A 228,768-nucleotide genomic window follows, 5' to 3' on the forward strand; every position below is an offset into this window, starting at 1 on the left:
CGATCTTCGCGCTCTCGATCTGGACACTTGGTCTTTTTGCCACCCGGTCAGGGATACGCGTCACCGCGTCATGGCCCGCGCCACCACGGCGCGCGACAGCGATCCTCCTGATCCTTCTGACCGCGCTCTTTCTCATGCTGTGGCTGTCGATCATGCTTCCGGCGATGGCACGCCGGGAGGTGCCCCTCGCAAGCACGATCTTCGTTCTGGATTTCTCGATCGTGCTGCCCGCGCTTGCAGTCTGTGCCCTGTCGCTCTGGCAGGGTCGGCAGCTTGGTGATCTGCTGGCCGTTCCCCTCTTGATGAAATCCGCGAGCATCGGATTGTCGGTTCTTGGCGGAACGCTTCTGGGGCCGTTCTACGGGCTGCCGATCGCGCTCGAAGAGGTCGCGACCTACGCGGTGCTCGGTCTTCTGCCGCCGATATTCATGGCGCTTTTCCTGCGGCGCATCCGGGTTTCAATCGGATGATCCGGTCCAGTCGAGCACGACCTTGCCGGACCGCCCCGACAGCATCGCCTCGAAGCCCTCGCGAAAATCCGACACCGGGAAGCGGTGGGTAATGACTGGCCGCACGTCGAGGCCGTTCTCCAGCATCGCGATCATCTTGTACCATGTCTCGAATATCTCGCGGCCATAGACGCCCTTGATCGTAATCGCCTTGAAGACGATCCGCAACCAGTCGACAGGAGACTTTCCGGGCGGAATACCCAGAAGCGCGATGCGCCCGCCCATGACCAGCGCCTCGACCATCTGGTCGAGCGCGGCCTGATTGCCCGACATCTCGAGCCCGACGTCAAAGCCCTGTTTCATGCCGAGCCGCGCGATCACGTCTTCAAGCTGCTCCTCGGCCACGTTGACCGGCACGCAATTCGCCACGCGGGTGGCAAGGGCCAGACGATCGGGATTGATATCGGTGATCACCACATGGCGCGCGCCCACGTGGCGGGCGACGGCGGCGGCCATTATGCCGATGGGCCCCGCCCCCGTAATCAGGACATCCTCGCCGATCAGATCAAAGCTCAGCGCGGTGTGAACCGCATTGCCCAACGGATCGAGGATCGCGCCGATCTCGTCGTCGATGGCGTCGGGCAAGGGCACGACGTTGAAGGCCGGAAGCCGCAGGTATTCCGCGAAGGCCCCCTGTTCGTTGACCCCGATGCCGCGGGTGCCCGGATCGAGGTGAAACTTGCCTGCGCGCGACTGGCGGCTTTCGTGGCCGATCAGATGACCCTCGCCCGAACAGCGCTGCCCGATCGTCAGGCCGGTCACATGGCGGCCAAGCTCCACGATCTCGCCCGCGAATTCATGTCCGGTGATCATCGGCACGGGCACGGTATGGGCGGCCCAATCGTCCCAGTTCCAGATGTGAATATCGGTGCCGCAGATACCGGTCTTGTTGATCCGGATCAGTACGTCATCGGGCCCGATCTCGGGCACCGGCGCCTCGACCCGCCACAAGCCCGGCTCGGGGCGGGATTTTTCCAGCGCTGCCATCATGTTGCTCATGCGAGGTCCCCCGGAAAATCGAAGACGAGCCAGCACCAGCTGATCTCCGCCATCTTGTTGTGGGTCTGCGCGGAGGAGGCCGATTGCTGATCGACAAGGACAAAACCCGCGGCGCGAGCCTGTGCGATCGCGGGCTCCGGCTCGGCCTCGAAGGTCAGCCGCCCGTCGACGTCTGCGGAACGTCGCAGCGAGACGATCAGTCGGCCCCCCGGTTTCACAAGTGCCGCCGCACGCTCCAGCGTCCGGACCCGCATCGCGGGGTCGAGATGGTGCCAGACGGCGCACAGCCACAAGAGATCGAACTCCCCGTCCCGGCCGTCCAGTGACGCCAGATCGGGCAGCGCATCGGTGATCCATTCGATCCGGTCACCGGTGGCAAGGGACGCGGCCTGTGCGGAAAGCTCGACCACCGGCTCGACGGCGACCACGCTGTGACCACGCGCTGCGAACCACGCCGCATCGCGTCCGCTGCCGGCGCCCAGGTCGAGGATGCGCAGCGGCCCCTCGGGGATATGCGCCATCACTGGCGCAAGAAATTCGTCGGCATCCACCTCCCGAAACCGCTGACCCAGATCGGCCGCATGGCTGCGATAGCTATCGAGTATCGCATCGGTGTCGGCCCCGCTCATGATGAGGCCGCCTTCGCGCGTTCGAAGGCGTCGAGCGCGGCATCCAGATCGGCGCGGCTCAGGGCGGCGTTCATCTGGGTTCGTATCCGGGCGCGGCCTTCGGGCACGACGGGATAGACAAAGCCCTTGACTAGAACCCCGAGGTCCAGAAGCCGGGCGGCCAGTTCCTGGGCACGGCGCGCGTCATAGGTCATGACGGGGACGATAGGATGCTCTCCGGGCAGGCAGTCAAAGCCCCGCGCCTCGAGCCCCGCGCGCCAATAGGCGGTGTTCTCGAACAACTTGGCGCGCAGATCGTCGCCCGCCTCGACAAGGTCGAGAGCGGCAAGCGAAGCCGCGGCCACCGCAGGCGGCAGGCTGTTGGAAAACAGGTAGGGCCTCGCCCGCTGGCGCAGCAGATCGACCACCGGCTGCGACGCCGCGACATAGCCGCCGATCCCGCCGCCCAGCGCCTTGCCCAGCGTGCCGGTCAGGATATCGGCACGCAGGCCGAAATGCGCGGGCGTCCCCGCCCCCTTTGGCCCCATGAAGCCAGTCGCATGGCAATCATCCACCATGACAAGCGCGTCATAGCGATCGGCCAGCGCCCGGATCTCGGGCAGTTTGGCGAGGTAGCCATCCATGGAAAAGACGCCGTCCGTGGCGATCATCACATGCCGGGCCCCGCCGTCCCGTGCTTCCCTCAGCCGGGCCTCAAGTTCGTTTATGTCCGAGTTCGCGAAGCGATAGCGGCGTGCCTTGCACAGCCGGATGCCATCGATGATCGACGCGTGGTTCAGCGCGTCAGAGATCACGGCATCCTCGGGTCCCAGAAGCGGCTCGAACACCGCGCCGTTCGCGTCGAAGCAGGCGGCGAACAGGATCGCGTCATCCTGCCCCAGAAAGGCCGCAAGCCGCTGTTCCAGCTGTCGGTGCAGGTCTTGCGTGCCGCAGATGAACCGGACGGACGCCATGCCCCAGCCATGGGTGTCCATCGCCTCGGAGGCCGCGGCGATCAGGGCCGGATGATCGGCCAGACCGAGGTAATTGTTGGCGCACAGGTTGATCAGGTCGCGCCCCTCGCCCGTCATGACATGACTTGCCTGCGGCGAGGTGAGTTCCGTCTCGGTCTTCCACAACCCAGCCTCCCGGATCTCGGTCAGGCGGTCGACGATGTCATTGTGAAATGCTTGGGTCATAATGCCTCCTGAGAACAATTATCCAATATTTAGGACAAAATGTCAACTTAACGGACACGAGGCCGGCTCGTGACCTAGGGCGTGACCACGATCAGAAAGACCCGCGCCGCGCCGCCATCGGCCCGGATCGCATGGGGCAGATCGGCGGCATAGCGGGCGGTATCGCCCGGGCCCAGCCGCTCTTCGGCCTCGCCCGACCGGATCAGGACAGAGCCCTCCAGCACGCTGAGCTGTTCGGAGGCGCCGGGCCCGTGCGGATCGCTCTCGAGCGCGCCACCGGCTGCAAGCGTGATGTCATAGACCTCGTGCGCGCCGACCTGTTCCGGCGCCGAAAGGATGCGAATGCGGCAGCCGTGACCGATCCCGGTGATCGACGGCACCTGCCCGGCCCGGACAACCTCGATCCCGCGAGACGCGGTCCCGGCATCCAGAAGGCCCGCGAAATCGACACCCAGCGCCCGGGTCAGGTTCCACAGCGTGGCCACGGTGGGCGACGAATCCCCGCGCTCGATCTGGCTGACCATGCTGCGCGAGACGCCCGAGAGCTTGGCCACCGCATCCAGCGACAGCCCCTGCGCCTGCCGCGCCTCTCGCAGGCGGGTGGGCAAACGTTTCAGGATATCGTCGGCGGCCTCCGTCATAACGGAAGTTGGGCGATATCGGCGCGGTCTTGTCAAGCGACCAGAACCGGACGACACGTCACGGCTGACATCAAGGGTGCGGGCGGGCAAAGTCCGCGCAACGACAATTCGGGAGGACATCATGAACGACGACATCGTCATCCTTGGCGGCGCACGCACGGCCATCGGCACCTTCGGCGGAGCACTTGCGGGAACACCGCCATCGACGCTTGGCGCGATCGTCGCCCGCGCGGCGATGGAGCGATCCGACGTCGCACCCGACCGGATCGGCCATGTGGCCTTCGGCCACATCATCAACACCGAGCCCCGCGACATGTATCTCAGCCGGATCGCCGCGATGGAGGCCGGCATCCCCGACAGCGTGCCCGCGATGAACGTGAACCGGCTGTGCGGGTCGGGCGCGCAGGCGATCGTGTCGATGGTGCAATCGCTGGCGCTGGGAGATGCGGATTTCGCACTTGCCGGCGGAGCCGAGGCGATGAGCCGGTCGCCCTTCATCCTTCCCGATGCGCGCTGGGGCGCGAAGATGGGCGATGTCCGGAGCCTCGACATGATGCTGGGCGCGCTGAACTGCCCCTTTGGAACCGGGCACATGGGCGTGACGGCCGAAAACGTGGCCAGCGAAAATGGCGTCAGCCGCGCCGATCAGGATGCCTTCGCCCTCGAGAGCCAGGCCCGGGCCGCGCGGGCGATCACCGAGGGGCGCTTTGCCGAACAGATCGTCCCTGTCCAAGTGCGGGTCCGCCGGGACACCGTCGACTTCGTCACTGACGAGCACCCCAAGTCCACGACCCCAGAGGCCCTGGCGGGCCTGCGTCCGGCCTTCCGCAAGGACGGCTCGGTCACGGCGGGCAATGCGAGCGGCATCAATGACGGGGCGGCGGCCCTCGTCCTCGCCCGGGCCGGCGCGGCCGAAGCCGCGGGGCTGACGCCGCGGTTCCGCGTGCTGGGCTATGCCCATGCGGGCGTGCGACCCGAGGTGATGGGGATCGGCCCGATCCCAGCGGTCGAGGCGCTCTTGAAACGAACGGGCCTGTCAGTCGGGGATTTCGACGTGATCGAATCGAACGAAGCCTTTGCCGCGCAGGCCATCGCCGTAAATCGCGGCCTCGGCCTCGATCCGGAGAAGGTGAACCCCAACGGCGGGGCCATCGCCTTGGGCCATCCGGTCGGCGCGACGGGGGCGATCATCACGATCAAGGCGATGTATGAACTGGACCGGATCGGCGGACAGCGCGCCCTGATCACCATGTGCATCGGCGGAGGTCAGGGCATCGCGCTGGCGATCGAACGGCTCTAGTCCAGACGGAACGATACCGCTGCCGACCGGCCTTCGGCATCGATCACCGTGAGGTCGGAAAACCCCGGCCCCAACCCGTCAAGCACGGTGTGTCGGGTGCGGCTGGTGGCGACCGGCGCACCGTTGGCCAGCCATGTAAAGGGCGCGACGCCCCCCTGAACCCGGGCCGTCAGCGCCGTGCCCTCGACCACGGCGCCATCGGGCGGAAAGGCGATCTCGGGCCCGGCCTCGAACCCGCCGCCGCCCGGAGGCGCGAACCTGCGCAGCGGCTGCGGCAGGCCGCCGTGACCCAGCAAGAGGGTCTGCGGCGGTGGCGGCGGCAGCGGTTCGACCTCGCCGATCCTCTCGAAGGCCGAAAACAGGACAGGGGCCGCGAGCGCGCCGCCAAAGACACCCGGCACCGGGGTCCCGTCGGCCCGGCCCATCCAGACGCCGACCACGTGGCGCCCGTCGAACCCTATGGCCCAGGTGTCCCGATGCCCGTAGGACGTGCCCGTCTTGAAGGCGATCTCGCGATCCGCGACGCCGGGCGGGCGGGGTGTCTCGCGCAGGATATCGGCCACCTGCCACGCGGGCGCGCTTCCCATGACACGCTCGGGCCGGAAACCGGCCGAAGGCTGCGGATGCCAGCGCAGATCGATCCGCTCGCCTCCGTTGGCGATGCTGCCGAAAAGCGCCACCAGATCCTCCAGCCGCAGGCCCATCCCGCCCAGCGAAATCGCCAGACCGGGCCGACCGCCCGGAAGCACCGGTTCGACCCCGGCCCTGCGCAGCCCCGCAATCAGGTGATCGGGGCCCAGCGCATGGGTCAGGCTCACAACCGGCACATTGAGCGACAGGCGCAACGCATCGCGCACCGGCAATTCGCCCCGCCACAGCCCGTCGAAATTCTGCGGGCGGTAGCCGTCGAAATCGACCGGCCGGTCCGCGATCAGCGTTTCGGGATGCACGAGCCCCCGGTCGAAGGCCAGCCCGTAGATCAGCGGCTTGAGCGTCGATCCCGGGGAGCGAAGCGCCTGTGTCATATCGACGAAGCCCTCGCGCGCATCGGCGGTATAAGCCGAAGAGCCCACCGAGGCGAGGATCTCGCCCGTGCGGTGATCGGCGACCATCAGGGCGATCTGCAACTTGTCGCCGCGATGTTCCACTGCCTGCGCGGCCAGATCCTCCATCCGGGTCTGCATGTCCCGCGCGAGGGTCAGGGCGTGCACATCGGCCAGCGGATCGGTGATCCGGGCCCTGTCCGACAGATGCGGCGCGAGGATCGGGAAATCGCGCCGGACGCGCGGTGACGGCTCGGTCAGCGCGGCCGCGACCGTTTCGGGATCAAGAAGCCCTGCCCCGCGCATCCGTTCAAGCACCCGGTCGCGGGCGGCATGGGCGGTGTCCGGATCACGGTCGGGCCTGCGCGTGTTGGGCGATTGCGGGATCGCCACCAGAAGTGCCGCCTCGGCCGGCGTCAGCCTTCGGGGCGGTTTGCCGAACCACGCATAGCTTGCCGCCCGCACCCCTTCGAGATTGCCGCCGAACGGCGCATGGTTGAGGTAGAGCGTCAGGATCTCCTCCTTGCCAAGCCGCCGTTCCAGCGCAAGGGCCACACGCATCTGGCGCAGTTTGCCCTGCCAGCTTCCGGTTCCGGAATTCTCGATCAGCCGGGCCACCTGCATCGTCAGCGTCGAGCCGCCCGAGACCAGCCGCCCATAGCGCAGCCCCTGCGCCGCGGCCCGACCAATGGCCCGGAGGTCGATGCCCGGATGGGTCCAGAACCGTTTATCCTCATAGCGCACGAGCATATCGACATAGCCCCGATCAACGGCATCGAGCCCCACCGCGAGCCTCCAGCGCCCGTCCGCAACCGTATAGGCACGCAGGAGGTCCCCATTGCGGTCGAGCACCTCGACAGAGCGATCGATGGCAAGCGGCGGGATCACGGTCGCGTCGATGAACCGGTCGAACCCGTCACGGGCCGCGCCGCCGGCCCACAGCATCAGCGCAAGGGCCAGAAACCAGCGGCCGGGCCTCGGGGATCTGCGCAAGAGGCCCATGTCCTAGTCAGTGATGACCAGCCGGCCCGTATCGGTCCGGGCGCGCATCTGGGGCCGATACATATCCTCGACACTGGCGGCGGGGTGATGGAACTCACCGGGCGACACGGCGCGCACGATATAGGCCAGACGGAATGGCGCATCCGAACGGTAGTTGACGGCGGCGAGGAACCTGTCCTGCCGGAATTCCGCCGCCTCGCCCCGGACCGGGTCCAGCCAGTCGAGGCCCCGGATATCACCGCCACGCAGCAGGTTCGGATTGTCGATCTCGAACCCCGCGGGCAGAGGGTCATCCACCATCAGCCTCGCGTCCTGCCGCCCGAACGGCGTCACCGTCAGGACGGTTACAAGCCGGGTGCCGACCTCGACCTCTGCGGCGGTCACGGGCGCGCCCTCCATCGAGAAATAGGCCCTCTCGATCGCGTAGCCGTTTCCGCCGGCAGGCAGCGGATCCTCGGGCACGCCAAAGCTGGTGACCGTCAGATCCGTGGGCGCGGTTCCGGTGTTGCGGATGGCAACCGGTGCAGCCTCCACGCGATCCTCGCGCAGACGGACAAGCGGGCCGTCAGGCAGCGCGCCGTCGATGGTGATCCCGCTGGTCTGCAGATCGTCGATCAACGCATCGGCGGCCAGAAGCGTCCAGACAGCCTCCTGCGTCGAGACACGTTCGCCGGCCCGGGCCAGCCGGCCGGTCAGAAGCGCGGGATCGACCGCATCCGTCCCGGCCTCGACGGCGAGCGCCAGAACCGCGGCCACATCGCGCCGCTGGGTGCCGTAATCGGAGCGCCAGACCGAGCCTTCGGGCTCGGGCGGCAGGCGCGCGATCCGGGCCATCGCCTGACGGAACATGATATCGGCACGAAGCTGATCGCCATAATAGGCCAGCGCCATCCCAAGCTGGGCCGAGGCCAGCGGGGTGGTAAAGGCATCGGCCTTTTCATCGACGTAATAGCGCAGATCCCCGACCGAGGCCGCACCCTCTCGCGCCAGCACCATCAGCGCATAGGCGATATCCTGCCCCCCGCTTTCGAAATCGGGGGCGTAGTTCACGCGGTTGCGCAGATTGTCCATCGCCGTGGTCCAGGCGATTTCGGGCACGTCGAAATCGCGGCCCCGTGCGCGGCTCAGAAAATCGGTGACATAGGCATCCAGCCACAGATCGCCCGAATACGGCCCCCAGAGGCCGAAGGCCCCGTTGGCATCCTGGTTGCCGAGGATTTCGAGGATCGCCTCGTTGATCCGCTGCGCAACCTGCCGTTCCTCCACAAGGCCGAGAGCCGAGGCCACCTCATCGAAATACAGAAGCGGCATCGCCCGGGACGTCAGCTGCTCGGTGCAGCCATAGGGATAGCGGTCAAGCGTCGTCAGAAGGCCGGGCGCATCGAACCGCGCCAAGGGTCCGATCGACAGGGCCGCCGATCCGGTGCCGGGGCTGAACCCTGCGAAGACCTGATCATCGAAGGTGAAGGTCGCCCCGGGATCGAGCGTCAGGCGCGACACGCGGCTGACCTCGGGATCGTTGCGCATCACCGGGATTGACAGGTCCTTTGTCAGGACCGCCCCGTCGGGCGTCGTGAGCGTCACCGTGATCTCGTGCTGGCCGACGGCGGTGGCCGAAAGCCCGATTTCGAAATCGCGGCGTTCGCCCTCGCCCAGCTGGAAAGTGCCTGGCGTGGCAGCGGCATCGACCGTCAGGCCATCGCTTGTGATGCTCAGTTCCATTTGCCCAGCTGGCCCGTCCGCATGAACCACCTCGAGCAGGAGGCGCGACCGGTCACCGGGTGCGAGGAACCGGGGCACGCTGGCCGTCACGACGACCGGATCACGCACGATCACATCCTCCGAGGCCTGACCGACGCCGGTGGGCGACCAGGCCACGGCCATCAGACGCACCGTGCCGTTGAAGGCCGGTAGCTCGAACCCGATCTCGGCCCGGCCCGATGCATCGACGGTGACAGGGCCGGAGAAGAACGCCACCAGTTCCTCGGTGGGCGGCGGGGCCTGACGATCCATCCCTGCCTGACTGTCACCGCCGGACCGGACGATCCCCGCGGCGCCGTTCATCCCGTCGATCAGCCGTCCATAGACATCGCGCAACTCAACACCAAGCTTGCGCTGGCCGAAGTAATGGCCCTCGGGGTCGGGCGCGTCGAAGCCGGTGAGGTTGAGGATACCGACATCCACCGCCGCCAGCGTGACATGCGCGCGTTCGCCGGGGGCGATCCCCGCGACCGTTACACCCACATCGAGCGGCCCGCGCGGCGCCAAATCGCCGTTCCAGTCAAGCGAGACGTCCAGCAGGCGGTCGCCCGGCGCGACGCCCGCATAGGCAAGACCCAGCGCGCGGGCCGGGTTCCGGCCCTGATCCACATCCATCGGCCGCAGGACACTGGCACTGACATAGGCGCCCGCGCCCCATTCCTCGGTGACCGGCAGGGTGATGCTGTTTTCGCCCTCGGACAGTTCGACCACCTCCATCGCCACGAGGCGGTTGGTCATCACCGTGACAAGGGCCGTGCCGGCATAGCGCGGCACCATCCGGAAAGTCGCCGTATCGCCGATCTCATAGCTCTCGGCATCGAGGGAGACGTCAAGGAAATCCGGGGTCGCGCCCGCGTCGGCCGGCGCATACCAGCCGGCATAGAAATCGGTCGAGGCCGAGACATAGGCGCCATTGGTCCTCTCGACCACGATCTCGTAGCGGCCCCAATCCACGGGAACGGCAATCTCGGCCGGCCCGCCATCGAGTGTCAGCGTGCCTGTCGCCACGCGGCTGCGCGTCTCGGTGGGCTCCCAGCTCCAGTCGCCGAAGAGCTGATACCATTGGTATGTGCGCCGGACGCGATTGACCGTCCAGGTCACCTCCATCGGCAGAGGCTCCACCGCCGGGGACAATCCGATCACGCTGAACCGTGCCTCGCCGCCCTCGGGGACCACGCCGTCGAAACCGGGGCGAATGGCGATCATCGGCAGATCGGGCAGGACCGGCACATCGACCCGCCGTTCCACCGGGCGGCCCGAGCCTTCGGCGACCTGCATCGTGATCCGGGCCAGCATCGGCTGGCTGATATCCTCGGGGAAGTCGGGCAGATCGAAGCCGATGGTGGCCGCACCATCTTGCCCGGTCTCGTTGTCGAAGCCGAACCCGTTGGAACGCGCGTCGATCGCCGCATCGTAGCGACCAAAGATATATCCCGGCCAGTCGTCATGGGCCCGGCGCGGCAGGACAAGCACATTGCCCTCGATCGGCAGGCCCGGCGCGGGCGGACCAAAGAGGTAATTGGCCTGCACCGCGACCTCGGCCGGTTCGCCCAGCCGGAAAGCCGGCGCTGTCACCATCTCGAAATCGATGCGCTCTGGCAGGAAATCCTCGACCAGAACCTGCGTTGCGGCCAGTGGCTCGGCGTCGGTGTCGGCCAGCACCTCGATCCGCCAGGTGCCGCGCGGGGCAGAGCCCGCGACGGGCAGCGCAAAGACATGGCCGCCCGACAGATCGTTGACCGAGGTCATCCGGCTGTATTCCACGCCATCGGGCCGCGTCAGAACCGCGGTCAGCGGGACGCCGGCCAGACCTGCCGCCTGCTGATCGCGCATCAGCGCCGTGGTCCAGATCGTTTCGCCGGCGCGGTAAGCGCCCCGGTCGGTCGTCAGGAACACGTCGATGGGCGGCGCGGGTTCGCGGCCCTCGACCCCGCGGTCCGACAGGTCATAGGCCGGATCGGTCAAGGACAGGAACCCGAGGTCCGTCTCGCCATTGCGCACGGTCACAAGGCCCGGCGCCTCTGCCCCGGTGCCGCGCGCGAGGCCGGGGGCGAAGCTGGCCACACCCTGCGCATCGGTTACGGCCTCGCCCAGCACGGCATTCGCCCGCGACAACAGCGAAACCGTCGCGCCCTCGACCGCGCTGGCATCGCCAAGCGACCGGACGACGACCGTCAGGCCATCCACGCCCTGCATCGTCGTGATGCCCATATCCGACAGCACGAACCATTGCGTGCCGGGCGGCTGATCATAGGGATCGGCGCCGGGCACCGAGGCCTGCAGCACATAGACACCGGGGGGCTGCCCCTCCAGCGCCTCGGTCAGGGGCAGACGGCTGAGCGTGTCGCGGTTCAACTCTCCGCCGACGGAGGCCGTGCCCGCCCAGAACGGGGTGCCGATCCGGTCCTCGAAGAATTCCTCCTGCCAGGCATAGAGCGGGCTTGCGAAAAGGTCCTCCTGGATGGCGCGCAGGATGTTGCGTTCGCTCACCCGCGAGAGGCTCAGATCAACCGTGTCGAGGTTCACGGTTTCCACCGGGATCGCGATCTCGCCCATCCGCGGCAGAACATAGGAGCGCGACGTGAACCTGACGGACGGGCTGCGGTCGCGGACATAGAGGGTCAGTTCGACCGCGCGGGCCAGCGCTTCGCCGCTTTCCGCCGGAAGGCCCTCGCGCAGCACGACGCGGTAGCGTTCGCCGTGGGCCACGCCGTCAACGCACAGCTTTGCCCCGTCGACCGACACCGCCAGCCTCGGGTCGGGCAGCTGGACATAGGGGGTGTAATCGACCCCGGCCTGCACCAGCGGCTCCGAGAACAACGCGCAGATGCGCGGGGTCGCGCTGTCGCTCTCGACCTCGGTATCGGCGACGCGGAACCCGTAGAGCCCGATGGCGCGGTCAAGCGCGGCCTCGGTATCGCGGCGCGGGGCAAGGTCCATCGACAGGCGCAGGACCGGGATCGACAGCCGCCCCTCGTCGCGATCCTCCAGCGCAAGGGCCAGCTCGTTCAGGATCGTGGCGCGGATGCCGGGCGATTCGGCCCTGAGATAGGCGTTGAGCATTGCCGGCACCGCGCTGCGGCGGATGCGGTTCGTTTCCTGCGACGTCTCGCCACTGACGGTGCGGGCCAGCCGCCCGTATTCCAGCCAATGCGACGGCTCGTCGGTGAGCGCGGTGGCGGCCCCCGTCAGGCGCAGGGCCGAGAGAAGGTTTCCAGCATTGCGCGCCTGCGCGGCGGCATCGAGCAGGTCGCGGGCGCCGAATTCATCGACCGAATGCAGCCGGCCGATCCGAGCGGCAAGATCCCGTGCCTCCGCGATGGCAGCTGACGGCAGAAAGCCCAGCTCGGCCGCGCGGGTCGCGGCCCTCTGGCGCACGATCTCGGGCGTTCTGAGGATCCGCGCCGACACCGCACCCTCGTAGGGTGCAACGACCCCGGCATCGACCTTCGGAAAACAGCTATCCGAGCGTTGGTTGAAGGTGAATGCCGTGCATTGGCTGTTGGCAAGGCACGCCGCCTCGCAGGCATCGAGCGTCGTGTCGAAGATCGCCGCCAGGTCGCCGCCCGGAAAATCCACATCCCGCGAGATCACCGACCGGGCATCTGGAACCGGGTCCTGCGCGAAGGCGACAACTGGCCAAACAAGCGCGACCCAAAGGGCGATGACAAGGCGCATGATCCGATCCCCTCATGGATATCCCGGGGGAACATCATCGCATGCCGCGCCCGTCTCAGGCAACAGAGCAGGCGGGCAACAATACTTCGGGTTTTCCCGACTTTCGGGTCAGGTTTGCGGATAATCCCGCACGAACACGACCTTGTCGCCCTCGCTCAGATCGGGATCGAAGGCATAACCGCCGGTGGCAAAGCCCCGGATATCATCGGGGTCGGTCAGGCGATTCTCGGTGACGTAGCGCGCCATCGCGCCGCGCGCCCGCTTGGCGAAAAAGCTCACGATGCGGGGCTTGTCGTCCTTCAGCTCCATGAAGACGGGGGTCACGACCCGCAGCTTGAGTGCCTTGCGATCGGCGGCGCGGAAATATTCCTCGCTCGCGCAATTGACGAGCGTGTCCGCGCCGAGTTCGTCGGCTTGGGCGTTCAGCGCCTTGGCGATCTGATCGCCCCAATACTCATACAGCGACTTGCCGCGCCGCGTCTTGAGGCGGCTCTCCATCTCCAGCCGGTAGGGCTGGATCGCGTCCAGCGGCCGCAAGAGCCCGTAGAGACCCGACAGGATACGCAGGTGATCCTGAGCCCATGCCAGATCGTCGGGATCGAGCGTCCGGGCCTCAAGCCCCTGATAGGTATCGCCCGCAAAAACGAAAGCCGCCGGGCGCGTCGCCTCGGGTTCGGGCGCCTCCGCAAAGTCGCGAAACCGGTCGCGGTTCAGCCGGGCCAGATCGTCCGATATATCCATCAGGTCCTTGAGGCCCTTGAGCGGCAGGTTGCGCGCGGTCTTGGCCAGACGCAGGGCATCTTCCTGCCAGATCGGGTCGGTCGCTTCGACGGAAACCGGCGTCATGTCGAGAGATTTGGCCGGAGAAATGACGGTCAGCACGGGGGCGCCTCCTGCGGATCGGTCCTGAGTGATCTGACGATGTATCACGCGCCCCGCCGATTGCCAGCCCGGGCCGTGACCTATCCGTCTTCGAGGATGCTCAGGAACGCTTCGCCGAAACGTTCGGCGTGGCGCTCGCCGATCAGGCGTTCCAGTTCGGCCATGTCGCGCGGCTTTTGCCGCGACACGCGCGCCAGCACCCCGGCGGGGCATTGCATCGGTTTGCCGGTGCCGTCGTCGCCACGGGCCAGCTCGGCCTGCGCGGCCAGAAGCCTGTCATAGAGCGCGCCTTCCGTCCGGCCCGCAAGCCTGCGGCGACTGGGATGCATCGCCTCGGCCTCGCCCGCGATCACAGCGAGAAAGGCATTGCCATAGCGTTCGAGCTTCTTCGCCCCCACGCCGCCGATCCCGGCCATATCGTCAAGCGACCGGGGCCGCGTCTCGGCCATCTCGATCAGCGTGCGATCGTTGAAGATGATATAGGCGGGAACGCCCGCCTGTTCGGCCAGCGCCCGGCGTTTGGCCTTGAGCGCGGACAGAAGCGGCGCATCCTCTTCGCTGACCAGCGTGCGGACCTTGGGGCCTTCGCCCCGCGCGGCCCGGATCGTGTCCTTGCGCAGGGTGATCGTGTCCTCGCCGCGCAGGATGGGACGGGCCTTCTCGGTCATCCTGAGCGCGCCGTGCCGTTCGGGATCCGGGCGGAACAGGTCATGACCCATCATCTGCCGGAAGATCGCCTGCCACTGGCGTTTGTCATAGTCACGGCCCACGCCATAGGTGGGCAGGCTTTCGTGCCCGCGGGCGCGGATCTTTTCGGTATCTGCGCCCAGAAGAATATCGATCAGATGCCCCGCGCCGAACCATTCCTCGGTCCGCAGAGCGGCGGACAAGGCCATGCGCACGGGGGTCGTGGCGTCGAACGTCTCGGGCGGGGTGTCGCACAGATCGCAATGGCCGCAAGGTGCGGCCTCTTCGCCGAAATAGGACAAAAGCGCCTGACGCCGACAGCCCAGTGCCTCGGCCAGACCCAGAAGTGCATTCAGACGGCCATGATCCGCCGCCCGGCGTTCGGGCGGGGCGAGACCCTCGTCGATCTGGGTGCGGCGAAAGCGGATATCGTCAGGGCCGAAGAGCGTCAGAGTTTCGGCAGGCGCACCATCGCGGCCGGCCCGGCCGATCTCCTGATAATAGGCTTCGATCGATTTGGGCAGGTCGGCATGGGCCACCCAGCGGATATCGGGCTTGTCGATGCCCATCCCGAAAGCCACTGTCGCGGCCACGATCAGCCCGTCTTCCTGCTGGAACCGGCGTTCGGTCTCGCGGCGGGCTTCGGCCTCCATCCCGCCGTGATAATGGCAGGCGGAATGACCCGCCTCGCGCAGCGCCTGCGCCAGCGTTTCCGTTCGCGCCCTTGTGCCGCAATAGACGATGCCCGACTGGCCCTTCCGCGCCCCGGCAAAGCCGAGGATCTGCTTGCGGGGGCTGTCCTTCACCGCAAAGGCCAGATGGATGTTGGGGCGGTCGAATCCGCGAAGGAAGATCGTCGGTTTCCGCCCGCCGAAAAGCCGTTCCACGATCTCGTCGCGGGTTTCGGCATCCGCTGTTGCGGTAAAGGCCGCAAGAGGCACGTCGAGCGCGGCGCGCAATTCGCCGATCCTGAGGTAATCGGGCCGGAAATCATGCCCCCACTGGCTGACGCAATGGGCCTCGTCCACCGCGATGAGCCCGACGCCCGCCTCGCGCAGCATGCGCTGGGTGCCGCCCGAAGCCAACCGCTCCGGCGCCATATAAAGAAGCTTGACCTCGCCGCGCGACAGCGCAGACCAGACGGCCTCGGTCTCTTCTTCCGTGTTGCCGGAGGTCATCGCATGGGCCTCGACCCCGGCCTCGCGCAAGCCCCGCACCTGGTCGCGCATCAGCGCGATCAGTGGCGAGACGACCAGCGTGACACCGCCCCGCATCAGGGCGGGCAGCTGGAAACACAGCGATTTTCCGCCGCCCGTCGGCATGATGGCCAACGTGTCGCGGCCTTCGGCCACGGCATCCACGATTTCCGCCTGACCGGGGCGGAAACTGTCGAATCCAAAGACATCTCGCAACAGCGGGACGGCGTTCATCTGGGCAGCCTGCTCTGAATGGCCTCGATCTTGATTGGCCATAACGTCTCACATGGGCTGCAACCCTGCAAGGCGATCCGGGCGGGCCCGGATCAGATCAGGTCAGACGAAAAGCGCGATATTGTTCCGCAGGATGATTTCCAGCGCATAAACGCCCAACAGCGCCACGATCGGCGACAGGTCGAGCCCGCCCATGTTGGGCAGGATCCGCCGGATCGGGGCATAGATCGGCTCGAGCAGACGATTGAGGCCATACCAGATCTGGGCCACCAGAGGCTGCCTGACGTTCAGGACCTGGAAACTGATCAGCCAGCTCATGATGAAATGGGCGAAGATGAAGAAACGGGCGACGCCCAGGATGAGCATCAGGATCTCGTACAACGATTGCATCTTTCGCCTTTCCATCTTTGCGGGCCGGGCCGCCTTATTGCTGAACACAGGAGGTAGGGGCACAGGCCGCAAAGGGCAATCCCCTGCCGCGAGGTCACCATTGACCCTGTGGCGACCCGTGGCAGCTTTGGCAGCGACTGCTCCATGGTGATGAAACGACCGCCGATGTACCCGATTGTCCGACTGGCCCTCGAATACCTGCGAAACAGGCGGGCCGCGCCCCTGCCGCTCGACGGGGAGCACCTGTCGCGGCATCGCTGCTGGCCGCAGGATATCGACATCTTTCTAGAGATGAACAACGGACGGATCCTGACGATCCTCGACCTCGGCCGCACCGGGCTTGCGCAGCGGACAGGCCTGCTGGGAGTGTTGCGCCGCGAAGGCTGGGCCCTGACACTTGCGGGTATCTCGGTCAGGTTCCGCAAGCGCATCCGCCCCTTCGCGCGGTTCACGGTGTGCAGCCGATGTGTCGGCTGGGATGACCGGTTCATGTATCTCGATCAGTCGATCTGGATCGGCGAGACCTGCGCCATGCAGGCGCTTGTGCGCGCGGTGGTGACAGATGCGAACGGGATCGTGCCGACACCGCGTGTCCAGAACGCCCTCGGGCGGACGCAACCATCGCCGGACCTGCCCGACTGGGTCGACAACTGGATCGCGGCCGATGCCACACGACCCTGGCCCCCGGCGTGCCTTTCAACGGACCAGAGCAGGAAAGCCGACGCGGCCTGACTTTGACGCCGAACCATTGTCACCTTGCCACGACCTCAGAATCGGGTCTCTATCTCGACCCGGAACAAGGGACAGGTAATGACCGTATCGGCAAAGAAGCGGATCTGGGGATGGATGGCGTTCGACTGGGCCACGCAGCCCTTCTATACGCTGGGGCTGACATTCATCTTCGGGCCGTATTTCGCCTCGGTCGCGACCGAGCTTTTCGCCACGCAGGGCATGACGGCCGAGGCCGCAGATGCACAGGCGCAATCGATCTGGTCGCTGGGCCAGACGATGGCGGGCCTGTTCATCGCCTTTGTCGGCCCGGTTCTCGGCGCCTATGCCGACAGCACCGGGCGGCGGATGCCGTGGATCGTGGCGTTCTCGGCCGTCTATATCGTGGCGACAGCGTCGCTGTGGCTGATGGTGCCTGACGGATCGGCGCTCTGGTTCGGCCTGATCGCGTTTTCCATCGCCTTCGTCGCCGCGGAATTCGCCCTGATCTTCACGAATGCCCAATTACCCGGGCTGGGCACCGAAGAGGATGTGGGCCGGATCAGCGGCGCGGGCGCCGCGCTGGGATATTGGGGCGGCGTCTCTGGTCTGGCCATCATGCTTCTGTTCTTCTTCGAGGCGAATGCCGACAGCGGCACGACCCTTCTGGGCGCGGCCCCGGCCCTTGGCCTCGATCCGGAACTGCGTGAGGGCACCCGGATTGTCGGCCCCATCATCGCGATCTGGTACATCATCTTCATGATCCCCTATTTCATGTGGGTCCGCGAAGTGCGCCCGGTGGTCAAGACCGGCGGCTTCCGTCTGGCGATGGTCGATTTCTGGAATTCGCTCAAATCCATCGCCGGTCGGGACAGCCTGAAAGGCTTCCTGCTGTCATCGATGTTCTACCGCGATGCGCTGAATGCGCTGTACGGCTTTGGCGGGGTCTATGCGGTTCTGGTGCTTGACTGGTCGCTGACGATGATCGCTGTCTTCGGTATCGTGGGCGCGATCACCGCGGCGATCTTTACCTATGTGGCGGGCCGGTTCGATGCGAAATTCGGTCCCCGTCCGGTGATCATCTTCTGTATCTTGATCCTGATCCTTGTCTGCACAACCATCGTCGCAATGTCACGAGAGCAGTTCTACGGCGTGCCGCTTGCGGAAGGATCGAACCTGCCCGACATCGTCTTCTACATCTGCGGTGCGATCATCGGCGGCGCGGGCGGCGGCCTCTATACCGCGTCGCGGTCCATGATGGTGCGCCACACCCATCCCGACAGACCGACCGAGGCGTTCGGCCTTTTTGCCCTGTCGGGCAAGGCCACAGCCTTCATAGCCCCGGCCATGATCGGGACAATGACCTATATCACCCAAAGTCCGAGACTGGGCATATCACCGGTGATCGTGCTATTCGTAATGGGCCTGATCCTCTTAATGTTTGTTAACAAGGACGGAGACCGCACCGTATGATCCGCCCCCTCGCCCGCCTCGTCGCACCGATCTGTGCGGCCCTCCTGCTCGCCGCGTGCCAGACCGATAGCGGAGCTTCCGTCACCCAGGCCTCCGTTTCGTCGCAGAATGCCGGCGACAACCGCGTGGCCAAACAGCTGTTCGGTTACATCCCCACCGCTTCGAGCCAGTCGCCCGCAGCGATCGGCGGCTATGCCCGCGGCTGTCAGGCCGGTGCAGAGCAGCTGGCCGAAACCGGACCCACATGGCAGGCCATGCGCCTGAGCCGCAACCGCAACTGGGCGCAGCCCCAGACGATCGACTATGTGCAGGACCTGTCACGGTTCGCCGCGACGCTGCCGGGTTGGGCAGGTCTCTACGTGGGCGACATGAGCCAGCCGCGTGGCGGCCCGATGCTGACCGGCCATGCCAGCCATCAATCCGGTCTCGACATCGATATCTGGATGCTCCCGCCCCAGCGGCTTGATCTGACGGCGCAGGAACGCGAGGATCTCTCCTCGATCTCGACCCGCCGCGCTGCAGGGGCCTACACCAACGACAACTGGACAGAACAGCACCGCGAATTGTTGCGCGCCGCCGCCTCCGACCCGAGGGTCGCGCGCATCTTCATCTTTCCCGGTGCCAAGGTCGATATGTGTGAATGGGCCACCGGCGATCGCAGTTGGCTGCGCAAGATCCGGCCTTGGTGGGGCCATCACTACCATTTCCACGTGCGCCTGAATTGCGCGCCCGGTGACCGCCAGTGCGAGGCGCAGACGCCTCCTCCGCCCGGCGATGGCTGCGACGATGCCCGCACCTGGGTGAACAACATCCTCAACCCGCCGCCGCCGGATCCGAACGCACCGGCACCGACCCCGCGCGGCGAATTGACGATGGCCGACCTGCCAGGCGCCTGCACCGCCGTTCTCAACAGCGACTGACCATGCGATCTGCCCCGCTGCTGGCGGCCCTCCTGATCGGGACGGCCCTGCCTGCCTGCGGGCAGGAGAACGCGCTGACCTATCTTCAGACCCATGTCTGGGATGGCGGAACCGATGAAACCTTTGGCGGCTTTTCCGGCATCGAGGTGCTGCCCGACGGGCTGGGCTTTATCGCGCTGAGCGACCGGGGCCGGATCACCGAGGGCCGTTTCATCCGCGACGCGGATGGCCGGATCACCGGGATCGAGGCCGCGCCCCTGAGACCCCTCGACAATGGATCGGGCGGGTTGCTGACCCCGCGCCGCTCCGACAGCGAGGGGCTGGCCCTCGCCCCCGACGGCGAACTGTTCATCAGCTTCGAGGGCGCCACGCGGGTGCGCACCGAAACCGGCCCCGAGGGCGTACCATATGCCCTGCCCCGTCCCGCGGCCTTCAGGGCCCTGAACAACAATGCCTCGCTCGAGGCGCTGGCGGTCGGGCCGGACGGCCGGATCTACACGATCCCTGAACGCTCCGGCAGGCTTGACCGGCCCTTTCCCGTCTATTGCTATGACGGCGCCGACTGGTCCGTCGCGTTCGATCTGCCGCGCACCGGGCCGTTCCTGCCGGTGGGCGCGGATATCGGCCCCGATGACCTGCTCTATATCCTCGAGCGGGATTTCACCGGCCTCGGCTTCCGGACGCGCATCCGCCGCGTGGCGCTGGATGGCAGCGGCCTCGAGACGCTCCTCGAGACCGGGGGCCACGACAACCTCGAGGGCATCTCGGTCTGGCAGGCCGACGACGGGCTGCGCCTGACCATGATTTCGGACGACAATTTCAACTGGCTCCAGCGCACCGAGATCGTCGAATACCGCTTGCGGGATTGACGGGGCGCGGCCCGGCGCGTATCTGCGCCGCGTTCCCCTGACCCAAGGGGGGCCAAGTGCCGCAACCTTGCCAAAACGGACCATATCCCATGAAACTCCTCCCCGGCATTCTTGCCATGGCCGCCATCGTCGTGGCCTCCAACATCCTTGTTCAGTTCCTGATCCTCGACGGGCTGCTGACCTGGGGCGCCTTCACCTATCCGCTCGCCTTCCTCGTCACCGATGTGATGAACCGCGTCTATGGCGCCGGCCCGGCCCGGCGCGTCGTCTTCGCGGGCTTTGTCACGGGCATCGTCTGTTCGCTGATCGGGACGCAGATCATGCTGCAGGGGGACGGCTACGAATACGCCGCCGTCGCGCTGCGGGTGGCCGTGGGCTCGGCGACCGCCTTCCTTGTCGCGCAGCTTCTGGACGTGGCGATCTTTTCGCGGCTGCGCGACGGGGCGTGGTGGCGTGCGCCGCTGGCCTCGACGCTGATCGGCTCGACCGTCGACACCGCGCTCTTCTTCACCATCGCCTTCTCGGCCGCCCTGTCCTTCGGCGCGGGTCCGGATGCGGAGATCTCGTGGGCGCAGGGCGCGGCCCCGTTCCTGACCGTCGGGCCCGAGGCGCCGCTCTGGGTGACGCTGGCCGTGGCGGACTGGGGGGTGAAGCTTGCCATCGCGCTTGTCGCTTTGATCCCGTTCCGCCTTCTTGTGCAGCGGCTTGCACAACGGGCAGTCACGACCGGGTGAAAATTCCCATCCATGGTGTATTTTAATTTGACATACACCAAATCTGTGCAAACCTCCTCTCAGGCGAAACATTCAGAAAGGAGGTGATCCAGTGTCGAGAAAGAGATTGGAGAAAGGTGTCGGGACAGCTTGGAGGATGCATCTCTAGGGCAGCCCCTGGAGCTGATAAATCCAGGTGGGTCAATGGGTTAGACCGCGCTTACAGGCAGGCCGACCTGATCTAACCGACCTCACCTCCGGAACTTTCGAAGGGCCGCTCCATCGCCGGGGCGGCCCTTTTTCGTGGCCGCGCCCGCGCGCCGCGCCCTTGCAAGATACCCCGCCCCGCCCTTGCAAGATACCCCGCCCCGCCCCATCCTGTGGCCCATGGGATTGCGCATCACCGATCAGATCGAAATCGCCGACTGGGAACTGACGGAGAGCTTCACCCGCGCCTCCGGCCCCGGCGGGCAGAACGTCAACAAGGTGTCGACGGCGGTGGAACTGCGCTTCGAGGCGGAACGCTCACCGCACCTGCCCGGGCCGGTCAAGACGCGGCTCAGGCGGCTGGCGGGCCGGCGCTGGACGAATGACGGCGCAGTGGTGATCTTCGTTCAGGACACCCGAAGCCAGGCCCGCAACCGCGAGATCGCGCGGGAGAGGCTGGCGGAGCTGATCACGAAGTCCACCGAGACCCCCAAGACACGCCGCCCCACCCGCCCCACGCGCGGCTCCGTGGAACGCCGGATCAAGGCGAAGAAGGTCCGGGGGGAGGTGAAGGCGTTGCGGCGGCCAATATAGTACTTACGAGGCTTTGTATTCAGAGGCCCTTCCTAATGTTTGCGCGGAAATTCAGCAGCGTATACTCTTTAATTTCCGATTCATCCTAGTTCGAATTGTGAGTGTTTAGATGTATGTTACACGCCCTGAGCGAAAGCTAGATATTGAATCTGACTTCTTTGACTTCATGAAGCAGATTAGCGCGATCAGCCTAGATGAAGATGGAGACAAAGATAAGCGACCAGACTTTGCCTGGAGAGATCAGCTCCTGATCGAAGTCAAGACACTTCGGGTCAATCCCAATCAAAAGATTGAAAAAATCTTAGAACCCGAGAAAGAACTTGAAGATTGGCCAATCGCTTTCGGAATTCTTGGAAATCAGCATTTTCAAAATACAGACATTCTTGCAAGAAATCGCGCTGAGATGCGCCTAAGGATACAATCAGCAATAAGAAATCATATTGGGAAAGCTAACAAACAATTCCTTACATATCAATCAAACTTCTCCGAGAAAAAAGAGACATTGCTAGTCCTTCTAAATGAAGACATAAAGCATTACCAACCGGTAATGGTCCTAGATGCAGTGCGGCGGGAAATCGCAAGCGCAAAGAATGATCCACAAAGGACCCCCTATGAATCTACAGAGAGCATCATTTACCTAACAGAGGCCCACTACGATGTCATTGATCGTCCACCTTTTGCAGCTTATCCAATCACGCAATACTTCAATGAAAATGTCGACAACAACACTCATTCGAGCCTGAAGATCGCCAAGCTCTGGTCCTTAAGAGGATCATCGCCACCGCTTAGCGTTTTTCGAGGAGACGGATCGAAGACACCTGGAACCATAAATATTATTCCGGAACGCATGAAACAAAGTGACTATTGGCGACACGAATACCGCAAGTCACCTTATCTACGTAGCTACTCTCACAACAAGCTCTTGGACGAATTTACCCGAGTAACGATCCTTAATGTCTTAGCTGGAGTAAAGCGGAGTCCAAGTCATGGAAAACGACAATTGAGCGACAACTTGATACCAACCACACACTTATTCGAAGAGATATCTCTGCGCGGTATCGACCTTCGACACTTCGTCCCCAAATCGAAGCATATACGACGAACAATTGATCGCCTAAGACTATCGGACGAGGAGAGAGAATGGCTTAAATCAACTTTCAAGTTCCAATTCGGCGAACGCACTAGCGATTATTACGGGGATAGAACCTCCTAAACCACCACCTCCAGAGCCTCCTGCTCTCCTACCCCGAATACTCGCTTATAACGTGTGATCTCGTCAACCGGCCCCATGGCCTTGTTGGGGTTGTCGGACAGTTTCACGGTGGGGCGTCCGTTGGCGCTGACGGCTTTGCAGACGAGGGAGAAGGGCGCGAGCGCGTCGCCCGCCGCCAGACCCCGGAAATCGTTCGTCAGCATCGTGCCCCAGCCGAAGCTCACCCGCACGCGGCCCGCGAAGCGGGAATGCAGTTCGATGATCTTTTCCTCGTCCAGCCCGTCGGAAAAGATGATGAGTTTCGTCGCGGGCTCCTCCCCCCGCGCCTTCCACCAGCGGATCGCGGCCTCGGCGCCCTCGGCCGGATCGCCCGAATCGATGCGGATGCCCGTCCAGCCCGCGAGCCAGTCGGGCGCGTTCTTGAGGAAGCCTTCGGTGCCATAGGTGTCGGGCAGGATGATGCGCAGGTTGCCGTCATGTTCCTCGTGCCAGTCGGCCAGCACGTCATAGGGCGCGCGCGCCAGCTCTGCATCGTCGCCGGCCAGCGCGGAATAGACCATGGGCAGTTCGTGGGCATTGGTGCCGATCGCCTCGAGATCGCGGTTCTTGGCGATCAGGCAGTTGGACGTGCCGACAAAGGCCTGCCCCAGCCCTTCGGTCAGGGCCTGCACGCACCAATCCTGCCACAGGAAGGAATGCCGCCTGCGCGTGCCGAAATCGGCGAGTTTCAGATCGGGCAGCGTGCGCAGGCGTTCGACCTTTTCCCACAGCTTCGTCATGGCGCGGGCATAGAGCACCTGCAGTTCGAACCGGCCCATGTCCTTGAGCACCGCGCGGCCGCGCAGCTCCATCAGGACGGCCAGCGCCGGGATCTCCCACAGCATGACCTCGGGCCAGGCGCCCTCGAAGGTCAGCTCGTATTGCCCGTCGCGTTTCTCGAGGTGGTAGGGCGGCAGGCGCAGGTCTTCGAACCAGTCCATGAACTCGGGCGAGAACATGGAGCGTTTGCCATAGAAGGTGTTGCCGCGCATCCATGTCGACTCGCCCCGGCTGAGCGAGAGGGAACGGATGTGATCGAGCTGTTCGCGCAATTCGCCTTCGTCGATCAGCTCCGCCAGCCGGATGTCCTTCGTGCGGTTGATCAGCGAAAAGGTGACCTGCGTGTCGGGCTTGTTGCGCAGAATCGACTGACACATCAGCAGTTTATAGAAATCCGTGTCGATGAGCGACCGGACGATGGGGTCGATCTTCCACTTGTGGTTCCAGACGCGGGTGGCGATGTCGACCATGCTCGTTCTCCGAAAATGCCGGTCCGTTAGACCAACCCCGCCCGCCCCTGTCCAGAGGCGCCCGGAAAAGTGGCGCTTTGCACGAAGATGGTGCAGATCATCGCAATTGATCGGATGATTTTTTAAGGGTGGCTAAAATTTCGCTGGATTTGCGGCGAAACCTTTGGTCAAGGTAGCAGTGGGGGTTGTCGCATTGCTGCATATTCTTCAACGGGCTGCATCACTTTTCCTGGTCTTCGTGGGCCTGGCCGTGCTGATCTTCGTGATCGCGCGGATCGTGCCGGGCGATCCGGCGCGGATCGCGCTCGGCCCGCTTGCCAGCGCCGACCAGGTGGCCGAGATGCGGCAGGAAATGGGGCTCGACGATCCGTTCTTCGTCCAGCTCTGGACCTATCTTAGCGGGCTGGCGCAGGGCGATCTGGGCAAGTCGCTTCTGTCGAGCCGACCCGTGATGGACGATATCATGGGCGCCCTGCCCGCGACGCTGGAACTGGTGCTCTTTACCATCGTGCTTCAGATCGTGATCTCGATCCCTCTGGGCGTTCTGGCGGCCGTCTATCGCGACAGCTGGATCGACAACATCACGCGGGTGATTTCCCTGATCGGGGTGGTGACTCCGGGCTTCGTGCTTGCGATCATCCTTCAGTTGCTGGCGAGCTATTATTTCACGTCCCTGCCCGTGACGGGCCGGCTTGATCCCGGTCTGGATTTCGTGCGCGGGCCGACGGGCATGCTGTTGATCGACAGCGCCTTGCAGGGCCGATGGGACGTCTTCGCGGATGCGCTGCGCCACCTGTTCCTGCCGTCGATCGCGCTGGCCGCGGCGGGGATCGGGCAGGTCATGCGGATCACACGGTCGTCGATGATCGAGATCTCGAGCCGTGATTTCATCGAAAGCGCGCGGGCCTATGGCATTCCCGAACGCGTGGTCACGCTGCGCTATATGCTGCGCATCGCCTCGACGGCGCCGCTGACGATCCTCGGGCTCGAATTCGCGTCGCTGATCGGCAATGCCTTCGTTGTCGAGTTCGTCTTCGGCTGGCCCGGCATCGCGAGCTACGGGGTCCGGACGATCCTGCAGAAGGATCTCAACGCGGTGATCGGGGTCGTCCTCGTCTCGGGCGTGTTCTTCGTCTTCGCGAACCTGATCATCGACATCCTTCTGGGCGTTCTCGACCCACGACAACGACTGAGGGCCAGACGATGAGCGCGCCGGACATGGAACTGAGCGCCGGTCGCGGCATGACCAGCCGCCAGATGGCCTGGTACAGGTTCAGCAAGAACCCGGCCGCGATGATCGGCGCCTTCATCGTGCTGAGCGTGGTCGTTGGCGCGATCTTCGCGCCATGGCTGGCGCCCAGCCCCGAAAGCGCGGGAAACCTCGTGAATTTCCGGGATCGTCATGGGGCCCCCACGTGGGAACACCTCATGGGCACCGACAACGTGGGCCGCGATATCTTCTCGCGGGTTCTGTATGGCTATCGCGTCTCTCTGGGGCTTGTGGTGGGCGTGCTTGGCATCGCGGTGCCCTTTGGCGTCGTCCTTGGCTTGACGGCGGGCTATTTCGGTGGCTGGACCGAGACGATCATCATGCGGTTCACCGATGTGATGCTGGCCATTCCGCCGCTGGCCATGGCGCTGGCGATCACGGCTGTCCTGTCGCCCAACCTGATCAACGCGATGATCGCGATCACCATGCTGTGGTGGACGTGGCACACGCGGCTGATCTACCGGATCGTGAAGGGCCAGATGAACGAGGATTACGTGGAGGCCGCGCGCGTGGCCGGGGCCTCCCATTTCCACATCATGTTCCGCGAATTGCTGCCCAATTGCATCTCGGCGATCTCGGTCAAGATCTCGCTCGATGCGGGCTTTGTCATTCTCTTCGGCGCGGCCTTGTCGTTCCTCGGTCTTGGTGTGCAGCCGCCGACGCCGGACCTTGGGACTATGGTGTCGACCGGGTCGGAATACCTGCCTGAATACTGGTGGGAGGCGCTGATGCCGGGCCTTGCGATCCTTTATGCGATCCTCGGCTTCAACCTGTTGGGCGACGGTCTGCGCGACATGATGGATGTGGAGACCTGAGTGGCCCCGATCCTCGACATATCGAAGCTCTCGATCAGCTTTTCCAATTACGGGCGCACGGTGCGTGTGCTTCATGACGTTGACCTGACGGTGAACGAGGGTGAACGGGTGGCCCTGATCGGGCAATCGGGCTCGGGCAAGACCGTGACGATGCGCGCGGTGATCGGCACTTTGCCGATGCCGCCCGCGCAGGTCGACGGCGGCACCATCACCTTTGAGGGACAGGAGCTTCTGGGCCTCGACCGGCGGGCGCGCAACATTATCAAGGGCACGGGCATATCGATCGTGCTTCAGGACCCGATGCTGTCGTTCAACCCGGTCCTCACGATCGGCCGGCAGATGGACGATATCCTGCGCTATGCCGATGTCCGACTTGGCCGGTCACGCAGCAAGGCGGAACGCCGGGACCACGCCATCGACACGCTGCGCAAGGTGCAATTGCCCGAGGGCGGGCGCATTCTCGGCAGCTATCCGATGCAGCTGTCGGGGGGCATGCGACAGCGCGTCCTGATCGGGATGGCGCTTCTGAACAACCCGCGCCTTCTGATCGCGGACGAACCCGGCACCGCGCTCGACGTGACGACACAGGCCGAGATCCTCAACCTTCTGAACCGGCTTGTCGCGGAAGAGGGGCTGTCGCTTTTGATGATCACCCACAACCTCGGCGTCGTGCGCGAGACCGCCGACCGGGTCTATGTCATGCAGAAGGGCCGCGTCGTGGAAACCGGACCGAGGCAGGCGATCTTCGAAGCGCCCCAGCACGAATATACCAAACGTCTGATGGAGGCCGTGCCGCCGCTCTATGGCGATCGCGTGATCGATGCCCAGAATGTCCGCGACCCCCGGGTCAGCGTCGATATCAAGGGCCTGACCAAGGACTTCACCGAACGCGGCGGCTTCTTCAACCTCAAGCGCGGAACCAACCGCGCAGTGAACGATGTCAGCCTCGAGATCCATCACGGCGATATCTTCGGCATCGCGGGCGAAAGCGGTTCGGGCAAGACGACACTGGCCAAGATGGTTCTGGGCCTGTTCGAAAAGAACGCGGGCCAGGTCACCATCGAGGGGCGGTCACTGGATGATTTCGCGGGCACGACGGAATTCCGCAAGACGGTGCAGATCGTCTACCAGAACCCCGGATCCTCGCTGAACCCAAAGCGCACGATCGAGGATCAGATCGCGGTGCCGCTGAAATTCACGGGCGCCGACCATTCCACCATCAAACGGCGCGTGGGCGAGCTTCTGACCATGGTAGATCTGCCGACGGATTACGCGTCGATGTATCCGCATGAATTGTCGGGCGGGCAGAAACAGCGCGTCGCCATCGCGCGCGCTCTCGGTCAACCCGAAGATCCTTGTTCTGGACGAACCGACAAGTGCGCTTGACGTGCTGATCCAGAACAACGTGATCGACCTGCTCAACCGTCTGCGTGACCAGTTCGACCTGACCTATCTCTTCATCAGCCACGACCTCAGCCTGATGCGGAATTTCTGCAATCGGGTCGCGATCATGTTCCGCGGCCAGATTTGCGAACAGGGGCGGACGGCCGATGTCTTCGGCAATCCGCAACACGCCTATACACGGGCTCTTCTGGCTTCGATCCCGGTCCTGACCGAGGAAGAGGCCGCCCAGAAACCAAAGGTCACGCGGGAGGAACGCGATGCCGTTCTGGCCACGTCGACCAGCATGAAGGAGTGATGCATGTACCGCATTGGTGTTGATGTCGGTGGAACGAATACCGACGCCGTCGTCATCGAGGGCAAGACGATCCTCGCCGCCGCCAAATCGCCCACGACCGAAGACGTCATGACGGGCGTGATCGACAGCCTCAAGAAGGTGATCGACGAGACCGGCCTCGACAAGTCGAAGGTTTCGGCGGTGATGATCGGCACGACCCATTTCACCAACGCCGTCGTCGAACGGCGCCACCTGTCCAAGACGGCCGCGGTGCGCCTGTGCCTTCCGGCCGCGCAATGCCTGCCGCCCATGGTCGACTGGCCCGAGGATATCCGCGACGAGGTCGGCAACATCTACTGGATGGCCAAGGGCGGCTATGAATTCGACGGCCGCGAGATCAGCGGCCTCGACGAGGACGAGCTGACCGGCATCGCCAGGGAAATCGGCGAAAAGGGCATCAAGTCCGTCGCGGTCTGTTCGGTCTTCAGCCCCGTCAATGACGACATGGAACGCAAGGCCATGGAGATCATGGCCAAGGTCCTGCCCGAGGCCGATTTCACCCTGTCGAGCGAAATCGGACGGCTGGGCATCCTCGAACGCGAAAACGCGGCGATCATGAACGCCTCGCTGCGCGAACTCAGCCACAAGACAGTGGGCGCCTTTGCCCGCGCGCTGGAATCGGTGGGCCTGACCTGCCCCTATTTCATCACACAGAACGACGGCACGCTGATGAGCACGGAATTCGTGCAATCCTATCCGGTGCTGACCTTCGCCTCCGGCCCCACCAATTCCATGCGCGGGGCGAGCTTCCTGTCGGGCGAGCAGAATGCCATCGTCGTCGACGTCGGCGGCACCTCGACCGATGTGGGCGCGCTGATCAAGGGCTTCCCCCGGCCGGCATCGACCACCGTCGACGTGGGCGGCGTGCGCACCAATTTCCGCATGCCCGACGTCTATTCCATCGCCCTTGGCGGTGGGACCAAGATCCAGACCGACCCTCTCAAGATCGGGCCGCAATCCGTGGGCTACCGCATCTTTGAAGAAGGTCTCCTGTTCGGGGGCAACCAGCTGACCACGACCGACGTTGCCGTGGGCCTCGGCCTTGCCGATATCGGTGATGCTGCGCCTGCCAAAGCGCTGGGAGAGGAGACGCTGACCGAGATCAAGGCCGAGATCGACCAGATGATCCTCAACGCCGTGGAACGGATGCGCGTCTCGCCCGATCCGATCCCGGTTCTGGCCGTGGGTGGCGGATCGATCCTGATCCCCGACATGGTGGGCGATCTGCCGGTCATCCGGCCCGAACATTTCGCCGTCGCCAATGCCGTGGGTGCGGCCATCGGCCAGATCTCGGGCGAGGTGGATCGCATCTTCTCGCTCGACGGGCTGACCCGCGAAGAGGCGCTGGCCGCCGCGCGCAAGGAAGCGACCGACAAGGCCATCGCCGCGGGCGCCAAGCCCGAAAGCATCGAGCTTCTGGATCAGGAAGACGTGCCGCTGGCCTATCTGCCCGGCAATGCGACGCGGATCCGTCTCAAGGTCGTGGGTGATCTTGATGGATAAGCTGCGCGAAGTTTTCGACGAGGATCTCGATGCGCTGGAAATCGGCGCGGCAATCCTAGGCACAGGCGGTGGCGGCAACCCCTATATCGGCAAGCTGCGCTGCCGGGAGGAACTGAAGAAGGGCCGGCGGATCGAGGTCATCCCGCTGGACGAACTGCCCGACGATGCGCTTGTCGTGTCGCTGGGCGGGATCGGGGCGCCCGTCGTGGGCGTCGAGAAGATCGAGGAAGGGCAGGAATGCCTTCGCGCCATGCGCGCGCTGGAACAGGAACTGAACGTCAAGATCGATGCGCTGATCTCGTCCGAGATCGGCGGCGCGAATTCGATGGAGCCGATGCTGACGGCCGCGCAGGCGGGCATCCCCGTCGTCGATGGCGACGGCATGGGCCGCGCGTTTCCCGAGATGCAGATGTGCACCTGGTCGATCTATGGCCACACCTCGACGCCCGCGGCGATGGCCGACGAAAAGGGCTCGATCATCGTGATCCGCAAGACGCGCGACGAGGTGGCGGTCGAGAAATTCGCCCGCGCCAATGTCGTGACGATGGGCGCCGCCGGCGCCATCGCGATGAACCCGATGAAGGGCGATTTCGTCCGCCGGGCGGCGATCCCCTACACGATCACGCAGGCGCTCGAACTTGGCCGCGCGGTCCAGAAGGCGCACCGCGAGCACCTCGATCCGATCCAGACGATCATGACGCAGGAAGGCGGGCGTCTTCTGATGACCGGCAAGATCACCGATCTGGAACGGCACCTGAAGGGCGGCTTTGCCGTGGGTCAGGTCACCGTCGAGGGCTTTGGCGACTATGACGGCCAGACCGGTCGGATCGACCTTCAGAACGAGTTTCTGATCTTCCGTCGCGATGGTGTGGTCGAGGTCTGCGTGCCCGATCTGATCGTTGTTCTGGACGCCGACACCGGTCTTCCGATCACGACCGAGGTTCTGCGCTGGGGCCAGAGGATCGCGATCCTCGCCCTGCCGAGCCACGATCTTCTGCGCAGCCCCGAGGCGCTCAAGGTGATCGGACCGGCGGCCTTCGGTTATCCGGAAATCAACTTCAACCCGATGCCTGCGAAAGGGAGCTGAGCCATGGATCCACTGCGCAAGATCGAACTCGAGGATATGGAAGCGATTTCGCTGGGCGGCGCGTTCCTGGGAACGGGCGGCGGGGGCGATCCCTATATCGGCAAGCTGATGGCCGAACAGGCAATCCGCGACAGCGGTCCCGTCGATGTGATCGACGTCGACACGCTCGATGATGACGCGCTTGTCGTGCCGGTGGCGATGATGGGCGCGCCCACGGTGATGCTCGAAAAGCTGCCCCGCGGAACCGAGGCCATCGCGGCACTCGAGGCGCTGCAACTGTCGCTGGGGCGCAAGGCCGACGCGATCTTCTGCATCGAGGCGGGGGGCCTGAATTCCACGATCCCCATCGCCGTCGCGGCCTCGGTCGGGCTGCCGATCGTGGATGGCGACGGCATGGGCCGAGCTTTCCCTGAATTGCAGATGGTCTCGATGACGATGCACGGCATCTCGGCCTGTCCGATGGTGATCTCGGATGAAAAGGGCAATGCGCTGGCATTGAACACCGTCGACAACCTGTCGACCGAGAAATTCGCCCGCGTCATCACGGTCGAGATGGGGGGTGCGGCACTGATCGCGCTTTACCCCATGACCGGGGCCGAGGCGAAACGCGCGATCCTGCGCGGATCGATGAGCCTGATCCACTCCATCGGGACGATCATCAACAGTGAACAGCGTGCCAACCGCAACCCGGCCATCGCGCTGGCCGACAAGCTGAACGGCGTGCGTCTGTTCGAGGGCCGCGTCAAGGACGTGCAGCGCGCGACCCAGGGCGGCTTTGCCCGTGGCACCTGTCAGATCGAAGGGCTCGGCCCCTTCGAGGGCGAAGACCTGACGCTGAGGTTTCAGAACGAATTCCTGCTGGCCGAGACGGACAGCGGGCCCCGGGCGATGACGCCTGACCTGATCTGCCTGCTCGATCTTGAAAACGGGCAGCCGATCACGACCGAGCAGATCCGATACGGCTTTCGGGTGATCGTCTTCGCCCTTCCGGCCGATCCGCAATGGCGCACCGAGGCCGGCATAGACCTCGTTGGGCCACGCTACTTCGGATACGATTTCGACTACCGCCCGTTAGAGGCGTTGAACCAATGAAACCTGCAACAGGAGAGTGAAAATGAAGACCATGAGAAAGTCGCTGATGTGCGGCGTCGCGGCGGTGGCCCTTGCCGGCATGGCAACGGCCGCTGCTGCGGAGAACGTGATCACCGTGAACACCGTTCAGATCTTCGGCACGGTCGACCCGGCCAAGATCAACGACTACACCGAATACATGGCCGGCGTGAACCTCTACGAGGCGCTGACCACCCTCGACGGCGACGGCGCGATCCAGCCGCTTCTGGCCGAAAGCTGGGAGGCCAGCGAAGACACGCTGACCTATACCTTCACCCTCAAGGAAGGCGCCACCTTCCAGGATGGATCGCCCGTCGAAGCCAAGGACGTGGTCTATTCCGTCCAGCGCCTGCTCGAGATCAATGAAGGCCCGGCCTACCTTTTCGAAGGGCTGCTCGAGCCCGAGAATGTCACGGCCGTCGATGACCGCACCGTGCAGTTTCAGCTCAACAAGGTCTATGCGCCGTTCCTGACGATCACGCCGATCCTGTTCGTCGTGAATTCCGATCTGGCGTCCGAGAATGCCAGCGAGGACGACCCCTGGGCCGAAGATTTCATCGCCAACAATTCCATCGGTGCAGGCGCCTATATGCTCGACAGCTGGGAACGCGGCGCGAGCATGGTGATCAAGGCCTACGAGGGCTACCACCTTGGCTGGGATCCCGAAACGGCGATCACCGAGGTGCGTTTCATCGTCACCAACGAAGAGGCGACGGTGAAGGCACTGGCCGCGTCGGGCCAGCTGTCCATGTCATCGGACGCGCAGGCCATCGAAACCTACGAGGCGATCGGCGCGCTCGACGATTACCGGATCGTCCAGTATCCGACGGCCACGAACTTCTATTTCAAGCTCAACCACCAGGTTGCGCCCACGGATGACGTCAACATCCGCCGCGCCGTCGCCTATGCCACGGATTACGACCTGATCCGCGAGGTTCTTCTGCCCGGTGAGCCGCTGGCAGGCCCGATGCCGCCGGTCTTTGCCGACGCGTTCCTCGACGAGCTGGAAATGCCGACCTACGACCTCGACATGGCGCGCCAGATGGTCGAAGCCTCGTCCTATGCGGGCAGCGAACCGATCGACATCGAGATCATGTATGTCGCAGGCCTCGCCTTCGAGGAAGAGATCGGGCTTCTGATGAAGGCCAATCTCGACCAGATCGGCTTCAACACGATCCTCAAGCCCGAACCCTGGAACCGGATGACGGAACTGGCCGCAACCGCGGAATCGACCCCGGCCGTCAACCAGGTGTTCTATGGCGCGACCTATCCGTCGCCCGACAGCTTCTTCTTCCCGCAATACCATTCGAGCGCCGCAGGCACCTGGGCCTCGATGGAGTGGGTCCTGTCGGATGAAGTCGACGCCCTGATCGACGCGGCCCGTGGCACCGCCGACATCGACGAGCAGAACCGCCTCTACAAGGAGCTGCAGGCGCTTCTCGCGGATCAGCAATCGGACGTCTATCTTCTGACGCAGACCAGCCAGCAGGCCTTCCACAATTGCCTGCAGGGCTTCACCTGGGTTCCGATGCAAAGCTTCGAGTTCAACTTCCACACCATGCGGTGGGAGTGCCCGTCCTGATCGGACAGACATCCACGCAAACCAGCGCCGTCCCTTCGGGGGCGGCGTTTTTCGTTGGCATGCCTTATGCTGTCCTGAGACAGGATTGGAGGAACGCCCCATGGCCACAATGACACTTCTCGACGATGCAGACCTTTCGCCCGCGGCGGCCGAGGTCTTTGCCGATATCCGCGCGACACGCGGCACGGATTACGTCAACAATTTCTGGCGCGCGCTGGCCAATGACCCGGCGCTGTTGCGCGCGACATGGGACAGGCTCAAGGATGTGATGGCCCCGGGCGCCCTCGATCCGCTGACCAAGGAAATGATCTATATCGCGGTCTCGGCCGCGAATGCCTGCACCTATTGCGCCCATTCGCACACTGCCTCGGCCCGCGCGCGCGGCATGACGGAGGCGCAATACGCGGAGCTTCTGTCGGTGATTGGGATGGCGATGCAGACCAACGGACTTGTCAGCGCGATGCAGGTACCCGTCGATCCGGCCTTCGACGCCTCTAGCGCATGATCAGGACGGGCACCTTGCAGGAGCGGATCATCTCGGTCGTGGTGGACCCGATGATGAGCCGCCGCACGCGGCTATGGCCGTAGGCGCCCATGACGAGCATCTCGTGCCCGGCCTCGGCCGTCACCTGACCCAGCACCTTCTCAGGCTCTCCGCTCTCGATGCGGGTTTCGGCCTCGAAGCCCCCGGCCTTGAGTGTCGCCACGGCGGCATCGAGCGCGCGCCGGATCTCGCCCGTTTCCTTGCCGGCGAAGACAAGCGTGACCTTCAGCCCGGCAAAAAGCGCAGAGCGCGAGATGTAATCCACGGCCTTGAGCGCCGAAGGACCGCCGTCAAAGGCCACCAGCGCGGTTTCGACCGGCGTGAAGGCGCGGTTTGCGATGAAAACTGGCTTGTGGCTGGACCGCACGATGCGTTCGAGGTTCGATCCCAGATGTTCCATCGCGTGGCTCGCGGCCTCGCCGCGTTTGCCCACGACGATCATGTCGCCGGTCTCTTCCTTGGCGGTGACGGTTTCGACCAGATCGCCCTGACGCAGCCGGGTTTCCACGGTGATCTCGCCGTCGCCTTCGATGATGGCCTTGGCATCCTCGAGGATCGCGCGCCCGTGTTCCTGCGCCAGCTTGGCCCGTTCGGCGTCAAGTTCCGACAATTGCGCCAGAAGGGCCGACCGAGCACCCAGCCGGATCGCGCCGCTCAGGTCGCGCTGGTCGGGCGCCTCGCGCCGGCCCATCACGTGATAGATCTTGACCTTCCAGCCATTGCGTCCGGCGATCCAGGCGGCGTGATGACACACGCTTTCGGAATAGGCGGAGCCATCCACGAGGGCGATAAGTGTGTTGGTCGTCATGGGTTCGTCTCCCCTCAATGGCCCAGCATTTCGTCCATCGCGCCGGGCTTGTCATGCACGGCCAGACGGTCGACGATGGTTTCCGACGCCTCGTTGAGGCCGATGATCTCGACCTCGGCACCTTCACGCCGGAACTTGAGCACGGCCATGTCGAGCGCCGCAACCGAGGAAATGTCCCAGATATGGGCGCGGCTCACATCGATCGTGACGCGGGCCGGCGCTTCCTTGAAGTCGAAGGCCTTCATGAAATCCTCGGATGAGGCAAAGAACAGCTGCCCCTCGACGATATAGGTCCGGTGATTGCCGTCGGGCGTGATCTCGGTCCGCACGCGGAACAGCTGTGCGATCTTCCATGCAAAGAAGATGCCCGACAGCAGAACGCCCACCAGAACGCCGATGGCAAGGTTGTGGGTGTAGACGACGAAGAACACCGTCGCCAGCATCACGATCGACGACGAGCGCGGATGATCGCGCAGGTTCTTGATCGACGACCATGAGAACGTGCCGATCGACACCATGATCATGATCGCGACAAGGGCTGCCATCGGGATCAGTGCCACGATGTCGCCCAGCGCGACACACAGGATCAGCAGGAATATCCCGGCGACAAAGGTCGACAGACGCCCCCGGCCGCCCGATTTCACGTTGATGATCGACTGCCCGATCATCGCGCATCCCGCCATGCCGCCGATAAAACCGGTCGCCGTGTTGGCAATCCCCTGTCCCACGCATTCCTGGTTCCGGTCCGAGCTGGTGTCGGTCAGGTCATCGACGATCTGCTGGGTCATCAGGCTTTCCAGCAGGCCCACGACGGCCACGGCCAAGGCATAGGGGAAGATGATCTGCAACGTCTCGAAATTCAGCGGGATGTCGGGCAGCAGGAAGATCGGCAGCGTATCGGGCAGATCGCCCATGTCACCTACGGTGCGCACGTCCCAGCCCATCAGGATGGTCAGGATCGTCAGCACGATGATCGTGACCAGCGGCGAGGGGATCGCGGTGGTGATCCGGGGGAAAAGGTAGATGATCGCAAGGCCCGCCGCGACCAGCGCATAGGTCAGCATCGGCACCTTCGAGGGGTCGAGTTCCGGCAATTGCGCCATGAAGATCAGGATCGCGAGCGCATTGACGAACCCCGTCATCACCGATCGCGACACGAACCGCATCACGTAACCCAGCCGCAAGAAACCCGCCGCGATCTGCAACAGCCCCGCCAGGATCGTCGTGGCCAGCAGGTATTGCAGGCCGTAATCCCTGACCAGCGTCACCATCAGAACCGCCGTCGCCGCCGTCGCCGCCGAGATCATGCCGGGCCGGCCGCCGGTGATCGCGGTGATCACCGCGATCGAGAACGACGCATAAAGCCCGACTTTGGGGTCGACGCCCGCGATGATCGAAAAGGCGATCGCCTCGGGGATCAGGGCCAGCGCAACCACGAGGCCCGACAGCAGGTCGCCCCGAATATTGTGGAACCATTCGTGGCGGTATCTGGAAAGGGAGATGGGGAACACTTGTCTATCCTCAGCCCGCACGCAGGTTGGCGCGGTCTTTGCGATTTGCGAAATGCGTGGAAGAACCGGCGGGCAGGCGCCGAGGGGGACAAACCCCGCTCCATGCGTGTCGGGGCCGCGTCTATCGCGGACGGCGCCGGATGCCAAGGTGTTATACCCGACGCGCGCCGCGGCCAGCCTGATGCAGGCGGGCCTGCCCGCGCTTTCCCCGCCCTGCCCGCCGAATGGTCGTTCGCGAAACGGTCAGGCGCCGAAGAAATCCACAAGTTCGGGCAAGAGCGCATGGGGATGCTGCTCGGCCAGGTAATGACCACCCGGAAGCGCGTGGCCCCGCACGTCGGCCGCGCGTTCGCGCCACAGGGCGAGACAGTCGAAGCATTCCGCGATGACACCATCGGCCCCCCAAAGCGCCAGAAGCGGCTGGGCCACCTTGCGCCCGCCGTCGGCATCGTCATGGGCGATGTCGGTGGTGGCGGCCGCGCGGTAATCTTCGCACATGGCATGAACGGTGGCCGGGTCCGCGATCGCGGCCTCGTATTCGGCCCAGGCCTCTGGCGCGAAGATATCGGCCCCGGCGCCCCATGATCCGCATCTCAGCCGCAGATGGTCGGAAGGATCGGCAAGGATCGACCGTTCGGGGAAAGGTTCGGGCAGGGTCAGCCAGAACCGGTGCCAGTATTTGAAGGCAAAGGTCTTGTCGGTGTCGCGATACATCTCGCGCGTGGGCGCGATATCCAGCACCGCCAGCCGCGTGACGCGGTCCTCATGATCGAGCGCCATGCGATGCGCGACCCGCCCGCCGCGATCATGGCCACAGACGGCGAACTGGTCAAAGCCCAGCGCCACCATGACCTCGACCATGTCCTGCGCCATCGCGCGCTTGGAATAGGCCGCGTGATCCGGCCCAGCCGGCGGCTTGGACGAAGCGCCATAGCCCCGCAGATCGGGGGCGATCACCGTGAAATGCCGCGCCAGGTCCGGGGCCACCTTGTGCCACATGGCCCGGGTCTGCGGATAGCCATGCAACAACAGAAGCGGCGGGCCACTCCCCCCGGTCACGCCTGCGATCCTCGCACCTGCGGTGTCGATCCCGAACGACGTGAAACCTTCGAACACTTCCGGCCCTCCTGCGATGCGGTGTTGATACCGTATCGGGATTGGTTCCATACTCAACCCATGGAAACTGCTGCCGCCCCTCCGCTCCGCGACGACGCGCTGGCCCGTGCCCTGGCCGACAGACACGACGACCTGATCGCGCTGACACAGGACCTGATCCGCATTCCGACGCGCAACCCTCCGGGCGAGAATTACCGCGAGATCTGCGACTACCTCGACCGGCGGCTTGGCCGCGCGGGGTTTTCGACGGAACTGGTGCGCGCCGAAGGAACGCCCGGCGACTGCACCGCCTATCCACGCTGGAACATCGTGGCCCGGCGCGAGGGCACGCGGCCCGGCGATTGCGTGCATTTCAACAGCCATATCGATGTGGTCGAGGCGGGCCACGGCTGGACGACCGATCCCTTCGGCGGTGCGTTGATCGACGGGCGCATCTACGGCCGCGGCGCCTGCGACATGAAGGGCGGTCTTGCCGCGTCGATCATCGCGGTCGAGGCCTTTCTAGAGGTCTTTCCCGATTTCGCGGGCGCCATCGAGATATCCGGCACCGCGGACGAGGAATCGGGTGGCTATGGCGGTGTGGCCTATCTCGCCGAGAAGGGCTTCTTCTCGCCGCAGCGGGTGCAGCATGTCATCATTCCCGAACCGCTGAACAAGGATCGCGTCTGCCTTGGCCACCGGGGCGGCTGGTGGGCCGAGATCGAGACATTCGGAGAGATCGCCCACGGCTCCATGCCGTTCCTCGGCGATTGTGCCGTGCGCCACATGGGGGCCGTTCTCGACCGGTTCGAGCGCGATCTTTTCCCTGCTATGGCGGCCCGCCGGACCGAGATGCCGGTCGTGCCCGAAGGCGCGCGCTCCTCCACGATGAACATCAACTCGATCCATGGCGGACAGGCCGAACGCCCGCTCGATTCCACGGCGCTGCCGTCGCATTGCGTCCCCGACAGCTGCCGCATCGTGATCGACCGCCGCTACCTGATCGAAGAAAGCCACGACAGCGTCAAAGGCGAGATCGAGGGTCTTCTGGAGGCGATCTCTGACGAACGACCCAAGTTTCGCTATGCCCTGCGCGAGCTGAACCATGTCATCCCCTCGATGACGGATCGCGATGCGCCGGTGGCACAGGCCGTGGCGCGCCAGATCGGGAACGTCATGGGCAAGGAGGCCGAATTCGTGGCCTCGCCCGGATCCTATGACCAGAAGCATATCGACCGGATCGGCAAGCTGAGGAACTGCGTGGCCTATGGCCCCGGCATCCTCGATCTTGCCCACAAGCCAGACGAATACGTCGGCGTCGACGACATGATGCAAAGCGCAGAGGTCATGGCCCGCAGCCTGATCGATCTTCTGCATGCCGAACAAGACCCATAACCCCGGAGGGAGATGACCATGACCGCCTTTACCCGCAAACTGATCGGCGCCAGCGCAATCGCGCTGCTGGCCGGTGCCGCGCATGCGCAGCAGACCGACATCACCGTCGGCATCCAGCTCGAGCCGCCGAACCTCGATCCCACGGGCGGGGCCGCGCAGGCCATCGACAGCGTGCTCTATTCCAACGTCTTCGAAGGGCTGACACGGTTCATGGCCGACGGGTCGGTCGTGCCGGGCCTCGCGGCAAGCTGGGACATCTCGGATGACGGGCTTGTCTATACCTTCACCCTGCGGGACGGCGTGACCTTCCATGACGGCACCACGATGGACGCAGAGGACGTGAAGTTCAGCCTCGACCGCGCGCGGGCGGAGGATTCGACGAACGCGCAGAAAGGCCTCTTTGCCGGGATCGCCGACGTGACGGTGATCGATCCGCTGACGGTGCAGGTGACGCTGGCGCAACCCGATGGATCGTTCCTGTTCAACATGGCATGGGGCGACGCGGTGATCGTGGCCCCCGAAAGCATCGAAACCATCGCCACCAACCCGATCGGCACCGGGGCGTTCAAGTTCGACGAATGGGTCGAGGGCGACCGGATCGAGCTGTCGGCCTACGAGGGCTACTGGGGCGACGCGCCGGCGCTGAGCGCGGCGACCTTCCGGTTCATCTCTGATCCGACGGCGGCCTTCGCGGCGATGATGGCCGAGGATATCGACGTCTTCGCCGGCTTCCCCGCGCCCGAGAACCTGCCACAATTCGAGGCGGATCCCCGGTTTCAGGTGCTGGTCGGCAATACCGAGGGCGAGACGATCCTGTCGACGAACAACATGGTGCCCCCGCTGGATGACGTGCGCGTGCGCAAGGCCATTGCCCACGCGATCGACCGGCAGGCGATCATCGACGGCGCGATGTTCGGTCTGGGCACGCCCATCGGCACCCATTTCGCGCCGCACAATCCCGATTATGTCGACCTGACCGGCAACAGCCAATACGACCCCGACCTGTCGCGCGCGCTTCTGGCAGAGGCAGGCTTTGCGGATGGCTTTACCACCACGCTGAAACTGCCGCCCCCCTCCTATGCCCGCCGCGGCGGCGAGATCATCGCGGCCCAGTTGCGCGAAGTCGGCATCGAGACGGAGATCAGCAACCTCGAATGGGCGCAATGGCTGGAAGAGGTGTTCTCGAACAAGGATTTCGGCCTGACGATCGTCAGCCATACCGAGCCGATGGATATCGGGATCTATGCCAATCCCGACTACTACTTCCAGTATGACAGCGCCGAATTCCAGGCCGTGATGGAAGAGCTGACGGCCACAACCGATCCCGCCGGCCGGTCCGAGCTTCTGGCCCGGGCGCAGACCATCATCTCCGAGGATTACGTCAACGGCTACCTCTTCGAACTGGCCTATCCCACCGTAGCGCGGGCCGGCATCGAGGGGCTTTGGCTCAACCAGCCCACGGCCGCGGTCGATCTGACGGGCGTCAGCTGGACGGAGTGACGGACAGGAGCCGGGCCGCCCTGCGCGGCCCGGCTCCCAGACGACACCCGATCAGGCTGACTTTCTGCAACGGCTGACGTTTCGAGCGGAACGCCGACGCCAACCGGATCTTGGGTGTCCTGATCCCTGTCGCGGCCCGCCAAGGCAACCTGCATCGGCGCTATCTGGTGGCCGAGGCAACCCGGGGACAGGCCCGCGCAAGTGAGCTTTCAAGGGTCTCGTCTGACCCGTCTGCCGGATGGAGCATCTCAAGCCTTGCAGTTGGGAGGCTTGCAAACTACGCCTCAGCGAGGGTTCTGGACAAGCCAGGCTTTCAGCAAGACAGCACAGGACTCGACGTGCCGAGCCTGACGCTTGTCCGAGACACTCGTGCGGCCTGCATCCTTCAGCCGGCGTATCATCCACAAGCACCCCGCAAGTTCCAAGGCACGACAGCGATCCGAAAGGTGCAAGAAATCCGTAACATTCACGTGTCGCGGCGGATCAAGACCCCGACACCGTGGCGGATTTCGTCGCGGATCGGGCCCGGGCGCGGCGCATCGCGCAGCGTGGTGAACCAATGCTCCGGGGGGTTGCGGCCCCGCCTGTTGCCCTTGAATTCCAGTGCCCGCAGAACCGCCTCCGGCTCTGGCGGCAGCCTTTCGGGGATCGGGTGGCCGTTCAGCACCGCCCAGACCCCGGTCCAGAGCCGCCCGACAGACCACGGATTGTATCCCCCGCCGCCCAGCACCAGAAGCCGCGGCGCGAGGCCCATCAGCGCGGCCACCGCCGACCAATGGGCGTTGTTCGACAGTTCGAGATGCGAGAGAGGATCCTCCTCGACCGCATCGGCGCCACATTGCAGGACGATCGCATCCGGCGCAAAGCGCGTGACCTTGGGCAGGATCAGCTCGTTCAGGATGTAGGCGAACTCCGTGTCGTTCAGACCGCGCGGCACCGGAAGGTTGTGGCTGTGCCCGCCGCCGTCATCGGCCAGCGTGCCTGTCCCCGGCCAGCGTTTTTCCTGATGGACCGAGATCAGGATGCATTCCGGATCGGCACCAAAGGCGAATTCCACCCCGTCGCCGTGATGCGCGTCGATGTCGATATAGGCGATGCGGCGCGCACCATGAGCCCTGAGCGACAGGATCGCGAGCACCGCGTCGTTCAGATAGCAGAACCCGCTGGCCCGGTCCGGCATGCCGTGATGCGTCCCACCCGCCGGGCTGTGGATGATCCCGCCATCCGCCAGCAGCTCGCCCGCAAGGATCGAGGCCCCGGCGGCCGTTGCGGGCCTGCGGTAGATTTCGGGATAGACCGGGTTCGACACCGTGCCGATATGGTGGCGGGCGATGTCTTCGGGCCGGGCTTCCTGCGTGGCCTCTGCACGCTGGAGGGCGGCGATATAGTCGGGCGTATGCCAAGCGGTCAGGGCCGCGGGCTTGGCACGCGGCGAGGTCATGTACTGATCCGGCCCGAGCCAGCCCAGCGCGCGCGCCAGATCGATCACGGTCGAGACGCGGGGCACCCGCAGCGGATGCGACGGGCCGTAGGACGAGCCGCGATAGATCTCGGACCCCAGAAAGAGCGGACGGGACAGCATGGCCCACATCTAACCCGTCAGGCCCCAAGGGCCAGAGCCCGAAACGGGCTGTCGGATTGCCGTTTACCTCCTGCCCGCGGGTGCTAACGTGGCGCCATGCTGCGCTATGCCCTCAAACGCCTGCTCTCGCTCGTGGTCAGCCTCATTGTGGCCTCGATCGTGATCTTTGCGGTGATCGAGGTGATCCCCGGCGATCCTGCCGCGCTGATCCTCGGCGTCAACGCGCGGCCCGATACGCTGGCGGCGCTGCGCACCGAGATGGGGCTCGATCAGCCCTTGCCGCTGCGCTACGCCGATTGGGTCTGGGGGATGCTGCGTGGCGATTTCGGAACGTCGATCACCTACAAGACCCCGGTGGCCGAAATGGTGGCCGACCGGATCTGGGTGTCGTTGCCGCTGGCGATCTATGCGCTGTGCCTGTCGACGCTGATCGCCTTTCCGGCGGGTATCTATGCCGCGGCCCGGCGCGGGCGCGCGGGCGATCTGGGTGTGATGGGGGCCACGCAGCTGGGCGTGGCGGTGCCGAATTTCTGGTTTGCCATGATCCTTGTCCTGATCTTCGCGATCAACCTGAGATGGTTCCCCTCGGGCGGCTTCCCCGGCTGGGACGAGGGCTTCTGGAAGGCGATGAAGGCGCTGACCCTGCCAGCCATCGCGCTCGCGCTACCGCAGGCGGCGATCCTCGCGCGCGTCATGCGATCCTCGCTTCTCGACATGCTGGACGAGGATTTCATCCGCACGGCCCGGGCCAAGGGGCTGTCGCGCCGTCAGGCGCTGTGGCGCCATGCGGTGCGCAACGCGCTGATCCCGGTTCTGACGATCATCGGCCTGCAATTCGCCTTCCTTCTGGCCGGCGGGATCATCATCGAACAGGTGTTCTTCCTGCCCGGGCTGGGGCGGCTGATCTTTCAGGCGATTTCAGCGCGCGACCTGATCGTGGTGGAAAGCGTGGTGATGCTTCTGGTTTTTGTAGTGATCGTGGTGAATTTCGCCGTCGATCTGGCCTATGCGGCCGTCGATCCGCGGCTGAGGACGGGCCGGTGATGCCGCGCAGCTTCCTGATCGGCACAGTTCTGACCGCCCTCTTCGTCGGCATGGCGGCCATCTCGCTGATCTGGACACCCCATGACATCGAGAGCCTCGATATCCCGAACAAGCTGAAGCCGCCCTCGGGCGCCAACTGGCTGGGCACCGATCAGTTCGGCCGCGACATCCTGTCGATGATCATGGAAGGGGCGCGCACTTCGATCGCCGTGGCGCTGCTGGCGGTGGGGATCGGGATGGCGCTTGGCGTGCCGCTGGGCCTGTGGGCGGCGGCGCGCAAAGGCAGCCTGCTTGACGAGCTGATCATGCGCGGAAACGACCTGATCTTTGCCTTCCCCTCGCTTGTGATCGCAATCCTGATCACCGCGATCTTCGGAGCGAGTGCGGTCAACGCGATCATCGCGATCGGCATCTTCAACATCCCCGTCTTTGCCCGGCTATCACGCTCGGGCGCGCTCTCGCTGTGGGAGAGGGACTTCATCCTTGCCGCGCGCGTCTCGGGCAAATCGGCCTTCCGCATCTCGTGGGAGCATATCCTGCCCAACATCCTGAACCTGATGATCGTGCAGGGCACGATCCAGTTCTCGCTCGGGATCCTGGCCGAGGCGGCACTGAGCTATATCGGCCTTGGCGCGCAGCCCCCCACGGCAAGCTGGGGGCGGATGCTGGCCGATGCCCAGACCCTTGTCGCCATCGCGCCGCACACGGCACTTGTGCCCGGGCTTGCCATCGTCTTCATGGTTCTGGGTCTTAACCTGATGGGCGACGGTCTGCGCGACTGGCTCGACCCGCGGCTCCGGGTGGAACGGGCATGAGCCTTCTGGCGATCAGCGACCTCACGGTGCGGTTCGGCGAGGCGAAGGCCGTCTCGGGCCTGTCGATGCAGGTGGAGCCGGGCGAGATCGTGGCCGTCACCGGCGAAAGCGGGTCGGGCAAGTCCATGACGGCGCTTGCGATCATGGGATTGCTGCCCAAGGCCGCGCGGGCCGACGGCCGGATCGAACTCGACGGGCAAGAGCTTCTTTCCCTGCCCGAGCCCGAGCTGTGCAAGATGCGCGGCCGCGCCATGGGCATGGTCTTTCAGGAGCCGATGACGGCGCTCAACCCCGTCCAGACCATCCGCGATCAGGTGGCCGAGACGATCCTCGTTCACGGTGCCGGCAGCCGGGCCGAGGCGCGGACACGGGCGGCCGAAATGCTCGACCGGGTGGGCCTGCCGCAGGACCGGTTCCCGTTGAACCGCTATCCGCACCAGCTATCGGGCGGGCAGCGTCAGCGCGTTGTGATCGCCATGGCAATCGCGCTGCGGCCACGGCTCCTGATCGCGGACGAGCCGACAACCGCGCTCGACGTGACGACGCAGGCCCGTATCCTCGACCTGCTCAAGGGGCTGGTGGACGAATTCGGCATGGGCCTTGTCATGATCACCCATGACCTTGCGGTGGTGTCGGACATGGCCGACCGGATCGTCGTGATGCGCCATGGCGAGGTGATGGAACAGGGACCAACGGCCCGGATCATCGCCGAGCGTCGCCACCCCTATACCCGCGCCCTGTTCGAGGCGTCGGACCATGCGGTCGACCTGCCGCCCGCGCCGCCGCCTGGTCCGATGCTGGAGTTGCGCGACGTGGTGCGCGATTACCGCCTGCCCCGGCGCAAGCTGTTCGAACCGGCGCGCCACATGCGCGCGGTCGACGGCGTAAGCCTGACGATCAACCGGGGCGAACGGGTCGGGCTGGTAGGCGAATCCGGCTGCGGGAAATCCACGCTGACCCGCGCGATCCTCGGTCTGGAAGAGGTGCAGGGCGGCTCCATCACACTCGATGGGGAGCCCGTCTTTACCGGCCACAGGCCGAACCTCAGCGCCCGGCGCAAGATGCAGGTCGTCTTTCAGGACCCCTACGGATCGTTCAACCCGCGCCACCGGGTCGGCCGGCTTATCACCGAACCCTTTCACCTCTTGCCCAGCCCCCCGAAAGGCGCCGACCGCGACCGCGCCATCGCCCGCGCGCTGAGCGATGTGGGGCTGACGCCCGCTGACGCCGACCGCTACATCCACGAGTTTTCCGGCGGTCAGCGTCAGCGCATCGCCATCGCCCGCGCGCTGATCATCGAACCGGAACTCATCGTCTTTGACGAGGCGGTCTCGGCCCTCGATGTCTCGGTCCGGGCGCAGATCCTCGATCTGATCGCCGATCTCTGCCGGAAACGCCCGCTTGGCTATCTTTTCATCAGCCACGACCTGTCGGTCGTGCGCAGCGTGACCGATCGTGTCCTCGTGATGAAATCGGGGCGGATCGTCGAAGAGGGGCGGACGGAAACCGTTTTCGACAGCCCCGCCCATCCCTATACCCGAACCCTGATCGAGGCCGCCCCCCGGCTGCCCGACCTGGACAGGAGCGCCGCCCATGCAACTTGACGAATTCGGCATTCCAGCCGCCGCCCACCTGATCGGAGGCAAGTGGATCGAGGCCCGCGACACCCTGCCCCTGACCGACCCGTCGACCGGGCTGGCGATGACCCGGATCGGCAAGGGTGGCCCGGCAGAGATCGACGCCGCCGTCGCCGCAGCCCATGCCGCGCGCGCGGGCGATTGGGGCCGCATGACGGCCACCGAACGCGGCCGGGTCCTGTCGCGTCTGGGCCGTCTGGTCGAGACGCATAGCGAGGCGCTCACACGGCTCGAGGCGGCCGACGTCGGCAAGCCCCTGACCCAGGCCCGCGCAGATGCGCTCGCGCTTGCGCGGTATATGGAATTCTACGGCGGGGCCGCCGACAAGGTGATGGGCGAGACGATCCCCTATCTCGACGGCTACACCGTCTATACCCTGCGCGAACCGCATGGCGTGACGGGGCATATCATCCCGTGGAACTACCCGATGCAGATCATCGGGCGGTCGGTGGGGGCGGCGCTCGCGATGGGCAATGCCTGCGTGTTGAAACCCGCCGAGGAGGCCTGCCTGACGGCTCTGGCCTTCGCGCAGCTGGCGCTGGAGGCGGGTCTTCCGCCCGGTGCGCTCAACGTCGTCACCGGCCTCGGGGCCGAGGCCGGCGCAGCGTTGTCGGCCCATCCGGGCGTGCAACATATATCGTTTACCGGATCGGTCGCCACAGGCGCGCGGATCCAGGCTGCCGCCGCGCAGAACGTCGTGCCCGTCACTCTGGAACTGGGGGGCAAATCCCCGCAGGTCGTCTTTGCCGATGCAGATCTGGATCGGGCGCTGCCGTTCCTTGTCAATGCCGGCATCCAGAATGCCGGGCAAACCTGTTCGGCCTCTTCCCGCATCCTCGTCGAGCGCCCGGTCTATGACGAACTGCGAGAGCGGATGGCCGCCGCCTATGGCGCGCTGAAGGTCGGGCCCGCAACCGATGACCTGAATGTCGGCCCGCTGATTTCCGAACGGCAGCTGGGGATCGTGAACGATCTCCTCGAACTCGGGAGCGATCTGAACGTCGCAGGCCGGGGCGTGCTGGCGCCCGGCGCGCCGTCTGCCGGAAACTATGCGATCCCCACACTGTTCGCGGATGTGCCCCCCGACCACAGGCTGGCCCGGGACGAGATCTTCGGCCCCGTGCAGGTCATGATCCCGTTCGATACCGAGGTCGAGGCCATCGCGATTGCCAATGGCACCGACTACGGCCTCGTGGCCTCGGTCTGGACGGCCGATGGCGGGCGACAGATGCGGCTGGCAAAGGCGATCCGGTCTGGCCAGATCTTCATCAACAATTACGGCGCAGGCGGCGGGGTCGAGCTGCCTTTCGGAGGGGTCGGCAAGTCTGGCCACGGACGCGAAAAGGGGTTCGAGGCGCTCTATGGCTTTTCGACGCTGAAAACGGTCGCGGCCTGGCATGGCTGAGATCGAAACGGTCCGCCGGGTCATCCGCGAGGACGAATGCGACCTTCTGGGCCATCTGAACGTGGCCGGCTATATCGCGCTGGCCTCCGATGGCGGTTTTGCCATCATGGCGGCCTTCGGCATGGACGAGGATCAGATCGTCGCGGGCCGGCATCAGAGTTTCGCTGTGATCCAGTCCGACGCGGCGTTCAAGGCCGAGGTCCTGCCGGGACAGGAGGTTCATGTCCGGTCGGCCCTGACCGAGATCGGCAGCTATGCCGCCAAGTTCCGGCACCGGGTCTATCTGGGCGACCGCATGGCGTTTCAGACGATTTTCACCTGCGTCCTGATGGACCTGAAGACACGCAAGGCCCGGCTGATCGACGACGATCTGCGCGCGGCGATGACACCGTTCCTGATCGCGGCCGACTGACGGCGCGCGGGAACCTGGCGGCACGGATCAAGGGAGGAACAGACCATGCGGCTTGACGGAAAGACGGCGATCGTGACCGGTGCGGGATCGGGTTTTGGCGCGGGCATCGCGCGGAAATTCGCGGCGGAGGGCGCGCAGGTGATGGTGGCCGATATCAACGGTGACGGCGCCGATGCGATCGCGCGCGAAATCGGCGGGATTGCACAGCTCTGCGATGTGAGTTCGGGCGACAGCGTCGCGAAGATGGCCGAGGCCGCGGGATCGGCCTGGGGCCGGGTCGACATCCTCGTCAACAATGCAGGCGTCACCCACCTGCCCGCCCCGATGGAGGAGGTGAGCGAAGAGGATTTCGACCGCGTGATGGCCGTCAACATGAAGTCGGTCTACCTCATGGCGCGCGCCTTCGTGCCCGGGATGAAAGCGGCGGGCCGGGGCGCGATCCTCAACGTGGCCTCGACCGCGGGCGTGTCGCCCCGGCCAAGGCTCAACTGGTACAACGCCTCCAAGGGCTGGCTGATCACGGCCACCAAGGCGATGGCGGTCGAACTGGCGCCCGCGGGCGTCCGGGTCAACGCGATCAACCCGGTCGCGGGGGAAACGCCGCTGCTCAAAAGCTTCATGGGCGAAGACACGCCCGAGATCCGCGCGAAATTCCTTGCCACCATCCCGCTGGGACGGTTCTCGACCCCCGAAGACATGGGCAACGCCGCCTGTTTCCTGTGCTCGGACGAGGCCAGCATGATCACCGGCGTCGCGATGGAAGTCGATGGAGGGCGCTGTATCTGAGAATGGAAGGTGACGCCGATTTCATAATCGTGGGCGCCGGTTCGGCGGGATGCGTTCTTGCCAACAGGCTGAGCGCCGATCCCGGGACCCGCGTCCTGCTGATCGAGGCCGGCGGGCCAGCGCGCAATCCGTGGCTCCATATCCCGGTGGGATACTTCCGGACGATGCACAATCCCGCCTATGACTGGTGCTACCGGACCGAGCCCTGCCCCGGCCTGAATGGCCGCAGCATTGCCTGGCCGCGCGGCAAGGTTCTGGGTGGCTCCTCGGCGATCAACGGCCTTCTCTACGTGCGCGGCCAGCCGCAGGATTACGATCGCTGGCGCCAGATGGGCAATCCGGGCTGGGGATGGGACGATGTTCTGCCGCTGTTCAAACGGTCCGAGCATCAGGCGCGCGGGGCGGACGCGTTTCACGGGACAGACGGCGAGCTGTCGGTCTCGGACATGTCGGTCCGGCGCGAGATCTGCGACGCCTGGATCGCGGCGGCAGAGGCTGCCGGGTATCCCTTCAATCCCGATTACAACGGCGCCCGGCAAGAGGGTGTCGGCTACTTTCAACTGACAGCAGCACGGGGGCGCCGGTTGTCCGCGGCCACGGCCTTTCTCAAACCGGCAAGATCACGGTCCAATCTGCGGGTCATGACAGGGGCACATGTCCGGCGGGTTCTTGTCGAGGACGGGCGGGCCACGGGGGTCGTCTATGACGACAAGACCGGGGCCGAGCGCACGGCCCGGGCCCGACGTGACGTGATCCTGTCGGCAGGCGCCATCGGATCGCCACAGCTCCTCATGCTGTCGGGGATCGGCCCCGGAGCCGCCTTGCAGAAGTTGGGCCTTCCGGTCCTGCGCGACGCGCCGGAGGTAGGGCGCAACCTGCAGGATCACCTGCAGGCCCGGCTGGTGTTTCGCTGCCGCAAGCCCACGCTCAACTCCGAGGCACGAAGCCTGCTTGCCAGGTTGCGCATGGTGGCGGAATACGCGGTGCGCCGGACCGGACCGATGACCATGGCGGCAAGCCTTGCCACCGGGTTCCTGCGCAGCAACGACCATGTCGAGACGCCCGACATCCAGTTTCACATCCAGCCGTGGTCCGCCGACAGCCCGGGCGAAGGCGTGCACCCCTTTGCCGCGTTCACCGCATCAGTCTGCCAGCTGCGCCCCGAAAGCCGGGGCGAGATCCGGCTCGCCTCGCCCGATCCGGCCGTGCATCCGTTGATCCATCCCAACTACCTTGCCACGCCGACAGACTGCCAGACCCTTGTCGCGGGCATCCGGATCGCAGCGCGGATCGCGCAGACCGACCCACTCCGCCCCGAGATCACCGCTCTGCATCAACCCGCCGAGGGGCATGAGTTCTCGGACGACGACGCGACACTCGACTGGGCCCGCCAGACGGCGACGACGATCTATCATCCGACAGGGACCTGCCGCATGGGTCCCGACGACGCGGCAGTCGTCGACCCCGCGCTGCGCGTGCGGGGGGTCGACGGGCTTCGGATCGCGGATTGCGCGATCATGCCCGAGATCACCTCCGGCAACACCAACGCTCCGGCGATCATGATCGGTGAAAAGGCGGCGACCCTGATCCAGTCGGATCAATGACGGGCCAGACCAAAATTCGCGAATTTTGGTGGCCCAACAAAATTACATAATTTTGTTGGGCGCTCAGCTGTCGATCGGCTCGATCAACTCAGGACCGGTTGCACGATTGGAATTCACCCGTCGATCCACACGGTAGAGGTCGAGGACATCATCCCGTGCCGCGCGCATCAAGACCGCGGCACCCTTGCCCGCCTCACCGAGCCAGAGCGGCCAGTCCTGACGCTCCAGGATGACGGGCATGCGATGGTGAACCTCGCGCATCGGCGCATTGGCGGCGGTCGTGACCACCGCGCAGGTGACATGGCCTTCCTCTCCCCGCTCCCACTCCTGCCAGATGCCGGCGAGCGCCAGGGGCGCGCCGTCCCGACGAAAGATGTACCACGGCAGCCGCGTCCCATCGTCGAGCCGGGTCCATTCATAGAACCCCGACGCGACAACGATGCAGCGGCGTTCCCGCACCGCCGCCCGAAAGGCAGGCTTTTCGGCGATCGTCTCGGCTCGGGCATTGATCAGAAGGGGCCCGTCGTTCGTTGCCTTGTACCAATGCGGAAGAAAGCCCCAGCGCATCGGCCGCAACCTGCGCGCCGCCCCGTCAGAGGTCACCGTATGGATCTGAACCGTCGGGCAGACGTTGAAATTCGGCACATCGGGCAGATCGTTGCCCGGCGCCGCGTCGAAGATCTGTGCCATCGCGTCATGGGGCAGGGTTATGGCCATGCGACCGCACATTGCAGGCTCCTTTCGGGCTGTGTCCACCTCCCAGACTAAGCGCCCGAGGGCTCACAGGCAAACCGCGATCGCCGAGACCTTGTCCGCGGGCACAGCGCGCAGCCTCAAGGAAAAATGCCCCCCGGCCAGTCGGCCGGAGGGCATGAACTCGGATCATCCGGAAGAGGCGCCTATTCGGTGATCATCGTGATCCGGCCATCGGTGTAGGGCTGGTAGGGGCCCTGCTCCTGCAGGTATTCGATCACGACGTCGGCCAGGTCAGGTCCGAAATCATAGGCGTTCTCGGCATCGAGAAACATCGAGTAGCCGTCCCCGCCATTGCGGACGAAGTTGTTCGACACGACGCCATAGGTCGCGGCGGGATCGATCGGTGCACCGGCCACCATGACGTCGGAGATCCGGCTGCCGGGCTCCTGGGTCAGGTCGACCGTATAGGACATGCCCGCCACCTGCGGGAACCGGCCCGATCCGTCTTCGTGCTGGCTTGCCCCGTTCTCGAGCGCGTCCAGCATCACCTGCCCGGACACGAAGAACGTCGACAGGGTGTTCTGGAACGGAAGAACCGTCAGAACCTCGCCCTTGGTGATCTCGCCCGCCTCGATATTGGCGCGAATACCGCCAGAGTTCATGAAGCCGATCTGGATGCCCTGATCGGCCACCCGCTCGAGCATGGCGTCGGCAATCAGGTTGCCTCCCGAACATTCTTCGGCGCGGCAGACACCGCGGTCGCCCACGATCATGTCGACCGCCTCGGCCACGACCTCGTTGCGGATCTCGTCGAGAGGCGCCGCCAGCTCGTCGATGCGCGCCACGGCGGCGGCATCCTCGGTCACGGAGGCGTCCATGATGATCGGCTCGCCCATTGCTTCGGTGATCACGCCGTCATCGTCGAAGGTCACCATCAACTCGCCCAGGAATTTGCCGTAGGCATAGGCCTGCACGATCGCCGTATCGCCGACCATGATCGGGTAGGGCCCTTCTGCATCCTCGTCGACGTTGGACAGGTAGGTGTTGTCGTGGCCACCGACGATCACGTCGACGCCCTCCACGGCCTCGGCCACAGCCATGTCGACGCCCATGCCCGAATGGCTCAGGACAATGATCTTGTTCACACCGTCTGCCGTCAGCGCGTCGACCTGCGCCTGCACGGCCGCGACCGGGTCGGTGAAGGTCACGTTGGGGCCCGGGCTTGCCAGTTCGTCGGTGTTTTCGGGCGTCAGGCCGATCATGCCGATCCGCTCGCCGCCGACCTCGATCACGGTCGAGGGCATGATGGCATCGGACAGAAGCTCTTCTCCGGAGATGTCGGCGTTCGACATCAGCACGGGGAAATCGACCGTATCGACAAAGCCGCGCAGCACCTCGGGGCCATCGTCGAATTCGTGGTTGCCCACGGTCATGCCGTCATAGCCCATGAGGTTCATGAATTCGGCAGCCATCGCGCCCTTGTAGTAGGTATAGAACAGCGTGCCCTGAAACTGGTCACCGCCATCGACAAGGATCGAATTCTCGTGACGCGCGCGCGCATCGGCGATCGCGGTGACAAGACGTGCCGAACCGCCAAAGCATTCGCCTGCAGCGTTGTCCTCGTCCGAGCAGCCCGAGTCGAATCGGCTGATCGGCTCAAAGCGCGCGTGAAAATCGTTGGTATGAAGAATCGTGAGCGAATACTCGGCCGACGCCGCGCCCGCGCAAAGCGCAAGGGCGCAGGACGTCGTGAAAAGTCTGGCAAACATATGGTCATCCCCCGTTGGATCATTGACTGGGCCAAGCTTGGGCCGGAAAGGCCGATCTGTCAAAGCCCTCGGCGCGTGCCTTGGCGGCAATTTGTGACATGCACATGACCTTGACCGATTTGCAGGCACAGGTCATGAGGCGAACATGCTGATCTACAAACTCTTCCGCCCCGCCGAATGGGACATTCTCGTGCGCGACGGCGCCACGCCCGGCGCGCCTATCGATATCGCCGACGGCTATGTCCATTTCTCGACCGCCAGTCAGGTGGCCGAAACCGCCCGCCGCTATTTCGCCGATGTCGAGGGCGTTGTCCTCGTGGCGGTGGAGGCCGATGCGCTCGGCCCCGACCTTGTCTGGGAGCCGTCACGCGGTGGCGATCTGTTCCCCCATCTTTATCGCGAGATGCGGATGACGGATGTCGCCTGGCACGAGGTGCTGGCGTCCGGCCCTGACGGTCATCGCTTTCCGGATCTGGCATGAGCGTTCTGGAACAGCTGGGCATGACTGTCCTGCGTCGGATGGACCCGGAAACGGCCCATGGCATTGCTCTGCGCGCGCTGAATGCGGGGCTGGGGCCGCGCGGCGGGCCGGTGACGACACCCCGCCTTGCGACCCGGCTTGCCGGTCTGGACCTGCCCAACCCAGTGGGGCTCGCGGCCGGGTTCGACAAGAACGCGGTGGCCCTCGATGCGCTAGCGCGCACCGAATTCGGCTTTCTTGAGGTGGGTGGCGCGACGCCGCGCCCACAGCCGGGCAACCCCCGGCCTCGTCTCTTCCGGCTGACCGAGGATCGGGCCGTCATCAACAGGTTCGGGCTGAACAACGAGGGGATGGAGGCCATCGGCCAGCGGCTGGCCCGACGACCGAAGGGCGCGATCCTGGGCCTCAATCTCGGCGCCAACAAGGACAGCGATGACCGAAGCCGCGACTACGCAACGCTGTTGTCGCATTGCGGGCCTCACCTCGACTTCGCGACCGTCAACGTCTCCTCCCCCAATACCGAGAAGCTGCGCGATCTTCAGGGCGCCGCCGCGCTCCGGTCGTTGCTTGCCGGCGTGATGGAGGCCAATGCGGCCCTTCCTGAACCCAAGGCCATCTTCCTCAAGATCGCGCCCGAGCTGGACAGCGACGAGATCGCGCAGGTGGCCGAGGTGGCGACCGCATCGGGCATCGATGCAATCATCGCCACGAATACCACGCTATCGCGCGATGGTTTGAAAAGTGCACATCGCGATCAGCAAGGCGGGCTTTCGGGCGTGCCGTTGTTCGAAAAATCCACCCGGGTTCTGGCGCAACTTTCGACCCTTACCGATCTGCCGCTGATCGGCGTGGGCGGTATCTCATCCGCCGAAGACGCCTATGCCAAGATCCGGGCCGGGGCCAGCGTGGTCCAGCTTTACAGCGCGCTGGTCTATGGTGGGATCAGCCTTGCGGGCGAGATCATCCGGGGCCTCGATGAGTTGCTGGCCCGCGACGGGTTCGGCACGGTGGCCGATGCCGTCGGCACGGGCAGGGGCGACTGGCTCTGATCAGGGGCAGCGCGGTGGCAGGGCCTATCCGGCCGCCACCTCGCGTTCCAGTGACGGATAGCGCAGGCCAAGCGTGATGCCGCGCAGCGCGAAGCTCAGCAACAGCGCGACCCACAGGCCGTCATTGCCCAGCCATGCCACCAGCAGCGGCGCGGCGGCAAAATAGCCGGCCGCCGACAGGGCCATCATGTTGCGCATGTCGCGGGTCCGGGTCGCGCCGATGAAGATCCCGTCGAGCATCCACGGGGCGAGGCCCACCACCGGCGCCAGCACCATCCAGACCAGATCGTCCTTGGCCGCCAGACGCACCTCGGGCGCGGTCGTCATCAGGTCGATGATCGCACCCCCGGCCAGCGCAAAGGTCAGCGCAAGACCAAGGCAGATGGCGAAGGCCCAGAGCGAGGCCAGCCATGCACCGCGCCTCAGCACCGCCAGCGCCCGGGCGCCCACGGCCTGCCCCACGATGGCCTCCGCGGCAAAGGCGAACCCGTCGAGCCCATAGGCCGTGATATGCAGGAATTGCAGCAGCACCTGATTGGCCGCAAGCGTCACATCGCCGATCCCCGCCCCCCAGAACAGGAAGCTAACGAAGATCGCCTGCAGCAGAACCGACCGGATCAGGATATCGGTGTTGACCGAGATCATGCGCCTGATCCGGACCGCATCAAAGACCCGCGCCGCGTCGCGCCAATACGGCCCGGCGAAGGCAGCGCGGCAAAACCACAGGCCCAGCGCGGCGCCCGACCATTCGGCAAGGAAGGTGGCGATTGCCACACCCTCGACACCCCAACCCAGCCCCAGAACGAACCACAGGTCCAGAAGCACGTTCAGCCCGTTCATCCAGACCTGGATCACCAGAACCGCGCGCGTCCGTTCCTGCGCGATCAGCCAGCCGGTGATCCCGTAGATCGCGATCGCCGCGGGCGCGGACCAGATCCGGATGCCCATGTAGGCGCGGGCCATCTCCTCGACCTCGTCGCTGGCGGGCGAAACGAGAAAGCCCAGCCCGAAAAGCGGACCCTGCAACAGGATCAGGCCCAGCCCCGCCACCCCCGCCACGATCAGCGCACGCGACAGAAGGGCCGCGACCTCCGCCCCGTCTCCCGCGCCATGAGCCTGGCTCGTCAGGCCGGTCGTGCCCATCCGCAGGAATCCGAAAAGCCAGTAGAACGCGGTCAGGATGATCGCGCCGATCCCCACCGCGCCGATCGGCGCGGCCTCGCCCAGCTGGCCCACCACGCCGGTATCGACCGCGCCCAGAATCGGGACGGTCGCGTTCGACAGGACGATGGGCAGCGCGATGGCAAGAACCCGGCGATGCCCGGGCAGATCGCGCCCCGGAACGGCCTCGGTCATGTCAGGTGCCGGGCATCAGGAAATGCCCGGTGGCCTGTGCGAAAAGCCGCGCGCGATTGTCCTGCCACGCCTCCACATGCACCGAGGCATAGCGACGGCCCGACCGGTTCACCCTGGCGCGCGCATAGGCGTCGCGCGGCAGGCCCGAGCGAAGGTAGTCGACCGTGAAATCAATGGTCTTGGGCCATTTCGGTTTGCCCGTGGGCACAGGTTTCGTCCCGCCGCCCTGCTCTATCTCGTCCCACGCGATGGCCCAGCTCAGTTCCACGATCGCCGTCGTCTCGAGAAAGGCCGCGATCGCGCCGCCGTGCAGCGCCGGCAGCACGGGGTTGCCCACCAGCTTGTCGTCATAGGGCAGGATCGCCGTCAGCTCGTCGCCCCGGCGGTCGAACGTGATGCCGAGAAAGCCGATGTAGGGCACCGTCGAGACAAGCTTGGCCAGGGCGGCATCCCGGCGCTGCTTGATCACCTGAACGGGTTCGGGGCGGGTGCGGGGCGGCGTGCTCATGATGCACGCTCGACCGTGAAGGCGCCGGTTGCCGTGGCCACCGGCCTGTCACGGTCGTCATCCAGCGCCACGGCCCGCACAAAGGCCACGCTTCGGGTGATGTGATAGCATTCGGCTTCGGCCCGGATCGCCTGCCCCGGTGTCGCAGGCCGCATGTAATCGATCCGCAGATCCAGCGTCGCCGTTCCCAGAACCTCCGCATCACGGCTGACGACCGCGATCCCGCCGCAGGTATCCATCAGGGCCGACACCGCGCCCCCATGGATGATCCCGGCGTCCGGGTCGCCGACGAACCGGGCGTCATACGGCATCTCGAGCACCGCCTGCCCCGGCGACACATCGATCACCTGCATCCCCAGCGCCACCGAATGCGGCAATGCCGCGATGAAGGCGCGGGCAAATTCCGCGTTGTCGCGCTGCCGTCCGTCGACCATCTCGGCACCTCCTGTCATCCGGTTCGTTTCTGTCGCGCCACGCGCCCGGCGACAAGGGGCAATGCCGGCCCCGTCGCCCGAAGATGTTGCCCGCCCCGGCCCCCGGTTCTAGGATCGGATCGGAGGATCATGCCGATGTCAGAACCCCGCCTGAGTTTCAAGGAGATGTGCGCCAAGTTCGATGTGACGCCGCGCACCTTGAGGTATTACGAGTATATCGAACTGCTGTTCCCGGAACGCGAGGGGCGGTCACGGTTCTATGGCACCCGGGAGATTGCCCGGATGACCCTGATCCTGCGGGGGCGTCGGTTCGGGTTCTCGCTCGAGGAAATCCGCCAGTGGCTCCTGATCTATGACAAGGAAGGCACCGAGGCGCAGATGCGAACCTGGGTCGAACTTGCCAATGGCAAGCTTGAAGAGCTGAACGAGCAGAAGGCACAGCTCGAGGAAACCATCGACGCTCTGACATCGCTGCGCGACAGCACGGCCCGCTCGATCGGACAGACCTAGACGAATCAAGCCGCCGGTTCCGATCCCAGCCCCCTGCGTCCCAACCTGGCGGACGCCCGTTTCAGGCCGTCACAAGCTATACGAATGTTTCGGAATTCGGGCCTCTGGCGTGCCTGACCTTTCGTCAAGCGCATTCTGACGCGGCGTTACATTACGTTAACGTCATCTTTCCTTGTAGGATGGCGATCAAATCCTCACCTCTGTCTCATCGCATCAGCTGTCAGAGACACGAACCATGACCAAAGACGACACCATGACGATCCGCGAGATGTGCGACAGTTTCGACGTGACGCCCCGGACTCTGCGGTTTTACGAGGCCAAGGAACTGCTGTTCCCGATCCGTGAAGGCAACAAGAGGTTGTTCACGAAACGTGATCGCGCCCGGCTCAAGCTGATCCTGCGCGGCAAGCGGTTCGGATTCACTCTCGAGGAAATCCGCGAACTTCTGGACCTGTATCACATGGACGACAGCCAGGTGACCCAGCTGTCCAAGACCTATGACCTTGCTCTGCGCCACCTCGCCGAGATGGAGGCCCAGCGCGCCGAACTCGACGAGGCAATCGGCGAATTGAAGAACCAGATCGACTGGGGCGCGAAAGAACTCGCCCGTCGCAAGAGGAACGAAACCGCGGCCTGACCGGGCCGCCTGCCATCACGAGGAAAGGGAGCCCGCCATGCCCAGCTACACCGCCCCCACCAAGGACACCCAGTTCATCCTGCACGACATGCTTGGTGTGTCCGAGCAGGACATCCCCGGCTACGACGAGTTGGACCGCGATTTCAGCGCCGCCGTTCTGGAAGAGGCCGGCAAGATCGCGTCCGAGGTCCTGCAACCGCTGAACGCGGTGGGCGACAAGGTCGGCTGCACCCTCGAGAATGGGGTCGTGCGCACGCCGCCCGGCTTCAAGGACGCCTATGCCAGGGTCTGCGAGGGTGGCTGGCCGGGTCTGGACTGCGATCCCGAATATGGCGGACAGGGCATTCCCTACGTTCTGCACACCGCGGTGGGCGAGTATTTCAGCGCGGCCAACATGGCGTTTCAGGTCTATAACGGCCTCACCCACGGCGCCGTGTCCGCGATCAATGTTCATGCGACCAAGGCCCAGAAAGCCACCTTCCTGCCCAAGATGATCACCGGCGAATGGACCGGCACGATGAACCTGACGGAGCCGCATTGCGGCACGGACCTCGCGCTGATGCGCACAAAGGCCGAACCGCAGGGCGACGGCACCTACCGTGTCAGCGGTCAGAAGATCTTCATCTCCGGCGGCGAACAGGACCTGTCGGACAACATAATCCATCTCGTGCTGGCCAGGATCCCCGGCGGGCCCGAGGGCATCAAGGGCGTATCGCTTTTCATCGTGCCGAAATTCATGGTGAATGACGACGGCAGCCTCGGCGCCCGGAACGGCGTCTCGGTCGGCTCCATCGAGGAGAAGATGGGCCTGCATGGCAACGCCACCTGCGTCATGAACTACGACAATGCGACAGGCTATCTTCTTGGCGAAGAGCACAAGGGCATGCGCGCGATGTTCACCATGATGAACGAGGCGCGTCTGGCCGTTGGTCTGCAGGGCTTTGCCCAGGCCGATGTCGCCTACCAGAACGCGGTAGCCTATGCCAATGACCGCCTTCAGGGCCGCGATGTGACCGGCGCGCAATATCCCGACCGGGCCGCCGACCCGATCATCGTGCATCCCGATATCCGGCGCAGCCTGATGGACCAGAAAAGCTTCGTCGAGGGCGGCCGCGCACTGACGCTCTGGGGCGCGCATCTGATCGACCGCGCCCATCGCCTGAACGACAGCGATGCCGATGGCCTCGCCTCGCTCCTGACCCCGGTAATCAAGGGCTTCCTGACCGACAAGGGCTTCGACAGCACCATCGCCGCTCAGCAGGTCTATGGCGGGCATGGCTACATCGAGGAATGGGGCATGTCGCAGTTCGCCCGCGACGCGCGGATCGCGATGATCTACGAAGGCGCCAACGGTATTCAGGCGCTCGACCTTGTCGGTCGCAAGCTCGCCGCCGACGGGGGCCGACACATCATGGCCCTCTTCGACCTCGTCAAATCCTTCATCAAGGAGAACGAGGGCGACGAACGGCTCAAGGCAGGCTTCCTCGACCCCCTGAAATCCGCCTCCAAGGATCTGCAGGCGGCGGGCATGTATTTCATGGCCGAAGGCACCAAGAACCCCAACAACGCGCTCGCGGGGTCCACGGACTTCATGCACATGATGGGTCATGTCTGCCTCGGCCTGATGTGGGCGCGCATGGCAAAGGCGGCCCACGCGGCGCTTGACGCGGGCGCGACCGACCGCGATTTCTACGAGGCCAAGATCGCGACTGGGCGCTACTACATGGCACGCCAGCTGCCGGCCACGTCGATGCATCTTGCGCGCATCAATTCCGGGGCCGAGCCCGTGATGGCGCTTGAGGCCGCGCATTTCTAGGCCGAAACTGCAGTTCCCCGTCGCCCACGAAAGGCCCCCAAGATGCCCAAACGCCTGCGCCTGACCCGCCGCTTCCCCGTCGCCATGACAGAGGACGGCTACCGCCGGCTCCGCCGCTTCGCATCCGAGGCCGGGCTCGACGAGGGAGAGGCCCTGTCGTTCCTGTTCGAGAATTTCGACAGCGTGATCGACGAGGATACCTTCGGCCACAGGCTGCGGCTCTTCAACGCCGAACTCGAAGATCGCAAACGATGACACTGCCCCGACCCGAACATTCTCTGAGGAGGGACGGGCCGGGGTCTTCGCGTCGGGCGGCCATCGGCTCTCCAGCCTGTACCGCAAGGCCGATGATCGACCAAAGATGGTTAACAATGCGTTCTTCGTGTTGGTGAAAATACTCCGCGGGGGTCCGGGGGCGCGAAGCCCCCGGCGGCCTGCCAAATGAACGGATCGGGAGAAAAGATGTACAAACTCTATTGCTTCGGCGAAAGCGGCAACGCCTACAAGGCGGCGCTGACGCTCACCCTCGCCGGCGAGGAATGGGAGCCGGTCCATGTGGATTTCTTCAACGGCGAGACCCGGACGCCTGAATTCCGCGCCCTCAATGTCATGGGCGAAGTGCCCGTCATGGTCGATGGCGACACCGTGCTGACCCAGTCGGGCGTTATCCAGGATTACATCAGTTCCAAGACGGGGAAGCTGGGCGGACGCTCCGCGGCCGAGCGGCGCGAGGTTCTGCGCTGGCTGTTTTTCGACAACCACAAGGTCTCGGGCCTCGCGGGCCCGCTGCGGTTCAACATGAACTTCCTGCCCGAGGCCAAGCGCAACGCCGATGTGAACGGCTATCTCGCCATGCGGCTCGCCTCCGCACTCAAGGTGATGGAGACGCATCTGGAGGGGCGCGACTGGCTCGCCGGCGCGGATGTGACCCTCGCCGATCTCGCTTGCTGTGGCTACCTTTTCTACGACGAGCCCTTCACCTTCGACCGCGCCGATTACCCCAATATCGACCGCTGGCTCGGCCGAATTTCCGCGCTCCCCGGCTGGAAACACCCCTACGACATGATGCCCGGCAACCCTGCCGACCGGGCCTGAGGAGGCACAGATGACAGACGCCTATATCTACGACGCCGTTCGCACCCCGCGAGGCAAGGGCCGCGCCGATGGCAGCCTGCACGAGATGACCTCGGTGCGGCTGTCGTCGCAGGTGCTCAACGCACTCAAGACGCGCAACCACCTCGACGGCGATGCTGTCGAGGACGTGATCTGGGGCAACGTGACCCAGGTGGGCGAACAGGGCGGCTGCCTTGCGCGCACCGCCGTTCTGGCCTCCGACTTCGACCAGCGTGTCCCGGGCCTGTCGATCAACCGCTTCTGCGCCTCGGGCATGGAGGCCGTGAACCTCGCGGCAAACCAGATCCGCGGCGGCGCGGGTCAGGCCTATATCGCGGGCGGCGTCGAGATGATGAGCCGCGTGAAGATGGGCTCTGACGGCGCGGCCATTGCCGCCGATCCATCCGTCGCGATGGAGACCTATTTCGTGCCGCAGGGCATCTCGGCCGATATCATCGCGACCGAATACGGCTTCACACGCGACGAAGCCGACGCGCTGGCCGTCGAAAGCCAGCGCCGTGCAAAGGCCGCATGGGATGATCGGCGGTTCGACAAATCCATCGTCACCGTGTGCGACCAGAACGGCCTGCCGGTTCTCGATCGCGACGAATACATGCGCCCCGAAACCGACATGCAATCCCTCGGCGCGCTGAAACCCGCCTTCAAGGAAATGGGCGAGGTGATGCCCGGCTTCGACGCCGTGGCTCTGATGAAATACCCCCATCTCGAGCGGATCGAGCATATTCACCACGCCGGGAACTCATCGGGCATCGTCGATGGCGCGGCCGGTGTTCTCGTCGCGTCGAAGGAATGGGGCGAGGCCCGCGGCCTCAAGCCCCGCGCGCGCATCCGCGCCACCGCCAAGATCGGCACCGATCCGACCATCATGCTGACGGGCCCCGTTCCGGTTACGGAAAAGATCCTCGCCGACAGCGGCATGTCGATCAGCGACATCGACCTGTTCGAGGTGAACGAGGCCTTCGCCAGCGTCGTGATGCGGTTCCTTCAGCGTTTCGAGGTCGATCCCGGTCTGGTCAACGTCAATGGCGGGGCGATCGCCATGGGCCACCCGCTGGGCGCAACGGGCGCCATCATCATCGGCACGCTTCTGGACGAGATGGAACGGTCGGATCGTGAAACGGGCCTCGCCACGCTTTGCATCGCGTCGGGCATGGGTGCAGCCACGATCCTGGAACGGGTCTGAGAAATGTCGGAATTCGACGCAAGACGCATCTATCAGGAGCATCTCGACGCTGCATCGCGGGCTGCCTTCAGGGGTGATTTCAATCAATTCCTGGAGTATATCGCGATCCCCTCTCAGGTCGTGATGGCCGACCGTGAAGTCGTGATTTCCACGAGTGAGGAACTTGAACTCCTGATGCAGGACTACGCGCTCAATCTTCAGGCCGAGGGCGTGGTCGCGGAACGGGAATGGTGCATCGAGGCGGCCTTTGTGCCGAACATGCCGGACATGATCGCCGGAACCAACCTGACCGAATGGACATTCGCCGATGGCCGTCCCCCCCGGCGCTTTGCCAACCGTCTTGTGCTGCTGCACTACCCTGTCGGCTGGAAACTCATATGGCTTCAAAGTGATCTCGCCTGCGAGGATCTCAACATGATCAGCCCCGAATTCGCGGCCGCTCAGGCAGGTATCCTGTCATCCCTGAGGCCCCAGTGACCGCGCCTCATGACCAACACAAGCCGTTGACCGGCGGCATGCCCGGTTCCGGCCGGACGCACAGACCCACCGAAGGGAAGAAATAAATGGCTGATTTCACGATGGAAAAAGGCGCCGACGGCGCCGCGATCATTACCTGGGACACGCAGGGCAAGTCGATGAACGTCATGACGCTCGACGCGTGGGACGAACTTGACGCGCTGATCGACGATGCACTTGCCGATGACGCCGTCAAGGGCATCGTCCTGACCAGCGGCAAGCCCGGCAGCTTTGCGGGCGGCATGGACCTCAAGGTCATCGCCAAGATGAAGGAGATGGCGGGCGACGATCCGGCCAAGGGCCTTTTCGACGGGATCATGAACGCGCACCGCATCATGCGAAAGATCGAGCGCGCCGGCATGGACCCCAAGACGCTCAAGGGCGGCAAGCCGATTGCGGCCGCCCTGCCCGGCACGGCCCTCGGGATCGGGTTGGAGATCCCGCTGTCGTGTCATCGCATCTTTGCGGCCGACAACCCCAAGGCCAAGATCGGCCTGCCCGAGATCAAAGTGGGCATCTTCCCCGGCGCGGGCGGCACCACCCGGCTGACCCGCAAGCTGGGCCTGATGGGCGCCTCGCAACTGCTGCTGGAAGGCAAACTGAACGACCCGGCCAGGGCCAAGGCCGCGGGCGTGATCGACGAGGTCGTGCCCGCAGAGGATCTGGTCGATGCTGCGCGCGCATGGGTGCTGGGGGCCACGGACAACGATATCGTCAAGCCGTGGGATCAGAAGGGCTACAAGTTCCCCGGCGGCGCGCCCTATCACACCTCGGGCTTCATGACCTTTGTCGGGGCCTCGGCCATGGTCAACGGCAAGACCAAGGGCGTCTATCCGGCGGCCAAGGCGCTGTTGTCGGCTGCCTATGAAGGCGCGATGGTGCCGTTTGACACCGCTCTGAAGATCGAGGCCCGCTGGTTCACCAATGTCCTGATGAACCCGTCGTCGGCCAACATGATCCGGTCGCTCTTCGTTTCGAAGGAGGCGCTGGAAAAGGGCGCGAACCGCCCCGAGGCGCCCGACCAGAAGGTCGGCAAGGTCGGCGTTCTGGGTGCCGGGATGATGGGCGCGGGGATCGCGCTTGTCTCCGCGCTGGCCGGGATCGAAGTCGTCCTGATCGACCAGACGCAGGAGGCCGCCGACAAGGGCAAGGCCTATACGACCGCCTATATGGACAAGGGCATCGCCCGCAAGAAGGCCACGCCCGAAAAGAAGGAGGCCGTGCTTGGCCTGATCACCGCGACAACCGATCTGGAGGCGCTCCGGGGGTGTGACCTGATCGTCGAGGCGGTCTTCGAGGACCCGAAGGTCAAGGCCGGGATGACGCAGCGCGTCGAGGCCGTGATCGGTGAAGATTGCATCTTTGCGACCAACACCTCGACCCTGCCGATCACCGATCTGGCCAAGGCGTCGAGCCGCCCGGATCAGTTCATCGGCATCCACTTCTTCTCGCCCGTCGACAAGATGATGCTGGTCGAGATCATCAAGGGCCGGCAAACCGGGGATCGCGCGGTAGCCAAGGCGCTCGATTTCGTGCGCCAGATTCGCAAGACGCCGATCGTGGTCAACGATGCGCGGTTCTTCTATGCCAACCGCTGCATCATCCCCTATCTCAACGAAGGCATCCGGATGGTGTCCGAGGGCGTCGCCCCCGCGCTGATCGAGAATGCCGCCAAGCTGGTGGGAATGCCGCTGGGGCCGCTGCAACTGGTTGATGAGACCTCTATCGACCTTGGCGTCAAGATCGCCAAGGCGACCAAGGCCGCGATGGGCGACGCCTATCCCGACGAGGCCGTCGACGAGGTTCTGTTCTGGCTTGCCGACGAGGGGCGGCTGGGCCGGAAATCGGCCGCGGGCTTCTATGCCTATGACGACAAGGGCAAACGAACCGGTCTTTGGGAGGGTCTCGGCGCGCGCTATCCGCTGGCCGAAGAGCAGCCCGATCTGACCAGCGTCCAACACCGCCTGCTGTTCGTGCAATCGCTCGAGGCCGTGCGTGCGCTCGAGGATGGCGTGCTCGAGGATATCCGCGAGGGCGATGTCGGCGCGATCCTTGGCTGGGGCTTTGCGCCGTGGTCTGGCGGGCCGTTCAGCTGGCTCGACATGCTGGGCGCGGCCTATGCCGCCGAGCGGTGCGACGCGCTGGCCGAGCAATTCGGCGATCGCTTTGCCTGCCCGCCCCTCCTGCGCGAGATGGCAGACAAGGGGCAAAGCTTCTATGGCCGTTTCGCCCGGAAAGACGCAGCCGCCTGAGCGGCCGTGAACCAACCGGCGGGGTCGCGGCTCAGGCGGCGGCCCCGGCGGGCATCACGCCATCGGCCAGCACAAGCTGCGCCATCTCGCTGGTCAGGACGGGATACATCGCCTCTCCGCCCTGATCGTGCAGCAGATCTCCGGTGCCAGCGCAGACGATCATCATCCCGCCTGCGCCGAACACGGCCTGATCCGTTTCAAAATGAAGAGTGACGGCCATGAACCGTTCGCGGGGGCGGAGGCGGGTCACGCCCTCGATCCCGTCCAGTTCGCGGGCCTCGATTGCCACAAAGGGATCGCCGTACAATTCCTCGGCAAGATCGCTTTCCACAAGGATGACCTGCCCCGGCAGGAGCGTCAGCGGCGCCTTGTTGCCAAGCACACCCCGCGCCACCAGAAGGGGCCACGTCTCGACCGAGCGCGGCGCGCTGCCGGCCTCGACCAGATGGTGGCACACATCAATGAGCTTCTGCATGCCGTTGTCGAATGTCAGGACGAAATCGCCGGGTGCCAGCGTCTGGACGGGCCGCCAACCCTGACCCGAGGCCACCTTGGTTTCAGGCAGGATGCCCCCGGTTGCTTCGTTCAGATGTGCGTCGATCGGCGCGGACATGGCCGTGCTGACCTCCCAGTCGATATAAGCAGTCGCATTCATCTTGATATCCCCTCTCACCGGACGTGATGTTGGCAGACGTCGATCCGGTGACACCAGCAGGGGCGATTCGCGCGGCGCTCGTTAGGTGCGAATGAGGCAACAAAGCGGCATTGGGACGGCCAGGATGGGCAAGAAACATGGTTAACGACGATTAACCACGATCTGTGAACAATCAGCACCTAGAATTGGTAGCCGAACCGCTCGATATCGGCGGAACACAGTTCTGCAACAAGCTCTGCATCCTTGTCCGAGTAATAGACCCGCCAGTCGCGATCCCGATCCGAGGTGTTCTCACGGCCCGGCATGAGGTCAAAGCCCAGATGCGCCCGGACGGGGGCCAGATCGGCCTCCAGTGCTTCGATCCGGACAAAGACCGGGTCATGCAGTGCACCGGCCGCATCGCGCATGTAACTGTCATATCCATTGGCCGACACGGCGGCCCGCGTCATCGGGTCGTTCAGAAAACCGCTGAAATCCCGGCGCCGCGCCAGTGCGACGGCCGGATGGTCGAACTCCTGCGACGTCAGCCAATGATAATAGCTCACCAACCTGTCCCAGGGATTGCGCACGAGGGTGAAGATAAGGAAGGCCGACAACTCCTCCCGAGTGACGACACCTTCGATGTCGGCCAGGGTCGAATGTTTCCAGATCCGGCCCCGCGCCTTCAACTGTTTGGCGCGATTGCGTCGACGAAGCGCCTTGGGCGTGTCGCCGATAAGGATATCGTCCTTCATCGCCCGCGCCTCGAGCGCCAGCGCCATCGACGTGCCACCGGTCTTGGGGATGTGGACAAAGATATAGCGCCGGCCCCTGCTGATGATCATGGCGCCGGGCGCATCGGGTCGGGTGACGCGATCTGTGCCGCGCGCGAGCGCAGCGCGATCAGAACGCCGGATGCCACGATCAGGGCCATGCCCGCGATCTCGACCGGGCCCACGACCTGCCCCCACATGATCCAGGCAAAGACCGCGGCAAAGAGGATCAGCGAATATTCGTTGATGGCCACGAAACTCGCCTCGCCCAGCTGGTAGCCCCGCGTCAGGCAGACCACGCCCACCACGCTGCCGAAGGCCTGCACGAAGGTCCAGAACAGGACACCCGCATCCGGCGCCACCCAGCCCCGAAGCAGCCATCCCTCCGGCCCCGGCGGCGCGACCTGTGGCCAGATCGTCAGGCCCAGCACGCCCAGCGCCCCATAGACCCCGAGGATCAGGAAATAGCCCAGCACCATCACCAGCGCATCTTCGCCCTCGCACCACGCGCGGGTCGCCACTGCGCCCACCGCGTAGAACATGCCGGCCACGACCGGAAAGATCGACAGGATGGTCAGGCCGCCCCCGTCGGGCCAGACGATCAGAAGCACGCCGGCAAAGCCCGCCGCCACCGCGAACCACCGGAACGGGCCGACCCTCTGGCCCCGGAACAGCACCGAAATCAGAAGAACGAAGATCGGGGCCGTGAACAGGCCCGCCACAACGACACCGATCGGCAGGAAGGCAAGGCAGCCGAAATAGATCAGGAGCGCCGTCGCCGTGAAGAAGTTGCGCGCAAGCACCGCGCCCGGATTGCGGGCCCGAAGGACACCCAGACCCAGCAATGCGGCAAGCGCCAGAAGCGGGACGACCATCGACGAGCGCAGGGCATGAAACAGCCAGAGCCCGGTATCGGCGCTCAGAAGCGGGATCGTGTTGTCGACAAACCCCAGAATAAGCATGCCCGAGAGCGTGAAAGCGGTCGACCGCAGGGGTTGAGTGTCTTGCATCGAAAGAGCCTTCGCATAAAGCTGGACCCGAACAGGCGCAATTCGCACCTGCAAGGGAGGAGGTCGCTAATGGGATGGATGGCGGATGAAACCGGCCTGGGCAAGCGTCCGGCGAATTTTGTGCCCTTGACGCCGCTGTCGCATCTTGCGCGCGCGGCCGATGTCTTTCCCGACCGGGAGGCGCTCGTCTATGGCGTTTTCCGCCTCACCTATACCGAGTATCACGCCCGCGTCTCGCGGCTCGCCTCGGCGCTGGCCCGTGCGGGCGTCGCGCCCGGTGACGTGGTGGCCACGCTCCTGCCCAACGTTCCCGCCCATGCCGAGGCGCATTTCGGCGTGCCGGCCTGCGGAGCGGTGCTCAATGCGATCAACATCCGGCTCGATGTCGATACGGTGGCCTATATCCTCGGCCACGGAGAGGCGAAGGTGATCCTCGCCGACAGCCAGTTCCTGCCGCTGGTCGAAGAGGCGATCGGGCGGCTCGACGGGCCGGCGCCGAAGATCATCGAAGTGCCGGACCCGATCGCGGGCGTGGCGCCCAGTGGCCGGCATATGGATTACGAGGACTTTCTGAAGACGGGCGATCCCGGTTTCCGCTGGATCATGCCCGAGGATGAATGGGAAAGCCTCGCGCTGAACTATACCTCGGGAACGACGGGCCGACCCAAGGGCGTGGTCTATCATCACCGTGGTGCGTACCTCATGACTATGGGAACAGTCGTGTCCTGGCAGATGGTGCTCTATCCCCGATACCTGACGATCGTGCCGCTGTTTCACTGCAACGGCTGGAACCATACCTGGATGATCCCGCTTCTGGGGGGAACGGTCGTGTGCTGCCGCAACGTGACGGCCGCCGCGATCTATGAGGCCATCGCGGACGAGGGCGTGACCCATTTCGGCGGCGCGCCCATCGTGCTCAACACGATCATCAATGCGCCCGACAGCGACCGCCGCGCCTTCGACCATGTGGTCGAGGTCTTTACCGCCGGCGCCCCGCCGCCCGCCGCGACACTGAAGGCGATCGAGCCGCTGGGCTTTCACGTGACTCAGGTCTATGGCCTGACCGAAACCTACGGGCACGTGACCGAATGCCTCTGGCAGGGGCATCGCTGGGACAGCGAACCCGAAGAGGCGCGGGCCACGATCAAGGCCCGGACGGGCATCCTCATGCCAATGATGGAAGATATCACGGTGCTGGAGCCCGACACGATGGCCCCGCTGCCCCGGGATGGGGAGACCAAGGGCGAGATCATGATCCGCGGCAACTCTGTGATGAAAGGCTACCTCAAGAACCCCGAGGCGACGGACGAGGCGTTCCGCGGCGGATACTTCCACTCCGGCGACATCGCGTTTCAGCATCCCGACGGCTATATCAAGATCGCCGACCGCGCGAAGGACATCATCATCTCGGGCGGAGAAAACGTAAGCTCAGTCGAGGTCGAGGGCGTAATCGCCGATCACCCGGCGGTCAGCCTGTGTGCCGTCGTGGCCATGCCCGACGACACTTGGGGCGAGGTGCCTTGCGCCTTCGTCGAGCTGAAGTCGGGCGCAGAGGTCACGGGCGAGGAACTGATCGCCTTTGCGCGGTCCCGACTGGCGGGCTTTAAGACGCCCAAGCGGGTGGAATTCGTGGAATTGCCCAAGACCTCGACCGGCAAGATCCAGAAGTTCGAGCTGCGCAAGAATGCAAAGGCGCTCGCCGCCGGCTAGGGCGCGGATTTCGGACCGAAATCCGACCGCGCCCCGCTCCGGGGCGCGTCACGAATTTCCCTGAAATTCGTCTCGGCTCAGAGGGCCGCGAACAGATCGACGCGATATCCGTCCGGATCGGCGACGGTCGCATAGCGCTGCCCCCAGAAGGCATCGAAAGGGGCGGTCACGACCGTTTCGCCCGCATCCGCGAGAGCGGCCACCGCCGCATCCATCTCGGCGGGGCTATCGTAGAGAAGCGCGAATTGCGCATGGTTGGCCGGCACGGGCTCCGCACCGTTCAGCTCTGCGGCAAGCTCATGGGTATCGATCATCAACCGCACCGCACCCGGCGCCGCGATCGCCTCCAGATGTCGGTCCTGCGGTCCGAAGTCCGGAAATTCGAATCCGAGGCGGCGATAGAACGCCACCGTGCGCCCTATGTCACGGCTGGTGACAGCCACGGCGTCGATGATCGGACTTGCCATGAGGCCCCCTATTTCCGGCGGCGAACGACGGGAATACTTGAGCGGGCGAAATCGTATTTCGCCTCAGGATGGGGCGGATGTCCCTCGGTCCGGTTCCAGAACCGGATCGCGCCCCTACGCAGCCACAGCGGCAGGGTCAGCACGAAACCAATCAGAAACCCGCCCGAATGCGCCCAATAGGCCACCCCGCCCTCATTGGGATTAATGCCGAACCCGGCAAAGAACTGGATCGCGAACCACAGACCCAGCATGATCCATGCGGGGATCGGAAAGATGCGGAAAAAGACGATGAAGATGATGAGAATATCGATTTTCGCCTTGGGAAACAGAAGAAGATAGCCCCCCATCACCGCCGCGATCGCCCCCGACGCGCCCACCATCGGGATCGGGGACCACGGCGCCACGGCCCATTGCGCAAGCGCCGCACCCGCCCCCGAGACAAGGTAGAAGACCAGAAAGCCGCCGTGGCCCATCTCTTCTTCGAGGTTGTCGCCGAAGATCCACAGGAACAACATGTTGCCCAGAAGGTGCATCCAGCCGCCGTGCAGGAAGACCGAGGTGACAAGCGACAGGTAGCCCTGACCATCCGTGATCCGCGCGGGGATCATCGCGCAGCAATAATACAGGTCGTAGAGAGCCTGGTCGGTCGTGACGAAGCCCACGACCCACAGATGCACCGCCACGTTGATCGCGATCAGCGCATAGGTGACGAAGGGCACCTTCTCGGACGGGTTGTGATCGCGGATCGGAAACATGGGGGGAGCGTTAGCCAGCCCGCCCCCCCCGTCAAGCCAAAGCTGGTCTCAACCGTCCGCAACCGCCGCCAGCAATGCGGCATTGCCACCCGCGGCGGTGGTGTCGATGCAGACATGACGCTCGTGGCAGGCATGCGCCCGGTCCGGCATCGCGGTGATCAGCGGCACAAGAGGGCCCTCCCGGCGCGCCAGCGCCGCGGCGAGCGCACGGGCCTCGTCGTCGCTGCCCCACCAGATCACCCCCGCCAGAGGGGCAAGCAGGCTCAGCGCGCCGGGCTCCAGCGCGCCCTGCGCCTCGACCGCGATCCCGCCCAGATCACGGATCGCGCGGGCCTGCTCGGCGGCAGTATCGGCGCCCGGCCCAAGGCAAAGAACCGGTCCGCGGGCTGCGAGGGTCAGGCGATTGCTCTCCCCCGTCGGCCCCGGCAGATCGAGCGGTTCATGGGCGCCGGCGCCGGCCTTTTCGGCCCGGACAAGGCGAGCCGCCAGCGCCTCCCGTGTTTCGGGATCACTCCACCCACCGGCCACGCCGGCGGGCGCAGGTGCTGCAAAGCGGGGCAGGTAGTTCGGCCCGCCCGCCTTGGGGCCTGTCCCCGACAGGCCCTCGCCACCAAATGGCTGACTGCCCACGACAGCGCCGATCTGGTCGCGGTTGACATAGATGTTGCCGACATGGACCCGGTCCACGATGTGCTGCACCCGGTCGTCGATCCGGGTATGCAGCCCGAAGGTCAGCCCGTATCCGGTGCGGTTGATGTCCTCGATCACACGGTCGAGCTTTTCGGCCCTGAACCGCGCCACATGCAGAACCGGGCCGAACACCTCGCGCTCCATCTCGCCGATGCCCCCCACCTCGAGGATCACGGGCGGAACGAACAGCCCCTCGGCAGGGGCCTGCAATTCGTCGATCACCCGGCCCGCATCGCGAGCCGCGGCCACATAGGCGGCGATCCCGTCGCGGGCTTCGGTATCGATGACCGGACCCACATCGGTGGAGAGCTGCCACGGATCGCCCATCGACAATTCGGCCATCGCGCCGCGCAGCATCTCGATCAGCGGTTCGGCCACATCCTCCTGCACATAAAGGCAGCGCAGCGCAGAACAGCGCTGGCCCGCTGACCGGAACGCGGCCTTCACGATATCGCGCACGGCATGTTCCGGCAGCGCGGTCGAATCGACGACCATCGCGTTCAGCCCTCCCGTCTCGGCGATCAGCGGCGTGCCCGGGGCGGCCGATCCGGCCATGGCCCGCGCGATGATCTGCGCGGTCTCGGTCGAGCCGGTGAAGGCCACGCCGGCGATGCGCGGATCAGATGTCAGAGCGGCGCCGATCCGCCCGTCGCCGGGAAGAAGCTGCAGCACCTCGCGCGGCACGCCGGCCTCGTGCAGCAACGCCACCGCCCGCGCCGCGATCAGGGGCGTCTGTTCGGCGGGCTTGGCGAGAACCGCGTTCCCGGTGGCCAAGGCCGCCGCGATCTGGCCGGTGAAAATCGCAAGCGGGAAGTTCCACGGGCTGATGCAGACCCAGGGGCCGCGTGGTGCCGCCTCTGCCATCGCCTCGGCCTGCCCGGCATAGTAGCGCAGGAAATCCACCGCCTCGCGCAATTCGCCCACCGCATCCGACAGCGTCTTGCCGGCCTCGCGGGCGACGAGCGCGAAGATCTCGCCGAAATGGGCCTCGTAGAGATCGGCCGCCCGGCGCAGGATCGCCGCGCGTTCCGCGACGGGCGCATCCCAGACCTGTGCCGCGCGAAAGGCCGCCTCGACATCCGCGGGATCGGCCCATGTCACGGCACCGACCACATCCGAGGGCCGGGCCGGATTGCGCAATTCCTGCATGTCGCCGCCTTGCGCGGGGACCGCCAGAACGGGCCCTGCCTCCCACCGGGAGCCGACAAAGGCCCGCCGGGCCTTGTCGATCGCCTCGAGCGTTGGTGCATGGGTCAGATCGAACCCCTTCGAATTCCGCCGTCCCTGCCCGAAAATCTCCGGCCCTTGCGGCAGGCGATCGAGCTGAAGCGGGGCCGAGAAGGGATCGGAGGCGACCTCTTCGGGCGGAACCGTCTCGTCCACGATCTGGTTGACGAAGCTGGAATTGGCGCCGTTTTCCAACAGCCGCCGCACGAGGTAGGCCAGCAGATCCTTGTGCGCGCCGACAGGCGCGTAGATCCGGCAGCGCGTGCCATGTTCCGCCATGACCAGCTTGTGCAGAACCTCGCCCATGCCGTGAAGGCGCTGGAACTCGAACGTTTCCGGCCCTCGCCCCATCTCGCGCGCCATATGCAGGATTGCGGCCACGGTATGGGCGTTGTGGGTCGCGAATTGGGGATAGATCCGGTCTGTCATCCCCAGAAGTTTCCGGGCATTTGCGATATAGCTGATATCGGTCGCGGCCTTGTCGGTGAAGACGGGGAAGCCCTCCATCCCCTCGACCTGCGCCCGCTTGATCTCGGTATCCCAATAGGCGCCCTTCACGAGCCGGACCATGATCCGCCGGTCGAGCCGTGTGGCCAGTTCGTGCAACCAGTCCAGAACCAGCCCGGCGCGTTGTCCATAGGCCTGCACCACCACGCCGAAACCATCCCATCCGCGCAGGCCCGGGGCCGACAACGTCTCTTCGATGACGTCGAGCGAGAGCGAGAGGCGGTCCGCCTCCTCGGCATCGATGTTGAGCCCCATGCCCGCCGACCGCGCCATCTGCGCAAGCGACCGCAGGCGCGGGACAAGCTCCTCCATCACGCGGTCGCGCTGCGCCTCTTCATAGCGGGGGTGGAGCGCAGACAGCTTGACCGAGATACCGGGATTGTCGGCCACGTTCTTGCGGGTGCAATGCTCCGCAATGGCCGAGATCGCCCGCGAATAGGACAGGTGATAGCCGCGGGCGTCGGCATCGGTGCGCGCGGCCTCGCCCAGCATGTCATAGCTGTAGGTAAAGCCCTTGGCCTGCATCCCCTCGGCCCGGTCCATCGCCTTGGCAATCGTCTCTCCCAGAACGAACTGGCGGCCCATCTCGCGCATCGCGCGGCCGACAGCGGTCCGGATCACCGGCTCTCCCAACCGGCGGACAGCGCCGCGCAGCGCGCCCACGATCCCCGCCTGTTCGTCATCGAGAACCCGACCGGTCAGCATCAGCGCCCAGGTCGAGGCATTCACGAGCGAGGAGGTCGAATGCCCCAGATGCCGGCCCCAGTCTGACGGGGCGATCTTGTCTTCGATCAGGGCGTCGATCGTGTCGGCATCGGGCACCCGCAGAAGCGCCTCGGCAAGGCACATCAGCGCAATCCCTTCCTCGGTCGAAAGACCGTATTCCGCCAGGAACACCTCCATCAGCCCCGGATCGGAGGCGCCCCGGATCTGGCGCACAAGGGCCGCGCCCTCGGCCACGATCCCGACCCGCGCCTCGGCACTCAGCGCGGCCAGATCGCGCAATTCCTCGATGACGGGGCGCTCGGACGCATAGATGCGGCCGTCGATACGGGCTCTGAGATCGTGGAACGTGTCACGGGGCATGGCAAAACCTCCAGGTTGATTTCGCCATGATACATCGAATTGACACGCCACTTTTCCCAAGATAGCGCCACTGGAAGTCATTTTTCCTGAATTAGGGGGATATTAATGGTCGAAACGCCTAAGGATCTCGACAAGTTCGACCGACTGATTCTCGACATCCTGTCGGTCGAAGCCCGGATCAGCATCACCGAACTGGCCCGCCGGGTCGGCCTGTCGAAGACGCCGGTGCAAGCCCGGCTTCGAAGGCTCGAACGTTCGGGCGTGATCCGTGGATATCGCGCACTCCTCGATCCGATCCGCCTGGGGCGCGATCATGTGGCCTTTGTCGAGGTCAAGCTCAGCGACACGCGCGAAGCCGCGCTGCGCGCCTTCAACACGGCCGCGATCGGCGTGGCCGAAATCGAACAATGCCACCTGATCGCCGGCGCCTTCGACTATCTTCTCAAGGTGCGGACCACGTCGATGTCGCGCTACCGCGCGGTTCTGGCCGAAAGGATCTCGACCCTGCCGCATGTGTCCAGCACCTCGACCTATGTCGCGATGCAGGCCATCAAGGAAGATGCGATGGGCGTCACAGGGCCGGAGGGCTGATCGCCCGCCCTTGACCTGAGCGTCCCGAGGGCCATCATTTTCCCCATGCGATTGATCGCCCCCCTCCTGATGTGCATCTGGCCCCTCTCTGCCATGGGTCAGGACAGCTGTGCAGACCTCCCAGACAGATCGGCCCTGATAGACGGCCTTTATGCAGAACTTCGGCTTGCACCCTCGCCTGGCGATGCGCAGGCCTTGTCTGGGGATTTGTGGGAAATCTGGCTCGATGCGCCGGATGATCGGGCACAGGCGCTCCTTGATCAGGGGATCGCGCTGAACAGGCTGGGCGCGCGCGACGAGGCGCGCGAGCTGTTCGGCCAGTTGATCGATTACTGCCCCGATTATGCCGAAGGGTATAATCAACGGGCCTATGCCGCGTTCCTGTCTCAGGATTACACCGCCGCACTTCGCGATCTGGACGAGGCCCTGACCCGCGAGCCACGCCACCTTGGCGCGCTGACGGGCAAGGCCCTGACCCTGATCGGCATGGGGCAGGAAGAGGCCGCACAGGCCCCGCTGCGCGAAGCGCTCCGACTCAACCGCTGGCTCTCCGAACGCGCGCTGCTGACGGGCCCGATGGAGGAAGAAGCCTGACCCCCTTTACGCCACCGCCTGAGCCGGGATAGTCAGACTTCCGTGCCCGCGTGGTGGAATTGGTAGACATCAGGGACTTAAAATCCCTTGGCCTCTGGCCGTGCGGGTTCGAGTCCCGCCGCGGGCACCAAATGAAAGGACTTATGATAGTGATATCATAACCCTACATGGAAATCCGAAATTCCCTTCGACCGGATCATCCACCCAGTTCATGCGGGCGAACCCGTCCACTGGCCAGAGCCTGCTTTGGGCAGCAGGGTGACAGTCATGACGATGCACTGGCCATGACTATCAACGGCCTGTGCACGGTCGCGGTCATCCACCGGCGCGGGCCACGGTGCATTTTCGATGCCGTTACAGACACAACATTCGAGTGGGTCGACTGGATCGACAACGGCCGCCTGCTGGAACCCATCGGAATCATCGCGCTCGTCTAGGCAGAGGCAGGCTTCTCTGGCGCTGTGGAAAGACCTGAACTGGCCGCGCACCCAAGGTCGATCGACCTCCGGCGAACCCCGCGCGGCTCATACCACTTGTCAAGGTCCGACTGACCATGCCACGAAGCCGGACTTCATAAGTCAGGCGGGAGCTCAGGACGTGCGTCTTCTCAGGTTTCTCTTCGTGGTCGGGATCGCCGCGAGCCTTACGCTTCTTGCTCTTCGCCTGACCCATCCTTTGCCTGACTTGCCAAGCGCGGATACCTCTGGCGCGGTCCCTGCCAGCGAAGAGACTTTGCTGGGCGCGAACCTGATGCCGCTGATGGCCATCCACGAGGGCAAGAGCGGTGTCGTGCCACTCGCCGATGGGCGCGATGCATTGGCGGCCCGCATCCTTCTGGCCCGTGCCGCGCAAGCGACGATCGACGTCCAATACTATATCTGGCAGACCGACACGACCGGCTGGCTCTTGCTTGAGGAGCTGCGCGCGGCCGCGGAGCGTGGCGTTCGGGTGCGTCTGCTGCTCGACGACAACGGTATCCCCGGCCTCGACAACGTGCTCGCGGAGCTGGATGGGATGGATAATCTCGAGGTCCGCATCTTCAACCCGTTCACGATGCGCACCCCCAAAGCCCTGTCCTATGCCTTTGATTTCTTCCGGCTGAACCGCCGGATGCATAACAAGTCGATGACCGTGGACGGGGTGGCGACCGTGATCGGCGGTCGCAACATCGGCGACATCTACTTCGCCTATGGCGAGGGCACGGCCTACTTCGATCTGGACGTGCTGGCCGTTGGTCCTGCCGCGGCCGATGTGTCGCAGAATTTTGATGCCTACTGGACCAGCGGCTCGTCCTACGCGGCCTCTGATGTTCTGCCCCCATCCGAGGATGGTCTGGCAGAGATGGCCACGGCCGTCGCACTTGCGCAATCCGGTGCCCGTGCTTCGGACTACGCCGCTTCCATTGCCGATGCACCGGTTCTCTCGCAGGTCCTGTCAGGCCGGGACGTGATGGAATGGACAACCGTCACCCTTGTTAGCGACGATCCGGCCAAGGGTCTTGGCTCGGCGACGCAAGACGCGCTGCTGGTCGGACGACTGCCCGCTCTGCTGGCCCAGCCAGCCGAGAGCGTGGACCTCGTGTCGGCATATCTTGTTCCCGGAGACGCGGGGCTCGCATTGCTCGAAGGCTACCTTGCTGACGGCGTTCGCACCCGGCTTCTGACCAACTCGCTCGAAGCGACGGATGTCCCGGTGGTGCACAGCGCCTGGATGGGCTACCGCGACCGGCTCGTGCGCGCAGGAGCCGAAGTCCTTGAACTGCGGGCCCGCCCCGACAGATCCGCGGATCTGTCACTGACCCAAATCATCACCGGGTCGCAGTCCAGCCTGCATGCCAAGACGTTTGCCGTGGATGGCGCGCGCATCTTTATCGGATCATTCAATTTCGACCCGCGCTCGGCGGCGCTGAACACGGAAATGGGGTTCTTGATCGAAAGCCCCGAGATCGCCACCGCGCTCGGGCGATCCCTCGATCGGAGCGAGGCCTTCTATCGCGTGACCGAGGCCGACAGCGGCGCGATAGAATGGATCGAGACGGCCCAGAATGGCGCAACCAGCGCCTACACACTGGAGCCCAATACCTCAGCGGTTCAGCGCGGCATTGTCCGTCTGATGAGCTGGCTCCCGGTGGAGTGGATCCTGTAACTTCCACAACGTCGCGAAATAGCGCGATGCCACGGGTTCCGCCGGAGCGATCGATGCCCGGCCGCCAGGATCGAGGGCGCCTGTCGACGCCCTGATCCGCGCCGCGACACCGCGACGTCAGAAACTGACAGTCTCAGGCCCGGAAGCCGCGCCATGGGCAAGGCGCCACGCCTGGCGCGGCTTCACGCCGGGCCTATCGCCGTTTGGGCACAGCATTCCCGCCCTTGCCGGCCTTCTTGGCCGCAGCGCGGGCGCGGTTCTTCTTGCTGTTGGGCTTGCCTTCCGGGGGCGGCCGACCTTTGCCGGAACCGGCGGAGGGCTTACCGCCATCGGGTTTACCCGCAGGGCCGCCCGACGGCTTTTCGTGGCGCGCTTTGGGGGGCTCCCCGGGGCTGACCCGTGGGCCTGACTTTGCGCTTTTCTTGCGGCCCAGCGGGGCAAGGGCAGCGGCATCGGGTCTGTCGGCCTTGGGCTTGCGGTGCGACGGCTTTGCGTCCTTGCGATCTTCGGGCCTTGGTTTGCGACGGCGTGGTTCGGCGGCATCGTCCCAATCGATGGGGCCCGCATCCGGCCTGGCGGGGGCCGGCCTCGGCTTGGGCGCACGGTCGAACTTGGCATGTTTGAAGGCGGGCATGTCCGGCGCCTTGTCGAGACGCACGATCTGCTTTGTACCCTCGATGGTCATCTGCGGCCCGATCGCTGCCAGAAAACCCGGGACGCTGGCTTCGCGGATCTCGATATAGGACAGGTCATCGGCAATGCGGATGGCGCCGATGTCGTCCTTGGTCAGATCACCCGCCTTGCAGATCATCGGCAGCAAATGACGCGGGGACGCAGCCTGATTGCGGCCTTCGGACAGGGAAAACCACACGCTGGGGCCAAAGGGGCCACGCGGCTTGGGCTTTTCCGAATTGATCGGGCTCAGGTCTTCAGGGGCGGAATGGCGCAACTTGTATTGCCGCAGATAGGCGGCGGCGATCTGTTCGGGTGTGAATTGTGCGACCAGTTGATCGACCGAGGCACGCTCGCCTTCCGTGATCTCGGCCTGCCAGTCGTCGGCGGCCAGCATGCGCTGCTGATCGCGCTCATCCACCTCGGTGGCCGACGGCGCAGAGCCCCAATCCGCAGTCAGCCTCGCGAACTTGAGAATGCGTTCCGCCTTCTTGCGCGCGGATGGGACAACGATCAATGCGCTGACACCCTTGCGACCTGCGCGACCTGTCCGGCCTGACCGGTGCAGAAGGGTCTCATGACTGCCGGGCAGTTCTGCGTGAACCACCAGATCGAGCTTGGGCAGGTCAATCCCGCGGGCCGCCACATCCGTTGCGACACACACCCGGGCGCGCCCGTCCCGCATCGCCTGCAACGCGTTGGACCGTTCGCTTTGGGTCAGTTCCCCCGACAGGGCCACGACCGAAAATCCACGGTTCGACAGCCGCGTCGTCAGGCGCGCGACCATCGCCCGGGTGTTACAGAACACCAGCGCATTCGGTGCCTCGTAATAGCGCAGCACGTTGATGACGGCGTTTTCGCTGTCGCGGGCCGCGACCAGCAAGGCGCGGTATTCGATATCGGCATGTTGCGACTGCTCTGCCACTGTGGAAATCCGCTCTGCGTCGCGCTGATAGCTTCGCGCAAGCTTGGCGATGGCAGCGGGAACGGTGGCAGAAAACAGGAGCGTCTGGCGCGTCTGCGGCGTTTCCTCGAGGATGAACTCCAGATCCTCGCGAAAGCCGAGGTCCAGCATCTCATCGGCTTCGTCCAGCACGACACACCGGACGGCGGCAAGGTCGATCGAGCCGCGCATGATGTGGTCGCGCAACCGCCCCGGCGTGGCGACGACGATATGGGCCCCGCGCGCCAGCGCACGGCGCTCATCGCGCATGTCCATGCCCCCGACGCAGGACGCCAGAACAGCCCCGGCCTCTGCGTAAAGCCAACCCAGTTCCCGCTTGACCTGCATCGCAAGTTCACGAGTCGGCGCGATGATCAGGGCCAGCGGCGCGCCCGCCGGACCGAACCTGTCGTCCTCGGCCAGCAAGGTCGAGGCAATCGCCAGACCGAAGCCAATCGTCTTGCCCGACCCCGTCTGCGCCGAGACCAGAAGGTCCCGGCCCTCCAGTTCGGGTTGGGTGACAGCCGTCTGGACAGGTGTCAAAGTGTCATAGCCCTTCCGGGCCAGTGCATCTGCAATCGTTTTTTTCAAAGGTCCGGTTCTTTTGTTGGTCAAGTCATGCCGACCGCGCGGCACGCTCATCAGGGCAGGGATCACGCGCGATATCGGTTACAGCCGGGTTTGTATAGACACTCGGACCCTATTGGACCCGGACCTGCGCCGACACCTGCCCCCGGTTCCCAAATGTCACAAGCCAAGCACATGGGCCATGCACCCCCACAGAAACGGGTGCGACCTCGATCAGAGGGGCACGGCATCAAACGCGCGCGGGTCACTGGAAGGTCGGAATCCTCCCCGGTCCAGTCCCCCCGAAAACGATGCCAACAATGGGACAATCGGGCCGATCCGGGGTATGTCCCCGGCTGAGCGTGGCGCATGCCTGGCCCTTGAAAGCCTCAGAGCGAAACAGCCTTGCGGCCGCCAATGGCACCCTTTCAGCCCATCTCCGCGACCATGCGCGCTGCTCGGAACTTTCCGAGCCATGTGCTGATCTTTTCCAACTTGATGACCTTGAATGACGCTTCGATGGTGCGCCGCACTTCTTCTGTCAGGACCTGGCCCGCGACATCGTGCTCCTGAAGATAGTCCATGTCGTGCTTCAAGGTCTTGAGACAGAACTCGCGAAACTCTCTCGTTTCCCGAACTCCGCGAAATTCGACCGATTTGGCGCCCGGGGTCTTGAGCAGATCCGGATTCGGACGAAACAACGGCAAGAGCTCATCTAGCCGGGCTTGCGCACGCGCAGCTACCGCCCGGTTCCTCAGATGGAGAGGTTTGTCATAGGGCAAATGAGCAAGATCGAAGGAAAGGCTTCGCGTCAAGTCATAGACCAGCCTGTCAGATTGCATGGCCGGCTGAGGCAGCCGCTGTGCAAGTCGATAAAGCGTTGACGAGGCAGCTGGAGCGTAGAGAACAACCTTCTCATCCTGAGTGTATTGAGTTGGCGCACCAAGGTGATGCCGATTTCGGAAATTCGCATAATGTAAGTCTATTGCTTCGCCGATTTTCGCGGCACCGACCTGTTGAAAGACATCGAGATAATTCCGTGAAATCAGCTCACGTATTTCTTCGTTCAATTTTCCAAACATCCAATAGGAACGGAGCCATCTCTTGACAGATTCCAATCGTACGGGAGAATTCAGGAGTTTCTCACTGAAACCTTTTGTGAAGACGGTCCGGTAAAGCTCACCGGCGCCGCCTATCAAACGAAAGGAAACATTCTCGGTCAGCGAATGAACATTCGCCTGTTTATGAAGCGTCTTTGCTCCCATGTGAGCCAGGGTGAACCGCTCGAGATCATCTTCATAGCTGTGCCCAACCCGTACAACATGGTCGGCTGCCTTTTGGTATGACAGTCCGAAATACTCGGCTAGTCCGGTCGATATTCTGGTATCGTCCTCGTTTATGTCGCGCGTGCTGAACCGGACGTCGGTCTCCCGACCCGTTGATAACAAGGCACCGAGTACGATCCGGCTGTCACGTCCGCCTGTCAGAGTCGAGACGACAGGCATACCGGAATTGACCGTCGCAACTGTATTCCGGCGAATCTCGTCCACGCCCTTGTCAAGAAGATACCTATATTCCTCGATTTTCGGTGGCTCGCCCTTTGTCCTGGCTGCATTCGAAACGGACATGGCGCCATCCCGAAATACGATCCGTTGCCCCAGCAAGGCCAAGAACGCTCCCTCGACATAGGTCTCCCTTGACGTCTGGGAGAAACAGATAAAGCTATCCGTAAACCAGGTCGATGCGATCGAGCCGAGCGATAATCTGACGGGAACTCCCGCCGCTTTCATCGCCAGTGCGATCAGGCGAATTGAATTGCTCGCCATTGGTCCCTTGGCAGTATTGGCATAATAGGTCGGGATCGTTCCGAGTTCATCCGCAACCAGTTCGATACCGGCCGCCCCTCCGCTGACGGGTCGGACACCGCAATAACGCCCCGCAATCTCCTCGCGTTCCCCGGGTTGATACTCCCCCAGCGTCAGGTTCCGGTCGCGAATAATCACTCCTGAAACGGTGCGCGAAGGGTCGCCTTCTACGTTGTGAAAGATGGTTGCATCGTCGGTGACCTTTCGACGAAGGCCCGCCAGCTCCTTGATCGCATGCCGCGCATCGCCCCCCAGAAGCAGAAAATCATTATGTGGGAAGGAACAGGGAAGAAATTTCATTGAATGGATCGATCTATAGGCGTGGTCAGTGACCCGTGTAGACCATACGAGACCGCTCGCGGCCACCCGTGTGACGGATTTCTTCCCGCAGAAGAGGGAACAACGCGGCGGGCCGGGGTGACTACCCGATCGCGTCGGTCACAATCGCCACCGCGCGCATCAGGTCAGCTTCCCCGATCGTCAGCGGGGGCGACAGGGTCAGGACGTTGCCGGCGCTGATCTTGAAGCTGAGGCCCTGCTCGAGACAGGCATAGTAGATGCGTTCGGCGCGGTCCGGGTCGGGCTGGCGGCTGTCCCGGTCGGTCACGATTTCGACGCCCATCATCAGGCCGCGTCCGCGGATATCGCCCACATGCGGGTTGGAGGAGAGGGCCTCCTTCAGGCGGGCCATCGCGGCCTCGCCAAGCCGGGCGGCCCTGTCGACAAGCCCCTCGGCCTCGATCACGTCGAGCGTCGCAAGGGCGGCGGCGGCGGTCACCGGGTTCTTTTCGTGGGTGTAGTGGCCGATGGCGAAATCGCCCGCCAGGTCGAGATCGGCGCGCGCCAGAACGGCCGCGATAGGCAACACGCCCCCGCCCAGCGCCTTGCCCAGAACGATGATATCGGGCGTCACCTCGTCATGATCATGGGCAAAGAAGCGCCCCGTCTTGCCAAGGCCTGTGGGGATCTCATCCATGATCAGGAGCGCCCCCTGCCGGTCACACGCCGCGCGCACGGCCTGCCAATAGCCCGGCGGCGGCACGACGGGAACGGCGCGCATCGGCTCTCCGATGACGGCGGCCACGTCCCCTTCGCGAGCCAGCACGTAATCGACCATCGACGCGCAGGCGAGCCCGCAGGTCGCGGGCCCCCGATGACCATAGGCGCAATGATAGCAGTGAAACGGCGCCACATGTTCGGCCCCGGGAAGAAGCGGCCCCGCGATATGGCTGCGGAACGTGGCCTCTCCGCCCACGCTCGACGCGCCGAAGCCCGCGCCATGGAACGCGTCCCAGAAACTCAGCGTCTTGAACCGGCCGGTGGCGGCGCGCGCCAGCCGCATCGCCACCTCGACCGCGTCCGAACCGCCGGTCGTGAACAGAACCTTGGCCGGCCACGGCGCCAGCGCGCCCAGCCTTTCGGCCAGCGCAACAGACACCTCGTTGGTGAAGCGGCGCGGAGAAAACGGCAGGCTGTCGATCTGATCCTTGATCGCCTGTGTCACCACAGGATGCCCATAGCCCAGATGATGGACGGAATTGCCGTGGAAATCCATGAACCGGCGACCGGCGGTATCCTCGATCCAGATGCCCTCGGCCTTTGCGATGGTCGACAGGCACGGCGAGGAAAGCGACTGGTGCAGAAATGCGCCCGCATCCCGATCAAGCAGGGCGCGAGTCGCGTCATCCTCCTGCCGGGCGGACCATTCCGCCCTCAGTTCCGAGGTATTCGCCTCGCCCTCGGTATGGCGGATCGGGCCTCTTTGCGACATCAGGGCCACGGCAGGGAATAGGTCTTCACGTTGGTGAAGAACTTCATCGCCTCCAGCACGCCTTCCTTAACGCCGTTGCCGCTGTCCTTGATGCCGCCGAAGGGCGACATCTCGATCCGGTAGCCGGGCTGTTCCCAGATGTTGACCGTGCCCACGTCCAGGCCCTCGATAAAGGCCTGCATCCGGCGGAAATCGTTGGTGCAAACACCGGACGACAGGCCAAAGGCGGTCGAATTGGAAATCCGCATCACCTCTGCGTCGTCATCGGGCACGCGCACGATGGGGACAATGGGGCCGAAGGTCTCTTCCATCACCAGTTCGCTGTCATGGGGCACCTGATCGACAACGATGGGTGGCAGAAGCGCGCCCTTCCGGCCCGGATCATACAGAACCTTCGCCCCCTGATCGGCCGCCATGTAGACGCGTTTCTCGAAGAGTTCGGCCGCCTGCGCGTGGATCACGCAGCCCAGCTGCGTGTCGGGGTCCATCGGATCGCCAAAGCGGATCGCCTTGGCCTTTTCCAGAACCATCGGGACAAAGCGGTCGGCCACACTGTCCTGCACGAGGATACGCTTGACGGCCGTGCAGCGCTGGCCGGAATTGCCGGTGGCGCCGGCCACGGCGATGGTGGCAGCCCTCTCGAGATCGGCATCATCAAGATCGTTGAGGATGATCAGCGGATCGTTCCCCCCCAGCTCGAGTGCGGCGCGCTTGTAGCCGGCCTTGTGAGCGATCATCTTGCCCACCGGCACACCGCCGGTGAAGGTGATGATGTCGATATGTTCGTTGGTGATCATCTCGTCGCCGATATCGGCGGGCATCCCCGTCACGACCTGGAACATCTCGGGCGGCAGGCCCGCCTCGTAAAGGATATCGGCCAGCGTGATCGCGGTCAGCGGGGTCAGCTCGGTGGGCTTGCAGACCATGCAATTGTTCGTGGCGATCGCCGGCGCGATCTTGTGAGCCACCATGTTCAGCGGGTGGTTGAACGGCGTGATCGCCGAGATCGCCCGCACCGGCTCGCGCTTGGTATAGATCTTGCGGCTCTTGCCGTGGGGCGTCAGGTCACAGGAGAAGATCTGCCCGTCATCCTGAATGGCGAGCTGTCCCGCGAAGGTGAACACGTCATAGCTCCGCCCCGCCTCGTAGAGCGCGTGCTGCTGGCAGATCCCCAGTTCCAGCGTCAGCCAGTGGGCGATCTCGGCCTTGCGATCGCGGATGATCTCGGCCGTGCGGTGGAGGATCTGCTGGCGCTCATAGCGGGTGAGCGTGGGCTTGTAGGCCGCCGCGATCTCGAAGGCGCGGCGCGCATGGCTTGCGTCGCCCGCGGGGACCGTGCCGATCACCTCGTCGGTATAGGGATAGCGGACCTCGATCACCTTTTCGGTGGTGACTTTCTCGCCGCCAATGCGCATGGCCTCGTGGCGGATTGGGGTCTCAGGCTTGTTCATGGGCGACTCTCCCGACAGATTGGGCGGCATGAGTGATATGACGATCCGCCCGGCCAGACCGGGCGACGAAGAGATGATCTGGGCGATGCTGGAACCCGTTTTCCGCGCAGGCGAGACCTATGCGGTCGACCCGGCCATCCGCCGCGAGGATGCGCTGGCCTACTGGCTGGCGGCCGAAGCGTTCATCGCCGAAGGCCCGGACCCGCTCGGCACCTTCTACATCCAGCCCAACCGCCCCGGCGGCGGGGCGCATTACTGCAATTGCGGCTTTGTCACCGCGCCTGGCGCCGAGCGGCGCGGCGTGGCGCGGGCCATGCTGGCCCATGCGCTGAGAACCGCCGCGCAGATGGGCTACGACGGGATGGTCTTCAACTTCGTCGTGGCCACGAATACCCGCGCCATCGCCCTGTGGGAGCGCGCAGGATTCACAACCGTCGGCCGCGTGCCCGGCGCCTTCCGCGCGGGCGGCCGGGATGCCGACGCGCTGGTCATGTTCCGGAGCTTGTCCGATCAAGCCTCGGCCTCCTGAAGGGCGGCCGCCGCGCAGGCATATAGGAACGCATCGAAGTTGCGCAGCTCGGGCGCGTCGGGCAGGTCGATCCGGCGGTTGACGATAAAGGGCACCGCCTGCTCCGTCAGCCCGCCATGCGACCGCAGAGGCTCCTTCAGCGCGGCAAGGTCGTGACGGTGGGCGCTGGTGCCGATGGTCATGTTCTCGGTCGAGATCATGACGATGTCACCAATCCGGTCGGCGGGCAGGTCGTACTTGGCGACAGCCTCCTCGCGGGTCGTGACCTCCAGCATCTCGGGCAGCGCCTTGAGCCGCGCCACGATATCGGCGCGGTCCGCGCCTTCGGGCAGATAGGCCGTGGCAAAGCTGCCCAGCGCGCCGTGATGCACCACGTAAGGGTCGGTGATCGGCAGGATGACCCGGGCCGCGCCTTCGCCCAGCCACTCGTCCATCAGGTCCTGCACATAGATCACGGCGGGATCGCCCTTGGCGTCATGCTTGGGTTTCATCCCGTGATCGGCCGTCACCACGATGGCCGCGCCCGTCGCATCCAGCTCGGCCAGATAGCGATCGAACATGGCGTAGAAATCCTTGGCGCCCTGCTCATCGGGGGCGAACTTGTGCTGGATGTAATCGGTCGTCGACAGATACATGATGTCGGGCTTCCATTCGCGCAGAAGCTTGACCCCGGCGGCAAAGACGAATTCCGACAGATCGGCCGAATAGACCTCGGGCACCGGCATGCCGAGCCAGTCGCTCGCATTGTCGATCCCGTGTTCGGCCTTCGTGGTCTCGCCCGAACGTTCGGAGGAAAAGGCCACCGCGCGATCCTCGTCGAATTTCAGGCCCGAGCCCAGAAGTGCGCGCAACTTGTCCTTGGCCGTCACCATCGCGACGCGGGCGCCAGCCTCGTAGAATTTGGAAAACAGCGTCGGCGCCCGCAGGAACCGCACGTCGTTCATCATGACCTCTTCGCCCGTATCGGGATCGTAGAGGAAATTGCCGCAGATGCCATGCACGCTCGGCGGACGGCCGGTGGCGATCGACAGGTTGTTGGGATTGGTGAACGACGGGATCACCGAATGCGCCGTGCGCACCGTGCCTTCCTCGCGGATCCGCTTGAGCGTCGGCATCAGCCCTTCGGCGATCGCCACGTCAAGGTATTCGGGCTCGCATCCATCAAGGCAGATCGCGATGGCACAGGTCTTGGGGGCGGCATAGGTCCGGCCATTGGCCTCGACCGGGTTTGAGATGGGCATATGAGTTCCTTCAGGCGGCGAGTTTCTTGCGTTCATCCAGCGCGGCTTGGGGCGGGGCGGCACTGGTCACCCCCATATCTTTCAGCGCGGCATCGGCGGCGGCGACCACGGCTTGCATCACCGCCTCGTCCATCTGGCCGATGCAGCCGATACGGAAGCTGTCCACGACGGTGAGCTTGCCCGGATAGATGATGAACCCGCGCGCCTTCATCAGATCATAGAAGCGCGCGAAATCGAAGGCCGGATCGGCCGGGCAGAAGAAGGTCACGATGATCGGCGACAGCCAGCGATCCTCAAGCAGGGTCTCAAAGCCCAGACCGCGCATGCCCGCGACCATCACGTCGCGATTGCGGGCGTAACGCGCTCCGCGGGCAGCGACCCCGCCCTCGGCCTCATGGGCGCGCAGCGCCTCGATGAAGGCCGCGACGGCATGGGTCGGCGGGGTGAACCGCCACTGGCCCGTCTTTTCCATCACCTGCCACTGGTCGTGCAGATCAAGGCTCAGCGAATGCGCGTTTCCGCCGGATGCAGCGAGAACATCCTTGCGCACGACGACGAAGCCGAACCCCGGCACACCCTCGATGCATTTGTTGGCCGACGACACGAAGGCGGTGCAGCCCAGCGCAGCAGGATCAAGCGGCAGCGCGCCAAAGGCCGACATCGAATCGATCAGGAGTTCGCGGCCTGCCGCGCGGGTGGCCTCCGCGATCTCTTCGACCGGATTCAGGATGCCGGACGAGGTTTCGCAATGGATCGCAAGCACATGGGTGATCGAGGGATCATTGGTAAGGATTTCGGCCACCTCCGCTCCGCGCGGCGGCAGGTGATCGCCCTTGTCGAGCACGACCTTGGCCCGTCCGATGTAATCGAGCGTGCGGGCCGCGCGCTGGCCATAGGCACCATTGGCCAGAACCAGCACCTTGCCCTCCCGTGGGACGAAGGTGCCCAGCATCGCCTCGACCGCGTAGGAGCCCGAGCCCTGAACCGGCACGCAATCGTAATCCGACGCGCCCGGCCCGATCATGGCGAGGATGCGGGCGCGCAGCTCGCGCGTCATGGCGCGGAACTCCTCGTCCCAGCTGCCCCAATCGCGCAGCATCGCCTCCTTGACCGGGAAAGAGGTCGTCAGCGGCCCGGGGGTCAGCAGGTAGGGTTCGCCAAGTTTCGGTGCGGGAAGTGTGCCGGACATGGGGCAGGCCTCGTCATTCTGTCGCGGACAGGTCTTGCGCAATCATGGCCATATGTGAAATCTTTCTTTTCTATTCCAGAATAGGCTTAGCTTATACATGCGATACAGCCAGCTTCGCGCCTTTCACGCGGTGGCCCTGCACGGGGGCTTTTCCCGCGCGGCGGCCGCACTGAACCAGACGCAACCCGCGCTCAGCGAACAGGTGCGCAAGCTCGAACAGGATCACGATACGCTTCTGTTTCATCGCGATCGGCGGCAGGTCCGGCTGACGGAAGCGGGTGAGGCGCTGTTCCTACTGACAAAGCGGTTCTTCGACGCCGAGGCGAGCATCGCCGATCACCTCAGCCAAAGTCGCGCCGCCTTGAGTGGCAGGCTGCGGATCGTCGCGGATTCGGCACGCCACATCACGCCCGTTCTGGCACGGTTCCGCGAGAAGGCGCCCGATGTCCTTGTTTCGGTCGAGACCGGCAATACCGAGACCGTGCTGGCACGCCTGCGCAATTACGATGCCGAAATCGGTGTTCTGGGCAGCCTTGGTGAGGCCGCCGATCTGGTTTCGGTCGATCTGGGAGATTCGCCCATCGTCGCGATCGCCGGGCGCGACACGCCGTGGGCCGGCGGGGGCCTGCGCCTGTCCGATCTGCCGAAGCTGCCGCTGGTGATGCGCGAAAAGGGATCGCGCACCCGGCACCAGCTTGAAGAGGCGGCCCGCGGCGCGGGCCTCCGGCTTGCGCCCTCGGTCGAGGTCGATGGCCGCGAGGCGATGCGCGAGGTCGTCGCCTCGGGTGCCGGGATCGGTTTCATCTCGCGCGCCGAGATGGGCGAGGATCGGCGCCTTGTTCCCCTGCCCCTGATCGACGTGGATCTGCGGATGCCAGAGACGCTTGTCTGCCTGTCGATGCGCGCCGAGCAGCCGATGATCCGCGCCTTCATTCGCGCAGCGCGCAATTCCTGATCACATTCGTCCAACCCGATGACACCGATCGCCGCAGCAGGGGGCCGCCCGAAGTCCGACGACAATGAGGACTTGATTCACGCGCCCTCCCCGTAAAAGGTTAACCGGGTAATGAAGAGAATCGCATCCTGATGACGGACCGCCAAAACGTCCTTTTTGTCGTGTTCGACCAGTTCCGAGCGGACTGTCTTTTTGGTGACCTCGCCCCCCATGTCGAACTTCCGACGCTGCGTGCGTTGATGAAGGAAAGCGTCAGCTTTTCAAATAACTACACTGTCTGTGCGCCCTGCGGCCCGGCGCGGGCCTCGCTCCTGACGGGGCAATACGCGATGAACCACAGGTCCGTGCGAAATGGCACGCCCCTGCGCCACGACACGCCCAATCTGGCGACCGAATTGCGCAAGGCCGGACGGCTTCCGCTGCTTTATGGCTATACCGACAGCGCGCAGGATCCGCGGACCCTGCCCCCCGCCGATCCACGCCTGACCAGCTATGAAGAGGTGATGACAGGCTTCGAAGAGGTGGTTCGCCAGCGGTTCGAGGATGCGGGCGGCCCGTGGATCTCGCATCTGGTGCGCAAGGGTTACAAGCTGTCCCGGGAGACGATCTTCCGCCCTGTGGGGCCGGAAATCGACGACCCGGCGTTATACGATGCGGCCGACAGCGACACGGCGTTTCTGACCGACGCGACGCTGTCCGATCTGTTGCTGCGGCCGCCGGGATGGGTCGCGCATCTGACCTATATCCGCCCGCACCCCCCCTTTGTGGCGCCCGAACCCTATAACCGGATGTTCGATAAGGACACGATGCCCGCGCCGCGTGACACCAGGGATAACCATCCCTTCCTTGCGCCGGCGCGCGCCTATCAATCCATGACCTCCGTCGTGAAGGGCTTTGACAACAGGGCCGAGGATGCCGATGCAGTGGCGCGGATCCGGTCGGTCTACATGGGTCTGGCCGCCGAAGTGGATGAACATCTGGGCCGGGTGATCGCGTTCCTGAAACAGACCGGCCAGTATGAGAATACCTTGATCGTCGTGACGAGCGATCACGGCGAACTTCTGGGTGATTTCGGCTGCTGGGGCAAAAGCCATTACTACGATGCCGCCTTCCACACGCCCCTGATCATCCGCGCACCGGGGCACGAGGCGCAGGCCGGAACGATCCGCGACGAGATGGTCGAATCCATCGACATCACGCCGACGATCCTCGACCTTCTGGGCGTCGATATCCCCGACAGCATGGATGGCCGCAGCCTGCGCCCCTTCCTCGAGGGGACCTGCCCCGACGATTGGCCTGATTACAGCTATTCTGAGCTCGATTTCGGCAATCCGATCAAACCGACCCGGTTCGAGACGGAACTGGGGATCGGTCCGGACGAGGCCAACTTGGCCATCCTGCGCGAGCGCGACCACACGCTGGTTCAGTTCGGGGCCGCGCTGCCGCCGATCCTGTTCGACAAGACCGCCGCCGGCGAGGCTGCCGACGTGTCGCACACGCCCGGCGCAGCAGAAACGATCCTGCGGATGACGCAAAAGATGCTGCGCCACCGCATGCAGAACCCTGACGGGCTGTTCGCCCGGACGATGATCACCAGTGAAGGCCCGAAACGGGGCACGGGATCGCCCGTGCAGCCGGCGGAGGCCGTGTCATGAGGATGTCACGAACCCAAGTAGAAGAGGGAGGATCGAAGACGTGAACATGGAGGGCGGCCAATGGAATGCGCCGGAGGCCCCGAACATCCCTCCCAATCGGCACGGGCAGACGGCCCGGTCAAATTTTCAAAGACAGGAGAGATCATGAAAAGACTACTTCTAGCAGGGACGGCGATGCTGGTGCTTCCGACCGCGGCCCTCGCGAATTGTCCGGCCATCACCATGGCCGACATGCAGGGCATCGAGCCCGGCGCCTATCCGCAGCAATACGAGCTTTCGGCATTCGAGGCCGCGGCGGGCTGCGATATGGAATTCTCGACCAACCCGGCGATCGCCGATCTGAACGCCCAGATCGTCGGCAACCCCGAGCTTCCGCCGCTGGCCGAGCGTCTTCCGGCAGAACCCCTCGTGGTCGTGCCCTATGACAGCGTGGGCCAGTATGGCGGCGTCTTCGATGCCCTGTCGAACGCGACCGAGGCCGGAACCTCCGATTTCCTGTCGGTGCGCCACGTGAACCTCGTGCGTTATGCCGATGACCTTCAGACGATCGTTCCGAACATTGCCAAGTCATGGGAATGGAACGATGATTTCACGCAGCTGACTTTCCATCTGCGTGAAGGCCACAAGTGGTCGGATGGCGCGCCCTTCACCTCGGCCGACGTGGCGTTCTGGCATGACAACCTGATGCTCGACACGAACATCTACGAATCGCCGCGCGATTACGTTCTTGTCGGCGGAGAGCCGATGACGGTCGAGACACCGGACGAAACTACGGTGATCTTCAACCTGCCGGCGCCGAAGCCGGGTCTTCTGACCCACTTCGCCACGTCCTATGCGCCGGGCTTCCAGCCGCAGCATTTCCTTGGCCAGTTCCACCCCGACATCAACCCTGATGCGGATGCCTACGCCCAGAGCCTCGGCTTCGAGAACGGCTATGACGCAATCCTGGCCTATTATGGCAACTCGGACTGGACGGATACGCCCACGCCGATGCTGTCGCGGCCCGAAATCGTGGACGGCCTTCCCAAGGCGACGATGCCGACGCTGGAAAGCCACATCTACATCACCGACACGACCGAAGGCCGGCGTCTCGTCGCCAACCCGTATTTCCACCAGGTGGACACGACGGGCCAGCAGCTGCCCTACATCTCGGAGCAGAACGAGGTCTACATCAACGACAACGAGGTGCGGATCCTGTCGCTGGTGAACGGCGACGTCGACTACAAGTCGCAGTCCGTGCGCCTGGATCAGGCCCCGCTTCTTCTGGAGAACCAGGAAAGCGGCAACTACACGATTCAGCTCAAGCCGACCGTGGGCATGCCTGCGGTGTCCTTCAACTTCACCGTCGAGGACGAGGCAAAGCGCGAGGTGTTCCAGAACCTCGACTTCCGCATCGCCATGTCGGTCGCGATCAACCGCGACGAGCTGAACGAAGTGGCCTATTTCGGTCAGGGCACGCCGAGCCAGATCCTGCCCTTCAACCCGGTTCCGGAATTCGTGGATCCGCAATGGGCAAGCTTTGCGGCCGAATATGACCCCACCCGGGCCAATGAGTTGCTCGACAGCATCGGCATGGCTGATACCGACGGCGACGGGTTCCGTGAACTGCCCAATGGCGACCGGATGACCCTTGCACTGAACTATTCCACGCAAGGCATCTCCGGCTCCGTGGTCGAACTGATCTCGCAGTACTGGGCCGAAGTGGGCATCCAGTCGGTCGTGAAGGAAGTCACCCCGGACGAATACCGCTCCGCCCAGTCGGCCAACCAGCTCGACGTGGCGCTGTGGCAGTATGGCGCGCCGCTGGCGATCCACATGGGCCTCAACACCTTCTTCCGGGTGCCGTTCGGGACGTATTTCGAACATCGCACCGGGATGTTGTGGGCCGAGTGGATGGATTCGAACGGCGAACAGGGCATCGAGCCGCCGGAATGGGTCAAGACCATTGCCGCCGATATCGATGCGTTCCAGTCCGCGACGCCGGGGTCGGCCGAACAGAACGAACTGGGCGCACGGCTTGTCGCCACCTTCACCGAGAACCTGCCGATCATCGGCACGGTGCAGGCGCCCGAGCCGATCTATGTCTCGAACCGGCTCAACAACGTGCCCGAGTTCAAGACCTGGTCCTACGAGTACTACCGGACCTATCCCTACCGCGCCACACAGTGGTGGCTGAGCGAATAAGCTCGGTCAGGGATTGCTGATACCGGTCCGGGGCGTCATCATCGCCCCGGACCACCACAAGAACCCATCAAGACGCCCTTCAGGGCGCAGTACGGGACGGGGAGTGCAGATGCTTCAGTTCGTGCGATTTGTCGCAACGCGGGCCGTTATGGCCCTGACGACACTAGTCATCGTGTCTCTTGTCGTCTTTACCCTGATGGAACTGGTCCCCGGCGACTGCGCCGAACGCTATCTGGCGTTCAAGAACACGCAAGGATCAGGGATTTCCCAGGCAGATATCGAGATCGAGCGCCAGAGGCTGGGCCTAGACCGTCCGTTCATCGAACGCTGGGCCAAATGGATCGTGGGCGCCTTTCAGGGCGATTTCGGCGACAGCTGCATCCTGCGGGTCGATATCGCTCAGCTTCTGGGAACGAAGTTCTGGCTGAGCCTTGCGATCTGCCTGTCGTCGCTGACGCTGGCCTATGCAATCGCGATCCCCGTGGGGATATACTCTGCCGCCTCCAACAATGCCTGGCTGAACAACTCGCTCAAGTTCATCAGCTATTTCGGGCTGGCCATGCCGAATTTCCTGCTGGCTCTGATGATCATGCTGGCCTCGACCATCTGGTTCGGAGAGACGTTGACCGGCCTCTTCTCGCCGGAATACCGGGACGCGCCGTGGACATGGGCAAAGTTCAGGGATCTGCTCAGTCACGCATGGCTTCCGATCTTCATCCTCGGCTGGTCGGCCACGGCCTTCGCGCTGCAAACCGTCCGGGCGCTGATGTCCGACGAAATCGGCAAGCTTTACGTCACTGCCGCCGCCGCCCGGGGGGTTTCGGGCCGCAGGCTCCTGTGGCGGTATCCGGCCCGCCACGCCCTTGGCCCGATCGTCAACAGCCTCGGCTTCGATCTCAACCGGATTTTCAACGAATTGCCGATCGTGGCGCTGATCCTCGTGCTGACGGATGCCGGGGCCCTGCTGATCGAGGCGCTCGCCCGGTCGAATGACCAGCAGCTGGCCGGCGCCATCATCTTTCTTCTGACCGCGTCGATCGTCACGCTGAACTTCCTGACGGATGTTCTGCTGGCCGTGCTCGACCCGCGTGTCCGCAAAAGCATCATGAGGTGATCTGATGACCGACGCCCCAGATCCGATGAAGCCGAACCTTGCCCAAACCACTGGCCCCGCCGTCGACATCGTCGAGACGGAGAGTGCCGTCGAACGCCGCGCCAAGGAGGCCTATTTCACCGCCTCCCAGAGCCAGCTGATCTGGGCGCGATTCAAGAAACAGCGCGCCGCGATGGTGGCCGGGTTCCTGCTGTTGCTGATGGTCGTTTCAGGCCTCTTCGCGCCATTCCTGTCGCCCTATGACCCGACAATCGCGGGCCGGAACGCCGACTACACCAACGGTGCGCCGCAGATCCCGCAATTCTGCGACAAGAACGGCTGTTCCCTGCGGCCCTTCATCCACGGGCTGGAGCGCACCCGGTCGATCGAGACGAATTTCCGCTGGGTGACTGAGGTCGACGAGGATACCCGGCACTATCTGCGGTTCTTCGTGACGGGCGATTCCTACAAGCTGTTCGGTTTCATCCCCGGAAATCTGCATCTCTTTGGTGTCGATGACGCAAAGATCCACCTGTTCGGCACTGACGAAGACGGGCAGGACATCTTCTCGCGCACGCTTCATGCGATCTGGACCTCGCTTCAGGTGGGGACGATCGGGGTTTTGATCGCCTTTGTCCTCGCCCTCGTGATCGGAGGAGTGGCCGGCTATTACGGCGGCTGGATCGATGGCGTGTTGCAGATGATCACCGACGCGGTCCGAACGGTGCCCGCGATCCCGCTGTTCATGGCGGTGGCGGCCTTCATGCCCCCCGAACTCACAGCGGAGCAACGGTTCTTCTACATATCCATGATCCTTGGCCTGATCGGCTGGCCCACGCTGGCGCGGCGGGTCCGGACCCACCTTCTGACTGAGCGCAACCAGGAATACGTGCTGGCAGCCCAGCTTTCGGGCGCGTCGTCGAGCCATGTGATCCGGCGCCATCTTCTGCCGTCCTTCACCTCCTATATCATCGTCGATCTGGTGATCTCGTTTCCCTACATGGTGCTGTCGGAAACGGCGCTTTCCTTCATCGGTCTGGGCCTGAAAGACCCGGTCTCGTCGCTGGGGGTGATGCTGCAGAAGGCCACGAGCGCGGACGTGATGCTGAATTACCCGTGGTATTTCATCCCGGTCATCTTCTTCATCATCCTGGTGATGTCCTTCGTTTTCGTGGGTGACGGCCTGCGGGACGCGGCAGACCCCTATTCCGACAAGAACAAGTGAGGCGGGGCGGCGTGACATTCGAGTATTTTGACCAACGCGAAACCAAGAGGCCGGACATGATCGCGACCGGAGGCACAGCGGCATGAGCAAGCTGATCGACGTGCAGAACCTGACCCTGCAATTCCGCACCGACGAGGGGCTGATCACCGCCGTGGACGACGTGTCCTTCAGCATCGACAGGGGCGAAGTGATGGGCCTGGTCGGCGAAAGCGGATCGGGCAAATCGGTGACGGCCAAGGCGCTGATGCATCTGAATGCCGGAAATGCCATCTATGCCCCCGAAAGCCGGATCATCCTTCATACCGATCAGGGCGAAGTGGATGTTCTGTCGCTGAAGAAGCAGTCGGACCTGAAGCTGGTGCGCGGCGGGGCGATCTCGATGATCTTCCAGGAGCCGATGGCCAGCTTTGCCCCTGCCCTGTCGATCGGCAAGCAGATGGTCGAACAGCTGCAACTGCATTCCGACATGTCCAAGGCCCGGGCCAAGGAAATCTCGATCGAGATGCTGGACCGCGTGGGCATTTCGGACGCGTCCAAACGGTTCGATCAATATGCATTCGAATTGTCGGGCGGTATGCGCCAGCGCGCGATGATCGCCATGGCGCTGTCGACAAAGCCAAAGCTTCTGATCGCGGACGAGCCGACTACCGCGCTCGACGTGACGATCCAGGCGCAGGTGATCGACCTGATGAAGGATCTCGTCGGCGAATTCGGCATGGGGATCATCTTCATCACCCACGATCTGGGCGTTGTCGCACAGACCGCCGACAAGGTCAGCGTGATGTATCTGGGCCGCCTGATCGAAGAGGGCCCGGTGCGCGAGGTGATCCGCACCCCCGCCCATCCCTATACGCAAGGGCTCCTGGCCGCGCTGCCAAAGCTCGAGGACCTCGATTCGCCGCTGACGCCCGTGCCCGGCGATATCCCCTCCCCGCTGGAGCGGCCCCCGGGATGCGTCTTTCACACCCGCTGCCCCAAGGTGATCGGCGATATCTGCCGCCGCACCCTGCCCCACGCGATCGACGTGGCCAAAGGGCACAGCGCCGCCTGCCACCTGCATGAAGAAGCCAAGGGGGCCGCATGAGCGACCAAGACAACCTGATCACGGCCCGCAACCTTTCGGTCACCTTCCAGATCGGCAAGGGCCTTTTCAACAAGGCCAGCCTCAAGGCCGTGGACAACGTCACGCTCGATATTCCCAAGGGATCGTTCTTCGGGCTCGTCGGAGAAAGCGGGTCGGGCAAGACGACGCTCGGCCGGGCCTTTCTCAAGGCCGTGCCGATCACCGGGGGGACCGCGACCTATTCCGACGACGAGGTCACCTATGATCTGGGCACGCTGGCAGGACGCGAGCTGCGCGATTACCGCAAACGCGCGCAGCTGATCTTTCAGGACCCCTATGCCGCCCTCAGCCCCCGGATGACGGTGCGCGACATCATCGCCGAGCCGCTGGAGGTGATGGGTCTGACCAAGACACGCGCCGAAACCGATCAGCGGGTCCGCGAGATCGCGGCGAAATGCCGGCTCAACCTCGAACATCTGCGGCGCTTCCCGCATGCGTTTTCGGGCGGGCAGCGACAGCGGATCTCGATCGCTCGGGCGCTTGTGTCGGATCCGAAGTTCGTCGTGGCCGACGAAAGCGTGGCAGCGCTCGACGTGTCGATCCAGGCCGATGTGCTGAACCTGCTGAAGGATCTTCAGCGCGAGCTGGGCCTGACCTTCATGTTCATCAGTCACGATCTGAGCGTGGTGGCGCATACCTGCGATCACGTGGCGGTCATGTACCTTGGACGGCTGGTCGAAACCGCGCCCACGCGGCAATTGTTCGAGGCCCCGCGCCATCCTTATACGAAGGCGCTGTTCTCGGCGATCCCGTCGCTCGATCCCGATGACACGGGCCGGGCGCAGCGGCTCGTGGGCGAGATACCCTCGCCCACCAATCAGCCGACAGGCTGCAAATTCCATACCCGCTGTCCCCATGCGACAGAGCAGTGCAAGCGCGAAGAGCCGCAGCTGGAACATGCCGACGGACCGGGCCACGAGGTGTCCTGCCATCGCTGGCGGGAATTGATGTCCGAACCGGCATAAGAGGACCACCCGCCCCGGGGGGCCGCCAATTTTGTTAGCTAACAAAATTGGCCCCCGCGCCTGTCACCCGGTCGCAGCGCCCGGTTTGCCCGCGCGCCGTGTGGCCATGACGTAGAAGAGGGCCCCCGCAAGGGCGAGGGCCGCGCAGCCGGCCAGCATCACGCCATATCCTGCGACCGCCCAGACCAGCGCCCCGAGCCATGGCGCAGCCGCCGCCCCCACGAGATAGACCGCCGAAAGCGCGCCGGAGGTGGCTCCGAAGTTCACCCCGCCCAGCATCGCGCGCGCCACGAGCGGACGCAGGATGCTGACGATGCCATAGGCCGAGCCGAAGGCCAGCACAAAGACAAGCGCGCCGGCCTCGGCCCAACCGAACACGAGAAGCGTCAGCGCGGATCCGATCATCAGGACAAAGACCAGCATCGTCATCGCATGAAGGCTGATCCGCCGAGCCGTCACCGTCAGAACCAGCCTGCCGGCCACCTGCATCGGCCCGATCAGCGAGGCCACGAAGATGCCGAACCCCTCGGCATGATCCTGTTCGGCCAGATACGGCAAGAGGTGCTGCAACACCGCGCCATGCAGGATCGCGACGCAGGCGAAACAGAGCGCGATGAGCCAGAACACCCGGCGCCGCGCCGCGCCGCCCGACAATTCGGGCCGCGAGGGCGCGGCCTGACCCGGCGCCTCGATCCCGCCGGCCTCGATCCCGCGCACGCCAAACCAGAGCAAGGGGGCGGCCAGCACGATCACACCTGCCCCGATCAGCCGCAGGGCCTGTTCCCAACCCACCGCTTGGGTCAGGAGATGGGTGACGGGAAAGCTGACGGTGCTCGCAAAGCCCGCGACCAGCGTGATGACGACGATCGGGCGCCGCGCCGCCATCCCGCGCGCGCGGGTCAGGATCGCGAAGCAGGGCTCGTAGAGGCAGCCTGCCATCATCAGCCCGATCCAGATCCAGCCCGCATAGAATTGACACAGGGTCTGGACCGATCCCAGCGCGATCATCCCCAACCCGCCCAGCGCGGCCGCGCCCGCCATCATCGGCGCGCCCAGTCCCTTGTCGATCAGCCGCCCCGCGACGCGTGCGCCCGCGGCAGAGGCCAGCAGCGCAAGGCTGATCGCGGCTGTCAGGTTGGGCCGGGGCCAGCCGAAGCTGTCCTCCCACGGCAGAAGGAGCACGGGGAACACATAGAAAAGACCGGCCCAGGCCAGTGTCTGCCCAACCGCAAGTGCAAAGACGGCAACAGCCGCCCCGGGCTGCCCGCCTGTGTCGCTCAGACCGTCCAGCCCCCGTCGATCACGTGGGCCTGACCCGTCGTGAAGGCGCTTTCGTCGGATGCGAGATAGGTGGCCAGCGCCGCCACCTCCTCGGCCTCGCCGACGCGGCCCATCGGTTGGCGCGCCACGAATTCTGTCCAGGCCTTGTCATAGTCGCCGGTGGCGCGGAGCCGGTCGTGCAGGCTGGGGCTGTCGACAGTGCCGGGGCAGATCGCGTTACAGCGAATGCCCTTGGTCACGAATTCGGCCGCGACCGATTTCGTCATACCCAGAACAGCTGCCTTTGACGCGGTATAGACGAACCGGTTCGGCACGCCCTTGAGGGACGAGGCCACGGACGACATGTTGACGATCGACCCTTTCCCCTTGTCGAGCATCCCCGGGATCGCCGCCTTCATCAGGCGGAACATGGCCCGGCAATTCAGGTCAAAAGCGAAATCCCAATCTTCTTCGCTGCACTCGAGGATCGACCCCGCATGCACGTAGCCTGCACAATTCATCAGAACATCAAGCGGCCCGGTCCGTTCCAGCGCCGGGGCGATCTGATCCGCATCCGTCACATCGAAGACAAAAGTCTCGATCCCCGACAGATGATCGAGCGATGCGAGCGTTTCGGGATTGATATCCGTCGCAAAGACGCGCGCACCCTCGGCCGCATACATCGCCGCCGTGGCACGGCCGATCCCCTGCCCTGCCGCTGTTACCAGTGCCGTCTTCCCGGCCAGTCGTCCGCTCATCGGTCTGTCCTCTCCCTCGTCGTATGCTGCGCAAGATGCGCGCGACGATCGGGGATGGCCAGCCGAAAATGCCGGACATCACGCATCCGGAGGGGCGATGTCGATCCGTGTCGACCAATCCGCGGCCCGCGCACCAAGCGCCCCCGGCAGGGGCGCGTCGGTCACGAACCGGTCAAGCTGCGCCAGATGGGCGATCCGCGCAGGTGCGGCGCGTTTGAACTTGGAGTGATCGGCCACCAGAACGCCTTGTCGGGCCGCCGCGATCATCGCGCGGCTGACCTCGACCTCGGCCATGTCGAAATCCAGAAGGTCGCCGCCGGGATCAAGCGCCGAACAGCCGATCACCGCGAAATCGACCCGGAACCGCGCCACGGCCTCGGCGGCCAGCGGTCCCGTCAGCCCGCCATCGGCGGCGCGCAGATCGCCGCCCGTGACCACGACCCTTGCGCCGTCGTGCAGCGACAGGATCTCGGCCACGTTGAGGTTGTTCGTCACCACCAGCAGATCCCGCCGCTGCCCCAGCGCGCGGGCGACCGCCTCGGTCGTCGTTCCGATATTCAGGCACAGCGAAGCCCCATCAGGGATCTTGGCCACGCACGCCTCGGCGATGGCGCTCTTGGCCGCGTTGTTGAGGGCGCGGCGCTCTGCATAAGCGATGTTGGCGGTGCCCGATGGCAGTACCGCGCCACCATGAACGCGCTCGAGCTGACCGGCCTCCGCCAGATCGCTCAGATCGCGGCGGATGGTCTGGTGCGACACACCCAGCGCGTCAGACAATGCCTCGACGCTGACAAGACCGTCGCGGCGGGCGATGCGCAGGATCTCGGGGTGACGAAGGGACTGGCTCATGACCTTCCGGTAGCATGACGGGTGCGCTCTGCCCAGAGAAACGATCACAAACACGCGCCAAAACGATCAAAATCGAAAGCATTTGTTTTCATTAGCGCGCATTTCTGCCAGTAATCGTGTCGAAAACAGCCGATTCCATCCATGGGCGCGCAGGGCATGACAACCGAATACGACTATGACCTTTTCATCATCGGCGGCGGCATCAACGGCTGCGGCATCGCGCGCGATGCGGTGGGCCGCGGGTTGAGCGTCGGCCTGGCCGAAATGAATGACCTCGCCTCCGCCACGTCCTCGGCTTCGACCAAGCTGTTCCACGGGGGCCTGCGCTATCTTGAATTCTTCGAATTCCGGCTGGTCCGTGAAAGCCTGATCGAGCGGGAAAGACTGCTACAGGCGATGCCTCACATCTCTTGGCCGATGCGGTTCGTTCTGCCCTATCACGCCGACATGCGGTTCGAGAGTTCGACACCGACCTCGCGCCTGCTGTCGACGGTTATGCCGTGGATGAAGGGGCGCCGCCCACGCTGGCTGATCCGGCTTGGCCTGTTTCTCTATGATACTCTGGGCGGGCGGAAGATCCTTCCGGGCACGACCCGGCTCGATCTGACGCGGGCGCCCGAAGGCAAGCCGCTCGATCCGAAATTCAAGGTGGCCTACGAATATTCTGATTGCTGGGTCGAGGATTCGCGTCTGGTCGCGCTCAATGCCCGCGATGCGGCGGAACGGGGCGCCGATATCATGGTGCGCACCAAGGTCACCTCGGCCCGCGCCGGGGACGGCGGCTGGATCGTTGCGCTCGATGGCCCCGACGGGCCGCGCGAGGTGCGGGCCCGGATGCTCGTCAATGCCGGCGGCCCCTGGGTGGGTCAGATCATACAGGGCCGCATATCGCTCAATTCCCGCGAGGGCGTGCGGCTTGTGAAGGGCAGCCACATCGTCGTTCCCCGTCTCTACGATCACGACAAATGCTATTTCTTTCAGGGCACGGACGGGCGGATCATCTTCGCCATCCCCTATGAGACCGATTTCACCCTGATCGGCACGACCGATCGCGAACATGACGATCCCGACACGACGCCCACCTGTTCCGAGGCCGAGCAGGAGTATCTGTGCAATTTCGCATCGCAGTATTTCGCCAAGCCGGTGACACGCGACCAGATCGTCTGGACCTATTCGGGTGTTCGGCCCCTTTATGATGACGGCGCGCAATCGGCGACGGCGGCAACGCGGGATTACACGCTCAAGATCGATCGTTCCGCGGGTGCGCCGGTTCTCAACATCTTTGGCGGCAAGATCACGACCTACCGGCGTCTTGCCGAGCACGCGATGGAAAAGATCACCCCCGAGATCGGAGGCAGGCAGGCAGGCTGGACGGCAGGCGTGCCGCTGCCGGGCGGGGATTTCCCGGTTGGGGACGTGCCGCGCCTGATCGCCGACTTGCGCGAGGCCTATCCGTTTCTGGATGAAACCTGGGCCCGCCGCCTGATCCGCGCCTATGGGACAGATGCACAGGTCACGCTGAACGAGGCCACGTCGCCGGACGATCTGGGCCGCGATTTCGGGGCGACGCTGACCGAACGGGAAGTCGGCTGGCTGATGACACACGAATTCGCCCGGACGGCCGAGGATGTCGTCTGGCGCCGCAACAAGCTGGGTCTGCGGATGACGGCCGACCAGATCGCCGCACTCGACGACTGGATGCAAACCGGCCGCGCGGCCTGAAACGGGGCAGACGAAAACGACACCGCGTCGCAAGCGGGAGAGCGGGACCCTCGGAAATGGTGTGCATAGGCCCAACACCAAGGGTCGACCCCGATGCACGACAGACGAATCCCCGAATGGCTCCGCCACGCGCCAACCCCAAGCGTTCGCGGCTTTGCGATCCTTGCCGGAACCGAGGCCGTGGCACGGGGGATACTGATCTCTGTCTTTCCACTGGCGGCCTATTCAGCGCTGGGTGACGCCCGGCTGGTGTCGGAGGCCTATTTCCTCATCGGAGCGGCATCGCTGATGGTGGGGCTTCTCATTCCCTACCTCATTCGTTTCGTTCCGCGCCGCTGGGTCTATATCAGCGGGACCCTGATGTTCATGACAGGTGCGCTGCTGGCAACGCAGTCTTCTGCAGCCGCCGTGATCGGGGGGCTTGCACTGACGACGATCGCTGTCGTGACTATGTTCGTCTGCTTCAACGCCTATGTGCTCGATCACGTGGCCAAGGTCGAACTGGGCCGGTTCGAAACATCCCGGCTCTTCTACAGTGCGATCGGCTGGACGGCGGGCCCGGCGCTGGGGTCGTTTCTTCATGCAGCATGGCGCCCGGCTCCCTTCCTGATCGCGGCGGCGGCGGCGCTGTCACTGATGATCATCTTTCTCGTCATGCGGCTGGGAAATGGCAGGCTCATCGTCCGGAGCAGGCGGCCCCCGGCCAATCCGTTCGGGTATTTCCCACGCTTTTTCGCGCAGCCACGGCTGATCACCGGTTGGGCCTTCGCCGTCATCCGGTCGAGCGGGTGGTGGGTCTACGTCGTCTTCCTGCCGATCTACGCGGTGGAGAACGGGCTGGGCCAGCAGCTGGGCGGGATTGCCCTGTCACTTTCGAACGCAGCGCTTTTCCTCGCGCCGTTGATGCTGCGCTTCATGCAGCGCCGATCGGTCCGCACGGCGGTGAGGACCGGGTTTCTGATGTCGGGCCTTCTGTTTGCTCTGGCCGGGCTGGAGGGCGATTTTCCCGTCATTGCCGTAGCGCTCTTGATGGTGGGATCGCTGTTCCTGATCCTGCTCGACGTCTCGGCAGGGCTGCCGTTTCTTCTGGCCGTCAAACCGTCGGAACGCACCGAAATGTCGGCGATCTACTCAAGCTTCCGCGATGTCTCGGGCATCCTGACACCGGGTGCAGCGTGGGTCATCCTGCTGGTCGCGCCTCTGTCCGGGGTCTTCGTTGCCAGCGGGGCCGCGCTTCTGGGCGCGTGGGGCCTTGCGCGGACGCTGCACCCTCGGCTGGGCCGGGCCCGCATCTCGGCGGAGGGCGACAGGGGTGAACCCGCGCCCGCCGCGGATGCCGCCTGAGACGGCTGGGGCGCGAGGTTTTCGGCAGGCTCCCGCCGGGTTTCCTTGCCCGATGCGGATCGTGGACCATGTCTAGTGGCAGCGTCGGCAACAGCCGGGGCAAGCGAAACACAGATTTCCGGAGTTGATATGCGCATTACATCGATACTGCTGGCATCAACCGTGATTGCCACCAGCGCACAGGCGGAAGACGTCTCTTACACTGTTGGCGAGGAATCCTTCACCGGATATTTCGCCGAAGCCGAGAACGCCAAGGGGCTTGTCCTGATCGTCCACGACTGGGACGGCATGACGGATTACGAACGCCAGCGCGCCGACATGCTGGCCGAGATGGGCTACAACGCCTTTGCCCTCGACATGTTCGGCGACGAGACACCGACGGAAACCATGGATCACCGGATGGCCGCCACCGGCGCGCTGTATCAGGATCGCGACCGTATGCGGGCCCTGATCGAGGCTGGTGTGCAGCAGGCCATGGGCCTGTCCGGTGTCGATGAGATGGTCGTCATGGGCTATTGCTTCGGCGGTGCGGTCGCCCTCGAGATGGCGCGCAGCGACATGAGCGGGATGGCGAACGGCTACGCGACATTCCACGGCGGGCTCGGCACGCCGGAAGGCCAAGGCTGGGATGGTGACGAACCGCCCGTCCTCGTGCTGCACGGTGGCGCCGATACCAGCATTTCGATGCAGGACGTGGCGACGCTTGCGACCGAACTGGAAACAGCGGGCACCACCTACACCATCGAGGTCTATTCAAACGCGCCCCACGCCTTCACGGTGTTCGGTTCCGATCGCTACCAGGAACGGGCCGACCTCGAAAGCTGGTCGTCCTTCTCGAGCTTCCTCGAAGATCACATCTGATCTTCATCAGGCTCGTCTGACCTGAAATGCAAACGTCTCCGGATCTTTCGATCCGGAGACGTTCTTGCACTGCCAATCAAGTCGGGCGTGAGCCCGATCTATTCCCGCTCAGACGGCGCCGGCGCTAGCAAAGATGCGACGGACCTCGTCGGCCCGCGTGGTGCCACGTGCCGCCAATTCGTCGTCGGTCAGTTCGTTGAGCGCTTCGACCTGCTTGATGTAGGAGCTGTTCTCGGCAAGCCGGACAAGCCCACGTCCGATTGCGCGGAACGGCAGGGTCAGCGTGTGCAGCAGGCCATAGCCAGCAGGTGCGTGAACGGTTGTGAATTCTGTCGATGCCATATCGGCCTCCATCATCTGGCGCATCCCTTGCGCCCTTGAGGAGATAGATGGCGCTTACGCTGCACCGCAGCAAGGCCCATCCCGGCATTCCCGGGTTGCGCCTCGTGCAAGGCTCCGCCTCAGTCGGCCAGCCAGATGGCGCTGGCCGGGATCGGACCGCCGGGATCATTGGCGGTCTGGCTGTCGACGAGGTATCCTATTCCCAGCTGAGGCAGATAATTGATCTGCTCGACATAATAATCATCCGTCTCATAGGCGATCAGCACGGGGATCATGTCATAGGTGCAGGTCCCGATCGTCACATCCGTCACGGCACCATAGGCCTGCATCTGGCCCTCGGGAAACACGCCTGACGGGTCCGTCACGTCGACAGCCACCTGCCAGCGCCCTGACGGGCTAGGCACAGGCATGTCGGGAATGGGCAGCCCATAATCATAGGTGACACGGCTGTCCTCGAGCGGCATGCCGTCGGCCAATTCGACATAGTTCAGCAAATGGGTGCCATGCGCCACCTGGAGCCTGTAGATCAGCTGTCCCGCCTCGAAGGCATCAATCGTCCAGACCAGTCCATCCTCGGTGCGATGCACTTCGACCAGCCCGCTTTGGAACTGGACCGCGATGGGCTTCCCGCGATCGGCGGGGGCGGGGCATCTTTCCTGCGCCGCGACCGGTGCGACGGCTGCCAATCCCAGAGCAAAGGCCCCAAACCCGATCGCCGCCTGACGCATGTCATCTACTCCTTGCGGGCCAGTTCAGAAAATCGCCATGATCCGCGCCGGCCCGCCAGTGCCACGTTTGTGCTTGGGCGCGCCGACGAACACCGTGGCCCCTGCCGCCGGAACATCGGCCAGACCGGCCAAGTTCTCGATCCCGTAGCGCCCGCCGGGCAACCATGAATAATGCACCGCGAAATCCGCTGAATTGCCGGGATCGAGCGACAGGGTATCGACGGCGATCGCCGCCACATCCATCTCGGCCAGCAGGTCCGTTGCCGCCTTCGAGAAGCCGGGAAAGGCGAAACTGCCGTCGGGGCGGCTTCGGTATTCGGGTTCGTTTACCTTGGCGGCCCAGCCCGAATGCATCGCGATGCAGGCGCCTGCCGGCACGTCGCCGTGTGCAGATACCCATTTCTCGATATCGTCGGGCAGCACCATCGTATTGGCCTCTTCTGCCGCCCTCAGCGTGATGTCGATCACGCAAAGCGGACAGACAAGGCTCTGCGGCGGGATCTCGTCGACCGACATGCCATCTGCCGAGAAATGCAGCGGCGCGTCAACATGCGTGCCGGTATGCTCATCGATCGTGAGCCGATAGAGCTGGTATCCGGATTCCTCGATCCTGACGGCCCGTTCATAGGCGATGCCCGGAGCGCCGCCGAATGTCGGAAAGGTCTCGTCATAGGCGTGGGTCAGATCGACGACAGAGCCGGCGGATTGCGCCAGCAGCGGTGCCGCGGACGACAGCCCAGCCGCGACGCTCGCCGCACCGAGGGCAGCGGCTCCCTTGAACAGGTTCCGACGAGAGAGCATTTCACGCCGGGCGCCTTCGATAATGCAGGCATGGCACATTACAAACTCCTCTCTCCTTGTCCGGAACGTCTTGGTCGCCCCGTGCGGGCATTCAACACGCAACCACGCCCTACGGGCAAGGACAACATCGGATTATCCCGCCGCAAGACCATCAAAAAGGGCGCGACCCGGCGCGCCCTTTGATCTGCTCGACGGAGCAAGGTCCCGTCAGAGGGGATTGTCCATCCGCACGCTGACCCTCACCGTTCCGGTGACATCATTGCGGAAGATCACCCGGAACTGGCGGCGATCATCGCCGAATTCAGGATCGACCCAGGGCGCATCATAGACGGGGTCTCCTCCTGTATCGCTGATTGCATCGACCGGCACGACAGATTCGATCGTCCGTGCCCACCCCCGGAACGGCAAGACCAGATCCGCATCGACAACCCACACCCGATCAGCCGTCGACTGCGTGTGCGTCAGGCTGATCGGATTGCGCACCTCCTCGTTGACGCCATGAAAGACATTGCCCGAGAAAGTGATGTTCCGCATCCGGTTGAATTCCAGATCCGCAAAGGTCGTGTCTACTGCCTCGATCCGGTCGATACTGCCGTTAAGCGTGCGGAACACGTTGCCCACCACCGCAAGCCCATGGATGAAATGGCCGGGCCCGTAGGGCTTCATCACGAGCCAGTTGAACCATGGACCCACATCATTGGCGGTAAAGAAGTTGCCCGTGATCGTGAGTCCCCCGAACGAGAACTGATTGCCAAGCTCGGGGCTGGCATCATGTTCGTTTGTCCATTCAATGAAATTATTGTCGATGTAATTGCCGGTGATCCCCGACTTGATGTTAGGAAAGGTAAAGACGATCCCCGCCGTCCGAAGGCCATCTGTCGCAGTATCGCCCTGGAACCAGTGGTTCCCGGTGATCAAAATGCCCGACCCGGCGATGACCCCCCAATGCTTGAACATCACCGCGCGATTGTCACGAATCTTGACGTCGTTGGCGTTGCAGTTGAAGCCGATCGTCCGACGATTTTGCACCAGTTCGGGCTGTTCGTTCGACAGGAACTGGCACCGGTCGATCATCATCCCCTGACACCCTGAACCGGGCGAGGTGATCCCCCGGTCCCGGGGCTTGATGATAAAGCAATCGCGCAGATGGAAGGTCAGGCCTTGCCGCGCGAGGATGATGCCGCTGGCTTGCCCGTTGCACTGAAAATCCACGTCCGAGATGATGAACTGGCTCAGATCGACGAAACCCGAGAAATCCAGCAGATACTTGAATCGCGTAAAGGTGAACGTCTGCGTTCCTTCGGCATCGTAAAGTGGTTGGCTCAGAGTCAGGCTCTGCGCCCCCACATTCACCTCCCGCACATAGACTTCGCGACCTACGCCCGTCCCCGTCACGAGGCTGCCCACCTGGATATTGGCAATATTGACGACGTTGGTCAGCTGTTCGGCGGCGGCCTCGCTGTAAGTGGCCTGACTGGTCACTTCGTCCGGGTTCCATGCCGGGCCATCGATGGGTTGGAACTGCCCGTTGCGAATGACCCGCCGGGTTGCGAATGTGGTTCGGTCGGGCACTGCGGCCTGCATGTCCATCGGAGCGGACAAACCGATCCGGCGCCCCCCAAGGTCCAGAGATTCGTGGTCCGAGAAATTCAACAGCGCCTGGAACGCCTTGCGAAACGCCTGTTCCTCGTTGCCGAAGGCGTCGAGGTAGGTCTGGAAATCAAAGTTGCGCTGAAGGATGAACTCGCGATCCCCCTCCACGATCACCGTGCCTTCGAACCGAACCTGGCTTTGAAAGGTGACGCTGTTGGCAAGGTAGTAGACACCTGCCGACACCAGAACCTCGCGCCCGTTCGCGGCGGCATCCGCGGCTTCGAAGGCCGCTGCATCATTCGTCACGCCATCGCCCACGGCACCATAGTCGCGCACGTCGACAAGCCCGATGATATCGCGCAGGAACACGCTGGTGACATCTTCGATGATGATATCATCGACCCGCACGACACCACCGTTCGGCCCTGTCAGATCAAGCCCCAGATGGCCATAGGCGGCCTCTGTCCAGACCATATCGACCCCGCCGCGATGACCCGTTCCGATGATCGCGCTGACCTCGACGACCTCGCCATATGTATCAAGCTGAACCGCCGGTCCCGCGACGGTGACGCCTGTCAGCTCGGTCGAATTCGCCTGCGCCGGCCAGCCGGCAATCTGCACAAGCGGCAAAGGACCGGCCATCGCCTTCACCCGCGCCGTGACCCGCAGATAGCATCCCGGCAGGATCGGGGTCTCTCCCATGTAGCGCAGTTTCTGCTGGCTCTCGGCCTTCAGGATCTCGAGGCTCCCGCCGAAATCCTGATCGGCCGATACGAAGACGCCACTGCCAGAGCCTGCATAGGTGTCCGATCCCGGCGTTCCGTCGCCGCTTGACCACAGGCCCAACCCGTCGACGAACGGCGGTGGCATCAGCACCAGACCGTCGGTAATCGCTTTGTTCATCGCTCGCCCTCTCAATCCCGGTTCAACACAGCCGGAGCGCGCAGGGGCGCGGATCCCGGTCTGGGATCAGAGAGCTATTGAGCCTTCATGAACGATGGCTTTGGACGCCGGGCGCAAGACACAGCGCCCACGCAACACTCTGCAAGACCCGGAAACCGGGTCCGCGAGGCGCGGGATCAGACCCCCATTTCAGGCGCGGGCAGGACCTGCACACCGTTGATCTGCCAGCCGTTTTCCGTCTCGACCATCTGGTAGTCGAGGATATGGGCCACGCCTTGGCTGTCGCGGATCATCACCTTCTGCCAAAGCCTGCCGCCAACCTCGCGCAGTTCAAGAAACCGTGCATCGGAATTCGTCCAGACCATGGGATAGCCCTGTTGAACCATCATCCCGAAATTCTGCGAATTCCCAAACATCGACTGGATCATGGGACTTGCGTATTCCCATGCGCTGGGCACGTCGCGCGCGTTGAACGCATCAAGTTGCGCGGTAATCGTCTCTTCGATCGCGGCCCTGTCCTGGGCCTGTGCAGGCGCGGCCAGTGCCAGGAAAAGGGCCAGAAGTGCAAATCTGATCGCCATGGGAACCTCCGGGATGCGGTTTGGGTCCCATCACGATCTGGCGCGCGGCGCCGGAATTTCAAATCAGGCGGCGAGCTCCCCGGTCAATCCCCGCTCGATCAGGGCCACCGTCTCGTCCATGCCATACAGCGCGATGAACCCGCCGAAGCGCGGCCCCTCGGACGCACCCAGAAGCACTTCGTAGAGCGCCTTGAACCAGTCGCGCAGCGGCTCGAAGCCATGGACCTTGCCCACGGCGAAGACCACCGATTGCAGGAACTCGTCGCTGTGCCAGTCCACCTCGGGCAGCGCTTCATCCGGCTTGCCCGCCGCCGCGTTCTTGCGCGCGATCAGGTCAAGCGCCGCATCCCCGTCACGCAACGCACGCACAAGGTCCTCCATCGCGGCGCGCTCCTTTGCGTCGGGCGCCCGGAACACGCGCTGCGGCTTCACGAAATCCTGGAAATAGCGCACCGCATGGCCGGCCGCCGCATCCAGCCCCGGATGGGTCTCGGGCGCCGCGTCGGGCGCATAGCGCCGGATGAAGCCCCAAAGCGCCTCCTTGTGCTCAGCCCCCGAAACCGACGCAAGGTTCAGAAGCATCGCGAAGGGCACCACCATGTCCGAGGCCGGCACGTTGTGCCCGTGGATATGGAACACCGGGTTGGCCAGCCGCGCCGCATCGTCCTGCGTGGCATAGGCGCGCAACTGCTGGTGATACTCGTCCACCATCTTGGGGATGACATCGAAGTAGAGCCGCTTGGCCGTCTGCGGCTTGAGATACATGAAATAGCTCAGCGATTCCGTCGAGGCATAGGTCAGCCATTCGTCGATCGAGATCCCATTGCCCGAGGATTTCGAGATCTTCTGCCCGTTCTCATCGAGGAAAAGCTCGTAGGAAAAGTGGTTGGGCTTCCTGCCGCCAAGGATCTCGCAGATCCGGTCATAGATCGCCGTGTTTGTGGCGTGTTCCTTGCCATACATCTCGAAATCGACGCCGAGCGCGGCCCAGCGCGCACCGAAATCGGGCTTCCATTGCAGCTTCACGTTGCCGCCCGTGACCGGCAACGTCCATTCGCGGCCGTCCTCGTCATCGAAGGTGACGGTCCCTTCGCGGGCATCCACATGCTTCATCGGAACATACAGCACGCGGCCCGTCTCGGGATGGATCGGCAGAAAGATCGAATAGGTTCCCTGCCGCTCTTCGCGCAGCGATTTCAGCATCACCTTCATGATGTCGTCATAGCGTTCGGCGGCGCGCAGCAGCACCTCGTCGAACCGGCCCTCACGGTAAAAGTCCCGGGCCGAAATAAAATCGTATTGGAACCCGAACGTATCAAGGAACCGGCGCAGCATCGCGTTGTTGTGATGTCCGAAACTCTCGTGCGTACCAAAGGGATCGGGCACGCTCGTCAACGGCTTGTGAAGATGCTCTGCCAGCTCTTCCCGGTTGGGCACGTTGCCCGGCACCTTGCGCATTCCGTCAAGGTCATCGGAAAAACAGACGAGCTTTGTCGGGATGTCCGAGATCACCTCGAAGGCGCGACGGATCATCGTGGTGCGCAAGACCTCGCCAAAGGTTCCGATATGCGGCAGGCCCGAGGGGCCATAGCCCGTCTCGAACAGGACATATCCTTTTTCCGGAGGCGCCTTTTCATAGCGTTTGACCAGCGCCATGGCCTCCTGAAAGGGCCAGGCCTTGGATTTCATAGCGGCGTCGCGCAGGTCGGACATCGTCTTTCTCCGGAAATAGGCGCCTGTTTCGGGGCGGCGTAGCCCGCAGCGGGTCCTAGTGCAGCGCAGCCGCGAGGTCAATCAAACGGGCCGCGCAGGCGCTGATTGCCGGAGCCTGACGAATTTCGTTGCAGCCTCGCGGCTGTGTTCCTACACCCGACACAGACAATGAACGGAGATCAGATGAACGACACAACCCCCCTGTCCGCCCAGGATTCGCTGGTCGCCCTGATGATCGCCGTCTCTGCCGCGGATGCCGATATCCGCACCTCGGAACTGGTCAAGATCACCAATATCGTGAACAACCTCCCGGTCTTCGGGGATTATGACGCCTCGCATATCTCGCGGATGAGCGAACTGGTCTTTAGCCTCTTCGATCAGGAGGAGGGTCTCGACGCCCTGTTCGGTCTGATCCGCGAGGCCTTGCCCGAACGCCTGAATGAAACCGCTTACGCTCTGTCCTGCGATGTCTGCGCGGCCGACGGCATGATCGGCGAAACCGAAGCCCGCATGCTCGAAGAGATCAGGTACGAACTGAACATCGACCGGCTTCATGCCGCGGCCATCGAACGCGGCGCGCGCGCGCGTCACATGACCATGTGATCCCTACTGGCTGACATCCGCAAGCGACGGGTTTCCGGCACCGCTCGTGGATTGTCGCTCTGCCGGATCGTCGCGGGCCGGACCGAACGTGCCCCAGTATTGCAGCATCCTTTGCTGCATGCGCCGTGATCTTCCATTCCACGCCGATGCCCCGGGCGGGATCTCATCGGCGCTGTCGCGCGCCTCTTCGCGCAGGTCCAGATTGGCCGTCAGGATCGTGAAGGCAAGGTCCCTGCCCCCGCTGGCGGCCAGGTATCCCGAAAGGCAGCTCACGAAATTCAGCGTACCCGTCTTGGCCAGCACTTGCGCGGGCGGGTCTTCCAGCGGACGCCCCTCGACATCCCGCAAAGTGATGTTTCTCAGAAGCGGTTTCAGCCTCGGCTCGGTGCCGGCTACTGTCAGGATCTTCACCAGATCGGCTGCCGATATCCGGGACGCGCCGCCCAGACCCGAATGATCCACGATCAGCGCCTCGGCACCGAAGCGGACGGCCAGCCAATCGCTCATGATCGCGGCCGACGCGGCCAGAGAGGCAGGCTGGACACCCCGCTTCCGGCTGGCGGCAAGACCCAGAACCTCGGCCGTAAGGTTCGTGGAATAGAGCAGCATTCCCTCGACGATCTCGGTCAGGGGCGGGCTGTCGAGACCCGCGATCTCCTGTCCGCCCGGCTCCGCGTCGCCGCGCTCGGGCGCCTCCAGCACGATCCCGTTGGATCGGGCAAGCACGCGGAACACCTCGCCCGCGTAAAGCTCGGGCCGCCGGACCGGCAGCCATCGTGATCCGGCCCCGCCCAGCGCGCCGCGCGCCACTGTCCAGCTGTCGAAATCGCCCCCGTCCTCGTAAGTGTAGACAGGCACGCTCCGGTCCTCGACCCGCATCCGCGCCACCCGCACCTCGGGCCGAAGGCTTGCACTGCGCGCATCCATCGTGACGGCATAGCCGCCGCCCTGCGGCGTCCATTGGAAATGGACACGATTGAAATTCAGGTTCAGCCCGGAAACGGCAGGGTTATAGCCCAGATGCGCCAGTTGCCCCGGATCGATCTCGCGCAGCTCGGGCAGCGCACCGCCCCAGACCAGAAACCGCCCCCGCACCTCGCGCAGGCCCGTCTCGCGCAGCCGGATAGCCAGATCAGCCAGACCATCGGTATCCAGCACAGGATCCCCGCCCCCCGCGAGGATCAGGTCACCCTCGGTGATGCCGTCAACAACGGGCTCCGTGACAAGTATCCGCGTGCGGAACCGATGATCCGCACCCAGCGCATCAAGGGCATAAAGCGCGGTCAGCGACTTGGCGACGCTGGCGGGTGGCAGCGGCACATCGGCTTGGCGCGATTGCAGGATCTGACCCGTCCGCGCATCTGCCACGACATAGGCCACATTGCCGCCCAGCCGCGCATCGGTGACGAATTCCTCGGGGCTTGGCCGTGCCCGCAGGCGCTTGCCGGGCCGTCCGGGCGGCTCCGCGCCGGGCCGGGCCTCGGGGCGCAACGTCGTCAGTGGCGCCTCAGCCGCCGCTGCCGTCGCGAATGCGGCGAACCCCTGCGCCAGAAGCGCACGCCGTGTCAGTCGATTCGAAAAATCCGCACCCATCACCCGAAACCTATCCCGCCGAACTCACAAGAAAAAGATACCTACGTCAGTCATGCGACTTCCAGCCGCCGCTTTCGCGGATCGCGGTCGAACTCTCGGGGCTCAGCGGCAGGTTTACGAAACACCATTTCGGCGCATCGCTCCGCCCCAGAAGCGCCGACGCCTTCGACGGAAGCCGCGCCGCCCCATGGATCCGGGCGGTTCGCGACAGGCGCGCGGGCATTCGTTCACCCGGTCGCGCCAGAACACCCATCGGGACGGAATGGAGGATCTCCTCCCAATCCTGCCACAGGTGGAACTGTGCAAGGTTGTCGGCCCCCATCAGCCAGACGAACCGCACATGCGGAAACAGCTTCGTGACCGCCCGGATCGTGTCAGCGGTATAGCGGGTGCCCAGACGCGCCTCGATATCCGTGACCTCGATCCGCGGATGACCGATCAAGGCGCGCGCGGCCGCCATCCTTTGCGCCAACGGTGCCGGTCCGCGATCCTTGAGTGGGTTTCCCGGGCTCACGATCCACCAGACCCTGTCCAGCCGGAACCGCTTCAGCGCCGCCTTCGAGATATGGACATGCCCCGCATGCGGCGGATCGAAGGATCCGCCCAGCAATCCGATCGTCTCGCCCCGTCGGGCCCGTGGGAAATCGCTGCGCATCCGTTCGCCCTATCCGCGACCGGCCCCTCTGTCGAGGGCCTCAGCCATAGCGCATGAAGGCGAACGCCCGGCTGTCGGGCGACCAAGAAGGCACATTGATCGTGCCTTGCCCACCATGCAGACGGCACAGCTCCCGGCTCTCGCCGCCGTCCTGCGGCATCAGCCGCAACCCGACATCGAGCCCGCCGGGATGGCCTTGCGTGCCCGGCGGATAGGCCAGATAGACCACAGACGCGCCATCGGGCGAGGGATGCGGGAACCAATCCACGCTGTCGCCCTGCGTCATGCGTTCCATCCCCGTCCCATCAGGGTGGACACGCCACAGGTCGACTGACCCGTTCCGCTCCCCGTTGAACCAGACCCAGTTGCCGTCAGCGCTGTAATCCGGGCCGTCGACATGGTCGAAGCCCGGCGTCAGACAGCGCTCGTCCGTTCCGTCAAGCGCACAGGTATGAAGCAGGACGGGCCCGCCATCGCGCGCGCCCGCATAGGCAAGCCGCGCACCATCCGGCGACCAACCGTGCCACCACGACGGAACTTGGGGCGTCACCCGCTCCGGCTCTCCGCCGGTCACGGGCAGAAGATAGATGCAGGATTTCTCTGTCCGGCTGCTGTCAGAGATCACGATCCGCGTGCCTTCCGGCGATATCCCGTGATCGTTGTTGCAGCGTTGCGCAAAGCCGGTGTCGAGCGCGATCAGTTCCGGCGCGTCCAGCGGCACGCGAAACAGGCGCCCGCCTCCGTTGATCAGAAGCCAGCCATCCGGATGCCAGTTCGGTGCCTCGATATGCCCCTCATGACGCAGGATCACCCGCGTCTCTCCACTGTCCAGATCGTGGATACAGAGTTCGCTGATCATGGCCGCGGCTCATAGCGGAACCGCGTGAACCTTGCTTCGCGGGCCATGCCAGACGTATCCATCGCGACCATGCCGACAAAGGCCCCGGTGAACGAGGCATGCTCCCCCCGTCCGCCTTCGTCCGAGATGACGCTTGCGTCGAGCGCCGGCCCGAAGGGCTGCCAATCGCCGCCCGCCGTGCGCCAGAAGAACTGCTGCGTCGCCAGATCCACCTCGACCCGCATCTCGATCTCACCCTCTGGCAGAGCCATGGGCTCGGCTGGATAGCTCAGCGCGCAATCGGGCCAGTCGCCGGGGCAGGACATGATCGTCAGCGCCCGCCCGATCCCCGGCTCATGGCTGATCAGGAGCGCGTGGAACTTGTGCCTGTTGTAATAGGTCGTAAGCCCCGCGGCCTGCTGATAGGTCACCGGTGCAATATCGACGGCGGTTTCAGCGACATAGGACGGGTCTTCCTGTCGCCGCGCGACCAGTGCCTGTTCGAAGTAGCTCCCGATGCTTTCCCGCCCGATCAAAGTCAGCGCGCCATCGCCGACCCGGAAAATCCGATCTGGCTCCGGTGTCCGCAACCACTGGAAATCCTGCGGTAATCCTGCGTCGAACCGCGACTCGACCGGTCCGCGCTCGCGCCGGGTGGCTGTCACGCCGATGGGCGGCTCCACCTCTTCGCGCGCGGTCATGCCACCGGCCTCAAGATACATCCAGCCATCGCGCCAGACGACCCTCTCGATCCCGGTCTCGCGTCCCGTCGCACAGAAAAGCCCATGCGGCCCGGATTGCGGCCGCCCCATCAGGAAGGTGTGGAACCCCTCGCCTTCGCGCGTCTCGACATATTGCCCGTGGCCTGTCCGCTGGATCGGCGAATTGCTTCCCGCGGCACAGATCACATGCTTGTTGGGATGGGTCTCGTAGGGCCCCAGCACATTGCGAGACCGCGCGAGCGAGACTGCATGATCATAGCCCGTCCCGCCCTCGGCGGTGGTAAGGTAATACCACCCCTCGCGCTTGAACAGATGCGGCGCCTCGGTCAGGCCCCGATCCGTGCCGGGCCAGATGTTGACGGGCTCGCCCAGCAGGCCGTCGTCCGGCGACCATTCCTGACACAGAATCCCGTCGAAACTGGCACTTGCCGGATTGCCCCCAGTGCCGGGGCCGCGGTGGTTCCACTGCATGTTGACGAACCATTTCCGCCCGTCGTCGTCATGAAACAGCGACGGATCGAACCCGCTCGAATTCACATACCACGGATCCGACCATTCCCCGTCGATCGTCTCGCAGCAGGTGATGTAGTTATGCGCGTCCTTGAACGCGCCATCGAGCCGTTTCACATCCGTGTAGACAAGCCAGAACTTGCCATCAGCATGGCTCAGGCAGGGCGCCCAGATCCCGCAACTGTCGGGATTGCCTCGCATATCCAGAAGCGCCGCCCGATTCAGCGGCCGCGCCACCAGATCCCAGTTCACGAGGTCCTTTGATGCGTGGATCTGCACGCCCGGATACCATTCGAAGGTCGAGGTCGCGATGTAATAGGTGTCCTCCACCCGGATGAAGGACGGATCGGCATTGAAGCCGGGCAATATGGGATTTCGGATCATGTCTCGCCTCTTGTGCCCGCCGGAAGGGGGCAGTTCATCTTTTGCAAAGCTCTTCGATCGCGGTGATCAGTCCAGTTCGGCAGACGCCGCCCAGAGGTTGATCTCTTCCTCGTTGGCGTATTTGTCGATCTCGGCCAGTTCGGCCTTGCTGAACTCGAGGTTGTTCACCGCACCCGCGCAATCGACCACCTGCTCGGGCCGCGACGCGCCGATCAGCGCCGTCGTGATCCCCCCATCGCGCAGCACCCAGGCGATCGCCATCTGTGCCAGAGTCTGCCCTCGTCCTTCCGCGATCTCGTTGAGTTTCTTCAGGTTTTCCACGATGCGGGAATCCAGCATCTTCTTGTCGAGGCTCTTGCCCTGTGCCGCCCGGCTATCGTCGGGAATCCCGCCGAGGTATTTCTTAGTCAGCATGCCCTGCGCCAGCGGCGTGAAGGCGATCGACCCGATACCCAGTTCCTTCAGTGTCTCCTTCAGCCCGTCGCGTTCGACCCAGCGGTTGAGCATGTTGTAGCTGGGCTGATGGATCACGCAGGGCGTGCCCAGATCCTTCAGGATTGCCGCGGCTTCGCGGGTGCGTTCGCTGTTGTAGGACGAAATCCCGGCATAAAGTGCCCGGCCGGACCGCACGATGTAATCCAGCGCGCCCATGGTTTCTTCCAGCGGCGTGTCCGGATCGAAGCGGTGCGAATAGAAGATGTCGACATAGTCGAGCCCCATCCGCTTGAGGCTCTGATCACACGAGGCGATCAGGTATTTCCGGCTGCCCCATTCACCATAGGGCCCCGGCCACATCAGGTAGCCGGCCTTGGACGAAATGATCAACTCGTCCCGATACGGCGACAGATCTTCCTTCAGGATCGATCCGAAGGCGTGCTCGGCGCTGCCCGGCGGGGGGCCGTAGTTGTTCGCCAGATCGAAATGCGTGATCCCGTGGTCGAACGCCGTCAGGCAGATGTCACGCTTTGTCTGATGCGGAAAATCGTGGCCGAAGTTGTGCCAAAGGCCAAGGCTGACGGCCGGCAGCTGAAGGCCGGACTTGCCACACCGACGATACACCATCTTCTCATACCGGTCACTCGCGGCTTCATAGCCCATCTCATCCTCCCTAAATCGATTACGCGAAACCTAGGCCACTTGTCTGACGGCGAAAAGGCCGAATGCGCAGAATATCGTTTACGGACCGGAAACCGAGACCGCATACTCATAGCTTGATTGTGGTTTCCGAGTGTTACGAGAGGGCTCAGGTGTTTCCCAGCATCGCCCCGGAATATGTGTTCATGACGGCAGTGCTTGGCCTCGCCTTCGCGGGGGCCGTGGTCTGGCGCAGATACGTCGGTTCGATTCTCGAACAGCTCAGCGAGGCGAACCGCACGAACGAGGAACTGGGCCTGATCATCAACAACACCAGCGACGGGATTGTCCTGCTGTCGATGACCGGCCGGGTTCTTTGGGCAAACGACCCCTACCTTGCAATGCATGGCTACACCCTGCAGGAAATCCTCGACAGGAACCCCCTGACCTATGCCCTTCCGCCCGAAGATCGTCCTTCGCCAGCAGAGATCGCAACATATCGCTTCGATCCGGCCGATCCCCAATGGCGCGAACTTCACGTCTATCGCAACATCCGCAAGGATGGATCGCTCTTCTGGAACCAGATCAGCCTCTCGTTCCACGAACAGGAAGACGACAAACCCTTCGTCGTGCTCGTGTGTCGTGACATCACCCGCCAGATCGATGCGCAGGAGGCGCTGCAAAAGGCGCGGGCGGAACTCGATCTTGCCGCGACGCGCGATTCGCTTACCAATCTCGCGAACCGCTGGGCGCTGATGGAATGCCTCTCTGCCCTGACAAGACGGGTCGCTGACGGCGAACTCGTCAACGCGGCCGTCCTTCAGGTCGATGTCGACCTTTTCAAGCAGATCAACGACACCCATGGCCATGTGGCCGGCGATGCCGTGCTGTGCCATGTGGCAGACGTGCTGGCCTCGCAGGCCGGTGACGGGACCATCGTCGCCAGACCGGGTGGCGACGAATTCATCATCGTGATCGAAGGCCTGTCAGATATCGAACCGCTCAAGGAAATCGCGGAACAATTTTACCGCAACATCAGCACCGGCATCTATTGGCAGGGAAGATTCATCCCGACCTCGGTCAGCATCGGAGGGGCCCTGTTCGAATCCTGCGATACGGAACCCGACACCGTGCTGATCCGTTCGGATTACGCGCTCTATCAGGCCAAACGGAATGGTCGCGGCCGCGCTGTCATCTACGACGATGCCGTCCGGAGCAGACATGAAAGGGCCAATCGCCTTGGCCGCCACCTGCGCAACGAGATCGAGGAAGGCGATCTGGAATTCGAATTCCAACCCAAACTCGACGTGGCGACAGGCAGTATTTCGGGCATCGAAACCCTTGTCCGATGGCAGCATCCGACAGAAGGCCGGCTGACGCCCGATCGGTTCCTCGACCTCGCGGTCGAGAACGGCCTGATGGCCGAACTTGACTATGCCGCCATCGATTCCCTGTTTTCACTGGGCCATGATCTTGCCACGGACGGTCGGCCCGATATCCAACTTGCCTTCAACGCCTCACCGCAATTGCTGGCCGATCCCGATTTCCTGCCTCGGCTCAATCGCAAATGCCGCGACTACGAAATTGCGCCGGGCAGGATCGTGATCGAGATCCTCGAAACCGTCGTGCTGAGCAACGGCCTCTCTGAAAATCCGATCATGCAGACGATCCGTAAACTGCACAGTGCAGGGTTCCGCATTGAACTCGACGACTTCGGCACCGGTCACGCGGGGCTCGCCCACCTCGCGGAACTGCCGATTTCCGGCATAAAGATCGATCGCAGCCTCGTGCGCCGCATCTTCGAAGATGAGACGAGCCACAAGATCGTCCTGGCAATTGCCGAATTGTGCAACGATCTGGGCCTCGGCCTCGTTGGCGAGGGGGTCGAAACCCGCGAAAGCGCCGAATGGCTGGCTCTTGCCGGCTGCGACCAGCTTCAGGGCTTCTGGTTGTCACCCGCGATCAGCGCCGATGTCTTCCGCAAGTTTCTCATCCGGCACGATCCGGCTCAGTTCAGGTTGCCGCAGTCCGGATCGAGACCACTTCCCCCGGGACGCCAACGCGGTCCGGCTCTGCGATTGCACGGCGCCTCCTAGCCCGGTATGAGGGGTCTCGTTTCACCCCAGACCGCACGAGGACCCGATGGCCAGCAACCAGTTCGTCTATTTCATGGATGGCGTTTCCAAGACCTATCCCGGCGGCAAGAAGGTCTTCGAGAACATCCGCCTGAACTTCCTGCCCGGCGTCAAGATCGGTGTCGTCGGCGTCAACGGCGCCGGTAAATCGTCGCTGCTGCGGATCATGGCCGGGATCGACAAGGATTTCACCGGCGAGGCCTGGGCCGCCGAAGGCGCCCGCGTGGGCTACCTGCCGCAGGAACCGGTTCTCGACGATGACAGAACCGTGCGGGAAAACGTCATGGACGGCGTGGCCGAGAAAAAGGCCAAACTGGATCGGTTCAACGAACTGGCGATGAATTACTCTGACGAGACCGCCGACGAGATGGCCCAGTTGCAGGACGAGATCGATGCCCAGAACCTCTGGGACCTCGACGCCCAGATCGACGTCGCGATGGAGGCACTGCGCTGCCCGCCCGACGACGCCAGCCCTGCCACGCTTTCGGGCGGTGAACGCCGGCGTGTCGCACTGTGCAAACTGCTGCTCGAGGCGCCGGACATGCTGCTCCTCGACGAACCGACGAACCACCTCGACGCCGAAACGATCGCCTGGCTGCAGAATCACCTGATCGAGTACAAGGGCACGATCCTTGTCGTCACGCACGACCGGTATTTCCTCGATGATATCACAGGCTGGATCCTCGAGCTCGATCGCGGCCGCGGCATTCCCTACGAGGGCAATTATTCCAGCTGGCTGGAACAAAAGGCCAAACGGCTGGAACAGGAATCGCGCGAAGACAAGGCCAAGCAGAAGACGCTGCAACGCGAACTCGAATGGATGCGGCAGGGCGCCAAGGCCCGTCAGGCCAAGTCCAAGGCCCGGATCCAGGCCTACGAGGAACTGGCCGGCCAGTCCGAACGCGAAAAGGTCGGCCGCGCCCAGATCATCATCCCAAACGGGCCGCGTCTCGGGGGCAAGGTGATCGAGGTCGAGGGCCTGCAAAAGGCCATGGGCGACAAGCTCCTGATCGAGAACCTGTCCTTTTCGCTCCCGCCCGGTGGCATCGTCGGCGTGATCGGGCCCAACGGCGCAGGCAAATCGACGCTGTTCTCGATGCTGACCGGCAAGGCCGAGCCCGATGCCGGCACGGTCGAGTACGGCGACACGGTCCAGCTCTCCTATGTCGACCAGTCCCGCGACGCACTCAATCCCGACGCCACCGTCTGGGAGGAAATCTCCGGCGGGGCCGAGCTGATCAAACTGGGCGATGCCGAGATCAATTCCCGCGCCTATTGCGGCGCCTTCAACTTCAAGGGCGGCGATCAGCAAAAGAAGGTGGGCCTTCTGTCGGGCGGTGAACGCAACCGGGTCCACATGGCCAAGCTGTTGAAATCCGGCGGCAATGTCCTTCTACTCGACGAACCGACCAACGACCTCGACGTCGAAACGCTGCGCGCCCTCGAGGATGCGCTCGTCGATTTCGCGGGTTGCGCCGTCGTCATCTCTCACGACCGGTTCTTCCTCGATCGCATCTGCACACATATCCTCGCCTTCGAGGGCGAGGCCCACGTGGAATGGTTCGAAGGCAATTTCGAGGATTACGAGGAAGACAAGAAACGCCGCCTCGGCGCCGACGCGCTGGAGCCAAAGCGGGTCAAGTTCAAGAAGTTCAGCCGGTGAGAGAGGCCCCCGGCCTTGTCGGGGTCTGGCGTCTGGTTGCCATGGAAACTGCCTTTGCGGACGGGACCCGGTCCCGTCCCTATGGCCCGAATTGCGACGGCCGCCTGTTCTACGAACCGGATGGACGGATGGCGGCGCATCTTTGGGATCCCGACCGCCACGCACCGGGCCATCCTCCCGCCTCGGGGCCTGACACGGCCTATTTCTCCTATACCGGCACCTGGACATGCGACGCAGGCCGGGTCCACCATACGGTGGATGCCGCGACCGATCCGGACTGGTCCGGCAGGACGATTTTCCGAGACATTCGGCACGAGGAATCACAACTCGTCCTGTCGGCAGAAGTGATCTTCGACGGCAAACCCGGGGTTGCGACGATGCGGTGGGAAAGACCCTGACCCCGATTTACCTTGCCAGAACACCTGGCACCTGTCATACGCCGCCTTGCGAACGAACTTCTCTATCGACAACCCTGTTATCCTTCACCGGCTCACAGTCCTCGATCCAGACGTGACACGCCGGGCTGCCGCATTTCCGCGGGTGGCATATATTTGAAGGAATATTCACATGGCCAAAGGCACAGTGAAATGGTTCAACGCCACCAAAGGCTTCGGCTTTGTCGCTCCTGAAACTGGCGGCAAGGACGTGTTCGTGCACATCTCCGCTGTCGAGCGCGCCGGCCTGACCGGCCTCGCCGATGACCAGAAGGTCACCTACGACGTCGAAGCCGGCCGTGACGGCCGCGAAAGCGCGACGAATATCGCCCTGGCCTGATCGATCGCGATCACGGACAGGAAACGGCCGCCCCGAGGGGCGGCCGTTTTGCGTTTCTAGACCCCGATCCAGTTTACGATCTGGGCCGCCGGCATCGCCCCTGACTGGCGCTTGACCTCGCGGCCCTTCTCGAACTTCACCATCGTTGGAATTCCGCGGATGCCGTATTTCGCGCCCGCCGCCTGATGCGCCTCGGTGTTCAGCTTCACAAGCCGCGCCTTGCCGGCCAGCGCATCCGCCGCCTTGGAATATTCCGGCGCCATCATCCGGCAGGGTCCGCACCACGGCGCCCAGAAATCCACGACCAGCGGCAGGTCATCCGACTTCGCCGCCTTGGCAAGCGTCGCTGCATCGACATCGACCGCCTTGCCGCCGATCAGCTTGCCGCCGCAGGTCCCGCATTTCGGGCCCGCGTCCAGTTTCTCCTGTGGCACGCGGTTCACCTGCCCGCATTCCAGACATGTCAGTTTCACACCCGCCATCGCGGCCTCCATTCATATTCAATTCATGAAATATGTATACATCCCGCCCCGTGCAAGGCCCGCATCGCAGCCCATTGACCAGCGGGGGTTTCCGCCTCATATCACGGCCATGACAGACCTCTCGCACATACGCAATTTTTCCATCGTCGCGCATATCGACCACGGAAAATCCACGCTCGCCGACCGGCTCATCCAGTCCACCAACACGGTGGCCGAGCGGGACATGAAAGAGCAGCTTCTCGACGCCATGGATATTGAGCGCGAGAGGGGCATCACGATCAAGGCCAACACCGTGCGCATCGACTACGAGGCGCTCGACGGCCAGACATACGTGCTCAACCTGATCGACACGCCCGGCCACGTCGATTTCGCCTACGAGGTCTCGCGGTCCATGCGCGCGGTCGAAGGCTCTCTCCTCGTCGTCGATTCGACCCAAGGGGTCGAGGCGCAGACACTGGCCAACGTCTACCAGGCCATCGATGCCGACCACGAGATCGTGCCGATCCTCAACAAGATCGACCTGCCCGCCTCGGATTGCGACCGCGTTGCCGAACAGATCGAGGATGTGATTGGCATCGATGCCTCCGGGGCGATCCGCGTCTCGGCCAAGACCGGCGTCGGCATCCGCGAAACGCTCGAGGCCATCGTCGCCCACCTGCCGCCCCCCAAGGGCGACCGCGACGCCCCGCTCAAGGCGATGCTCGTCGACAGCTGGTATGACAGCTATCTGGGCGTTGTCGTGCTTGTCCGCATCATGGACGGCGTGTTGCGCAAGGGCGACCAGATCCGCATGATGGGCACCGGCGCGCGCTATGGCGTCGACCGGATCGGCGTCTTCCGCCCGCCGATGACCACGGTGGACGAACTTGGCCCCGGCGAGATCGGCTTTCTCACAGCCTCGATCAAGCAGGTCCGCGACACCCGCGTCGGCGACACCATCACCCACGAGAAAAAGGGCACCGAGACACCGCTCCCGGGCTTCAAGCCCTCGCAGCCGGTGGTCTTCTGCGGCCTGTTCCCCGTCGACAGCTCCGAATTCGAGGATCTGCGCACCGCGATCGAGAAACTCGCCCTCAACGACGCCTCCTTCTCCTACGAGATGGAGACCTCGGCCGCCCTCGGCTTCGGCTTCCGCTGCGGCTTCCTCGGGCTTCTGCACCTCGAGGTGATCCGCGACCGGATCGAGCGGGAATACGATATCGACCTGATCACCACCGCGCCCTCCGTCGTCTATCATCTCTACATGAAAGACGGCACCATGACGGAGTTGCACAACCCCGCCGACATGCCCGACCTCACCTATGTCGACCACGTGGAGGAGCCGCGGATCAAGGCGACCATCCTCGTGCCGGACGAATTCCTCGGCGACGTGCTCAAACTCTGCCAGGACCGGCGCGGCATCCAGCTCGACCTCACCTATGCCGGGCAGCGCGCCATGGTCGTCTATGATCTGCCGCTGAACGAGGTGGTCTTCGATTTCTACGACCGGCTGAAATCCGTGACCAAGGGCTATGCCAGCTTCGACTACCAGCTTGTGGGCTATCGCGAGGACAACCTCGTCAAGATGCAGGTGCTGGTGAACGACGAACCCGTCGACGCGCTGTCGATGATGGTCCACCGCGACCGGGCCGAGGCCCGCGGCCGCGCCATGTGCGAGAAACTCAAGGATCTCATCCCCCGCCACATGTTCAAGATCCCGATCCAGGCCGCCATCGGCGGCAAGGTCATCGCACGGGAGACGCTGTCAGCCTTGCGCAAGGACGTGACCGCCAAATGCTACGGCGGCGACGCCACCCGGAAGCGGAAGCTTCTGGACAAGCAGAAGGCGGGTAAGAAAAAGATGCGCCAGTTCGGGAAAGTGGACATCCCGCAGGAGGCGTTTATCTCAGCGCTCAAGATGGATAGCTAAGCCGTGAATAGGTCTCCTTGAGCGCTTTCCGCAACTGGAAAGATCCCGAGTAACTGCCATGTCCTCGGTCGCTTTTTCATGTTGCCGAGGGCGAGTACCAGACCTCGTTCCACGTAGTCGAAGCAATAGGTTTGCTCCAAGAACTTTAGTGTCGCGGCCTCACCATAACGGCATCGTTGGTTGAAAAAGGCCGCGGACGCATCCCGAACCGCTCCGCAAGGCGAAGCTTGACCCAAATCAACGCTCCCTCCCCCACCGCTTGATAGCCTCCTGCCGACATTGATCCGACCGGAGGCCCCCATGGCACTGACCCTCATCCTGCACCTGTTCATCGGCTCCACTCTGGCCGGGGTGGGCGTCATCGCGGTTCTGGTGGCGGGGTATGGCACGCTCTGGCCGATCGTGATCGCGGGGCTGGCCGGGTTCGTCCTCGCCTTCCCCATCTCATGGTTGATCGCGAAATCGCTGACCGGCAAGTGAGGGTTGATTCAGATCAACGCCGCCCGTCCCGCCCCCTGCGACGCTGAGCCGATGAAAGGAGAGCCATCCATGCCCCATGACGACCGCAAAGCCGCCCTTCTGGCCCGCCGGGCCGAACTGACCGAAGACCTCGCAAGGATCGAAGATCAGCTGGACGACGAACCGCCCAAGGACTGGGAGGATCGTTCGGCCGAGCGGCAGGGGGACGAGGTTCTCGAGGCCATGGGCCAGCAGGACCTGACCGAGTTGCGCGCCATCGACGCGGCGCTGGCGCGGATCGAGGACGGCTCCTACGGCATCTGCGCCAAGTGCGGCGACGACATCAGCCCCGAACGGCTCGACGCCGTGCCGACCGCCGCGCTCTGCCGCAATTGCGCCAGCTGAGACCCTGCGACAGGTCGCCACAGACGGGAGTAACGCATTGTAAACATAGACTGACAGTCTATCTGTAAATATTTTTTTACATTCTTGTGATCCAACCACCCCCACCGAGCGTATGCCTTTGCATACGACATACGAAAGGGAGGGACCTCGTGATGTCCGGAGAATTGGCCCACATCACCCAGACGTTCGAAAACCGCATGGCGCTGCGCCGCGGGATGATGCGCAAGATGGGCATCATCGACAGGCCCGATCTGGCACAGGATCTGGCTGCCCCGCTGCGCGAAACCTTGCTGTCCTGCAACCGATGCGCACAGCCCGATCTCTGCGCCTTCTGGCTCGGCTCCAGTTCATCGGATGCACCGATGTTCTGTCGCGCCAGGCTCGCCTTTGAAGAGATCGCCCGCGCCACATCGCGCCCGCCCGAGGCGCCGGCCTCATCCCGGCCGACCCCCGACAAAGGCGCCGCAAATCTGACAATCTGACTTTACACTAACACCAGGCGCTCAGGATTATATGAGCAATCTGTGTAAGGATTGATTGACAACTTTGGGATCAACGCCTCATTGTCGTGTCACTGACTCGATGACCCGGGGGGTGTTGGCCATGACGGGCCTTTTGACCCATATGACCACCGATTTCGACCGGAGGTTGAAACTGCGCAGGCAGATGCTCGACCGGATGGGGATCGTGCCGAAACAGGATCTGGGCACCACCCTGATCGAAGCCTCCCGCGATACGCTGCGCTGCTGCACCGAATGCCGCACCACCGAGGCCTGCGAGGTCTGGTTCGATCGTGGCGCACCGGGCGATCCCGGCTTCTGCGGCGGTCAGCGCGCCTTCGACCGCCTGTCCGACGCGATCAACCCCGATATCCGCGCCGCTAGAGAAGAAGCCCGCTCCGAGGACCAAGCTCCACGCCGGGAAAGACGCGCGTCTCGATAAGATCGGCGTCGAGCCCGAAGAGTGACCGGATCGTCCATCCCGCATGAGCCCGCAGGTCCCGTGTCGGCAACAGGTCACGCCCGGCATAAAGCTGATCGAGCCCCGGCCAGTCACCCAGCACCTGCCCGCCCTTCAGCGCCCCGCCCGCATAAAGCAGCGCCCCGCCCGTCCCGTGATCGGTTCCGCGGGTCCCGTTTTCCGCGACTGTCCGGCCGAATTCCGTCAGGCACAGAACGGCCGTCTTTTCCCAGACCGGCCCCAGCCCGGCCTCCAGCGTCAGGATGACGTCTGAGAGATTGCCCAGCGCGCGGGCCAGCCCCTGTCTCTGCCGGCCATGGGTATCCCATCCGCCCAGAGAAAAGCTCGCGATCCGCGTCTCGCCCAGCAAACGTTCGGCGGCGAAGGTCGCAGCCCGGACATGGCCGCCATTGCCCACGCTCTCCATGCCCATCTCGCCCTGCTCGTCTATTGATTGCGCGATCTCAATGGCATCGGCGGTGGCGTCGCGAAAGAGAGGGTCGGAATGGGTCACGAGGTCGATCAACCGTTCGGCCTGCGGACCGATCCGCAGCCGGGCCTCGGGGGCCCAGCGCGCCACATCGGCCGAGCCGTCGAGGATCAGAAGCTGATCCGTCCCGATCGCATAGGCGGTCTCCGAGGTCATGCCCGGCACGATCTGCATCATCCGGTTGAGCCATCCGTCCCGCACGCGCCCGTCTTCGAGCCCGGGCAAGCCCGCCTCGAGGATATCCTGCCCGTCAAAATGGCTGCGCTTGTCGCGGTAGGGCGTCGAGACGGCCTGCACTGCGCCAAATTCGCCGCGCAGCCAAAGAGGCGTCAGCGGTGCCAGCGCAGGGTGAAAGGCCCAGAACCCACCGGTCTGCAAATGCCCGTCCAGTCCCAGCGTCGGGCGCAGACCCGCCAGCGCCGCCGCCTCGCCCGCGGGCGCCACCACGTCGATGCCGTCCATCGCGCCGCGCAGAATGATCACGACGAGGCGATTGTCCCAAGGGCCCGAAGCAAAGGCCATCGGCGTCACAAGAGGGCTGGCCGCGGCAGAACAGCCCAGCGCCCCGATCGTCGTCAGGAAACGGCGTCTGTCCATCAGTCTCTCCTCTGGAAGGCGGCGGAGGTCAGGATCACGCCGATCCCCTCGACCCGATCTTCGGCTGCACCCGCGGCAAAAACAACTGTCCGTGGCGCATCCGCACCCAATAGATGGCGCACTGCATCGCGCGGATCGGGCAAGTCTCCCATCAGCGCTGAGGGCGCACGAAACGCCCAGTCAATCCGGGCGGCCATGCCCTGCGGCGTGATCCATGCCTCCGCCGTCTCGGGCAGACCATCGGGGCCATCGGGCCGCTCCCAATCCTGCCCCATGTACAGAAGCGGCCGCATCAGGTTGCGAACGGTCATCGGCCGATCAAGGGCGATCAAGTCGTCGCCATTCGCGCCGATCCCGCGCAGGGCCGACTGGATGAACTGGAACGGCTGCATCACCTTGGCCGCGCCCGGACCTGCCTCGATCCCGCGGGTCCATGCGGCAGGGTGGCGCAACATCGCCTCATAGACGGGAAGCAGAGCCCCGTCTGACGCAAGATATGCGGCCGTCATCACGTCGATCAGGCCCGGCGGCGGGGCATCGGCCACGAAGTGGACGGCAAGCTTGGTGGCCAGATGCCGGGCGGTCGACGGATGCGCGGCCAGATCGTCCAGCACCGCGTGGATCGGCTCGAGCGATGCCTCCGACCCGTAGGTCACGCCCAGAACCGTCTCGGCCCCCGGCTCGGCAAAGCGCGGGCGGAACCAGAAGCCCCGGTCGGCACCCCAGCTCAACCCTGTGAACAGTTCCGCCAGCTGGCGCACATCCGCCTGACCGTATGGGCCGTCCACGCCCAGCGTGTGCAGCTCCAGAACCTCGCGCGCGAGGTTCTCGTTCAGGCCGCGGCCATCGCGCGCAACCGGGCTGTTCGGCCCGACCGAGCGAACCTGATCGAGATAGATCAGCATCATCGGATGGGTAACCGCCGCGCGCAGCATGTCGGCAAAACGGCCGGCGACATGAGGGCGGATCGTCTCCTCGACATAGGGGGTGACGTAGTGGCGCATCAGGCCGTTGCGGGCGCGGATCGTGAAATGATCCCCCCAGAACTGGGTCAGCCTCTCGCGAAAGCCGTCCGTCGTCTCGATCCCGCGGGCAAGGTGCGCGCGAAAGGTGGCAAGACGCGCCGCCTCCATTTGCTGACGCCCCGCGCGATAGGCCTCTTCATTCTCATCATTTTCCGCCCGTGCCCGTTGCAATGCGCGCAGCTCCTCGACCCGGGGCGTGACCGCGTCGGTCAGCGGGATCGGGAAACGCCCGGTCATCTGATCGGGGCCGGCCAGTCGAGAAAGCATGTCCTGAACGTCCGACGGCGGCCCATGACGCGGCGACAACCCAACGCCGAACCGCCTGTCCGCGAGATCGGGAGAAAACACCACTGGCCTGCCTCATCATTCTACCCGGGGAACATGGGACCAATATAGCGCACCACCCCCGGGCAAAGAAGACATGAGTGCAGCGCTCAGCGGAGTGCCGCCGCCCCAAAATTTCTCAAATTTTGGGCAGCTCACCCCTCGGGCGGCAGGACCCTCAGCCGAAGCTCGCGCAGCTGCTCATTGGTGGGCCCGGACGGGGCGCCCATCATCAGGTCTTCGGCACGCTGGTTCATCGGGAACATGATGACCTCGCGGATGTTTTCCTCATCCGCCAGAAGCATCACGATCCGGTCGATCCCGGCGGCACATCCACCGTGCGGCGGCGCGCCATACTGGAACGCGTTGACCATCCCGCCGAACCGCGCATGCACCTCGGCCTCGTCATAGCCCGCAAGCTCGAACGCCTTGATCATGATATCGAGCTTGTGGTTCCGGATCGCCCCCGAGATCAGCTCATAGCCGTTGCAGGCCAGATCATACTGGAAGCCCAGAACATCCAGCGGATCACCGTTCAGCGCATCCATCCCGCCCTGCGGCATCGAAAACGGGTTATGCGAGAAATCGATCTCGCCCGTCTCGTCGTCCTTCTCGAACATCGGGAAATCGACGATCCACGCAAAGGCAAAGCGGTTCTTCTCGGTCAGGTTCAGCTCTTCACCGATCACATTGCGCGCGCGCCCTGCGACTGCTTCGAAACTCGCGGGCTTGCCCCCCAGGAAGAACGCCGCATCCCCCTTGCCAAGGCCCAGTTGCAGGCGGACGGCCTCGGTCCGCTCGGGGCCTATGTTCTTGGCGAGCGGCCCAGCCGCCTCCATCCCGTTTTCGCCATCGCGCCAGAAGATATAGCCCATCCCCGGCAGGCCCTCTTTCTGGGCATAGGCGTTCATCCGGTCGCAGAACTTGCGCGACCCGCCGCCCGGCGCGGGGATCGCCCAGATCTCGGTGCCCTCCTGCTCCAGAAGCTTGGCAAAGATCGCAAAGCCGGAGCCGCGGAAATGCTCGCTCACGTCCTGCATCTTGATCGGATTGCGCAGGTCGGGCTTGTCGGTGCCGTACCAGCGCAGCGCATCGGCGAACTTGATCCGCGGCCAGAGCTTGTCGACGTTGTGACCGCCGCCGAATTCCTCGAACACGCCCTCGATCACCGGCTGGATCGTGTTGAACACGTCTTCCTGCTCGACGAAGGACATCTCGAGGTCGAGCTGGTAGAAATCCGTGGGCGAACGATCCGCGCGCGGATCCTCGTCGCGGAAACAGGGCGCGATCTGGAAATAGCGATCGAAGCCCGACACCATGATCAGCTGCTTGAACAGCTGCGGCGCCTGCGGCAGCGCGTAGAACTTTCCCGGATGAAGACGGCTCGGGACAAGGAAATCGCGCGCGCCCTCGGGGGACGATGCGGTGATGATCGGCGTCTGATATTCGCGGAAGCCCTGCTCCCACATCCGCCGCCGCATCGAGGCCACCACGTCCGACCGCAGCGTCATGTTTGACTGCATTTTCTCGCGCCGCAGATCGAGGTAGCGATAGCGCAGCCGCGTTTCTTCGGGATATTCCTGATCGCCGAACACCATCAGCGGCAGTTCGTTCGCTGCGCCCAGAACCTCCATGTCCCGAATGAAGACCTCGACCTCGCCGGTGGGTATCTTGGGGTTCACCAGCCCTTCGTCACGGGCCTTCACCTCGCCATCGATCCGGATGCACCATTCGGAGCGCACCTTTTCAACCTCGGCAAAAACGGGGCTGTCCGGGTCGCACAGAACCTGCGTCACGCCGTAATGGTCCCGCAGGTCGATGAACAGGACGCCGCCATGATCGCGCACGCGGTGCACCCAACCCGACAGGCGGACAGTATCACCCACATCGGCCTTGGTCAGGGCGGCGCAGGTGTGGCTTCGATAGGCGTGCATGGCGTCCTCGGTTCGGCTGTGTGAATGGCGGATCCGGGCCGATACACAGGTCCGGGGGCCCAAAGTCAAGGGGCCCTTGCACTGTGCGGGCCCCTGCGCCAGTTTCACGACATTCTGGACGGGCGTCATATCGTGGGGTTTGACTTTTGAATTTGTGGGTTTCGCAGCTCGATGGCCTTCTTCGGGGCCTGATCCGGACCGGCACGCTTGAAATCGTCTGGCCCGACGGCTCCGAAAGCCGATATGGCAAGGACGGTCCCGCGGTCCGCATCGCGATCCACGACAAGGCCACGCCCCGCAGGCTCCTGCTCAGGCCCGAACTGGCCATCGGCGAGGCCTATATGTGGGGCCATCTCACGGTCGAAAACGACGATCTGCGCGGCATGCTGGCCCTTCTGGCCGGCAATGCCCGCGCGCGCCAATTCGGCCGGTTCAAGACGATCGTCCCCGCCCTCAAACGCGCGACCCGTCGCTTCACCCAGGCCAACGGCCTGACCCGCGCACGGCAGAACGTCGAACATCACTATGATCTGTCTGTCGATCTCTACGAACTCTTCCTCGACGAGGATCTGCAATACACCTGCGGCTATTTCCCCCATCGCGGCATGACGATCGAAGAGGCGCAGGCCGCGAAGAAAGCCCATATCGCGAAGAAGCTGCTGATCGAGCCGGATATGAAGATCCTCGATATCGGCTGTGGCTGGGGCGGCATGGCGATCACGCTGGCCCGGGATTTCGGGGCCAAGGTCGTGGGGGTATCCTTGTCCGGCGTGCAGCTGGCCCATGCCGCCAAGCGGGCCGAGGCCGCGGGCGTGGCCGACCGGATCGAATGGCGACAGATCGATTACCGGGCTTTGCGGGAGGAATTCGACCGGATCGTCGTGGTCGGTATGATGGAGCATGTGGGCCTGCCGAATTACCCGACCTTTTTCGATCGCATTCGCCGAAACCTGTCTGACGATGGGATCGCCCTGGTCCACACGATCGGGCGGGCCACGCCGCCGGGCCTGACAGCGCCCTTCATCGACAAGTACATCTTTCCCGGCTGCTACACGCCCTCCCTGTCCGAAGTGATGCGCGATGTCGAACGATCAGGGCTCATCGCCACGGATATCGAGGTATGGAGGATGCATTACGTCGACACGCTCCGCGCGTGGCAAGACAAGTTCGAGACCAACCGGGAGACGATCGAGGCGATGTATGACGACACCTTTGTCCGGATGTGGCGCTACTATCTCGTGGCCTCGGAGATCGGGTTCACCCATCTGGCCAACGAGATTTTCCAGGTCCAACTGACCCGCCACCAGACCGCCGCCCCGTTGACCCGCGACTACATGTGTGCGGACGACATGGGCGGGGGCCCAAATTTCGAGAAATCTGGGGAGTGACCAAAATTGGATAATTTTGGTGTCACCCGGAATTCAGGATGAACGCGAACCGGCAGGCATCGTCGCCCTGGCCCACGCACGTCATTTCCCGGCAGATCAGGTGCGGATCGACAAGATCACGGAACATCCCCTCGAACAGAGCCTCCTGCCAATAGCAGCCGGGGTGATCCCGGGTGCCATGCGGTGCGGCGAATGGATTGTTCCACAACTCGATCTCGAGGTCGCGCAGCATCTCGAACCGGGCCTGACCGGCAAAGGCACGCACATGCTGCCGCGCCCATCGCCCAAGAAGCCAGGCGGACATCGTCCAGGGCGCCGCCGACAGCATCGCCTGCGCCTTCTTCGACAGATAGGTTTCGACGAAAGCTTCGGCCGAGGCGAATCCCGCCTGCCGAAAGACCTCGGCCGACCGTTCAGGCTCTGCCTGCCGCAGCGCCGTATGGATCCGCACGGCCTGCGCTTCGTCCAACGGAATGTCCGGATCGGGCGTGCCACGCAATTCGGCCCGCGTGCAGATCAGGCGCACGGCATCCTCTCCAAGACGCTGGCGCGCTGCGGTCAGAACATCTGATACCGCATTCGGCGAAACCGTGCCCTTGGGCAGATTACGCAATCGCGAGGCAGTCGGTGAACGTCCCATTGCACCTTTCGCCGGTTCGCCGACCCTCTTTCATCGGGGCGGGCATCAGAGTGATACGGCCAGCACGGCGCGAAGCACGATTGTCAGCTATACTTGCCTGAAAGCTTAACACATTCTCGAATGTGAAAGCACGAGCATTTCCGCACATCTCCCGACAGATGCGATATGGACTTGAACGCGGGGGCGTCGTGTCTATAACCCGCGAGGATTTGCGAGCCGCCGGCCGCGCGCTGCCAACCCTCGGGGGACCCTGCCATGCCCAAACGCACCGACATCAGCTCCATCATGATCATCGGAGCCGGGCCTATCATCATCGGACAGGCCTGCGAGTTCGATTACTCCGGAGCCCAGGCCTGCAAGGCCCTGAAAGAAGAGGGCTATCGCGTCATCCTCGTCAACTCGAACCCGGCCACGATCATGACCGACCCGGGCCTTGCCGACGCCACCTATATCGAGCCGATCACGCCCGAGATCGTCGCCAAGATCATCGAAAAGGAACGCCCCGACGCGCTTCTGCCGACGATGGGCGGGCAGACTGGCCTGAACACCTCGCTCGCGCTCGAGGAAATGGGTGTGCTCAAGAAGTTTGGCGTCGAAATGATCGGCGCCAAGCGCGAAGCCATCGAAATGGCCGAGGATCGCAAGCTGTTCCGCGAAGCGATGGATCGTCTGGGGATCGAGAACCCCAAGGCCACCATCGTCACCGCCCCCAAGCTCGACAACGGCAAGTCCGATCTCAAGGCCGGCGTCGCGATCGCCATGGAGGCGCTCGAGGATATCGGCCTGCCCGCCATCATCCGCCCGGCCTATACGCTGGGCGGCACCGGCGGCGGCGTGGCCTATAACCGCGCCGAATACGAACATTTCTGCCGCTCGGGCATGGATGCCTCTCCGGTGGGGCAGATCCTGATCGATGAAAGCCTTCTGGGCTGGAAGGAATACGAGATGGAGGTTGTCCGCGACAAGGCGGACAATGCGATCATCGTCTGTTCCATCGAGAACGTCGATCCGATGGGCGTTCATACCGGCGATTCGATCACCGTTGCGCCCGCGCTCACGCTGACCGACAAGGAATACCAGATCATGCGCAATGGCTCGATCGCCGTTCTGCGTGAGATCGGGGTCGAGACCGGCGGATCGAACGTGCAATGGGCGATCAATCCCGAAGACGGCCGCATGGTCGTGATCGAGATGAACCCCCGCGTCTCGCGCTCCTCGGCGCTGGCGTCCAAGGCCACCGGCTTCCCGATTGCCAAGATCGCGGCCAAGCTGGCCGTAGGCTATACGCTGGACGAGCTGGACAACGACATCACCAAGGTCACGCCCGCCTCGTTCGAGCCGACGATCGACTATGTGGTGACCAAGATCCCGCGCTTCGCCTTCGAGAAATTCCCGGGCTCCGAGCCGCTTCTGACCACGGCGATGAAATCCGTGGGCGAGGCCATGGCCATCGGCCGCACGATCCACGAATCGCTGCAGAAGGCGCTGGCCTCGATGGAAACCGGCCTGACCGGCTTCGACGAGATCGAGATCCCCGGCGCCCCCGACAAGGCCGCGATCACCAAGGCGCTGGCCCGGCAGACGCCGGACCGCCTGCGTGTCATCGCGCAGGCCATGCGCGAAGGGCTGTCCGACGAGGACATCGGGGCGGTTACGAAATTCGACCCGTGGTTCCTTGCCCGCATCCGCGAGATCATCGACACCGAGGCCCGGCTCAAATCCGATGGCCTGCCCCTGTCCGAGGCCGGCCTGCGCGACATCAAGATGATGGGCTTCACCGATGCCCGGCTGGCGAAACTGACCGGCCGCACCGAAGAGAACGTGCGCCGCGCCCGCCTCAATCTCGGCGTCACCGCGGTCTTCAAGCGGATCGACACCTGCGCCGCCGAGTTCGAGGCGCAGACACCCTACATGTATTCCACCTACGAAGAGCCCGTAATGGGCGAGGTGGAATGCGAGGCGCGGCCTTCGGATCGCAAGAAGGTGGTGATCCTGGGCGGTGGCCCGAACCGCATCGGCCAGGGGATCGAGTTCGACTATTGCTGCTGCCACGCCTGCTATGCGCTGTCGGACGCGGGCTATGAAACCATCATGGTCAACTGCAACCCGGAAACCGTGTCGACGGATTACGACACCTCGGACCGGCTCTATTTCGAACCGCTCACCTTCGAACATGTGATGGAAATTCTTGCCCGCGAACAGCAGAACGGCACGCTTCATGGCGTGATCGTCCAGTTCGGCGGCCAGACGCCCCTGAAACTCGCCAATGCCCTGCACGAGGCCGGCATCCCGATCCTCGGAACCTCGCCCGATGCGATCGACCTGGCCGAGGATCGTGAGCGGTTCCAGAACCTCGTCCAGAAGCTTGAACTGAAACAGCCCGTCAACGGCATCGCCTCGACCGATGCAGAGGCGCTGCATATCGCGGGCGAGATCGGCTTCCCTCTCGTGATCCGCCCCTCCTATGTGCTGGGCGGCCGCGCAATGGAAATCGTGCGCGATATGGATCATCTCAAACGCTATATCGCCGAGGCCGTCGTCGTCTCGGGCGACAGCCCCGTCCTGCTGGATGGCTATCTGTCCGGCGCGACCGAGGTCGACGTCGATGCGCTTTGCGACGGGACGAACGTCCATGTGGCGGGGATCATGCAGCACATCGAAGAGGCCGGCGTTCACTCTGGCGACAGCGCCTGCTGCCTGCCGCCCCACACGCTCAGCCCCGAAATTCAGGCGCGGATCGTCGAACAGACCCGGGCTCTGGCGCTCGCTCTGAACGTGGTCGGCCTCATGAACGTGCAATTCGCGGTCAAGGGCGAGGATATCTACCTCATCGAGGTCAATCCCCGCGCCTCCCGCACCGTGCCGTTCGTGGCCAAAGCCACGGATTCCGCCATCGCATCGATCGCCGCGCGTCTCATGGCCGGCGAGCCGCTGTCGAACTTCCCGCTGCGCCCGCCCTACAAGGATGTCAGCTATGACACGCCGATGCCGCTGGCCGATCCGCTGACGCTGGCCGATCCCAACATGCCGTGGTTCTCGGTCAAGGAGGCCGTTCTGCCCTTCGCCCGCTTCCCCGGTGTCGATACGATCCTCGGCCCCGAGATGCGGTCGACCGGCGAGGTCATGGGCTGGGACCGCAGCTTTGCACGCGCCTTCCTCAAGGCACAGCTTGGCGCGGGCACCGACCTGCCTCACGAGGGCCGGGTCTTCATCTCGATCCGCGACGAGGACAAGTCCGATTTGATGCTCGACGCCGCCCGCTCGCTTGCGGATCAGGGCTTCGGCTTTCTTGCCACCCGTGGCACAGCCGCGTGGCTGACCGACGCGGGCATCACCTGCGAGACCGTCAACAAGGTCTATGAAGGTGGCCTCACGATCGTCGACCGGATGAAGGACGGTCATGTCCAGCTTGTCTGGAACACGACCGAAGGTGCGCAGGCCGTCGAAGACAGCCGCGATATCCGCTCCGTCGCGCTCTATGACAAAATCCCCTACTACACCACCGCGGCCGGTGCCCGGGCCTCGGCCGGTGCCATCGCGGCCCGCGCCGAAGGGGATGTGGGCGTCCGCGCGCTTCAGGCCTGACGGCGCGCGCGGGCCCTTAGCCCGCTTCTTCCTCGAGGTGGAGTTTCATCTCCACCAGGATCTTCTGTAACTCGAGCGTCTCTCCAAGGAGCCGCTTTGCCTCGTTGACGGAAATGACCCCGTCTTCGATCGACTGGTTGTATTCGGCCATCAACATCGCAAAGCGCTGGCTGAGCGTGATGACGTCAGAATTGATGCCGCCTTGACTGTTTCGCCGGGACAGATCGCCGTCCAGATGGACACCGCGCAACTCGGCCAGCGCAGATGTGACATGCGGATGGCTCGATGCCGCTTCGAGGGCGGCGACCGCATTGATCGGCATGAACCTGTCCGAATGTTCGTCATCGAGCGAATAGTATCGTCCGAGGGTGGCCTTGGATTTGCCTGTCAGCCGACAGGCAGCCTCGATGCCGACATCCTTTACCAACGCTTCCGTGTGTTTCTTCAGATAACCATTCACTAATTCAGCCCTTCTTGTCCGCCCCGACGGGATCCAGAGTGGGAAATCCCGACTGGCTTTCCCATTATCCCACCCCGTTGGCTTTGTCATCCGGGTATGAGGTGAAGGCCCGCTGCACAGGGCAGGCACGCTGTTCCACAGGCAGGCCCCACTCACGGAGAATGTGCTTCGGTGTCCTTCACCGCCCTCGGTCTTGCGCATGATCGCGGCGTGGCTATACCCGACGCCCATGGCAAAGCTCTATTTCAACTACTCGACCATGAACGCGGGCAAATCGACCGTGCTTCTTCAGGCCTCACACAACTATTTCGAACGCGGGATGCAGACCTATCTGCTGACGGCACGGATCGACAACCGCGCCGGCCCCGGGCGCATCGAAAGCCGGATCGGCATCGGCGCGAATGCCGACACCTACGGTCCCGAGGACGATCTGTTCACGATGATCGAGACACGGCTTGCCACCGGGCCCTGCGCCTGCATCTTTATCGACGAGGCGCAGTTCCTGACCCGCGAACAGGTCTGGGCCCTGGCCCGCGCGGTCGACGATCTGGGTGTGCCGATCATGTGCTATGGCCTGCGCGTCGATTTCCGGGGGGAGCTGTTTCCGGGCTCTGCCACGCTTCTGGCTCTGGCCGACGAGATGCGCGAGGTGCGCACCATCTGCCATTGCGGAAAGAAGGCCACGATGGTCGTCCGCAAGGATTCCGAAGGCCGCGTCGTGACCGACGGCGCGCAGGTCCAGATCGGTGGAAACGAGACATATCTCTCCCTCTGCCGCCGCCACTGGCGCGAAGAAACCGGCGATCAATCGCGCTGAGCCGATTGCCGGTCCTCAGGACTTGACGGCTCTGCGGACCATTTCCGATAATAATCGTATTCTATTGGGGTTCACGCCCCGCTGTCATTACGGGAGTGAAACATTGAGACAGCACAAGACCTTGAAGGGAACAACCATTACCCTCGCCGCCGTGGCGGCAAGCGGCGCTTCGGCAAATATTCCGGACGAAGATATCATCACGCATTTCGAAGAGCCCGACACAACGATCATCACGTCAGCGGACAATCTCGGACATGACGACGATCTGCTGATCGATCCGTCCTGGTTCCACGACGAGTCCGAGGCTTATGACGTCGCCGAGTCGCACCATACATATTTTGGTGGTGGAGGAGGCGACAACATCATCACCACCCCTTCCCGCCCCCTGACGATCCGGGACAAGCTGTTTTCAGGGAACATGATGGGCGGGCTTGCGGCCATTGCGGCCGTCGCGGTCCTCGGCTGGGGATGGCTCCGGCGCCGTCGCAAAGGTTGACGCGTCGCGCGACAATGCGACGTATCAGCCACAAGGCATTGATTTAGTGAGGGTGTTCTCGCACGAACACCCTTTTCAGTAGAGCCGCGCCCCTGAAGGCACGTCCTCGTCAGGCCGGATCAGGACCACCTCGCCCTGCGCGTCCGGCACGCCCAAAACCAGGGCCTCGGACATGAACTTCCCGATCTGGCGCGGCGGGAAGTTCACCACCGCCATAACCTGCCGCCCGATCAGGCTTTCGGGGTCGTAATGCGCCGTGATCTGGGCCGAGGATTTCTTCACCCCGATCTCGTCGCCGTAATCGACCCAAAGCTTGATCGCGGGTTTACGCGCCTCGGGGAAGGGTTCGGCCTTCACCACCCGGCCCACGCGGATATCAACCTTGAGAAAATCATCGAACGTGATCTCAGCCATTCGACAGCTCCTTTGACCGGTTGGCCGCCGCCGCAATCGCCCGGTCAAGCAGCGCGGGAAAGCCCGTCTCCGCATCCATCAGCACGTCGAGCGCGGCCTGCGTCGTTCCACCCGGCGAGGTCACATTGACCCGAAGCTGCCCGGGGGCCTCGCCGGACACCTCCGCCAGATGACCCGCCCCGGCGACCGTCGCGCGGGCAAGCTGCAGGGCAAGGTCCTCGGACAGGCCCTGCCGGATACCGGCGGCGGTCATCGTCTCGATCAGGTGGAACACATAGGCCGGACCGGACCCCGACACGGCGGTGACCGCATCCATCTGCGCCTCGCTCTCAAGCCGGACGACTTGCCCCACGGCCTTCAACAAGGCTTCCGCCAGATCGAGCTGGGCGGGCGTGGCATGGGCGTTGCCGATGATCGCCGTGATCCCACGGCCCACGGCGGCAGGCGTGTTGGGCATGGCGCGGATGATCGGGGTGTCGCTGCCGAACGCGGCTTCGAAACTGGCGATCAGGGTGCCGGCCGCGACAGACAGGAACAGCGTCTCGCCGCCGCCCAGCTTTTGCAGGGCAGGCAAGGCATCGCCCATCATCTGCGGTTTCACCGCGATCAGGGCGATCGCGGGATTGTCGGGTAGCGGGCCGTTGATCGCAACACCCGTGCCCTGCAACCAGTCGGAGGGCGCAGGGTCGATCACGTGAACCGCGCTGGCCGGGACCCCGCGATCAAGCCAGCCCGCCAGCATCGCGGACCCCATCTTGCCGCACCCCAGAAGGACAAGACCGCGTCGGATCAGGTCATCGTTCATCGTCGTTCCTCCTTTCCGGGACCCCCGGAAATCAGTCGGGCGGCCCGTGTCCGGCCGCCCTCTATCCTTGATAGCCCCGCGCCCGTGTGGCCGGGGTCAGTCCAACAGCAGGTCAGGCCCGGCCATAGGCCTCGCCAATGGCGACGGCCATGGCCTCGGCCGGCGTCCGCTCGGCCCATGTGACCAGCTGGAAGGCCGGATAATACCGCTCGCAGCTCATGACCGCGGCGCGGATCATGGTATCCACCTGCTCTGGCCCGGCGACCTGATCGCCCGCGAGGATCAGGCCATAACGATAGACCATCATCTTCTGTTCAGCCCACCAGGTGAACGATCCGGCCCAGCACTGGTCGTTCAGTTCGTTGAGAAGTTCATAGACCGCGGGGATCCGTCCTTCGGGAGGCTCCATCTCGAAGGTGCAGATCAGGCGCAGGGTCTCGTCATAGGCCGACCACGCCAGCGTGATGGAATAGGTCCGCCACTGGGCCTCGACCGCCATCGCGATCTGGTCATCGGTGATCCTGTCGAACTCCCAATCATGGTGTTCCGCGAGGGTCTCGACCATGTCGATGGGATGAATGTCCTCGGACGGGGTAAACTGCTCTGTCAGCGCCATCGCTTGCCTCACTGCTTGCGCCAGCCTTAAAAAACCTCGCTAGCGCTTGATGCCTGCTCTAGGACGGGTAGGGTTTCTTTTCCGTTCCTACGAAATATGGTGAAGCCTTCGAGGGGGGGCTGTAAAGTCATTTCTTGGGGATAAGCCTGCCAGCGCGCAGAAATTCGGCCCCTCACAGGCGCCCCCTGCCCATTGCATCGCCCTGCAGGCTCACCCAGAATGCCCGCAACCCAACACAGGATGGCCGAGATGAATATCGACTTGTTGAAGCGACTTTGTGAAACGCCGGGCGTGCCGGGCCATGAAGACCGGGTTCGCGATCTGATCACGGCCGAGGTGGAGGGCCTGTTCGACGACATCTCGGTCGATCCGATGGGATCGCTGCATTGCGTGCGCAGGGCGACGTCCGACGACGCGCCCCGGGTCATGCTGCTGTGCCACATGGACGAGATCGGATTCCTCGTCAGTCACGTGACGGAAAAGGGCTTCATCAACGTCTTGCCCGTGGGCGGGTTCGATCCGCGCAACCTGTTTTCCCGCCGCGTTCTGGTCTGCACCGAAGACGGCGACTACAAGGGCGTGATGAACCCGGGCGGCAAGCCCGTTCACATCTCCACCCCCGAGGAACGCAAGAAAGTCCCGCTGCCCACCGATTTCTTTGTCGATACCGGGCTGGGCGAAGCGACGGCCGACAAGATCCGGATCGGCGATTTCATCGTGATGGACGAACCGTTCCTCGAACTCGGCGACAAGCTGGTGTCAAAGGCGCTCGACAATCGGGTGGCCTGCTGGCTGGGGATCGAGGCGATCCGCGCTCTGGGCGACACGGGCCGCGGGGCAGAGATCCACGTGGTCTTCACCAGCCAGGAAGAGGTCGGGCTGCGCGGGGCGCGCACTTCGGCCTTCGCGGTCAAGCCCGATATCGGGATCGGCATCGACGTCACCCTGTCGTGCGACACGCCCGGCGTGCCGGAAAAGGACCGCACCACGGTGCAGGGCAGCGGCTTCGGCCTGCATATCCGGGATTCGAGCTTCATCGCCGACAAGCGACTGGTCGCTGAGATCGAGGCCATCGCCAAGGCCGAGGACATTCCCTACCAGCGCACGATGCTCGCGGCCGGCGGGCAGGATGGCGCTGCGGCCCAACAGGCGGCGGCGGGCGCGCGCGCGATCGGGATCACCGTCGGCACCCGCTATATCCACACTGTGACAGAGATGATCCATCGCGACGATCTGGAGGCGGCCCGACGCATTCTGACCGCCTATCTCGGGTCATTCTGACATGCAGCGGCCGGCCACGGCCGGCCCGGCAGCCTCGCCCGAGGGGCGATTGCGGATCTATTTCTTCGTTCAGTTCCTGAGTGTTGGACTGGTCAATGCCTATTCGGGCATCTGGTTCGCGCATCTGGGGCTCGACGCGGTGCAGATCGGCCTTCTGGGCGCGGCGCCCATCGCGCTCTTGCTGTTCGTGACGCTGTTCGTCGGGCGGCTGGCCGACAGGGCGCGGGACTGGGGGCAGGTCATCCGGCTGGGCGGCCTTGTATCGGCGGTCTTTGCCGCGGGCCTCTTCGGCGCCGAAGGCTTCGTGGCGATCCTGATCCTCTGGGCGCTGACGGCGGGGGCGCAGCGGGTCGTCGTGCCGGTCACCGATGCCGCGGCCCTGCGCATGTTGCGCAGGCGCGGCGCGGAATTCGGCCCGTTCCGTGCGCTCAGCACGATCGGATACCTGTTGGCCGTGGGCGGGGTCGGCCTGCTGATGGGGCAGGACAGGATCGACCTTTTCCTGCCGCTCTTCGTGGGGTTCTGCGTGCTCAGGGCCATCGCGGCCTTTGGCCTGCCGCCCATGCGCGACCCCGGGCAAGTCCGCACGGCCCGGACCATCTGGCAGGGCTTTCCGCAGATGCGGAAGGCATGGTTCGTTCTGCCGCTGCTGGCCTGGGCCTTCATCGATTCAAACCACATGATCCTGAATTCGTTCCAGGGCCTGCTTTGGGCGGAACAGGGCATCACCACCGCGACGATCGGGTTTCTCATCGTTCTGGGGGCGCTGGCGGAAACGGCGATGTTCTTCGGATTTCGCCGGATCGCGACGCGGTGGCCCCCGCTGACCCTGATGATGATCGCGGCGGTGGCGTCAGTCGTGCGCTGGACGGCGATGTCGATGGCACCCGGCGTGCCAGTCCTTATCGTGCTTCAGCTGTTGCACGCGCTGACCTATGCGATGGGGTTTCTGGCGATTACCAACTTCATCGCCGACAAGACCGACGAGAGCGATGCGGCCGAGGCGCAAAGCTTTCTCGTCGTGATCGAACTGGCGCTGGCCTCGGGGATCGTGGTGATCTTCGGGATGATCGCACAATGGGCGGGCGCCGGGGCCTACCTGTTTTCCGCGGCTATCGCCATGGGCGGGGCGATCTCCATCATGGCCGCGATGCGGCGTATCCCCGACTGAGCGGACCACGTCCGCCTGAAATCCGGGGGAGCGCCCCCAACCGGGGACGCGACAGGCTCAGCCCTTGGCTTCGAGCGCTTCGATCCGGGCGCGCAACTCGGCGTTTTCCTCGCGGGCCTTCTGGGCCATCGCACGGACCGCGTCGAATTCCTCGCGGGTGACGAGGTCGCGCTCGGCAAGCCAACGGTCGACCATAGAGGTCATCGCCGTCTGGGCCTCATCCTTCGCGCCCTGTGCCACGCCCATCGCGTTGGTCATCAGCTGGCTAATATCGTCAAGGACTTTGGATCGCGTCTGCATCGCTTCCTCCGGGTTTGTCTGACCTACATATGGGGCGGTCGACCCCGGATCACAAGCACTTGCCGCCCGGTTGACTTCGTGCCGCCAACCCCGCAATGAGCGGCCATGCAGAGCGGTATTCCTTTTCCAGATATCTCGCCCGAGATCGTGTCGATCAGCCTCTTCGGCATGGAGTTTGCCCTGCGCTGGTATGCCATGGCGTATATCGTGGGCATCATCATCGGCTGGCGGATCACGGTGGCTGCGCTGAAACGGCCCGCCCTTTGGCGCGACCAGACCCCGGCGATGACGCCGGAACAGCTGGAAAACCTGCTGACCTGGATCGTGATCGGGATCATCGGTGGCGGACGGCTGGGATATGTCCTGTTCTACCAGCCCGGCTATTACCTGCAGAACCCGGCCGAAATCCCGATGATCTGGACCGGTGGCATGTCGTTCCACGGTGGCTTCCTCGGCGTCGTACTCGCGATCCTGATCTTTGCGCGGCGCCACGGCATTCCACTTGGCTCGGCTGCAGATTCCATCGCGCTGGCAAGCCCGCCCGCGATCCTGCTGGGTCGGATCGCCAACTTCATCAATGCCGAACTGTGGGGCCGGCCCACCGATCTGCCCTGGGGTGTGATCTTTCCGGGGGAGGCCGCACAAGCCTGCGCCACGGCAGGGCAGCTTTGTGCCCGCCACCCGTCTCAGCTTTACGAAGCGTTCCTCGAAGGGGTCGTTCTTCTGATCTTGCTCGTCTGGCTGGCGTTCCGGCGCGGCGCGCTCAGGACGCCGTGGCTTATGTCGGGGGTGTTCTTCACGGGTTACGGGCTTGGCCGGTTTGCCGTGGAATTCGTGCGCCAGCCGGATGCGCAATTCGTCTCGCCGGGCAACCCTCTTGGCCTTGCGCTGCATATCAACGGATGGGGGCTGACCATGGGACAACTTCTGACATTGCCGATGATCATCATCGGCCTCGCAGTGATCGTCGCCGCGCGACGGGCGCGCGCATGAGCCCGCTTGGCCGCAAGATCGCGGCGCGGATCGAACAGGATGGGCCGATGCGGCTCGATACGTTCATGGCGCTGTGCCTGACCGATCCGGAACATGGCTACTATACGACCCACACCGATCCGATCGGGCTTCAGGGCGATTTCGTCACCGGCCCCGAGATCAGCCAGATGTTCGGTGAATTGATGGGCCTGTCCCTCGCCTCCTGCTGGGCGGAACAGGGCACGCCCAATGGCGCGATCCTCGCCGAGCTGGGCCCCGGTCGCGGCACCCTGATGTCCGACGTCTTGCGTGCAGCCTCCAAAGTGCCGGGCTTCCGCGACGCGGTCAGCGTGCATTTCGTCGAGGCCTCGCCGAGACTGCGGGCCGAGCAGGCCCGCAAGGTGCCCGACGCGACTTGGCATGACACACCCGACAGCCTGCCTGACGGGCCATTGTTTCTCTTGGCCAACGAATTCTTCGACGCGCTGCCGATCCGCCAGTTCGTCCGCACGGGCGGCAGCTGGCGGGAACGGGTGATCTCCCGCGACGCCTCGGGCGGGCTTGTCCCGGACCTTGCCGACCCCGCGCCCGTGCGCGCTCTGGCATGGCGGCTGGCCGACACGGCAGAGGGCGATATCGTGGAACTGTGCGAACCCGCGCTCGAGATCACGGCGATGCTGGGTGCGCGGATCGCGACGGCGGGCGGCGCGGCGCTGATCGTCGATTACGGCGGCTGGCGCAGCTATGGCGATACGGTTCAGGCCATGTCGCGGCATGAATATGTCGATGTATTTTCCGCCCCCGGCCAGATCGACCTGACCGCGCATGTGGATTTCGAGGCACTGGCCCGTGCGGCGGTCCCTGCGCGTCACAGCCGGATGGAGACACAGGGTGTCTTTCTGGAACGGCTGGGCGTGACACAACGTGCGCAGGCGCTGGCCGCCCGCGCCGAGGGCGAGGCCCGGGAAGCGATCGTCACCCAGCATCACCGCTTGACCCACCCCGACGAGATGGGCCAACTTTTCAAGGTACTGGGGCTCTTCCCCGAGGGGGCCTCGCCGCCACCCGGTCTGGAGCCATGACACTGGACATCATCACGTCGGATCTGATCGCACCCGCGAAACACGGGTTCTTCGGCCGGTCGGGCGGTGCATCGTCGGGCGTGTTCCACGGGCTGAATTGCGGCCATGGCAGCTCGGATCAATCGCAGGCCGTGGCTTTGAACCGGGTCCGCGTGGCGCAGGCACTGGGGATTGACCCAGAAAACCTGATGGGTGTCACGCAGGTGCATTCGGCCGATGTGACCGTCCTGCGTGACGCGGTGCCGGACCGCCCGCGTGGTGACGCGATTGTCACCGACAAACCCGGCCTCGCCCTGTCGATCCTGACGGCCGATTGCGCTCCCGTCCTATTTGCGGACACGGAGGCCGGGGTGATCGGGGCGGCGCATGCCGGCTGGAAGGGCGCCTTGGCAGGTGTACTCGAGGCGACGATCGAGGCGATGGAGACCCTCGGCGCAGAGCGGGGCCGCATCGTGGCCGCGATTGGCCCGACGATCAGCCAGAAGTCCTACGAAGTGGGTCCGGAATTCGTCGATGCCTTCATTGCCGAGGATGACAGGGCCCTGCGCTTCTTTGCAGGTGGTGAGGGCGACCGGATGCAGTTCGACCTGCCGGGATATGTGCTGTGGCGACTGCGCGAGGCAGGCGTGCGGAATGCCGAATGGACCCGGCATTGCACCTATGCCGACCCGGACAGGTTCTTCAGCTATCGCCGGGCGACGCATCGCCGCGAAGCCGATTACGGGCGCCTGATTTCAGCGATCTGCCTGTAAGGCGTCGGTCCGGCGCCATGTCCGAAGGATTGCGGCATTCCTCGGGCAGATCGGCGCCTTGATGCTGTCACAAATCCCGAAACAATGCGTCCGGTTGTATCGGCATTGTCCCCGACGATCACCTCCAGAGCCTGTGGCAGTTGGCCCTGCGACTGAATGACCTGCAACTGTTTGTTCGCCACATTTCATCAACCAGTTTCCGGCAGAAATTTTCGGAACGCCCTACTGAGGCCAAACTGGCCTGTCACTCATACATCACCCCAGATAGCGCGGGGCCCAATCGCAACGCGTGATGAGGACGGACCTGATGGAGACAGAGATGAAATCCCAACGACGCTGGATGAAATCGATCCTCGACGAGGCGCAGGCCTGCAAGACGCGGATGCCGTGGGAACGCGGATTGCGCCGGCAAGCCATGATCAGTCGACGCAAGGCAGCGCCCGCCCCCCGCCTGAAACAGGCCGCCGCGGGCTGACGGATTTCGGCTGGATCAGCCGGCGGGGTCACTTGGCCCGGCAAACAGATCACCCCGGCGGCGGAGCCGCCACATTTGCATCCCCTCGACTCCCCGGCCTTTGTGCCGGGGATTTTTTTGTCCAACGCTTTGGCGCGAATCGAAATGTGGCAGGATTTTCCCACCTCCGGTGAACAATTTTCGGAATTGCGGCGGGATTGGTCCCACGACTTGCGAAAATCGCCCCGAAATTTTGACCTTTCCGTGCAGGTTGGGCACATTTCACTCAATGTCATTGTTCCTCAGATGTTGTTGGTGGGGCCAACAAATGATGTGACGAACCGAAGGGTACGCCGCATGATCAGTTCGCCTCGTTCCTCTGCACGGGATCTCGTGCCGACACAGGAAACCACCGTCGGTTCCATGAACCGGCTCGCTCAGACAGCTGGACGACCTCAGCGCATGCCGCCTCTCATGCGCAAGATCGAGGTCGTCCACCTGGCTTCTCCCTCATCGAAGGATATCCAGGATTTCACCCGGATCGTGCCGGCATTGCCTGTCTTCGAGGATGCGCTGTGCGCATTCGCACGCGGCTGCCTGCTGCATACGGATCGCGGCCAGATCGCCGTCGAAGACCTGCTTCCCGGCGACAAGGTCTGCACTGCGGATGCCGGGTTTCAGACGCTTCTGTGGCGCGGAGCCACGATCATTTCGCCCAGCGCCACCCGGCAGGAGCCATCGATGGGCAAACTGACGCGGATCGCGGCCGATGCACTGGGGATCGCCCGCCCGATGCCGGACCTTATCCTCGGTCCGAAGGCACGGCTGATTCACCGCTCGCACGGCGTCCGCAGGCTGACCGGGTCAGAGACGGCCGCCATACCCGCGCGCGATTTCATCGACGGCAACAACATCATCGAACTGACGCCCCCGACCTCGGTGCCCGTCTATCACCTGGGCTTCGAGGGCCACCATCGGATCCCCACCAACGGGGTGGAGATCGAAAGCTATCATCCCGGCCCTGCACATCTGATCGGGCTTCGGGGCGAATTGCTGGACGTCTTCCTGTCATGTTTCCCGCATGTCAGCCGGATCGAGGATTTCGGTGCCCCGTCTCTGCCTCGGGTCCGCCTGTCAGACCTTGATCTGTTCGACGTGGCCTGACGGTCAGGCCTCGCGGGCCAGCCGCTCCTCGAGGACATCGAACGGAACTCCCGGCTCGTCCTTCGCGCCGCGGATGACAAGGCTCGTCTTGACGCTGGCCACGTTGGGCGCGGCGGTCAGGCTTTCAGTCAGGAAGGACTGGAAGGTGCGCAGATCGGGGGCCACGCATTTGAGGATGAAATCCACCTCACCGTTGAGCATGTGGCATTCCCGGACAAGCGGCCAGGCACGGCAGCGTTCTTCGAACGCGGAAAGGTCGACCTCGGCCTGACTTTGCAGCCCGACCATGGCAAAGACCTGAACCTCGAAGCCCAGTTCCCGGGCATCGACCTCGGCGTGGTAGCCGCGGATGAACCCCTGCTCTTCGAGCGTGCGGACACGACGCAGGCAAGGCGGCGCGGAAATGCCGACCCTCTTGGCCAGTTCGACATTGGTCATGCGGCCGTCGGCCTGCAATTCGGCCAGTATCATCCTGTCGATCTCGTCGAGCTTGGGCCCCGGCATCGTCTCCCCCCTGTATGAATTGAGGGATTCATACGTTTTGGCGCGAAGGTGCGCAACAAAATTTCGCGAAAGCGCAAGAAAGTTGCGGCAAATGCCGAGATCTCTAACCAGACGCCCAAAGATCACGCGCCCCCACATAGACAAGCCTCAGGGCAAGAACAGCGAGGACAGACACAAGGGCCCTGCGAAAGGTCGCCTCTTTGATCCGCAAGAGGACCTGACGGCCGAAGATAGTGCCCAGTGCGCCCGCCCCGATCATCAGCACCAGAAAGGTCAGCCACGGCGCGAAGGCGAAGCCGAGCAATCCGAAAGCCGCAACCTTCAGCCCGTGCTGAAGCGTCATCAGGACGGCGTGGGTCGCGATGTGTCGCTGCCGCGGCAGGTTCAGCGTGCGGATGTAGTTCACCACAAAGGGCCCTGTCGCGCCGAAGAACATCGTCAGGAAGCTCGATATCAGGCCATTGAGCCATGCCGCCCGGGTCAGCCAGGCGGGGGGCTTGCGCAGGATCGACCACAGGATGAAGAGCCCCACCACCAGTTGGACGAGCGCGGGAGGCAGATCAATGACGAGGGCTCCGCCAAGCCCGATCCCGAGGACGGCGCCGATGGCGAAGGCGCCCGCCACCGGCCAATGCGCATGGCGCAGGAACAGAAGGCCCCGAAACAGGTTCGAGCCAAGCTGGATCACACCATGAACCGGGATCAGCGCCACAGGCGGCAGGAGGCTCGCCATGATCGCAAGCACGAAGGCGCCACCGCCGATCCCCATGGCGACAGTCATGAATGATCCGGCAAAACTGGCCAGGAACAGGCCAAGTGCGACGAGGGGATCGAGCCCGGCTGTCCAATCGGGAATGCTCATATCGCTCTATCCGCCGGGGCTTGCGCCGATGCAAGCGGTTGCCCCCCTTCCAACCGGAGGACGGGCCTTCTATATCGGAGCGGAGACACAAGGGGATGCGCCATGGCCGAGACACGTCACACAAAGCTTCTGATCGTCGGATCCGGACCTGCGGGGTATACTGCGGGCGTCTATGCTGCGCGCGCGATGCTCGAACCCGTTCTAATCCAGGGAATAGAACCCGGCGGCCAGTTGACGACCACCACCGAGGTGGAGAACTGGCCCGGTGATACCGAGGTGCAGGGCCCCGACCTGATGGTCCGGATGGAAGCCCATGCCCGGGCCATGGGATGCGAGATCATCGGCGATATCGTGACCGAACTGGACCTGTCGAAGCGACCCTTCACCGCGCAGACCGACAGCGGCATGGTCTGGACAGCGGATGCGGTGGTGCTGGCCACGGGCGCGCGGGCGAAATGGCTGGGCCTGACGTCTGAAGAGAAGTTCAAGGGCTTCGGCGTCTCGGCCTGCGCGACCTGTGACGGGTTCTTCTATCGCGGGCAGGAGATCGTCGTGGTCGGCGGCGGCAATACCGCGGTGGAAGAGGCACTGTTCCTGACGAATTTCGCGTCGAAGGTGACGCTGATCCATCGCCGTAACGAGCTCAGGGCGGAAAAGATCCTGCAAGAACGGCTGCTCAATCACCCCAAGATCGAGCCGATGTGGTTCCACACGCTCGAAGAGGTCACCGGCACCGACAATCCGCTGGGCGTCGAAGGCGTGAAGGTGAAGAACGTCAACACCGGTGAGGTCACGGAGATCCCCGCCAAGGGCGTCTTCATCGCCATTGGCCATGCGCCTGCATCCGAACTGGTAAAGGATCAGCTGGAAACCCATATGGGCGGCTATGTGAAGGTCGAGCCCGGCTCGACCCGCACCTCGATCCCCGGCGTCTTCGCCGCGGGCGACCTGACGGACCACATCTACCGGCAGGCGGTAACGAGCGCGGGCATGGGCTGCATGGCGGCGCTGGATGCCGAGAAGTTCCTCGCAGAGCACGAGGTTCCCGCCGACGCGCATCCGACACCGAGCGCGGCAGAGTAATCCCCCCCTTTCAGACATGGGCGCAACGGTTTCTTGAAAAGAAACCGGTCTGGAAACTTTGAAAGTTTCCGGTCGGCCGATCGCTGCAGCGCGGCATTTGGGCAACAAGCCGCCTGTTCCCCCGGAATTGGGGGGTTTCGCGCCGGCGGAGAACATGACATGCGTTCATTCGTGAACGCACTTTGAGTCGCCCCGCATGAACGCGATCGTGAAAAACCCAGATGCCGCGGATAACGATCTGCTGTTTCGCCTCCTGCGTCAGGTCGACCTGACGCCGGACGCGAGCCAGCGCGCGATTGCCGCGGAGCTGGGCGTGTCTCTGGGACGGCTGAATGCCCTGCTCAGGGCCGCTGCTCGCGACGGATTCATCAGCATCAGCGAACGTGCGGGGCCGGACAAGCGGCTTCGTTTCGCCTATTCGCTGACCGCACGTGGCGCGTCGGAAAAGATGCGTCTGACAGACCAGTTCCTCGCTCGCAAGCTCGCAGAATACGAGGCGTTGCACGCCGAATTGACGGGCAGTGGTAGCGGGCTCGTTCCAATCAAGCACAGGACCCATCCGATGCAAAACAACCTGACCCCGATCCCCGAACTCTATGTGTCTCACGAGAGCGCGCAGAAACTGAAGCTGGAGGCCGCGAATCTCGTCTCCTGGGACCTGACGCCGCGCCAGATCTGCGACCTCGAACTGCTGATGAACGGTGGGTTCAACCCTCTCAAGGGCTTTCTGACCGAGGCCGATTACAACGGCGTCGTCGAAAACATGCGCACCGCCGACGGATCGCTGTGGCCGATCCCGATCACACTCGACGTCTCGGAAAAGTTTTCCGAAGGGCTCGAGATCGGGCAGGACATCGCCCTGCGCGACCAGGAAGGCGTGATCCTCGCCACCATGACCGTCACCGACCGTTGGGTGCCCAACAAGGCGCGCGAGGCAGAGATGGTCTTTGGTGCCGACGACAGCGCACATCCGGCCGTGAACTACCTGCACAACCATGCCGGCGCCGTCTATCTTGGCGGTCCGGTCACGGGCATTCAGCAGCCCGTGCATTATGATTTCCGCGCACGTCGCGACACGCCGAACGAATTGCGCGCCTTCTTCCGAAAGCTGGGCTGGCGCAAGGTTGTCGCGTTCCAGACCCGCAACCCGCTGCACCGCGCCCACCAGGAACTGACGTTCCGGGCCGCCAAGGAAGCGCAGGCCAACCTGCTGATCCACCCGGTCGTCGGCCTGACGAAGCCGGGCGACGTGGATCACTTCACCCGCGTGCGCTGCTACGAGGCGGTTCTGGATCAGTACCCGGCCTCGACCACCACGATGAGCCTGCTGAACCTCGCCATGCGCATGGCCGGCCCGCGCGAGGCCGTCTGGCATGGTCTGATCCGCAAGAACCACGGCTGCACGCATTTCATCGTCGGCCGCGACCACGCCGGCCCCGGCAAGAATTCCGCCGGCGAGGATTTCTACGGGCCCTATGACGCGCAGGACCTGTTCCGCGAGCATCAGGAAGAAATCGGGATCGAAATGGTCGACTTCAAGCACATGGTCTATGTGCAGGAGCGCGCCCAGTACGAACCCGCCGACGAGATCGCCGACAAGGACGACGTGACGATCCTGAACATCTCGGGCACAGAACTTCGCCGTCGTCTTCAGGAAGGCCTCGAGATCCCCGAGTGGTTCTCCTTCCCGGAGGTGGTGACCGAACTGCGCCGGACCCGTCCGCCGCGGGCCAAGCAGGGGTTCACCGTGTTCTTCACCGGGTTCTCCGGGTCGGGCAAATCGACGATCGCCAACGCGCTGATGGTCAAGCTGATGGAGATGGGGGGCCGTCCGGTCACGCTTCTCGACGGGGACCTTGTCCGCAAGAACCTCAGCTCCGAGCTGGGCTTCTCGAAGGAGCACAGGGACCTGAACATCCGCCGCATCGGCTATGTCGCCTCCGAGATCACCAAGAACGGCGGCATCGCGATCTGCGCACCCATCGCGCCCTATGCGGCCACCCGCCGCGCCGTGCGTGAAGACATCGAGGCCTTCGGCGCCTTTGTCGAGGTTCACGTGGCGACCTCGATCGAGGAATGCGAACGGCGCGACCGCAAGGGTCTCTACAAGCTGGCACGCGAAGGCAAGATCAAGGAATTCACCGGTATCTCCGATCCCTATGACGTGCCCGAAAACCCCGAACTGCGGGTCGAGACGGAAGGCACCGACGTGGACAATTGCGCCCACCAGGTGATCCTCAAGCTCGAAAGCATGGGCCTGATCGCCGGCTGATCCTCAGCGACATCTATCCAAACGACAAACGCCCCCGGCATGACAGTGCCGGGGGCGTTTTTTCCGATTAACCGGGGCCAGGAGATTGATCCCGACCGCACGGGGCGACGGTCAGTGCAGCGTCACCGGCTCCATATCGTGCTGACGCGCCAGAGCGAATGCGAGCGAACGGTTACCCACGAGCGCCAACTGCTCCCCGTCGGAATTGTGAACCGCAAAGATTGTCTCCAGCCCCTCGGCCTGTTCACGCACCTCGCTGGGCAGATCGGAAACGGGGACCGGCTTCACATAGACAATGCGGCCGTCAATTGCGCTAAGATCGATCTTGGTGTTCATGCCTTGTCTCCTTTCCGGATCTGGATGGTCTGAACGACGCTTTCGGGAACTTTCCGGCTCAGGTCGACATGCAGAAGACCGTTCTGAAGGAAAGCCTCCCCCACATCGACGCCATCGGCGAGCACGAAGCTCCGCTGGAACTGGCGCCGCGCGATCCCGCGATGCAGATACACGCGGTCGGCATCGTCTTCGGACTGGCGCCCCCGGATCACGAGGCTCGAATCCTCGACCGTGATGCTCAACTCATCCTCACCGAACCCGGCAACCGCGAGGGTGATCCGGTAGGAATGGTCGGATGTCTGTTCGATGTTGTAGGGGGGATAACCGTCATTCCCCGACTTCGCGGTCCGTTCGACCAGCCGTTCAAGCTGCTCGAACCCCAGAAGATAGGGGTGCGCCCCCAAGGTCAGTTTCGACATGTGACGTGTCCTCGTTCAAGCGACAGTCGCCGGGCGTCCCGTTTTGGCGGCGCCCTGCTTGATGAAAAATATGGGGAGTTCTGGCTTGGTTGCAAGTCCGAAGGCCCCGAAATGCTTTGAGAACAGGGGCAGCGGGCCTATAGTCAGGCATCCCCAGAGAGGTGGCGCGAATCGCATGAATACATCGGCCCGCATGGAGCAGAACGAGGTCCTGCGCGTGAAACTCGCGGTGCTGCGCCGCGAGCATCGTGATCTCGACGAGGCCATCGATGCGCTGCATGAACGCGGATCGGCCGACATGCTGACGATCCGGCGTCTGAAAAAGCAGAAACTCGCGCTGAAGGACCAGATCAGCCGGTTGGAAGACAGGCTGCTGCCCGACATCATCGCCTGAAGCCGACGGGCGCGATTGCACCCGGGGCCGGTCTTTGTATAGTGCCGCTTCCTTTTCGCCGCAGACGGAGACGCGGGCATGGCCGAACCTCGGGTGGGTATCATCATGGGCAGCCAGTCGGACTGGCCGACGCTGAAGCCCGCCGCCGAAATCCTCGACGAGCTGGGCGTGACCTACGAGATGCGGATCGTCTCGGCGCACAGGACCCCTGACAGGCTCTGGGACTATGGCAAATCGGCCGCCGCACGCGGCCTTGGCGCGATCATCGCGGGCGCGGGCGGCGCGGCACATCTGCCGGGCATGATGGCGTCAAAGACGCGGGTGCCGGTGATCGGTGTCCCGGTCGAGACACGGGCACTGGGCGGTGTCGACAGCCTCTATTCCATCGTGCAGATGCCCCGCGGATTTCCGGTGGCCACAATGGCGATCGGCGGCGGCATGAATGCGGGCCTGATGGCCGCGGCGATCCTTGCCGTCAGCGACGATGCGCTGGGGACGCGGCTCGATGCCTGGCGCGAGGCGCTGTCGGCCTCGATCCCGGAAGAGCCCGTCGATGAGTGAGGCACCGCTTGAACCCGGCCAATGGATTGGCATCCTCGGCGGCGGACAACTGGGCCGGATGCTGGCCGTCGCGGCAAGCCGGCTTGGCCTGAACGTCCATATTTACGAGCCGGGGGCGAATTGCCCCGCCTCGGACGTCGCCGCACGGACCACGACCGCCCCCTATGACGACGGTGCCGCGCTCGAGGCATTTGCCCGGTCGGTCGACGTGGTGACCTATGAATTCGAGAATGTCCCTGCCGACGCGCTCGACGCGATCGAGGCGATCCGGCCGATCCGGCCGGGGCGGCGGGCACTGGCCACCTCGCAAGACAGGTTGACGGAAAAGACCTTCCTGCAAGAACTGGGCCTTGCCACAGCACCCTTTGCAGCCGTCGACAGTGACGCCGATCTTGAAGAGGCGATCGCCCGGATTGGCCTGCCCGCGATCCTCAAGACGCGCACGCTGGGCTATGACGGCAAGGGGCAGGTCCGGCTGTCAACGGGCGATGACGCGGCGACGGCGCGGGCTGGCCTTGGCGGCGCGCCCGCGATCCTCGAGGGCTTCGTGGAGTTCAGCGCCGAAGTCTCCGTCATCGGTGCGCGCGCGACGGACGGAGCGGTGGCTTGTTTCGACCCGGGCGAGAACGTGCATCGCGACGGCATCCTCGCCACGACGACGGTGCCCGCCCGGCTGAGCACGGCGCAAAGGACGGATGCGATCCTGCTGGCCGCGCGGATCATGACCGCGCTGGATTACGTGGGCGTCATCGGGGTAGAGCTGTTCGTGTCGCCCAAGGGCCTGATCGTCAATGAATTCGCGCCGCGTGTTCATAACTCCGGGCATTGGACACAGGACGGCTGCCTGATCGACCAGTTCGAGCAGCATATCCGGGCCGTGGCCGGCTGGCCGCTGGGCGATGGAAGCCGCCATTCCAATGTCGTGATGGAAAACCTGATCGGTGACGAGGTGACCCGGATCCGGACGCTGCGGGCCGAGCCGGTGTCGATCCACCTTTACGGCAAGGCCCAGGTCAAGCCCGGCCGCAAGATGGGCCATGTGAACCGCATCACGGGCCCTGCCGGTTGATCCGCCCGTCAGGGCATGCCGGAGCCGAACAGCACATCCGTCAGGCTGAGGTTCCGATCGAAGGCCCCGGTCTTGAGGAAGGCCAGAACCTGCGCCATCACCAGCGGATTGTTCATCATGAAGGTATGGCTGACCGGCAGAACGAGGTGGTCGGTCATTCCCGGCAGCACGGTCGAGGCGACCGAGACCTTTCCGTCATCGGGCCCCTCGATCAGCGCGGAATAGACAGGGTTGAGCGTTCCTGTTCCGGCGATGATCCCGACCTCGTACATCGGCAGAACGGGCAGATTGTTGGGCACCGAACCGGCATCCGTCCCCAGTTCGAGACCGGCCGGTCCGTTAACCCATTCGAACGGCTCGAAATCGCCGAAGATATCTACCAGTTCAGACCCCTGATTGGGCGGCCCGAGCATGACCACACGCCCCATCCTGTCGGGGCGGTTCTCGGTCAGCCAGGCACGGACCAGAATACCGCCCAGCGAATGCGTGACGAAATGGACGGTGCGGTCGCCGCAGGCGGCCACGTCCGCCCCCACATGTTCGGTGACGAGCGTTTCGATATCGAGCCGGGTCGAGGGATAGCCGCGATTGACGACGAAATAGCCTTCGGCCTGCAGCACCTCGGACAACGGGGTCAGGGAATATTCGCTGCGCGCCAGACCGTGAAACAGCACCACACATTCCGCCCTGTCCTGCGCGCTGACAGGGGCCGCCACGATGGCGGGCGCGATCGCCGCGCAAGCAGGCGCAAGGGCCAGCGTCAAGAGAATGAGGATGCGTTTCATCATTTACATCTAGCACTAAATTGGCTGACGTTAAGGTCAGGTTTCCCGTGACCTTGCGTCCCTTCGCCCTGCCTGCCAGTTTCCGCTCATGACACAGACCAAAGCTGCGCGCCCGCCGCGCATCGCGGTGCGCGGTATACTCGTGCACAATGACCGGCTCTTGCTTGTGAATGCCTGGAAAGGGCATGACCGGCTTTGGTGTGCACCGGGCGGCGGGGTGGAGCCGCATTCAAGCCTGCACGACAACCTGCGCCGCGAATTCCTTGAAGAGACGGGACTGGTAATCGACATCGGCGCGCCCTGCCTCGTGAACGAATTTCACGAACCGGCCTCGGACTTCCACCAGATCGACATCTATTTCCGCTGCACGTTGATCAGCGGCGATCCGCATGGCGACTGGACCGATCCGGAAGGCATCGTCTCTTACCGTCGCTGGGCCAGCCGCGGCGAGATGGCGGATCTGCCCTGCAAGCCAGACAGCCTTGCAGCCGTGGCCTGGGAGGAGATAGCCCTGCCCTACTACGACGCGCTCGAACCGCTGGTCCGTGGCTGAGCCCGGGGCTGATCGTCCAGCCTGACAAGCCGGACCTCGGTTCCCGGGCCCGCGACATGCGCCGCGCAGCAGGGCACAGCGCCCTCGTATCCGTGGGGCAGCTCGGGCCAGACCCGCCCCGCCAGCCCCGACAGGTGCCAGACCTCCACCCCGCGCCCGGCCAGCCCAGTGACAAGGGCGCGAGAGGGGCGTGGAAACGTCTCGTTCAGCACCACGCAGCCCGGCCAGAGCTGATCGGCCGAGGCCGCGAGCGCGCCCCTGCGGGAGACATCGATCAGAAGAACCGGCCCCGCGGCCAATTCGTCGCGCAGCTCAGAAAGGCTGACCGAGGCGCCGGCCGCCGGGTCGACGATATGGAGAGAGGTCGATCCCGATGCCAGCGACTGGCGCAATGCTGTCCCGATGCGGCCGGCGCCTCCGAACAGGATCGCAGGCGGTTGCTGACCGCCGAACCGTGTCTCGGTCAGTTCCGCGATGGCCGCAACAAGAGCGCTGATCACGATCGGGCGGCTGTCACGCGCCGTGATATGGCGCGATCCGGCGACGACACCGGGCAGAATTCCCGCAAGATTGATCTCACGCGCGCCGCAAATCCGGGCAATCCCGGCAATCCGCTCCAGAAGCCGGTCAAATGACACCCGGTTCGCAGGGTCGAGGAAATCGGCCTCCGTCACGGGAGACGCCAGAACAATGCCCCATGCACCCCCCTGACGCAAAACGCCGATGGGGCTGGCCTGCCAGCGGAAACGCTCTGCGATTGGCCCGACACCGTAAGAGGCCACGAAATCCCGACTGCCCGCATAACAGAAAAAGATCGACCGAGGCCCGCGGCCGGTGATCCGCGACCACAGACCGATCACGAGGAAGGGCAGACGTGTCAGACACAGCACCGCAAGCACAAGAACCGATATACGGATCGCCGGGCCAGACACCCGCCGGCCAAGGGGCCCAGACTTGCCCATTCAAAAATCCTGAACGCAAATTCTTTATAAAATCACGCTCAGGGTGGCTGGCGGAGCCTGCAGTGTCAACGGGACGGCAGTGCCGCCCAGTCAGGCGATGCGGTTCTCGCGCTTGTTGGGTTTCTTGCCATCCGGGCCGATCAGGTCATCGATCATCTGGCGAGCAGGGCCGCCGATCGTGGCCTCGTCGCGCCGGGCTGCCCACCATTCACGGCCACCGGGATTGTCGGTCAGGTCCATGGTATGCAGCTTGGCAAAGCCCATCGCCTTTTCCTTTTCGACAGTGGACAGATGGGCAAACCGGTGGATCGACACGATCGACGGCATGGCCATTTCGATCAGCGTCTCGAACCGCAGCTTGTCGACCTCGGACAGGTCGGAATAGCTCTTGCGTCCACGGATCAGGAGATCTGCCACATCGGGATGCAGGATCCGGGTCTTGTAATCATTCAGGGCGCGCATCCGGGCATCCCTTTGCTGGATGCGGAAGAGGCTGTTCGCCGTCCGAAACTGAACGGCCACCATGATCGCTGAAATCAGAATGCCGGACGCGCTGCAGATCAGGGCAATATTGCCGATGTCTTCAAGTGTCATGTCTTGGTCTTCTCGTTGGGCGCTCATTGTCTTTAGGACCTGTGAAGCCGTCGGGCAATCACCGACTGCGATGCGGACCAGAGTCTGGTGGACGGCCCTCTCATCGCAATCGCGAGATCATCACGTGGCCGTCAGACCCTGACCCCGCCGCTTGCGCGCTGCGCCCGAACGGGTGAGCGTGGGGCATGAAGATCATTGTCCTGACAATTCTGACACTTGTGGCCTTCGCGTCGAATTCGATCCTGAACCGGTTCGGGGTCGCCGGGCTGGGCATGGATCCCGGCGCCTTCGCCGTGGTTCGGGTTCTGTCGGGTGCGGCCATGCTCGGCGCGATCGTCCTTTTGAGGGGCCGCAAGGCAGCCGTAGCATCCCCGCGCGTGTTCCGGCGTGTCGGATCGGCGACGGCGCTCGCGCTGTACATGATCGGGTTTTCGATGGCCTACCTGACCCTCGATGCGGGCGTGGGCGCGCTGATCCTGTTCGGCGCGACCCAGATCACGATGTTCGCCGGGGCCCTATTCGGAGGAGAGCGGCTCACCGCCCTGCGGATCGGCGGGGCGGGCATCGCCCTGTCGGGGCTCGCGGTGCTGGTCTGGCCAGCCGACGGCAGCGCGGCCCTGCCGCTTGCGGGCGCGGGCCTGATGGCGGCCGCGGGCTTCGGCTGGGGGCTTTACTCGCTCGCGGGTCGGGGGGAAACCGATCCGCTGGCTTCGAGTGCGGCCAATTTCGCGATCTGCCTGCCGCTTGTCCTGCCACTTCTGGCATTCGGCGAACCGGGCTGGAGCGGCCCGGGACTTGCCGTGGCAATGGTCGCGGGCGCGGTGACATCGGGGCTTGGCTATGCCCTGTGGTATTCGGTTCTGCCCGCGCTCGGCGCACAAAGGGCCGCGGTGGCCCAGTTGTCGGTGCCGCTGATCGCGGCACTGGGCGGTGTCATCCTGCTGGGCGAGGCCGTGGGCTGGCGGTTCTGGGTGGCCGCCGCGCTCGTTCTGGGCGGGATCGGGCTGTCGGTGATCACGCGGGCGCGCACCCCATAAAAAAGGGGCCCGAAAGACCGGGCCCCTTCTATTCGTTCAAAGCCGGGCTGGCTTACATCATGCCGCCCATGCCGCCCATGTCGGGCATGCCGCCACCGGCAGCGCCTTCTTTCTGCGGAATGTCGGCAACCATGGCTTCGGTCGTGATCAGCAGGCCGGCAACAGAGGCTGCATCCTCCAGAGCGGTGCGGACAACCTTGGCCGGGTCGATGACGCCGAACTTGAACATGTCGCCATATTCTTCAGTCTGGGCGTTGAAGCCGAACGACAGGTCGCTGGATTCGCGGATCTTGCCCGCGACCACCGCACCGTCGACGCCGGCATTCTCGGCGATCTGGCGCAGCGGAGCTTCGAGCGCACGGCGCACGATGGCGATACCTGCATCCTGATCGGAGTTTGCACCCGTCAGACCGTCAAGCGACTTGGCACCCTGGATCAGGGCCACGCCACCGCCGACAACGATGCCTTCCTGAACGGCGGCACGGGTCGCGTTGAGCGCGTCATCGACACGGTCCTTACGCTCCTTGACCTCGACTTCGGTCATGCCACCGACGCGGATGACGGCAACGCCGCCGGCCAGCTTGGCAACACGTTCCTGAAGCTTCTCGCGGTCGTAATCGGAGGAGGTTTCCTCGATCTGGCCACGGATCTGGTTCACACGGGCTTCGATCTCGGCCTTGTCACCGGCACCGTCGACGATGGTCGTTTCGTCTTTGGTGATCGAGACGCGCTTGGCGGAGCCGAGCATGTCGATGGTGACGTTCTCGAGCTTCATGCCCAGATCTTCGGAGATGACCTGACCACCGGTCAGGATCGCGATGTCCTGAAGCATGGCCTTGCGGCGATCACCAAAGCCCGGTGCCTTGACGGCAGCGATCTTCAGTCCACCGCGCAGCTTGTTGACGACGAGCGTGGCGAGCGCTTCGCCCTCGACATCCTCGGCGATGATCATCAGCGGCTTGCCGGACTGAATGACCGACTCGAGAAGCGGAACCATCGGCTGAAGCGAGGAGAGCTTCTTTTCGTGGAGCAGGATGACGGCGTCTTCCAGCTCGGTCGTCATCTTCTCGGGGTTGGTCACGAAGTAGGGGCTGAGGTAGCCGCGGTCGAACTGCATGCCTTCGACGACTTCGGTCTCGGTCTCGAGGCCCTTGTTCTCTTCGACGGTGATCACGCCGTCATTTCCGACCTTCTGCATCGCGTCGGCGATCTGGCGGCCGATTTCGGCTTCGCCGTTGGCCGAGATCGTGCCGACCTGGGCAACTTCGGCCGAATCGCTGACCGGACGGGCCGCGGCCTTGATGGCATCGACGACCTTGGAGGTCGCGAGGTCGATACCGCGCTTGAGGTCCATCGGGTTCATGCCGGCGGCAACCGACTTCATGCCCTCGGTCACGATCGACTGGGCCAGAACCGTGGCGGTGGTGGTGCCGTCGCCGGCCTCGTCATTGGTGCGGGAAGCAACTTCCTTCACCATCTGGGCGCCCATGTTCTCGAACTTGTCTTCCAGTTCGATTTCCTTGGCGACCGTGACACCGTCCTTCGTGATGCGCGGCGCGCCGAAGGATTTGTCGATGACGACGTTGCGGCCCTTGGGGCCGAGCGTGACCTTAACCGCGTTGGCAAGGGTGTTCACACCCTTGAGCATCCGGTTCCGGGCATCGGTGTTGAATTTCACGTCTTTGGCTGACATCTCTGTTTCTCCTTAGAGGTTTTCCGTGGCGATCAGGGCGCAAGCCCGCGGCAAGACTGCCGTGGCTCAGGCGATGATCCCGAGGATGTCGCTTTCTTTCATGATCAGAAGCTCTTCGCCTTCGATCGACACTTCCGTGCCCGACCATTTACCGAAGAGCACCTTGTCGCCGTCCTTGACGGCCATCTCGATCAGCTCGCCGCTGTCCTTGCGTGCGCCTTCGCCACACGCGACAACCACGCCTTCCGCAGGCTTTTCCTTGGCGCTATCGGGAATGATCAGGCCACCGGCGGTTTTTTCGTCACCTTCGAGGCGACGGACCAGCACGCGGTCATGAAGCGGTTTGAATGCCATCTTCGAGTCTCCTAGCTCAAAGTTTCCTCACTTGCCCCCCGGCAGAGCGGGAGGCGTTATCACTCACCACATGTGAGTGCTAACGAGCGGTAGTTAGGGAATGCACCGAAAGCTGTCAAGCAGCGGGGTCGCGAAAACTTGATCGCCCCTGCAATGGCCCGGTTCGCATCGTTGAGAACCGAAGTCAGGGGCACTATCTCCTTGAGGACAGACCTGCAACCAGTTGGACCGTTCCATGACATTGTTCCGCGCCATCATCTCGACCCTTCTGTGCCTGACACCCGCCCTGGCACAGGCGGCCTGCTCGGGCGCCAGTCTGCTGGACAGGTTCACGCCAGAGCAAAGAGCCGAGCTTGCCGACGCGGCAGCGGCCACACCCTACGGAGACGGCCTGTTCTGGACGGCCCGCAAGGACGGACGAGAGATCACGCTGGCCGGGACCATGCACCTTTATGACGACAGGCACGCCGCTCTGCTCGACCGGATCGCCGATCCCTTGCGCGCGGCAGATATCCTTCTGGTCGAGATGACCCCGCAGGAAGAGGCCGAAATGCAGCGCGCCATGGCCGACGATCCGTCACTTGTCTTCATAACCGAAGGGCCAACCCTGCCCGACCAATTGCCCGAAGAACTCTGGCAGGAGCTTGCGGCAGCAGCACGCGACAGGCAGGTGCCGGGGTTCGTTGCCGCAAAATCGCAGCCGTGGTTCCTGTCGATGACCCTGTCGATCCCGCCCTGCGCGGTGGGTGAATTGTCAGGCGGGCTGAGGGGGCTTGATCACATGATCATGGACACGGCCGAAGCGGCAGACGTGGACATGGCCTCGCTCGAGGATTGGCGAACCCTGCCGGATTACTTCCGGACCATGTCGATGGATGACCAGATCGACATGCTGCGCATGGCGCTGATCGCGCCCGAGCTTCAATCTGAGGCCTTCGTCGCGATGCTCGACAGCTATTTCGCGGGCCGCGTCGCCGAGATCTGGGAAATGTCGCGCCTGTCGGCCGACCTCTTGCCCCCGGACACGCGGGACGCCGCGCTGTCTGGGTTGGACATCACGGAAGACCTTCTGCTCGACGCGCGCAACGTGGCATGGATACCCGTGATCCTTGATGCGGCAGAGACACATGACCGGGTCTTCGTGGCCGCAGGTGCCGCCCATCTGCCGGGTGAGACCGGTGTTCTGGCGCTCCTCGAGCAGGAGGGATGGGAGATTACACCCCTGCCCTGATCCTCAGATCGTGACATCGCCATAATCGGCAAGCCCCTCGTGACCGGCCCTGGTCAGACCATACACGCCGCGTTCGACCCGTTCGAACCAGCCATAGTGATTGTCGGCCATGATCCGCGTCGCCTGAGGGACCTCGGCCCAGTCGGCGACGATCGCGCCACGCTGTGGCCCATGAACGGCCAGAAGCCGCGCGCAGCGTATGGCGTCGGCCCGGTAGCCTGTGACAATGCCATGCCGCGTGGCACCGCCCTCGTTCGGGTCGCCGCGCAGCCGGTCGAAGGCCTTGTCCAGCCGGGCCTTTTTCTTCTTCGATTTTCGCGGTGTGTAGGGGCCCGGTGCCGCCAGTTCTTCCACATGGCCGTCACGAAGCCGGACCGACAGAACGCCAAGACCCAGCCGCCGCGCCAACCTGACGTTGTCACGGCGCGCGCGTTTGCCGGGCGGGGGCACGGCCAACCACACCTGATCGGTCAGCCCCAATCTGTCGATCCCCTGATGAAACAGCGCGAGCGAAAACCCGAGTTTCATCTCGACGATGACGAGCCCGCCCTTGGCATCGCGGCCCACGACGTCGGCCGCACCGACCTCCGCGCGCACCTCATAGCCGCGCGCCTCGAGCCAGGCCTTGACGGCCGGGTAAAGCTGCGCCTCGCGGGTGGGTTTGATCTCTTTCGCCGCCATGATCAGACCATGCCCCTGCCGCGCAAAAAGGGAAAGCCGGGCAAGAGGTGCGAAACTCCGCGATGCGTCACCCTGCCCCCCGTGACACCCGGTCGCGTGCCCCCTATAAGGCCAACGATTCAGTTAAACCCCGCAGGTTATTCCCACATGACGACGCTTGTTTTCGGCCATAAGGCCCCCGACACCGATTCGACCGGTTCCCCGCTGATCTGGGCATGGTATCTCAACGAAACCGGCACCCCCGCCGGAGCACGCCTTCTGGGGCAGCCCAACACCGAGGCGCTTTTCGTGGCCGAACGCTGGGGCTTTGACCTGCCGGCAGTGATCGAGGACGTGACGGCGGACGATCAGGTCGTGATCGTCGACACCAACAACCCGGCCGAGCTTCCCCCCTCGATCAACGAGGCCGATATCCGCGCGATCATCGACCACCACAAGCTGGTCGGCGGGCTGGAGACGAAGGGCCCGATCGACATCACCATTCGCCCGCTGGCATGCACGGCGACGATCATGCATGACCTGATGGGCGACGCGGCGAAGACCGCGCCCGAAGGCATCAAGGGCCTGATGCTGTCGTGCATCCTGTCGGACACGCTGGAATTCCGCTCCCCCACCACGACGGATCACGACCGCGCCGTGGCCGAAGCGCTGGCCGCCGACCTCGGCATCGATATCCCCGGCTACGCGGCCGAAATGTTCGCCGCGAAATCCGACGTGTCGGCCTTCTCGGACGCGGAACTGCTGCGGATGGATTCCAAGGAATACGGCGTCGGCGACACGAAATTCCGGGTCTCGGTTCTGGAGACGACGGCGCCGCAGATGGTGCTGGACCGCAAGGCATCGCTGATGGACTCGATGGCCACCGTCGCCGCCGAAGATGGCGTCGATCAGGTCCTGCTGTTCGTCGTGGATATCCTGAACGAGGAAGCCACGCTTCTGGTTCCGAACGACCTCGTCAAGACCGTGGCCGCCAAGAGCTTTGGCGCCGAGGTCACCGGCGACACGGTCGTTCTGCCCGGCATCATGAGCCGCAAGAAACAGATCATCCCGAACCTGGCCGTCTGACCGCAGACGGAACCGGACAAGAGGGCGCCTTGCGGGGCGCCCTTTTCGTTTGCGCAAGCCTCGCACCGACCGTCATTGCGTGCTAGCCAAGCGCCATTCGCAAAGGCAGAGGGCCTCATGACCCAGATCATCCAGTCGTTTTCCGAAATCTCCGGCATGTATGACGCGGCATTCGTCGATCTGTGGGGCTGCATGCATGACGGCGTGCGCGCCTTTCCCGATGCGGTCGCGGCGATGCAGGCCTTTCGCGCGGGCGGGGGCAAGGTGATCTTCGTGACCAACGCGCCCCGCGCCCGCAAGGACGTGGCCCGCCAGATCGCAGGGCTCGGCATCCCCGACGATTCATGGGACGCGATCGCCACTTCCGGCGATTCGGCGCGGGCCGCGATGTTTCGCGGCGTGGTGGGCGACAAGGTCTGGTTCATCGGGCAGGATTTCGACCAGACGTTCTTCGACCCCATGGCCCTGATCGAAGACCCGGCCGAGATTGTGCAGACCAGCCTCGAAGAGGCAGAGGGCATCGTCTGCTGCGGCCCCGAAGACCCGCATGCCGACCCGGCCGTCTATCGCCCGCAATTCCTCTATGCCAAGCAAAAGGGGCTCAAGCTTCTGTGCGCCAATCCCGATATCGTCGTGGATCGGGGCGAGAGCCGGGAATGGTGTGCCGGGGCGTTGGCCGCGCTTTATACCGAAATGGGCGGCGAGAGCCTGTATTTCGGCAAACCGCATCCGCCGATCTATGATCTGGCCCGTCAGCGGCTTTCGGCATTGGACGGGGTGCAGCGCAACCCGGCGATCATCTGCATCGGCGACGGGATCGCCACGGATGTGCAGGGTGCGATGGGCGAGGATCTGGATTGCCTGTTCATTACCGGGGGCCTCGCAGCGCGGGAAACCGGCACACGCGATGGCGCCCCCGACCCGGACAAACTCGAGGCTTATCTGGGCGAAGCGATGATGTCGCCGCTCTATTCCACCGGCTTCCTTCGATAGGGCCAAATCCGGTCGGGCGGGGCAGGTTCGGCTTGACATTCTGCATCCGCAAAGTAATTTCCTTTCCGAAACGGCGCCTGTGACGTTCATTTATTTCGGCAAGGAATCGCGATGCTCGATGACATGAACCATAATCTGCCTCGCGGCACGATCTGTATCGAGGATATCGAGATCGGGATGACCCGCTCCTTGAAGAAGCGCGTGACCGACCGGGATATCGAACTCTTCGCCGAAGTCTCGACCGACCGGAACCCCGTGCATCTGGACGATGATTACGCGCAGGATACGATTTTCGAGGGTCGGATCGCCCATGGGATGCTGACCGCAGGCCTCGTCTCCGCCGTCATCGGAGAGCAGCTGCCGGGCCATGGCACAGTCTATCTGGGCCAGTCGCTCAAATTCCTCGGGCCTGTACGGCCCGGTGACGTTGTGACCGCCGAGGTCGAGGTGACCCAGATCGATCACGCAAAACGCAAGGTGACGATGGACACGCGCTGCCTGATCGAGGGCAAGAAAATCCTCGTGGGTGAGGCAGTTGTGCTGGCACCCTCTCGCAAGTTCGACTGACGGTCGCGCGTGGCTTGCGCCGCGCCCCCTCTCAGGCTAGCAAACGTCCCATGCGCCTGATCCGCGACAGCCTTTTCGTAAATCCCGGCGACCGCGGCGCGGTCGCTGCGATCGGTAATTTCGACGGCGTGCATCTGGGCCATATCTCGGTCATCGACCGCAGTCGCGAAATCGCCGTCGAGTTGGGGGCGCCGCTTGGCGTGCTGACATTCGAGCCGCATCCCCGCGAATACTTTGCCCCCGATGCCCCGCCGTTCCGCCTGATGAACGCAACTGCGCGGGCGCACCGGCTGGAAAAGCTCGGTGTTGAAAAACTGTATGAATTGCCCTTCAACAAGACGCTCTCGCAGCTTTCAGCGCAGGAATTTGCAAGCCAGATCATCAGCCAGCGGCTGGGCCTCAAGCACGTCATCGTGGGTGAGGATTTCCGGTTCGGCAAAGGCCGCGATGGCGACGTGGACGCATTGCGCGCGTTCGGCGAGGAGATGGGATTCGGCGTGACAATTGCCCCCCTTCTGGACCTTGGTCAGACCGAAGTGTCGAGCACCGCGATCCGCGACGCGCTCAGCGAGGGCCGCCCCCGCGACGCCGCCGCCATGCTGGGCCATTGGCACCGGATCGAGGGCGAGGTGATCCGCGGCGATCAGCGCGGGCGCGAACTGGGATATCCCACCGCGAACATGTCGATCGCCGGCCTGCATCCACCGAAATTCGGGGTCTACGTGGTTCTGGCCTCGGTCCTGTCCGGCCCCCACAAGGGCCTTTACCATGGGGCGGCCTCGATCGGGATCAAGCCGACGTTCGGCGAGAACACCCCCAATTGCGAGACGTTCCTGTTTGATTTCAAGGGCGATCTCTACGGTGCGCCGATGTCGGTCGCGCTTGTCGATTACCTGCGCCCGGAAGAGTCATTCGACAGCCTCGAAGCGTTGATCACCCAGATGGACGCGGATTGCGCAAAGGCGCGCGATATCCTGTCTGAGCTGCCCCGCCACCATGTCTGAACCGCTGCGCCCCAAGTTCTGGGAACGGGTGTCATTGACCCAGATGACACGGCCCGAATGGGAGGCCCTGTGCGACGGTTGCGGGAAGTGCTGCCTCAACAAGCTTGAGGACGAAGATACCGGCGAAGTGGACCTTACCTGCATTGCCTGCAGACTCTTGGATGGCGAGACCTGCCGCTGTTCGCGCTATGAGACGCGGCATGATTTCGTGCCCGAATGCATCGTTCTGACGGCCGAGACGATCCCCGAGCATCTGTACTGGCTGCCGCGCACCTGCGCCTATCGGCTGCTGCACCTGGGCCGCACCCTGCCCGACTGGCATCCGTTGATCACCGGCGATCCCGACAGCGTGCATCACGCAGGCGTGTCGGTGCGCGGGATGACCGTGTCCGAGACAGAGGTCGATGACGACGACTGGGACGATCACATCATCGCGGAGCCTCTGTGAACATGTTCTTTGCCTCTGACAATGGCGGCCCGGTCCATCCGCAGATCATGCAGGCGATTGCCGCGGCAAATGACGGCCATGTCCTGAGCTATGGTAACGATCCCCTGACGCAGCAGGCGGTCGAGATGATCCGCGAGCTGTTCGAAGCGCCCGAGGCCGTCGTGCGGCTTGTCGCGACGGGAACGGCCGCCAATGCGCTGATCCTGTCGACGATGGCACAGCCGTGGCAGACGATCTTCTGTACGCCGCTGGCCCATATCCACGCCGATGAATGCAACGCCCCAGAACTCTTTACCGGGGGCGCCAAGCTGACCCTGACCGGGACGGATGGCGCCAAGATGACGCCCGACACCCTTGGGCAGGCAATCACGAGGATCGGCTGGCGCGGCATCAACGCGCCGCAACCCGGTGCGGTCTCGCTGACGCAGGTCACCGAGATGGGCACGCTTTATACGCTGGACGAGTTGAAAGCCCTTTCAGCCATTGCGCGGGCCCATGATCTGCCTGTCCATCTGGATGGCGCGCGCTTTGCCAATGCCTGCGCCGCGCTGGGATGCACGGCTGCCGAGATGACGTGGAAGGCCGGCATCGACGCCGTCAGTTTCGGCGGCACAAAGAACGGCTGCATGGCCGTCGAGGCGGCCGTGTTCTTCGACCCTGCCGTCGCGCGGGAATTCGACCTGCGACGCAAGCGCGGGGCACATCTGTTTTCCAAGCACCGCTACCTTGCGGCACAGATGCAAGGCTATCTGCAAGACGGGCTCTGGCTCGATCTGGCGCGGATGGCGAATGAACGTGCGGCGCAGCTGGCCACAGGGCTGCGCGCCGCAGGTGTCGACTTCGTCTGCGAACCGCAGGCCAACATGATCTTTGCCCGTCTGCCCCGGTCCGAACATCAGCGGCTGATGTCGGGGGGAGGCGTCTACTACACCGAGGATGGCGATCCGTGGCACGGCCCCGACGACGAGATGCTGATGGGACGGTTTGTCTGCGATTGGTCAGTGACCGAGGATGACGTGGACCGGTTCCTTCAGCTTGTCACCGGCTAAAGCATCGTTCGGGCAACCAGACCGGGATGGGTCAGCGGGCCCATATGGCCCACCTCCTCGAACCGGACAAGGCGCGAACCGGGAATGCGGTCGTGGATCGCCTGCATCACATGGGGCATCACGGGTTCGGTCTGATGACCCAGCATCAGCGTCACGTCGCAGATCAGACGCTCCAGACGACCGGGGGCAAAGACTCCGCCGACATCCCCCTCGAAGGCGCGTTCACTGGCCATGATGAACCAGATACGGGCGGCCATGTCGCGCCGGACGAACGCCGGCAGCACGTCCCAGGCCGTGCCGCCCCACATCCCGTTGAAGATTTCGGCGGCGCTGTCGTGGCGCCCTGCCTCCATCTCGGCCACGAAGGGGGCGAACCGCGCGAGATAGGCATCATAGGCCGGGGTTCCGATGATCGGCGTGAAATAGACCGGCTCATATAGCGCCAGCCGGGAGACGAGTTCCGGATGATCCACCGCCATCCGAAGCGCCGCCGTCGCCCCGAAGGAATGACCAAAGACATGGCTGCCGGGCTCCGCCACCTCGGCCGCCGCGTCGGACACGAGGCCCTGAATATCGGCCTCGCCATCCCATGGGCCGCTGTTCCCGTGGCCCGGCATGTCGATCAGCCGGATGCGGTGCGTGTTGGCGAAGGCCTTGGCAAGCCGCGCGAGGCTCCGGTGATTGCCCAGCGAACAATGGATCATCACCATGGGAAGCGGCCCGTCACCGAGCGTGGTGACGGCGATGTCATGGCCCCGGATCGTCAGGTGATCCGTCACCCGCGCGCCGCAAGGTGGGCGTCAAGATCTGCAAGTCTGTCCTGCCCCCAGAACCGTTCGTCCTCGTCGGTGATATAGAACGGAGAGCCGAAGACCCCGCGATTGACCGCCTCTTCAAGGTTGTCCTCATAGGCGATGGCCCCGGCCATCAGCCCCTTGTCGGCAAGGTCCGGATCAAAACCCGCCGCCGCAAGGCAGTCGCGGATCACGGCATCCTCGGCGATATCCTTCTCTTCCGCCCAGCTTGCGGCAAGAAGCCCGTGGACAAGGCGCCCCATATCCCCGCCACCCGCCGATTGTGCGGCGATGATCGCGAAGGCCGAGGGCGCGCCGTTCGTGGGCCAATACGCCGGTCGAGCGTTGATCGACAGCCCGGCCGCCTGCGCCTGCCTGCGCAACTCCTGCAGGCGATAAGCCTTGCGGCCTTCGGAACGTTCGGCAAGCGGGGTACCCCCTGTTCGGGCAAAAAGGGCACTGATATCGAGCGGACGATAGGTGACCGTCGCGCCATGCCGTTGGGCGATCTCCTCCAGCCGGGTTCCGGCAAGATAGGCAAAAGGGGAAAGTGTCGCGAAGAAGTAATCAATATGCGGCATTTGATACTCGGCCCGTGCATAAACTTTGCGTCAGGGTAGGCTTGTGCTAGGCGGTGTCAACGGCGCGATTCCTCTCCCCCTCTGGCGCCGGCTGCCACTTACGAAGGACTTTCCCCATGCCCAATCTGACTGAGCCCAAGCTCATCGCAGGGAATGCCAACCGAACGCTTGCCCTGGCCGTCGCACGCCGCATGTCGATGCACCGAGGAATGAGCGTGGGGCTGGTCGATGCACGGGTCGAACGGTTCAACGACGGCGAGATCTTCGTCGAAGTTTTCGAGAACGTCCGCGGCGAGGATATGTTCGTCATCCAGTCGACGTCGAACCCCGCCAATGACAACCTGATGGAATTGCTGATCATGTCGGACGCGCTGCGCCGATCGTCGGCGGCGCGGATCACGGCGGTGATCCCCTATTTCGGCTATGCCCGGCAGGACCGGCGCACCAAGGCGCGCACACCGATTTCAGCCAAGCTGGTGTCGAACCTGATCGTCGAGGCAGGCATTGAACGCATTCTGACGATGGATCTGCACGCCACGCAGATTCAGGGCTTCTTCGATATCCCGGTCGATAACCTCTATGCCTCGCCCGTCTTCGCGCTGGATGTGATGCACCAGTTCCGGGGCCGGATGGATGACATCATGGTCGTGTCCCCCGATGTGGGCGGCGTGGCGCGGGCACGCGATCTTGCCCAGCGGATCGGTGCCCCTCTGGCCATCGTGGACAAGCGACGGGAAAAGGCCGGCGAAGTGGCGGAAATGACAGTGATCGGCGATGTCACAGGGCGAACCTGCCTGATCGTCGACGATATCGTCGACAGCGCGGGCACCCTGTGCAAGGCCGCCGAGGTCCTGACGGAAAACGGCGCCAAGGAAGTGCATTCCTATATCACCCACGGCGTTCTGAGCGGCCCCGCTGTCGAGCGGGTCGAGAAATCGGTGATGAAAAGCCTTGTGATCACCGACACGATCGAGGCGACTGCTTCGGTCAGGGCCGCGCCGAATATCCGGGTCGTGCCGACGGCCCCGATCTTCGCACAGGCGATCCTCAATACCTGGAGCGGGACAAGCGTGTCGTCCCTGTTCGATCACGAAACACTGACCCCGATCTACGAAGGCATGTATTCGGCCGCCTGAGCCCGAAACACCGTCAGTATAGCTCCCACATCTGGTCGTCACGGGCCGGGCCGATGGCCGTCCAGGCCACGCGGATGCGCGCGACCTTGCTGTCGCCCCATGTGCGGAACACGATGGAAAACCCCTCGGCACTGGCGTCTTCGGCCTTGATGTCGGCCCGTCCGTTCGCCGCGTTCGACATGTCCCACATGCTGATGGATACCTGAACGATCGGTGGCGCGATGAAGGCCTCGTCGAAAAGAATGTGGCGCCGCATCTGCCGCGGGCCATCCCCTGTCCACATATCGCCGTCGGTCTCGAAATCTGAAAACAGAACTACGTCACCATGGCAAATACCGACGACCTCGTTCGAGAATTTCTTCATCGCCCGATCTCTCTGAAATTGTCGCGACTTTTGTCCTAGCACTCAAACGGGGCAGAAATTCGATAAAGAAATACCCCCGGACCAAAAAAGGCCCGGGGGTATGTTTTGTTGCACTGGCTTAAGGCTCAGTTGGAGCTAAGCCCCATTTCCGAACCGACCGCGACCATGTCTGCCAGAAGCTTGGCTGCCTCGTCGACGGGACCGGGTTCGTTCACATAGGCATCCTTGGCCTTGGCGTGACGATCACGCAGGCCCTGGATCATGCGGTCGAACATGTCCTGGTTCAATTCACCCCTCGGGAGGGCTTCCTCGGCCAGAACCGTTACCCCGTCACCCGAGATCTCGGCAAAACCGCCCGAGACGACATATTCATCCGTCCCGCCGGCATGTGCGACCTTGAGAACCCCGGGGCGCAATGTGGTGATGGTGGGAACATGATCGGGCATCGCCGTCATGTCACCATCCGCGCCGGGGATCTGGACTTCGCGCGCCTCGACGGAGGCAAGCCGCCGTTCGGGGGACACGAGGTCGAATTGCATCATATCTGCCATATCGGCTCCTTACGCCGCCGCTGCCATGCGTTCGGCTTTGGCGATCACTTCGTCGATGCCGCCGACCATGTAGAAGGCGCCTTCGGGAAGATGGTCGTATTCGCCGGCGACAACCGCCTTGAACGACGCGATCGTATCCTCAAGCGGGACCTGAACACCGTCGGAACCGGTGAACACCTTCGCCACGTCGAAGGGCTGCGACAGGAAGCGCTGAAGCTTCCGGGCGCGTGCCACGGTGAGTTTGTCCTCTTCCGACAGTTCGTCCATGCCGAGAATGGCGATGATGTCCTGCAGCGACTTGTAGCGCTGAAGCATCTGCTGAACGTCGGTCGCGACCTTGTAGTGCTCTTCGCCGACAACGGCCGGGTCAAGCAGACGCGAGGTGGAGTCGAGCGGGTCCACGGCCGGGTAGATGCCCAGCTCCGAAATGGCGCGCGACAGAACCGTCGTGGCATCGAGGTGGGCGAACGAGGTGGCCGGCGCGGGGTCGGTCAGGTCGTCCGCAGGAACGTAGATGGCCTGCACCGAGGTGATCGACCCGTTCTTGGTGGAGGTGATCCGCTCCTGCATCTGGCCCATGTCGGTGGCCAGCGTCGGCTGGTAGCCCACCGCCGAGGGGATACGGCCGAGCAGAGCCGACACCTCGGAGCCCGCCTGCGTGAAGCGGAAGATGTTGTCCACGAAGAACAGAACGTCGGTACCCGACTGGTCGCGGAAAGCTTCGGCCATGGTCAGGCCCGACAGCGCGACCCGCATACGGGCGCCCGGAGGCTCGTTCATCTGACCGTAGCAGAGCGCCACTTTCGATTTCGTCAGGTCATCGGCGTCGATGACGCCCGACTCGATGAATTCGTAGTAAAGGTCGTTGCCCTCACGGGTCCGTTCACCGACGCCGGCGAACACGGAATACCCCGAGTGCACCTTCGCGATGTTGTTGATCAGTTCCTGAATGAGAACCGTCTTGCCCACGCCGGCACCGCCGAACAGGCCAATCTTGCCACCCTTGGCGTAGGGGGCGAGAAGGTCGATGACCTTGATGCCGGTGACCAGAACCTCGGACGCAGTGGACTGCGCTTCGAAGGTCGGGGCGTCGGCATGGATCGAGCGGCGCTCTTTCTCGCCGATCGGGCCTTTCTCGTCGACGGGGTCGCCGACGACGTTCATGATCCGGCCGAGCGTTGCGTCACCCACGGGCACGGTGATCGGGCCATCGCTGTCGGTGACCTGCTGGCCGCGGACGAGGCCTTCGGTCGCGTCCATGGCGATGGCGCGGACCGTGTTCTCGCCAAGGTGCTGGGCAACTTCGAGAACCAGCGTCTTGCCGTTGTTGTCGGTCGTCAGCGCGTTGAGGATTTCGGGCAGGTGATCGTCGAACTGCACGTCGACCACGGCGCCAATCACCTGGGTGATCTTGCCTTTTGCATTTGCCATGTTTCGTCTCCGGTCGGTTAGAGCGCTTCAGCGCCCGAAATGATTTCGATAAGCTCGTTGGTGATGACGGCCTGACGGGTCCGGTTGTATTCGATCGTCAGCTTGTCGATCATCTCGCCCGCGTTGCGGGTCGCGTTGTCCATGGCGCTCATCCGGGCGCCCTGTTCCGAGGCCCCGTTTTCCAGCAGCGCCGAGAAGATGGCCGTGGCCACGCCGCGCGGCAGCAGGTCGGCGAGGATCGCCTCTTCGCTGGGCTCGTATTCGTAAAGCGTGCTTGCGCCCGCCTCTTCGCCATCCTCGGTCTCGAACGAGGCCGGAATGATCTGCTGAGCCGTCGGCTCCTGCGAGATCACGCTGTGGAACTTCGAATAGAAGATCGTCGCGACGTCGAAATCCCCCGCATCGAAGCGCGAAAGGATATCCTTGGCGATCGCCTGCGCATCGGCGTAACCCACGCGCTTGACTTCACTCAGGTCGACATGGTCGACGAACAGATCGCCGTAGTCGCGGCGCAGCGCGTCGCGGCCCTTTTTGCCGACGGTGAGGATTTTCACCGTCTTGCCCTGCGCCTTCAGCTCGGACGCGCGGAGGCGCGCAAGCTTGGCGATGTTCGCGTTGAAGCCGCCACAGAGCCCGCGCTCGGCCGTCATGACAACAAGCAGGTGAACCTGATCGCTGCCGGTGCCGGACAGGAGGCGGGGCGCCGTGTCAGAGCCCTGGGCCGAGGCGGACAGACCCGCCATGACCGCGTTGAAACGCTCCGTATAGGGGCGCGATTGCTCGGCCGCATCCTGTGCCCGCCGCAGTTTCGCGGCGGCCACCATCTGCATGGCCTTGGTGATCTTGCGGGTCGATTTGACCGACTCGATCCTGTTCTTCAGGTCCTTCAGACTGGGCATGAGCCTAAGTCCTCCTCAGGTTCAGGCGAAGTCCTTGGCGAATTCCTCGATGGCGCCACGGATCTTGTCTTCCGCATCGCCCTTCACCTTCGGGTCCTCGTTGGTGATGAAGTCGAGAACGTCGCGGCGGTTGTTGCGCAGATGCGCAAGCAGACCGGCTTCGAACCGACCGACATCGGAGACCTTGATCTTGTCGAGGAACCCATTGGTGCCGGCATAGATCACGCAAACGATCTCGGCATTGGTGAGCGGGGAGTACTGCGGCTGTTTCATCAGCTCGGTCAGGCGCGCACCACGGTTCAGCAACTGCTGGGTCGCGGCGTCAAGATCGGAGCCGAACTGCGCGAAGGCCGCCATCTCGCGATACTGGGCCAGTTCCAGCTTGACCGGGCCGGCGACGGATTTCATCGCGTTGGTCTGGGCCGAAGAGCCCACGCGCGACACCGACAGACCGGTGTTCACGGCGGGGCGGATGCCCTGGAAGAACAGTTCGGTTTCGAGGAAGATCTGGCCGTCGGTGATCGAGATCACGTTGGTCGGAATAAAGGCCGACACGTCGCCGCCCTGCGTTTCGATGATCGGCAGCGCGGTCAGCGAACCTGCGCCATGATCTTCGTTCAGCTTGGCCGACCGCTCCAGCAGGCGCGAGTGGAGGTAGAATACGTCACCCGGATAGGCTTCACGGCCCGGCGGGCGGCGCAGCAGGAGCGACATCTGGCGATAGGAAACGGCCTGCTTGGACAGGTCATCATAGATGATCAGGGCATGGCGGCCATTGTCGCGGAAGAATTCGGCCATGGCCGTCGCGGCATAGGGAGCCAGGTACTGCATGGGGGCCGGCTCGGAGGCGGTGGCGGCCACGACGACGGTGTATTCGATGGCGCCGGATTCCTCGAGACGCTTCACCAGCTGGGCCACGGTCGACCGCTTCTGGCCAACGGCGACATAGACGCAATACAGCTTCTTGCTTTCGTCGTCGCCCGCGGCGTCGTTGTAGGATTTCTGGTTCAGGATCGTGTCGAGCGCGACAGCGGTCTTGCCGGTCTGACGGTCGCCGATAATCAGCTCCCGCTGGCCACGGCCGATCGGGATCATGGCGTCAACGGATTTCAGGCCAGTGGCCATCGGCTCGTGAACCGATTTGCGCGGAATGATGCCCGGCGCCTTGACGTCGGCGACGCGACGCTCGGTGCCTTCGATCGGGCCCTTCCCGTCAAGCGGGTTGCCCAGCGCGTCAACGACACGACCCAGAAGCGCGTTGCCGGCGGGCACGTCCACGATGGCGTTCGTCCGCTTGACGGTGTCGCCTTCCTTGATGTCCCGGTCGGAGCCGAAGATAACGCAGCCGACGTTGTCGATCTCGAGGTTCAGGGCCATCCCGCGGACACCGCCGGGGAATTCGACCATTTCGCCGGCCTGAATGTTGTCGAGGCCATGGACGCGCGCGATCCCGTCACCGACGGACAGCACCCGGCCAACCTCGGCCACCTCGGCCTCCTGGCCAAAATTCTTGATCTGGTCCTTCAGGATCGCAGAAATCTCTGCAGCTTGGATCGCCATTAGCGGGCCTCTTTCATGCTGTTCTGGAGTGCCGTGAGCTTCGCGGCGATCGAGGTGTCGATCATCTTCGAGCCCACTTTTACAACGAGACCGCCGATGAGGCTTTCATCAACGGTCGAAATGATCTTCACATCCTTGCCGGCCTGCTTTGCAAGCGTCTTGGCAAGTTTCTCGGACTGAGCCTTGGTCAGCGCCTTGGCGCTCGTGACTTCGGCGGTCACTTCGCCCTTTTCGACCGCGATCCGGTCGCGCAGCGCGCGCACCATCTGCGGCAGAACGAACAGGCGCCGCTTGGATGCCATCAGACCAAGGACGTTCGACATGGTCGTCGACAGGCCCATCTTGCCCGCGACCGCGACGATCGCACGGCCCTGTTCCTCGCGGGAATAGAGCGGTGACGTGATCAGAGTGCGAAGGTCCTCGCTCTCCTTCAGGGCGGCGTCGAGCATGTCGACATCCGATTCGAGTGCGTCGAGCGCGGCGCCATCCCTGGCGATCTCGAACACGGCAGTGGCATAGCGCGCGGCGATACCTGTTGAAATCGAAGCTGGTTCGGACACGTCCACCCTTTCGATGTCTTTGGCCTGACATCCCGGACAGGGATGGCCAAGCAGCTTAAAGAAGCCCCGCGACCCGGTTTTCAGATCACGGGGATGTCAAAATCAGGCGCGATGTAGCAGAGGTATCTGGGTGTCGCAACTCAATTAGCCCCCCACTCTTGTGGCCAAGTAGCGCAGGCCGGGTCAAGGGTCTTGACCCAAGGTCAGTCATATCATCCCAATGGATGTCCCGGGCATTACATGGATTCGGACGCGCTGGTTCTCGGCTGATTGCGCCCTGCGGGGGCGGGTTCCGGCACGCCCAGCCCCTCGAGAACCTTCAGGGGCCTGCGCACACGGGCCGGGGCCCCCGGCGGACTGGGCGCCGGCACCTGCTTGGCCGCCTCGACCATCAGCACGCCGCCTGCCGTGAAAATGGGCAGGAATCGTCCCGCCTTCTCGATCACCGGAGAGAATCGCCGCCACAGCCGGTCGGATGAGGGCGGTTGATACAGCGTGGAAATCGTGCGGCAGGGTTCGAAATCGTGGACCTTGAGCTGGGATTCGAGTTGGCTCACCGTATAGGGCCTGCCAAAGCCGAACGGCGTCTTGTCCGACCGCGACCAGATGCCCGACCGGTTGGGCACGACGAAGACGACCCGCCCGCCCGGGGCCAGAACGCGCAAGCATTCCCGCAGGAGGGCCGCCGGATGATCGCTGGTTTCCAGCCCGTGCAGCAGGACAAGCCGGTCCACCTGACCCGTCTGTATGGGCCAGAGGGTATCCTCGCACAGGATCGAGACATTCTTCTGACCCGCGGGCCATGCCATGACGCCCTGCGGCGCGGGCATCAGCCCCATCACGCGGCGGGCCTGGGACAGGAACGGGCGCAACAGCGGGACGGCAAAGCCGAAACCGGCCACGGTCTGACCCGAAACATCGGGCCACATTTCGACCAGTTGATCACGGATCACCTTTTGCGCCGCGCGCCCTTTGGCGCTTCGGTAATAGAAATTTCGCAGATCCTGGACGTCCAGATGCATTGCCGGTCAGCCCTCGATTTGCAAAGCTCTGCCATGGGCGGCTTGGTGCAGAGCGAAGCACAGCACCGTTGACATGACAAGCGAAGGAGTGCCCGAACATGCCATTCACCCTCGTCACCATACCGTGTCGAAGCGACAATTACGCCTTCTTACTGCACAATGACGATACCGGGCAGACGCTGCTGGCCGATGCCCCCGAGGCCGCGCCGATCATTGCCGAACTGGACGATCGCGGCTGGACGCTGGACGATCTGCTCATCACCCACCACCATCAGGATCATATCGACGGGGTCGAGGCCCTGCGCGACAAGTATGGCTGCCGGGTCGTGGGCGCCCGTGCCGACAGGCACCGGCTTCCGCCGCTGGACCTCGAGGTTGATCCCGACACCGAATTCGAGACCTGCGGCACGGTCGCATCCGTGATCGATGTGTCGGGCCATACCGTCGGGCATATCGCATTCCATATCCCGCAGGCCGAGGCCGCCTTTACCGGCGACAGCCTCATGGCATTGGGATGCGGGCGACTGTTCGAGGGCACCGCGCCGCAGATGTGGGAGAGCCTGTTGCGCCTGCGTGCCCTTCCGCCCCAGACGCGAATCTGCTCGGGCCACGAATATACCGCAGCCAATGCGCGCTTTGCGCTGACGGTCGACGGCGATAATTCCGACCTCGTCGATCGGGCCGCCCGCATTGACGCGGCCCGCGCGGAAGGCAAAGCGACAGTCCCGTCACTTCTGTCCGAGGAATGCGCGACGAACCCGTTTCTGCGCGCGGACGCCACCGGGATGGACGCGCAGGTCGATCTGCCGGGCGCCGAAGCTGCAACCGTCTTTGCAGAGATCCGTTCAAGAAAGGATAACTTTTGATCGTAGCGATGCAGGATTGGCCCAACGGACCGGCGAAACAGGTTCACAAGCGATCACAGAATCCGAAAAAACAAAGAATCTTCTTGAAGCTCGCCAGATAAAACCGATCTTAACACTCAAGAGGACACGGTCGGACAAGGTGTCAGAACCGGACCGGCCCCGATCAGAGGAGCACCCAAAGTGCCGTCGTTTTCATCCACGCTCGAGCAGTCGATCCACGCGGCCCTGGCCCTGGCGAACGCCAGACGTCATGAGCTTGCCACTCTGGAACACCTCCTTCTCGCCCTGATCGACGAGCCAGATGCCGCGCGCGTCATGCGCGCCTGCTCCGTCGATCTGGAGGAGCTGCGCCGCTCTCTCGAGGAATTCATCGAGGACGATCTTTCCACGCTCATCACGGACGTCGAAGGATCGGAAGCAGTGCCCACAGCGGCGTTCCAGCGCGTGATCCAGCGCGCCGCGATCCATGTTCAGAGTTCCGGCCGCTCCGAAGTGACAGGGGCGAACGTTCTGGTCGCGATCTTCGCGGAACGGGAATCGAATGCCGCCTATTTCCTGCAGGAGCAGGACATGACCCGCTATGATGCGGTCAACTTCATCGCGCATGGCGTGGCCAAGGATCCGGCCTTCGGCGAGAGCCGCCCCGTGACCGGCGCCAGCGACGACAAGCAGGAAGAGACCGAAACCGTCGCCTCTGGCGACGACAAGGAAAGCGCCCTTGGCAAGTATTGCGTCGATCTCAACACGAAATCACGCGAGGGCGATGTCGATCCGCTGATCGGCCGCCACCACGAGGTGGAACGCTGCATTCAGGTCCTGTGCCGCCGGCGCAAGAATAACCCGCTTCTCGTGGGCGACCCCGGCGTCGGCAAGACGGCGATCGCGGAAGGTCTGGCCTACAAGATCGTCAAGGGCGAGGTGCCGGAGGTTCTGGCCGGTGCTACGATCTATTCCCTCGACATGGGCGCGCTTCTGGCGGGCACACGCTACCGCGGTGACTTCGAAGAGCGGCTCAAGGCCGTGGTGACGGAACTGGAAGAACATCCCGATGCGGTTCTCTTCATCGACGAGATCCACACCGTGATCGGCGCAGGCGCCACCTCCGGCGGCGCGATGGATGCGTCGAACCTGCTCAAGCCCGCGCTTCAGGGCGGTAAGCTGCGCTGCATGGGCTCCACCACCTACAAGGAGTTCCGCCAGCATTTCGAAAAGGACCGCGCGCTGAGCCGCCGGTTCCAGAAGATCGACGTGAACGAGCCTTCGGTCGAAGATACCGTCAAGATCCTCAAGGGCCTCAAGCCCTATTTCGAGGAGCATCACGCCATCAAGTATACCGCCGACGCGATCAAGACGGCGGTGGAACTGTCGGCGCGTTACATCAACGACCGCAAACTGCCCGACAAGGCCATCGACGTCATCGACGAGGCGGGCGCGGCACAGCACCTGGTTGTGGAATCCAAGCGGCGCAAGACGATCGGCGCCAAGGAGATCGAGGCCGTCGTGGCCAAGATCGCCCGGATCCCGCCCAAGAACGTCTCGAAGGACGACGCCGAAGTGCTGCGCGATCTGGAAGGCAGCCTCAAGCGCGTGGTCTTTGGTCAGGACGCGGCGATCGAAGCTCTCAGCTCCGCGATCAAGCTGGCGCGTGCCGGCCTGCGTGAACCCGAAAAGCCGATAGGCAACTACCTCTTTGCCGGGCCCACGGGCGTCGGCAAGACCGAAGTAGCCAAGCAGCTGTCGGATATTCTGGGCGTGGAATTGCTGCGGTTCGACATGTCGGAATACATGGAGAAACATGCCGTCAGCCGCCTGATCGGCGCGCCTCCGGGCTATGTCGGCTTCGATCAGGGCGGTCTGCTGACCGACGGTGTCGACCAGCACCCGCATTGCGTGCTGCTGCTGGACGAGATCGAAAAGGCGCATCCGGATGTCTACAACATTCTGCTGCAGGTCATGGATCATGGCACGCTGACCGACCACAACGGCCGGACCGTCGATTTCCGCAATGTCGTGCTGATCATGACGTCGAATGCCGGCGCATCCGAACAGGCGAAAGAGGCCATCGGCTTCAACCGTGACCGTCGCGAGGGCGAGGATACGGCGGCGATCGAACGGACCTTCACGCCGGAATTCCGCAACCGTCTGGATGCTGTGATTTCCTTCGGCGCTCTGCCGAAAGAGGTCATCATGCAGATCGTCGAGAAGTTCGTTCTGCAACTCGAGGCTCAGCTGATGGACCGCAATGTCCATATCGAGCTGACATCCAAAGCGGCCGAATGGCTGGCCGACAAGGGCTATGATGACAAGATGGGCGCGCGACCGCTTGGCCGCGTGATCCAGGAAAACATCAAGAAGCCGCTGGCCGAAGAACTGCTGTTCGGCAAGCTGCAAAAGGGCGGAATTGTTCAGGTCGGTGTCAAGAACGACAAGATCGACCTGCGCTACAAATCGCCCGAAAAGGCGCAGCTGACGGCGAAGAAGCCTCCGCTTCTGACCGCAGACTGATCGCATATGCGCCATCCGGCGCTGATACTGGCTTCGGCCCTCGCACTCGGATCGGGTGCGGGGGCCGATCCGTTTCTGGCCCTGCCGATCGAGTGTCGGCTGGGCGAGAATTGCCACATCCAGCAATTTGTCGATCGCGATCCGGGGCCCGGCGCCACGGATTTTCGTTGTGGCCCGCTTAGCTATGACGGCCATCGCGGCACCGATTTCGCGCTCCGGACCCTGGCTGATCTGTCACCGGGCGTTGCAGTTCTGGCCGCGGCCCCGGGGCGCGTCATCGGCGTGAGAGACGGCATGGCAGACATCCTGCAAACCACTCCCGACGCGCCGGACGTCGCCGGTCGCGAATGCGGGAATGGTGTTGCGATCGATCATGGCGACGGCTGGCAGACACAATATTGCCATCTCGCCCGCGGCTCTGTGACGGTTGCCGAGGGCGAGGTCGTCCCGACAGGCCACAGGATCGGCGAGGTCGGGTTGTCGGGCATGACCCAGTTCCCGCACTTGCACCTCACGGTCCGCCGCAACGGCGACATCGTCGATCCCTTCGCCCCGTCAGCCACGGAGACCTGCGATCCCGACCCATCGGACAGCCTTTGGCTGTCGCCGCCCGCATATCAACCGGGCGCTCTGATCGACGCGGCCTTTGCGACCTCTGTGCCTGAGTACGCGGCGATCAAGGCTGGCCTCCCGGAGCCTGATCTGGATCGGGCTGCACCCCTGGTACTGTGGGGCTACCTGTTCGGAGGACAGGCCGGCGACATTTTGCGTATTGTGGCACAAGGCCCCGACGGGCCGACCTTCGCGCAGGATGTCACCCTTGACCGGACACAGGCGCAGCTGTTCCGCGCTTTCGGCCGGCGCGCGCCCGCGGAGGGCTGGCCTGCCGGCGCCTATCGCGGGACACTCAGCGTGATCCGGAACGGGGTAGTGATCGACGAAACCACCGTCATCGGCGAAATCGACTAGGATCAGCGCTCGGTCAGCTTCAGCTCGATCCGCCGATTCTGTGCACGGGCCTCGTCGCTGTCTTCGGTGTTGATCGGCCGGTATTCCCCAAAGCCGTTGGCCGACAGTTTGTCGGGGCTGATGCCCTCGTTTTCGATCATGTAGCGCACGACCGACAGCGCGCGCGCCTGGCTGAGTTCCCAATTGTCGGCATATTCGCCCAAGCCCGACAGCGGCACATTGTCGGTATGGCCATCAACCCGAATGATCCAGTCGATCTCGCGGGGGATCTCGCGGGCAATACGGCGCAAAGTCGCTCCGATCTTCGAAATTTCGTCCTGCCCTTCGGGCGACAGCTGCGCCGCTCCCGGTTCGAACAGCACCTCGGAGGAGAAGACGAAGCGGTCGCCCACGATCTGGATACCTTCGGTCTGACCGATGATCTCTCGTAGTTCCCCAAAGAATTCAGAGCGGTAGCGTTCAAGATTCTGCGCCTCGGCGGCAAGCCGGGCGGCCTCTGCTTCGGCCTGCAGGCGCAGTTCCTCTTCCAGTTGGGCGCGCCGTCGTTCTTCGGCCAGCCGCCGCAGGGTCGCGGTATTGAGCTGGGCGCTGAGGCTTTCGATCTGGACCTGTGCCTCTTCGTCACGTTCATCGGCGAGGTTCAGAAGGGCCTGCAAACGCCCCAATTCAGAGCGCAGTTCCGTGACCTGTTCGTTCAGCAGGGCCACCTCGCGTTGGCTTTCGGCGGAAATCGCTTCCTCGACGCTGAGTGCGGTATTGGCCTCTGCCAACAGCCGGTCCAGCCGTTCGCGTTCGCTCAGCGCCTCGGCTTGCAGGGCTTCGGCCGATTGCTCGGCCGCGCGGGCCGACGCAAGCTCTTCCAGCGCAGCGGCAAGCTGATCACGAAGCGCGGCACGAGAGGTTTCGGCCTCATCGCGGGTCGCCGCGATGGTATCAAGCCGCGCCTGCAAATCCTCGTTCGCCAGAAGGGCCGAGCGCAACCGCTCCTCAAGGGTCGAGATGCGCGTCTGGGCCTCTTCGATCTGCGCCTGACGCGTCTCTTGCGCAAGGATCGCGCTGGCAAGGCGTTCCTGGATCTCGGCCTGTGTCAGAGTGCTTTGCGCCAGCGCCAGTTCGAGCGCAGCACGCGTGGCGTCGAGCGAGGCCCCCATCTCGTCGCGTTCGGCCAGAGCGGCCGCAAGGCGAACCGACAGCTCTTCGGTCTGGCGCGTCGCCTCGTCGAGGCGGGCGTTTGCGGCGGCGAGTTGCAACTCCGTCGCCTCTTGCTGTTCCAGCGCGGCCAGAAGCCGCGCGTCCAGATCTTCTCGGGCCGCCTGTGTCTGCGACAGGGTATCGTCCCTCTGCGAAAGCGACAGAAGCGCCTCGGCCAACCTGATGTCGAGGTCTTCCTGCACGGCGCGCGCCGCCGCGAGAAGCGTCAGCGTCTCTTCAGCCTCCCGGCGCTGTTCCTCAAGAGCGAGGGTCATCGCCGTCAGCTCGGCTTCAGCAGTCTCAAGCCGGTCGCGCAGGGCCTGCGCGGCGGCAGCCTCGGCCAACCGTTCCGCCTCTGTCAGGCTGAGCGACTCGATGTTCGATTCCAATTCGGCCAAAGCGGCAATGCGGGCCTCGTCGACCTCGGACAATTGCCGTGCCAGATCAGCAGCGCGGGCAAGTGCCTCCTGCCGGGCAGCCTCGGTTTCGTCCAGCTCGGCCCGGGTCGCGGCCAGATTGTCATCGGTCGCCTGTTGAGCCGCTGCGGCGGCCTCGAGTGCGGCGCGGGCCTGTGCAAGCTGCTCCCCTGTGGCGGCCTCGGCCTCGGTCAGGGCGGCGATGCGGGCGGCATCGGCCTCCGACGCACGGCGCAAATCGGCGATCAGGGCATCGAGCGCGTCGGCCCGGGCGGCGGCAAGGCGCGCGGCTTCGGCCTCGGCGTCAATCTCGTCGCGGGCCTGCGCAAGCGCGAGGTTGAGCGCCTCCTGTTCCGTGATCAGACGCGTGCGCGCGGCTTCAAGCGCCTCGATGGTGGCGCGGGCGCCCTCTTGCTCTTGTTCCAGTTCGGCGATCCGCGCCGATGCGGCGTCACCTTCGTCTTCGAGCGAGGCGATCCGCGCGGCGGCGGTCTCGGCTTCGCCGCGCAACGTGGCGATCGTATCCGTGGCTTCCTGTTGCCGGGCCAGAAGCCCTGCCACCTGTGCCTCGAAGGCCGAAATCCGCTCCTGCGCCTCGGCGCGATCTTCAAGAAGGCCCGCGACCTGCGCCTCGAAGCCAAGGATCCGGGCCTGCGCCTCGGACAGGGCCTCGGCCGTCTGATCGCGCTCCTCGGTCAGCGTCGCAATAAGCGACGCCTGCGCCTCTGTCTGGGCGTTGGCATCGTTTAGATCGGAGGAAAGCGACCCGACCTCGGCCTCAAGTTCGGCAGATCGCTCCTCGGCCAGACCAAGCGCCGAGGCAAGGCTTGCCACCTCGGCAGAGAGCCGATCGAGTTCGCTGGCCTGCCCCGATATCGTGTCACGCAGCGAAAACTGCACCACGGTAAAGATCGTCAGCACGAACATCAGAACCAGCAAAAGACCGGTCATCGCATCGACGAAGCCGGGCCAGATCGAGGCGCGAAACCTTTCGGTGGATCGACGCTGAAGCGCCATCGCCGCTAGCCTCCCGATTGCTCGCGTGGCGGTTCAGTCCCGGGATGCAGGGGCCGGGTCGGGCGCGGCTTGGACTGGCGCAGGGCCCGCGACAGGGACGAAAGCTCGGATTTCAGATCAGCCACGGCCTCTTGCCGGCCGGCCGACAATTCCTCGAGAATGCGCAGCATCTGAACGTCGATCGAGCGCAGGCGCATCCGGCTTTCGGGATCGATCCCCTCGCCCACATCGCCCAGTCGGTTGATCAGTTTTTCCTGGCTCTCGGCAATCCGCATCAGCGCGGCCGAGGTGTCGCTGCTTTCCATCCGGCGCGACAGGTCCGTGATCGCGGTTGCCAGTTCCCCCAGCTTGCCATCGACTTCGCTGCGCGCGATGTCGGTCTGGGTGAACATCACCTGCAGCGCTTCCATCTGCTCGGCAAGGTTGTCGATCACACCGCCGAACGCCGCCGTTTCACTGCCGACGCCCTCGTCCCCGGACGAGAACCCGACCCGCGTGATCGTCGACAGCCATTCCTCAAGTTCGCGGTAGAACCGGTTCTGGCCATGCGTCGCGAACAATTCCAGCAAGCCGACGACCAGCGACCCCGCCAGACCCAGAAGCGACGACGAAAACGCCGTGCCCATGCCGCCCAGCTGCGCCTCGAGCCCGGCCTGAAGACGGCTGAAGACGGCCGTCCCGCTTTCGCCTTCCTGCGGATTGAGGCCCCGGATCGTATCCACAAGGGCCGGCACCGTCGTTGCCAACCCATAGAACGTGCCCAGAAGGCCGAGGAAAATCAGGACGTTGCCCAGATAACGCGTAATCTCGCGATCCTCGTCGATGCGCTGTGCCACGGAATCAAGGATCGACCGCGAGGACGAGGCCGAGAGTTGCATCCGCGCACCCCGTGACCGCAGGAGCGTGGCCAGCGGTGCCAGAAGCCCCGGAGCCTTGACCATCTCGTGGCCCGGGTTCTGCGAGGCAAACCCCTCGATCCAGTTCACCGATCGGCCCAGCTGGATCACCTGCCGGAAACAGGACAGCACCCCCAGCACAAAGACCGAGGCGATCACGCTATTGAGGTAGGGGTTGGCTTCGAAGATCCCGCGGATCGTATCGAAACCGAAATAGAGGCCCGCGCCGACAAGCGCGATCACCACCAGCATCGAGGTGAGTTGCCGCACCGGCTGGGTAAATTGCGGTCTGGTTTCGACTTCCGGCGCTTCCAGCACGGATGCGTTCCTCGGGTGAAATGTTGTTACGCTCTTGATAGGGGTCAGCGCTCGGAAACCCAACTATATTTTGGTATTTGCAACCTTCGGCCCACTAGGCGTGGCGACAAGGTCGCGGACGCGGGCCACAAGCCATTCCATATCGGCATCTTGGATGCCCATCTGCTGAAGATGGGCGGCAGTGTTGAAAAGGTATTCGTCATTCGGGCCACGTCCGCCGGTCGCGCCCGCGATCATGCGGGCCTGCGTCTCGAGGTCGAACTGGCAATATTGTTCGTGTTCGGGGTCGATCACGTAGGCCAGTGCCGTGATGTCGCGCCCGTCACCGAGGGCAAGCGGAAGCTCCCGTTCGACATAGGCCGACGAGATCAGCTCGCGTTCGCGCAACTGGGCGAGGACGGCGCCCTCCTCGGCTGGATCAACGCGCAGCGCGACACCGGTGCAGGTGCTGCCATGGCTTTCATCCAGCGCGAGGACGAGCCCCGGGTTGGCCCGGGTTCCGCGGTGGTGGATCGACAACATGCAGAAGCTGCGGTGGTAATCGTGCAACCGGGCCGTCGCCGCCTCGGCCGGTTCAAAGCCCGGGTTCCAAAGTAACGATCCATACCCAAAGACCCAAAGTGTCATTGCCGTCCCCGAAGATGCCCCGGCCGATGTCTGGCGGAGCGCGCAGGTTGTCTGTAACAGCTCAGGTCAAACATGCCGAAAGCCGAAAGGAAAGCGTTTTGCCAAGGTTTCTGCCCCTTCTGCTTGCCGTATTGGCCGTTTTGTATGGCGGATATTGGTTTTTCGGCAGAGCCGGGATCGAACAGGCGGCGCGCGATGCGCTGGACCGCCCCGGGATCAGCTATGACAGCCTGAACACCATCGGATTTCCCTCGCGCTTCGACACGACCATCGAAGGTATCGACCTCGAGATGGCGGAGGGGCGGATCGGATGGCAAGCGCCGTTCTTCCAGCTGTTCATGCTGTCCTATTCGCCGCACAAGGTGATCGCGGTCTGGCCGGATCGCCAGAGCCTGAGGCTGGCCGACAGGACATTCGACATTCAATCCGGACGGATGAGGGCAAGCGCGCAGGTCGGCGTGTCGGCCTCGGTCCCGTTGCGGCAGGCAACGCTCGAGGCGGACACGATCGACGTAACCGCCTCCGACGGCGGATCGGCCATGATCGCCCGCGCGCTTCTGGCGATCCGGGAGGCCGGCGGCGACGATGAGGGCCACCGCTATGACATCTTCGGCGAATTGACCGGGCTGACCTTTCTGCCTGCCGCGGGCTACTCCGACAGCCCTGCCGCGATCCGCATCGACGGTGCAATGATCCTCGATGCGCCGATCGACCGGCAGATGACGGGGCTCCTGCCCCGGCGGATCGAGCTGCGCGATGCGACGCTCCGCTGGGCGGGTCTGACCCTGTCAGGCCCGGGTGAGATCGCGTTCGGTGCCAATGGCGATGTCACCGCAACGGCGGACTTTCAGGCTTCCGACGCGACAGCGCTGATCGAGGCTCTGCAGAGCCTTGGGCGACTTACCCCCGAGGGCGCCGAAACCCTCGCACGCGCGCTCGCCCCGGTGACCGATCCCGACGGTTCGGTCCGCTTTCCGCTTGAATTCAGGGGCGGTGCGTTGCGGGTTGCCGGGATCCCGCTGGGCCGGATCACCCTGCCCTAGCGGCAGTAGGATCCGCTGCGATAGCGGGCAGTATCAAAGTGGAAATGATCCCGGTGCGCCGCGTTGGCATCCGGGCCCAGGACCGTGCCGAACGTCCCGCAGGCTGCCTGATGCATCTGGCGCAGGCGCGCTGCATGGGCGCTGGTATTCCAGTCGTTGATCAGGCTGATCCGCGTCCCGTCGCGCAGGTCGAACCCGGCGATGTCGATAGCGCGCCCGTAGGCATGCTCTGACAGGCGGGAGCCGCCGTTGCGTGTCCGGCAGGAATAGTGACCGACCACCCGGATCGTGGAGAGGCCGCCGCCGGCATTGCCGATAGCCGGGCGCGCACCGTTTTCGACCCAGCGATGGAGCGCCTGCGCCGTCCGGCAATCCATGGTGGCAGGTGTCGACAGGCGGACACCGGCAACCGACGTCACCCGCACGCCACCCTCGACCCCGCAAGAGCCGGGGCCGGGCACGGCGCCCAGGACGGTTCCCTGTATCTCGAGGTTGCCGCAGACAGAGCCCCGGGCGCGGGCGGCACGGGCGGCCTCGGCCGCGCGGGTGATCTGTTCGGGCCGTTCCGGAGGACGCAAGGCAAGCGGCACCGCAAGGTCCGAGATATCCGGCAACGGCGCGAGCGTTGCAGCGCCGTAGATAAGCGGCATGGCGGGCGTGTCGAAATAGACGGGACCGGCCGGCTGCGGCGGGCGCGACACAAGCCTCAGATCGGGGCGTTCGGGCGGATCACCTCGCAGGACAGCTGGCGCGGGGCGTGCCATCGCAACGGCGAAAATCTCGGCCAGATCGCCGATGCCGGGCTGCAAGGATGTCGCGGCCTCGATCCGTTCTTCGGTCGAGGCAAGCTGGCCCGGATCGCCGGGAAAGGGCGCCTTGCGCCGCTCGCTCAACGCCGGGCCGGCCGGAGACAGGATATCGGGCAGCTCGGTCGTGGCCGCTTCGACCGGTTCGTTCGGCGCAAGTTCGACGGCTATGGGCCGCGGTCGCGCAACGGGCCGGGCGGGCGCCTCGATGATGCGCAGCTGAGGCCGTATCGATGTGAGCGGGGCCTCGGCCGGGACGGCCATCGGGAGGGCGGCAAGGGCAAGGGCACAAACCCCGGCACGGACCCAGCCGCGAAACCTCATCTCTTGGCCGCCTTGGCGCGGCCGAAATCGGGGGCGTCGGTATCCTGACCGGCCTCGATGATCCCGCGACGGATCGCGCGCGTCCGGGTGAAGTAATCATGCAGAAGATCGCCATCGCCCTGACGGATCGCGCGCTGAAGGGCGAACAATTCCTCGGTGAACCGGCCCAGGATCTCCAGGGTCGCATCCTTGTTGGTCAGGAACACATCACGCCACATCGTCGGGTCCGAGGCGGCGATGCGGGTGAAATCCCGGAAACCGGCCGCCGAATACTTGATAACCTCACTGTCGGTGACACGCCGCAGATCGTCGGCCACGCCCACCATCGTATAGGCGATAAGATGCGGCGTATGGGACGTGACCGCAAGAACAAGATCGTGGTGATCGGCATCCATCTCGTCGACAGACGAGCCCATCGCCCGCCACAAATCGCCCAGCCTGTCCACGGCGGGCCGCGGTGCATCGCCCGGAACGAGGATGCACCACTTGTTGTCGAAGAGTTCCGCAAAGCCCGACCGCGGCCCCGAATGTTCTGTCCCGGCAAGCGGGTGGGCCGGCACGAAGGTCACACCTTCGGGAAGATGCGGGGCAACAGCCTCGATCACCGCGCGTTTGACCGAACCCACGTCGGTGACGGTTACGCCCTGCGCCAGATGCGGAGCGATTTCGGTGATCACGCTTTCCATCGCGCCCACGGGAACCGCAAGAACGACGAGATCGGCGTCTTTCACCGCCTCGGCCGCGTTGTCGCAGACCCGATCGACAAGGCCGATCTCAGCGGCCACAGCGCGCGTCTCGGCCGAGCGGGCAAAGCCCGTGATCTCCCCCGCGAGGCCGCCCCTGCGCATGGCATGCGCCATGGAGCCCGCGATCAGGCCCAGCCCGATCAGGGCCACACGGTCGTAGAGCTGGCTCATGCAGCGCCCTCCCGCCAGCGGGTCAGGGTGTCGATGACGCGGCCTGTCTGGGCTTCGTCGCCCACAGTGATCCGCAGCCCTTCGGCAAAGCCATAGGAAGTGGGCCGGCGCACGATGATCCCGTCGGCCTGAAGCGCGGCATCGGCCGACATCGCCTCGGCCTCGTCGGTGAAACGCGCCAGCACGAAATTCGTCTGGCTGTCGTCGCAGGCCAGCCCCAGTTGGCGCAAGGCGCCCGTCAGGCGCGCCCGTTGATCGGCGTTGAGCGCCACGCAATCGCGCACCCAGTCGAGATCCCGCACCGCCGCGATCGACGCCGCCATCTGCAGCCCCGACAGGTTGAACGGCTGGCGGATGCGGGTCATCACGGCGATCATTGCGGGATCGGCATAGCCCCATCCGATCCGCAGGCCACCCAGACCGTAAATCTTGGAAAAGGTCCGCGTCATCAGGATGTTACGCCGCGAGCTGGCAAGCGATGCCCCGCCATCATAGCCTTCGGCATATTCGGCATAGGCCGCGTCGATCACGAGGATGACATCCTCGGGCAGACCATCGGCCAACCGGACAAGTTCCGCATCGGGCAGGATGGTGCCGGTGGGATTGCCCGGGTTCGTCAGAAGCACGATCCGGGTCCGGTCCGTCACCGCGGCCAGGATCGCGTCCACATCGACAACGCGGTCGACCTCGGGCACGCAGACAGGCGTGGCGCCGGCCATGTGCGACAGGATCGGATACATGGAAAAGCCGTGCGCGGTGTGGATGATCTCATCACCGGGGCCCGAGAAGGCCTGCGTCACGAATTGCAGAACCTCGTCAGAGCCGACGCCGCAGATGATGCGCTCGGGATCGAGGCCATGAACCTCGCCGATGGCGGCGCGCAGCTCGGCATGATCGGTGGACGGATAAAGGTGAACCGTCGCGGCCGCCTCCCGGATCGCCTGTTGCGCCGCGGGCGGGGGGCCAAGCGGGTTTTCGTTCGACGACAGCTTGAGCACGTCGCTATGCCCGGCCAAGGCCGACTTGCCGCCCTCGTAGAGGGCAATTTCCATGATACCGGGCTGAATACGCAGCTGTGTCATTGTCCTGCCGCCAATGCGATTCCGTCGTGGCCTTCTAGCCGCGGCCTCTGGCCTGTGCCAGTGAAAGCGGTCTCAGGACGCAAGCACATTTCGGAAGAGCCACGGATCGCTTTCGTCGATGTCTTCGGGGAAATGCTCCCACCGGTCCTGAAGCGGGGTCCAGTCGGTGTAATGCGCCTCCACCGGGCCAAGATAGGGCCTTTGCACCTCGAGGCAGCGCGCATGATCCATCTCGTCGGTCTCGACGATGCCGGCATTGGGGTTTTCCAGCGCCCAGACCATGCCCGCCAACACGGCCGAGGTGACCTGCAGACCGGTTGCATTCTGATAGGGAGCCAGCAATTTCGTCTCGTCATTGGACAGGCGCGAGCCATACCAGAGCGCGTTTTTCTCATGCCCGAACAACAGCACGCCCAGCTCGTCGATGCCCTCGACGATCTCGTCGACCTCGAGGATCTCGTGCACCTCCTGCTGGCGACCTGCGCCGAACATTTCGTGCAGCGACAGCACCGCATCGTCGCAGGGGTGATAGGCATAATGGCAGGTGGGGCGGAATTCGGGGTGATCGCCCTCGCCCACGGTGTAGTAATCCGAGATCGAGACGGCCTCGTTATGCGTCACGAGAAATCCGAATTGCGGGCCCGGCGTCGGGCACCATGTGTGAACACGGGTGATCGCGCCGGGGCGCTCGAGCCAGATCGCGGACTTGCAGCCGGTTTCTTGCCGGTGGCCGTTCTCGGGAAACCACGTCTCATGCGTGCCCCAGCCCAGCTCCGCCGGCTGGAACCCTTCGGCGATAAAGCCCTCGACCGACCATGTGTTGACGAAAACGTTGCGGGGGCGCGGCTTGCGCCGGGCCTGCGTGTCGCGTTCCGCGATGTGAACGCCCTTGACGCCCAGCGACTGCATCAGACGGGCCCAGCCGTCGCGGTCCTGCGGCGGGACGACCTCGCGCCCGGTGTCGCGGGCCAGCGTCAGAAGCGCCTCTTTCACGAACCAGCTGACCATGCCGGGATTGGCGCCGCAGCAGCTGACAGCCGTCGTGCCACCCGGATTGGCGGCCTTTTCGTCGCGCACGGCCTGACGCAGCGCGTAATTGGTGCGGGCGGCATTGTCCTCGGTGCCGAAGTAATAGCCGGCCCAGGGTTCGACCACGGTGTCGATATAGGGCACGCCGATCTCGCGGCAGAATTTCATCAGATCAAGCGAGGACGTATCGACCGACAGGTTCACACAGAACCCACGGCCCGGCTCAAGAAGCCCGCCCAGCACATCGCGATAGGTCTCGGGCGTCAGGGGCGTCTCGACGAACCGCAGCCCGTTTTCCCTGAGGAAGTCATGGTTGGCCGGATTTGGTTCAATCACCACGAATTGCGCGGGGTCATAATCGAAATGGCGTTCGATCAAGGGCCAGGTGCCTTTGCCGATCGAGCCGAAGCCGATCATGACGATGGGTCCGTCGATCTTGGCGTAAACGGGATGATCCGTCATGGGATTGACCTTCCTCTGTTGCGCGCCCGCTTTGGGCAGGTCCGGGCGTGATACCGGTTGAACCGGCTGCGGGCAACGGGCCACCCCGTCGCAACCGGACCGGGGCGCACCAACGACGAAGGGCCGCGCAAAGGCGCGGCCCTTCGGAATGCGCTGAAAGAACGGATCAGTTCTTGGCGTAGAATTCGACCACGAGGTTCGGTTCCATCATCACCGGATACGGCACATCGGCGAGGGTCGGTGTACGCACGAAGCTGGCTGTCATCTTGGAGTGATCGACCTCGAGGTAGTCGGGAACATCCCGCTCGGGCAGCTGAACGGCCTCGAGAACGACGGCAAGCTGCTTGGACTTGTCGCGAACCGAGATCACGTCGCCTTCCTTCACGCGGTAGGAGGGGATGTTCACGCGCTGGCCGTTCACCTCGACATGGCCGTGGTTCACGAACTGGCGGGCGGCAAACACGGTCGGCACGAATTTCGCGCGATACACGACCGCATCGAGGCGGCGCTCGAGCAGACCGATAAGGTTCTCACCGGTGTCGCCCTTGACCCGCTCGGCTTCGGAATAAATGCGGCGGAACTGCTTTTCGGTCAGGTCGCCGTAGTAGCCCTTGAGCTTCTGCTTGGCGCGCAGCTGGGTGCCGAAATCCGACAGTTTGCCCTTGCGGCGCTGACCATGCTGGCCGGGGCCGTATTCACGGCGGTTGACGGGGGATTTGGGGCGACCCCAGATGTTTTCGCCCATGCGGCGATCGATCTTGTACTTGGCAGAGGTGCGTTTTGTCACCGTCTGATCTCCTTCGTTCAGGTTTCGAAGGGCGTTGTCCTCTCCCCGGATTTGGCCGGAGCGACAGGGCATCCCCTCGCGGGGGCCACCAACACCAATGAGCGGCGGCTTATAAGCGCACCTGCGCGGGTGTCAATGGTCTGTCGCAGCCACCTGCGTCGCGCGCCGGGCCAGAAGGATCGGCCCAAAGACCACCGCAGCCAACAGAAGGTTCAGAACCACATTGAACGGGGCCCCCGCGATGACAGATGCCGTGCTGTCGATCACGAACCAGACGCTCGCCGATATCAAGAGCATCGACCCGGCAAGCGCCGGGTCACGGGCATAGAGGCGATCCGCGACCAGCCAGACCAGCGTGCCCCAACCGGCGACGACTCCCCCGAGGATCGCAACCACAAGCCGACCCGCCGGTTCGGTAATCGCCGTTTCGCCACCCAGTAGGGCCAGCCCGAAAAACAGGTTGGCCGGGCCGGCAAGCGTCGGCACGGCGGCCAGCGCAAGCGGAATACCCGGCAGGGCAATGATAAGGAGCGCGGTCAGCTTGACCAGTTTCCGGGCGGAGGCGTGGGTCACGATGTCATCCTTTCGGTTGCAGATTTGGCCACCGGCCTAGCCCCATCGCGGGCCTCGTCTCAATTACCTCGGAGGTAAGTGCCTTCCCTGCCCCGCGCCGCTATGGTGACCGGGGGGCCAGACGGAGGCGCGTATGGGAGATACATTCGGTCAGGTGTTGCGGGATTGGCGCACAAGGCGACGGCTGAGCCAGCTTGACCTCGCCCTCGAAGCCGACGTGTCCGCCCGGCACCTGTCCTTCCTCGAAACAGGACGGGCCCGGCCAAGCCGGGGCATGGTGCTGAGGTTGAGCGACGTGCTGGCCGTGCCCCGCGCCGCGCGAAACCGGCTTTTGTCCGAGGCGGGCTATGCCCCCTTGTATTCCGACCGGGCCACGAACGCGCCCGACCTCGTTCCGCTCGACTCGGCAATAGACCGGATGCTCGAGACCCACGATCCCTACCCGGGCATCGCGATCGGCCACGATTGGGGCATCCGAAAACTCAACCGTGCAGCAGACGCGCTATTTGGCGCGGCAAACATCGGCATCGGCGACAATCTGGTGGGTCAGACGCTGGAGAACCCGGTGCTGAAGTCGGCGATCCTGAACCACGGCGAGGTGATCCGGCATACGCTGACCCGACTTCGGACAGAGGTTGCGCACTACGGGCCCGATCCCGTCCGACAGGAGTGGATCGCCCGGATCCTGCGCGACCATCCTGCCGCCGCTGAGCCGCCTGTCGGGCCGCAACCGGCCTTCATCGCAATCCGGTACCGCACGCCTCTGGGCGTGCTGTCGTTGTTCTCCACCATCGCCCAGTTCGGGTCGGTCGAAGACATCAGCTATGCGGATATCCAGATCGAGTTGATGCACCCGGCCGACGATGCCAGCCGCACGATCCTCGAACAGCTGGTTCAGGCCGCGCGATGACTCAGGATCGCGGCCTCGGATTGTGACAGGACACGGCGCGCATATTGCCCATAGGCGCCAGGGTCGGCCGTGATCTCGGGCAGCCGCTCGAACATGGCGTTCAGCTGATCCGGGGCGACGCCGGAGAGCGCCGCAGACGCAGGATGGAAACTCTCGGATTCAACGCCATTGGCGAACAGGATCTGGTGGCTCGGCAACAGAAGGTGAATGTAGGTCACTTCCTTCACCGACCTGTCCACAATGATGTTGCGATCATTGACGAGGTCCCGCGCCGAGACGAGCACTTCGTCAGAATTGAACAGATCGCGCGCCTTCGGGCCCTTCAGAACCATGCGATGATCTGGCGAGACCAGAAGCCCCGCATCGGGCACGTCACGATCGAGCGCACCTTCCCGGAACCGGATCGGCGACAGGTGGGGCATCACGTAGAGCCGGGCACCGCTGATCCGGCGCGAACCGATCCAGACGACCTCTTCGTAGCCGTTGTCCTTTGTCTGAAGGCGGGTGCCTTCGCCGATATCCTCGACGGGTTGGGGCCCGTCTTCCGTCAGGATCATGGTTCCGGGGGTAAAACAGATCACGCCACCGGGAGATTGGGTCATGCGGCTGTTCTGGCCGAAGTCAATCGTATGACTGACGATCCAGAGATCGACATGCCGGGGCGGGACATCACCCACGAACATTGCCAACGGTTGCCTGCCCGGATCGGTGTCGATCAGGGTCACCGTCCAGCTGTGTCGTCCGTCGGTCACGGTAAAGCCGGCTTCGAAATCCGGCTCGTCCACGACGACCTTGTCCAGATCGGAGGTATTGGCCGCGACCGCGCCCAAGAGCCGCCGCACGGCAAAAGCCGCCCGACGTCTGATATCCGCCATTCCCTCGGCCTCCCCTAGGGACAGAACCCCGGGTGGACCATCGACGCGCACGGCCTCTCCGGTCCAGCTCCATGCTGACCCGACCGACAGAGCGGAAATGGGTGCACCCCAAATTCCGTCCAGCTCCGATTGCGACCAGGAAATGACAAACGTGCCACGAAAGCCCGTCATCATGCCTGTATGCCTGCCTACATTTTTCTGGTCCGCGTCTTGATGCGCGAACTTCTGCCGACAGTTAAGGGCTGCGAATCACCCAGATCAAGCCACTTCAGGCCTGCGCACTTACTTTTTGTTCAGAAGTTGAAATTGAGCTTCAGACCGCCAAGGATCTGGCCCTCGTCCTGCCCGACGAATTCCTCCGACAGATAAGTCGCCCCGTAGAAGAACGACACCAGAGGCGCCAACTGCCAGTGAACGCCCATCCGGACACGGTAGCGATCGTCTGTCGCGGACACGCCCCGATCCTCGGGCAGGAAGACGCTGCCGGCCACACGGGCATAATCCGCGCCCGCCACCAAGGACACGCCAAGGGCATCGCCCTCGACCCCCCGGATCAAATGGCCGGTGACCGGATCGCGCACCAGAAGGTCGGCATGACCCACCCGCCCCACGATGACGTCAGCGCCCAGCCGCGCAAGTGTCTCGACCCCGGCCTGCCCTTCTGCGAATGGCCGGATTGTCACCAACTCGGTCAGGCGAACGGGCCAGTTCAGCTCGGTCGTGCCAGAAATATGGACTGCGTTTTCAAGCTGGGTCTCGGTGCCTTTTGGATCCGGGATCGAAAAGATCTCGTGAAACTGTTCCTGCAGGGCGGAGACGCCGGTCTGCGGACCGATGGCCGTCAGATCGGCGCCGAGGCTTGCGCCGAGTTGGCCAAGGCTGAGGTGCGTGTGGAACCCGGCGCTGAGCGCCCCGACATAGGGCCGGTCGACACTATCAGTGCGCGGCGCGATGATTTCGGAGCGGAAGCGGAATTCCTGGAGCGCAAGGGGACGGGATGGCAGCGCCCCGGACCAGCCCGGCCCCCGGATCACCGAAAGCTGATACGATCCCGTGCGCCACTTGTCCCCGCCATCGCCGATCCGGTCATTGTTGAAGAGCCGGCCGAAGCCGAGGATCTGCATGTCCTGCGCCGGGGCAAGGCCAGGTGCGGTCAGAAGGAGCGCGAGGATAAGTGCGAACGTCCGCATAAGCCGTCTTTCTTGTTCTTCCCTTCCACCTATAGGGGAGAAACAGGTTGAAAGACCATGAGGACGGGCCCTCGTGGGGGGCCGTCTGATACGCCTATGGTAAGTGGGTCACAATCCGACCCGTCCGGCCTGCATGACCGACAGTCCAGCCAAGGCGACCGATGACCGGAAACTTTCGAAGTTTCCGGACGATTTCTTTTCAAGAAATCGGTGGCCGTCATGACCCAAGCGCGCCTACCCGCATTTCGAATAGCCGCAGGAAGCACAGGTCATGCATCCCTCGACCATGCGCAAGTCGTAGCTGCCGCAAGAGGTGCAAGCCTTTCCGCGCGGCGTGTTCAGCGACACGACCTCGGCCTGCGGATCGGTTTTGAGGCCCTGCCCCTCACCGGCCAGAAAGCCGATGGCAATCATGTGCCGTTCGATCACACCGCCGATGGCGGCGAGGATCGAGGGCACGTATTTGCCGCGCATCCACGCGCCGCCGCGGGGGTCGAAGACGGCTTTCAGCTCTTCGACCACGAAGGACACGTCGCCGCCCCGCCGGAACACCGCAGAGATCATCCGGGTCAGCGCTACCGTCCAGGCGAAATGCTCCATGTTCTTGGAGTTGATGAACACCTCGAAGGGTCGCCGCTGGCCGCCATGCACAATGTCGTTGATCGTGATGTAGATCGCGTGTTCGCTGTCGGGCCACTTGAGTTTGTAGGTCGCCCCTTCGAGCTCTGCCGGCCGGTCGAGCGGTTCGGACATGTAGATCACGTCACCGCCTTCGTTCAGCTGCGCGGGGTCGTCGGCGGGTGTCTTCTCGGCAGTCTCGCTGACGCTCAGCACGCTGCCCGTCACATCATTGGGCCGGTAGGTGGTGCAGCCTTTGCAACCCTGATCCCAGGCGGCCATGTAGACATCCTTGAACTCCGCGAAGGAGATGTCTTCAGGGACGTTGATCGTTTTCGAGATGGAGCTGTCGATCCATTTCTGGGCCGCGGCCTGCATCCGGACGTGATCCTGCGGGGCGAGCGTCTGGGCGTTGACGAAGTAATCGGGCAGTTCCGCCTCTGCGCCGAACGTCTCGCGGAACAGCTGTACGGCGAAATCCACGACCTCTTCCTCGGTGCGCGATCCGTCCGGCTGAAGCACCTTGCGGGTATAGCTGTAGGCAAAGACCGGCTCGATCCCCGACGATACGTTGCCGGCATAGAGCGAGATGGTGCCCGTGGGCGCGATCGAAGTCAGAAGCGCGTTGCGGATACCATGTTCGGCGATTGCCGCCCGGACATCCTCGTCCATCGTCTGCATGGTGCCGGAGGCAAGGAACTTCTCGGCATCGAACAGGGGAAACGGCCCCTTCTCCCTGGCCAGATCCACGCTGGCCAGATAGGCGGCCCGCGCAATCCGCTTCATCCATGCCTCGGTCTGGGCGGCGGCCTCTTCGCTGCCGTAGCGCAGCTTGAGCATCAGCAGAGCATCGGCCAGACCCGTCACACCCAGCCCGATCCGTCGCTTGGCCTGCGCCTCGGCCCGTTGCTCGGGCAGCGGGAAGCGGGAGGCGTCGACCACGTTGTCCATCATCCGCACGGCGGTGGCGACCAGATCGTCCAGCGCATCTTCATCAAGTGCCGCGGCATCGCCGAACGGATCGCTGACCAGACGGGCGAGGTTGATCGAGCCCAGAAGGCACGCGCCATAGGGCGGCAGCGGCTGTTCGCCACAGGGGTTGGTCGCGGCGATCGTCTCGCAATAGGCGAGGTTGTTCATCGCGTTGATCCGGTCGATGAAAATGACCCCCGGTTCGGCGAAATCATAGGTCGATTTCATGATCTGGTCCCACAGCTCGCGCGCGCGCAACGTGCGGTAGACCACGCCATCGAAGACCAGCTCCCACGGGCCATCCGCCTTGACCGCGTCCATGAACGGATCGGTGACCAGAACCGACATGTTGAACATGCGCAGCCGCGACGGATCGGACTTGGCCGAGACGAAGGCCTCGATATCCGGGTGGTCGCAGCGCATCGTGGCCATCATCGCGCCCCGGCGCGACCCCGCCGACATGATCGTGCGGCACATCGCGTCCCAGACATCCATGAACGACAACGGCCCGGACGCATCGGCGGCCACCCCCGCCACCGGCGCGCCCTTGGGCCGGATGGTCGAGAAATCATAACCGATCCCGCCGCCCTGCTGCATGGTCAGCGCGGCCTCTTTCAATGCTTCGAAGATACCGGCCATCGTGTCGGGCACCGTGCCCATCACGAAACAGTTGAAAAGCGTCACCGACCGTGCGGTCCCCGCGCCCGCCGTGATCCTGCCTGCGGGCAGGTATTTGAAATCCGTCAGCGCCTCGAGGAACCGCTCTTCCCAGATTTCCGGTTCATCCTCGACAGTGGCAAGGGCGCGCGCGATCCGGCGCCAGGTCTCCTCGACGGTCGCATCGATCGGGGTGCCGTCGGCATTCTTGAAACGGTACTTCATGTTCCAGATCTGCTCGGCGATCGGGGCGTCAAAACGGGTCATCTGGGGCTCCGGTCAGGGGATTAACGAGTCGGGAAGGACCCAGAACTTATGGTGAACGCCCCCATGGGTCAACAAAATGTAGCGTCGGACGGCCCTTGAAGTCGGGCGTCACGGGGTTAGGATCAACACCTCTCATGGGGGTGAGCGATGTTGCATCTGCAAAAACTTTCGGTCGGCACCGAAACGGTCGAGGATCTTACCGCCTGGCAGGCGACCCGACGGGCGCAGACCCCGGACGGGCTTCCGCGTCATGTCACCCGCATGTGGCCCAAACGGGAGGCCGAGTTGCTGAACGGCGGCTCGATCTTTTGGGTGATCAAGGGGATGATCCTGTGCCGCCAGTCCATCGTGCGGCTTGACGAATACGACAGCGCCGATGGCGTGCGGCGTTGCGCGATCGTTCTGGACCCGGAGGTGGTGCGCGTAGCCGCAACCCCGCGCCGCCCGTTTCAGGGCTGGCGATACCTGCAACCGGGCGACGCGCCGCCCGACCTGTCGAAGACACGCCAGGGCGAAGAACCGCTTCCGCCCGAGCTTTCGGCAGCCCTTGCCGAGATCGGGATCCTCTGACGCCTCCCGAGGCGGGGCCGTTCGGTTTCAGAAGACCCCGACTTCCTGCGAAAGTGGGTGCAACGCAGGTCGGGCACCTTTGCCATGGGTCGGCGCAACAGGGCGCCATCTCTGGACGGGGTCCCGCGTCAAGCGAGGAGGAGCGTCATCCTCTGGACCCGATCCACAGACATGGCAGGGACTGCACTGGTCGAATGGCTGGTGAAAGACCGCGACGGCTCGGCCTCAAGCGACCTTATCCAGTCAGACCGCAGCGCCGTGTCAGCTCTGCCAGAACCGCCTCCTGCGAGGGGGACCAATCCGCTGTTCTGGACCGGAACAGCGTGGCCTGGCTTTGATGGATCAACCCGTCGGACAGGATCTTCAGACCATTGGCCTGCAGCGTGGCACCCGTCGAGGTGATATCGGCAATGGCCTCGGCGGTCTCGGTGCGCACGGTGCCCTCGGTCGCGCCCTGGCTGTCGACAAGCTGGTAATCGGCCACGCCCTTGGCGCGCAGGAATTCGCGCACCAGCCGGTGATATTTCGTGGCGATCCGAAGTCGATGGCCATGCGCCTTGCGAAAGGCTGCCGCCGCCGCGTCGAGATCGTCGAGCGTATCGACATCGACCCAGAATTCCGGAACGGCGATGATCAGGTCCGCATGACCAAAGCCCAGCGGCGCCATCTGTTCGACCCGTTCCGACCAGCCGGCGATCTTTTCGCGCACCAGATCGGAGCCGGTCACCCCAAGGTGGAGCCAGCCGCGCGCAAGATCGCGGGGGATTTCTCCGGCGGACAGAAGCACGAGTTCCACACCGTCGATGCCCTCGACAATGCCCGCGTAATCGCGATCCGATCCCGCGCGGCCCAGACGGATACCGCGCTCGGCGAACCAGTCGAAGGTCTTTTCCATCAACCGCCCCTTGGACGGCACACCAAGCCGGATGGTCATGCGGGCCCCTTTCCGCGAAGGGCGGCGATCACGGCGGGGCGGATCACGCCGCCCACGGCCGGGGCCTCGCGGCCCTGCCCCAGAACGCGCGTCAGCGCGTCGTAGCGCCCGCCCGTGGCCGCGGGCGGCAGGCCGGTCGAGGGATCGGGAAGGAAGCCGAAGACGAAGCCGTCATAATATTCAAGATTGGTGCGGCCGAAGCTGACCTCGAAATCCAGCGTCTCGACCGCGACACCCCCGGCGCCCAACGCATCGAGACGCCGCTTCAGCATATCCACTGCGCTCGCGATCTGGGGCATTTCGACGGCAAGATCGCGCAAGGCGCCCAGAGCCGATGTCATCTCGCCCGACAGGCCGGCAAGCGCTTCGAGCCTGTCGATCTCGGCCCCCGGGATCGGGGCGGCGGCGGCATCGGCGCGCAGGGCCGCGATCCTTGCCTCTATCTCAGCCCGGCGGCGCAGGCCGATCTCGGGACCGGCCTCAGCCATCGGATCGGTGGCGGCGAGAAGTGCAGCACGGGTATCGGGCACAGGCGTTCGGCCGCCAAACCGTTCCAGCAGCGCACGAAAACGCGCGGGACGCCAGAGGTGACGCAGAAGGGCCGCCTTGCGATCCTCGGTCGTGTTCAGGCCTCGCACGGCCGCGAGAAGAATACCCATGTCACCCGTCACGGCCCGCAGCGGCAGGCCCGACAGCACATCGGCAAAGAGGCAGAACACCTCGGCATCGGCGCGGGCGGCATCCTGACCGTCGAACAGTTCGAAGCCCACCTGGTGATATTCGGCCGCGCGGCCGGACAGGTCCTCCTGCTTGCGGAAGACCTTGCCCGAATAGGCATACCGCACCGGATCGGCACGGTTCTCCATGTGCATACGGACAAGCGGAACCGTGAAATCGGGCCGCAGCATCATCTCGCCGCGCAGGGGATCGGCCGTGATATAGGCCCGGCCCCGAAGATCCTCGCCATAGAGGTCGAGCAGCGTTTCGGCCGGCTGAAGCACGTCGGCATCGAAATGCACCGCCCCCTCGGCCAGAAAACGGGCCTGGATCTCCTCGGCGATCTGCGCCTCGGTGGTCATTTCCGGGACCTGATGCTCGCCCCGATCAGAAGGCCAACGCCGATGACGATGGCCCCGCCGGTGACGCCGCGCATCGTGCCGGAAACGAGGCCCGATACGGCAAGGATCACACCGACCCCGACAATCGCCCAGACGCCCCAACGGCCCAGAAATGCAAGCAGCCCGTTCATGAGCGGCCCTCCTTGTCCGACAGGATCAGACGGACCCGCTCTACAAGGTCGGACCGCTGCACCTCGTATTGGCTGGGATTGTCCTTCCATTCATCGAGGCTGGCGCTTTGCGCAATCTTCGCGCCAAGGATCAGGTCCTTGATCTGAACGACGCCGCGCGCCTGTTCATCCGAGCCCTCGATGATCGCGACGGGCGCGTCGCGCCGGTCGGCATATTTCATCTGGTTGCCGAAATTCTTCGGGTTCCCGAGATAGACCTCGGCGCGGATCCCCGCGTTGCGGAGCTCTGCCACCATGGCCTGATAATCGGCCATGCGGTCGCGATCCATCACCGTCACGACGACCGGCCCCGTGGCGGCATCGCCGCCCACCCGCCCCTTGGCCCGGAGAGCTGCCAGAAGCCGGTCGACCCCGATGGAGACACCCGTGGCCGGCACCTCCTGCCCGGTGAACCGCTTGACCAGATCGTCATAGCGCCCGCCGCCCGCGACCGATCCGAACTGAACCTTCTGGCCCTTGTCGTTGGTGACCTCAAAGGTCAGCTCTGCCTCGAAGACCGGGCCGGTGTAGTAGCCAAGTCCGCGCACGACAGACGGGTCGATCACGATCCGGTCCGGGCCATAGCCCTGCGCGGCCAATAGGCCCGCAATCTGTTCCAGCTCATCGACACCTTCGGCGCCGATCGCACTGTCGCCGACAGCGGCACGCAGGTTGCCAATGGTCCGTGACGCATCTTCGTCACGCGACGTGAGAAACGCGATCACAGGCTCCGCTTGCTCATCCGCCAGGCCAACGCCGTCGATATAGGCACCCGAGGCGTCGAGCCGGCCCTTGCCCAAAAGCTCGCGCACACCGGCCTCGCCGACCTTGTCGAACTTGTCGATGGTGCGCAGAACGGCGGCGCGTTGCCCCTCGTCGGACAGGCCCATCGCCTCAAGCACGCCGTTCAGAACCTTGCGGTTGTTGACCCGCACCACGTAGTCGCCACGCGGAATACCCACGGCCTCCAGCGTGTCGGCCAGCAGGGCGCAGATCTCGGCGTCGGCGGCAACGGAACCCGAACCGACCGTATCCGCATCGCATTGATAGAACTGCCGGAACCGCCCCGGCCCCGGCTTTTCGTTGCGCCAGACCGGGCCCATCGCATAACGGCGGTAGGGCGTGGGCAGATCGTTGCGGTGCTGGGCATAGACGCGGGCCAGAGGCGCCGTCAGATCGTAGCGAAGCGCAACCCAGTCGGCGCCCGATCCGGTGTCTTCCTCCTGCCAGGCAAAGACACCCTCGTTGGGGCGGTCCACATCCGGGAGGAACTTGCCCAGCGCCTCGACCGTCTCGACCGCGCTCGTCTCCAGCGCGTCGAAGCCATAGCGATGATAGACCTCGGCGATCCGGCCGAGCATCTCGGCCCGTTCGGTCACCTCCGGTCCGAAGTAATCCCTGAACCCCTTGGGCGTTTCGGCCCGGGGGCGGCGGATCTTGTTCTTCGCCATCTGCCTAGCCCTTTCGACGCGTCCGCGTGGCTTTAACGCGGGGCGCGGCCAAGGGCAACGACCGGCGACGATCAGGGCTTGATTTCGGGGGCCGCTGGGTCGATCTGGGGGGCATGGATGACATCACGCACCTTCAGGAACAGATTGCGCACCTCAACCGAACGGTCGAGGACCTGTCCGATATCGTTGCCCGGCAGGAGCGCGATATCGCCCTGCTGACCGCCCGCGTGGCCCGGCTGATCGAGCGAGAGGCCGAACGCGAGGCCGCCGAAAGCGGCGGAATCGTTCTTGGCGACGAACGCCCGCCCCATTGGTAAGGGCTCAGATGGATTTCATGTCCATGGCGATGACTTCGTCGTCATAGAGCAGGATCTCGGCCCATTGGGGCGACGATCCGAACCGCGAATAGACCGACAGGAAGGTCATGTTCCGCGACAGCCGGTCGATGGCAGTGCCGCACGGCTCACCCGAGGGAACCCCGCAGACCCGGCCCTTGATCTCTTCGTAGGCGGTATCGGTCTCGGTGTAGGGAATACCGCTCGTGCCGGAACTGTAGCGGATCGTCTCATGCATCTCCGGCCCGCCGAAGATGACCATCGCCCCGGTAAACTGCCGGGCGCAGCGATCAGAGAACCCCGTGAGGTAGAACGTCCGCAAGTTACGGCTGCCCGGTGCGGTGTCATGCAAGGTAAATCCAGCAACACTTTCGACCTGGGTTCCAAGATCGCGTGCCGAAAGGCCACAGACCGTGGCGATCTCTCCGTAGGCCAGTTGAAGCCCGGGCGGTATCACTTCGGCATCGGGGCCGGTTCGGGATGGCCCCGATCCATCGGCCGGCTGGCCCAGATTGTTGCGCAGGAAGCCCAGAATGCCGCCGCCGGCGTCGTTCTCGGCATCATCGCGCTGCGCATTGTCCATTGTATCGTCGCCCGGGATCGCATCCGTGCCACCGGGCTGTTCGACGGGATCGCCCTGTTCGGGGTCAATCGGGCCCAGAGCCGCCACCTCGACCGCCTCTTCTTCGGGCGTATCATCGTCCCCCCCGAGGAGCCGCGACAGGAACCCGAAGGGACCGGGCTCAGACGCCTCATCCGGCGTTTCGGAGAGCGCGGCCACCGGTGCATCCTCCGGCAAATCCATCTCGGAGAGACGCCCCAACTCACCCAGAGGGTCGGAGCAGGCCGTCAGGCCCAGACCGGCAACAAGGCCGGCGATCACGAGGCGCAGTGCCATGATGTCCCCTTTTCTCCCCGCACCGACTATTAGCGAAGCGCGACGCGTTCGTCCATGCGGCAGGCGGAGACCCGCCGGGTCAAACCTCTTCGACCTCGATCACGCCGTCCAGAGACCGCAGGGCACCCTTGATCTGCGGGGTCACGGGGAATTCTGCGCCGCAATCGATCTCGACCTCGCCCGGCATGTCGAGCGCCATGAGATTGATGTAGATCGGGCCGCGCCCGCCGCGTGTGCCATCCTGAAGCGCCTTGTTGAGGATGGTCGCGACATGCTGCACGGCCTTCTCCTCCTCGACGAAGATACGAAGCCCCGTCTGGCCTGCATCCGCCACGACCGTGTCGATGGGCGCGACCGACCGGCCCAGCAGTTTCAGCTGGTCGGCCTCCATCGTGGCCTCGACGGTGATCACGACCTGCGACCCGGTCTCGAGATGTTCGCGCGCTGTCTCGAGCGTGTCGGAGAACATCGTCACCTCGTAGCTGCCGGTCGGGTCCGACAGCTGCACGAAGGCGAACCGGTTCCCCCGCGCGGATTTGCGTTCCTGCCGGCCGGCGACGGTTCCCGCCATCTTGGCGATGCAGGGCGATTTCCCGGCCTTCACCGTCACTTCGTCGAGGGTGAGAACCTGCTTGCGCTTGAGTGGCGCGAGGTAATCGTCGAGCGGATGGCCCGACAGGTAGAAGCCGATCGCCTTGAACTCTTCGGCCAGCCGCTCCGCCGGGAGCCAGTCCGGCACGCCGGGCAGGCGCGGTTCGGGCAGGTCTTCGCCGGCCTCGCCAAACAGGCTGACCTGACTGGAACTCTTTTGTTCGTGGACGGCCGCCGAATAGGCGACCAGCGGATCGAGGCATTCCAGAACCCGCCGCCGGTTTGGATCGAGAACATCGAAGGCCCCGGCCCGTGCCAGCATCTCGAGCGGACGTTTGCCCACGCGTTTCAGATCGACCCTGCGGGCCAGATCGAACAGCGTGACAAAGGGCTTGTCGCCGCGCGCTTCGGTGATCAGGCGCATCGCCTCCACGCCCACGTTCTTGAGCGCGCCCAGCGCATAGACCAGCCGCCCCTGATCGACGGTGAACTGCGCCTCCGACCGGTTGACGCAGGGCGGGATGCATTCGATCGACAGCCCCTTGCGGGCCTCCTGGAAATAGATGGCCAGCTTGTCAGTCAGGTGGATGTCGCAATTCATGACGCCGGCCATGAATTCCACCGGGTGGTTCGCCTTGAGCCATGCAGTCTGATAGCTGACCACGGCATAGGCGGCGGCGTGCGATTTGTTGAAGCCGTAGTTGGCGAACTTGTCGAGAAGGTTCCACACCTCGGTCGCCTTCTTTTCGTCGACGCCATTCTCGGCGGCACCTTTCAGGAACTTTGGCTTTTCGGCGTCCATCGCCTCCTGGATCTTCTTGCCCATGGCGCGGCGCAGAAGGTCGGCGCCGCCAAGGCTGTAGCCGGCCATTTCCTGCGCGATCTGCATCACCTGTTCCTGATAGACGATGATGCCCTGCGTTTCGTCGAGGATGTGGTCGATGGAGGGATGCAACCGGTCGCGCTCTGACAGCCCGTTCTTCACCTCGCAATATTTCGGAATATTCTCCATCGGGCCGGGGCGATACAGCGCCACCAGCGCCACGATATCCTCGATGCAGGTCGGCTTCATCCGCTTGAGCGCATCCATCATGCCCGAGCTTTCCACCTGGAACACGGCGACGGTCTTGGCTGCGGAATACAGCGCGTAGGATTTCTCGTCATCGAGCGGGATCGCACCGATGTCGTCTTCCGTGCCCGGGGCCGGGTCATACAGACGCGTGCCGTCGGCCGCCTCGTGCAGATGCCGGCCCGACTTGCGGATCAGGTCGAGCGCATTCTGGATGACGGTAAGGGTCTTGAGGCCGAGGAAATCGAATTTGACGAGGCCCGCCTGTTCCACCCATTTCATGTTGAACTGCGTGGCCGGCATGTCGGAGCGCGGATCCTGATACAGCGGGACCAGCGCGTCCAGCGGTCGGTCGCCGATCACGACGCCTGCGGCATGGGTCGAGGCGTTGCGCAGCAGGCCTTCGATCTTTTCGGCATATTCGAAAAGCCGCGCGGCGGGGTTGCGACGGCCCTCGCGCCTGTCCTGCTCGGTCTCTCGAATTTCGTCGCGCAGGCGCGGCTCGTCCGCCAGCGCCTTGCCGATTGAGACCGGTTTCACGCCTTCGACCGGGATCATCTTGGACAGTCGGTCGACCTGCCCGTAGGGCATCTGCAGAACCCGACCCACATCCCGCACCGCGGCCTTTGACAAAAGCGCGCCGAAGGTGATGATCTGGCCCACCTTGTCGCGGCCGTACTTTTCCTGAACATAACGGATCACCTCTTCGCGGCGATCCATGCAGAAGTCGATGTCGAAGTCGGGCATCGATACACGTTCGGGGTTCAGGAAACGCTCGAACAGAAGGCTGTAGCGCAGCGGATCGAGGTCAGTGATCGTCAGCGCATAGGCCACGAGGCTGCCAGCACCGGAGCCACGGCCCGGCCCGACGGGAATGTCATGATCCTTGGCCCATTTGATGAAATCGGCCACGATCAGGAAATAGCCCGGAAAGCCCATCCCTTCGATGATGCCAAGTTCGAATTCCAGCCGCTGTTCATATTCCTCGACCGGGGCGGCGTGCGGGATCACGGCAAGCCGCGCGGCCAGCCCCTCCTTGGCCTGACGGCGCAGTTCGACAACCTCGTCATCGGCGAATTTCGGCAGAATCGGATCGCGCTTGTAGGCCCGGAAGGCGCAGCGCCGCGCGATTTCCACCGTGTTGTCCAGCGCCTCGGGCAGATCGGCAAAGAGCGTCGCCATCTCCTGCGGGGATTTGAGGTAGTGATGCGGCGTCAGCCGGCGTCGCGGCTCCTGCTGATCGACATAGGCACCATCAGCGATGCACATCAGCGCGTCATGCGCCTCGAACAGGCTCGACTTGGGGAAATAGACGTTGTTCGTGGCCACCAGCGGCAGACCCATCTGGTAGGCCAGTTCCACGTGGCCCCGTTCGGTTGCCACATGCGGGCCGGGCCCGCCGTCATCGCCCGGAAAGCGCTGCAACTCGACATAAAGCCTGTCGCCGAACGCACCATGAAGCGTCTTGAGAAGCGCCTCGGCCTTGTCCATCTGGCCCGTCGCGATCAGCTGGCCAAGCGGGCCATCCGGCCCGCCGGTCAGGCAGATCAACCCGTCCTGATGGGCCACCAGCTCATCGAGCGTAATCTGCGCCAGTTCCCCGCCCGCATCGAGATAGGCGCAGGAATTCAGCTTCATCAGGTTCTCGTACCCCGCCTCGTTCTGCGCCAGCAGGACAAGATCGGCCGGCAGCGGCGGCCGTTTGCCCGGCTCGACCGGCAGATAGGCCATCGACATCTGGCACCCGATGATCGGCTGCACCCCGGCCTTGGCCGCGGTTTCAGAGAATTCCAGCGCGCAGAACATGTTGTTGGTGTCGGTGACCGCGACGGCGGGCATGTCCATGCCGGCGATCAGGCCGGGAAGCTTTTTGACCGGCACCGCCCCTTCCAGAAGCGAATACTCGGTATGCAGGCGAAGATGGATGAATCGGGGGGTCTGGGTCATGGAAGGCACACTATCTTGTGGGTCGAGCCGGGGGAAAGCAGGAATTGGTTAGCTATTCATCTAACTATCTTGACGGATGACATCAGGCCAAATTACTTAGCCTTATGACTAACCATCTGGACAGTTTCTTCGCCGCCCTTTCTGACCCGACCCGACGCGCCGTGATCGAACGGCTGATCGACGGCCCGGCCAGCGTGTCGGACCTGCACGAACCGCATGACATCGCCCTGCCCACCTTTCTCCGACACATCAGGGTTCTGGAAGAGGCCGGTCTTGTCAGCAGCCATAAGAAGGGGCGCATCCGCACCGTTCACATCGAGGCCGCTCCTCTGCGCGCGGCCGAAACATGGCTCGCCCGGCAGCGCCGCATCTGGGAAGGCCGGCTGGACCGGATGGATGCGCTGGCCGAACGGCTGGACCGGGAAACAAGCTAACGCCTCGACAACGAAAACCGCCGCCCGGCCAATAAAGGAATGCACCATGTCAGACGGATCGACCCTCACGCTCGAACGCAGCCTTGCTGCGTCGCCCGCCAATGTCTGGCGGTGCCTGACAGACCCCGACCTGATCCGCCAATGGTTCGCCCCGAAGCCCGTGGAAACGACCGAGGTCGAACTCGACCTGCGCCCGGGCGGCATCTTCCGCACGGTGATGGAGGTGCCCGGGCATGGCACCATTGCGGGCGATCCCGGCAGTATCCTGCTGGTCGAGGAAGGACGGCGGCTGGTCTGGACCAGCGCGCTTGGCCCGGGATTTCACCCCAATGCCTTTGACGACGACCCGATGTCCTTTGCGTTCACGGCCGAGATTACGCTTTCGGCCGAGGGGACCGGTTGCCGCTATGTGGCGCGGGCCATGCACGCCACGACCGAGACCAGCGACGCGCACGAAAAGATGGGCTTCTCGACAGGCTGGGGGACAGCGGCCGAGCAGCTTGGCGCGCTTGCCGCGACCATCTGAACCGGGCGGGCACTCGGGGCTTGCCAAGTGGCACGTGACTGCGCTTACATGACGTTCGATCAAAGGGGCGCGCTGTCTACGCCGCATCGACCGCGCGCAAGACCCCGGTATGACTGGTAAGGCGGCGGGTCTGACACGCATGGCTGTACGGTTTCTTCTGAACGGAGAATCCATGGAGGCCGTTGCGCCTCCGACGAGAACACTCCTCGATTTTCTGCGCGACGAACGGGGCCTGACGGGCACCAAGGAAGGCTGCAACGAAGGCGATTGCGGCGCCTGCACCGTCATGGTCACCGACGAGCAAGGCAGCCGGGCCCTGAACGCCTGTATCCTGTTTCTGCCACAGCTCGAGGGCAAGGCCGTGCGCACGGTCGAGGGCATCGCGGGGCCGAATGGCACCCTGCACCCGGTGCAGGAGGCGATGATCGCCCGGCACGGAAGCCAGTGCGGCTTCTGCACGCCGGGGTTCATCATGTCGATGGCCGTGGCCCATCTGAACGGCGAGACGGATTTCGACGACAGGCTGGCCGGCAACCTGTGCCGCTGCACGGGCTATGCGCCGATCATTCGCGCCGCCGAAGATGCGGCCGAGGCCCCGGTCCCCGAATGGATGACAGCCGATGCGGGCGCGATCGCAACTGCGCCCGATATCGCGGGGATCGAGGGTGCGGCGCGGCCCCGAACCTCGGACGAGCTGGCAGAATGGTATCTGGACCATCCCGATGGCACATTGATTGCGGGGGCCACCGATGTGGGCCTTTGGGTGACAAAGGATTTCCGTGATCTGGGCGACGTGGCCTTCATCTCGGGCTGCCACGATATGCAGGGCATCTGCGAAGAGGGCGACCGCCTGATCATCGGGGCGACAACCACGATGTCGGCCCTGTGGGACCGGCTGGCCGAGCCCTTCCCCTCATACGCCGAATTGATCCGGCGCTATGGCTCGGTTCAGGTGCGAAACGCGGCCACGATCGGCGGCAGCATCGCGAACGGCTCCCCCATCGGGGACAATGCGCCAGCGCTGATCGCGCTTGGCGCGACGCTGCGCCTGCGGTGCGGTGACGAACGGCGCGAGATCGCGCTGGAAGATTTCTTCATCGAGTATGGCAAACAGGATCGCGCGCCGGGTGAATTCGTCGAAGCGATCACCATCCCGTCGCAGGCGCCTGCCTTGCGCTGCTACAAGATATCCAAGCGGTTCGATCAGGACATCACCGCCGTTCTGGGCTGTTTCAACCTCACGATCGAAGGTGGCATCGTGCGCGAGGCGCGGATCGCCTTCGGCGGCATGGCGGGGATCCCGAAACGTGCCCGCGCGGTCGAGGCCGCGATCACGGGCAAGCCGCTGGACGCCCCGGTTCTGGCGAACGCGCAGGCCGCCATGGCGGAGGATTTCACACCGCTGTCGGATATGCGGGCCTCGGCGGACTACAGGCTCGCGGCCGCCCGCAATCTCCTGGCCCGCCATGTGGCCGAGATGCGCGGCGAAGACGTGAACGTGCTGGAGGTCCGGGCATGAGCGTCGCGCGCCCCCTGCCCCACGATGCGGCCCCGCTTCATGTGACGGGTGCGGCCCGCTACGTCGACGACATCCCGACACCTGCGGGCACGCTGCATCTGGCCTTTGGCACTTCTGCCGTCGCCGCAGGCCGGATCCTGTCGATGGATCTGGACGCGGTCCGCCACGCGCCCGGGGTCGTGGCCGTGCTGACCCATGCCGATCTGCCCCGGGATTGCGACGTCTCTCCCGCCGCGCATGACGAACCGCTTCTGGCCGATGGCGTGGTGCATTACGTCGGGCAGGCGGTCTTTCTGGTCATCGCCGAAAGCCATCTTGCCGCCCGTCACGCCGCGCGGCTGGGCCGGGTCGAGATCGAAGCCGGCACCCCGATCCTGACCATTGACGAGGCGCTCGAGGCGGGCAGCCATTTCGAGGGTGGCCCGATCACATGGAGCCGGGGCGATACGGAGGCGGCCCTTGCCGGCGCACCGCGCCGGATTTCCGGCGTGATGGAGATCGGCGGGCAGGAGCATTTCTACCTCGAGGGGCAAGCGGCGCTGGCCTTTCCGCAGGAAGGCGGCGACATGGTCGTCCATTCCTCATCGCAACATCCGACCGAGATCCAGCACAAGGTGGCCCATGCGCTTGGCATCCCGATGCACGGGGTCCGGGTCGAGGTGCGCCGCATGGGCGGCGGGTTCGGCGGCAAGGAAAGCCAGGGCAACGCGCTGGCCGTGGCCTGCGCCGTGGCCGCCCGCCTGACGGGGCGGGCCTGCAAGATGCGCTATGATCGCGATGACGACATGGTCATTACCGGCAAGCGCCACGATTTCCGCATCGCCTATGACGTGGGTTTTGATGACGAAGGGCAGATCCTCGGGATCGAGTTCACCCAATATGCGCGCTGCGGCTGGTCGCAGGATCTGTCGCTTCCGGTGGCGGACCGCGCGATGCTGCATTCCGACAATGCCTATCGCATCCCCGCCATGCGAATCGCGTCGCACCGGCTCAAGACAAATACCCAATCGGCAACCGCGTTCCGGGGCTTTGGCGGGCCGCAGGGCATGCTGGGGATCGAGAGGGTGATGGATCACCTCGCCCATGAGACCGGTCTTGACGGGGCCGAAATCCGGCGCCGCAATTTCTATGCCGAGGCCGAGGCTGAGACCAAGGTGGGGACGGGGCCCGGTCATGGCCACAAGTTCGGCGCCGCGCATTCGCCCAAGGCGCGCTATTCGGAGCGGGAGAACATCACGCATTACGGGATGGAGGTCACCGACTTCATCCTCGGCGGGCTGACCGATCAGCTTCTTGCCTCGTCGGATTATGCCGTGCGGCGCGCGGCTGTGGAGGACTGGAACGCGCACAACTCGATCCTAAAGCGCGGGATCGCCTATGCGCCGGTAAAATTCGGGATCTCGTTCACGCTGACCCATCTCAATCAGGCCGGCGCATTGGTGCATGTCTATCAGGACGGGTCGATCCACCTCAACCATGGCGGCACCGAGATGGGACAGGGCCTGTTCCAAAAGGTGGCGCAGGTCGCGGCAAGCCGGTTCGGCGTCGATCCGGCGTTGGTCAGGATTACTGCGACGGATACCGGCAAGGTGCCCAATACATCGGCCACGGCGGCGTCTTCGGGATCGGATCTCAACGGTATGGCCGCCAAGGCGGCCTGCGACACGATCCGCGACAGGATGGCGGAGTGCCTTGCGGAGTTACACCAAGCCAGGGTGGAAGAGGTCGTCTTCGCCAATGGCGAGGTCAGGATCGGGACCACCACCCTGCCCTTCGCCGAGGCCGTGCAGCTGTGCTATTTCAACCGGGTGAGCCTTTCGGCGACCGGGTTCTACAAGACCCCCGATATCTCGTGGAATCGGGTCGCGGGACGCGGACGGCCCTTCTTCTACTTCGCCTATGGCGCGGCGGTGACCGAGGTGGTGATCGACACGCTGACAGGCGAAAACCGCATCCTTCGCGCCGATATCGTGCATGATGCCGGCGCCTCGCTGAACCCCGCGCTCGATATCGGGCAGGTCGAGGGCGCCTATGTTCAGGGCGCGGGCTGGCTGACCACAGAAGAGCTTGTCTGGGACGACGCAGGACGGCTCAGGACCCATGCCCCCTCGACCTACAAGATACCCGCCTGTTCCGACCGGCCCGATATCTTCAACGTGGCGCTCTGGGACGGCCCCAACCGGGCCGAGACGATCTATCGCTCCAAGGCCGTGGGGGAGCCGCCCTTGATGCTGGGCATTTCGGCTTTTCTTGCCTTGTCGGATGCCTGCGCGGCCTGCGGGTCGGGCTATCCCGACCTCGACGCACCCGCCACTCCCGAGCGGGTGCTGGCGGCCGTGACACGGGCACGACAGGCCTGATGCCAGAGCGCGGCATCAGGATCACCGTTCTGCGGACCGCCGGGTCCATCCCGCGCGAGGCGGGCACCTCGATGCTTGTGCAGCCCGATGCCATCCGCGGCACGATCGGCGGCGGCGCACTGGAATGGGAGGCGATGGCCATCGCGCGTGCGATGCTGGACGACGGGCGCGAAAGGGACGAGCGAACGTTTCCCCTTGGTCCGTCTCTGGGCCAGTGCTGCGGTGGGTCTGTCACGCTGGGCTTTGAACGGGCCGATGTGCTTGAGCGGGAGCCGGGGGTGCCTTTGTGGATCTGGGGCGCGGGCCATGTCGGCCGGGCATTGGTCGGGGTTCTGTCGCCGTTGCCGGACTGGTCGATCACGTGGATCGACACTGCACCCGACCGCTTTCCCGATGACATCCCCGCCAACGTGGATGTTCTTCCAGCGACAGAACCCGCGCGCCTTGTGCCCCATGCGCCCCGCGACGCGAACCACCTGATCCTGACTTACAGCCACGAGCTGGACCTTGAACTGTGCCACGCCCTCCTGCGGCATAGCTTTGCCTCCGCGGGCCTGATCGGATCGGCCACCAAATGGGCCCGGTTCCGGTCCCGCCTCGCGGGCCTTGGCCACGACCCCGCCCGGATCGCGCGCATCACCTGCCCGATCGGCGATCCGGCCCTTGGAAAGCATCCCCAGGCGATTGCGGTCGGCGTGGCGGCTGATCTGCTCCGCCACAGGGCAACACGGTATGCGGGTCGGGCCATGGCCGGTTGAGCGGCGCTCCACCGCACCCGACAATCCCTTGATCCACCCGGTCACGGGGTGGGCTATTCCATACCTCCGATGCACTTGTGAGGATACGTGGATAACGCTAACGTGATGGAACAGAAAGTTTTTTCACGTCTCTCCGTTTCCTGCAGCCACACGCCTCAGGTTCTATCCGGGGCGATGTGAGTATTGATCGGACCCCCAAATGATACTCGAATTACCCGTCAACGCGGCCCGCGCCGCGACCCGTCGCTTTGTCCCTCTCATTCTGGCAAGCGCGCTCGCTCTGTCGGCCTGCGTACCGATTCCCTACGCATCCGGCACCAAATACATGCCTCTGGCCGAGGACATCACGGTGCCCAATGGCGATTCTGGCGGCTGCGGTTTTGGAGCGGATTGGTCTACCGATGGCTATCGCGAATTCGGCCCAGTCAGGGTGTCGGTTGGCATCGAACAACCTTCCGAAGATGAGCCGGGGGCTGGAACCACGCTGGTCATCCAAACCACCGAACGATCCCGGACGGGTGAATTCCAGACTGTCTCGGTCAATACCGCGCTAGTCAGACTGGAGGAAAACGGTCGTTCCTATCCTGCCAGGTTCGTCGATCCTGAAGTTCGACCCAATTACTCAAGCGACCGTTTCAGGCAACAGGTGTATCGTTCCGAATTTCCGCGGGGCACGGGTATCGCGGCAAACGTCCGGCTCGTTTTTGGCGAGGGCGCAGTCACGATCAACGGAAGACCGGTGGAATATCCTCCGGTCCGGTTCAAACGCCGGGAAACCGTGTCGGTCTACCTGTTTCCCTGTCTCCCGACCTGACCAAGGTGCCGCCCGCGTCCCTGATCGGGGATGCGGGCGGTCCATGACCGGTTACCCGTCTCCGACACGCGGCTGCGGGATCTTGTCCCGGATCGCATCGAACAACATCCCGGCCCATATGGCATACATCTCCGGTCCGGCATGAAACCCGTCAGCGGCCATCTTGTCAGGCTCGATCGTGACGTCGAGGGGGACGTATATGCAGTTGGGCCGGTCTGCGGCGATGCGGGCAAGACCGCGGTCGAACCGGGCGACGCGGCGCGCCATCACCCATCGCAGGGGCATCGGCAAGAGCGGGAACTGCCCCACCGGCGGCAGGCCCGACAGGCAGATGAGCCTTGCCCCGAAGCGATCTTGCAGGATGTCGAGGGCCCGGATCATCCGGCGCCGCCAGAGCCATTCCCGGACCCCGTTCTTGGCGTCGTTGATCCCGATACTCAGGACCGCGATATCGAGGCGGCGAGACGGCAAGGCCTCGATCCGGGCGAGCAGGTCGCGGGCCGTATCACCGCTCTTGGCCTCGACGGTCCAGTGTACACGCCGGGTGGGGCCAAGCCGGCGCAGAAGGCCACCGCTTAGCGCGGAGGCCTGATCGGGCGCGCCCGTCCCGAGGGCCGAGCTGTCGCCTGCGATCATGAGCTGCAGATCAGGCCCGGACCCGCTGACACCCGCCAAGGCGCCAGATGGCGCAGGCAAGGCCGCGGCACGCCATTTGACCCAAAGCGCCTGCGGCCCGACCAGAGGCAGGACAAGCCATGTCACGATCCGATCCGCGATCGCCATGGCGCGTCTCAGGTGGGGCGGGCCGGCATTGGATCAGGAGCGCGGCCGTTGATCAGGATTTCGTGGCGCGCCCACCGCCGATATCAACCTTGCCCACAACGCGGGCACCCTTTTCAGAACTCATGGTGCCGGCCGAAACATCAGCATCCACCGTCGCATCGGCATACAGGTCCACGGAATCGGCCGAGAGGGACCCCTTGAGAACACCGCGGACATGAGCCGTATCGGCGGTGACCGCGCCTTCGACCTGGCCGCCGTTGAGGATATCGACGGCTTGGGACTTGATATCACCTCGCACGGTGCCCTGAACTTCGATCAGACCCGATCCGGTAATGTCACCCGTGACAGTCAGATCTTCGCTGATAATGGATTTCGTCATTCTCGGATTCCTTCGTGGACGTTGGTTGAGCGCACAATGGCACAGGGCGCGGCGCTTCGCGACCGCTTTTCGCGGCATTGGCGGCATGTTGCGCCTCATTCGGGGTTCCCCCCGACGGGCCTGTCATGGCACGAAGTCGACATGACAGACCTTACATTAACTTCGGGCACCCCCGCTTCGCTTTTTGCCTTCGGAACAATGCAGTTCGGCGACGCTGCCGACGAAGCTGAATCGCGCGCCATGTACGATGCCTGCCGCGCCGCGGGCATCACCCATTTCGATACGGCCGTCGGCTATACCGACGGCGCGTCCGAACGGATTCTGGGCATGTTGGCCGCCGAAGACCGTGATGCGATCTATGTCGCAACGAAGATCGGCTATGACGGCGGCGGCACGACCGAGAGCCTGCAAGCCCAGTTCGACCAGTCCCGTCGGCAGAACGGGCTCGACTATGTCGATCTGCTCTACCTGCACCGGTTTCAGGGCGCGACCCCGCTGGAGACCCAGTTCGCCCTGCTGCGCGACTGGCAGAAGGCCGGTCTGATCCGCCATATCGGTGTGTCGAACTATGCCGCATGGCAGGTGATGAAGGCACAGGCCATCTGCAAGGACCTCGGGACGCGGATCGACGCCATCCAGCCGATGTACAACCTTGTGAAGCGGCAGGCCGAGGTCGAAATCCTGCCCATGGCCGCCGATCAGGGGATCGCCGTCCTGCCCTATTCGCCCTTGGGCGGGGGGCTCCTGACAGGCAAGTACAGCCGTCCCGACGCCTCCGGCCGGGTGGTCGAGAATGCGATGTATGCCAAGCGCTATTCGCCCGACTGGATGCGCGAGACGGCGGCGGGCCTTGCCCGTCTCGCCGAAGAGGTCGGAACCTCGCCCGCCACGCTGGCCGTGGCGTGGGTCGCGGCGCATCCGACAGGTCCGATACCGATCATCTCGGCGCGGAACGTGGCGCAGCTGAAACCCTCTCTCGACGCAATCGAGTTTCCCATGACGCCCGAACTTCGCGACCGGATCTCGGCGCTGTCGATCACGCCACCCCCGGCGACAGACAGGCTCGAAGAGGCATGATCGACTTTCTCGTTATCGGCGGCGGGATCGCGGGGGTCTCGGCGGGCGCCCGCCTGTCGCATCTTGGCCATGTCGTTCTGCTCGAGCGTGAAACGGGGCTTGGCTATCATGCCTCGGGCCGGTCGGCTGCGATGTTCGAAGAGACGTATGGCCTGCCCTCGACGATCGCGCTGAACCGCGCCAGCAAATCCTATCACATGGAGGCCAATGGCGGCGTTCTGAGCCCGCGGGGCCTGATGATCGTGGGCTCTGAGGGCGACGATGAACAATTCGAGGCGGAACTGGCCGTCATGGGTATGGAGGAGGTGGGTCTTGACGGAGGCCGCGCGCTCTTGCCGATACTCGGGGGCGCGACGGCCCGGGTCGGGCACCGACCCGATGCATGGGACATCGACACCGATCGGCTGATCCAGAACTTCGCATCCGAGGTCAGGGCAAACGGTGGCGAGGTCCGGACCGGGCATGAGGTCTCCGCGATCGCCCGCACCACCCATGGCTGGGAGGTGACGACAGGCGACGAGGTGCTTTCGGCCCGCAACATCGTCAATGCGGCAGGTGCCTGGGTCGACGTGATCGCCGGGCTGGCGGGGATCGTGCCGCTGGGGGTGACACCCTACCGGCGGTCGATGGCGCGGCTTCCCGCGCCGGGCGGCCATGACGTAAGCCACTGGCCGATGGTCATGGGCCTGAGAGAGGCGTGGTATGCAAAGCCCGACGCCGGCGCTCTGCTGGTCTCGCCCGCTGACGAAGACGCGGCCGAACCGCATGACGCCTGGGCCGATGACATGGTGCTTGCCGAAGGACTGGCCCGATACGAGGCCCATGTGACGGAACCGGTCACGCGGCTGTTGTCGAACTGGGCCGGATTGCGGACCTTTGCCCCGGACCGGAACCTTGTTCTCGGCCCCGACCCAATCGATCCCAGCTTCATCTGGTCGGCCTGTCAGGGCGGCTACGGCATCCAGACCTCGCCCGCGGCAAGCGCGCTGATCGCCGACCTCGTTGCCGGACGACCGCCCGAGCTTGACCCCGAGATGGTCGCGCGTCTCCGGCCGGAGAGGCTCCGATGACCGGCTCGTTGCGGCTTCCGGATGCGCCTGTGCCCGCAGAAGACGGACGTATGTCGGCGCCCTCGGCGCTGCGCAATCGCGCCGCGATCGTGGAACTGGTCGCGCGGCACGCACCCGAGGCCGGTCGGGCGCTCGAGATCGCGTCGGGCACCGGCGAACATGTCGTGGCGCTGGCCGCCGCCCTGCCCGGACTGCGCTGGCACCCCACGGATATCGACGCCCAAAGGCGCCGCTCGATAGATGCCTGGGCCGCCGCCGAAGGTCTGACCCACGTGGCGCCCGCCGATGATCTGAACGCCGCGAACCCCGGCTGGTCATCCTCTGAGGCACCGGCCGATCTGATCGTTCTGGTCAACCTTCTGCACCTGATCCCGGAATCGGCCGCCAAGACGGTTCTGACCGAAATCGCGGGCTGCCTCGCGCCGGGCGGGGTGGCGGTGATCTATGGTCCGTTCCTGCGAAACGGCGAGGCCACGAGCGAGGGAGACCGCGCGTTCGACGCAAGCCTGCGGGCGCAGGACAGTGCGATCGGCTACAAGGATGCGGCCTGGGTCAGGGAGTGCATGACGACCCATGGCCTGAGTTCGATCGAAGACTGCGAGATGCCGGCCAACAACCTTGCCTTCGTGTTCCGCAAGTTATGAGCCGGCTTGATCCACAGGGTCTCCACCCCCACATGAGGGCGGATATGCAGCTTTCCTCCACCCGCAAGGCCCGTGCCCGGTTCCAACGTCAGTTCCGGATTCTGAGGCAGGAGAACCCGCGCATTGCCCGTGGGCTGGAATGGATCAGCAAGAAGCGCTGGCGCCCGGTGCGCGTGCCGGTCGCGTTCCTTCTGGTGCTGGGCGGCGTGTTCTCGATCCTGCCGATCCTGGGCTTGTGGATGTTGCCTGCGGGCCTGTTGCTTCTGGCGATCGATATCCCGCCCCTTCAGCGCCCGGTGGGACGGCTGATCGTGTGGATCCGGGTTCTCTTGCGCCGCAACGGCAACAAGACGACCGCGCGAAAGCAGTAAGCCGCGCGGCCCCGCCAGGCCTTGGGCGGACGGGACACCGCGCGGCAGACGCGCAGGCGCCCTAGCCGTCCTGCCTGATCCGTGCGTTGGCCGGATCATGGGGGCTGTCCTCGACGATCTCGGCATCCCACAATTCGCGCAGCATCCGAACCTTGAGTCGTGTCCCGGGCACCGCAAGATCGGGGCGGACATAGCCCATGCCGATGGATTTGCCGAAGGCCACCGAATAGCCGCCCGAGGTCAGGCGCCCGACCCGCGTGTCGCCGTCATAGAGCGCCTCGCGCCCCCAGGGGTCGGCATCCTCCGGCCCGTCGATCAGAAGCGTCACGCATTTGGAGCGGATGCCCGTTTCCTCCATCGCGCTTTTGCCGTGAAACTCCTTCGACAGGTCGACAAAGCGGGGCAGATCGGCCTCGAGCGGGGTCGCGTCGCGGCCCAGTTCGTTGCCGAACGCACGATAGGATTTCTCCTGCCGGAGCCAGTTCTGCGCGCGCGCGCCCACCAGCTTCATCCCGTGTTTTTCGCCGGCAGCCATCAGCTGATCCCAGAGATAGGTCTGCATCTCGATCGGGTGGTGCAGCTCCCAGCCCAGCTCCCCAGTATAGGCAACGCGGATCGCCTTGACCGGGCACATGCCCAGCTCGATGTTGCGCACGCACAGCCAGGGGAAGCGCTTGTTCGACAGCGCGCTGTCGGGATCGGCATCCTTGATCAGCTCCCTCAGAACGTCGCGCGATTTCGGCCCGGCAATGGCGAAGACACCCCAGCGCGTGGTCACATCTTCTTCGTTGATGCGGCCGAATTCCTCTTCCTTGTCGGCAATGGCCTTGTAGAGGAAATCCTGGTCGTAATCGGTCCAGGCGCCGGCAGAGACGAGGTAGTAATCGTTCTCGGCCTCGCGCACGATCGTGTATTCGGTGCGCGTCGTGCCATGCGCCGTCAAGGCATAGGTCAGGTTGATGCGGCCGACCTTGGGCAGCTTGTTGCAGGTGAACCAGTCCAGAAACGCCGTCGCGCCCGGCCCGGTCAGCCGGTGCTTGGTAAAGGCAGAGGCGTCGATCAGTCCGACGCCTTCGCGGATCGCCTTCGCTTCTTCAACGGCGTATTGCCACCAACCGCCCCGGCGGAAGGACCGCGCGTCATGGTCGAAATTGTCGTCCGCATCGAGGGGGCCGTAATAATTCGGCCGCTCGAACCCGTTGACGCAGCCGAACTGCGCGCCCAGCGCCTTTTGCCGGTCATAGGCCGGCGCAGTGCGCAGCGGGCGGCAGGCAGGGCGTTCCTCGTCAGGGTGGTGGAGGATGTAGACATGTTCATACGCCTCTTCGTTCTTGCGGGCGGCGTATTCGGTCGTCATCCAGCTGCCAAAGCGGCGCGGATCGAGAGAGGCCATGTCGATCTCGGCCTCGCCTTCGACCATCAGGTCGGCGAGGTATTTGCCGGCCCCGCCGGCCGCCGTGATCCCGAAAGAGAACCCTTCGGCCAGCCACATGTTGCGCAGGCCTGGCGCGGGACCCAAAAGCGGGTTGCCGTCGGGAGTATAGCAGATCGGGCCGTTGTAATCGTCCTTGAGGCCCACCGTCTCGGACGAGGGGATGCGGTGGATCATCGACATGTATTCCTCTTCGATCCGGTCCAGATCGAGAGGAAACAGGTCGGCACGGAAGCTGTCGGGCACGCCGTATTCGAACCGCGCAGGCGCGTTCCGCTCATAGGGTCCGAGGATCCAGCCGCCCCGTTCCTCGCGGACATACCACTTGGCATCGGCATCCCTCAGAACGGGGTGTTCGCCGTTCTCCTTGCGGTATTCGACAAGCGCAGGATCGGGCTCGGTCACGATGAACTGATGTTCGACCGGGATCGCCGGCGTCTTGATCCCCAGCAGGCGCGCGGTGCGTTGCGCATGGTTGCCGGTGGCCGTCACCACATGTTCGGCCCGGATCACCATCGTCTCGTCCGAGGGGACGAGGTTGCCGCCCTTTTCCACCATCTTGGTCAGCGTGACCGCCCAATGATCGCCCTGCCATTCATAGGCATCGGCCTGCCATTTCCGTTCGATCGAGACGCCGCGCTGACGCGCGCCCTTGGCCATCGCCATCGTCACGTCCGCCGGATTGATATAGCCATCCGTCGGGTGATAGATCGCGCCTTCCAGATCGTCGGTGCGCACCAGCGGCCAGCGGTCCTTGATCTGGGCGGGGGTCATCCATTCGAAAGGCACGTCAACGGTCTCGGCCGTGGCGGCATAGACCATGTATTCGTCCATCCGGGCCCTGGACTGCGCCATGCGCAGGTTGCCCACAACGTAGAACCCCGCGTTCAGACCCGTCTCGTCCTCGAGGGTCTTGTAGAACTTGATCGAGTAGTCGTGGATATGCGTGGTCGCATAGCTCATGTTGAAATAGGGCAAGAGGCCCGCCGCGTGCCAGGTGGAGCCTGAAGTCAGCTCGTCGCGTTCAAGCAGCATGACATCGTCCCAGCCCGCCCGGGCCAGATGGTAGGCGATGGACGTTCCGACGGCACCGCCGCCAACGACGAGCGCTTTGACTTGGCTTTTCATGGCTCGACTCACTCCCGAGATGGTGTCGCCGCTCAGACTGGCGATTCAAGGAGCCGATAGCACAAGATTGCCGATCATTGACGGCAGGAATGCGACGTCGCTTGGCGCTAGGGCGAACTCAGTTCCTCGCGGTCTGAACGGCGCCGGTTTCCGGCAGCTCAGCCAGAAGGCCGCCAAGATCGAATCCTGCGAGGATCGCCAGCGCATCATCGGGCGTGCCGCGCAGGATACCGTCCTTCATGGGAAAGTGCCCGTTCATGAACCGGCCCCAACGGCGCTCGCCACGGGTGTCTCCGCCGGTTGCCTCGTAATCCCGGGCCTCGGCCTAGATGAAATCGCCCACCGCACCCGAAACACGTCCGCCCGTGCCTTCGGGGGCGAACATTGCGGCCGCCCTTATCAGCCCCAAACCGAACAGGACCTCAAAACCGACAGCCACACGCATACGGACACCTCGGACCGCCTCATACCGATGAACCTCGTGGAAGGGTTCGGCAGGAATCGCGCAAGTGAGCGATGATTCCGTGAAATCCGCGCCGCCGGGTCAGAGCATCGCGGGCACAACCAGATCAGGCGGGCGATGGCCGTCTTCGAAGGTCTTGATGTTGATCAGAACCTTTTCGCCCATCTCGGCGCGGCCCTCGACCGTGGCGGAGCCCATATGCGGCAGAAGCACGCAATTGGGCAGCTCCCGCAGGCGGGGATTTATCTCGGTTCCATGTTCGAACACATCGAGCCCCGCGCCGGCCAGTTCGCCCGCGCGCAACATCCGGGTCAGCGCGTTTTCGTCGATCACCTCGCCGCGCGAGGTATTCACGATCACGCCCGTAGGCTTCATCAGCTTGAGCCGGCGCGCATTCATCAGGTGGAAGGTCGAGGGCGTATGCGGGCAGTTGATCGACAGGACGTCGATCCGGGCCACCATCTGATCGAGGCTTTCCCAATAGGTGGCCTCCAGCTCGTCTTCGATCTCGGGGCGCAGGCGTTTGCGGTTGTGGTAATGGATCTGCATTCCGAACGCGCGCGCGCGCCGGGCCAGCGCCTGTCCGATCCGCCCCATGCCAAGGATGCCCAGCCGGCGGCCCGCCACGCGCCCGCCCAGCATCGAAGTGGGCGACCAGCCCTGCCATTTGCCCGATTGCATGAGGGCAAGACCCTCCGGAATGCGCCGGATCACCGCCAGCAGAAGCGCCATCGCCATATCGGCAGTGTCCTCGGTCAGAACGCCCGGCGTATTCGACACCAGAATGCCCCGCTGGCGCGCCGTGGCCACGTCGATATGATCGACGCCCGCGCCGTAATTGGCGACCAGTTTCAGCCGGTCTCCTGCCTGCGCAAGAAGCGTCGCGTCGATCCGGTCGGTGATCGTGGGCACAAGAACATCGGCCTCCTGCACCGCTGCCACGATCGCTTCGCGCGTCATCGGCGCGTCGTCTTCCCTCAGTCGAACGTCGAACAATTCCTTCATCCGAGTCTCGACCGGCTCGGGCAACCGTCGCGTGACGACAACACTCAACCGTTTCGATGGCATGCCCGATGCTCCTTCGCTTTTCCACGACGCCAGTCGGTGGCAGGTTAGCGATAGAGACGCGAGGCACAAGAACATCGCGCGAATGAGGGGCAGTGACCTTTGAAAGACATGCTGGGATTTCGGCTGGGCGCCGTTGCGTTGCTTGTCGTTGCAACCTTTACCGGGCAGGCGAATGCCGAGGTGATGCGGCCTCAGGCGCGCCCTGATGTGGTGGAAGCGCGGGCCATGATCGGCCCTGAGATGCCTCCGACCGTGGAACTGCCGGCCGTGGTGCCCACCTCGAACGCCGTGCCGGAACCGGAACGCGAAGAGACCGTGGCCATCCCCACGAGCCTTGCGCCGCCCGAAATCGGGCCCGAGACCAATCTGCCGCTGCCACGATTCGTGTCTCTCAAGACCGATGAGGGCAATGTCCGGCGCGGACCATCGCTGAGCCACCGGATCGACTGGGTCTTCGTGCGGCGGGGCATGCCGTTGCAGGTCACGGCCGAATACGGCCATTGGCGCCGCGTGATCGACCGAGAGGGGATCGGCGGCTGGGTGCATTACGCTCTGATCTCGGGCAACAGATCCGTCATCGTCGACGAGGACATGCTCCCCCTGCTGCGCCGCCCGGATGCCGATGCGCCGGTCGCGGCACAGCTGGAAGCCGGCGTGATCGCGCGGCTCGACGAATGCACCATCGACTGGTGCCGCATCGCGGCCGGCGGATATCGCGGCTGGGCGCCCAAGACAGCCCTTTGGGGTGTTGAGCCTGACGAGATTCGCGACTAGGGCCTCTCCCCGGTCAGACCAGATCTGACAGGCTGGGACGCGGCATCTTGCGGGATTGGAATCCGCAACCAAAGAGCCGATCATGCGGGTCCAGCGAAAGGCGATCGGGTCGATGAGCGACAGGCAATCCGAAACACGGCTCAATCTCAGCGCAGGGCTTTTGTCCGTGTCCGTTGCGCTGATCCTCGTGCTGGCGAAGCTTTGGGCCTTTGCCGTGACGGGATCGCTGTCGGTGGCCGCAACGCTGGCCGATAGCGGGCTGGACCTGATGATGTCGCTGGGCGGGCTCGCCGCGATCGCCTATGCGGCGAAACCCGCCGATGACGACCATGCCTTTGGCCATTCCTCGGCCGAGGACCTGGCCGCACTTGGCCAGACATTGTTCATTCTTGTGTCATCCATGGTGATCGGAGTGACCGCGATCCTGCGGCTGATCGACGGTACCTCCCCCCTGCCCCGCGAAGAGGCGAAGGGCATGGCGGTCATCATCTTTTCGATCCTGCTGACCGGGGGGCTGGTCTGGTGGCAAAGACGTGTGGCGCGCAGGACCGGGAACCGTGTGGTGCGCGCCGACAGCCTGCACTACATCGGTGACCTGATCCCAAACATCGGCGCGCTGTTCGCGCTCTGGGCGTCGGCGGCACTGGGATTTGGCCAGATCGACAGCATCGTGGCGCTGGGGGCGGCCCTGTTTCTTGCCGCGGGCGCCCTGCGGATCGGCAAGGGCGCGTGGGACGCGCTGATGGACCGGCAGGCCGACCCCGAGATGATCGCCAGTATCGCGCAGATCGCGGGCGATTTCCCGGGTGTCGAGGGGTTCCACGACCTCAAGACCCGACAGTCGGGCAGCACGATCTTCGTCAACCTGCATATCGAACTGGACGGCACGCAATCGCTGAACGAGGCGCATGCCATCGGCGCGGCCTTGCGGCGCGAGATCATCCGGCATCACCCGAAGGCGGATGTCCTGATCCACAAGGATCCGGTGGGGGTTGCCCCCCACCCCGACGATCCGTCGAAGAACTGAGGATCAGGCCGCGATCAGGCCGCGCCCCTTCAACAGCGGCTCGACCCCCGGCATCCGACCCCGGAAGGCGGTATAGAGCTCGGCCGCATCGACCGACCCGCCGGATGACAGCACCGTTTCCTCGAGTTTGCGCGCAAGCGCGGCATCGAAGGGATCGCCTGCCTCGTCAAAGGCTGCGAAGGCGTCGGCATCCATGACCTCGGACCACATGTAGCTATAATAGCCGCTGGAATAGCCGTCACCGGCGAAGACATGCGCGAAATGCGGGGTCGCGTGGCGCATCCCGATGGCGCGCGGCATTCCGATTGCCTCGAGGATTTCGGCCTGCTTCTGCATCGGATCGGCAGGCGCGGGGCCGTTGTGGAATTCAAGGTCCACCAGCGCAGAGGCCACGTATTCGACCGTCTGGAAGCCCATGTCATAGGTGGCCGCGGCCAGCATCCGGTCAAGCATGTCCTGCGGCATCGGCTCGCCGGTTTCGGCATGGGTCGCGAATTGGCGCAGAACTTCGGGCACTTCGAGCCAGTGTTCATAAAGCTGGCTCGGCAATTCGACGAAATCGCGCGCGACCGAGGTGCCCGAGATGGATTCGTAAGTCACATCCGACAGCATCTGGTGCAGGGCATGGCCGAATTCGTGGAACAGCGTGCGCGCATCGTCATAGGACAGAAGCGCCGGTTCCCCCTCGGCAGGCTTGGCGAAATTGCAGACATTGACGACAAGAGGCCGGACCTCGCCCTCGAGCCGCTGCTGCGAGCGCATGGCAGAGCACCACGCCCCCGACCGCTTTGATCCACGCGCGAAGTAATCGGCAATGAAGACGGCCATATGCCGGCCCTCGCGGGTAACCTCCCACATCCGGACATCGGGATGATAGCGCGGGGCGTCGGTGACCTCGGCAAATTCGAGCCCGAACAGTCGGTTCGCGCAATCGAAGGCTGCCTCGACCATCCGGTCGAGTTGCAGATAAGGCTTCAGAGCGGTTTCATCGAGGTCGTGTTCCGCCTGCCGCCGCTTTTCGGAATAATAGCGCCAGTCCCACGGCTCGAGCGGGCCGGTTTCACCGTCCGCATGTAACATGCGCTCGAGGATGTCGGCGTCGGCCGTCGCCGCGGCGTGCGCAGGTGTCCAGACCTCCATGAGAAGGTCGCGCACGGCTTCGGGGGTGCCGGCCATCTCGGTCTCGAGCTTGTAATCGGCGAAGGTGTCATAGCCCAGAAGCTTTGCCCGTTCTTCGCGCAGGGCAAGGGTCTCAGCCGCGATGCCGCGGTTGTCGGTCTCGCCCCCGTTGGCGCCGCGCGCGGCCCAGGCTTCGTAGGCGGTCTTGCGCAGATCGCGGCGGGGGGAGAATTGCAGGAACGGCACGATCAGCGACCGCGAAAGCGTCACCACCGGCCCGCCTGCCCCCCGCGCCTCGCCCGCCGCGCGCGCGGCCGAGACGACAAAGCCCGGCAGACCCTCTAGATCGGCCTCGGAAAGCTTCATCTCCCAGTTCTTTTCATCGGCCAGAAGGTTCTGGGTAAAGCTGGTGCCCAGAACGGCGAGCCTGCTTTTCACCTCTTTCAGGCGGTCGGCCTCGGCCCCTTCGAGCTGGGCGCCCGCACGCACGAAGCCGCGGCGGGTCAGCATCAGAACGCGCGCCTGTTCGGGGCTGAGGTCCAACGTGTCACGCGCCTGCCACAGGGTCTCGATCCGGTCGAACAGCGCCCGATTCGAGGTGATCTCGGAGCCATAGGCCGACAGTTTCGGTGCAAAATCCCGCTGAAGCGCCTGCCGCGCGTCATTGCTGTCGGCCCCGGCGAGCGAAAAGAACGCACCCAGAACCTGACCGAGCCGCGTGTCCGCGCGTTCCAGCGCCTCGATCGTATTGGCGAAGGTGGGTGCGTCGGCGTTCTGCGCGATGGCCGTGATCGTTGCGCGGGCCTCGTCCAGTGCCGCATCGACGGCGGGGCCGAAATCGTCATCGGTGATGCGATCGAACGGCGGCAGGCCGAAGGGTGTCGTCCAATCCTCGAGAAGCGGGTTTGTCATCGGTGATCTCCTTTGGACAGGAACCTAGGTGTCGCCCCGGCGAAGGGAAAGGGCGCGCGGATCAGACGGGCGCCGAATGGCCGCAAATCGGGCAATCCGCGCGTGGCCGCACGGCAATGGTACGGGTCTCGGCGTAAAGCGCATCATAGATCATCAGGCGGCCGCGCAGCCCCTCACCCGCGCCGGTGATTGCCTTGATGGCCTCGACCGCCATGATCGCGCCCACGACACCGGGCAGCGGGCCAAGAACACCGGCCTCGGCACAGGTGGGCACGAGGGCCGGATCGGGCGCTTCTGGAAAGACACATTCGTAGCACGGCGTGCCGGAGGCCGGATCATAAACGCTGATCTGCCCCTCCCACTGGGTCAGGGCCGCGGCGATCAGCGGTTTGCCCAGCCGTGCGGATACCCGGTTGACCATGTAGCGCGTGGCGAAATTGTCCGACCCGTCGAGGACCAGATCGTATTCGGCGATCAGGTCGGTTGCGATCTCTTCGGTCAGGCGGCGATTGTAGGGGCGCACCTCGACAAAGGGGTTCTGGGCGCGGATCGCATCGGCGGCGGAAAACACCTTCGGATCGCCGATCCGCGCATCGAGGTGGATGACCTGCCGCGCAAGGTTCGATCCATCGACGACGTCATCGTCGATCACACCGATCGTGCCGAGACCGGCACCTGCCAGGTATTGCAGCGCCGGCGAGCCCAGCCCGCCCGCACCCACGATCAGGACCTTCGCATCCTTCAGGGCCTTCTGCCCCGGACCACCGATTTCGCGCAGAACGATCTGCCGGGCATAGCGCGACAATTCAGCCGCGCCGAAGGTGCCGGTCTTGCTGGCCGGTTCGTCCGGTGCGGGCCGGGCACGGTCTCGCAGCCAGAGCAGGCCACGGCGATACAGCCAGACCGCAACCGCGAACGCGACCAGAAGAAGCCACAGCCGCGGATCGGAGCCCGTCGCCTCGCGCAGCGGGTGACCCTGCGGGAGCGTCAGCTGGATGATCATCACCCCAGCCATCAGGATGCCGATCATGATCAGCCTTGCGCGCACCGGTGCGCCCATGACCCAGCCGATCCCCCAGAGGGTCGCGATCATCACGCCGACAAGGATCATGCGCTGCGCCCCGTGGAGCCGAAGCCGCCCTGTCCGCGCTCTGTCTCGTCAAGATCGGCGACCTCGTCGAACGTGGCCCTGAGAACCGGGGCCACGACGATCTGCGCGATCCGTTCTGCATGGGTGATCGTGTAGGCCTCGGACCCGAGATTGATCATGATCACGCCAACCTCGCCGCGATAATCGCTGTCAATCGTGCCAGGCGCATTGACCAGCGTGAGACCATGTTTCAGGGCCAGCCCCGATCTGGGGCGCACCTGCACCTCGTGACCCGCGGGGATCGCCATGCGCAGGCCGGTGGGCACCAGCGCCCGGGCCATGGGGGCAATTCTCAGGCCATCGGCCCGGATTTCAGGCGGCAGGTTGGCGCGCAGATCGGCGCCTGCCGCGCCGCCGGTCTGATATTCGGGCAGCGGCACGGTCGGGTCGGCCCAGCTTGAGCGGCAAATCCGGATCGGGATCATCTCAGACCAGCGCCCCGGCAATACGCGCGGCGATCTTGCGGGCCACATCGTCCTTGCTCATCCGGGGCCAGCTTTCGGCGCCACCCTCGTCGATGATCGTCACGGCATTTTCCGCACCGCCCATGATCCCCGTCGCCGGAGAGACGTCATTGGCCACGATCCAGTCGCAGCCCTTGCGGTCGCGTTTCGCGGTCGCGTGTTCGACGACCTTCTCGGTCTCGGCAGCGAAACCCACGACAAGGGCCGGCCGGCCCTCGCCCTGCTGCGACACGGTCGCAAGAATGTCGGGGTTTTCCAGGAACTTGAGCGTGGGCAGGCCCGTTCCCGTCTTCTTGATCTTTTGCGTGGCTTCGCCATCGACGCGCCAATCGGCGACGGCAGCAGCAAAGACGGCCCCATCGGCGGGATGCGCGGCCATCACGGCCTCCAGCATCTGCTGGGCGGTCTGCACCCTGACGATCTCGACGCCCTCGGGGGGCGGAATATCGGCGGGGCCCGTCACAAAGACAACCTCGGCGCCCAGCGCAGACAAGGCGCGCGCGATCGCCGTGCCCTGCGCGCCGGACGACCGGTTCGCGATATATCGGACGGGATCGATGGGCTCGTGCGTCGGGCCGGACGTGACGATGATGCGTTTGCCGCGCAGCGGGCCATCGTTCAGCGCCGCACCGATCGCCTCGACGATTTCCAGCGGCTCGGCCATGCGGCCGGGGCCATATTCGCCGCAGGCCATGTCGCCTTCATTCGGGCCGACAGTCAGAATGCCGTCGCCCTGCAATGTCGCGAGGTTGCGCTGCGTTGCCGGGTGATCCCACATCCGCACATTCATCGCGGGTGCAATCAGCACCCGTTTGTCCGTCGCCATCAGCAGGGTGGACGCCAGATCATCGGCATGGCCGCCGGCCATCTTGGCCATCAGGTCGGCGGTCGCAGGCGCCACCACGACCAGATCGGCGGCACGGGACAATTCGATATGGCCCATTTCTGCCTCGTCGGTCAGATCGAAAAGATCGCGATAGACCTTCTGGCCGCACAGGGCCGACAAGCTCAGTGGGGTGACGAATTCAGCGCCGGCGCGCGTCAGAACCGGCGTGACACTGGCACCGCGTTCCCGCAACCGGCGCGCGAGGTCAAGCGACTTGAAGGCCGCGATCCCGCCACCCACGATCAGCAGTATTCTCTTGCCGGAAAGCATCGCCGCCTCGCCCTTGGTCCGGCGATGACCCTAGGGAGTTTGCCGGGCAAGAGCAATCTCGCCCGGCGCCCGTTCAGTTCAGGAAATTGAGCACTTCGCCCGACTGACCTTCGAGGTTCTTGCGCATCTTGCCAAAGGCCGCGGCCTCAAGCTGGCGCACACGCTCTTTCGACAGGCCCAGCTCGTTGCCGAGGCTTTCGAGGGTCCGGGGCTCTTCGCGCAGTTTGCGTTCCTGAACGATGAAACGTTCGCGCTCGTTCAGGGCCGACAGCGCATGAAGGAGCCATTCCCGCAGGGTCGCGTTGTCATGATCGTTCTCGACGGTCTCGGCGGCCTGCTGGCTGTCGTCCTCGAGCGCCTCGATCCATTCGCGGCCCTCGTCCTCGGTCGATTGCGTCGCGTTGAGCGAGAAGTCTGACCCGGACAGCCGGCCCTGCATCATCTCGACGTCATGCTCGGGGACGCCAAGCTCCTCGGCGATGAGGCGGCGCATCTCGTGGCTTTCGACCTGCCGCCCTTCGGCAGAGGCCTCACGCTCGATCCGGGCCTGAACCCTGCGCATGTTGAAGAACAGCGACTTCTGCGACGAGGTCGAGCCGGTGCGGACCATCGACCAGTTCCGCATCACGTAATCCTGGATCGACGCCTTGATCCACCACACGGCATAGGTAGAGAACCGGACACCGCGATCCGGATCGAACTTGTCCGCGGCCTTCATCAGGCCCAAAGACGCCTCCTGGATGAGATCATTCATCGGAGCGCCATAGCGACGAAACTTGGACGCCATGGAAATCGCGAGCCGCATGTACGCCGTGATGAGCCGGTGCAAGGCCGCCTCGTCGCGTTCATCGCGCCAGGCATAGGCCAGCCTCAGCTCTGTCTCCGCGTCGAGAAGTTCGGCCTTCATCGCCTTGCGCGACATGGTCTGATCTGAAACACCGTCGAATGCCATTTGCTTCCCCCTGATGTCTGGGACCCCTTTCGGGTCGTTTGTGAGTGTTACGGGGACAATGTGAAAACGGATCAAAAAACGGATGGTCGCTTTGCCGGGAAACATGCTTACCTTCGTCATCGGAGGCGCCAGTTCGGGAAAATCCGCCTATGCGGAAAAGCTGATGCTCGGGATGGCTGCGCGGCCCGTCTATATCGCGACGGCACAGGCCTTCGACGCCGAGATGGCCGAAAAGATTGCCCGCCACAAGGACGCCCGCGGGACGGGTTGGCACACGATCGAGGCGCCGGTCGATCTTGCCGGGGCGATCGACGGGGCAAGCGGGGCGGAGGGCATCCTGATCGATTGTGCGACACTTTGGCTCAGCAACCTGATGCTGGCCGAGGCCGACATCGACGCAGCCGAAGCAGAGGCTTTCGACGCGCTCGATCGTTGCGGCTGCCCTGTCGTGGTCGTGTCGAACGAGGTGGGTCAGGGCGTGGTGCCCGATACGCCGATGGGCCGGCGGTTCCGCATTATCCAGGGTGGGTTCAACCAGCGACTGGCCGCGCGGGCCGATCGGGTCGTGGCCGTGATGGCCGGGCTTCCCCTTGTGCTGAAGGGTGATCCCGCATGACGCGGCTTTGGCTCGTGCGCCATGCACCGACCCATGTGAAGGCGATGGTGGGCTGGTCGGATGTTCCGGCGGATACCTCGGACAGGGCGGCCTTCGAAAGGCTGGCCGCGCATCTGCCCGAGGCCCCCGTCGTGACCTCAGGCATGTTGCGCACCCGGCAGACGGCCGAGGCGCTCGACCTGCCGGGACGGCCGCTTCCCGAAGAGCCCGACCTGCGCGAGATCCATTTCGGGGTATGGGAGATGAAGGATTTCGACGAAGTCTCGGCCCAGGCCCCGGATCATATCCGCGCGTTCTGGGATCAGCCGGGTGATGTCGCACCGCCCGAAGGGGAAAGCTGGAACGCCTTTTCCAAAAGGGTCGACGGCGCGACGGACAAGCTGATTGCCGCGGGATATCCCGATCTGATCGTGATCTGCCATTTCGGCGTGATCCTGCGCCATGTCGAACGCGCGCTGAATATCCCGACGGTCGAGGCCTTTTCCCACAGGATCGACAATCTTTCCGTCACCGAAATCGAGGCCGCTTCGGGCGACTGGCTGGCCCATCGGATCAATCACGTTCCGTGATGGAGCACCTCACGAAGCATCGTTTTGCGCGGGTAGAAATGCGCCATAAGCTGGCCAAATGACTTATGAACTCCTGATTGGCCAACGGCTTTATTCCTCGTGGTCGCTGCGCGGCTGGCTCTGTTTCGATGCCTTCGACATCCCCTGCCGCGTCGAGACGGTCGAGATTTATTCAGACGGCTTTTCATCGCGCGTCGCGGATTTCGCCGGCGGCACCAGCGTTCCAGCGGTGATCACGCCCGAAGGGGGTCGTCTGACCGACACATTGGCGATTGCCTGGCATCTGGCCGAGGCCTTTCCCGATCGCGGGCTCTTGCCAGAGGCTCCCACCGAGCGCGCGATGGCGCGAAGCATGATCGCCGAGATGCATTCCGGGTTTGCCGCGTTGCGCCGCAGCTGCCCGATGGATCTGTCGCGGGCATGGATCGGATTTGTCCCCGACGCCGATGTCCGCGCCGATCTGGACCGGATCGAGGGGCTCTGGGCGGGCGCGCTCGACATCTCGGGCGGGCCGTTCCTGTTCGGGGCTTACACGCTGGCCGATGCCTTCTTCGCGCCAGTTGCCGCGCGGATCGCGGGCTTCGGGATCGAGGTTTCACCCTCCTCCTGGGACTATGTCGCCGCGCATCTCGATCACGCGTCCTTTCGCCGCTGGCGCGCGCTGGGACTGGCCGAGAACCGCTGG

At 64.2% G+C, this 228,768-nt stretch carries 212 protein-coding genes, 1 tRNA gene and 1 pseudogene (2 of these 214 cut by a window edge); 112 read left to right on the forward strand and 102 right to left on the reverse strand.

What is annotated here, in order from left to right:
* Window positions 1-470, forward strand: partial view of a hypothetical protein gene (locus EP376_RS06725; protein WP_127654806.1) — the 3' portion only. It extends 319 nt beyond the left edge of the window; 470 of the gene's 789 nt are visible here — the last part of the coding sequence; the start codon falls outside the window, past its left edge; its stop codon occupies window positions 468-470.
* On the opposite strand, the gene tdh is transcribed toward EP376_RS06725, so the two are convergent.
* From tdh to EP376_RS06745, 4 genes are all read right to left on the reverse strand, one after another.
* A complete protein-coding gene (tdh, locus tag EP376_RS06730; protein WP_127654807.1) occupies window positions 459-1,508 on the reverse strand; it encodes an L-threonine 3-dehydrogenase in 1,050 nt (349 codons plus the stop codon). The genes EP376_RS06725 and tdh overlap by 12 nt on opposite strands.
* Window positions 1,505-2,137: a class I SAM-dependent methyltransferase gene (locus tag EP376_RS06735; protein WP_127654808.1), complete on the reverse strand. Its 633-nt coding sequence runs from the start codon at window positions 2,135-2,137 to the stop codon at window positions 1,505-1,507. The genes tdh and EP376_RS06735 overlap by 4 nt, the downstream gene beginning before the upstream one ends.
* Window positions 2,134-3,315 carry a glycine C-acetyltransferase gene (locus EP376_RS06740; protein WP_127654809.1) on the reverse strand — a complete coding sequence of 394 codons (1,182 nt, stop codon included), beginning with the start codon at window positions 3,313-3,315 and terminating at the stop codon, window positions 2,134-2,136. Before EP376_RS06740 ends, EP376_RS06735 begins: the two co-directional genes overlap by 4 nt.
* A gap of 74 nt (window positions 3,316-3,389) precedes the next feature.
* On the reverse strand, window positions 3,390-3,956 hold the full coding sequence (locus EP376_RS06745) for a helix-turn-helix domain-containing protein (RefSeq protein ID WP_127654810.1): 567 nt from the start codon (window positions 3,954-3,956) through the stop codon (window positions 3,390-3,392).
* Between the two features lie 121 nt (window positions 3,957-4,077).
* Here EP376_RS06745 and EP376_RS06750 point away from each other — a divergent pair, with 121 nt between their 5' ends.
* Complete coding sequence (locus EP376_RS06750) at window positions 4,078-5,256, forward strand: acetyl-CoA C-acyltransferase family protein (RefSeq protein WP_127654811.1); 1,179 nt, start codon at window positions 4,078-4,080, stop codon at window positions 5,254-5,256.
* On the opposite strand, the gene pbpC is transcribed toward EP376_RS06750, so the two are convergent.
* The 5 genes from pbpC to EP376_RS06775 all read right to left on the reverse strand — a co-directional run bounded on the left by pbpC (window position 5,253) and on the right by EP376_RS06775 (window position 16,129).
* A complete protein-coding gene (gene pbpC / locus EP376_RS06755; RefSeq protein ID WP_238928726.1) occupies window positions 5,253-7,244 on the reverse strand; it encodes a penicillin-binding protein 1C in 1,992 nt (663 codons plus the stop codon). The two genes, EP376_RS06750 and pbpC, sit on opposite strands and share 4 nt — an antisense overlap.
* 60 nt (window positions 7,245-7,304) lie before the next feature.
* A complete protein-coding gene (locus EP376_RS06760; protein WP_127654813.1) occupies window positions 7,305-12,740 on the reverse strand; it encodes an alpha-2-macroglobulin family protein in 5,436 nt (1,811 codons plus the stop codon).
* Window positions 12,741-12,848: 108 nt separating this feature from the next.
* Window positions 12,849-13,622: a peroxide stress protein YaaA gene (gene yaaA, locus EP376_RS06765; RefSeq protein ID WP_127654814.1), complete on the reverse strand. Its 774-nt coding sequence runs from the start codon at window positions 13,620-13,622 to the stop codon at window positions 12,849-12,851.
* A gap of 80 nt (window positions 13,623-13,702) precedes the next feature.
* Window positions 13,703-15,739, reverse strand: coding sequence for a DNA helicase RecQ (recQ, locus tag EP376_RS06770; protein WP_127654815.1), 2,037 nt, complete (start codon window positions 15,737-15,739; stop codon window positions 13,703-13,705).
* Window positions 15,740-15,841: 102 nt separating this feature from the next.
* Entirely contained in the window at window positions 15,842-16,129 is a 288-nt protein-coding gene (locus tag EP376_RS06775; protein ID WP_127654816.1) for a YggT family protein, read from the reverse strand.
* Window positions 16,130-16,294: 165 nt separating this feature from the next.
* Here EP376_RS06775 and EP376_RS06780 point away from each other — a divergent pair, with 165 nt between their 5' ends.
* The 7 genes from EP376_RS06780 to EP376_RS06810 all read left to right on the forward strand — a co-directional run bounded on the left by EP376_RS06780 (window position 16,295) and on the right by EP376_RS06810 (window position 22,826).
* Window positions 16,295-16,861 (forward strand): acyl-CoA thioesterase, encoded by a 567-nt coding sequence (locus EP376_RS06780; RefSeq protein ID WP_127654817.1) that lies wholly within the window; start codon window positions 16,295-16,297, stop codon window positions 16,859-16,861.
* Window positions 16,862-16,939: 78 nt separating this feature from the next.
* Window positions 16,940-18,310, forward strand: a complete 1,371-nt coding sequence (locus EP376_RS06785) for an MFS transporter (protein WP_127654818.1) — start codon at window positions 16,940-16,942, stop codon at window positions 18,308-18,310.
* Window positions 18,307-19,230, forward strand: a complete 924-nt coding sequence (mepA, locus tag EP376_RS06790) for a penicillin-insensitive murein endopeptidase (protein WP_127654819.1) — start codon at window positions 18,307-18,309, stop codon at window positions 19,228-19,230. Before EP376_RS06785 ends, mepA begins: the two co-directional genes overlap by 4 nt.
* A gap of 2 nt (window positions 19,231-19,232) precedes the next feature.
* Complete coding sequence (locus EP376_RS06795) at window positions 19,233-20,099, forward strand: esterase-like activity of phytase family protein (RefSeq protein ID WP_127654820.1); 867 nt, start codon at window positions 19,233-19,235, stop codon at window positions 20,097-20,099.
* Between the two features lie 89 nt (window positions 20,100-20,188).
* Window positions 20,189-20,833 carry a queuosine precursor transporter gene (locus EP376_RS06800; protein WP_127654821.1) on the forward strand — a complete coding sequence of 215 codons (645 nt, stop codon included), beginning with the start codon at window positions 20,189-20,191 and terminating at the stop codon, window positions 20,831-20,833.
* A 366-nt stretch (window positions 20,834-21,199) separates the two neighbouring features.
* A complete protein-coding gene (gene arfB, locus EP376_RS06805) occupies window positions 21,200-21,613 on the forward strand; it encodes an alternative ribosome rescue aminoacyl-tRNA hydrolase ArfB (RefSeq protein WP_127654822.1) in 414 nt (137 codons plus the stop codon).
* 109 nt (window positions 21,614-21,722) lie between these two features.
* Complete coding sequence (locus EP376_RS06810) at window positions 21,723-22,826, forward strand: hypothetical protein (protein ID WP_127654823.1); 1,104 nt, start codon at window positions 21,723-21,725, stop codon at window positions 22,824-22,826.
* On the opposite strand, the gene pncB is transcribed toward EP376_RS06810, so the two are convergent.
* Entirely contained in the window at window positions 22,823-24,115 is a 1,293-nt protein-coding gene (gene pncB / locus EP376_RS06815; protein ID WP_127654824.1) for a nicotinate phosphoribosyltransferase, read from the reverse strand. The two genes, EP376_RS06810 and pncB, sit on opposite strands and share 4 nt — an antisense overlap.
* Window positions 24,116-24,308: 193 nt before the next feature.
* Between pncB and EP376_RS06820 the strand changes: the two genes are divergently transcribed.
* The 9 genes from EP376_RS06820 (at window position 24,309) to EP376_RS06855 (ending at window position 33,725) form a co-directional block, all read left to right on the forward strand.
* Window positions 24,309-25,322 carry an ABC transporter permease gene (locus tag EP376_RS06820; RefSeq protein ID WP_127654825.1) on the forward strand — a complete coding sequence of 338 codons (1,014 nt, stop codon included), beginning with the start codon at window positions 24,309-24,311 and terminating at the stop codon, window positions 25,320-25,322.
* Window positions 25,319-26,200, forward strand: coding sequence for an ABC transporter permease (locus EP376_RS06825; protein ID WP_127654826.1), 882 nt, complete (start codon window positions 25,319-25,321; stop codon window positions 26,198-26,200). The genes EP376_RS06820 and EP376_RS06825 overlap by 4 nt, the downstream gene beginning before the upstream one ends.
* On the forward strand, window positions 26,201-27,586 hold the full coding sequence (locus tag EP376_RS06830) for an ATP-binding cassette domain-containing protein (RefSeq protein WP_206074787.1): 1,386 nt from the start codon (window positions 26,201-26,203) through the stop codon (window positions 27,584-27,586).
* A 1-nt stretch (window position 27,587) separates the two neighbouring features.
* Window positions 27,588-27,899: an ABC transporter ATP-binding protein gene (locus EP376_RS23185; RefSeq protein WP_206074789.1), complete on the forward strand. Its 312-nt coding sequence runs from the start codon at window positions 27,588-27,590 to the stop codon at window positions 27,897-27,899.
* 3 nt (window positions 27,900-27,902) lie between these two features.
* Window positions 27,903-29,441 (forward strand): hydantoinase/oxoprolinase N-terminal domain-containing protein, encoded by a 1,539-nt coding sequence (locus EP376_RS06835; RefSeq protein WP_127654827.1) that lies wholly within the window; start codon window positions 27,903-27,905, stop codon window positions 29,439-29,441.
* Window positions 29,434-30,528 carry a DUF917 domain-containing protein gene (locus EP376_RS06840; RefSeq protein WP_164744881.1) on the forward strand — a complete coding sequence of 365 codons (1,095 nt, stop codon included), beginning with the start codon at window positions 29,434-29,436 and terminating at the stop codon, window positions 30,526-30,528. Before EP376_RS06835 ends, EP376_RS06840 begins: the two co-directional genes overlap by 8 nt.
* Window positions 30,529-30,531: 3 nt before the next feature.
* Window positions 30,532-31,620 (forward strand): DUF917 domain-containing protein, encoded by a 1,089-nt coding sequence (locus EP376_RS06845; RefSeq protein ID WP_127654829.1) that lies wholly within the window; start codon window positions 30,532-30,534, stop codon window positions 31,618-31,620.
* A gap of 22 nt (window positions 31,621-31,642) precedes the next feature.
* Complete coding sequence (locus tag EP376_RS06850) at window positions 31,643-33,220, forward strand: ABC transporter substrate-binding protein (protein ID WP_127654830.1); 1,578 nt, start codon at window positions 31,643-31,645, stop codon at window positions 33,218-33,220.
* A gap of 100 nt (window positions 33,221-33,320) precedes the next feature.
* Window positions 33,321-33,725, forward strand: a complete 405-nt coding sequence (locus EP376_RS06855) for a carboxymuconolactone decarboxylase family protein (RefSeq protein ID WP_127654831.1) — start codon at window positions 33,321-33,323, stop codon at window positions 33,723-33,725.
* Here the strand turns inward: EP376_RS06855 and EP376_RS06860 are convergent.
* The 3 genes from EP376_RS06860 to EP376_RS06870 form a co-directional block, all read right to left on the reverse strand.
* A complete protein-coding gene (locus EP376_RS06860; protein ID WP_127654832.1) occupies window positions 33,715-34,572 on the reverse strand; it encodes a universal stress protein in 858 nt (285 codons plus the stop codon). The two genes, EP376_RS06855 and EP376_RS06860, sit on opposite strands and share 11 nt — an antisense overlap.
* Before the next feature lie 14 nt (window positions 34,573-34,586).
* Window positions 34,587-36,074 carry a SulP family inorganic anion transporter gene (locus EP376_RS06865; RefSeq protein WP_127655876.1) on the reverse strand — a complete coding sequence of 496 codons (1,488 nt, stop codon included), beginning with the start codon at window positions 36,072-36,074 and terminating at the stop codon, window positions 34,587-34,589.
* Window positions 36,075-36,326: 252 nt separating this feature from the next.
* Entirely contained in the window at window positions 36,327-37,199 is an 873-nt protein-coding gene (locus EP376_RS06870) for an alpha/beta fold hydrolase (protein WP_240652441.1), read from the reverse strand.
* A 60-nt stretch (window positions 37,200-37,259) separates the two neighbouring features.
* On the opposite strand from EP376_RS06870, the gene EP376_RS06875 reads away from it, so the two are divergent.
* Window positions 37,260-38,573 (forward strand): acetylornithine deacetylase/succinyl-diaminopimelate desuccinylase family protein, encoded by a 1,314-nt coding sequence (locus tag EP376_RS06875; RefSeq protein ID WP_127654834.1) that lies wholly within the window; start codon window positions 37,260-37,262, stop codon window positions 38,571-38,573.
* Between the two features lie 18 nt (window positions 38,574-38,591).
* Window positions 38,592-40,073, forward strand: a complete 1,482-nt coding sequence (locus EP376_RS06880; protein ID WP_127654835.1) for an ABC transporter substrate-binding protein — start codon at window positions 38,592-38,594, stop codon at window positions 40,071-40,073.
* Between the two features lie 466 nt (window positions 40,074-40,539).
* Here the strand turns inward: EP376_RS06880 and EP376_RS06885 are convergent, their stop codons facing one another.
* Complete coding sequence (locus tag EP376_RS06885; RefSeq protein ID WP_127654836.1) at window positions 40,540-41,655, reverse strand: acetoin utilization protein AcuC; 1,116 nt, start codon at window positions 41,653-41,655, stop codon at window positions 40,540-40,542.
* Window positions 41,656-41,751: 96 nt separating this feature from the next.
* Here EP376_RS06885 and EP376_RS06890 point away from each other — a divergent pair, with 96 nt between their 5' ends.
* Genes EP376_RS06890 through EP376_RS06920 form a run of 7 tightly spaced genes read left to right on the forward strand, consistent with a single transcriptional unit; the run spans window position 41,752 to window position 49,358 of the window.
* On the forward strand, window positions 41,752-42,699 hold the full coding sequence (locus EP376_RS06890; protein WP_127654837.1) for an ABC transporter permease: 948 nt from the start codon (window positions 41,752-41,754) through the stop codon (window positions 42,697-42,699).
* Window positions 42,699-43,514: an ABC transporter permease gene (locus EP376_RS06895; RefSeq protein ID WP_127654838.1), complete on the forward strand. Its 816-nt coding sequence runs from the start codon at window positions 42,699-42,701 to the stop codon at window positions 43,512-43,514. Before EP376_RS06890 ends, EP376_RS06895 begins: the two co-directional genes overlap by 1 nt.
* Window positions 43,511-45,118, forward strand: coding sequence for an ABC transporter ATP-binding protein (locus tag EP376_RS06900; RefSeq protein ID WP_127654839.1), 1,608 nt, complete (start codon window positions 43,511-43,513; stop codon window positions 45,116-45,118). The genes EP376_RS06895 and EP376_RS06900 overlap by 4 nt, the downstream gene beginning before the upstream one ends.
* A complete protein-coding gene (locus EP376_RS06905) occupies window positions 45,108-46,556 on the forward strand; it encodes an aldehyde dehydrogenase family protein (RefSeq protein ID WP_127654840.1) in 1,449 nt (482 codons plus the stop codon). The genes EP376_RS06900 and EP376_RS06905 overlap by 11 nt, the downstream gene beginning before the upstream one ends.
* Window positions 46,549-46,968 (forward strand): acyl-CoA thioesterase, encoded by a 420-nt coding sequence (locus tag EP376_RS06910; RefSeq protein ID WP_127654841.1) that lies wholly within the window; start codon window positions 46,549-46,551, stop codon window positions 46,966-46,968. Before EP376_RS06905 ends, EP376_RS06910 begins: the two co-directional genes overlap by 8 nt.
* Window positions 46,969-47,013: 45 nt before the next feature.
* Window positions 47,014-47,754, forward strand: a complete 741-nt coding sequence (locus EP376_RS06915; protein ID WP_127654842.1) for an SDR family oxidoreductase — start codon at window positions 47,014-47,016, stop codon at window positions 47,752-47,754.
* Between the two features lie 2 nt (window positions 47,755-47,756).
* Entirely contained in the window at window positions 47,757-49,358 is a 1,602-nt protein-coding gene (locus EP376_RS06920; protein WP_127654843.1) for a GMC family oxidoreductase, read from the forward strand.
* A gap of 63 nt (window positions 49,359-49,421) precedes the next feature.
* On the opposite strand, the gene EP376_RS06925 is transcribed toward EP376_RS06920, so the two are convergent.
* Entirely contained in the window at window positions 49,422-50,087 is a 666-nt protein-coding gene (locus EP376_RS06925; protein WP_127654844.1) for an SOS response-associated peptidase, read from the reverse strand.
* A 170-nt stretch (window positions 50,088-50,257) separates the two neighbouring features.
* Entirely contained in the window at window positions 50,258-51,823 is a 1,566-nt protein-coding gene (locus tag EP376_RS06930) for a bifunctional metallophosphatase/5'-nucleotidase (RefSeq protein ID WP_127654845.1), read from the reverse strand.
* Between the two features lie 145 nt (window positions 51,824-51,968).
* Between EP376_RS06930 and EP376_RS06935 the strand changes: the two genes are divergently transcribed.
* Both EP376_RS06935 and EP376_RS06940 read left to right on the forward strand, forming a co-directional pair.
* Window positions 51,969-52,304 (forward strand): DUF952 domain-containing protein, encoded by a 336-nt coding sequence (locus tag EP376_RS06935; RefSeq protein ID WP_127654846.1) that lies wholly within the window; start codon window positions 51,969-51,971, stop codon window positions 52,302-52,304.
* Window positions 52,301-53,353, forward strand: coding sequence for a quinone-dependent dihydroorotate dehydrogenase (locus EP376_RS06940; RefSeq protein WP_127654847.1), 1,053 nt, complete (start codon window positions 52,301-52,303; stop codon window positions 53,351-53,353). The genes EP376_RS06935 and EP376_RS06940 overlap by 4 nt, the downstream gene beginning before the upstream one ends.
* Before the next feature lie 24 nt (window positions 53,354-53,377).
* Here the strand turns inward: EP376_RS06940 and EP376_RS06945 are convergent, their stop codons facing one another.
* Genes EP376_RS06945 through EP376_RS06955 form a run of 3 tightly spaced genes read right to left on the reverse strand, consistent with a single transcriptional unit; the run spans window position 53,378 to window position 55,651 of the window.
* Entirely contained in the window at window positions 53,378-54,709 is a 1,332-nt protein-coding gene (locus EP376_RS06945; protein WP_127654848.1) for an MATE family efflux transporter, read from the reverse strand.
* Between the two features lies 1 nt (window position 54,710).
* Window positions 54,711-55,217, reverse strand: coding sequence for a PaaI family thioesterase (locus EP376_RS06950; RefSeq protein WP_127654849.1), 507 nt, complete (start codon window positions 55,215-55,217; stop codon window positions 54,711-54,713).
* The gene (locus tag EP376_RS06955; protein WP_127654850.1) at window positions 55,214-55,651 is read right to left on the reverse strand and encodes a PaaI family thioesterase; all 438 of its coding nucleotides are present in this window, start codon (window positions 55,649-55,651) and stop codon (window positions 55,214-55,216) included. Before EP376_RS06955 ends, EP376_RS06950 begins: the two co-directional genes overlap by 4 nt.
* Window positions 55,652-55,786: 135 nt before the next feature.
* Here EP376_RS06955 and EP376_RS06960 point away from each other — a divergent pair, with 135 nt between their 5' ends.
* From EP376_RS06960 to EP376_RS06995, 8 genes are all read left to right on the forward strand, one after another.
* Window positions 55,787-56,161: a MerR family transcriptional regulator gene (locus EP376_RS06960; protein WP_127654851.1), complete on the forward strand. Its 375-nt coding sequence runs from the start codon at window positions 55,787-55,789 to the stop codon at window positions 56,159-56,161.
* 235 nt (window positions 56,162-56,396) lie between these two features.
* Entirely contained in the window at window positions 56,397-56,798 is a 402-nt protein-coding gene (locus EP376_RS06965) for a MerR family transcriptional regulator (RefSeq protein ID WP_127654852.1), read from the forward strand.
* A 37-nt stretch (window positions 56,799-56,835) separates the two neighbouring features.
* Window positions 56,836-58,614 carry an acyl-CoA dehydrogenase gene (locus EP376_RS06970; RefSeq protein ID WP_127654853.1) on the forward strand — a complete coding sequence of 593 codons (1,779 nt, stop codon included), beginning with the start codon at window positions 56,836-56,838 and terminating at the stop codon, window positions 58,612-58,614.
* A gap of 42 nt (window positions 58,615-58,656) precedes the next feature.
* A complete protein-coding gene (locus EP376_RS06975) occupies window positions 58,657-58,869 on the forward strand; it encodes a hypothetical protein (RefSeq protein ID WP_127654854.1) in 213 nt (70 codons plus the stop codon).
* 207 nt (window positions 58,870-59,076) lie between these two features.
* The gene (locus EP376_RS06980) at window positions 59,077-59,709 is read left to right on the forward strand and encodes a glutathione S-transferase family protein (RefSeq protein ID WP_127654855.1); all 633 of its coding nucleotides are present in this window, start codon (window positions 59,077-59,079) and stop codon (window positions 59,707-59,709) included.
* Window positions 59,710-59,719: 10 nt separating this feature from the next.
* Window positions 59,720-60,931, forward strand: coding sequence for an acetyl-CoA C-acetyltransferase (locus EP376_RS06985; protein WP_127654856.1), 1,212 nt, complete (start codon window positions 59,720-59,722; stop codon window positions 60,929-60,931).
* Window positions 60,932-60,934: 3 nt separating this feature from the next.
* Complete coding sequence (locus EP376_RS06990) at window positions 60,935-61,408, forward strand: hypothetical protein (protein ID WP_127654857.1); 474 nt, start codon at window positions 60,935-60,937, stop codon at window positions 61,406-61,408.
* A gap of 86 nt (window positions 61,409-61,494) precedes the next feature.
* Entirely contained in the window at window positions 61,495-63,699 is a 2,205-nt protein-coding gene (locus EP376_RS06995; RefSeq protein ID WP_127654858.1) for a 3-hydroxyacyl-CoA dehydrogenase NAD-binding domain-containing protein, read from the forward strand.
* 31 nt (window positions 63,700-63,730) lie between these two features.
* On the opposite strand, the gene EP376_RS07000 is transcribed toward EP376_RS06995, so the two are convergent.
* The 3 genes from EP376_RS07000 to EP376_RS07010 form a co-directional block, all read right to left on the reverse strand.
* A complete protein-coding gene (locus EP376_RS07000; RefSeq protein WP_127654859.1) occupies window positions 63,731-64,354 on the reverse strand; it encodes a Hint domain-containing protein in 624 nt (207 codons plus the stop codon).
* A gap of 179 nt (window positions 64,355-64,533) precedes the next feature.
* Window positions 64,534-65,178: a sulfotransferase family 2 domain-containing protein gene (locus EP376_RS07005; RefSeq protein ID WP_127654860.1), complete on the reverse strand. Its 645-nt coding sequence runs from the start codon at window positions 65,176-65,178 to the stop codon at window positions 64,534-64,536.
* Complete coding sequence (locus tag EP376_RS07010) at window positions 65,175-66,116, reverse strand: DMT family transporter (protein WP_127654861.1); 942 nt, start codon at window positions 66,114-66,116, stop codon at window positions 65,175-65,177. Before EP376_RS07010 ends, EP376_RS07005 begins: the two co-directional genes overlap by 4 nt.
* Window positions 66,117-66,185: 69 nt before the next feature.
* Here EP376_RS07010 and EP376_RS07015 point away from each other — a divergent pair, with 69 nt between their 5' ends.
* Window positions 66,186-67,826, forward strand: a complete 1,641-nt coding sequence (locus EP376_RS07015; RefSeq protein ID WP_127654862.1) for an AMP-binding protein — start codon at window positions 66,186-66,188, stop codon at window positions 67,824-67,826.
* A gap of 77 nt (window positions 67,827-67,903) precedes the next feature.
* Here the strand turns inward: EP376_RS07015 and EP376_RS07020 are convergent, their stop codons facing one another.
* Genes EP376_RS07020 through putA form a run of 3 tightly spaced genes read right to left on the reverse strand, consistent with a single transcriptional unit; the run spans window position 67,904 to window position 72,558 of the window.
* Complete coding sequence (locus EP376_RS07020; protein ID WP_127654863.1) at window positions 67,904-68,293, reverse strand: VOC family protein; 390 nt, start codon at window positions 68,291-68,293, stop codon at window positions 67,904-67,906.
* A gap of 8 nt (window positions 68,294-68,301) precedes the next feature.
* Window positions 68,302-69,048: a rhomboid family intramembrane serine protease gene (locus EP376_RS07025; RefSeq protein ID WP_127654864.1), complete on the reverse strand. Its 747-nt coding sequence runs from the start codon at window positions 69,046-69,048 to the stop codon at window positions 68,302-68,304.
* A 48-nt stretch (window positions 69,049-69,096) separates the two neighbouring features.
* Window positions 69,097-72,558: a bifunctional proline dehydrogenase/L-glutamate gamma-semialdehyde dehydrogenase PutA gene (putA, locus tag EP376_RS07030; RefSeq protein ID WP_127654865.1), complete on the reverse strand. Its 3,462-nt coding sequence runs from the start codon at window positions 72,556-72,558 to the stop codon at window positions 69,097-69,099.
* A gap of 105 nt (window positions 72,559-72,663) precedes the next feature.
* Between putA and EP376_RS07035 the strand changes: the two genes are divergently transcribed.
* The 5 genes and pseudogenes from EP376_RS07035 (at window position 72,664) to EP376_RS07050 (ending at window position 75,888) form a co-directional block, all read left to right on the forward strand.
* Window positions 72,664-73,149 carry an Lrp/AsnC family transcriptional regulator gene (locus EP376_RS07035; protein WP_127654866.1) on the forward strand — a complete coding sequence of 162 codons (486 nt, stop codon included), beginning with the start codon at window positions 72,664-72,666 and terminating at the stop codon, window positions 73,147-73,149.
* A 45-nt stretch (window positions 73,150-73,194) separates the two neighbouring features.
* Window positions 73,195-73,743, forward strand: coding sequence for a tetratricopeptide repeat protein (locus EP376_RS07040; RefSeq protein WP_127654867.1), 549 nt, complete (start codon window positions 73,195-73,197; stop codon window positions 73,741-73,743).
* 44 nt (window positions 73,744-73,787) lie between these two features.
* Window positions 73,788-73,873, forward strand: a tRNA-Leu gene (locus tag EP376_RS07045).
* A gap of 118 nt (window positions 73,874-73,991) precedes the next feature.
* Window positions 73,992-74,180, forward strand: a pseudogene (locus tag EP376_RS22940) (IS3 family transposase); the annotation flags it as partial.
* Window positions 74,181-74,340: 160 nt separating this feature from the next.
* Window positions 74,341-75,888 carry a phospholipase D family protein gene (locus tag EP376_RS07050; RefSeq protein WP_127654868.1) on the forward strand — a complete coding sequence of 516 codons (1,548 nt, stop codon included), beginning with the start codon at window positions 74,341-74,343 and terminating at the stop codon, window positions 75,886-75,888.
* Between the two features lie 193 nt (window positions 75,889-76,081).
* On the opposite strand, the gene EP376_RS07055 is transcribed toward EP376_RS07050, so the two are convergent.
* The 4 genes from EP376_RS07055 to phnY all read right to left on the reverse strand — a co-directional run bounded on the left by EP376_RS07055 (window position 76,082) and on the right by phnY (window position 83,157).
* The gene (locus EP376_RS07055) at window positions 76,082-78,094 is read right to left on the reverse strand and encodes a DEAD/DEAH box helicase (RefSeq protein ID WP_127654869.1); all 2,013 of its coding nucleotides are present in this window, start codon (window positions 78,092-78,094) and stop codon (window positions 76,082-76,084) included.
* 404 nt (window positions 78,095-78,498) lie between these two features.
* Window positions 78,499-80,235 (reverse strand): hypothetical protein, encoded by a 1,737-nt coding sequence (locus EP376_RS07060; RefSeq protein ID WP_127654870.1) that lies wholly within the window; start codon window positions 80,233-80,235, stop codon window positions 78,499-78,501.
* 121 nt (window positions 80,236-80,356) lie between these two features.
* Window positions 80,357-81,706: a (R)-1-hydroxy-2-aminoethylphosphonate ammonia-lyase gene (gene pbfA / locus EP376_RS07065; RefSeq protein ID WP_127654871.1), complete on the reverse strand. Its 1,350-nt coding sequence runs from the start codon at window positions 81,704-81,706 to the stop codon at window positions 80,357-80,359.
* Complete coding sequence (gene phnY / locus EP376_RS07070; protein ID WP_127654872.1) at window positions 81,706-83,157, reverse strand: phosphonoacetaldehyde dehydrogenase; 1,452 nt, start codon at window positions 83,155-83,157, stop codon at window positions 81,706-81,708. Before phnY ends, pbfA begins: the two co-directional genes overlap by 1 nt.
* A 28-nt stretch (window positions 83,158-83,185) precedes the next feature.
* On the opposite strand from phnY, the gene EP376_RS07075 reads away from it, so the two are divergent.
* Window positions 83,186-83,686 carry a GNAT family N-acetyltransferase gene (locus EP376_RS07075; RefSeq protein WP_127654873.1) on the forward strand — a complete coding sequence of 167 codons (501 nt, stop codon included), beginning with the start codon at window positions 83,186-83,188 and terminating at the stop codon, window positions 83,684-83,686.
* On the opposite strand, the gene phnA is transcribed toward EP376_RS07075, so the two are convergent.
* Both phnA and EP376_RS07085 read right to left on the reverse strand, forming a co-directional pair.
* The gene (gene phnA / locus EP376_RS07080; protein ID WP_127654874.1) at window positions 83,668-84,927 is read right to left on the reverse strand and encodes a phosphonoacetate hydrolase; all 1,260 of its coding nucleotides are present in this window, start codon (window positions 84,925-84,927) and stop codon (window positions 83,668-83,670) included. The genes EP376_RS07075 and phnA overlap by 19 nt on opposite strands.
* 10 nt (window positions 84,928-84,937) lie before the next feature.
* A complete protein-coding gene (locus EP376_RS07085; RefSeq protein WP_127654875.1) occupies window positions 84,938-86,116 on the reverse strand; it encodes a 2-aminoethylphosphonate--pyruvate transaminase in 1,179 nt (392 codons plus the stop codon).
* Window positions 86,117-86,213: 97 nt separating this feature from the next.
* On the opposite strand from EP376_RS07085, the gene EP376_RS07090 reads away from it, so the two are divergent.
* The 7 genes from EP376_RS07090 to EP376_RS07120 all read left to right on the forward strand — a co-directional run bounded on the left by EP376_RS07090 (window position 86,214) and on the right by EP376_RS07120 (window position 95,316).
* Window positions 86,214-87,071 carry a LysR substrate-binding domain-containing protein gene (locus EP376_RS07090; RefSeq protein ID WP_127654876.1) on the forward strand — a complete coding sequence of 286 codons (858 nt, stop codon included), beginning with the start codon at window positions 86,214-86,216 and terminating at the stop codon, window positions 87,069-87,071.
* A gap of 131 nt (window positions 87,072-87,202) precedes the next feature.
* Window positions 87,203-88,726 (forward strand): sulfatase-like hydrolase/transferase, encoded by a 1,524-nt coding sequence (locus EP376_RS07095; RefSeq protein ID WP_127654877.1) that lies wholly within the window; start codon window positions 87,203-87,205, stop codon window positions 88,724-88,726.
* Between the two features lie 144 nt (window positions 88,727-88,870).
* A complete protein-coding gene (locus tag EP376_RS07100) occupies window positions 88,871-90,910 on the forward strand; it encodes an ABC transporter substrate-binding protein (protein ID WP_127654878.1) in 2,040 nt (679 codons plus the stop codon).
* Window positions 90,911-91,019: 109 nt separating this feature from the next.
* Window positions 91,020-92,024 carry an ABC transporter permease gene (locus EP376_RS07105; protein WP_127654879.1) on the forward strand — a complete coding sequence of 335 codons (1,005 nt, stop codon included), beginning with the start codon at window positions 91,020-91,022 and terminating at the stop codon, window positions 92,022-92,024.
* A gap of 4 nt (window positions 92,025-92,028) precedes the next feature.
* A complete protein-coding gene (locus EP376_RS07110; RefSeq protein WP_127654880.1) occupies window positions 92,029-93,228 on the forward strand; it encodes an ABC transporter permease in 1,200 nt (399 codons plus the stop codon).
* Between the two features lie 82 nt (window positions 93,229-93,310).
* Window positions 93,311-94,312, forward strand: a complete 1,002-nt coding sequence (locus EP376_RS07115) for an ABC transporter ATP-binding protein (protein WP_203330973.1) — start codon at window positions 93,311-93,313, stop codon at window positions 94,310-94,312.
* A complete protein-coding gene (locus EP376_RS07120; protein ID WP_127654881.1) occupies window positions 94,309-95,316 on the forward strand; it encodes an ABC transporter ATP-binding protein in 1,008 nt (335 codons plus the stop codon). Before EP376_RS07115 ends, EP376_RS07120 begins: the two co-directional genes overlap by 4 nt.
* A 63-nt stretch (window positions 95,317-95,379) precedes the next feature.
* Here EP376_RS07120 and EP376_RS07125 read toward each other — a convergent pair whose 3' ends face one another.
* The 3 genes from EP376_RS07125 to EP376_RS07135 all read right to left on the reverse strand — a co-directional run bounded on the left by EP376_RS07125 (window position 95,380) and on the right by EP376_RS07135 (window position 98,183).
* Window positions 95,380-96,657: an MFS transporter gene (locus tag EP376_RS07125; protein WP_127654882.1), complete on the reverse strand. Its 1,278-nt coding sequence runs from the start codon at window positions 96,655-96,657 to the stop codon at window positions 95,380-95,382.
* Window positions 96,594-97,334 carry an SDR family oxidoreductase gene (locus EP376_RS07130; RefSeq protein WP_127654883.1) on the reverse strand — a complete coding sequence of 247 codons (741 nt, stop codon included), beginning with the start codon at window positions 97,332-97,334 and terminating at the stop codon, window positions 96,594-96,596. The genes EP376_RS07125 and EP376_RS07130 overlap by 64 nt, the downstream gene beginning before the upstream one ends.
* 78 nt (window positions 97,335-97,412) lie before the next feature.
* Window positions 97,413-98,183, reverse strand: a complete 771-nt coding sequence (locus EP376_RS07135; RefSeq protein ID WP_127654884.1) for a DeoR/GlpR family DNA-binding transcription regulator — start codon at window positions 98,181-98,183, stop codon at window positions 97,413-97,415.
* 156 nt (window positions 98,184-98,339) lie between these two features.
* On the opposite strand from EP376_RS07135, the gene glpD reads away from it, so the two are divergent.
* From glpD to EP376_RS07150, 3 genes are all read left to right on the forward strand, one after another.
* Complete coding sequence (glpD, locus tag EP376_RS07140) at window positions 98,340-99,905, forward strand: glycerol-3-phosphate dehydrogenase (RefSeq protein WP_127654885.1); 1,566 nt, start codon at window positions 98,340-98,342, stop codon at window positions 99,903-99,905.
* 93 nt (window positions 99,906-99,998) lie between these two features.
* Window positions 99,999-101,249 (forward strand): MFS transporter, encoded by a 1,251-nt coding sequence (locus tag EP376_RS07145; RefSeq protein WP_127654886.1) that lies wholly within the window; start codon window positions 99,999-100,001, stop codon window positions 101,247-101,249.
* A gap of 129 nt (window positions 101,250-101,378) precedes the next feature.
* Window positions 101,379-102,110 carry a dienelactone hydrolase family protein gene (locus tag EP376_RS07150; protein ID WP_127654887.1) on the forward strand — a complete coding sequence of 244 codons (732 nt, stop codon included), beginning with the start codon at window positions 101,379-101,381 and terminating at the stop codon, window positions 102,108-102,110.
* A gap of 108 nt (window positions 102,111-102,218) precedes the next feature.
* Here the strand turns inward: EP376_RS07150 and EP376_RS07155 are convergent, their stop codons facing one another.
* From EP376_RS07155 to EP376_RS07180, 6 genes are all read right to left on the reverse strand, one after another.
* Window positions 102,219-102,476, reverse strand: a complete 258-nt coding sequence (locus EP376_RS07155) for a hypothetical protein (RefSeq protein WP_127654888.1) — start codon at window positions 102,474-102,476, stop codon at window positions 102,219-102,221.
* A 95-nt stretch (window positions 102,477-102,571) separates the two neighbouring features.
* Window positions 102,572-103,180 (reverse strand): hypothetical protein, encoded by a 609-nt coding sequence (locus EP376_RS07160; RefSeq protein ID WP_127654889.1) that lies wholly within the window; start codon window positions 103,178-103,180, stop codon window positions 102,572-102,574.
* A gap of 24 nt (window positions 103,181-103,204) precedes the next feature.
* A complete protein-coding gene (locus EP376_RS07165) occupies window positions 103,205-104,020 on the reverse strand; it encodes a cyclase family protein (protein ID WP_127654890.1) in 816 nt (271 codons plus the stop codon).
* Window positions 104,021-104,188: 168 nt separating this feature from the next.
* Window positions 104,189-106,477 (reverse strand): glycosyl hydrolase family 28-related protein, encoded by a 2,289-nt coding sequence (locus tag EP376_RS07170; RefSeq protein WP_127654891.1) that lies wholly within the window; start codon window positions 106,475-106,477, stop codon window positions 104,189-104,191.
* Window positions 106,478-106,653: 176 nt separating this feature from the next.
* Window positions 106,654-107,058, reverse strand: a complete 405-nt coding sequence (locus tag EP376_RS07175; RefSeq protein ID WP_127654892.1) for a DUF4864 domain-containing protein — start codon at window positions 107,056-107,058, stop codon at window positions 106,654-106,656.
* 63 nt (window positions 107,059-107,121) lie between these two features.
* On the reverse strand, window positions 107,122-108,771 hold the full coding sequence (locus EP376_RS07180) for a lysine--tRNA ligase (protein WP_127654893.1): 1,650 nt from the start codon (window positions 108,769-108,771) through the stop codon (window positions 107,122-107,124).
* 183 nt (window positions 108,772-108,954) lie between these two features.
* On the opposite strand from EP376_RS07180, the gene EP376_RS07185 reads away from it, so the two are divergent.
* The gene (locus tag EP376_RS07185; protein ID WP_127654894.1) at window positions 108,955-109,374 is read left to right on the forward strand and encodes a tellurite resistance TerB family protein; all 420 of its coding nucleotides are present in this window, start codon (window positions 108,955-108,957) and stop codon (window positions 109,372-109,374) included.
* 3 nt (window positions 109,375-109,377) lie between these two features.
* Here the strand turns inward: EP376_RS07185 and dacB are convergent, their stop codons facing one another.
* From dacB to mgrA, 5 genes are all read right to left on the reverse strand, one after another.
* The gene (gene dacB / locus EP376_RS07190; protein WP_127654895.1) at window positions 109,378-110,967 is read right to left on the reverse strand and encodes a D-alanyl-D-alanine carboxypeptidase/D-alanyl-D-alanine endopeptidase; all 1,590 of its coding nucleotides are present in this window, start codon (window positions 110,965-110,967) and stop codon (window positions 109,378-109,380) included.
* Window positions 110,968-111,013: 46 nt separating this feature from the next.
* A complete protein-coding gene (locus EP376_RS07195; RefSeq protein WP_127654896.1) occupies window positions 111,014-111,622 on the reverse strand; it encodes a nicotinate-nucleotide adenylyltransferase in 609 nt (202 codons plus the stop codon).
* 40 nt (window positions 111,623-111,662) lie between these two features.
* The gene (locus EP376_RS07200) at window positions 111,663-112,481 is read right to left on the reverse strand and encodes a TolB family protein (RefSeq protein ID WP_127654897.1); all 819 of its coding nucleotides are present in this window, start codon (window positions 112,479-112,481) and stop codon (window positions 111,663-111,665) included.
* Window positions 112,478-114,076 (reverse strand): glycoside hydrolase family 43 protein, encoded by a 1,599-nt coding sequence (locus EP376_RS07205; protein WP_127654898.1) that lies wholly within the window; start codon window positions 114,074-114,076, stop codon window positions 112,478-112,480. Before EP376_RS07205 ends, EP376_RS07200 begins: the two co-directional genes overlap by 4 nt.
* 66 nt (window positions 114,077-114,142) lie before the next feature.
* Window positions 114,143-115,174 carry an L-glyceraldehyde 3-phosphate reductase gene (mgrA, locus tag EP376_RS07210; RefSeq protein WP_127654899.1) on the reverse strand — a complete coding sequence of 344 codons (1,032 nt, stop codon included), beginning with the start codon at window positions 115,172-115,174 and terminating at the stop codon, window positions 114,143-114,145.
* A gap of 149 nt (window positions 115,175-115,323) precedes the next feature.
* Between mgrA and EP376_RS07215 the strand changes: the two genes are divergently transcribed.
* The 4 genes from EP376_RS07215 (at window position 115,324) to EP376_RS07230 (ending at window position 119,722) form a co-directional block, all read left to right on the forward strand.
* Window positions 115,324-117,246 carry a putative bifunctional diguanylate cyclase/phosphodiesterase gene (locus EP376_RS07215; protein ID WP_164744884.1) on the forward strand — a complete coding sequence of 641 codons (1,923 nt, stop codon included), beginning with the start codon at window positions 115,324-115,326 and terminating at the stop codon, window positions 117,244-117,246.
* Between the two features lie 46 nt (window positions 117,247-117,292).
* Window positions 117,293-118,948 carry an energy-dependent translational throttle protein EttA gene (gene ettA / locus EP376_RS07220; protein WP_127654901.1) on the forward strand — a complete coding sequence of 552 codons (1,656 nt, stop codon included), beginning with the start codon at window positions 117,293-117,295 and terminating at the stop codon, window positions 118,946-118,948.
* Window positions 118,945-119,346, forward strand: coding sequence for a lipocalin-like domain-containing protein (locus tag EP376_RS07225; protein WP_164744885.1), 402 nt, complete (start codon window positions 118,945-118,947; stop codon window positions 119,344-119,346). The genes ettA and EP376_RS07225 overlap by 4 nt, the downstream gene beginning before the upstream one ends.
* Window positions 119,347-119,515: 169 nt before the next feature.
* Window positions 119,516-119,722 (forward strand): cold-shock protein, encoded by a 207-nt coding sequence (locus tag EP376_RS07230; RefSeq protein ID WP_127654903.1) that lies wholly within the window; start codon window positions 119,516-119,518, stop codon window positions 119,720-119,722.
* 56 nt (window positions 119,723-119,778) lie between these two features.
* On the opposite strand, the gene trxC is transcribed toward EP376_RS07230, so the two are convergent.
* The gene (trxC, locus tag EP376_RS07235) at window positions 119,779-120,204 is read right to left on the reverse strand and encodes a thioredoxin TrxC (RefSeq protein WP_127654904.1); all 426 of its coding nucleotides are present in this window, start codon (window positions 120,202-120,204) and stop codon (window positions 119,779-119,781) included.
* A 109-nt stretch (window positions 120,205-120,313) separates the two neighbouring features.
* Here trxC and lepA point away from each other — a divergent pair, with 109 nt between their 5' ends.
* The 5 genes from lepA (at window position 120,314) to EP376_RS07260 (ending at window position 123,919) form a co-directional block, all read left to right on the forward strand.
* Complete coding sequence (gene lepA, locus EP376_RS07240) at window positions 120,314-122,113, forward strand: translation elongation factor 4 (RefSeq protein WP_127654905.1); 1,800 nt, start codon at window positions 120,314-120,316, stop codon at window positions 122,111-122,113.
* 300 nt (window positions 122,114-122,413) lie between these two features.
* On the forward strand, window positions 122,414-122,593 hold the full coding sequence (locus EP376_RS07245; RefSeq protein ID WP_127654906.1) for a CTP synthetase: 180 nt from the start codon (window positions 122,414-122,416) through the stop codon (window positions 122,591-122,593).
* Window positions 122,594-122,662: 69 nt separating this feature from the next.
* Window positions 122,663-122,977 carry a TraR/DksA family transcriptional regulator gene (locus EP376_RS07250; RefSeq protein WP_127654907.1) on the forward strand — a complete coding sequence of 105 codons (315 nt, stop codon included), beginning with the start codon at window positions 122,663-122,665 and terminating at the stop codon, window positions 122,975-122,977.
* Between the two features lie 152 nt (window positions 122,978-123,129).
* Entirely contained in the window at window positions 123,130-123,459 is a 330-nt protein-coding gene (locus tag EP376_RS07255; RefSeq protein ID WP_127654908.1) for a DUF6455 family protein, read from the forward strand.
* A gap of 121 nt (window positions 123,460-123,580) precedes the next feature.
* Complete coding sequence (locus EP376_RS07260; protein ID WP_127654909.1) at window positions 123,581-123,919, forward strand: DUF6455 family protein; 339 nt, start codon at window positions 123,581-123,583, stop codon at window positions 123,917-123,919.
* On the opposite strand, the gene EP376_RS07265 is transcribed toward EP376_RS07260, so the two are convergent.
* The 3 genes from EP376_RS07265 to aspS all read right to left on the reverse strand — a co-directional run bounded on the left by EP376_RS07265 (window position 123,858) and on the right by aspS (window position 128,307).
* Window positions 123,858-125,024, reverse strand: coding sequence for a DUF1501 domain-containing protein (locus EP376_RS07265; protein ID WP_127654910.1), 1,167 nt, complete (start codon window positions 125,022-125,024; stop codon window positions 123,858-123,860). The two genes, EP376_RS07260 and EP376_RS07265, sit on opposite strands and share 62 nt — an antisense overlap.
* Complete coding sequence (locus tag EP376_RS07270) at window positions 125,024-126,316, reverse strand: DUF1800 domain-containing protein (protein WP_238928687.1); 1,293 nt, start codon at window positions 126,314-126,316, stop codon at window positions 125,024-125,026. Before EP376_RS07270 ends, EP376_RS07265 begins: the two co-directional genes overlap by 1 nt.
* A gap of 212 nt (window positions 126,317-126,528) precedes the next feature.
* Window positions 126,529-128,307, reverse strand: coding sequence for an aspartate--tRNA ligase (gene aspS / locus EP376_RS07275; protein WP_127654912.1), 1,779 nt, complete (start codon window positions 128,305-128,307; stop codon window positions 126,529-126,531).
* Window positions 128,308-128,453: 146 nt separating this feature from the next.
* Between aspS and EP376_RS07280 the strand changes: the two genes are divergently transcribed.
* Entirely contained in the window at window positions 128,454-129,695 is a 1,242-nt protein-coding gene (locus EP376_RS07280) for a class I SAM-dependent methyltransferase (RefSeq protein WP_338068383.1), read from the forward strand.
* A 22-nt stretch (window positions 129,696-129,717) separates the two neighbouring features.
* Here EP376_RS07280 and EP376_RS07285 read toward each other — a convergent pair whose 3' ends face one another.
* The gene (locus EP376_RS07285) at window positions 129,718-130,335 is read right to left on the reverse strand and encodes a V4R domain-containing protein (RefSeq protein WP_127654913.1); all 618 of its coding nucleotides are present in this window, start codon (window positions 130,333-130,335) and stop codon (window positions 129,718-129,720) included.
* A 255-nt stretch (window positions 130,336-130,590) separates the two neighbouring features.
* On the opposite strand from EP376_RS07285, the gene carB reads away from it, so the two are divergent.
* Window positions 130,591-133,920: a carbamoyl-phosphate synthase large subunit gene (gene carB, locus EP376_RS07290; protein ID WP_127654914.1), complete on the forward strand. Its 3,330-nt coding sequence runs from the start codon at window positions 130,591-130,593 to the stop codon at window positions 133,918-133,920.
* Window positions 133,921-133,936: 16 nt separating this feature from the next.
* On the opposite strand, the gene EP376_RS07295 is transcribed toward carB, so the two are convergent.
* Entirely contained in the window at window positions 133,937-134,380 is a 444-nt protein-coding gene (locus tag EP376_RS07295; protein WP_127655879.1) for a hypothetical protein, read from the reverse strand.
* 229 nt (window positions 134,381-134,609) lie between these two features.
* Between EP376_RS07295 and EP376_RS07300 the strand changes: the two genes are divergently transcribed.
* Complete coding sequence (locus EP376_RS07300; protein WP_127654915.1) at window positions 134,610-135,197, forward strand: thymidine kinase; 588 nt, start codon at window positions 134,610-134,612, stop codon at window positions 135,195-135,197.
* 22 nt (window positions 135,198-135,219) lie between these two features.
* A complete protein-coding gene (locus EP376_RS07305) occupies window positions 135,220-135,693 on the forward strand; it encodes an MYXO-CTERM sorting domain-containing protein (RefSeq protein ID WP_127654916.1) in 474 nt (157 codons plus the stop codon).
* Window positions 135,694-135,768: 75 nt separating this feature from the next.
* On the opposite strand, the gene EP376_RS07310 is transcribed toward EP376_RS07305, so the two are convergent.
* The 3 genes from EP376_RS07310 to EP376_RS07320 all read right to left on the reverse strand — a co-directional run bounded on the left by EP376_RS07310 (window position 135,769) and on the right by EP376_RS07320 (window position 137,528).
* A complete protein-coding gene (locus EP376_RS07310) occupies window positions 135,769-136,107 on the reverse strand; it encodes a tRNA-binding protein (protein ID WP_127654917.1) in 339 nt (112 codons plus the stop codon).
* Complete coding sequence (proC, locus tag EP376_RS07315; RefSeq protein ID WP_127654918.1) at window positions 136,100-136,912, reverse strand: pyrroline-5-carboxylate reductase; 813 nt, start codon at window positions 136,910-136,912, stop codon at window positions 136,100-136,102. Before proC ends, EP376_RS07310 begins: the two co-directional genes overlap by 8 nt.
* Before the next feature lie 112 nt (window positions 136,913-137,024).
* A complete protein-coding gene (locus EP376_RS07320; protein ID WP_127654919.1) occupies window positions 137,025-137,528 on the reverse strand; it encodes a type III secretion system chaperone family protein in 504 nt (167 codons plus the stop codon).
* 249 nt (window positions 137,529-137,777) lie between these two features.
* Here EP376_RS07320 and EP376_RS07325 point away from each other — a divergent pair, with 249 nt between their 5' ends.
* Together EP376_RS07325 and EP376_RS07330 are read left to right on the forward strand one after the other, a co-directional pair.
* Window positions 137,778-138,809 carry a M42 family metallopeptidase gene (locus tag EP376_RS07325; RefSeq protein WP_203330974.1) on the forward strand — a complete coding sequence of 344 codons (1,032 nt, stop codon included), beginning with the start codon at window positions 137,778-137,780 and terminating at the stop codon, window positions 138,807-138,809.
* A 1-nt stretch (window position 138,810) separates the two neighbouring features.
* Window positions 138,811-139,980: an MFS transporter gene (locus tag EP376_RS07330; protein ID WP_127654920.1), complete on the forward strand. Its 1,170-nt coding sequence runs from the start codon at window positions 138,811-138,813 to the stop codon at window positions 139,978-139,980.
* 57 nt (window positions 139,981-140,037) lie between these two features.
* On the opposite strand, the gene EP376_RS07335 is transcribed toward EP376_RS07330, so the two are convergent.
* On the reverse strand, window positions 140,038-140,280 hold the full coding sequence (locus EP376_RS07335; protein WP_127654921.1) for an accessory factor UbiK family protein: 243 nt from the start codon (window positions 140,278-140,280) through the stop codon (window positions 140,038-140,040).
* Between the two features lie 105 nt (window positions 140,281-140,385).
* Between EP376_RS07335 and lgt the strand changes: the two genes are divergently transcribed.
* The 5 genes from lgt to EP376_RS07355 all read left to right on the forward strand — a co-directional run bounded on the left by lgt (window position 140,386) and on the right by EP376_RS07355 (window position 144,704).
* On the forward strand, window positions 140,386-141,273 hold the full coding sequence (lgt, locus tag EP376_RS07340; protein ID WP_127654922.1) for a prolipoprotein diacylglyceryl transferase: 888 nt from the start codon (window positions 140,386-140,388) through the stop codon (window positions 141,271-141,273).
* Window positions 141,270-142,334, forward strand: coding sequence for a class I SAM-dependent methyltransferase (locus EP376_RS07345; protein ID WP_127654923.1), 1,065 nt, complete (start codon window positions 141,270-141,272; stop codon window positions 142,332-142,334). The genes lgt and EP376_RS07345 overlap by 4 nt, the downstream gene beginning before the upstream one ends.
* Complete coding sequence (gene pgeF / locus EP376_RS07350; RefSeq protein ID WP_127654924.1) at window positions 142,331-143,086, forward strand: peptidoglycan editing factor PgeF; 756 nt, start codon at window positions 142,331-142,333, stop codon at window positions 143,084-143,086. The genes EP376_RS07345 and pgeF overlap by 4 nt, the downstream gene beginning before the upstream one ends.
* A gap of 319 nt (window positions 143,087-143,405) precedes the next feature.
* Window positions 143,406-143,561, forward strand: coding sequence for a hypothetical protein (locus tag EP376_RS22945; protein ID WP_164744886.1), 156 nt, complete (start codon window positions 143,406-143,408; stop codon window positions 143,559-143,561).
* 441 nt (window positions 143,562-144,002) lie between these two features.
* On the forward strand, window positions 144,003-144,704 hold the full coding sequence (locus EP376_RS07355; RefSeq protein ID WP_238928688.1) for a Hint domain-containing protein: 702 nt from the start codon (window positions 144,003-144,005) through the stop codon (window positions 144,702-144,704).
* Between the two features lie 3 nt (window positions 144,705-144,707).
* On the opposite strand, the gene EP376_RS07360 is transcribed toward EP376_RS07355, so the two are convergent.
* Window positions 144,708-145,208: an Lrp/AsnC family transcriptional regulator gene (locus tag EP376_RS07360; RefSeq protein ID WP_127654925.1), complete on the reverse strand. Its 501-nt coding sequence runs from the start codon at window positions 145,206-145,208 to the stop codon at window positions 144,708-144,710.
* A gap of 103 nt (window positions 145,209-145,311) precedes the next feature.
* Window positions 145,312-146,070 (reverse strand): sulfite exporter TauE/SafE family protein, encoded by a 759-nt coding sequence (locus EP376_RS07365; RefSeq protein ID WP_127654926.1) that lies wholly within the window; start codon window positions 146,068-146,070, stop codon window positions 145,312-145,314.
* 102 nt (window positions 146,071-146,172) lie between these two features.
* Here EP376_RS07365 and trxB point away from each other — a divergent pair, with 102 nt between their 5' ends.
* On the forward strand, window positions 146,173-147,153 hold the full coding sequence (trxB, locus tag EP376_RS07370; RefSeq protein WP_127654927.1) for a thioredoxin-disulfide reductase: 981 nt from the start codon (window positions 146,173-146,175) through the stop codon (window positions 147,151-147,153).
* Between the two features lie 208 nt (window positions 147,154-147,361).
* A complete protein-coding gene (locus EP376_RS07375) occupies window positions 147,362-149,425 on the forward strand; it encodes a bifunctional sulfate adenylyltransferase/adenylylsulfate kinase (protein ID WP_240652443.1) in 2,064 nt (687 codons plus the stop codon).
* Between the two features lie 111 nt (window positions 149,426-149,536).
* On the opposite strand, the gene EP376_RS07380 is transcribed toward EP376_RS07375, so the two are convergent.
* Window positions 149,537-149,761 carry a DUF1150 family protein gene (locus EP376_RS07380; protein WP_127654929.1) on the reverse strand — a complete coding sequence of 75 codons (225 nt, stop codon included), beginning with the start codon at window positions 149,759-149,761 and terminating at the stop codon, window positions 149,537-149,539.
* A complete protein-coding gene (locus tag EP376_RS07385; RefSeq protein ID WP_127654930.1) occupies window positions 149,758-150,180 on the reverse strand; it encodes an Hsp20 family protein in 423 nt (140 codons plus the stop codon). Before EP376_RS07385 ends, EP376_RS07380 begins: the two co-directional genes overlap by 4 nt.
* A 175-nt stretch (window positions 150,181-150,355) precedes the next feature.
* Between EP376_RS07385 and EP376_RS07390 the strand changes: the two genes are divergently transcribed.
* The 3 genes from EP376_RS07390 to EP376_RS07400 all read left to right on the forward strand — a co-directional run bounded on the left by EP376_RS07390 (window position 150,356) and on the right by EP376_RS07400 (window position 152,204).
* Window positions 150,356-150,574, forward strand: coding sequence for a YdcH family protein (locus EP376_RS07390; protein ID WP_127654931.1), 219 nt, complete (start codon window positions 150,356-150,358; stop codon window positions 150,572-150,574).
* A gap of 78 nt (window positions 150,575-150,652) precedes the next feature.
* Window positions 150,653-151,135, forward strand: coding sequence for a 5-(carboxyamino)imidazole ribonucleotide mutase (gene purE, locus EP376_RS07395; protein WP_127654932.1), 483 nt, complete (start codon window positions 150,653-150,655; stop codon window positions 151,133-151,135).
* Window positions 151,128-152,204 (forward strand): 5-(carboxyamino)imidazole ribonucleotide synthase, encoded by a 1,077-nt coding sequence (locus EP376_RS07400; protein WP_127654933.1) that lies wholly within the window; start codon window positions 151,128-151,130, stop codon window positions 152,202-152,204. Before purE ends, EP376_RS07400 begins: the two co-directional genes overlap by 8 nt.
* Before the next feature lie 8 nt (window positions 152,205-152,212).
* Here EP376_RS07400 and EP376_RS07405 read toward each other — a convergent pair whose 3' ends face one another.
* Window positions 152,213-152,989 carry an alpha/beta fold hydrolase gene (locus EP376_RS07405; protein ID WP_127655882.1) on the reverse strand — a complete coding sequence of 259 codons (777 nt, stop codon included), beginning with the start codon at window positions 152,987-152,989 and terminating at the stop codon, window positions 152,213-152,215.
* An 88-nt stretch (window positions 152,990-153,077) separates the two neighbouring features.
* Here EP376_RS07405 and EP376_RS07410 point away from each other — a divergent pair, with 88 nt between their 5' ends.
* The gene (locus EP376_RS07410; RefSeq protein ID WP_127654934.1) at window positions 153,078-153,542 is read left to right on the forward strand and encodes an NUDIX domain-containing protein; all 465 of its coding nucleotides are present in this window, start codon (window positions 153,078-153,080) and stop codon (window positions 153,540-153,542) included.
* Here the strand turns inward: EP376_RS07410 and EP376_RS07415 are convergent.
* A complete protein-coding gene (locus EP376_RS07415) occupies window positions 153,509-154,504 on the reverse strand; it encodes a hypothetical protein (protein WP_127654935.1) in 996 nt (331 codons plus the stop codon). The two genes, EP376_RS07410 and EP376_RS07415, sit on opposite strands and share 34 nt — an antisense overlap.
* Window positions 154,505-154,594: 90 nt before the next feature.
* The gene (locus tag EP376_RS07420) at window positions 154,595-155,098 is read right to left on the reverse strand and encodes a hypothetical protein (protein ID WP_127654936.1); all 504 of its coding nucleotides are present in this window, start codon (window positions 155,096-155,098) and stop codon (window positions 154,595-154,597) included.
* Window positions 155,099-155,283: 185 nt separating this feature from the next.
* Between EP376_RS07420 and EP376_RS07425 the strand changes: the two genes are divergently transcribed.
* Window positions 155,284-156,135: a DMT family transporter gene (locus EP376_RS07425; protein ID WP_127654937.1), complete on the forward strand. Its 852-nt coding sequence runs from the start codon at window positions 155,284-155,286 to the stop codon at window positions 156,133-156,135.
* 52 nt (window positions 156,136-156,187) lie between these two features.
* Here the strand turns inward: EP376_RS07425 and groL are convergent, their stop codons facing one another.
* Both groL and EP376_RS07435 read right to left on the reverse strand, forming a co-directional pair.
* Window positions 156,188-157,828: a chaperonin GroEL gene (gene groL / locus EP376_RS07430; RefSeq protein WP_127654938.1), complete on the reverse strand. Its 1,641-nt coding sequence runs from the start codon at window positions 157,826-157,828 to the stop codon at window positions 156,188-156,190.
* Between the two features lie 66 nt (window positions 157,829-157,894).
* Complete coding sequence (locus EP376_RS07435) at window positions 157,895-158,182, reverse strand: co-chaperone GroES (protein ID WP_127654939.1); 288 nt, start codon at window positions 158,180-158,182, stop codon at window positions 157,895-157,897.
* 235 nt (window positions 158,183-158,417) lie between these two features.
* On the opposite strand from EP376_RS07435, the gene EP376_RS07440 reads away from it, so the two are divergent.
* A complete protein-coding gene (locus EP376_RS07440; protein WP_127654940.1) occupies window positions 158,418-159,413 on the forward strand; it encodes a TraB/GumN family protein in 996 nt (331 codons plus the stop codon).
* Window positions 159,414-159,416: 3 nt separating this feature from the next.
* Here the strand turns inward: EP376_RS07440 and EP376_RS07445 are convergent, their stop codons facing one another.
* Window positions 159,417-160,094 (reverse strand): DUF2161 domain-containing phosphodiesterase, encoded by a 678-nt coding sequence (locus EP376_RS07445; protein WP_127654941.1) that lies wholly within the window; start codon window positions 160,092-160,094, stop codon window positions 159,417-159,419.
* 147 nt (window positions 160,095-160,241) lie between these two features.
* Here EP376_RS07445 and EP376_RS07450 point away from each other — a divergent pair, with 147 nt between their 5' ends.
* The 6 genes from EP376_RS07450 to EP376_RS07475 all read left to right on the forward strand — a co-directional run bounded on the left by EP376_RS07450 (window position 160,242) and on the right by EP376_RS07475 (window position 165,220).
* Window positions 160,242-161,159, forward strand: coding sequence for a manganese-dependent inorganic pyrophosphatase (locus tag EP376_RS07450; protein ID WP_127654942.1), 918 nt, complete (start codon window positions 160,242-160,244; stop codon window positions 161,157-161,159).
* Between the two features lie 117 nt (window positions 161,160-161,276).
* Window positions 161,277-162,152: a TIGR01459 family HAD-type hydrolase gene (locus EP376_RS07455; RefSeq protein ID WP_127654943.1), complete on the forward strand. Its 876-nt coding sequence runs from the start codon at window positions 161,277-161,279 to the stop codon at window positions 162,150-162,152.
* 123 nt (window positions 162,153-162,275) lie between these two features.
* On the forward strand, window positions 162,276-162,719 hold the full coding sequence (locus EP376_RS07460; RefSeq protein WP_127655883.1) for a MaoC family dehydratase: 444 nt from the start codon (window positions 162,276-162,278) through the stop codon (window positions 162,717-162,719).
* 50 nt (window positions 162,720-162,769) lie between these two features.
* Window positions 162,770-163,723, forward strand: a complete 954-nt coding sequence (locus tag EP376_RS07465; protein ID WP_127654944.1) for a bifunctional riboflavin kinase/FAD synthetase — start codon at window positions 162,770-162,772, stop codon at window positions 163,721-163,723.
* Window positions 163,716-164,171 (forward strand): YcgN family cysteine cluster protein, encoded by a 456-nt coding sequence (locus EP376_RS07470; RefSeq protein ID WP_127654945.1) that lies wholly within the window; start codon window positions 163,716-163,718, stop codon window positions 164,169-164,171. Before EP376_RS07465 ends, EP376_RS07470 begins: the two co-directional genes overlap by 8 nt.
* A 2-nt stretch (window positions 164,172-164,173) precedes the next feature.
* On the forward strand, window positions 164,174-165,220 hold the full coding sequence (locus EP376_RS07475; protein ID WP_127655884.1) for a threonine aldolase family protein: 1,047 nt from the start codon (window positions 164,174-164,176) through the stop codon (window positions 165,218-165,220).
* On the opposite strand, the gene EP376_RS07480 is transcribed toward EP376_RS07475, so the two are convergent.
* Both EP376_RS07480 and EP376_RS07485 read right to left on the reverse strand, forming a co-directional pair.
* The gene (locus tag EP376_RS07480) at window positions 165,217-165,999 is read right to left on the reverse strand and encodes an alpha/beta fold hydrolase (RefSeq protein ID WP_127654946.1); all 783 of its coding nucleotides are present in this window, start codon (window positions 165,997-165,999) and stop codon (window positions 165,217-165,219) included. The genes EP376_RS07475 and EP376_RS07480 overlap by 4 nt on opposite strands.
* The gene (locus tag EP376_RS07485) at window positions 165,996-166,595 is read right to left on the reverse strand and encodes a 2-hydroxychromene-2-carboxylate isomerase (RefSeq protein WP_127654947.1); all 600 of its coding nucleotides are present in this window, start codon (window positions 166,593-166,595) and stop codon (window positions 165,996-165,998) included. Before EP376_RS07485 ends, EP376_RS07480 begins: the two co-directional genes overlap by 4 nt.
* 116 nt (window positions 166,596-166,711) lie before the next feature.
* On the opposite strand from EP376_RS07485, the gene EP376_RS07490 reads away from it, so the two are divergent.
* On the forward strand, window positions 166,712-167,731 hold the full coding sequence (locus EP376_RS07490) for a ribose-phosphate pyrophosphokinase (RefSeq protein WP_127654948.1): 1,020 nt from the start codon (window positions 166,712-166,714) through the stop codon (window positions 167,729-167,731).
* 13 nt (window positions 167,732-167,744) lie between these two features.
* On the opposite strand, the gene EP376_RS07495 is transcribed toward EP376_RS07490, so the two are convergent.
* The 7 genes from EP376_RS07495 to EP376_RS07525 all read right to left on the reverse strand — a co-directional run bounded on the left by EP376_RS07495 (window position 167,745) and on the right by EP376_RS07525 (window position 174,118).
* Window positions 167,745-168,095, reverse strand: coding sequence for an H-type lectin domain-containing protein (locus EP376_RS07495; RefSeq protein WP_127654949.1), 351 nt, complete (start codon window positions 168,093-168,095; stop codon window positions 167,745-167,747).
* Between the two features lie 125 nt (window positions 168,096-168,220).
* On the reverse strand, window positions 168,221-168,646 hold the full coding sequence (locus tag EP376_RS07500) for a F0F1 ATP synthase subunit epsilon (RefSeq protein WP_127654950.1): 426 nt from the start codon (window positions 168,644-168,646) through the stop codon (window positions 168,221-168,223).
* 9 nt (window positions 168,647-168,655) lie between these two features.
* Entirely contained in the window at window positions 168,656-170,077 is a 1,422-nt protein-coding gene (gene atpD, locus EP376_RS07505) for a F0F1 ATP synthase subunit beta (protein WP_127654951.1), read from the reverse strand.
* 17 nt (window positions 170,078-170,094) lie between these two features.
* Window positions 170,095-170,976: a F0F1 ATP synthase subunit gamma gene (locus EP376_RS07510; protein ID WP_127654952.1), complete on the reverse strand. Its 882-nt coding sequence runs from the start codon at window positions 170,974-170,976 to the stop codon at window positions 170,095-170,097.
* Window positions 170,977-170,997: 21 nt separating this feature from the next.
* Window positions 170,998-172,536 carry a F0F1 ATP synthase subunit alpha gene (gene atpA / locus EP376_RS07515; RefSeq protein ID WP_127654953.1) on the reverse strand — a complete coding sequence of 513 codons (1,539 nt, stop codon included), beginning with the start codon at window positions 172,534-172,536 and terminating at the stop codon, window positions 170,998-171,000.
* Window positions 172,536-173,102 (reverse strand): F0F1 ATP synthase subunit delta, encoded by a 567-nt coding sequence (locus tag EP376_RS07520; RefSeq protein WP_127654954.1) that lies wholly within the window; start codon window positions 173,100-173,102, stop codon window positions 172,536-172,538. Before EP376_RS07520 ends, atpA begins: the two co-directional genes overlap by 1 nt.
* A gap of 230 nt (window positions 173,103-173,332) precedes the next feature.
* The gene (locus tag EP376_RS07525) at window positions 173,333-174,118 is read right to left on the reverse strand and encodes a class I SAM-dependent methyltransferase (protein ID WP_127654955.1); all 786 of its coding nucleotides are present in this window, start codon (window positions 174,116-174,118) and stop codon (window positions 173,333-173,335) included.
* A gap of 98 nt (window positions 174,119-174,216) precedes the next feature.
* Between EP376_RS07525 and gloB the strand changes: the two genes are divergently transcribed.
* The 3 genes from gloB to EP376_RS07540 all read left to right on the forward strand — a co-directional run bounded on the left by gloB (window position 174,217) and on the right by EP376_RS07540 (window position 178,458).
* Window positions 174,217-174,984, forward strand: a complete 768-nt coding sequence (gloB, locus tag EP376_RS07530) for a hydroxyacylglutathione hydrolase (protein ID WP_127654956.1) — start codon at window positions 174,217-174,219, stop codon at window positions 174,982-174,984.
* A 180-nt stretch (window positions 174,985-175,164) separates the two neighbouring features.
* Window positions 175,165-177,489 carry an ATP-dependent Clp protease ATP-binding subunit ClpA gene (gene clpA, locus EP376_RS07535; protein ID WP_127654957.1) on the forward strand — a complete coding sequence of 775 codons (2,325 nt, stop codon included), beginning with the start codon at window positions 175,165-175,167 and terminating at the stop codon, window positions 177,487-177,489.
* 6 nt (window positions 177,490-177,495) lie between these two features.
* A complete protein-coding gene (locus EP376_RS07540; RefSeq protein ID WP_127654958.1) occupies window positions 177,496-178,458 on the forward strand; it encodes a M23 family metallopeptidase in 963 nt (320 codons plus the stop codon).
* A gap of 2 nt (window positions 178,459-178,460) precedes the next feature.
* Here the strand turns inward: EP376_RS07540 and EP376_RS07545 are convergent, their stop codons facing one another.
* The 3 genes from EP376_RS07545 to EP376_RS07555 form a co-directional block, all read right to left on the reverse strand.
* On the reverse strand, window positions 178,461-181,082 hold the full coding sequence (locus tag EP376_RS07545) for a peptidoglycan -binding protein (protein WP_127654959.1): 2,622 nt from the start codon (window positions 181,080-181,082) through the stop codon (window positions 178,461-178,463).
* A gap of 5 nt (window positions 181,083-181,087) precedes the next feature.
* Window positions 181,088-182,293 carry a biopolymer transporter ExbB gene (locus EP376_RS07550; RefSeq protein ID WP_127655885.1) on the reverse strand — a complete coding sequence of 402 codons (1,206 nt, stop codon included), beginning with the start codon at window positions 182,291-182,293 and terminating at the stop codon, window positions 181,088-181,090.
* A 66-nt stretch (window positions 182,294-182,359) separates the two neighbouring features.
* The gene (locus tag EP376_RS07555) at window positions 182,360-182,923 is read right to left on the reverse strand and encodes a gamma-glutamylcyclotransferase (RefSeq protein WP_127654960.1); all 564 of its coding nucleotides are present in this window, start codon (window positions 182,921-182,923) and stop codon (window positions 182,360-182,362) included.
* Between the two features lie 47 nt (window positions 182,924-182,970).
* Here EP376_RS07555 and EP376_RS07560 point away from each other — a divergent pair, with 47 nt between their 5' ends.
* Window positions 182,971-183,966, forward strand: coding sequence for a DUF2125 domain-containing protein (locus EP376_RS07560; protein ID WP_164744887.1), 996 nt, complete (start codon window positions 182,971-182,973; stop codon window positions 183,964-183,966).
* Here EP376_RS07560 and EP376_RS07565 read toward each other — a convergent pair.
* The 6 genes from EP376_RS07565 to EP376_RS07590 form a co-directional block, all read right to left on the reverse strand.
* Window positions 183,963-185,096 (reverse strand): extensin-like domain-containing protein, encoded by a 1,134-nt coding sequence (locus EP376_RS07565; RefSeq protein WP_238928689.1) that lies wholly within the window; start codon window positions 185,094-185,096, stop codon window positions 183,963-183,965. The two genes, EP376_RS07560 and EP376_RS07565, sit on opposite strands and share 4 nt — an antisense overlap.
* Entirely contained in the window at window positions 185,093-186,013 is a 921-nt protein-coding gene (locus EP376_RS07570) for a prephenate/arogenate dehydrogenase family protein (protein ID WP_127654962.1), read from the reverse strand. Before EP376_RS07570 ends, EP376_RS07565 begins: the two co-directional genes overlap by 4 nt.
* Window positions 186,010-187,095 carry a histidinol-phosphate transaminase gene (hisC, locus tag EP376_RS07575; RefSeq protein ID WP_127654963.1) on the reverse strand — a complete coding sequence of 362 codons (1,086 nt, stop codon included), beginning with the start codon at window positions 187,093-187,095 and terminating at the stop codon, window positions 186,010-186,012. Before hisC ends, EP376_RS07570 begins: the two co-directional genes overlap by 4 nt.
* A gap of 72 nt (window positions 187,096-187,167) precedes the next feature.
* Complete coding sequence (locus tag EP376_RS07580) at window positions 187,168-188,586, reverse strand: homospermidine synthase (protein WP_127654964.1); 1,419 nt, start codon at window positions 188,584-188,586, stop codon at window positions 187,168-187,170.
* 166 nt (window positions 188,587-188,752) lie between these two features.
* Complete coding sequence (gene rpsD, locus EP376_RS07585) at window positions 188,753-189,373, reverse strand: 30S ribosomal protein S4 (RefSeq protein WP_127654965.1); 621 nt, start codon at window positions 189,371-189,373, stop codon at window positions 188,753-188,755.
* A 132-nt stretch (window positions 189,374-189,505) separates the two neighbouring features.
* A complete protein-coding gene (locus EP376_RS07590; protein WP_127654966.1) occupies window positions 189,506-189,946 on the reverse strand; it encodes a hypothetical protein in 441 nt (146 codons plus the stop codon).
* 133 nt (window positions 189,947-190,079) lie between these two features.
* Between EP376_RS07590 and EP376_RS07595 the strand changes: the two genes are divergently transcribed.
* Window positions 190,080-190,856 carry a helix-turn-helix transcriptional regulator gene (locus EP376_RS07595; protein WP_127654967.1) on the forward strand — a complete coding sequence of 259 codons (777 nt, stop codon included), beginning with the start codon at window positions 190,080-190,082 and terminating at the stop codon, window positions 190,854-190,856.
* Here EP376_RS07595 and EP376_RS07600 read toward each other — a convergent pair.
* From EP376_RS07600 to EP376_RS07610, 3 genes are all read right to left on the reverse strand, one after another.
* Window positions 190,841-191,905, reverse strand: coding sequence for a Hint domain-containing protein (locus tag EP376_RS07600; RefSeq protein WP_127654968.1), 1,065 nt, complete (start codon window positions 191,903-191,905; stop codon window positions 190,841-190,843). The two genes, EP376_RS07595 and EP376_RS07600, sit on opposite strands and share 16 nt — an antisense overlap.
* A gap of 119 nt (window positions 191,906-192,024) precedes the next feature.
* Window positions 192,025-192,921: a lipid A-modifier LpxR family protein gene (locus EP376_RS07605; RefSeq protein ID WP_127654969.1), complete on the reverse strand. Its 897-nt coding sequence runs from the start codon at window positions 192,919-192,921 to the stop codon at window positions 192,025-192,027.
* Between the two features lie 234 nt (window positions 192,922-193,155).
* Window positions 193,156-195,435 carry an adenosylcobalamin-dependent ribonucleoside-diphosphate reductase gene (locus EP376_RS07610; protein WP_127654970.1) on the reverse strand — a complete coding sequence of 760 codons (2,280 nt, stop codon included), beginning with the start codon at window positions 195,433-195,435 and terminating at the stop codon, window positions 193,156-193,158.
* 147 nt (window positions 195,436-195,582) lie between these two features.
* On the opposite strand from EP376_RS07610, the gene EP376_RS07615 reads away from it, so the two are divergent.
* Window positions 195,583-196,005 (forward strand): DUF1489 family protein, encoded by a 423-nt coding sequence (locus EP376_RS07615; RefSeq protein WP_127654971.1) that lies wholly within the window; start codon window positions 195,583-195,585, stop codon window positions 196,003-196,005.
* Window positions 196,006-196,240: 235 nt separating this feature from the next.
* On the opposite strand, the gene hisG is transcribed toward EP376_RS07615, so the two are convergent.
* Genes hisG through hisS form a run of 4 tightly spaced genes read right to left on the reverse strand, consistent with a single transcriptional unit; the run spans window position 196,241 to window position 199,678 of the window.
* On the reverse strand, window positions 196,241-196,939 hold the full coding sequence (gene hisG / locus EP376_RS07620; RefSeq protein WP_127654972.1) for an ATP phosphoribosyltransferase: 699 nt from the start codon (window positions 196,937-196,939) through the stop codon (window positions 196,241-196,243).
* Window positions 196,936-198,018 carry an ATP phosphoribosyltransferase regulatory subunit gene (locus tag EP376_RS07625; protein ID WP_127654973.1) on the reverse strand — a complete coding sequence of 361 codons (1,083 nt, stop codon included), beginning with the start codon at window positions 198,016-198,018 and terminating at the stop codon, window positions 196,936-196,938. The genes hisG and EP376_RS07625 overlap by 4 nt, the downstream gene beginning before the upstream one ends.
* The gene (locus EP376_RS22950) at window positions 198,015-198,188 is read right to left on the reverse strand and encodes a hypothetical protein (RefSeq protein WP_164744888.1); all 174 of its coding nucleotides are present in this window, start codon (window positions 198,186-198,188) and stop codon (window positions 198,015-198,017) included. The genes EP376_RS07625 and EP376_RS22950 overlap by 4 nt, the downstream gene beginning before the upstream one ends.
* Window positions 198,185-199,678 carry a histidine--tRNA ligase gene (gene hisS / locus EP376_RS07630; RefSeq protein WP_127654974.1) on the reverse strand — a complete coding sequence of 498 codons (1,494 nt, stop codon included), beginning with the start codon at window positions 199,676-199,678 and terminating at the stop codon, window positions 198,185-198,187. Before hisS ends, EP376_RS22950 begins: the two co-directional genes overlap by 4 nt.
* Before the next feature lie 113 nt (window positions 199,679-199,791).
* Here hisS and EP376_RS07635 point away from each other — a divergent pair, with 113 nt between their 5' ends.
* The gene (locus tag EP376_RS07635; protein WP_238928740.1) at window positions 199,792-199,995 is read left to right on the forward strand and encodes a SlyX family protein; all 204 of its coding nucleotides are present in this window, start codon (window positions 199,792-199,794) and stop codon (window positions 199,993-199,995) included.
* A gap of 4 nt (window positions 199,996-199,999) precedes the next feature.
* Here the strand turns inward: EP376_RS07635 and EP376_RS07640 are convergent, their stop codons facing one another.
* A complete protein-coding gene (locus EP376_RS07640) occupies window positions 200,000-200,911 on the reverse strand; it encodes a hypothetical protein (RefSeq protein WP_127654975.1) in 912 nt (303 codons plus the stop codon).
* 79 nt (window positions 200,912-200,990) lie between these two features.
* Window positions 200,991-204,518 (reverse strand): DNA polymerase III subunit alpha, encoded by a 3,528-nt coding sequence (gene dnaE / locus EP376_RS07645; protein ID WP_127654976.1) that lies wholly within the window; start codon window positions 204,516-204,518, stop codon window positions 200,991-200,993.
* Between the two features lie 104 nt (window positions 204,519-204,622).
* Between dnaE and EP376_RS07650 the strand changes: the two genes are divergently transcribed.
* From EP376_RS07650 to EP376_RS07675, 6 genes are all read left to right on the forward strand, one after another.
* Window positions 204,623-204,952: an ArsR/SmtB family transcription factor gene (locus tag EP376_RS07650; RefSeq protein WP_127654977.1), complete on the forward strand. Its 330-nt coding sequence runs from the start codon at window positions 204,623-204,625 to the stop codon at window positions 204,950-204,952.
* Window positions 204,953-204,998: 46 nt separating this feature from the next.
* Window positions 204,999-205,478, forward strand: a complete 480-nt coding sequence (locus EP376_RS07655; protein ID WP_127654978.1) for an SRPBCC family protein — start codon at window positions 204,999-205,001, stop codon at window positions 205,476-205,478.
* 139 nt (window positions 205,479-205,617) lie between these two features.
* Window positions 205,618-206,997, forward strand: a complete 1,380-nt coding sequence (gene xdhA / locus EP376_RS07660) for a xanthine dehydrogenase small subunit (protein ID WP_127655888.1) — start codon at window positions 205,618-205,620, stop codon at window positions 206,995-206,997.
* On the forward strand, window positions 206,994-209,357 hold the full coding sequence (gene xdhB / locus EP376_RS07665; RefSeq protein ID WP_127654979.1) for a xanthine dehydrogenase molybdopterin binding subunit: 2,364 nt from the start codon (window positions 206,994-206,996) through the stop codon (window positions 209,355-209,357). Before xdhA ends, xdhB begins: the two co-directional genes overlap by 4 nt.
* The gene (xdhC, locus tag EP376_RS07670; RefSeq protein ID WP_127654980.1) at window positions 209,357-210,115 is read left to right on the forward strand and encodes a xanthine dehydrogenase accessory protein XdhC; all 759 of its coding nucleotides are present in this window, start codon (window positions 209,357-209,359) and stop codon (window positions 210,113-210,115) included. Before xdhB ends, xdhC begins: the two co-directional genes overlap by 1 nt.
* Window positions 210,116-210,440: 325 nt before the next feature.
* Window positions 210,441-210,929 carry an SUI1 family translation initiation factor gene (locus EP376_RS07675; RefSeq protein WP_127654981.1) on the forward strand — a complete coding sequence of 163 codons (489 nt, stop codon included), beginning with the start codon at window positions 210,441-210,443 and terminating at the stop codon, window positions 210,927-210,929.
* 51 nt (window positions 210,930-210,980) lie between these two features.
* On the opposite strand, the gene EP376_RS07680 is transcribed toward EP376_RS07675, so the two are convergent.
* Both EP376_RS07680 and EP376_RS07685 read right to left on the reverse strand, forming a co-directional pair.
* A complete protein-coding gene (locus EP376_RS07680) occupies window positions 210,981-211,712 on the reverse strand; it encodes an SGNH/GDSL hydrolase family protein (RefSeq protein ID WP_127654982.1) in 732 nt (243 codons plus the stop codon).
* A gap of 52 nt (window positions 211,713-211,764) precedes the next feature.
* Window positions 211,765-212,091 (reverse strand): bactofilin family protein, encoded by a 327-nt coding sequence (locus tag EP376_RS07685; RefSeq protein ID WP_164744889.1) that lies wholly within the window; start codon window positions 212,089-212,091, stop codon window positions 211,765-211,767.
* A gap of 141 nt (window positions 212,092-212,232) precedes the next feature.
* Here EP376_RS07685 and EP376_RS07690 point away from each other — a divergent pair, with 141 nt between their 5' ends.
* Genes EP376_RS07690 through EP376_RS07705 form a run of 4 tightly spaced genes read left to right on the forward strand, consistent with a single transcriptional unit; the run spans window position 212,233 to window position 215,253 of the window.
* Window positions 212,233-213,168, forward strand: coding sequence for an aldo/keto reductase (locus EP376_RS07690; RefSeq protein ID WP_127654984.1), 936 nt, complete (start codon window positions 212,233-212,235; stop codon window positions 213,166-213,168).
* A complete protein-coding gene (locus EP376_RS07695) occupies window positions 213,165-214,238 on the forward strand; it encodes an NAD(P)/FAD-dependent oxidoreductase (protein WP_127654985.1) in 1,074 nt (357 codons plus the stop codon). The genes EP376_RS07690 and EP376_RS07695 overlap by 4 nt, the downstream gene beginning before the upstream one ends.
* Complete coding sequence (locus tag EP376_RS07700) at window positions 214,235-214,882, forward strand: DUF938 domain-containing protein (protein WP_127654986.1); 648 nt, start codon at window positions 214,235-214,237, stop codon at window positions 214,880-214,882. The genes EP376_RS07695 and EP376_RS07700 overlap by 4 nt, the downstream gene beginning before the upstream one ends.
* Before the next feature lie 44 nt (window positions 214,883-214,926).
* Window positions 214,927-215,253, forward strand: a complete 327-nt coding sequence (locus EP376_RS07705; RefSeq protein ID WP_127654987.1) for a hypothetical protein — start codon at window positions 214,927-214,929, stop codon at window positions 215,251-215,253.
* Window positions 215,254-215,314: 61 nt separating this feature from the next.
* Here the strand turns inward: EP376_RS07705 and EP376_RS07710 are convergent, their stop codons facing one another.
* The 3 genes from EP376_RS07710 to EP376_RS07715 form a co-directional block, all read right to left on the reverse strand.
* Window positions 215,315-217,813: a GcvT family protein gene (locus EP376_RS07710; protein WP_127654988.1), complete on the reverse strand. Its 2,499-nt coding sequence runs from the start codon at window positions 217,811-217,813 to the stop codon at window positions 215,315-215,317.
* Between the two features lie 118 nt (window positions 217,814-217,931).
* The gene (locus tag EP376_RS23510; protein ID WP_255519447.1) at window positions 217,932-218,054 is read right to left on the reverse strand and encodes a hypothetical protein; all 123 of its coding nucleotides are present in this window, start codon (window positions 218,052-218,054) and stop codon (window positions 217,932-217,934) included.
* Window positions 218,055-218,357: 303 nt separating this feature from the next.
* Window positions 218,358-219,344, reverse strand: a complete 987-nt coding sequence (locus tag EP376_RS07715; protein WP_127654989.1) for a 2-hydroxyacid dehydrogenase — start codon at window positions 219,342-219,344, stop codon at window positions 218,358-218,360.
* Window positions 219,345-219,569: 225 nt separating this feature from the next.
* On the opposite strand from EP376_RS07715, the gene EP376_RS07720 reads away from it, so the two are divergent.
* Together EP376_RS07720 and EP376_RS07725 are read left to right on the forward strand one after the other, a co-directional pair.
* Window positions 219,570-220,118: an SH3 domain-containing protein gene (locus EP376_RS07720; protein ID WP_420837123.1), complete on the forward strand. Its 549-nt coding sequence runs from the start codon at window positions 219,570-219,572 to the stop codon at window positions 220,116-220,118.
* An 82-nt stretch (window positions 220,119-220,200) separates the two neighbouring features.
* Window positions 220,201-221,145 carry a cation diffusion facilitator family transporter gene (locus EP376_RS07725; RefSeq protein WP_238928690.1) on the forward strand — a complete coding sequence of 315 codons (945 nt, stop codon included), beginning with the start codon at window positions 220,201-220,203 and terminating at the stop codon, window positions 221,143-221,145.
* A gap of 3 nt (window positions 221,146-221,148) precedes the next feature.
* Here EP376_RS07725 and EP376_RS07730 read toward each other — a convergent pair whose 3' ends face one another.
* The 5 genes from EP376_RS07730 to EP376_RS07750 form a co-directional block, all read right to left on the reverse strand.
* Complete coding sequence (locus tag EP376_RS07730; RefSeq protein ID WP_127654990.1) at window positions 221,149-223,176, reverse strand: M3 family metallopeptidase; 2,028 nt, start codon at window positions 223,174-223,176, stop codon at window positions 221,149-221,151.
* A 61-nt stretch (window positions 223,177-223,237) separates the two neighbouring features.
* On the reverse strand, window positions 223,238-224,287 hold the full coding sequence (locus EP376_RS07735) for a HesA/MoeB/ThiF family protein (protein ID WP_127654991.1): 1,050 nt from the start codon (window positions 224,285-224,287) through the stop codon (window positions 223,238-223,240).
* Window positions 224,284-224,751 (reverse strand): dUTP diphosphatase, encoded by a 468-nt coding sequence (gene dut / locus EP376_RS07740; RefSeq protein WP_127654992.1) that lies wholly within the window; start codon window positions 224,749-224,751, stop codon window positions 224,284-224,286. Before dut ends, EP376_RS07735 begins: the two co-directional genes overlap by 4 nt.
* Window position 224,752: 1 nt before the next feature.
* Window positions 224,753-225,946 (reverse strand): bifunctional phosphopantothenoylcysteine decarboxylase/phosphopantothenate--cysteine ligase CoaBC, encoded by a 1,194-nt coding sequence (gene coaBC / locus EP376_RS07745; RefSeq protein WP_127654993.1) that lies wholly within the window; start codon window positions 225,944-225,946, stop codon window positions 224,753-224,755.
* Between the two features lie 73 nt (window positions 225,947-226,019).
* Window positions 226,020-226,898: an RNA polymerase factor sigma-32 gene (locus EP376_RS07750; RefSeq protein ID WP_127654994.1), complete on the reverse strand. Its 879-nt coding sequence runs from the start codon at window positions 226,896-226,898 to the stop codon at window positions 226,020-226,022.
* Window positions 226,899-227,001: 103 nt separating this feature from the next.
* On the opposite strand from EP376_RS07750, the gene cobU reads away from it, so the two are divergent.
* The 3 genes in view from cobU to EP376_RS07765 are tightly spaced (at most 58 nt apart) and all read left to right on the forward strand, a layout consistent with a single transcriptional unit that may run on beyond the window.
* Complete coding sequence (cobU, locus tag EP376_RS07755) at window positions 227,002-227,514, forward strand: bifunctional adenosylcobinamide kinase/adenosylcobinamide-phosphate guanylyltransferase (protein ID WP_238928691.1); 513 nt, start codon at window positions 227,002-227,004, stop codon at window positions 227,512-227,514.
* Window positions 227,511-228,083 (forward strand): histidine phosphatase family protein, encoded by a 573-nt coding sequence (locus EP376_RS07760; RefSeq protein WP_127654996.1) that lies wholly within the window; start codon window positions 227,511-227,513, stop codon window positions 228,081-228,083. Before cobU ends, EP376_RS07760 begins: the two co-directional genes overlap by 4 nt.
* Before the next feature lie 58 nt (window positions 228,084-228,141).
* A protein-coding gene (locus EP376_RS07765; protein ID WP_203330975.1) for a glutathione S-transferase crosses the window boundary here: on the forward strand, window positions 228,142-228,768 show its 5' portion. 84 nt of this gene lie beyond the right edge of the window; only the first 627 of its 711 coding nucleotides appear in the window; its start codon is at window positions 228,142-228,144; its stop codon lies off the right edge, out of view.

Source organism: Alexandriicola marinus (genome assembly GCF_004000435.1).
GTDB lineage: Bacteria > Pseudomonadota > Alphaproteobacteria > Rhodobacterales > Rhodobacteraceae > Alexandriicola > Alexandriicola marinus.

Bases quoted from the DNA above. Each gene is read 5' to 3' on its own strand.
- tdh (WP_127654807.1), bottom strand. From the start codon at position 1,508: ATGAGCAACATGATGGCAGCGCTGGAAAAATCCCGCCCCGAGCCGGGC.
- EP376_RS06735 (WP_127654808.1), bottom strand. From the start codon at position 2,137: ATGAGCGGGGCCGACACCGATGCGATACTCGATAGCTATCGCAGCCAT.
- EP376_RS06740 (WP_127654809.1), bottom strand. From the start codon at position 3,315: ATGACCCAAGCATTTCACAATGACATCGTCGACCGCCTGACCGAGATC.
- EP376_RS06745 (WP_127654810.1), bottom strand. From the start codon at position 3,956: ATGACGGAGGCCGCCGACGATATCCTGAAACGTTTGCCCACCCGCCTG.
- EP376_RS06750 (WP_127654811.1), top strand. From the start codon at position 4,078: ATGAACGACGACATCGTCATCCTTGGCGGCGCACGCACGGCCATCGGC.
- pbpC (WP_238928726.1), bottom strand. From the start codon at position 7,244: ATGCTGTGGGCCGGCGGCGCGGCCCGTGACGGGTTCGACCGGTTCATC.
- EP376_RS06760 (WP_127654813.1), bottom strand. From the start codon at position 12,740: ATGCGCCTTGTCATCGCCCTTTGGGTCGCGCTTGTTTGGCCAGTTGTC.
- recQ (WP_127654815.1), bottom strand. From the start codon at position 15,739: ATGAACGCCGTCCCGCTGTTGCGAGATGTCTTTGGATTCGACAGTTTC.
- EP376_RS06775 (WP_127654816.1), bottom strand. From the start codon at position 16,129: ATGCAATCGTTGTACGAGATCCTGATGCTCATCCTGGGCGTCGCCCGT.
- EP376_RS06780 (WP_127654817.1), top strand. From the start codon at position 16,295: ATGTACCCGATTGTCCGACTGGCCCTCGAATACCTGCGAAACAGGCGG.
- EP376_RS06785 (WP_127654818.1), top strand. From the start codon at position 16,940: ATGACCGTATCGGCAAAGAAGCGGATCTGGGGATGGATGGCGTTCGAC.
- mepA (WP_127654819.1), top strand. From the start codon at position 18,307: ATGATCCGCCCCCTCGCCCGCCTCGTCGCACCGATCTGTGCGGCCCTC.
- EP376_RS06795 (WP_127654820.1), top strand. From the start codon at position 19,233: ATGCGATCTGCCCCGCTGCTGGCGGCCCTCCTGATCGGGACGGCCCTG.
- EP376_RS06800 (WP_127654821.1), top strand. From the start codon at position 20,189: ATGAAACTCCTCCCCGGCATTCTTGCCATGGCCGCCATCGTCGTGGCC.
- arfB (WP_127654822.1), top strand. From the start codon at position 21,200: ATGGGATTGCGCATCACCGATCAGATCGAAATCGCCGACTGGGAACTG.
- EP376_RS06810 (WP_127654823.1), top strand. From the start codon at position 21,723: ATGTATGTTACACGCCCTGAGCGAAAGCTAGATATTGAATCTGACTTC.
- pncB (WP_127654824.1), bottom strand. From the start codon at position 24,115: ATGGTCGACATCGCCACCCGCGTCTGGAACCACAAGTGGAAGATCGAC.
- EP376_RS06825 (WP_127654826.1), top strand. From the start codon at position 25,319: ATGAGCGCGCCGGACATGGAACTGAGCGCCGGTCGCGGCATGACCAGC.
- EP376_RS06835 (WP_127654827.1), top strand. From the start codon at position 27,903: ATGTACCGCATTGGTGTTGATGTCGGTGGAACGAATACCGACGCCGTC.
- EP376_RS06840 (WP_164744881.1), top strand. From the start codon at position 29,434: ATGGATAAGCTGCGCGAAGTTTTCGACGAGGATCTCGATGCGCTGGAA.
- EP376_RS06845 (WP_127654829.1), top strand. From the start codon at position 30,532: ATGGATCCACTGCGCAAGATCGAACTCGAGGATATGGAAGCGATTTCG.
- EP376_RS06850 (WP_127654830.1), top strand. From the start codon at position 31,643: ATGAAGACCATGAGAAAGTCGCTGATGTGCGGCGTCGCGGCGGTGGCC.
- EP376_RS06855 (WP_127654831.1), top strand. From the start codon at position 33,321: ATGGCCACAATGACACTTCTCGACGATGCAGACCTTTCGCCCGCGGCG.
- EP376_RS06860 (WP_127654832.1), bottom strand. From the start codon at position 34,572: ATGACGACCAACACACTTATCGCCCTCGTGGATGGCTCCGCCTATTCC.
- EP376_RS06875 (WP_127654834.1), top strand. From the start codon at position 37,260: ATGGAAACTGCTGCCGCCCCTCCGCTCCGCGACGACGCGCTGGCCCGT.
- EP376_RS06880 (WP_127654835.1), top strand. From the start codon at position 38,592: ATGACCGCCTTTACCCGCAAACTGATCGGCGCCAGCGCAATCGCGCTG.
- EP376_RS06885 (WP_127654836.1), bottom strand. From the start codon at position 41,655: ATGCTGTCCCGTCCGCTCTTTCTGGGGTCCGAGATCTATCGCGGCTCG.
- EP376_RS06890 (WP_127654837.1), top strand. From the start codon at position 41,752: ATGCTGCGCTATGCCCTCAAACGCCTGCTCTCGCTCGTGGTCAGCCTC.
- EP376_RS06895 (WP_127654838.1), top strand. From the start codon at position 42,699: ATGCCGCGCAGCTTCCTGATCGGCACAGTTCTGACCGCCCTCTTCGTC.
- EP376_RS06900 (WP_127654839.1), top strand. From the start codon at position 43,511: ATGAGCCTTCTGGCGATCAGCGACCTCACGGTGCGGTTCGGCGAGGCG.
- EP376_RS06905 (WP_127654840.1), top strand. From the start codon at position 45,108: ATGCAACTTGACGAATTCGGCATTCCAGCCGCCGCCCACCTGATCGGA.
- EP376_RS06910 (WP_127654841.1), top strand. From the start codon at position 46,549: ATGGCTGAGATCGAAACGGTCCGCCGGGTCATCCGCGAGGACGAATGC.
- EP376_RS06915 (WP_127654842.1), top strand. From the start codon at position 47,014: ATGCGGCTTGACGGAAAGACGGCGATCGTGACCGGTGCGGGATCGGGT.
- EP376_RS06920 (WP_127654843.1), top strand. From the start codon at position 47,757: ATGGAAGGTGACGCCGATTTCATAATCGTGGGCGCCGGTTCGGCGGGA.
- EP376_RS06925 (WP_127654844.1), bottom strand. From the start codon at position 50,087: ATGTGCGGTCGCATGGCCATAACCCTGCCCCATGACGCGATGGCACAG.
- EP376_RS06930 (WP_127654845.1), bottom strand. From the start codon at position 51,823: ATGTTTGCCAGACTTTTCACGACGTCCTGCGCCCTTGCGCTTTGCGCG.
- EP376_RS06935 (WP_127654846.1), top strand. From the start codon at position 51,969: ATGCTGATCTACAAACTCTTCCGCCCCGCCGAATGGGACATTCTCGTG.
- EP376_RS06940 (WP_127654847.1), top strand. From the start codon at position 52,301: ATGAGCGTTCTGGAACAGCTGGGCATGACTGTCCTGCGTCGGATGGAC.
- EP376_RS06945 (WP_127654848.1), bottom strand. From the start codon at position 54,709: ATGACCGAGGCCGTTCCGGGGCGCGATCTGCCCGGGCATCGCCGGGTT.
- EP376_RS06950 (WP_127654849.1), bottom strand. From the start codon at position 55,217: ATGAGCACGCCGCCCCGCACCCGCCCCGAACCCGTTCAGGTGATCAAG.
- EP376_RS06955 (WP_127654850.1), bottom strand. From the start codon at position 55,651: ATGGTCGACGGACGGCAGCGCGACAACGCGGAATTTGCCCGCGCCTTC.
- EP376_RS06960 (WP_127654851.1), top strand. From the start codon at position 55,787: ATGTCAGAACCCCGCCTGAGTTTCAAGGAGATGTGCGCCAAGTTCGAT.
- EP376_RS06965 (WP_127654852.1), top strand. From the start codon at position 56,397: ATGACCAAAGACGACACCATGACGATCCGCGAGATGTGCGACAGTTTC.
- EP376_RS06970 (WP_127654853.1), top strand. From the start codon at position 56,836: ATGCCCAGCTACACCGCCCCCACCAAGGACACCCAGTTCATCCTGCAC.
- EP376_RS06975 (WP_127654854.1), top strand. From the start codon at position 58,657: ATGCCCAAACGCCTGCGCCTGACCCGCCGCTTCCCCGTCGCCATGACA.
- EP376_RS06980 (WP_127654855.1), top strand. From the start codon at position 59,077: ATGTACAAACTCTATTGCTTCGGCGAAAGCGGCAACGCCTACAAGGCG.
- EP376_RS06985 (WP_127654856.1), top strand. From the start codon at position 59,720: ATGACAGACGCCTATATCTACGACGCCGTTCGCACCCCGCGAGGCAAG.
- EP376_RS06990 (WP_127654857.1), top strand. From the start codon at position 60,935: ATGTCGGAATTCGACGCAAGACGCATCTATCAGGAGCATCTCGACGCT.
- EP376_RS06995 (WP_127654858.1), top strand. From the start codon at position 61,495: ATGGCTGATTTCACGATGGAAAAAGGCGCCGACGGCGCCGCGATCATT.
- EP376_RS07000 (WP_127654859.1), bottom strand. From the start codon at position 64,354: ATGAATGCGACTGCTTATATCGACTGGGAGGTCAGCACGGCCATGTCC.
- EP376_RS07005 (WP_127654860.1), bottom strand. From the start codon at position 65,178: ATGATCATCAGCAGGGGCCGGCGCTATATCTTTGTCCACATCCCCAAG.
- EP376_RS07010 (WP_127654861.1), bottom strand. From the start codon at position 66,116: ATGCAAGACACTCAACCCCTGCGGTCGACCGCTTTCACGCTCTCGGGC.
- EP376_RS07015 (WP_127654862.1), top strand. From the start codon at position 66,186: ATGGGATGGATGGCGGATGAAACCGGCCTGGGCAAGCGTCCGGCGAAT.
- EP376_RS07020 (WP_127654863.1), bottom strand. From the start codon at position 68,293: ATGGCAAGTCCGATCATCGACGCCGTGGCTGTCACCAGCCGTGACATA.
- EP376_RS07025 (WP_127654864.1), bottom strand. From the start codon at position 69,048: ATGTTTCCGATCCGCGATCACAACCCGTCCGAGAAGGTGCCCTTCGTC.
- putA (WP_127654865.1), bottom strand. From the start codon at position 72,558: ATGCCCCGTGACACGTTCCACGATCTCAGAGCCCGTATCGACGGCCGC.
- EP376_RS07035 (WP_127654866.1), top strand. From the start codon at position 72,664: ATGGTCGAAACGCCTAAGGATCTCGACAAGTTCGACCGACTGATTCTC.
- EP376_RS07040 (WP_127654867.1), top strand. From the start codon at position 73,195: ATGCGATTGATCGCCCCCCTCCTGATGTGCATCTGGCCCCTCTCTGCC.
- EP376_RS07060 (WP_127654870.1), bottom strand. From the start codon at position 80,235: ATGAAATTTCTTCCCTGTTCCTTCCCACATAATGATTTTCTGCTTCTG.
- pbfA (WP_127654871.1), bottom strand. From the start codon at position 81,706: ATGTCGCAAAGAGGCCCGATCCGCCATACCGAGGGCGAGGCGAATACC.
- phnY (WP_127654872.1), bottom strand. From the start codon at position 83,157: ATGAACAAGCCTGAGACCCCAATCCGCCACGAGGCCATGCGCATTGGC.
- EP376_RS07075 (WP_127654873.1), top strand. From the start codon at position 83,186: ATGAGTGATATGACGATCCGCCCGGCCAGACCGGGCGACGAAGAGATG.
- phnA (WP_127654874.1), bottom strand. From the start codon at position 84,927: ATGCCCATCTCAAACCCGGTCGAGGCCAATGGCCGGACCTATGCCGCC.
- EP376_RS07085 (WP_127654875.1), bottom strand. From the start codon at position 86,116: ATGTCCGGCACACTTCCCGCACCGAAACTTGGCGAACCCTACCTGCTG.
- EP376_RS07090 (WP_127654876.1), top strand. From the start codon at position 86,214: ATGCGATACAGCCAGCTTCGCGCCTTTCACGCGGTGGCCCTGCACGGG.
- EP376_RS07095 (WP_127654877.1), top strand. From the start codon at position 87,203: ATGACGGACCGCCAAAACGTCCTTTTTGTCGTGTTCGACCAGTTCCGA.
- EP376_RS07100 (WP_127654878.1), top strand. From the start codon at position 88,871: ATGAAAAGACTACTTCTAGCAGGGACGGCGATGCTGGTGCTTCCGACC.
- EP376_RS07105 (WP_127654879.1), top strand. From the start codon at position 91,020: ATGCTTCAGTTCGTGCGATTTGTCGCAACGCGGGCCGTTATGGCCCTG.
- EP376_RS07110 (WP_127654880.1), top strand. From the start codon at position 92,029: ATGACCGACGCCCCAGATCCGATGAAGCCGAACCTTGCCCAAACCACT.
- EP376_RS07115 (WP_203330973.1), top strand. From the start codon at position 93,311: ATGAGCAAGCTGATCGACGTGCAGAACCTGACCCTGCAATTCCGCACC.
- EP376_RS07120 (WP_127654881.1), top strand. From the start codon at position 94,309: ATGAGCGACCAAGACAACCTGATCACGGCCCGCAACCTTTCGGTCACC.
- EP376_RS07130 (WP_127654883.1), bottom strand. From the start codon at position 97,334: ATGAGCGGACGACTGGCCGGGAAGACGGCACTGGTAACAGCGGCAGGG.
- EP376_RS07135 (WP_127654884.1), bottom strand. From the start codon at position 98,183: ATGAGCCAGTCCCTTCGTCACCCCGAGATCCTGCGCATCGCCCGCCGC.
- glpD (WP_127654885.1), top strand. From the start codon at position 98,340: ATGACAACCGAATACGACTATGACCTTTTCATCATCGGCGGCGGCATC.
- EP376_RS07145 (WP_127654886.1), top strand. From the start codon at position 99,999: ATGCACGACAGACGAATCCCCGAATGGCTCCGCCACGCGCCAACCCCA.
- EP376_RS07150 (WP_127654887.1), top strand. From the start codon at position 101,379: ATGCGCATTACATCGATACTGCTGGCATCAACCGTGATTGCCACCAGC.
- EP376_RS07155 (WP_127654888.1), bottom strand. From the start codon at position 102,476: ATGCGCCAGATGATGGAGGCCGATATGGCATCGACAGAATTCACAACC.
- EP376_RS07160 (WP_127654889.1), bottom strand. From the start codon at position 103,180: ATGCGTCAGGCGGCGATCGGGTTTGGGGCCTTTGCTCTGGGATTGGCA.
- EP376_RS07165 (WP_127654890.1), bottom strand. From the start codon at position 104,020: ATGTGCCATGCCTGCATTATCGAAGGCGCCCGGCGTGAAATGCTCTCT.
- EP376_RS07170 (WP_127654891.1), bottom strand. From the start codon at position 106,477: ATGAACAAAGCGATTACCGACGGTCTGGTGCTGATGCCACCGCCGTTC.
- EP376_RS07175 (WP_127654892.1), bottom strand. From the start codon at position 107,058: ATGGCGATCAGATTTGCACTTCTGGCCCTTTTCCTGGCACTGGCCGCG.
- EP376_RS07180 (WP_127654893.1), bottom strand. From the start codon at position 108,771: ATGTCCGACCTGCGCGACGCCGCTATGAAATCCAAGGCCTGGCCCTTT.
- EP376_RS07185 (WP_127654894.1), top strand. From the start codon at position 108,955: ATGAACGACACAACCCCCCTGTCCGCCCAGGATTCGCTGGTCGCCCTG.
- dacB (WP_127654895.1), bottom strand. From the start codon at position 110,967: ATGGGTGCGGATTTTTCGAATCGACTGACACGGCGTGCGCTTCTGGCG.
- EP376_RS07195 (WP_127654896.1), bottom strand. From the start codon at position 111,622: ATGCGCAGCGATTTCCCACGGGCCCGACGGGGCGAGACGATCGGATTG.
- EP376_RS07200 (WP_127654897.1), bottom strand. From the start codon at position 112,481: ATGATCAGCGAACTCTGTATCCACGATCTGGACAGTGGAGAGACGCGG.
- EP376_RS07205 (WP_127654898.1), bottom strand. From the start codon at position 114,076: ATGATCCGAAATCCCATATTGCCCGGCTTCAATGCCGATCCGTCCTTC.
- mgrA (WP_127654899.1), bottom strand. From the start codon at position 115,174: ATGGGCTATGAAGCCGCGAGTGACCGGTATGAGAAGATGGTGTATCGT.
- ettA (WP_127654901.1), top strand. From the start codon at position 117,293: ATGGCCAGCAACCAGTTCGTCTATTTCATGGATGGCGTTTCCAAGACC.
- EP376_RS07230 (WP_127654903.1), top strand. From the start codon at position 119,516: ATGGCCAAAGGCACAGTGAAATGGTTCAACGCCACCAAAGGCTTCGGC.
- trxC (WP_127654904.1), bottom strand. From the start codon at position 120,204: ATGGCGGGTGTGAAACTGACATGTCTGGAATGCGGGCAGGTGAACCGC.
- lepA (WP_127654905.1), top strand. From the start codon at position 120,314: ATGACAGACCTCTCGCACATACGCAATTTTTCCATCGTCGCGCATATC.
- EP376_RS07245 (WP_127654906.1), top strand. From the start codon at position 122,414: ATGGCACTGACCCTCATCCTGCACCTGTTCATCGGCTCCACTCTGGCC.
- EP376_RS07250 (WP_127654907.1), top strand. From the start codon at position 122,663: ATGCCCCATGACGACCGCAAAGCCGCCCTTCTGGCCCGCCGGGCCGAA.
- EP376_RS07255 (WP_127654908.1), top strand. From the start codon at position 123,130: ATGTCCGGAGAATTGGCCCACATCACCCAGACGTTCGAAAACCGCATG.
- EP376_RS07260 (WP_127654909.1), top strand. From the start codon at position 123,581: ATGACGGGCCTTTTGACCCATATGACCACCGATTTCGACCGGAGGTTG.
- EP376_RS07265 (WP_127654910.1), bottom strand. From the start codon at position 125,024: ATGGACAGACGCCGTTTCCTGACGACGATCGGGGCGCTGGGCTGTTCT.
- EP376_RS07270 (WP_238928687.1), bottom strand. From the start codon at position 126,316: ATGCTTTCTCGACTGGCCGGCCCCGATCAGATGACCGGGCGTTTCCCG.
- aspS (WP_127654912.1), bottom strand. From the start codon at position 128,307: ATGCACGCCTATCGAAGCCACACCTGCGCCGCCCTGACCAAGGCCGAT.
- EP376_RS07285 (WP_127654913.1), bottom strand. From the start codon at position 130,335: ATGGGACGTTCACCGACTGCCTCGCGATTGCGTAATCTGCCCAAGGGC.
- carB (WP_127654914.1), top strand. From the start codon at position 130,591: ATGCCCAAACGCACCGACATCAGCTCCATCATGATCATCGGAGCCGGG.
- EP376_RS07300 (WP_127654915.1), top strand. From the start codon at position 134,610: ATGGCAAAGCTCTATTTCAACTACTCGACCATGAACGCGGGCAAATCG.
- EP376_RS07310 (WP_127654917.1), bottom strand. From the start codon at position 136,107: ATGGCTGAGATCACGTTCGATGATTTTCTCAAGGTTGATATCCGCGTG.
- proC (WP_127654918.1), bottom strand. From the start codon at position 136,912: ATGAACGATGACCTGATCCGACGCGGTCTTGTCCTTCTGGGGTGCGGC.
- EP376_RS07320 (WP_127654919.1), bottom strand. From the start codon at position 137,528: ATGGCGCTGACAGAGCAGTTTACCCCGTCCGAGGACATTCATCCCATC.
- EP376_RS07325 (WP_203330974.1), top strand. From the start codon at position 137,778: ATGAATATCGACTTGTTGAAGCGACTTTGTGAAACGCCGGGCGTGCCG.
- EP376_RS07330 (WP_127654920.1), top strand. From the start codon at position 138,811: ATGCAGCGGCCGGCCACGGCCGGCCCGGCAGCCTCGCCCGAGGGGCGA.
- EP376_RS07335 (WP_127654921.1), bottom strand. From the start codon at position 140,280: ATGCAGACGCGATCCAAAGTCCTTGACGATATTAGCCAGCTGATGACC.
- lgt (WP_127654922.1), top strand. From the start codon at position 140,386: ATGCAGAGCGGTATTCCTTTTCCAGATATCTCGCCCGAGATCGTGTCG.
- EP376_RS07345 (WP_127654923.1), top strand. From the start codon at position 141,270: ATGAGCCCGCTTGGCCGCAAGATCGCGGCGCGGATCGAACAGGATGGG.
- pgeF (WP_127654924.1), top strand. From the start codon at position 142,331: ATGACACTGGACATCATCACGTCGGATCTGATCGCACCCGCGAAACAC.
- EP376_RS22945 (WP_164744886.1), top strand. From the start codon at position 143,406: ATGAAATCCCAACGACGCTGGATGAAATCGATCCTCGACGAGGCGCAG.
- EP376_RS07355 (WP_238928688.1), top strand. From the start codon at position 144,003: ATGCCGCCTCTCATGCGCAAGATCGAGGTCGTCCACCTGGCTTCTCCC.
- EP376_RS07360 (WP_127654925.1), bottom strand. From the start codon at position 145,208: ATGCCGGGGCCCAAGCTCGACGAGATCGACAGGATGATACTGGCCGAA.
- EP376_RS07365 (WP_127654926.1), bottom strand. From the start codon at position 146,070: ATGAGCATTCCCGATTGGACAGCCGGGCTCGATCCCCTCGTCGCACTT.
- trxB (WP_127654927.1), top strand. From the start codon at position 146,173: ATGGCCGAGACACGTCACACAAAGCTTCTGATCGTCGGATCCGGACCT.
- EP376_RS07380 (WP_127654929.1), bottom strand. From the start codon at position 149,761: ATGAACACCAAGATCGATCTTAGCGCAATTGACGGCCGCATTGTCTAT.
- EP376_RS07385 (WP_127654930.1), bottom strand. From the start codon at position 150,180: ATGTCGAAACTGACCTTGGGGGCGCACCCCTATCTTCTGGGGTTCGAG.
- EP376_RS07390 (WP_127654931.1), top strand. From the start codon at position 150,356: ATGAATACATCGGCCCGCATGGAGCAGAACGAGGTCCTGCGCGTGAAA.
- purE (WP_127654932.1), top strand. From the start codon at position 150,653: ATGGCCGAACCTCGGGTGGGTATCATCATGGGCAGCCAGTCGGACTGG.
- EP376_RS07400 (WP_127654933.1), top strand. From the start codon at position 151,128: ATGAGTGAGGCACCGCTTGAACCCGGCCAATGGATTGGCATCCTCGGC.
- EP376_RS07405 (WP_127655882.1), bottom strand. From the start codon at position 152,989: ATGAAACGCATCCTCATTCTCTTGACGCTGGCCCTTGCGCCTGCTTGC.
- EP376_RS07410 (WP_127654934.1), top strand. From the start codon at position 153,078: ATGACACAGACCAAAGCTGCGCGCCCGCCGCGCATCGCGGTGCGCGGT.
- EP376_RS07415 (WP_127654935.1), bottom strand. From the start codon at position 154,504: ATGGGCAAGTCTGGGCCCCTTGGCCGGCGGGTGTCTGGCCCGGCGATC.
- EP376_RS07420 (WP_127654936.1), bottom strand. From the start codon at position 155,098: ATGACACTTGAAGACATCGGCAATATTGCCCTGATCTGCAGCGCGTCC.
- EP376_RS07425 (WP_127654937.1), top strand. From the start codon at position 155,284: ATGAAGATCATTGTCCTGACAATTCTGACACTTGTGGCCTTCGCGTCG.
- groL (WP_127654938.1), bottom strand. From the start codon at position 157,828: ATGTCAGCCAAAGACGTGAAATTCAACACCGATGCCCGGAACCGGATG.
- EP376_RS07435 (WP_127654939.1), bottom strand. From the start codon at position 158,182: ATGGCATTCAAACCGCTTCATGACCGCGTGCTGGTCCGTCGCCTCGAA.
- EP376_RS07440 (WP_127654940.1), top strand. From the start codon at position 158,418: ATGACATTGTTCCGCGCCATCATCTCGACCCTTCTGTGCCTGACACCC.
- EP376_RS07445 (WP_127654941.1), bottom strand. From the start codon at position 160,094: ATGGCGGCGAAAGAGATCAAACCCACCCGCGAGGCGCAGCTTTACCCG.
- EP376_RS07450 (WP_127654942.1), top strand. From the start codon at position 160,242: ATGACGACGCTTGTTTTCGGCCATAAGGCCCCCGACACCGATTCGACC.
- EP376_RS07455 (WP_127654943.1), top strand. From the start codon at position 161,277: ATGACCCAGATCATCCAGTCGTTTTCCGAAATCTCCGGCATGTATGAC.
- EP376_RS07460 (WP_127655883.1), top strand. From the start codon at position 162,276: ATGAACCATAATCTGCCTCGCGGCACGATCTGTATCGAGGATATCGAG.
- EP376_RS07465 (WP_127654944.1), top strand. From the start codon at position 162,770: ATGCGCCTGATCCGCGACAGCCTTTTCGTAAATCCCGGCGACCGCGGC.
- EP376_RS07470 (WP_127654945.1), top strand. From the start codon at position 163,716: ATGTCTGAACCGCTGCGCCCCAAGTTCTGGGAACGGGTGTCATTGACC.
- EP376_RS07475 (WP_127655884.1), top strand. From the start codon at position 164,174: ATGTTCTTTGCCTCTGACAATGGCGGCCCGGTCCATCCGCAGATCATG.
- EP376_RS07485 (WP_127654947.1), bottom strand. From the start codon at position 166,595: ATGCCGCATATTGATTACTTCTTCGCGACACTTTCCCCTTTTGCCTAT.
- EP376_RS07490 (WP_127654948.1), top strand. From the start codon at position 166,712: ATGCCCAATCTGACTGAGCCCAAGCTCATCGCAGGGAATGCCAACCGA.
- EP376_RS07495 (WP_127654949.1), bottom strand. From the start codon at position 168,095: ATGAAGAAATTCTCGAACGAGGTCGTCGGTATTTGCCATGGTGACGTA.
- EP376_RS07500 (WP_127654950.1), bottom strand. From the start codon at position 168,646: ATGGCAGATATGATGCAATTCGACCTCGTGTCCCCCGAACGGCGGCTT.
- atpD (WP_127654951.1), bottom strand. From the start codon at position 170,077: ATGGCAAATGCAAAAGGCAAGATCACCCAGGTGATTGGCGCCGTGGTC.
- EP376_RS07510 (WP_127654952.1), bottom strand. From the start codon at position 170,976: ATGCCCAGTCTGAAGGACCTGAAGAACAGGATCGAGTCGGTCAAATCG.
- atpA (WP_127654953.1), bottom strand. From the start codon at position 172,536: ATGGCGATCCAAGCTGCAGAGATTTCTGCGATCCTGAAGGACCAGATC.
- EP376_RS07525 (WP_127654955.1), bottom strand. From the start codon at position 174,118: ATGCATCTGGACGTCCAGGATCTGCGAAATTTCTATTACCGAAGCGCC.
- gloB (WP_127654956.1), top strand. From the start codon at position 174,217: ATGCCATTCACCCTCGTCACCATACCGTGTCGAAGCGACAATTACGCC.
- EP376_RS07540 (WP_127654958.1), top strand. From the start codon at position 177,496: ATGCGCCATCCGGCGCTGATACTGGCTTCGGCCCTCGCACTCGGATCG.
- EP376_RS07545 (WP_127654959.1), bottom strand. From the start codon at position 181,082: ATGGCGCTTCAGCGTCGATCCACCGAAAGGTTTCGCGCCTCGATCTGG.
- EP376_RS07555 (WP_127654960.1), bottom strand. From the start codon at position 182,923: ATGACACTTTGGGTCTTTGGGTATGGATCGTTACTTTGGAACCCGGGC.
- EP376_RS07565 (WP_238928689.1), bottom strand. From the start codon at position 185,096: ATGAGGTTTCGCGGCTGGGTCCGTGCCGGGGTTTGTGCCCTTGCCCTT.
- EP376_RS07570 (WP_127654962.1), bottom strand. From the start codon at position 186,013: ATGAGCCAGCTCTACGACCGTGTGGCCCTGATCGGGCTGGGCCTGATC.
- hisC (WP_127654963.1), bottom strand. From the start codon at position 187,095: ATGACACAGCTGCGTATTCAGCCCGGTATCATGGAAATTGCCCTCTAC.
- EP376_RS07580 (WP_127654964.1), bottom strand. From the start codon at position 188,586: ATGACGGATCATCCCGTTTACGCCAAGATCGACGGACCCATCGTCATG.
- EP376_RS07595 (WP_127654967.1), top strand. From the start codon at position 190,080: ATGGGAGATACATTCGGTCAGGTGTTGCGGGATTGGCGCACAAGGCGA.
- EP376_RS07600 (WP_127654968.1), bottom strand. From the start codon at position 191,905: ATGATGACGGGCTTTCGTGGCACGTTTGTCATTTCCTGGTCGCAATCG.
- EP376_RS07605 (WP_127654969.1), bottom strand. From the start codon at position 192,921: ATGCGGACGTTCGCACTTATCCTCGCGCTCCTTCTGACCGCACCTGGC.
- EP376_RS07610 (WP_127654970.1), bottom strand. From the start codon at position 195,435: ATGACCCGTTTTGACGCCCCGATCGCCGAGCAGATCTGGAACATGAAG.
- EP376_RS07615 (WP_127654971.1), top strand. From the start codon at position 195,583: ATGTTGCATCTGCAAAAACTTTCGGTCGGCACCGAAACGGTCGAGGAT.
- hisG (WP_127654972.1), bottom strand. From the start codon at position 196,939: ATGACCATCCGGCTTGGTGTGCCGTCCAAGGGGCGGTTGATGGAAAAG.
- EP376_RS07625 (WP_127654973.1), bottom strand. From the start codon at position 198,018: ATGACCACCGAGGCGCAGATCGCCGAGGAGATCCAGGCCCGTTTTCTG.
- EP376_RS22950 (WP_164744888.1), bottom strand. From the start codon at position 198,188: ATGAACGGGCTGCTTGCATTTCTGGGCCGTTGGGGCGTCTGGGCGATT.
- hisS (WP_127654974.1), bottom strand. From the start codon at position 199,678: ATGGCGAAGAACAAGATCCGCCGCCCCCGGGCCGAAACGCCCAAGGGG.
- EP376_RS07635 (WP_238928740.1), top strand. From the start codon at position 199,792: ATGGATGACATCACGCACCTTCAGGAACAGATTGCGCACCTCAACCGA.
- EP376_RS07640 (WP_127654975.1), bottom strand. From the start codon at position 200,911: ATGGCACTGCGCCTCGTGATCGCCGGCCTTGTTGCCGGTCTGGGCCTG.
- dnaE (WP_127654976.1), bottom strand. From the start codon at position 204,518: ATGACCCAGACCCCCCGATTCATCCATCTTCGCCTGCATACCGAGTAT.
- EP376_RS07650 (WP_127654977.1), top strand. From the start codon at position 204,623: ATGACTAACCATCTGGACAGTTTCTTCGCCGCCCTTTCTGACCCGACC.
- EP376_RS07655 (WP_127654978.1), top strand. From the start codon at position 204,999: ATGTCAGACGGATCGACCCTCACGCTCGAACGCAGCCTTGCTGCGTCG.
- xdhA (WP_127655888.1), top strand. From the start codon at position 205,618: ATGGCTGTACGGTTTCTTCTGAACGGAGAATCCATGGAGGCCGTTGCG.
- xdhB (WP_127654979.1), top strand. From the start codon at position 206,994: ATGAGCGTCGCGCGCCCCCTGCCCCACGATGCGGCCCCGCTTCATGTG.
- xdhC (WP_127654980.1), top strand. From the start codon at position 209,357: ATGCCAGAGCGCGGCATCAGGATCACCGTTCTGCGGACCGCCGGGTCC.
- EP376_RS07675 (WP_127654981.1), top strand. From the start codon at position 210,441: ATGCCTCTGGCCGAGGACATCACGGTGCCCAATGGCGATTCTGGCGGC.
- EP376_RS07680 (WP_127654982.1), bottom strand. From the start codon at position 211,712: ATGGCGATCGCGGATCGGATCGTGACATGGCTTGTCCTGCCTCTGGTC.
- EP376_RS07685 (WP_164744889.1), bottom strand. From the start codon at position 212,091: ATGACGAAATCCATTATCAGCGAAGATCTGACTGTCACGGGTGACATT.
- EP376_RS07690 (WP_127654984.1), top strand. From the start codon at position 212,233: ATGACAGACCTTACATTAACTTCGGGCACCCCCGCTTCGCTTTTTGCC.
- EP376_RS07695 (WP_127654985.1), top strand. From the start codon at position 213,165: ATGATCGACTTTCTCGTTATCGGCGGCGGGATCGCGGGGGTCTCGGCG.
- EP376_RS07700 (WP_127654986.1), top strand. From the start codon at position 214,235: ATGACCGGCTCGTTGCGGCTTCCGGATGCGCCTGTGCCCGCAGAAGAC.
- EP376_RS07705 (WP_127654987.1), top strand. From the start codon at position 214,927: ATGCAGCTTTCCTCCACCCGCAAGGCCCGTGCCCGGTTCCAACGTCAG.
- EP376_RS07710 (WP_127654988.1), bottom strand. From the start codon at position 217,813: ATGAAAAGCCAAGTCAAAGCGCTCGTCGTTGGCGGCGGTGCCGTCGGA.
- EP376_RS23510 (WP_255519447.1), bottom strand. From the start codon at position 218,054: ATGAAGGACGGTATCCTGCGCGGCACGCCCGATGATGCGCTGGCGATC.
- EP376_RS07715 (WP_127654989.1), bottom strand. From the start codon at position 219,344: ATGCCATCGAAACGGTTGAGTGTTGTCGTCACGCGACGGTTGCCCGAG.
- EP376_RS07720 (WP_420837123.1), top strand. From the start codon at position 219,570: ATGATCGGCCCTGAGATGCCTCCGACCGTGGAACTGCCGGCCGTGGTG.
- EP376_RS07725 (WP_238928690.1), top strand. From the start codon at position 220,201: ATGCGGGTCCAGCGAAAGGCGATCGGGTCGATGAGCGACAGGCAATCC.
- EP376_RS07730 (WP_127654990.1), bottom strand. From the start codon at position 223,176: ATGACAAACCCGCTTCTCGAGGATTGGACGACACCCTTCGGCCTGCCG.
- EP376_RS07735 (WP_127654991.1), bottom strand. From the start codon at position 224,287: ATGATCCTTGTCGGCGTGATGATCGCGACCCTCTGGGGGATCGGCTGG.
- dut (WP_127654992.1), bottom strand. From the start codon at position 224,751: ATGATCCCGATCCGGATTTGCCGCTCAAGCTGGGCCGACCCGACCGTG.
- coaBC (WP_127654993.1), bottom strand. From the start codon at position 225,946: ATGCTTTCCGGCAAGAGAATACTGCTGATCGTGGGTGGCGGGATCGCG.
- EP376_RS07750 (WP_127654994.1), bottom strand. From the start codon at position 226,898: ATGGCATTCGACGGTGTTTCAGATCAGACCATGTCGCGCAAGGCGATG.
- cobU (WP_238928691.1), top strand. From the start codon at position 227,002: ATGCTTACCTTCGTCATCGGAGGCGCCAGTTCGGGAAAATCCGCCTAT.
- EP376_RS07760 (WP_127654996.1), top strand. From the start codon at position 227,511: ATGACGCGGCTTTGGCTCGTGCGCCATGCACCGACCCATGTGAAGGCG.